This window comes from Prevotella veroralis DSM 19559 = JCM 6290 (assembly GCF_000377625.1).
Lineage (GTDB): Bacteria > Bacteroidota > Bacteroidia > Bacteroidales > Bacteroidaceae > Prevotella > Prevotella veroralis.
In genome coordinates, this window is sequence record NZ_KB898331.1 from 1 (window position 1) to 177,378 (window position 177,378).

A 177,378-nucleotide genomic window follows, 5' to 3' on the forward strand; every position below is an offset into this window, starting at 1 on the left:
TTATTATCAGCATAACTTCTGCCTTTGACATTGTAGAATTTCGATGATATTTCCTTTTTCCTGTAGGTTTTAGCGTATATTTTGCTGTCATTGCATCAAAAAACTTGCAGAAGTCATCTGCCATACAAAATATTTCAGTAACTTTGTCCTCGGTGATCATAGCGATTTTTGTTTGTAACTGTTTGTATATTAGCTCCTTAAAGTTACAACAAATTTCGCTAATCACCAAATTTATAGACATTTATAATTCGTCGAACTCACGTTAATTTATTAACAAGAAAACATCCGCTTGGCGGACAGACGAGGGCGTCTGTCCCTACTTTAAGACGATGTTTCTTTTCGAGATAGATAATAGGTACAATCAAGGAAGTGCTTTCTTCACACCAAAGGAACGCCCTCTTCAATGTAAGGAAACGCCCTTCTCAAATCGAGAAGGGCGTTCCTTTACTAACCCCCGTAGGCACATCCCCTCTTTCGAAAGGGCTTGGGGAGGCTTTCAATGAGCATACCTTTACCCCTATCATCCCCCTTTCTTTCACCACAAGCACCTATCTTTTTTCTTTATTATGACCCATGTTAACGCATAAATGCGTATCTTTGCAATGGGAAGAATGGCACATTCGCTACCAGTAGTTCCCTTTTCATCAATCAAAAGACAAAGAATTAACAGTAACAAATAGGTTAAATGGTACTGAACTATATTTGGATAGCGTTCTTCCTCATCGCTTTCATCTTTGGAATTATCTCTCTTCTGATGGGCGACACGACTATATTTGAGAAGATGGTAAAGGCTACCTTCGAATCATCTGAGACCGCTTTTACAACATCACTGAACCTAACTGGAATCTTGGCATTGTGGTTGGGCATCATGAAGATAGGTGAGCAAGCGGGAATCGTCAATGTTCTTGCACGCATGTTGAGCCCTTTTCTATCAAAGCTGTTCCCTGATATCCCACGAAACCACCCTGTCATGGGGTCGATCTTCATGAATATTGCATCCAACATGTTGGGTCTTGATAATGCAGCAACGCCTACCGGACTAAAGGCGATGAGCCAAATGCAGGAGCTAAACACGAAGAAAGACACAGCAACAAACCCCATGATCATGTTCTTAGTGCTGAATACTTCAGGACTAACCATCATTCCAACAGCTATTCTTGGCTATCGAAGCATGTACGGGGCAGCCCAACCAACTGACGTATTCATCCCTATCTTATTGGCAACTACCGTCGCTACACTGGTTGGAATACTGATTACTGCAGGCTGGCAACGCATTAATATCTTCCAACCCACGCTCCTCTTAGGGCTCATCGGACTGATGGGTTTTGTTGGAGTAGTCATCTGGAGCTTTGGACAGATGGACAAACAGACCATGGCAACAGTAACTTCTGTTGCCTCAAACCTCATCTTGATGACCATTATCGTCCTATTCATCGTTGCCGGACTACTAAAGAAGATCAACGTTTATAACGCTTTCATCGAAGGGGCAAAAGAGGGTTTTCATACGGCAGTACGCATTATTCCTTACTTAGTTGCTATCTTAGTGGCTGTCGGAGTATTCCGTGCTTCAGGTGGTATGGAGCTTATGATGAAAGGTATTAGATGGTTCGTCGAAACCTGCGGACTGGATACTCGGTTCGTCGATGCACTCCCTACGGCTCTTATGAAACCTCTTTCAGGTAGTGGGGCACGTGGACTAATGATTGAAGCAATGAGGACATACGGTGCAGACTCATTCGTTGGACGATTGAGTTGTATCTTCCAAGGATCAACAGATACCACCTTCTACATCATAGCAGTCTACTTCGGTAGTGTTAGCATTAAGTACACTCGACATGCAGTAGCCTGTGGACTGCTAGCCGACTTGGCTGGTGTAATAGCTGCAATCGCTATCTGTTATATCTTCTTCTAGTAACAAATATAAGACGATTAGGGGTTACTACTTCTCTAAAAGTGGGTGCCTAATAATAAAAACAAGCAATGGCAAATTTAAAATCACTTGCAAAAGACACTGCTATCTATGGTATGAGCAGTATCATCGGAAGGTTCTTAAACTATCTTCTCGTACCCCTTTACACCGCAAAGATTAGTGCGGCGAGCGGAGGATATGGTGTTATCACAAACATATACGCCTATACTGCCCTCTTACTCGTCGTTCTTACATACGGAATGGAGACCACTTTCTTCCGTTACGCCAATAAGAGTGATCAGGATCCAAAGCGTGTCTATTCAACGACATTGACGCTTGTAGGCTTTACATCCCTGCTCTTTATTGCTCTAGTATTCATCTTTATACAGCCCATCTGTAACTTTATGGGCTATTCGGAACACCCCTCTTACGTATGGGCAATGGCTATCACAGTAGCGATTGATGCTTTCCAGTGCATTCCCTTTGCATATCTTAGATATAAGAAACGCCCTATCAAGTTCGCAGCTTTCAAACTCTTATTCATCGCATTGAATATCATCTTGAACCTTGCTTACTATCTCGTATTAGGTGGACATGAGGTGGGTTATGCCTTCTACATCAACTTGGCATGTACAGGAACTATCACTTTCTGCTTCTGGAGAGAGCTGAAAGACGGATTCTTCGGCAGTGGAAAGCTCTTTGATGTGCCTCTCGCAAAGAAGATGCTGTCCTATTCTTGGCCTATCCTCATCCTCGGTATTGCGGGAATACTTAATCAGACGGCAGGTTACATACTCTTTCCTTATGTCTACAAGAATAACGATGCACATACACAACTCGGTATCTTCGGTGCCGCCAGTAAGATTGCTATGATCATGTCAATGATTACGCAGGCATTCAGATACGCTTATGAACCCTTCGTCTTTGGTAAGTCTCGAGACAAAGACAACAAAGAGACATACGCAAGAGCTATGAAGTTCTTTATCATCTTCACCTTACTTGCCTTCTTGGTGGTAATGGGCTATATGGATATTCTGCGTCACATCATTGGTCGTGACTATTGGGTTGGACTGAAGGTCGTACCTATCGTGATGGCTGGTGGTATCATGACGGGCGTTTACTTCAACCTTAGTTTCTGGTATAAGCTCATTGATAAGACCATCTGGGGTGCCTATTTCTCTGGCATTGGATGTGCTGTAATCATTGGAATCAACGTGATCTTCGTACCACGTTATGGTTACATTGCCTGTGCATGGGCTGGTTTCTTAGGCAATGCAACGGCAATGATACTCTCTTATATCGTCGGTCAACGTAAGTATCCCATTGCTTATCCATTGAAGAGTATCTTTGTTTATGTACTCATCGGCGGTCTTTTCTTTGCAGGAATAACAATCAGCAATGAACGTTTATCCGCCCCTCTCGCCCTTACCGTGAACACGATTATCATCTTACTCTTCGTTGCTCACGTCCTTTACCACGACCTTCCACTGATAAAGATACGGAGACATAAGAGTTAAGGAGAGTGTTTGAGGAATGAAAGAAACCTAAGAATATCATCAACCAATTATATTAAACATGAAGAAATCAACCTTACTTATTGCTGCGTCATTGGCTTTAAGCAGTCCTTCTATCCATGCTGATGAAGGTATGTGGACGCTCCACAACCTCCCAGATGCTGTCTACGAACAGATGGTGGCAGAGGGTTTTCAGTTGCCATGTGACATGATTTACAACTCTCCCAACGCTATTAGCAATTACGTTGTGAGCTTCTCTGGTTACTGTTCTGGCGTTGTTGTATCTCCAGATGGATTGGTCTTCACCAATCACCATTGCGGTTTTAGTGCTATCAATGCCCACTCCACTGTAGAACATGACTATATGAAGGATGGCTTCTATGCGAAGAATTACGTTGAAGAACTACCTAACGAGAACCTCTATGTGTCGTTTATGAAGAAGCAAGAGGACGTTACGGCACGTGTGAACAAGCTCATCGCAGGAAAGAACGCAGAGCAGACTGAAGCCATAATAGACTCCCTCACGAATCATCTAACCGACTCAATCAAAGCGATTGATAAGACTTTACACATCAACATCGATCCTTTCTATGAGGGAAATAAGTATTATGCAACAACTTATCAAGACTTCCCTGATGTCCGTTTAGTATTCACTGTACCTAAGAGTATGGGTAAGTTTGGAGGTGAGACAGATAACTGGATGTGGCCGAGACAGACGTGTGACTTCTCTGTATTCCGCATCTACGCAGACCCTAAAACGAATGGTCCTGCAGCCTACTCAAAGGACAATGTGCCTTATCACCCAGCCCATTGGGCACCCGTGAGCATGCAGGGTTACAAGGACAAGGACTTCGCTATGACCATTGGTTACCCAGGTTCAACAAGTCGTTACTTGTCTTCTTATGGTATTCAACAGCGCCGTGACATCGACAATTCAGTACGTGTTCAAGCTCGAGATATCAAACTCGCACTCATGAAGAAGTACATGGATAAGAACGAGAAGACACGCATACAATACGAGAACAGATACGTTCAGGCTGCGAACTATTGGAAGAACTCCATGGGAATGAACAAGTGTATCGACTCTATCGGACTGATTCGTCAGAAGGCAGAGTACGAAGCTCGCATTCGTACATGGCTCAAAGAGAAGAATATCCAAGACCCAACTGTAAAGGTTGACTTCGATAAGTTGGCTAAGCTCTATTCGAATAGTAATGATGCAAAACTTGCCAGTATGTATTGGATGGAGTCGTTCTGGAGAACGTCAGAGTTATTCACCAGAGCACTTAACATGGCTCGTGGCTCCCTCAAGATGTATGGTCCTGCGAACGAACCAAAGAAGCAGTACATGGTATATGAGGATAATCAAGATGAATGGAACCCTGCCCTTGACCAAGAGATGGCGGCTGCCATGCTAAAGAACTATGGTGAACATGTACCAGCAAAGTTCCTTCCTGACTTCTACGAGACCATCAAGACGAAGTTCGGCAACGATTACGAGAAGTACACTAAGTGGCTCTATTCGCATAGCAAACTACTCAAGAAAGGTCAAAAGTTCTATCAGAACGAGAAGACGCTCAAGGACCCTGGAGTGATGTTAGGCGTTGGTTTGCTCATGAATTATCGTGCAATTCTTGCCGACCTAAGCAATAAGACGGAAGAGATTGACGCTGAAGAGAAGAAGTTGTGTGAGGCTAAAGTACAAATGGAGATGGACTTGCCACATTATAGCGACGCCAATTCCACCATGCGCCTATCGTATGGACAGGTAGGAGGATACATGATTGGAGGCTTCAACAGCAACTATTATACAACCGCAGAGAGCATTGTTAAGAAGATGGATGAAGGCTCAAAGATAGAGGACTATCAGGTAGAACCTATCATGAAAGAGCTTATGAGCGCAAAAGACTTCGGTTCTTACACTGACAAGACGACTGGTAAAATGCAACTATGTTTCCTTACTAACAATGATATCACTGGTGGAAACTCTGGTTCCCCGATGTTTGATGGCAAGGGACGACTCATTGGTCTCGCCTTTGATGGCAACTGGGATAGCCTCTCAAGTGACATCAACTTCGACCGCAAACTTGCTCGTTGCATTGGCGTTGACATCCGTTTCGTACTCTATCTCATGGATAAGTGGGGACATGCTGACCGCCTACTAAAGGAGATTAATCCACAATAAGCACAAGTAAAATCGGTTATCTGATGAAGAGAATACCAATCACCAGATAGCGTAACACAAATAACCAAGAGGCTGTATCGGTTCTCTTATCAATGCAAACGATTGATAAAAGGATGTGATACAGCCTCTTTTTAGCTATGAACAAACCGCAAGATAGGTATTAAAGCCCAGCTTCTTATTGTAATACAATATAGGAACTACCAATCCAACCGAGTTTCATCCTTATGAAACTTGAGTATCACCCACATGATACTGAAGTATCACAACGGTGATAACATAGCTTTACTTCGATCAAAGCGAAGTCTACTCATTATTATTAAGGAGCGTGAGACAGATTGCTTACTACCAACAAAAAGGATGTGCCTAATCTGACACATCCTCTTTCTCTATGCTTAGTAATTGTCTTTTTCGGTCTGTTCCACCCGCATAACCGCCCAAGGTTCCATTCGAAGCAATGACTCGATGACAGGGAACAAAGAGCATTAAAGGGTTATGACCATTGGCATTCCCAACTGCTCTTACAGCCTTCTCTCGCCCCATTCTTCGAGCTTGTTCGGTATAAGAGAGCGTCGCTCCATAAGGAATGGTTAATAAGGTCTGCCATGCGAGGCGTTGGAAGGGTGTTCCGTCAAAGCCCAATGGTAAGTCAAATGAGCCTCGTTTGCCAGAGAAATAATCGTTTAACTGCCGACAAGCCTCAGCCAATAAGGAATCATCCGAACAATCAACTTCCGTCCAATCATCGCCTATCTTCCTCTCCATAACATCCTCCCACCAACAATATCTTAGCTTTCCTTCAGCCTCAGCAAGCACGAGTATGCCCAAGGGAGATTGGTAACGACAATAGAACATAACAGCGGACTAAGGTTGATAAGACTTACTTCTTCGGGCATCTACGTGCCCACCCCTCTTCTGAGAAGTCGGGTTCTTCACCTTTCAGCTTTGCTGGTGCACCTTTCATAAGCTCTTTCCAATCGTCTTTCTTGAACTTATGTGTAGCAAACGGAGCGTCATTCTCTGATTGACGACGCCCACGACCTCTGCGCCCACGATCGTCTTGGCGACCTTCAGTACGGCTTCCGTAACCACCACGACTACCAGTAGAACGACCACCAGCCGAGCGTCCGTGCCCTGGCTCATCAGCATCATTACAACGCACTTTACGCCTCTTGTAGACAGCACCATCTAAGGCTTTCATCACCTTCTGGGCGTCTTGTTCAGGCACTTCGATGTAACTTTGCTTAGCAAGAAGGTCTATATGCCCCACTGCCTGGTGCCCATTCATATTCTTATTAATGAACTGCATCACCTCACCAGGATAGAACCCGTCATTCTTACCGAGGTTAATAAAGAGTCGCTTAAAGCCTTTCTCTGCCTTACGTGAGCCACGGCTGCGTGTTGCTCTGCCCTCACTACGCCCGCTACGACCCTCCTCACGATTGCTGCGAGCCGATGGTTTCTCAATCTCTGGCGCATTCTTATAATAGTCAAGGAAGCGTCCAAAGGTGGACGTAACAATCTTCTTGATCAGATCCTCCTTATCTATATACTCAAACTGGCGGTTGATATCCTCCATGTAAGGTGCTATCTGCTCCTCATCCACATCCGTCTTCAAGATGTTATCCATCGTTTTGAAGAGTTGTTTCTTGCATATCTCTTCAGGCGAAGGAAGCGTTCCATCAATAAATTCCTTACCTATCTCACGTTCAATGTTACGTACCTTATATTTCTCACGAGAGTGGATAATCGAAATGGAAGTACCCTTCTTGCCCGCACGACCTGTACGACCCGAACGGTGCGTATAGTTTTCTATATCGTCAGGAAGCCCATAGTTGATGACATGTGTCAGATCATTCACATCCAATCCACGTGCTGCAACATCAGTCGCAACGAGGATTTGTGTGAGATGGGAGCGGAACTTCTGCATTGTAAGGTCACGTTGTTGCTGTGACAAGTCGCCATGCAACGACTCAGCATTGTATCCGTCTTTAATCAACTTATCGGCTATCTCTTGTGTTTCTACCTTCGTTCTACAGAATACAATGGCGTAAATCTTAGGGTAGAAGTCCACCAATCGCTTCAAAGCAAGGTACTTGTCGCGTGCATTCACCATATAATAGATATGGTTAACGCTCTCCGCTCCTTCGTTACGACTGCCCACAACAATCTCTTTATAGTCGTGTAAGTAACCCTTTGCCACCTTTTCTACATCCCTACTCATCGTTGCTGAGAAGAGAAGAGTATTACGGTCTTCAGGCACACCAGTGAGTATCTCGGTGATACTCTCTTGGAAACCCATGTTCAGCATTTCGTCAGCTTCATCCAAAACAACGTTCCGTACTTGGTCCAAACGAGCCTTTCCACGGTGCATTAAGTCGATTAATCGACCTGGAGTAGCCACAATGATTTGTACACCATGACGCAACTGATGGATCTGGGTATCGATGGAAGCACCGCCATAAACGGCTGCGATGTGCAGATGAGGGATGTACTTACCGAAGTCCTTGAGGTCATCTGCTATCTGCAAGCATAACTCTCGGGTCGGACTAAGCACTATCGCTTGTGTCGACTTACTGCTTGTATCAATCCTCTGAAGCAGTGGTAAACCAAAGGCAGCCGTCTTTCCAGTACCAGTCTGCGCTAGGGCGATAACGTCATTTCGATTACCTAATAAATAAGGGATTACTTCTTCTTGTACAGGCATTGGATGTTCAAATCCAAGCTCACTAATGGCACGGCGAATCTCTTCGCTCACGCCCAACTCTTCAAATGTCTTCAAATTCGTTTGTTTATTATTTATTATCCTATAGAAAAGGTAAACTCGCCACCAAACGAACCCACAGAAAGACACTTGCCTGCGCTCTTCTCTTCGACTAAAACACGCAGACTCTCAGGTGGCATGCTACCTTTATGGGGTGCAAAGGTACTGCAAGAAGTTGGAACAAACAAATAAAACTAACCATAAATCAGGCTTCCTGGGAAATAAAGTATAAATATTATAGACAGAATACATATATTCATCAAATCTATACAGATGACCTCCTCTTTTTGTTATAAAGTCTAAAATGAAGAGAATTTACTTACTAAAATACACTTATTTAATACCTTTTTCGTACCTTTGTAACGTCAAATAGAAAAATAGTCGTTATTAAAGTTAATTATTTGAGTTAGTACAGAAACATGCAACTTACGTGAGTAAGTTTAATGTTAAATCAAGGTTTCGCAGTGATGCGAAGCCTTTTTTTATTCCTAACAACCATCTCTTCAACCAGAGAAAACTTTCTTCTATGATGGAGAAAGGCGTTATTGAGAATCAAAAATAAACTATTTTCTCGTGAGAATCAGTTTATTTAATACCACTTTTTAAACTATTTATTCGATAAGGAAAGCATATTTTCAAACGAAAGGAAGTATCCAGCGGACAATAAAAGCCCCCTTCATACATGATAGAACAAGGTATCTAACATTGTATCAAGGGGTCATCTCTTATCGTACCGAGGTCATAGACCTACTGATTACTTAGCTTTCAATATCAGACGTAAGCTCTGTTTGTAATTCAGATAATTCCATATCCAATTCAAAAGAATGAAGGTTTTGTTCTTTACTCCTAGAATGGAACGAAGGTGAACTACCAACCATAAGAGCCAAGCAGGGAATCCACCGAACTTCTTACCATTAATCTCTGCTACCGCATGATTACGTCCGATGGTTGCCATAACACCAAGGTTTTTATATTTAAATGGCTCTTCTTCCTTGCCTTGCAGTTGGTTTTTAAGATTCTGCGCAACACATTTTGCCTGTTGCAAAGCCACCTGTGCCAACTGAGGATGACCCAAAGGATAGTCCTTATCACCCTCTATCAAACTCTGATCGCCTATAGCATAGACATCTTGCAAGCCCTTCACGCGACAGAAACGATCGGTCAAGATTCTACCTGCATGCCCAATGCTTTCCTTCGGCAAACCCTCTATAGTGTTCGCACAGACGCCACTCACCCAAATAACTGTTTCTGCCGGAATCTCAAGCCCAGCACTTGTTTTCAATATACCATCCTTATATTCTGTTGCAAACTGCGGCTGACGAATATGCACATGTAGCTCTTTCAAATCGCGCTCAGCCCTTGCTGAGGATGCAGGATCCATTGCCGAAAGAAGTCTATCAGCAGCATTAACAAGATAAATGTGCATCTGTGAGGCCTCAAGATCAGGATAATCACGCTCCAAGATGTTCTTTTTCATCTCGGCAACAGCACCTGCTATCTCCACACCAGAGGCTCCACCACCCACAACAACAATATTCATCAAAGCCTGCTTGCGTGCTGGATCTTCTTCCGTCTCTGCTCTTTCAAGATTGTGAAGGATGGTATTACGAAGGCGCATAGCCTCTCCCACCGTCTTCATCGGGAGTGTTGTTGCCTCAATTTCCTTGTTTCCAAAGTAATTAGTCTTCGCTCCTGCTGCCAAAACAAGATAGTCGTAATGGACGTCACCCACTGATGTTTTAATCATCTTATTGCTTGCGTCCACTGCTTCGACCTTTGCCATGCGGAAGAAGAAATCGTCTTTTCCTTGGAAGATACGGCGGAATGGGAACGAGATACTACTTGGCTCAAGTCCTGCTGATGCCACTTGATAGATTAAGGGAGGAAACTGATGATAGTTATTCTTATCTATCAAGACCACTTGAAAGTCGTTATCAACCAACTTAGAAGCCAGTTCCAATCCACCAAGTCCACCTCCAACGATAACGACTCTTTGCTTATCTGTATGCGCAATGTTTGCTTTCATTATCCTGCACTATTTATGTTTTGTATGTTTGTTACCTATTTCTATATTAGAGCAAACAGAGAATATCATGCCAAGGCCATCTTTCTTTTGAAGAAAACACGTCAAACACCTCTGTTTCTTATCAATCAATTCCTATTCGTAAATTAGTTTCGTAAGTTGTTCTTCAACGAACAACTCTTGTGCAACTGCTTGTATCTCCTCTGCCGTAATAGCGTCAATATTACGATAAAGTGCCGTGATGTCCTTCTTCCAACCATAGTGCAAGAAGCCCTTACCGAAGTCGAGTGCAAGGTTCTCACGATTGTCGCAAGCAATACCAATCTGTCCTTTAATCTGCTGTTTGGCTATTGTTAGCTCTGAATCAGTCAATGGTTTGTCGATGAAATGGTCTAATTCTGCACGTACAAGAGCCATACACTCGTCCACATCTTGCGCATCACAACCAAAGTAAATACTCCATAATCCAGTTGAAGAGTAGCTTACCATCGTACTTTCTACCGTATACACCAAGCCTCTCCGTTCGCGTAATGCAAGGTTCAAACGTGCATTCATGCCAGGACCACCTAATATATTATTCAAGAGATAGAGTGCCATTCGCCTTTTGTCATGCACTGCATAGGCACGATTACCTATCATTACATGTGCTTGATGAGTGTGTTTGTCAATCTTAATTGTCTGTGGTTCGTATGCACTCAACACTGGTAGCGGCTTCTCCAAATGCTTATTAAGTTCGCCAATCGTGGTCACATTTGTGCCATTCTCTTGTGACAAAAGTTGCAAAAGCATGTTGAAATCAACGTTACCATAGGCAAAGAAGACGGCATTATTAGGTCGGTAATGTTGATGAGTGAAGTGAAGTGCATCCTTGGTAGTGAACTTTCGCACACGTTCTGACGTCCCTAAGATGTTATGCCCCAATGGATGTCCATGAAAGATAAGGTTTTCGAACTCATCATAAATCAGTTCGGAAGGGCTGTCGTTATACGATTCTATCTCGTCACAGATGACTTCCACCTCCTTATCAATCTCTTTCTGTGGATAGACACTATGGAAGACTATATCCGTAAGAAGGCTTATCGCACGTGAAAGGTGCTCTTTCAAGATAGCCGAATAATACACCGTATCGGTCTTAGTGGTAAATGCATTTAAATCACCTCCCACCTCTTCAAGACAGTTAATGACGTCTAAAGCAGTGCGACGAGTGGTTCCCTTGAATGTAACATGCTCACAGAAATGGGCTATTCCTTCCTTATTCGGCTGCTCATGGGCTGCTCCTGCATTGATTTGGTAGCCACAATAGACCACAGGTGAGGCTGTTTGAAGAGCGATAATACGCAGTCCGTTATCCAAAACTGCCGTTTGATAGTGTATCATAGTGCAAAAGTAAGAAAAAAGAATGAGATAGTTTGCGTCTTTAATAAGCAATGAAAAAAGAAGAGGGAATCTTTTTGTAGTCCGCTCAAATTACACTATATTTGCACAACTAAAGTGGAACACAATCGTAATTCACAATCAAATGCGAAAAATTATAGGTATCGGTGAGACCGTCTTAGACATCATCTTCAAGGATAATAAACCTGTGGAAGCAGTGCCAGGTGGCTCTACTTTCAATGCTATCACTTCATTGGGTCGATGCGGAGTGGACGTTACGTTTATTTCAGAAGCAGGCAATGACCATGTCGGAGAATATATTATTAAGTTTTTAAAGGATAATGGCGTGAGTACTGATAACATCAGTATCTTCCCTGATTCGAAGTCTCCTGTCTCATTGGCGTTCCTTGATAAGAACAATGATGCCGAATACATCTTCTATAAAGACCATCCTCATGACCAACTAGAGTTTACTTATCCAGATATACAACCCGATGACATCGTTCTTTTCGGTTCGTATTATGCAGTGAACCCGGTCATTCGTCCACAAGTAATGGGGCTTCTTGATTATGCTCGTTCGCATGGAGCTATCATCTATTATGACGTTAATTTCCGACCAGTTCATAAGGATGAGGTCATCAAGATAACGCCTAATCTGATAGAGAACCTCGATTATGCAGACATTGTTCGTGGTAGTCATGAAGACTTTGTGACGCTTTATAAGAAAGAGGAAGCCGATAAGGTGTATAATGCAGAGATTTCTTTCTATTGCAAACAATTCATTTATACACACGGAAGTCAACCTGTTGAGGTACGTGGGGGACGTGATTTTAAGAAGTCATACCCTGTTCATAACACGAATACTGTTAGTACCATCGGTGCCGGAGACAACTTCAATGCAGGCATTATATTCGGTATCTTGAAACATGGCATTACACGTGCTGACCTCGAAAGGGGCTTAACGGAAGAACAATGGGACAAGGTGATTGAATGTGCCTTAGCCTTCTCTGCTGATTGTTGTAAGGATATCTTCAACTATGTAAGCAAGGAGTTTGGGGAGAGAATGAAGCTCTCTCACTCCTAAAACACATCCGAACAGACCACACTAAACATGATATAAAAATGATAGAAATTGCCAATAAAGTTTATTACGTAGGCGTTAACGATCGGAACAAGGCTCTCTTTGAGGGCTTGTGGCCATTGCCTTACGGTGTTAGTTACAACTCTTATCTCATCGACGATGAGAAGGTTTGCCTTATTGATACCGTTGAGGTAGACTTCTTCGTACAGTTCATTGAAAAGCTTCGAGAGGTTTTAGGCGACCGACAGATTGACTATCTCGTCATTAATCACATGGAGCCTGACCACTCTGGGTCGTTAGCTCTATTGAAGAAGTACTATCCTAACATACAAGTCATTGGTAATAAAAAGACTTTCGACATGATGTCTGGCTTCTACGGAATCAAAGATAACACCATAGAAGTTAAGAACGGAGAGGAAATATCACTAGGTGCTCACACCTTACAGTTCTTTATGACACCTATGGTTCACTGGCCGGAAACAATGATGACATTGTGTAAAGGCGAGGTTTCTCACCTCTTCACAGGCGATGCCTTCGGCTGTTTTGGTGCATTAAATGGTGGTTTCATCGATCAAGAGATTGATACCGACTGGTGTTGGTTAGAGATGGTTCGCTATTACTCAAACATCGTTGGAAAGTATGGCACACCTGTTCAGAATGCTTTGAAGAAGCTCGCAGGTATTCATATAGACTATATCTGCTCTACACATGGGCCCGTTTGGCATAAATATGTAGATAAGGTTATTGGTTTATACGACCGCATGTCAAAGTATGAAACAGACCCTGGCTTGGTCATCTGCTATGGTACGATGTATGGAAACACCGAACGAATGGCAGAACAAATAGCACGTGCTGCCTCTTTAGCTGGCGTTAAGGACATTCGTCTTTATAATGTATCAAAGACGCACCATAGCTACATTCTTCAAGACATCTTCCGCTTCCGTGGTCTCATCGTGGGTGCTCCTACTTACAATGCAGGGCTTTATCACGAGATGGACGTACTACTCCAAGAGGTTGCCAATCGTGACATTAAGAACCATTACATCGGTTGGTTCGGCTCTTACTCATGGGCTTCAAAGGCGGTTGCTGCTATCGGCGAATGGAATGAGAATCATCTCCACTTCGAGAAGGTGGGCGAACCTGTTGAGATGAAGCAGGCGCTCACACCAGAAATCAAGGCTGAATGTGCTCGCTTAGGACGTGAGATGGCTGCTAAGCTATTGGCTGAATAAGAGGGAAAAGATGATTAAAACGGACACAACTAACACTCTTTCACAGGTTATTACGGCTTTACGCTTCCCTCTCATCGTACTAGTTTTGTTCGTTCATTCTAACTTCAAAGGTGTATCCTTTGCTTGGGACAACGCTCTAAAAGCATCTTTTTCGCTCCCAATAGGTAATATCAACCTATCATTAGGAACATTCATCGACTTTATATCGGGTTCGTTAGCTCCATTAGCGAACCCGTTTTTCTTTTTCATTAGTGGCTTGTTGTTCTTTCATTGTAAACAGTTTACACGTAAAGTGTATATCAACAAGCTCCGTCATAGGCTGCAGTCGTTACTCATACCTTATATATTATGGAACTTATTGTTCCTCCTGATCATCGCCATTGGTAGTTCTTTACGCCCAGGATGGACTGCTATTATTGATAAGCCGCTATCTGATTTCACACTTAAAGATTATCTTTTAATCTTTTGGAACACAAGTCTTATTGGACATAAAGGCGGTATTGCTACTCCAATAGACATCCCTTTGTGGTTCGTCCGTAACCTTATGGTCTTGTCATTAGCCTCTCCGCTCATTTATACTGCTATCCATTTCCTTTCTCAATGGCACAAAAGATTAGCATTATACGTGCTTATAATATTTCTATATGCTATCCATTATTTACCTGATCAATGGGAAGAATGGGGGCAGAGCCTATTATTCTTTAGTCTTGGAGCAACCTTTTCCATTCAAAAATGGGACGTAACAAAGATGTTTAAGTCCTACGGAATATATGGAATCATCGGTGCTTGTTTCTTCTATTGGGCACAACTTACTAACCTCATGTATGCTGCCTTAATCGTTACTATAATCTCTCTGACCACACACATCATTGATCGTAGACAGCAACAAGGGCTTACTCCAAAGTTGATCCCTAATATATTAACGGATTCATCGTTCTTTATCTATGCTGCACACACACTCCCTCAAGGTATCATCTTATGGTCTCTCAAGTTGGAATGGATACCGATCACAGGATCTACAAGTCTACTAATTATCTATTTTCTTTCCCCTGTTATCCTTACAGCAACTTGTATTTTACCATTTATATTACTCCGACGTATTACTCCAATCTCACTCTATTTCTTAACAGGAGGTCGTCAGTAATACTCATAAAGGGCAATAAGCACATCTCTCTAAAACATCTTTTCATAACAAGAGCAATATCTTTGCAAACAAACCAAACATAAAGAATAAGACAAGAAAAGTGCCACACATGACCTGCATGGGGCTTTAGTCACTTTTAGCAAACGCTTTTCTTTTCAAAAAGAGTGCATCATAGAAGCTATCTTGAACAGGTTCTTTTAATCCCAAATAGTGCCACAAAATAGGAACAGATGCCCTCGTCTGGAACCCCCTCCCAGCCTCCCCCAAGGGAAGGAGAGCCTAACGGGGATTATTTTGTTGCATCATTTAAATAGGAGTAGATGCTTTCTTCCATTTGAGAAGGGCGTTTCGTTGACGCAAAGAGAGGCTTCCTTCATAGCAAGGAAACGCCCCCGTTGTTTGCACATGAGGCTATTTACTCTCCTCCCCATTCGAAGAGAGGTCGTGGAATGGGGCATTTGTGCCTACTTTGTGGCGTATTCTCTCTAATTGGTGAGGGCTTTTCCTTAGTTTTATATGAGCCTTAGATTAAGATAAAAGGCTGATAATAAGCATAAAAAAGAATGTATCAAACAGCCCTATTATGGCATATTTGATACATTCCTGTCACTCTTTTTCGTTACAACCAGAACTGATGTTATTCTTTACTTGTCGATGTTATCTGCTCCTTATGCACCTTACGTTTCACCTTAAACTTATCGAATCCCTTACCGAAAACACCCATTACTTGACTCTGTGTAACGAATGCGTCTGGGTCAATCTCATCTATCATACGATAAACGTAAGAGGCTTCTCGCTGGCGTGTAACCACGATTACAACCTTTAAGTCATGCCCCGTATAATAGCCCTTAGCGTCAATAATGGTGCTGGTGCGGTGTGGCTGGGCTTGAGAAATCATATCGCATATCTCCTTATAACGCTCAGAAATAATCAAGAACTGTACTGATCTGCGACTTGAATTGATGACTTGATCAAGTACGAAGGATGTTATGATGAGGTTTACATAGCCATAAATCACTTGCTCCCAACTGTGAAGAACGACGTAACTACCTGTTACTATCGTCATATCAACCAATAGGATGACCCGACCTAACGATATATCGCGATACTTGTTGACGATAGCTGCAACGATATCGGAGCCACCTGAGCTTCCATTATACGATAGTCCGAAAGCAAGACCAACACCACAAAAGACTGCTCCGATGATTGCTGACATGAAAGGTTGCCCATGCAAGAGCATTGGATGAGGGAAGGCTTGGCTCAAGACATTCACTAAGATGGTAAGAACTACTACACCATAAATGGTGCGAATACAGAACTTTAAGCCGAGAACCTTTAGTGCCACAGCCAGTAAAATAGCGTTCAGACAGAAGTAAGTCCAGCTTACGGGGATTCCATTTCCCCAATAGATGATAGATGCAAAACCTGCTACACCACCATTGCCAATGTGGTTGGGCAATAGAAAGATAGTCCAACCGATTGCGTAGAAGAGCATTCCTGCGGCTATCATGATGTAGTCGAGGATCTCACGATAAAGTAGTTTCTTATTCATTCTGTTGATCATACGTATAAGGATAAAGCGTTAGTTCATGTTGCAAATTTAGATAAATTTTCCGAAACAAAGCACCTGCACGGAAAAAATACACTACCTTTGCAGAAAATAAATAGCACTTGTAAAGAGCATAGGTCATATATCCAATTTGATAAAGAGTATATAACTGGAATCTTACAAACACTCAATAGATATTGAACGAGCCGTTTTTTCCCTACATAAGGATGTTTGACACGTTCGCAAGTACTCTTTTTTTCTAAAACAGAAAGATAACATGTCGGAAGATTTTGATATACATGAAGAGAGGCTCTCATCGGCCGAGAAAGACTTTGAGAACGCTCTCCGCCCATTGAAATTCGATGACTTTAGTGGACAACAGAAGGTTGTTGAGAACCTTCGAGTGTTCGTTGAAGCAGCGAAGTACAGGGGAGAACCACTCGATCATACGCTCTTGCATGGTCCACCGGGACTGGGTAAGACGACGTTGAGTAATATCATTGCAAACGAATTAGGCGTTGGCTTTAAGATAACTTCTGGTCCGGTGCTTGATAAACCAGGTGATTTGGCAGGTATTCTGACATCATTAGAACCCAACGACGTGCTCTTTATTGATGAAATCCATCGTCTTTCGCCTGTCGTTGAAGAGTATTTATACTCTGCAATGGAGGACTATCGCATCGATATAATGATTGATAAGGGTCCTTCTGCACGTTCCATACAGATTGATCTGAACCCTTTTACACTCGTCGGAGCCACTACTCGCAGTGGACTTCTTACTGCTCCGCTTCGTGCGAGGTTTGGTATTAACCTGCATTTAGAGTATTATGACCCCGAAACAATACAACGTATTATTAAGAGGTCGGCGTATCTTTTGAAGGTTCCAATCGTTGATGAGGCTGCTGTTGAGATTTCTCGACGTTCACGTGGGACGCCTCGTATCTGTAACTCATTGCTTCGACGTGTGAGAGACTTCGCCCAAGTGAAGGGCAATGGAACGATAACTCCAGAAATAGCAATGATGTCCTTGCAGTCATTGAACATTGATCAATATGGCTTGGATGAGATCGATAACAAGATACTACTTACCATTATTGACAAGTTCAGAGGTGGACCTGTTGGCGTATCAACCATTGCTACTGCCATAGGTGAGGATGCCGGAACGGTTGAGGAGGTGTACGAACCATTCTTGATTATGGAAGGTTTCATCAAGAGAACACCGCGTGGGCGTGTTGCAACTCAGCTTGCTTATGACCACTTAGGGCGCAACTCTTTCCATGACAACCCGCTCCAACCCAGTCTATTCGACTGATAAGAAAGTTGTTATCTATTTGGTTTTCTAATGGAAATAAACTATATTTGCGGTAGAAACAAGGAGGTTAAGATGAATAGAACAATAAGTATTCCTGCTGCTGATAATGCTCTCTTGGAGATGTTGGCACAGAAGATTAGGTGGGAGATAATAGATGAATAAAGGACTCTTTGTTGGTAGTTTCGATCCATTTACTATTGGGCACGCCTCTATAGTACGCCGTGCTTTACCGCTCTTCGACCATATTATCATTGGTGTAGGGGTGAATGAGCGGAAGAAGTATATGTTGGATGCGGAGGAGCGAGTGATGCGTATCAAGCGTCTCTATGCTGATGAGCCAAAGATAGAAGTAAAAGCATATAGCGACTTAACCATCGATTTCGCTCGTAGAGAGCAAGCGACATATATTATAAAAGGTGTTCGCAGTGTGAAAGACTTCGAATATGAACGGGAGCAAGCAGATGTGAATAGATTATTGTCAGGCGTTGAGACCATTTTCCTCTATGCCGAACCGCAGCTGTCAAGCATTAGTTCTACTATGGTGAGAGAGCTTCAACACTTTGGAAGAGATATATCGGAGTTCCTTCCAAAGGGGTATTAACAAGAATAGAAAAACAACTGAAGCAAATGATTACATATAGTGCAGAAGGCGTAAAGATGCCTAAAATCAGGAAACGTGATACTTCTCGTTGGATAAAGGCTGTTGCTGCTACCTACGGAAGGAAAGTCGGGGAAATAGGGTATATGTTTGTTGATGACGAGAAGATACTCGAAGTGAACAATGAGTACTTAGGGCATGATTACTACACAGACATCATTACCTTTGATTATGATGAGGGTGATGTGCTGAATGGCGACCTTGTAATTTCACTCGACACTGTACGTTCCAATGCGGAACTATTTGGTAAGGTGTATGAGGAAGAGCTGTTTCGTGTTATCATACATGGTATTCTTCATCTCTGTGGAATCAATGACAAGGGTCCGGGCGAACGTGAGATTATGGAAGAGAACGAGAACAAGGCGCTTGCACTTCTCAAGAGAATGCAGACTGAGAAATAGGTAGTCTATCGTTATACCAGCCATCCTGTATTGTACGCCCATAGTTCAGCATAATTGCAGAAAGGCTGCACCATATAATTATTTCTGCTCTATCAGCCCTTGTTTCGATAGTAAAATATTACACACTTAGCTTCTAAAAAGAAGATACATAAAATACTAGAAAGCGACACGTATGGTTTCAAAGAACCATACGTGTCGCTTTCCTTAAATCTTATATAGAGTACTTTAATCTGACTAAAGTGTCAGATTCTAAATTAAAAGAATACAACCTCTGTCTGAAATCTTTGCCAGAAAGGTACTTCGATCTCAATATTTGTCAAGACCAAAGTTTGTAATCTCTGACAATTAGTCTTCCCAGATGCCTCTCACTCTCGACCAAGATGAATTGAGAGATTCATCTTCTTCATATCCTTCAGACCAAAAAGGATTCTTTTTGCTATCAGCATGGTCATTGCTGCTTCCACTACCTACAGTGAGAAGGAGTTCGGATGCTACCAGAGTTTCCCAAGTCTTAGGCGGAATATACGTTCGTTTCATAACATTGAATTATTTAGTTTACAATAACCTTTGTACCATTGATAAGATAGAGTCCTGCTGGTAGTTCTATTGTTCTACTTTCACCAGCATTGAGCGTCACAGTCTCGACCTTCATTCCGTTTGCATTGTGGATACTGAAATGTACGGACTTTGCAGCCGTTGCCATAATGTGTCCCCTGCCCGTCTGAACAGCAAGATCTGGCTCATGGGTAAGGTCGGAGATACCTGTTGTCATACCGTCATAATCAGTTATAACATCAAAGCCTATCATCTCCTTTGCTCCCTGACTACTTCTGTTGTAGAGGTAGCATGCACGGAAAGGATAAACGTAAACTGACGGATACATTAGGAGAAGATTCTTAGAACTAAGGAACATGTTCCCAGAGAAGTAGAATACGTTCTTTGTGTTTCTGTCTACCTTCATGCCTGCATAAGAACCGCAGTTGCTGAACTGATAAGCATTGCCTGCAATCTTGCCTGTTGCCTTTTCACCCGAATAGGTGTAGCCTGAAGTTTCCAGTTTGTCCTCAGATGCCATCACATCCGCACCATATTGTGTGGCAATGAAGGAAATCTTTTCATCGGTAGGTGCATTGATTACCTTGACCATGTAAGGTACGTTAGCTTCGGTACTGCTGCCCTCAACACGATCGAACTTTGCCGATGCGTAATAGTTACGGGACGAAGCAGTCTCGGGATCTGACAGGAACAGGCAGTCTTCCTCGTGCATTCTCAACACCTCGAACGAGCAGGCATCCGCAGTGGCATTGGTGTGTATGCCATTTGTCAACGAGAGCGTGAACGGCAGGATAATAGAAGCATTCGCTACCTTACCATTCTTTGGGATAGTGATCTCTCGTTGATAGATTGCATAATTCTCCCTCGGAACAGTAATCTTGTATGGAGCAAAGAATGGTTGCCTGTCAGTAATAACGATGTTCTTGCAGGCATGGTAGTCTCCGCTCTTCGTCTTCTGCACATAGTTATCCTCATTGTAATTGGAACGCTCTGGGAAGTAGATTAAGCAGTTCGGGTTCAGCAGTCCCTTCATGCGATCCATCTCTTTCTTCTCTGGAATATGGACAGAATAAAGGTCAGTATAGTCAAGATATAGTACCTCATATCCCGTAGCATGCTTAGCAGCAAGTGCTTCCGTGAGAGCCTTCTCCATCATCGGAACAGTTAGGTAAGCATTACCTGTAGGTATCTTTTGATTTGTCTGCGCATCAAGGGCAACGAATCTGCCACCATACATAGGCTTATCTGTATCTTTGCCTTCAAGGTTGTAGCAAGTATGGTCATAGATCTTTGTCAATTCACACTGCGCCTTGTAGTCCTTAACAATGAGCTTGATGTCCATGAGGTAATAGGCATAGTAGCGATGCTCCAATGCAGTGGTCGGTGCTATGTTCCATCGTGTTTCATCTCCCGTGAAAAGGTAACATTCCTTGGACTTATTGATGGCAACTTCAATGTTGCTGGTGAATGTTCCGCCCTGTTCTCTATAAAGTGACTCAGAATAAGGGTACTCCTTGAGTGTTGTCGGGCTCGAACTGGTATTATTGTTGTTCAGTTCATCAATGTTGCTATACTTGAAAGGCTTGTCACCGCACATCTTAGTGCTCACTTTCTTGTCGGCTTCTTCCATACCCGTAGCCATATACTGCTTTCCATCACCGAAGCTGTTGTAATAGTCTGACTTGGCGAAGTAGTAGCGTGCATGGCGTGTTCCACCGGGATAAGTGTTGTCTCCATACTTGCTGTATAGGTTCTCAAACGTGAACTTACATCTCTCTGTATCACCCATGAAATCCTTTGGCACATAGAAAAGAAACTTGCCACCTGATACTTGGAAATCGTTGGATGTGAACTGTTGCATTAGCGTAGGACCGTTTGCTTTCAACGAATGACAAATGATGTCAATAGAGTTGATGAATGGATCCAGTGCTTCAAGGGTTAGTTCAAAGGTAACGAGAGCTTTTGAACCAGAAGCCAGACCAGACACCTCAAACTTGACAGCATCGTTGTTTAGATTGGGTATCTCAATGGTTCCGTCAGCCCCTGAGGTTACTTTAATAGTTTTATAAGGGGTGTTCTTGTCGGTAGCATATACCCTTAAAGTATAAGGTGAAGGAGTGAAGGCTGGATTGTCTACTGTTCCATTTGCCTGTGAGTATGTGGCAAAAGCATTGCTCTTGTCTTGCAGCTGGGCATTGCCCTTTCTGTCAGGCATAGAGAGATACAAAGTCTTACCATCAACAACTCTCCTGATACGATCACCAATCTTCTGAAATACCGAAGCCTTCGTAGGACTATTTGTCGGATACAGGTAATACGTCTTGTTTGCATAATGAGTATACAGATAACTGCCCCCACTGTAGAGTTTACCACTACCTTCACCAGTCATTGTCCAGACTACTGGTCTGTTCTCGTTCCACTTACCATCTGGCTGAAGATAGTATGTCTTCAAACCAAAGGTTCCTCCTTTTGCCGTAATATAGAAACCATCATTGTAAGGGACACTACTAGAATTTGCAGCCGTGCCATAGTGATATTTGATTTTGGCACTCGTAATACGATAGCCCAGCGGAACGTCTTTTTCATCCTGCGACTTGGTTGAAGTGGGTGTCTCAATATAATAGGTGTTATTACCAACGGCATAATAGAGCTTTCCATCATTGTTTAATGCCTGGATGTCACCAGTATTAGCTGTTGCTGGCAGTTTCTTGTCGCTTGTGACAGCATCCTGCTGATAGAAATGATTGTTCGCCATAAGTTCCCTGACATTACGATAGTCGTAACTAAAATATGTCACGCCGCTTTTTTTGTTCGGCTTTATTTCTCCTAAGTCCAGCTTACTGGTAGCAAAAGGAACATCCACCATATTAACACCATCCTTGATAATCATAGAAGGTGAACCTGGAGCTACGTTTGCCTGAAATGGCCCTTCAGCGGTGAAGTAAAGCTCGCATGACTTGATAGTCACACCATAGAACTCGTCCCACTGCCTCCAGAAATAAAAATAAAGGTTGTTACCCATATCGGCATCATCCTTACTGGTTCGCTCAATAACATACTCTTTGGAATCATTGTATGATCCCATTACGTCTGTTTTTGCTTTCGGAATACGCTGATTAAACTTTTCATCTGTTTCGTACATAACTTTATTCATGCCTTTAATCTGCATGGTATTGACCGTTTTACCATTAAGATTATTCATCAGAACGATGCGATAACGAGTAAAGCGAAAGCCCTTGGGCAGAGAAATGTTCATACAGGTTGTAACGTTCTTTCCACCCATCACAACATACATTCCTTGTTGGTTATCTAAAGAGATGTTACCTGCTGGATCCTTCAGCTGTCCCCCTTCCACCAGTTCCGTCTTGTCGGAAACAGTCAGTGTTAGTGGTAACTGATTATGCCGCCACAACGAACTCCAACCATGTTGGAATCCAACTTCATTTTCATAGGTCAAACCTGCAACCAACTTCCCAGACTGGGGACTTATAGTCACGTTTTGTGCTTTGGAAACCGAGAAAGAGGCAAATAGTATCAATAATACCATTGTCTGCTGAATCAGAATCAGCCGCCGCCCTCTCCCTTTTAATGATAAAGACAGGTACTTCATAATTCTTTTCTTTAAGTTCATAAATACTTATATAAATCTGATATATATTGTGTGGAGTTGATACGTAAAATGCCTCTTGGTCTCGACAGTTGCTTTCACAAAAATAAAAAAACAATTTAATGTCGCCAAATAACTTTACAAACGATAGACTCTGTGGCTATCATTAATATGCGTCTGTGCATATATTAACGGACATTCAACTATCCATGGAATCAAAAATACTAATTTGAAGCGTTCAAAGTGTACAAAAATTGCTACAATCAGTACAAAGTGGTAACAGAACGAGACACATGAAGCTCCTCGAAAGGGGTGGTTACAAGTTCAACTAATAGAGTGTTGAGGAATTAAGTTTTATCTCGAAAGGTCAATACAAATGTCTTTCTTTTTTTCTCCAAGGCTTTTGTACAACTATTACAAGTGCTTTGGAGAACCTCTCCAAAGTACTTGGAGAAACAAGATAAGTATAGTGTGTACGTTTGAGAAACATAGAAGTTATACCATAATTAAGTATGATGACTAAAGAATGATAGCCTAAATAGAAATATACTTTAGGATTAAAACTAAACAACGAAAGAGGTAATTTATCGTTTCTTTTTACTAACTTTGCAGTGCTACAGACAACAAAAAGGGCATATTGTCTGCCTTTACATCTGTCTTTACATAAATAATAACACCTATTCATGAGCAACATCCTGATATATTCTTTGGGCTGCTTCTCCTTTATCCTCTCCTGCGTCTTCTTTGCAGCAATAAGATGGGGGCACGTGTGCTCTCCCTATGCAAAATACGCAGACAAGTTCTTCCCAGCACGAAAAATAAGCATTTTCTTTCTTCTTTTCTCTATCGCTCTATTTCCTTACGTACTCAATCCGATGCGTACAGAGACTTGGATGCTGGCAAAGTTCTATGCGATTCTCTTCATGCCGACGACATGGATCATACTGTTTCACAAGTACTTTGATCCTTCTGGCTATAAGCGGGAGAAATATAGGTTGCGACTGATGGCATCGATTCCAGTACTGATTATCTTGTTGCTCTTTGCCCTAAGCATCATTCCGAAGAAGTTGTCAGAACACCAGAGTGGTCAGATTGCCTACGTCTGTATAGGAGTAGGCGCATCCCTGTTCGCCTATCTTGTTTATTCTACCTTCTGGCTTTATCGCAAGACCAATGAATACAACCAAGACAACTACTCCAACGAGGAGGAGTTCCCAGTACGGTTTGCCAATTATGTACTCTGGCAGCCGCTGGCTTACACACTGACGGGATGGATTGTTCTTTTCACAGACAGCCGATTACTTAAAGCCTGGATTGATTTTCTACTCAGTGGTTGGCATATCATCATATTGCTCGCCTCCCTCCATCCCAACCGCAGCAATGCCGAGGCAATGCGAAAGATGGATGAAGTTATGTCGCAATACATAAGACGAAATAACCTCATCCCATCACCTGAAGATATAGAGCCTGAGAATACGGAAGGTATTAGCGCAGCGAAGGTAAACCAGATAAAGGCGGACATTCTTGAGATTGTGGAGCAGAAGAAAGGCTTCCTTAATCCTCACCTAACACTTGCCCACGTAGCATCACAGACTGATTATGGTCGGACTTATGTATCAAAGGTTTTCAAGCAGGAGTTCGGTGGATTCTATAACTACATCAACCGACTACGATTGGAATATGCTGCTCAGTATGCCAGCGAACACCCAGAAGCCAGTCAAGACGAGATAGCCAGTCAGTCGGGTTTCAGTAGTAGAACCAGCCAGTGGCGGGCAGCCAATCGGCTGACCAGAAGCGAGGATCCAACCGTCTAAAGTATAATGATGAACCAACAGATAGACCTCTTGAAAAGTATTCTGTTTGCAGAATGGACAACACTCGTCACATTCGGCATCTGTCTCCTTGTACTCCAAAAGCAGAAGAAACCAGCTTACCAACTATATACGAGGGCACGTCAACTGCTTGCCATCAACTTTCTAATCTTTGCCATGGAGCCGTTCTTGTATTGGCTGAAAGAGGAAGAAATCTACAGCATTCCCTATCCAGAGACCATTAGCCTAAGCTTGTATCTTATTGTTACGGTGCTCCTTTCTATGATCTACCTGCCGTTTGTCCAACCTGATTACATTACTCGAAAAAGAGTACTTCACAATGTCATCTTCCTTGCTGGCTGTCTTTCTTTCCTCTGCATCGGAGCTATCATAGGTGGAACGTTCAGACTGATCAGCCATATAACCGTAACGGTGGTTCTCTTAACAATGGTTATTCTTTTGGGAATCCGTTTCTACAGCTACTACCGAAAGGCACAACAAAAGATGGCTAACTTCTATGCTGACAATTTCAAGCAGTCTATCGCCTGGCTCGCACGTTCGGTAACACTTGTTATTGCACTGGGATTCCCCAATTATATTCCGTCTATTCTCCCTCACTGGGGCATTGAAATCTACAAGGCACTCTGCCTCCTTTCTATTATCTATATGTTCTTGTCATTCACTAACTATATGTTCAATGCCAATTTTGTCGTATTGAATATCACACTTCCGCAGAAGAATGTACGGCTTGATAAAGGTACCATAGAGAAACTCCAGCGATGTACCCTACGCTGGCAAAAGACACCTGCTGCCCTGACGAAAAACATAACCATCAATGATGTTTCTCGTCAGTTAGGAACCAACCGCACCTACCTCTCACTTTACCTCAATACCTATCTGAACCTAACCTTTAGTGAATGGATAGGACAAATCCGCCTTAAGCAAGCTAAGACTTTGCTGGCATCCAATGCCATCATGAGCATGGAGCAAGTTGCTGAGGCTACAGGCTTCACATCGTCATCCGCTTTCAGCCATTACTTCAAGGCACATGAGGGACTTTCACCCATAAGATGGCGTAGGCAAACTCTACACAAGAAAACGGATCAATCAGACTAACAAGGAGGGAACAAAATGAACAGTTTGCTTTTCAATAGTATCTATAACTACCTGCTACTTTATCTGGCAATCGTTGCGTGCATCTTTGCCTTGAACCTATTCTTCATTATCTTTCCCCATACTCCTGCCAAACGTCGCTACCGACAGGCTCGTTATGCCATTGCCACAGGACTGCTGATGGTCGCTATCCTCAGCTTCATCCACTGGTACTTTCAACTCAGAGAACTTTCTTCTTACTATTCTATTGCCATCACCATAGGCGTACTGTTCCCTGCCCTTACTCTTTTTATCATGGCTTTCACCGCTATTATCAGCGAAGAAGAAATCAAGTCAGAACACATGGAACGTAATTTCATCCCCGTTATAGCCTGCATCATAACCCTATGGGGAGGAGGATTTGGCAACGACAGAGTTCGCATTGTCATCCTTGTCATTGCTTCTGTCGTTTTTCTCGTTGAGACATTCACCCTTAGTCTTTTGATGAGAAGATCGCTTAACAAGCGGGTGGAGACACAAAGGCACCCCCCTTCTGTCCAAGCTTTCATACTGTGGTTACGACTACCCATGTATTGGGGTGTTGTCACTGGAGTGCTGGGTATTGCAGTCATGGTCGTCAGTAAAAAGATTGCCATATTACTACTATTCAACTTTGTCATCTTCTTTTGCCATCTTTTTGTCTCTATTCTCAACTATGCCATGCATTTTGAAAAGAACACACTGGCACAACAAGCGGTAGTACTATCAGGGAGGCAGAAGAGAAAAAGGAAGATAGAAGAAGAGATCCAACAGTGGATAAAGAAGAAACGATACATGAAGACGCAGCTAACGCTCAACGAAGTAGCACTGCAACTGCATACCAATCGCACCTATCTCTCACAGTATCTCAACATGGAGCTGAATATGCCTTTCGGTACCTGGCTGTCCCAACTGCGCCTAAATGAAGCCAAACAGATGCTAATTGATGAGCCCTCGCTCAGTATTACAGAGGCTGCTCAGACCTGCGGCTTCTCATCGGTCAGCAATTTCTCTCACCTCTTTTCAGCACTGGAAGGCATGACACCACAGCAATGGAGAGTATCAAAGAAAGAATGAAAGAGGGAATGGAAAAGGACTCTTTATGGTAATGAACAATCCTCCAGATGGCTGAATAGCTTCAAATCCCAGTCGCCTTTCCTTTCTTATTCCCATGCATTTGTAAATAGCGGGAAACAAGTAGGAATAGAAATACACGTAAAATTAGGGCAGAGAATATGTGAATTTACAGAAAACGGCACGTATGGCTTTGTCAAACCACACATGCCGCTTTTTCTTATTACATACGTTCTTCTCTTCAAGATAGAAGCCTGTAATGTCTTTTATATCGCTTTTTGATTAAAACATCAATTACAGACTCCTGTCCGTATTAGGTGCTGTACAAAGTTTAATGGCCTTATTCACAATGTCACTCTGCTCGTTCCAAACGCGGTAGTATTCGTTCATATCCCACAAATCGCGTGCTACGAGTGCTTTTAATTGAACTTTGATATAAGGCATGGTAGCCGTTAGTTCTGCCTTATCCTTTGGTTCCACCTTCTCTTTCTTGCCCTCTGCTATAATCGTGTCAAGCAATGATTGTGGTACTACGTAATTCTTATTGAAGGTGTCAAATGACTTATAAAGTCCTTTCAGAGTTGTTCTGTTTGCATCAACATACTTCAGATAAGCATTCATAATGATGTTCTTTGCAGCCAAGAGACGATGATATTTCGTGTATTTAGTTGTATCTAAAGGCACGAAGTAATCGGGCATAATACCGCCACCACCATATACTACTCGATGGTTACGAAGCGTGTAGAACTTCTGAGAAGTATCAAAGTGAATACTATCAGGATTGGTTAGTTCACCATGTTTCAGGCGTTTCTCAAGATCCATCTCATAGTCTTTCAAGTCGCCTTTCTTGTATGGTTTCTGAATACAACGACCGCTTGGTGTATAATAATGAGCGATAGTCAAGCGCATCATACTACCATCAGGGAAGTCGAACGGACGCTGAACAAGCCCCTTGCCAAAGGTTCTGCGCCCAACAACTGTGCCTCGGTCGTTATCTTGAATAGCCCCCGTAACAATCTCTGCAGCCGATGCAGTGAACTCATTCACAAGTACATAAACACGCATCTTTTGTAGTCTTCCGTTGCCAATAGCCTTGTAGTTCTGGCGTCGCACATTGCGTCCTTCGGTATAGACAATCATCTCGTTATCCTTTAGGAACTCATTGGCAATCTGTACGGCAGCCTGAAGATAACCGCCCCCATTGTCTTGTAAGTCGAGTATCAGGCTCTTCATACCTTGCTTCTCAAGCTCTTTTACAGCATCCATGAACTCTTTGTGGGTCTTCATACCAAAGCTTTCTAAGCAAATATAACCCACCCCTGGGCGAATCATATAGGCTGCGTTGAGCGTATGAACAGGTATCTTATCACGTGTGACAACGAATGTTAGGATACCATTGACGCCTCGGCGCACAATACCTAACTTCACTTTTGTTCCCTTCTTACCCCTCAAACGCTTCATAATGTCCACTCGTGATATCTTAGTACCCGCTATCGTCGAGTCGTTCACACTAACGATACGATCTCCAGAGAGTATTCCTACCTTCTGAGAAGGACCATTCACGATGGGTTGAATCACCACTAATGTGTCCTCAATCATGTTAAATTGAACGCCAATACCCTCGAAGTCGCCCTGTAAAGGCTCATTCATTGCCTTCGTTTCCTTAGCATCTGTATAAGTGGAGTGCGGGTCTAAGCCCTTTAACATCCCTCTTATGGCATCTTCCGAGAGCTTCTGTTCATTCACAGAGTCCACATAGAAGTTCGTTATTGCCATCTCCGCCAATTGCAACTTACGCAAGGGTGAATTGTTCTTCGGCTGCGCTGACAATGGTAAAAAGGTAAAGATGTAAAAGAGTAAAAGACAGATATACCTTCTCATAGACTAATATTGTATTTTAATGAAACTCTATTTCCTTTGAAAGACGACGCATAGGACTACTATTCGAGCCCTTCTTTCGCCCTTCTATTTCGCTGATGTTATTAACAGCTATTACTTGTTTAATATCGTATTTATGACGATTGCGGAGTAAACAGACGACCTTTTCCGAAAGAACTAACGACCTTTTTAAGAGAAACACTCGACTGATTTGAAAAATTAGTCGAGTGTTTTTAAAAATCAGTCGACTGATTTGAAAGCCCCTATCGACTATGCTTTAGAGACGAGAAGATAGTAAATTAGCTTTATGACGAAGCCCTCCTTTACATCTCCCCTTGCTCTTCTGGCAAGTCCTCTTCGATTACGAGGTTATCAATGATGAAGTTCTGACGCTCCATAGTGTTCTTTCCCATGTAATACTCAAGCAACTTTGACACTTGATCATTCTTATGGAGTGTAACCTGCTCAAGGCGCATGTCGGGTCCTATAAAGTGTGCGAACTCATCAGGAGAAATCTCTCCAAGACCTTTGAATCGTGTTATCTCGGGTTCAGGACCAAGCTCGTTGATAGCAGCCACACGCTCCTCTTCAGAGTAGCAGTAGCGTGTGATAAAGTCGTTCTTCTTCTCTCCTTTCGCACGACGAGCGTCGGCATCAGCAATAACCTGCTTATCCTTGATTTTTGTCCGACGGTTGCGAACACGGAAGAGGGGCGTCTGAAGGACATATACATGCCCTTTCTTTATCAGCTCAGGGAAGAACTGAAGGAAGAAAGTAATTATCAGTAAGCGAATGTGCATACCGTCGACATCGGCATCCGTAGCCACTATTACCTTATTATAACGCAGTGAGTCGAGTCCGTCCTCAATATCCAAAGCAGCTTGAAGGAGATTGAACTCCTCATTCTCATACACCACCTTCTTCGTCAAACCGAATGAGTTTAGCGGCTTACCACGCAATGAGAACACCGCTTGAGTGTTCACATCGCGGCTCTTAGTGATACTTCCACTGGCTGAATCACCCTCCGTTATGAAGATAGAACTATCCTCTTTCCGATCGTTCTTAACGTCACAGAAGTGAATACGACAGTCCCTTAACTTACGATTATGTAGGTTTGCTTTCTTCGCCCTCTCGCGTGCCAGCTTCGTAACACCAGCCATCGCCTTACGTTCCCGTTCGGTTTCTTTGATCTTACTCTCCAATATGTCGGTGAAATCCTCCTTGTGTATGTGAAGGTAATTATCGACATTTGTCTTAATGAAGTCGCCTACGTACTTGTTAATCGTCTCTCCTTCGGGAGCCATAAAGGTTGAACCTAACTTGATCTTAGTCTGTGATTCAAACACAGGTTCCTCAACGTTAACAGCGATAGCAGCCACTAATCCATTACGAATATCACCATACTCGTACTTGCCGAAGAACTCTTTTATTGTCTTGGCAATATGCTCTTTGAATGCAGTTTGATGTGTTCCGCCCTGCGTTGTATGCTGACCATTCACGAAAGAGTAGTACTCTTCGCCATATTGATTGGTGTGTGTGAAAGCGATCTCAATATCTTCTCCTTTCATGTGAACGATAGGATACAATGGATCTCCCGTCATATTATCCGTCAGCAAGTCCTTTAGTCCATGCCTACTCAATATGCGTCTACCGTTGTACATGATGGTTAGCCCCGTATTAAGATACGTGTAATTGCGGAGCATCTCCTCAACTATGTCATCATGGAAAGAGTAGTTTTTGAATAGCGTGTTATCAGGTTCAAAGTAGATGTAAGTACCACTCTCATCGTTAGTCTTCTTTGTTTTATCACCTTGAAGATTACCTTTTTCAAATGAGAGCGCACGCACCTTACCCTCACGGAAGCTCTTCACCTCAAAGTGTGAACTAAGTGCATTAACCGCCTTGACGCCAACTCCATTCAATCCGACACTCTTCTTGAATGCCTTAGAGTCGTATTTACCACCCGTATTCAGCACTGATACCGCCTCAACGAGCTTTCCCTGTGGAATACCGCGACCATAGTCACGCACGCTAACACGCAGGTTGTCCTCGATATCTATCTCTATTCTATCGCCCGCATTCATCTTAAATTCATCGATAGAGTTGTCTATGACTTCCTTTAAAAGCACATAGATGCCATCCTCGGGCAACTTTCCATCACCTAAACGACCGATGTACATGCCCGGACGGGTACGCACATGTTCCATATCCGATAGGTGTCGGATGTTGTCATCGGTGTATTCTACGGGTTTAACTAATTCGTCCATAAATATTAAAAGCTCACTTTCAATCTCTCTCCGAACGGAGAAGAGAGTCGTATGTTACCATGTGTGAGCAAAGGAACATACACTCTTTTGTCAGATAGAAGCTACTTAGTTAATCTAAAATTAATGTATTACTAAACAATAACTATTATACCGAGACGAAAGGACAGAATATCGAATTATTCACCTCCCTCTGCCCTTGTTTCAGGTGCGAGGGTAAGACTTCTTCTATAGCAACGCCTCTTCTTATGGTTAATAGGGTCTAACGGTCCCCATTGACTCTGCACTCCTTCGTTGCTCTCCATCTCTACTTGCGTCTCACCCCACTTGAATCCGTAGTCAACGTAACGTGGGATAAGGTCGGCAAAGAGCAGTGCATTGGCTCCTTTAGACCTATACTCGGGTAGAAAACCCATCAAGAGAAGATCCACACCATCGGTCTTATGGAACTTAATAGCACGTAGTAAGTGCCACCAACCAAATGGGAACAGACGCCCGCGACGGCATTTTTGAAGCGCACGACTCAACGATGGGATCGTAATTCCAAGTCCGGCGAGTTGGTTGTCTTTGTTTCCATCCTCAATAACAGTGACGAGGTTGAGGTCAGCTAATGGGAAGTACATCTTGACATATTGGTCAATTTGACGATCCGTAAGCTCTGAGAACCCATAAAGATCACTGTATGTGAGATTGATGAGGTCGAAGAGTTTCTTACCATAACCGCCTTGGAAGATGTCTTTCTTCGTCAGTTTGCGCACGTGGAGATTGTATCGTTTCTCCACCATCTCGGCTATCTTCGTATATTTCTCGGGTGATTTCTCTGGCACCACGAGGTAGTATTCAACGTAATCGTTGTCCTTCTCCCATCCACCGAGCTTCTCCATGTGTTGTGGATAATACTCATAATTATAGATGGTTGCCATTGTTCCCAGCTTATCGAAGCCCCAGGTCAACATTCCTTCAGGATCCATATCGGTGAAGCCAAGCGGTCCAACAATGTCATCCATACCTTTCTTTCGACCATACTCCTCAACAGCTTTAAACAAAGCACGCGATACTTCAATATCATCAATGAAGTCAATCCAACCAAAGCGAACGTCCTTCTTCTTCCATTTCTCGTTTGCTTTATGGTTGATAATAGCAGCCACGCGACCCACTATCTTCCCTTCTTTCAAGGCAAGGATATACTCAGCTTCGCAGAAGTCAAAGGCTGCGTTTTTGTCTTTTGATAGTGTATTTACTTCATCACTATAGAGATTGGGCACATCATAAGGGTTCCCTTTGTAGAGGTCGTAATGGAACTCAATAAACTGTTTGAGGTCTTTCTTCGTCTCTACTCTCTTAATCTGAATTGATGACATTATATATATTCTATATTCGTTATATTCCTTTTCTTAAACGTGCAAAAGTACTAAAAAAACAGCAGATGGGCAAATTTAACGTATCTTTTAACTGATTCGCTCTATTGGAGAAAGAGCCTCACTCCCAGCCTATCTCCGAATGAAGAGGGGAGTAGAGAGTATTGTTTGCATACGATGATAGTACACAACGTAGGGACAGACGCCCTCGTCTGTCCACATAAGAGGACGTATTTCACAAAGAGGTAAGGAGGTTCAAGCGGACAGACGAGGGCGTCTGTCCCTACATTAAATCGTGATTTTCAAACAAGGGATATTGTTCTCGTATTCAAAGAGGGCGTTTCTTCACATCAAAGAAACGCCTTCTTGCAATGGAAGAAACGCCCTCTTCGATTGAAAGAAGGCGTCTCTTTGTTTTTAGTCTTGCTGTTTTAAATAGCGAAGCACCGCCTCGTTACACACCAACCGATGTACCCTCTGTATGCAAACAGCACCATTCACTCCCCTCTCCATACGGAGAAGGGGCGGGAGTGAGGCTGTCGTTTGCATACGATGATAGTACACAAAGTAGGGACAGACGCCCTCGTCTGTCCGCATAAGAGGACGTATTTCACAAAGAGGTAAGGAGGTTCAAGCGGACAGACGAGGGCGTCTGTCCCTACATTAAATCATGATTTTCAAACAAGGGATATTATTCTTGTATTCAACGAGGGCGTTTCTTCACATCAAAGAAACGCCCTCTTCAAATGGAGAAGAATCCTCACTCCACTTCCCTCTCCGTCTGGAGAGGGAAGTGGATAGTATCATTATTATTTTAAATAGCTGTCTGATAACATCCCGTTAGGCAACATCCCCTCCTTTGGAGGGGCTTGGGGAGGCCTTCAAAACCGATGTCCTATCTTACAACAAACTTCTTTCCACCACGGATATAGATACCCGGTGCGAGCTGCGCATCCTTTGGCATGCGTACTCCTTGTAGGTTGTAAACAGCGTTATCATCGCTCTTTACAACGTTAGTAGTTGATATTCCTGCTGTCGGATCATAGACATACAGCATTGGTGAAAGGTTACTTGTGTTAGCTGGTTTATATGCTCCGAACGACTTATATTGCGTCGAGTACTGTACGACGTGACCATCAGAACTTGTGATAACAAATGTTCCGTCAGTATTTGGAGTTATAGTCCAAATGGTCGCTTTATCGGTTGAGTTGACTACATTAAAGTTCTTATGCGTACCGTCCTGATAGAAGTAACGCCCCTTAGCGTCCTTGATGTAGTAACCACCCGCAGCCTGTTCTAATGTAAAGAATAGGTTTTCATCGGAAGTAAAGACAATCTCTTTCTTAGTTGTTACTACTGATCCACTCAGATAACCGTAGCTCTTTGTACCTTGAATAGTCTTACCTGCAAAGAGGTTCTCACCGACTTTTACAACAAGAAGGAACTGATTGTTAACAGCGGGAACTGCCGTAGCTTTTACGAAAGTCTTAGCGTTTTGTGGAGTTACTTGACCACCTTCTCCACCGCCGGGGTTGCTTGGATCTTCGCTTGGATCTGATGGTGGAACAACCGCACCAGTGTAACGTGCATCGTCAGAAGCTGTCGTTATGGATAGATCGGGGTTGAAAGCAACATCCACACTATCACCCCAAACATATTCAGCGAGGTTTGGATAGTCGATAAAGAGGTTACGGTTATTCTGTATCTTGGCTGCTGCATTGTTGCGATCAATCTCTTGTTGATCTACACGATCTTGCTTGCTCCACTTGAGGTAGAGCTTATAAGCCCACTCCCTAAGCGTTGGCCAGCTGTTATTCTCAAGGCTTTGCAGTCCCGTCTTCACCCATGTTAGGTGCTGATAAGTGGTTGCCATATACAGATAACTGCGTGCGAACTCACCTTTAAAGCGGTTGCCCGGTTCCCACATCTTCACGAGTTGTCCATTAGCATAGCCTGTTCCGACCTTATCATAGCCTTCTCCAGCAGGCTTGGTAACATTTACTACGACTCCCATTGGGTAGTTACTCTTGTCGCTGTTAGCCTTTGCATCAGATGGATAGAGGTTATATAGATCGCACCAAGCCTGGTTCTCGATCTTTCCCCACCAACTCTTTGGGAACGAGTGTTCGATGTTCATGTCTGCAATAGCTGCTCCGTTGTGTTCGACGAAATAGAACTTTTTGTCACTATAACGGTTGTAGCATTCATTGTTTTTAGGGTCACGATCGGTGTACCAAAAGCCCCACCATGTGCGTTTGTTACCACTACCATACTTCAAGACATCCTTTTTGTCCATCAGAGTGTGCAGTGCATTCTTTAGTTGCTCCTTCTTTAGTCCTTTTAAAGAGGCGGCATACTGTTTAAGACTTTGGCGGTCGATAGCATTCGCCGACATAGATATTCCTATCAATGTCGTGGCGATAACCATTTTAAATAACCTGTTCATAGTTTTTAATAATTTATTTTGATGAATATTGATGATAATTTCTTACTGAAGAGATAACCGTTGTTTATTGCTCACACCTTCGTACAAATGAGTAAGAGATGATTGTTATTTGCATCGGTAGTAGCGAAGAGATAATCTGTTCCTCCTTCTTTTATCTTGAGTTTCTTACGTAAGTCTGCAACGCTCATAGGGAAGTTGCGCACGGCAAGATTAGCTTTCTTGATAGCTGATAAAGTGTGACGTAACTCCTTCTTATTGAATGATGAGACGGCTACAAGGCGGAAACTGCGACCAGGGAAGTGCTCAATAAGGCTATTGGAGACAAATAAATGAGAATTTACACTTAGTGCAGAAACCTCATAACGACGACTGATTAGGGCAAAGCAACCCGCTTTCATCAGTGAAGCATTAGGCTCATAGAGATATTGACCAGCTGTAGGTGCGTTTGAAAAAATGCTTGGTAAGGTGCCAGCAGACTCTTCCTCATAATAGGAAACAGTCTCACCATCATTTACACATACGATGCGGAGTTTAGGTATTGAGCCCATTGTAGTGTCTGACTGGGGCTCTTCTTTCTGCAAAACAATCAATAACTCCTTACATTCATTGCGCACAGAAAGGATGTGAACCTCACGTACAACGTTGCCAATAACGTTTAGTTCGTTTACAGCTCGGTGCCAATCAAGCATTGGCGAGAGCTTCAGAACGATAGTGTCTGCCTTCTGTAGGAGTTCTTTCTCTATTATCAACACATCAGGAGAACAGTCTTCTATCAGTACAGTCTTGCCCCCTTGCTCGTTACGACGTGCTGGATCGAGGAAGATAACATTGACAGGCTGCATTTGATGGAGGTATTCCGTGCCATCCGTATTGACCACTTCTGCATGCTTCAAACCTAACACCTTGAAGTTATGTTGTGCTGTCTTGCATAGTTGCTCTTGCCGTTCTACGTAGGTGGCATGGGTGAAGTTGCGTGCAATAAACGAGAAGTCGACACCGAAACCACCCGTGAGATCAACAAAGCGCGTAGATGCAGAGACTGTATTACGGAGGCTTAATTCCTTTATCAAGTTGGTTTTGTACAATGCAGTCTGCTCACTTGAGCACTGCTCCATAGATAGATGTGGCGGATAAATAATATCCTCTTGCGCAGCCCATGAGGGTAACTTGGTGCACGCCTTCAGCCATCCTGTGAGCTGATTAAGCAAGAATGGCATGTCAATGTCAGGATAGTTATGCGCTTGGAGGGCTAAGAGTCTCACCCCAGTACCATCTCCGAGTGGAGAAGGAAGTGGTATGTTATGCTTATTGAGGGTTTCTCGCACGTATCTCGAAAGCGGAAACTCTCCTTGTTGTAGTGTATTCCTTTGCTGTTTTACCATCTCTTTTTGTTCTTACTTATACACCTTTCCCTTTCCATCTAACAATAGCCAATGATACTATCTACTCCCCTCTCCATTCGGAGAGGGGGCGGGGGTGAGGCTTGTTGGGGCTTTGGGTGAGGCTTTTCTATCGAACCACTCTCAAGTTACTCTTCGCCCATTCTCTCGTACAAAGGTTGAAGTGCCACCATTCAGTGCGTATTGGCATGAAGCCAGCAGCGGTCATAACCTCTCGAAGTAACCGTCGGTTGGCAAGTGCCTCACGTGAGATAATACCCCGAGCAAGTAATCCTTGTTCCTTATCTATATGACTTGCAGCACCCATGTGATCAACCTTTGCTCCCATAGGGATTGTGTCTATGTGGCAACGTGCAGCCCCCTCACGCCATGTGGCATCGTTCCATGAAGCCTTACAAATACTGATATCCACTGCCATTCCATAGTTGTGCATACCCCCACCATGGGCTGGGTTAGACACATAGAAGTATTTGGATGTGTTCTTCACAGCGTTCCACATTGTCTGCTGAACGCTCATTGGGCGTGTAGCATCAAATATACATAAACTCAAGTCAGGTCTGCGACGCTTCAATTCTGCCTGTGCCTTGCACAGAGCCTTCGCACAATTCGGTAGAACATAAGCATCACGAAGATCGCAATAGAGCTGTTTATTACAGAAGTTATCGGTGCGTGCATACATTAAAGCAACCTTTATTGAGGGCACAACATGCTTAATATTCACCAAACCTTGCCTCTCCATAGATTGACCAGCAGCCAAGCGACGATTCTGTACAGGCTTCTGTGCATATATATAAGTGGTGGAAAGGAATAGTGCGAGTAGTGCGTAATAGATTCGTTTCATCATCAACTTCTCTTTTACAGACTAATAGGTAAGGATTAAAAAAGGACAGGTTCTATGCTTTCTTACAACCATGATGGATTGAAGGAATACATAGAACCTGATCTGTTATTGCTTGTATCACTGCAGAAATATTATCTATTGCTTATTTCAATGCCGCTTTCTTTTGTTTTACATAGTCTCCGAAGACACGGTCGAGTTCTGCCCTTTGTTCAGAATCGAGTGTATCATTGGCTTGAATAAGTCCATGATAATAACTCTTGATAGCCTTTGACAACTTTGCTCGATCGGCTGAGTTCTTATCGAAGATATTATCCAAATCATGATAGAGAGCGGGCTTCATTGTGTTGAGGAAAGCGAGTTTCCCTGTCATTGGAGCCGCATTCTGGGTGCTATCGTTGGGCTGCTCGTTAGGAGAAGTGACCTTTACGCTATCTTCGGGAGCTGTTTCTTCATCCGACTTAAAGACAGATGAGACATCAATCTTGCCCATTTGATTGAGCAAAGCACCACCATAATTATATGTCAGAACGCCAAGAACAATCACAACCACAGCGATCACAGCCACCATAACGGTGCCTTTACCTATTGTAGGCATGGTAAATGACGACCCTTCATGATTGAGATCGGTTAGGAACTCATCGATGTTTGCATAACGATCACTGCGCTTGAAGGCACAACAACGCTTGATCACTTCACTATAAGCAAGCGTTAGCCCCATCGCTTTCATTATCGTTCCGAGCGAATAGATATCAGCTGTTCCGTCGGCAGTCATGGTTTCGTCTTTCAGTTCTGGTGCCATGAAGCGTGTCGTGTCAGCAGTTGCTTTAACGTCATCAAGCGACAATACATTGAAATCTATCAGCTTCACATGATTGCCTTGAGCAGTGATAAGGACATTAGAAGGCTTTAGATTGCGATGAATCACCCCCTGACTGTGAGCATAACGGAGTACATCTGCTATCTGATTCACAATCGCGATCTTCTCATCGTCCGTGTGTTGTTCTTTAAGATAAGCCTGTAGTGTGCGACCTTCTACAAACTCCTCTTCTATACAAAGCCCATAGCCCTCAACCTCCACAAGCCCTTGATAGCGTATAATGCCCGTATGGTTCAATCGTTGACATTGTTTGAACTCGCACTTCAGGGCATTTCTTAGCAACGTACGCTTGCTATTCTCCTCCTTTAAACCCTTGAGGATGACAGTCTGATCACCCTTGTGACATTTCACAATAAGGCTATATCCTTGTGAAGGAATCACCTCATAATCTGTGTAACTACCCTTTAAAGGCATTTCATCTGTCTGTGACGACTGGTTGGATGTATGGTTCTTATCTATCATTGATATCGATCGCATTTAAATAGTTAATATGTATCTCTGTGCGCAAAATTAGCAAAAAAAAATGATATAAGGCATAGTTACAGACTTTTAAGCATAAATAGATGTTAAGCTGGCAAGCATCAGTAGCAATATTGAACATTATTTGTTATAGTCTTATAGTCTATTTTGCCATAATAACAACCTATTCTGCTCTTTTGCTATATATACTCTTGTTCGCCTATTGCGATACTGGATTAAATGCTTACCTTTGCACTCGTAATTAGGAAACAAATAATTAACCGGATAAGAATTAAGCAATGGAAAAGAAAGTAATCATCCTCACTGGAGCAAGTAGTGGTATAGGGTATCAAACGGCAGAGATGCTTGCGAAGCAAGGTCATATTGTATATGGTGCAGCACGAAGAGTAGAGAAGATGAATGCACTAAAGCAGTTCGGAGTGAAGCCACTACAATTGGATGTAACCGTAGAAGAGAGTGTTAATAAAGCAGTTGAGACTGTTATCGCAGCAGAAGGACGCATAGATGTGTTGGTGAACAATGCTGGCTATGGTTCGTATGGTGCTGTTGAAGACGTAAGTATAGAGGAGGCTCGCAAGCAATTCGACGTTAATATCTTTGGTGTCGCTATGTTAACTAAGAAGGTATTACCCTACATGCGTAAGCAACACAGCGGTACTATCATCAACACTAGTTCGATGGGTGGACGTCTAACAACCTATTTCGGCGCATGGTATCATGCGACTAAGTATGCCTTAGAAGCATTCAGTGATGCTTTGAGAATGGAGACAAAAGGATTCGGAATCAACGTTACTATCATCGAACCGGGTGGTATCAAGACACCATGGGGGGGCATTGCTGCCGACCATTTAGAGGAGAGTTCGAAGGGTGGAGCATACGAGGAACAGGCAAAGAAGACGGCTGAAGGGATGCGAAAGCAGTATAGTGGCAACATGATGAGCAGCCCAGAAGTAATTGCAAAGGCTATCAGTCGTGCCACAAATGCACGTCGTCCAAAGGCGCGTTATCTCATCGGCTTTGGTGCAAAACCACTCATCTTCCTACATACGATATTACCAACTCGCTGGTTTGATTACATGATGATGCACGCAAGCTAAGCATCATCAGTAATATAGATACATAAACTTTTAGGTGAATCGAGCCATCTTTAGCAGTCTTCAACGGCTATACTTTAAATTCAAAATTCAAAGTTCATAATTCAAAATTATGATTAGTACTGTTTGAAGGGGGCGTTTCTTCGTTGCAAAGAGAGGCTCTCTTCGATACGAAGGGACGCCCTTTTCGATTGGAGAAAGGCGTTCCTTTCTTTGCACTCTTATGATTCCTGCTAACGAGGCACTGCCTCTTTACACTGGAAACAGGTGACACGAACGTTTCTGCAAGCTCTTACTTTAGACCGGAGTAATCATAAATTTAAATTATGAATGAGGTGTTTTGAATGAAGACTTAGGCTTAATTGGGAATAAGGAATTAGGAGTTTTGAATTGATTCGATTATAAATTACGAATGAGAGAGTATCTTTTTCAAATAGAAGTAATCACAATTTTGAATTATGAACTTTGCATTTTGAATTAAAGAAGGCTACAGCATCAACTCCTTCACCATCCTCTCTTGTTCCCGATAGTAGGCTTTCTGATCCGCATCAGAGACGGGATTCACCTCCGAAAGACTAGCTGCTAAGTTCTGCATAGCCCATGTGATGGTGAAACCAGCCTGTCGCCTCGCCTCAAGACACTTGTCTAGTTCGTAACGCGCACGGGCTTTGTCTTGTCTAAACAACAATTCGGCAAGTGTGAACCGCATGCGTTGACGGAACTTCTCATCCCTCTGCAACGTGATTGCCTTGCATAATAAGGCTATCTTATAACGCTCATCATCAATGAGGGCAGCCAACTCTTGGAATAGAGTTGACTTCTTCGATCTACTTATCAAATGCCGATAAATATTGATGGCTTTGTCTTTCTTGCCCATAATCTGGTAGATGATAGCCTTATAACGTTGGTTATCTCGGTTATAAGGACTATGTTTCAACGCTTCAGCAAGGATGGGGGCAGCCCGTAAAGCCATATCGACAGTAGGATTAGCAGCTACTTCCTTGAACACTTTCCCTACAATCCTCATCCCCGTGGAGGGCGTCACAAAGCCTTCATGCTGCGTCCCTTTCCAGTCGTCCTCAGTAAGTCGTGTGATGTCCCAATGCGTTATGAAGTCGAGCATTGAGAAGCTATTGTTATGTTCGAAGACCTGAATAGCAGCCCTCATCATCGCACTTTGCCCCTTTAAATCCGTGTCTTTCATTGTGGGATAAAGCCTCATTAGACTCTTAAAGATCTTATATGCCTCCTCTAAACGGCGTTGTTGATACCGTAAACGCATCATATCTACACCCACCCAAAACATGGCTATCGTTGTATAATGCCCCTTGTGAGCAGCATACAAAGGTAAGATTGCAGCGTAAGCATCCTCTGTTCGCCCCTGTCGTCGTAGTTCGAATACATCCTTCACATCCATAGTAATAGTAATAGATAGTTGTTGTTGCAAATATAAACAATAATCTTGAAAAATGCAGAAGATGGTGAACTAAATCGCAAGGAACGATATTTTCTGAATGAATTGCAGTACCTTTGCCTTAGAAACAAACAACAGAAAGAACATGAAATATCTATTTGTATCAGACATTCACGGCTGTTTGCCGACCCTAGAGAAGGTGTTGCAATTCTATGATCGGGGGCATTATGACATGTTATGTATCCTTGGTGACATCCTAAACTATGGTCCGCGCAACTCTATTCCAGCGGGTATTGATGCCAAAGGAATCGTTGAAGTATTGAACAAAAGGGCGCAAGATATAATCGCAGTAAGGGGTAACTGCGATGCAGAAGTTGACCAAATGCTCCTGAAGTTCCCCTTGATGGCAGACTATCTCATGCTCGTTGATGAAGGAAAACGGCTCTTCCTCACCCACGGACACATATATAATAAGGAGAAGATGCCCGTAGGTAACATTGATGCCATTGTATATGGACACACACATCTATGGGAGTTAACACATCAAGAGGATGCTCTGGTCTGCAACTTGGGATCGATTACCTTCCCTAAAGGAGGCAATGTTCCAACGTTTATGACATACGAGCATGGTGTCTTCACAGCCTATAACTTGGATGGAGAAGTATTAAAGCAAGAACACATATAAGCCGTATCTGGCGAAAAAGAAAGGGATTGAACGTATAAAGCTAACGTTTAATCCCTTTTAAGTTTACCTTTATCAGCAATAAAGCTAACCTATTCTCTCAATCGCTCTCGACAGTCTTCAAGAATTGACATAAGCTCGTCTACCTTCGTAGCACGTAGCATGGAGATACGTATCTGTTTGAAGTCTGGAATGCCTTTAAATATCGGTGAAGCCGCAAGGTGGCGTCTTGTATGCAAGATACCACGGTATTCATCAATGCGTTCAACGTTGATCTTGAGCATTTCCTCTAGTACATCTATCTTCTCATCGAGGCTTATCTCTTCTGCTCGTGGGCTGAAGATCCATGGACAACCGAATGTTGCTCGACCAATCATAACGGCATCTACGCCGTAAGTATCGAACTTCTCGCTTGCTTCTAAGCGATTCGTCACATCCCCGTTACCAATGATTGGAATCTTAATACGTGGGTTCTTCTTCACTTCTCCTATGAGTGTCCAGTCCGCCTGACCTGTGTACATCTGTGAACGAGTGCGCCCGTGAATCGTTAATGCTTGTATGCCGCAATCTTGCAGTTGCTCTGCTAGGTCGGTAATGATGGGGTGTTCGGTGTCCCAACCTAGTCTTGTCTTCACCGTAACAGGTACATTTACAGCCTTAACAACCTCTCTTGTGATCTCTAACAGCAGTGGGATATTCTTCAACATACCCGATCCTGCCCCCTTGTTTGCCACCTTCTTCACAGGACAACCAAAGTTGATATCTATCACGTCAGGCTTTACTTGCTCCACAATCTTGGCTGCTTCAACCATAGAAGCTACATCCCTACCATAGATCTGTATGCCTACAGGACGCTCACTATCGTCTATCACCATCTTAGAAAGCGTCGACTTGATACTCCTAATGATTGCATCTGCCGATACAAACTCGGTATATACCATTGCTGCCCCATATCTCTTACACATCTTCCGAAAGCCTATGTCGGTCACATCTTCCATCGGGGCAAGGAACAAAGGACGCTCTCCTAAATCAATCGAACCTATCTTCATGCCTGCAAAGGTAACAAAAAAGCGAAAGAGAAAACGCCTAATTCAATAAAAAGAGGTGGCATCTTTGCAACTAGGTTGCGAAAGTTTATGTGTAACTTTGCGGCAGAATATTAATCATGTAACAGACTTTTAGCTATGAATAAGAAGCTATTACGCATCATTCTCACGGCTATCCTGCTTGCAGGAGCGTGGCTGGTGGAGCATTATGCAGGACTTGCTATGTGGCAGGTACTGCTTGTTTATCTCATTCCTTACCTCCTCATTGGTTACGATGTATTGTCAGAAGCAGTGGAAGGAATCATGGATTTGGATCCATTTGACGAAGACTTCCTGATGGCATTAGCAACGATAGGAGCCTTACTCATTGGTTTCTTGCCTGGAGCAGAGCCTCAATTCGTTGAAGCAGTGTTTGTGATGCTCTTCTTCCAGTTGGGTGAGTTGTTCGAAGACTACGCCGAGGACAAGGCAAGAGATTCGATAACTGAGTTGATGGACATACGCCCTGACACTGCAAACATCGAACGGAACGGGCGCATTGAGGCGGTTAGTCCAGAGCAGGTAAGCGTTGGAGACACCGTAATAGTTAAGCCGGGAGAGAAGATTCCACTTGATGGTACGATCTTAGAAGGCTCCTCCAGTCTTAATACTGTAGCCCTTACGGGTGAGAGTCTACCACGAGATGTGCAAGAAGGAGACGCTGTTATCTCTGGATGTGTCAATCTCTCGGGCGTTCTGAGGCTCCGTGTCGACAAGTCCTACAGCCAGTCTACAGCTGCAAAGATTATCCAGTTGGTGGAAGACGCAGGTAATAACAAGTCGAGAAGTGAGTCGTTTATCCGCCGATTTGCACGTGTCTATACGCCAATCGTGGTCATTTCTGCCCTTGCACTGGCACTTATTCCACCTTTCTTCTACGATAGTTATGCCCCAGCCTTTGCTACTTGGCTATACAGGGCATTAACTTTCTTGGTTGTTAGTTGCCCTTGCGCACTGGTGATTTCCATCCCATTAACCTTCTTCGCAGGTATCGGTGGTGCCTCACATAAGGGTATTCTTATCAAAGGAGGCAACTATATGGATGCCTTGGCAAGGCTTCAGACCATCGTATTTGATAAGACAGGAACATTGACATACGGCACTTTTGAGGTGGAGGCAGTGCATCCTGACAACTGTTCGGAACAAGAGTTACTACACCTCGCAGCGCATGTTGAGCGTTATTCAAGCCATCCCATTGCCCTCGCCTTACGACAGGCTTATCCCCATGAGGCTGATAATTGCAGTATAGAAGATGTGCATGAAACGGCTGGACAAGGCGTTTCTGCAATGGTCAATGGGCGAGTTGTCAGCGTTGGTAACGACAAAATGATGAAAACATTAGGGCTTTCAATCCCCGTATGTAGCCGTTGTAAGAATCATGTAGGTACTATCGTGCATGTTGCCATCAATGGTGTTTATGCCGGACACATCCTTATCTCTGATAAACTGAAAGCTGACGCACGTGAGGCAATCAGCTCTTTAAAGACCTTAGGAGTGACCCGCACGGTCATGCTGACAGGTGATAAGGAAGATGCCGCACGCCAAGTAGCCGCAGAAACAGGCGTAACGGATTATCATGCCGAGCTACTCCCAGCTGATAAGGTAGCACGTGTTGAACAGCTGTTGAGCGATAAGAATGAGAACGGAACACTTGCTTTTGTGGGTGACGGAATCAACGATGCACCTGTACTGGCGCGTGCTGACGTGGGGATAGCGATGGGTGCTCTGGGTAGCGATGCCGCTATTGAAGCCGCAGATGTTATCCTCATGGATGACAAACCATCGAAAATCTCGCTTGCAATCAGGCTCTCCCGCCGCACCATTTTCATAGCGAAAGAGAACGCATGGTTCGCTATTAGCATTAAAGTGGCAGTCTTGCTCCTTGCCACCTGTGGCTTTGCAAGTATGGGCTTAGCCGTCTTTGCAGATGTTGGTGTAATGGTTCTGGCTGTTCTTAACGCAATGAGAGCACGATAAAGAACGTACTTTATTGGTCGAAATAGCACACGACTCGTTTGTCTGAAGCCGATTGGGACTTGCAGACAAACGAGTCTTTTTATTCGTAAGATAGGATTTATAACATTATCAAAAACGCTTATCTTTACTTTAAATAATGTTAGTATCCTTTGTAATTAACCAAAAATTATCAACAAAGGAAAGCACAAGTGGAAACTTTTATATAGATTTGCAGCAAAGAAAGGAAAGGACTTCTCACAAGTTAACGGACTATTGATGAATTACAGCTATGGCTAAGTTATACTCGGCGATACAGGGTTCTCACATGGAAAGGAGCTATGATAACATTCGTATCATGGCTTTATTGCTGTGGTTATTGTCGGTATCTTCCATGGTAGCACATGCCCAGAAGACATTGGTTTGTGATGCTGCTACACACTTTCCCATACGTGATGTGCTGGTTAAAGTGGATGGTCGTAACCTCGGAATGACCACTTGGCAAGGACTAATCAACCTACCTGATACGTTCCAAACAGCCTCTTTCAGTAAGAAAGGATATGTCCCCGAGAAATTGCTTAGAGCCGAGATTCTACGTGATACCGTCTTTCTTTATCCTGCAGAACATTACTTGGATGAGGTTATCGTGACGGGTCGGCAAACTACAGATGGGCGTGCTCTATTGGAGAAAATGCCGAAACGTGACATCTTAGAAAAGCGTCCGAAGTGTAAGAGAGGAGAGTTTGATATAGGTTTAATGCTCGATAGGAGGTATCAAAGAGACAAACGGCATGTGGAACAACTACGTAAGATTTTCAAGAAGATGGATGGAGTTGAAGACCATGAAGACCCTATTTTAAAGGCTTATAGACAAACGCTATTGGACCAGAGGAACGATTCCCTCAAGCAAAGTATGCAACGGAAAGAGGAGAAGAGTGAGCCTTCTAAATAGGAAAAGAGCATGAGCTAAAAGAGAGGAAACACTTAGTTAAGTGCGAGAAGAGCAAGTTTTGTTTGAAAAAATAGCTTATTTTATTTTTGCTTCTAATTTATTATTTCTCTATTTTTAGTCTATTTTTGTATTTACGAAATGCTTTTTTCTGCTTTACATTAAGTTCTTCTCCTTCGTAGAGGGATGTTTCTTGGAGGATAGAAGAGGGTAGGGAGGGCTGTGCAAAGCCTCATTCGGGGTAGCGATAGGTGGGCTTTAATCTTTTTGGGAACGCTTTTCACTTGGCTTAAAAACATATAGTATGAAAGAAGGCTAACGTCTTTGAGATTACTCAAAGAGCTAGCCTTATATGGAAAAAACTTCTTTCTCTTATTTAGTATATAGAACTTGAATGATGGTCTGACCCACTGCCTGCAGTGTATTCTTATCAATGTGTTCCATCGTATCATTGATGGTGTGCCACGTAGGACCAAAGCTGCTCTGGGTGCAATCAGGGTAGTATGGGATAATATCTATCGTTGGTATGCCTGCATTCTGGTTCACTGGGATATGGTCATCAGTAATCATTCCACCCGGAGAATCAGGGAAGTAAGAGCCAAAACCAGCCGACTTTGCTACTGCCCACACCTTCTCAACAATGTTATTAGCGTATTGCTGCGACATTCCTTCACGATAGAACTGAGCGCCTTCACCGCCTACCATGTCCAAGAGAATGCCATATTCGGGCTTGATAGTGCCTGGGAAGTGTAGAGAATAGTACTGCGCACCTAGTGCCCAGCTGTCTCCTGTGTCCTGATAGTTGGTTTCCCACTGCGGAACTCCCCAATCCTCGGCATCGAAACAGACGAAGTCTACACCTATAGTAAACTTCTTATCCGCCTGTAACTGGCGTGCAATCTCAAGCATAACAGCAACTCCACTGGCGCCATCGTTGGCTGCCATGACTGGTTTACGGTGGTTGGTAGAGTCTGGGTCATTGTCTGCCCAAGGTCTACTATCCCAGTGTGCGCAGAGAAGAACACGTTTCTTTGCCTGTGGGTTGAGCCTGGCAATGATGTTAGTAGACTTTAGAACTGTTCCGTCATAGCCCTTTAAGTCTGCCTTTTGTTCCTCAACTTCACATCCAAAACGCTTGAATTGCTCCACAATCCACTTGCCGCATTGCTCATGGGCAGTAGAGTTCATGGTGCGAGGACCGAACTTGCATTGCGCAGCAGTGTATGCGTAAGCAGAGTCGGAATTGAACTTTGGACCAATAGGATGCGCTGTTGTAGCAGTATCAGCATCCGATGTCGCATTGTTATTACTTGCTTTTCCTTTGCATCCATAGGCTACGCTCGTCAGAGTGAGGGCAAGGATGCACCCTAAAAGAATCCTTATTTTTGTTTTCATCATTGTTTATTGTAATCAAAAACATTATCTTACACTCTGCACACGAGCCATGACACGCAGCCAGTTACCACCCCATATCTTCTCAATATCACGTTCGCTATACTTTCGACGCAATAGTTGTAAGGTGAAGTTAATCATCTCGCTGGCATCAGCTAAGCCCCTTATCGTACCATCACCATCGAAGTCGGTGCCTATTCCTACATGGTCGATACCCATGATCTCAATGGCATGTTCGAGGTGAGCAATAGCGTCCATAATGGTTGCTTCACCGTCCTTCTTGAGGAATCCATGATACATAGTTATATGTGCAACTCCGCCCTTCTTTGCCAGAGCACGCATCTGATCGTCAGTGAGATTACGGGGAACGTCGCATAGAGCTTTACTATTGGAATGACTGCAAACTATCGGTTGGGAACTGATGTCAAGAGCGTCATAAAAGCTCTTCTCACCCCCATGACTCAAGTCGACCATGATACCATTTCGATTCATCTCTCTTATGACTTCCTCACCAAACTTACTAACTCCTCCATGCGTGTTACAGCCTCGTGCCGAGTCACAGATATCGTTATCTCCGTTGTGACAAAGCGTGATGTAAACCACACCTCGTTGTGCGAAGTGCTTGATGTTCTCTATCTTATGCTCCAAAGCTAAGCCGTTCTCTATGGCAAACATAATACTCTTGCGCCCCTTGCGCTTGTCTTCGTAGAGATCGGAAGGAGTGCGAGCTATACTGATGTAACGCTGGTTCTGCTTCACAATCTCCTCTATCTTGTCGAAGATGAGATCGGCATATACCGCAGGAGAAAGATGGTCGAGAGCCTTAGAGAGAGTAGGGTTGTAATGCTTCAATCCAGCGACATCAATCTTAGAAGAGAAGCTCTCTCCAATCTTTGGTTGTGGAAGATAAGCAGCCATCGTTACGGCATCTTGATGTCCTTCCGTCATCTTATGAAGATCGTAGAGAATACGTGGGTCGCGTTGGTCAAAGCGCACTCCTTGAGGGAAGAACATCGGTGTATCGCAGTGCGTATCGAGTGTTAGAACACGCTTATGAAGCTGCTTGGCGATATAGAAGTTGTTAGCTTGTGTGACCAACCAAAGGAATAGTTTGCCTCCATCCTCACCCAAACACTCAGGGTGCCACTGCACTCCCATGATGGGTTTAAACTCTGTGCTCTCCATTGCCTCGATAACTCCATCAGGTGCAACAGCCGTTACCCGAAAGCGTTTACCTGGTGTTTTTACAGCTTGATGATGGAAGGAATTGACGTAGATGCGCTCTTCCTTGTAGAGAGCATAGAGTATTGATGATTTGTTTAGCGTAACGCTATGCGTCCTCTCACTGCGTTCTGCGTCTTGAGAATGCTTGATGGTTGCAGCATGGAAGGTTGTGATTGTCTTATCCTTAGCTAATTTCTTCTCAACAGTAGCATCTGTTCTGATATAATCCTCATAGATATCCTGTTGTACAGAACCACCCAAGGCAGCAGCAAGCGTTTGTATTCCTCGACAGATTCCCAGCATAGGTATCTGGCGATTGAAGGCTAATCTGGTAAGCATGAGTTCGGCTTGATCACGCTCAGCGTTGATACCATGGAGATGAGTAGAGGGTTCTTTTCCTACCCAAAGTGGGTTAATATCAGCTCCACCAGTCAATAGTAGTCCATCAAGATGGTTTAGTGTGTTGACAAGAACATCCTTATCAGCAACTGGCGGGATGAGTATTGGAATGCCACCAGCCGTTACTACTTGTTTATAATAGACGTCTCTTAATGTGGCATCACGCTCTGTAAAGTTGGTCGTGATACCTATTATCGGCAGACGCTTTGCCTCGGGGTAAGTCGCATACACCTTGTCTAGATGCGACTGAAGGTCGTATTTCATCTTTCCGCTCTATGTTCTATAATTCGTTATATCGTTGTTATCAAGTCTGAAGCAGGCTTATAGTTCTTCTGTAATTGGTATTTCACGCTTGATACTCTGCTCTAATGAGATGAGAGTCTCCGTTGAAACAACCCCTGGAATGCCCTGTAATTGGTTGTTAAGGAGGTCCATCAATTGCTCATTATCACGAGCATATAGCTTTAAAAGGATGGTATATGGACCAGTTGTGAAGTGACATTCCACCACCTCGGGGATAGCACTAAGACGCTCAACTACCTTTTTATACATAGAACCACGTTCTAGGTTGAGGCCGATGTAAGTACAAGTTGTATAGCCCAAGCTCTTTGGGTTGACATCAAAACCACTCCCCGTGATAGCTCCATTCTCGATGAGGTGTTGTACACGTTGATGTATTGCAGCGCGCGAAACACCGCATTGTGCGGCTACATCTTTGAATGGCATACGTGCATTCTGCGATAGAATGCTTAAGATCTTCTTGTCTAATCGATCTACTTTCTCCATCTCCTTTGATTGATATAATTGATTTGTAACGTAATTAAAGATGCTTAATTGATATGAGCAAAAGTAGATAATAATTATTGAACAAGCAACAAAATGATAAACAAAATGCACCTCTTGGGTGCATTTTGTTTATATAGAAGCCAATAGTAAAGTGTTTCTTCACCTCTTAGCTTACGTTTGTTTAATTCAATAAAAGCGATCAGTCTATTTATTTGCCTGCTTTTGTTGTATTCTTCTTAGCAGGCTTTACAGCCTTCTTAGCTACTGTCTCCTTAGAAGGGGTTACTGTTGAAGGTTTTACCTCATGCACTCCATCAATGTCTTTAAGCTCCAATGTGAAGATAAGAGTTGAATAAGGAGCGATGTCGCGACCTGCTCCACGCTCGCTATAAGCCAAGTTGTAAGGGATAAAGATTTCCCACTTAGAACCTACCGGCATAAGTTGTAAAGCCTCAGTCCAGCCCTTGATGAGTCCACCAACGTTGAAGGTGTCGAACTCAGTGCCGTGTTTTGCGGTTGAATCGAATACCTTTCCGTCGATAGTCTTGCCTTCATAGATCACCTGAACATCGTCAGTAGCCTTTGGAATGGCACCTGTTCCCTTCTTAATAATGCGATATTGCAAGCCACTGGGGAGCGTTACGACCCCTTCTTTAGCCTTGTTTTCAGCCATGAAAGCCTCGTTCTTTGCCTTATTCTCAGCCTCTCTTTGCTGTCTGATAGCTATCTCTTGTTCCTTAAAGAACTTTGCTGCGGTTGCAGGAGACATCGTTGTTGAGTCCTTGGACATAGCTGCTACGACTCCACGGTATAGTATCTCTGTGTCAATAGGGCTCTTTAACTCTTCGAAGTGACTAACCATATTTGGGAGCAAACGGCTTTCTATCTGGCGACTAACGGCTATTCCTACTCCATAAGCAGCGAAGTTCGCATCCTTGCATTTGCTGATTCCTTCCTTCAAGCCCCTAATGAAGTCGGGCATTAACTCCTTTGTTATACCGAACTGTTGCTCAAGATAGGCGTCCAAGCCGTTTGACATGGTCATACCTGTTGCGTAACTCAATGAATCGGCAGCACTCTTCAATACGATAGGTGCCGTCTTGCAAACCTCTGAACACTCTGTTGTAGCTTTGTTCTTCTTATCTTTTTTCTTACTCTGAGCGCTTGCTGTGTTTAAAGCTGAGCCTGCCGCAATGAGCAAAGCCAGCATGATTACTTTCTTCATAACCTATATTTGTTTAATAAAAGATGTTTCCCTTTCCTATAGAAGATACTTGTTTGGACTCGTGTGTCCAACCGATTATACACGTCTGTATAACTGATTATACACGTCTGTATAATTGATTATACTCGTTTGTATAATTGATTATACCCGTTTGTATAATTCCCTATTCTATAAAAGATGATTGTTTACTTAAAAGGAGATGATTCAAAGAAGGTCAGGCTATGCACCTGACCCTCCTTATTTATTATCTTAAGATGTCTTGGAATTACTTTGCAGGCTTTCCGCTAACCTGCTCTGGCATACCAGCAGGCATACCCGGCTGACCTTGTGGAGCCTTCTCAATGCCCAACAACTCAACCGTGAACACAAGTGTTGAGAATGGCTTGATGTCTGGGCTAGGCTGTTGTGCACCGTAAGCAGCACTGTAAGGGATTGTAATCTCCCACTTAGAACCAACTGGCATAGTGGTCAATGCAGCTGTAAAACCAGGTATTACACCACTGACAGGCATAGTTGCATCATTGCGTTGATCAAACACTTTGCCCTCGATAGTCTTACCTACGTAGTTGACTTTCACTACATCTGTAGCCTTCGGAGTTGCGCCATTTCCAGCCTTAAGCTCTCGAACTTGTACACCCTGTGCAATGGTCTTTACGCCTGCTTTCTTCGCATTGGCTGCCATGTAAGCATCGCTCTTCTTCTTGTTAGCACCGTATGTTTTCTCTGCGTACTTCTGCTGAATAGCCTTTGAAACGGTCTGCTCTATGTTACGAGCCTGTTCAACAGTCATCTTCTGATTCTTGCCCTTTGCACTTGCAGCAAAGCCTGCCAAGAAGTTCTTCAGAGAGATAGTCTTGGTTGAATCCTCACCAAAGATCTGGCGGTTAATCTGCTGTTTAATGACCATATTCATCTGCTGTCCGACACCGATACCAGCGTTATAAGCAGCCTTCTTCTTGTCATCTGCACCCTGAACACCATCGTTCATACCCTTGACGAACTCGTCAATATAAGCGGTATCAATCTGCATCTGCTGTAGATATTGTTTAACACTTTGACCCTGATCTACGCCGAATGCGTAGCTTAAAGAGTCTACATCAGACTTCAAATCCTCCTTAGGAGTAGAGTTGCCACAGGCTGTGAAGCCTACAGCTGCCATAGCCATTGCGGCTAAAAGATAAACTTTCTTCATTTATTTTATTGTTTAGTTTTTAGGCATTAATACATGTTCTGTAGGGCTATCATAAGTTATTAAGAGTACTTATAACGCCCTAGCAGATATTAATTTATAATACTTTGAGTAATTCAACATCGAATACAAGTGCTGCAAATGGTGGTATCTGTGCACCTGCTCCACGCTCTCCATAAGCGAGATTGTAAGGTATGAAGAAGCGATACTTAGCCCCTTCCGACATCAACTGTACGCCTTCTGTCCATCCAGCAATGACTTGGTTGAGTCCAAAAGTGGCTGGTTCGTTACGTTGATAGGAGCTATCAAAGATCGTCCCATCAATAAGTGTACCCTCATAGTGGCACTTTACCTGATCAGTTGCGCTTGGTTTCTTACCGTTACCCTCCTTTAGTACTTGGTACTGAAGACCTGAAGGCAATACAACTACACCCTCTTTCTTTGCGTTATCAGCCAAGAATGACTCTCCAGCAGCCTTTGCAACCTTTCCAGCCTCAGCCGCCGCAGCACGTTGCTTATCCTCTTGTTCCTTGAAGAAAGCCTGTACTAAGGACTGTGCCTCTGCGTTATTAACCTTCAAAGGAGTACCTGATATTACATCTTTAACAGCCTGTGCGAAGTCGTCGATATCTAATCCCTTCGCTCCCATACCAGCGAGTTGGGAACCGATACCGATGCCCAGTGCATAGCTTAATTTATCCATTTAGTCTTGAAGTTATTTATTATTAGTGTGCAAAGATACTATTTTTTAAGGTATTGAATCACATTAATCGAATTAAAATAACTAAATTTGTGGAATTGAAACAAATGTAAGGTCGTATGAAGAAAATAGTATTCTTAACGGGTGCAGGTATGTCTGTCGAAAGTGGATTCAAGACTTTTCGTGGTAACGATGGGCTTTGGGAAGATTATCCCGTTGAACAAGTGGCTTCTCACGAAGGCTGGGAAGCGAATCCAACATTGGTTAACAACTTCTATAACAGGCTCCGAAAGAAACTTTATACAGCATTGCCTAATAAGGGACATCAGCTGATCAAGGAATTAGAAAAGGCTTACGATGTGGTTGTAATCACGCAGAATGTGGACAATCTACACGAGAAGGCGGGGTCGAAGAAGGTAATTCATCTACATGGAGAACTATCTAAGGTGTGCTCAAGTAACAATCCTTACGACTCGAGATACATAAGAGAGTTGCCCCCAGAAGATTGTGAGGTAGCTCCCGGAACACTGGCTGGTGATGGTTCTCTGGAGCGTCCTTTCATTGTCTTCTTTGGTGAGGCTGTGCCCATGATAGAGCCTGCTATGGAGGAAGCTGCACAAGCAGATGTGTTCGTTATCATCGGTACTTCGCTGAATGTCTACCCTGCAGCAGGACTCGTGAGATATGTTCGTCCAGGCGTCCCCATCTATCTCATCGACCCTGATAATGCCCCTGCTGGTAGTGCGGGGCACGTAATTCACATTCAAAAAGGGGCTAGTGAAGGTATGGAAGAATTAATAAAGTTATTATAAAAGAACATCCACATTCATTGCAGCTACTCGATGATTATCGGAGGAGATGTGGCTTGGATGTGGAATAAAAGAGTATGAAAAGACTATTATCATTAGTTATTATTGCGTTGATGGCATTGCCTATTATGGCGCAGAAAAACGTTTATAAGTTCAGTGTAAAGGATGGCAATGAGAAGACCATCAAGTTGAAAGAGTACAAAGGAAAGGTGTTACTCATCGTAAACACAGCCACAAAGTGCGGCTTCACACCGCAATATGAGGCGTTACAAAAGCTCTATGACACTTATAAGGATCGTGGTTTTGTTATCTTAGACTTCCCTTGTAACCAGTTTGGAGCACAAGCACCTGGATCGCTCAAGGACATCCACTCTTTCTGTACGAGTACTTATGGTATTACGTTCCCACAGTTTGCTAAGATTGTAGTAAATGGTAAGAACGAGTCACCCCTTTATACTTACCTTAAAGCCCAACAGCCTTTTAAGGGCTTCGATACGACCACTCAGATTGGTAAATACCTAGATGAAAAGTTCAAGAACACTAATCCTAACTATGCAAAAGACCCTAGTATCAAGTGGAACTTCACGAAGTTCTTAATTGATAGAGAGGGTCATGTCATTGATCGTTTTGAGCCTACTGCAGATATGAAAGACGTTGAGGCTGGTGTCAAAGCAGCTTTGAAGCTGTAGAGAAAGCCCCACCCAGCCTCTCCAAAGGAGAAGGAATGCCTAATGGAAGTCGGTCGGGATATGTGAAGGGAAGAGATGGATCGTGTGTAGTGAGGCACTACCTCGTAAGCTGCGAACAAGAGGCTATGCAGAAGGAGACGCCCCCTTCGCTTTGAAGAGGGCGTTTCCTTGCTATGAAGAAGGCGTCTCTTCATATTGAAGAAACGCCCCTTTCAAATAGTACTAACCATAATTTTGAATTATGAATTATAAATTTTGAATTAGAAGAAGTACCCTCGTTGATTGAAATGAATGCTTCATAGTAGGGACAGACGCCCTCGTCTGTCCGCAAGCTCAACAATTTACTTAGCAAAGAATAGGGTACTATGGGCGGACAGACGAGGGCGTCTGTCCCTACTTTTGGCACTGCATTCAATAGAACTAATCACTCGTTAACTTGTCAACTTGTCACCCCGTCAACTCTACCTAATCATAATCTTGAATTACAGAAGGGCTTTCTTTCCATCTTACCCTACTACACCATGAGGTGATAACAACCACCAGCCATGGCGCGGATGAGACCTTTCATCTCTAAAGTGAATAGAATACCTGTGAGGCGAGAGATGGCAATGTCTGTTTTTACGGATAGCATATTTATCTGTAAGTCGTTGTTACTTTGTAGGGTACGAACGATCCGTTCTTCTTCTGGCGACAAATCAGGGAAAAGTTCCCGTTCGATTCCTTGTTGTTGTGCAAGCACTAGTTTCTGTTCTTCATCCCATCCCATCGCCTTCACCAAATCGGTTGCTGAAGTGATGAGGGCTGCTCCGTTATCTCGAATAAGATTGTTGCAGCCTTCGCTATAAGTAGCTCCAATGGCTCCAGGAACGGCAAATACCTCACGACCATAGCTGCGGGCAATCCCACAAGTGATAAGTCCTCCACCCTTAGCAGCCGATTCTATGAGGATAGTCGCATCTGAACAACCAGCCACAATGCGGTTGCGTTGCACGAAGTTACGGGCTATGGGCTGTGTATGTGTCATGTATTCCGTGAGCAAACCACCCTGTTTTATCATTTTGAAAGCAGTCTCTTGATGTCCACGGGGATAAAGGTCGTCCAGCCCGTGAGCCAATACTCCAACCGTATCAAAGCCATTCTCCAGTGCAGCTCGGTGTGAATGGATATCCACCCCGTATGCTAGTCCACTAAAGATAAGCACATCTGGGCACAGAGCCTTCAATTCCTTAATAAACAAACGGATGATGTCTCGACCATAAGGGGTGCAATGCCGCGTCCCAACAAGGTTGATGGTATGGCGTGCGTTGAGGTTTGTATTACCTTGAAAGTAGAGTAGAAGAGGGGCATCCACACATTCTCTCAACCGCTGTGGATAATCTTCATCATTCATGCAAAGCGTTCGGATGTTATGTTGCTGGCAATAATTCAATTCTTGTTCTGCCCTTGCACGAAGATTATTGACGTCCTTGAGTGCTTCAACAAGTTGTTTTGACGCATCCGGGAGAATCTCTCGAATATCGTTTTTATGCTCTATTACTGCTGTTGCAGAGCCTGCTCTGCGATACAATTCGGCTATCTCACGGAGGTGAAAACGAGTTAGGCGAGTTAGCAGAATGGCGTTGAGTGCTTCCATAATGGTTAGGTTTTCTTATCGAATTAGAGGTTTATTGTGCAACTCTTATCCCTCTTTTGTCAGAGATAAGAGTTGGATGTTGAAACTATGCATCAGTTTCTAAGACCTTGGCGAAAGCCTCATCATAGTCAGGACTATAGCCCAATCGCCCATTGATAAGCACTACCAAGTCAACATCTGCATGGAAACACAGACGCTCATCACTAGCTCGGAAGAGGTCATGAGAGAACACCCAGCGTAGCCCCTGCTTCTTAAGTCCCATGCGAGAGATGATTTCGTCATCACAAGTCAATGGCACTTTGTATGTCAGTTGCATTCTAGCAACGACCGCATCAACGCCTTTCTCGTGTAGAGCAGAGAAGCTCACGCCTAACGAACGGAGGAATCTATGACGTGTATGTTCGGTATAATGCAAGTAATTGGCATTATTAACTATCCCTTGAATGTCGCATTCGTAATCACGAACCTCCATCCTTGTTTCAAAGATGTAATTAGTCTTCATGTTTGTAAAAGTGTGTTAGCTCATCTGTAAAAGCAGCAGTTGTAAGCCATTTACAACAATTCTCTATGTATCTGATGAGGCTTTATAGTTTGATAATTAATTAGTTTCTATTGTTTGAAATATCGCCTTTCTCCATCTCTCCCATTGTTGGGGTAGATACGGATTGAGCCTTTAGATACTCGTAACCTATCCTGCATCTGAGGCAGTCCTTGGGGTCGCAATACTCTTTCTTGAGCTGTATGAGTGCTTGAGAGTCGCCCGCTGTATCAACCGATAAACCCACTTTTTCCCACATCTGAACAATGTGGTTGTGTTCAGCCTTTAGTGCTTCAAGGAAGTCGAAAGCACGTTCGCAAAGTTTCTCATTGCTTTTGTGCTTACCATAAGCAAATAGAATGGGGACGACCGTGTTGATAATTTGTAAGTCTAATGAAGCTTTCGTCAGTCGTTTCTCACTCTTTTTACTCTCAATACCAAACATGTAATGCGTCTCCCAATAGGCTGTTACCTGCGTCGAAAGAAGCTCGCGTGCCTGCTTGATAGTTTCACACTCTAATAAACGAGATAGTCCCGAACGCTCTTCGTAATAGAGGTTTGCTAACTGAGAGATGCGTATGTGAGGGAAATTCTGCGGTCTTAATCGTAGGAATCGCCACTGGTTTGCATCCATCGGGTGCAGCTGGAACTTATGAGATAGATATTGATACTCCGTCTTCAAACGCTGATAATAAGCATCATGGAGTGCCTCCTGCTGACAACGCTTAGGTATTGAGTTTTGCTCGAGTAGCCCTGCTTGCCCCAAGAAGAAAGCTTCCACTTGCATTAAATCATCCCTATGGTGACCGACGTCATGCAAGGGTAGAGCCTTTGCCCACGTTTCGAAGGCGTCACCATTTATGCCGAAGCCATAGTTGCGGGCTAAGGTTACGAAGTAAGCAAGCTCCCATGAACCATTACATGACTGTAGCCTCTCTGTGATGGCATGTGCTTTCTGTTCTAAGCGTTCGGCTTGTAAGGCATTCATCCACGCATGAATCATGAGCTTGGAGAGGTTGGGAATGATCCTGTAACAGGCTGGGTAATCATCGGTTGATAGTAGTTCTTGATAATGGTCACGCACAGCATCAGGGATAGCGAGTCTCATTTGCGGTGGATAATCGTCTCGGCTAGTCTTGACGGCAAGGTCGATTGACTCTGCAACATGTAGTATTACATTATCATAATGTGGGTCTCTGTCATGGTGATGCAGGTACCAATCAGACGAACGGAGGTGTATCTCCACGTTACCCACCCATAACGTCCCACCTATCTTCACCTTTGCATTGAAGAAGTCGGGACCTGCGTTGCGGTTAGGAAGTCCTGGGTCGATGACCTCAACGGTCTGACCATCTGTAGTTGTAAGTCCTGTTAAAGGAAATAACTTATGCTTCCATACATAGTGGATGAGCTGTTCCATCATAGATTCGTGGCTTATTAACAGAAGACAAATATACGAATTTTTTGATTATAAAGCCCTTCTTGCATACTTATTTTTTATCTTTTGCTTGCTTACACCTTACTTAAAATAAGTGAAGTAATTTTGTTTTATGTAGCAAATCAGCTACCTTTGCATTGTTTTTAATACGTATTAGTTATGAAGATAGCACTGATTGGCTACGGTAAGATGGGGCACATGATAGAACAAATAGCCCTCGAACGTGGTCACAAAATCGTTAGTATTATAGATGTAAACAATCCCGATGACTTCGACTCACCGGCTTTCTCGTCTGCAGATGTAGCCATTGAGTTCACCAACCCTACGGCAGCTTTCGGCAATTATAAGCGTGCCTTCGCACACAATGTCAAGGTAGTGAGCGGTTCAACAGGTTGGATGAATGACCACAAGGAGGAGGTAGAACGACTTTGTACAGAGGGTGGTCAGACATTGTTCTGGGCGAGCAACTTTTCTATAGGAGTAGCCATCTTCTCTGCCGTCAACCGCTATTTAGCAAAGATCATGAACGGTTTCCCACAGTACAATGTAGCAATGGAAGAGGTACACCATGTGCATAAGCTTGATGCTCCATCAGGTACTGCTATCACATTGGCAGAGGACATCATCGACTGTATCGATCGAAAGGATAAGTGGGTGAAGGGCTTTCAGCACAATGCAGATGGTACAGAGTCTGGCACGAACGAAGTGACTCCTAACGAACTACCTATTGCATCTATTCGACGCGACGAAGTGCCCGGTATTCATAGTATCAGTTATGACTCTGATGCCGACAAGATAACCATTACACATGATGCTCATAGTCGAAAAGGATTCGCATTGGGTGCTGTTTTAGCAGCAGAATACACCAAGGACCATACTGGTCTATTGACTACAAGCGACTTATTTAAGTTCTAACTGTATTTCAAGATATGATAGATAAGGAAAAAGCAGCCCTAGATCCTAAGAAGCAATGGGCGAAGTTTATTAGTGTTACTGTTCTATATCTTCTATTCCTACTATGGGTTGGAAGCTGGTGGGGATTAGTCGTTGTGCCATTCATCTACGACTATTATATCACCAAGAAGATACGTTGGCAGTGGTGGAAAGAGGCTGAAGGTCCAGTCCGATTCATTATGGGTTGGGTGGATGCACTAGTGTTTGCTTTGGTCGCAGTGTACTTCATTAACCTCTTTTTCTTTCAGAACTATGTGATCCCATCATCGTCTCTTGAGAAGTCACTACTTACTGGTGATTACCTCTTTGTATCGAAGGTCAGCTATGGTCCTCGTATACCGGAAACACCGCTGACAATGCCTTTGACACAGCATACTCTCCCTATTATCAATACGAAGAGTTACATTTCTTGGCCGCAGTGGGACTATCGCCGTGTAAAGGGATTGGGCAAGGTTGCATTGAACGACATCGTTGTCTTTAATTATCCAGCAGGTGACACGATTATGAGCGAACCGAACTATCAAGGTCAAGACTATTATCAAACTGTCTACACATTAGGCGAGAATACGTTGGCACAACAGCATCCGAACATCAAGTTGAATCAGATGAGTATAGCTCAACAACGTGCCTTTTATGATAATGCTTACACTGTTGGTCGAAACTACATTATTAATAATGTGGGAACCTATGGGGCATTGGATTGGCGTCCAACTGACCGCCGTGAGAACTTTGTGAAGCGTTGTGTGGGTCTTCCCGGACAAACTCTTCAAATCAAGAATAAGATTATCTATCTTGATGGCAAGCCTAATAAGGAACCAGAAAAGGTACAATATACCTATTTTGTAAAGCTTAATAACATCACAACTGCCGACCTCCTCGGTGCTCAATATGATGACCTTCGCAAGGAATTAGAGATTAGTAATGAGGATGTTCAGTGTCTAACAAACCTGCATGGAAGCGATATCAGCAAAGGAATAGTACTTAACAACGCAGCCTTAGAGTATGATGGTTACATGCCATTAACCAAGAGAGCCGCTGCAGAAATGAGGCGTTTGGGACTCATCAAGGCTATTCGTCCTGTCACAGATAAGGACATCTACTCTGGTCCTTACTATCCATTGAATGCTTTCACAGGCTGGACTCGTGATAATTACGGGCCTATCTGGATTCCTGCAAAGGGTAAGTCTATCACCCTCACCCTCAATAACCTCCCTATTTACGAACGCTGTATTAAGGTGTACGAGAAGAACGATTTGCAGGTAAAGAACGGCAAGATCTATATCAACGGACGCCCTGCAACGCGTTACACATTCAAGATGGACTACTACTGGATGATGGGTGACAACCGTCATAACTCTGCCGACAGTCGTTACTGGGGCTTTGTTCCAGAAGATCATATCGTGGGTAAGCCTATCTTTATATGGTGGTCTAGCGATCCAGATCGTAAGGGTTTCGGTGGCATCCGTTGGCATCGTCTGTTCAACTGGGTCGATAATATCAAGTAAAGAATGGCGTCTGCACTTCTTTCATCAACCTACTTTGGTCCCGTTCAATGGTATCAGAAGCTGAATAGATACGATGCTTGTTTGATAGAGCAACACGACCATTTCGTGAAGCAAACCTATCGAAATAGATGTGTGATAGCAGCTACCAACGGACTACAAACACTCTCCATCCCTGTGGAGAAGTTTGAGGGAGCGAAGTGCGAGATGAAAGATGTGCGCATAAGTGACCATGCCAACTGGCGTCATCAGCACTGGTATGCGTTGCAATCAGCCTATGGGGAGAGTCCATTCTTCGAGTATTATGAGGACGATATACGCCCTTTCTTTGAACGAAAGTGGGTCTTTCTCTATGATTTCAACTGGGAGATCACGTTGAAGATGTGTGAGCTTATCGACATAATGCCCTGTATGAGGCGCACAGAGAGCTATGAGCTGGAACCCTCAGAGGGCGTAATTGATTTCCGAGAAACGATTCGTCCGAAGCATCCGGGGCGTGATGACGAGTTTAAGCCATGTACTTACTATCAGGTTTACCAGCATAAGTACGGATTCCAACCGAACTTGAGTATCCTCGACTTGCTATTTAATCAAGGTAATGAGAGTGTCTTATTCCTATAATAAGAAAGGTTGTTTCAACGCATGTTAACCGATTGGTTATCGCATTGAAACAACCTTTTTCCTTTCCTCCCTACTCCCTTTTCTCCTTTTAGAAAGCCTTAGCTTTTACACCACCTACTCTTCTCTTTCTTCCAAAAGGGGCTTCTTTAAACAACAGCTAACGCCTATCTATCCTGCAAAAGACCTTTTCGTGTTTAAAAAAATAGATTATTTTTATTAGTATTTTAATCTATTCGTCATCACTTTTTAGTTTATTTTCTAAATTTGATAAGTCTCTTTTGCGGTAGTGCTAAGTGTTTTCAGGGTAATAGTTAAGACTTGCCACTATAATTGACCAGCCTCAACTTGCAGTACAATACGCTCTACAAGGCGATCAGCTCCTTGTGGATCGTAACGCTTCTTTAGGCTACTTCCAAACGCCCAAGCGAACGCTTGATAGAAACCAGCACGAACAGGACCAAGGAAAGCTTGCACCAGTTCGTAGGAAGTAGAGTTACATTCGCGGTCAATGAGTTTGATGAGTAACTTGCCTTGAGTGAATGTCAACTTCTTCATGCGAGGCTTATATGTGTTCCAAATCTCCTTTTCCACACGTTTCATGTGCGCATCTCTTTCCTTCTTCGTAGGGATAGTTTCGAGGTAAGCACCCGTCTCGAGGATGATCTGGTGGCACTCTTTAGCGATGGGAAGAACCTTCTTTATGTTATAAACCAAGCGGTTATAAGCCATCTCCTGAGCCTTATCTTTGAACTCCATAGGCGGAAATACATACACATTACTTGTCCTTACGTATTGAATACTATCGCTTCCTACCTTCGCTTTACCGATGTGTACCATCGGAACAAACGTCGGTGAATCCATGTCAACAGGTCGGTCTTCGGGGTTGATATGGTCTTGTGCCATTGCTGCCGATGCAAAGGCAAACAGCGACAAAAGCGTGAAAAGTTTTCTTATTAATCTCATACTATGGACAAAAGTAGCATTTATTTCTGAAGACGAATAGGTTTTTAATATTATTTTGTCATTTTCCTTAGATGCTTATTACATGCTAAGTAACGAAGAATCAACCAACTGCTTTCATTGAGTCTATCGACTTTATAGGGAATGAATTGGCATATCCATGTAACGAATTAACACTCCGAATGCCACTCATCGAACCTCATCTCTCCACAAGGAAACGGAAGGACAGACTGTCATAATGTAACTTTTACCATAGGAAAAACGCCTTGTTGGCTTCGACAGATTACTTTGTGATACTAAAGATTGTTAATTCCTTGACTTTTATTCACCCTCTTCTCTGTATGTATGGATATTTTTCCTACATTTGTGAAAACAACTCAATACACAGAAAACAATGGTTCTGATAGGATTATAACATTAGTAATTGCAGAACTAAGAATCACCTTGACACTTATTCTATAGGTGCTCGTGTGGGAGAAGAAACTATCAATAATGAAACTAAGAAGCGTGAAAAAGACCTTACTTTGCACCTTGCTCTTGGCTTTGTCGTTGGGAGCAACAGCGCAAGACAATACTGGCTACGGTGCTAATGATGACCAATTCAAATCATTAGCAGAGGAGGTTGTGAAGCTAAAGAAGTCCAATGACAAGTTTAATGTGTACTTCAACTATGCTGCAAGCGCGCAACTTGACCAAGACGCAAGCAAAGATTGGAGTTCACACTTTGCCAACAGACAACTAAGAATAGAGGTTAAAGGGCATCTAACAGACCAACTCTACTACCGCTTCCGACACCATTTAAACAAGTCGAATGGTGCTACCAGCGAGGATAACTTTGCTAAAGCGACCGACTTAATGATGCTTGGTTATAAGGTATCGGACGCTTGGAGGGTTGAAGTAGGTAAGATGGGGCAGATATGGGGAGGCTTCGAATATGATGAAAATCCGCTGTTTATCTATCAATACTCCGATTTTCTCTCGCAGATGGACATCTTTGTTGCTGGTGTGACAGTGGCTTACACCCCTACTCCAACGCAGGAGTTTGCCTTTGAGGTATCTAACTCTCATAGCAACAAGTTCGCTGACATCTATGGTGAAAACGCCATGTATGAGGATGGGAATGGCTTAAATCTGAAACCGCTAAAGCCCTCCCGCCATCCATTAACCTATATCGTCAACTGGAATGGTAGCTTCTTTGGTGACAAACTACAGACTCGCTGGGCATGTGGAATACAAGGGGAAGCACGTAAGAAGTATAGTCGTATGGTCATACTTGGGCAGAGATTGAACTTAGAGAAGCTACAATGTTACTTCGATTATGTGGGTTCGTCGGATGGAGTTGACCGTTCTGGTATCGCCTCAAAGGATATGCAAACAGCCAGTCCAAACGTCTATAGCAATAATGTGTGGGCTGCCGGTGTGCATTACAACACCTTTGTTACGAAAATAAACTGGCAATTCATACCACGTTGGAACCTAATGGTTAAGGGCATGTATGAGACTGTCAATGCCCCAAATATCCCTTCTTTGAAGGATTACCGCAAGAGTTATGGCTATGTAGGAAGCGTTGAATACTACCCTATCAAGAGCCAAGATCTACGTGTGTTCCTCGCTTATATAGGTAAGAAGGTACGCTTTACAGAACTCAGCGGATTGAGTAACTACAATACAAACCGCATTGAACTTGGGTTCATGTATCGCATAAAAGCATACTAATATATCGTATCAAAGCATACTAAATAATACTAAACAAAATATTAATTAAGCAATGGAAGAAAAGAAATTTCGTATTGAGAGTGACCTTCTAGGTGAACTTCAAATACCAGAAGAGGCGTATTATGGTGTACAAACACAGCGTGCCATCAATAACTATCACATATCACGTAAGCGCATGTGTGACTATCCCGACTATGTCACAGCAATAGCTTATGTGAAGCTAGCAGCCGTTGAGACGAACCGACAATTAGGTGAGATTAGCAACGAAGTAGCTGATGCGATGGCTCAAGCATGTCGAGAGATTATTGGTGGAAAGATGCATGAGAACTTCGTTACCGATATGGTACAAGGTGGTGCAGGAACGTCTGTTAACATGAATGCCAATGAAGTGATTGCGAACCGCGCATGCGAAGTTATGGGTCATAAGAAGGGCGAGTTCCAATACTGCGCACCGAATGATCATGCTAATTGTGGTCAATCAACTAATGACGTCTACCCTACTACCATACGTCTAACTCTCATCCTTCTCAATAGCAAACTGATTGAGTCTCTAAACCATTTGATCAATGCCTTCCGCAAAAAAGGCAATGAGTTTAAGAACATCATCAAGATGGGTCGCACCCAACTACAGGACGCTGTGCCTATGACTAGCGGTCAGGAGTTCAACGCCTTCGCAAACACTCTAGAGGAGGAAGTCGCTAATCTCAACCGCAATGCAGCCCTTTTACATGAGATCAACATGGGTGGTACTGCCATTGGAACAGGCTTGAACGCTGCCCCAGGATTCCCTAAGATCTGCGCAGAAAAGCTCTCAGAGCTAACCGGGTATCAGTTTGTTGCTGGCTCAGACTTGGTAGAAGCAACCCCAGACACTGGTGCTTATGTGAGTTACTCAAGCGCTTTGAAGCGTCTAGCTGTTAAGTTATCTAAGATCTGCAACGACCTCCGCTTGCTTGCTTCTGGTCCACGTTGTGGATTGAACGAGATCAATCTCCCACCTATGGCTCCAGGCTCAAGTATCATGCCAGGAAAGGTGAATCCAGTCATTCCAGAGGTCACTAACCAGACTTGCTTCAAGGTGATTGGCAACGACACAACCATCATGATTGCAGCAGAAGCAGGTCAGCTCCAGTTGAATGTAATGGAACCTATCATCACAGAATGCCTCATTGAAGACCTCACATGGTTGCCTAATGCGATGGACACACTACGTGAGAAGTGTATCGATGGCATAACAGTGAACAAGGAAAGATGCCTAGAGATGGTGAAGCATTCTATCGGTATTGTAACCGCTCTGAACCCTTACATCGGTTACAAGAACAGCACAAAGATTGCCAAGGAAGCCCTCGAAACAGGTGGTTCTGTTTATGATCTCGTCCTCAAACACAATATTCTTTCTAAGGAGAAGTTGGATGCGATTCTCTCTCCTGAGCACATGCTTCACTCGGAAGAGCATATCAAGTAATGTAAATTTCATGCGTTTCTCTAAGCGATAAAGTCTATTGAACACATACAAACAAATTAGGTGGATGCGTCAAAACAAGGGTTTAGACACATCCACTTTCCTTTTATCTAGCCTCAAACAAAGCAACAACTGCCCTTCTCTTCGTATCGTATAAAGCCACAAGAAAACCCACTCTTACAGGAAAACCGACACTCTTCTTTGTCATTCTCAACCTTTTTCATAACTTTGCGCAAATGATAATTCAATTACACAAAGCCAAGCCCAGGGTGGAAGAACTCGACTTCCTCAAATGCGTTTTCATAACTTTAATGATTGCATTTCACCTTGTTTACATCGGTAACACCTATCCCGTTGCTAAGCAATATGTATATACTTTTCACATGCCGGGCTTTCTCTTAGTCTCTGGTTACCTCTTTAACGTGCGCAAATCATGGTCGGCTTTGGGCAAAACGCTTCTTTGGATATTCATTCCTTACGCCATCATGGAATCAAGTTACACGTTAATGGCGGCACTCTTACCCATTCGGGAACACATCAATCATCTAACGCCTGCCATCCTCTTAGACCATATTTTCCTACATCCAATAGGTCCTTATTGGTACTTACACACGTTAATTCTATGTGGACTGTCCTATTATTTGGCATTTAAAACGCCGTCAGAACGAGTTATCAAGACAAGTGGTACAGATACAACCAATGTGGATTTAAAGCCGAGAGAAGGCTCTAAAAAGGGTAAAATAGCAAGCTTCATCAACACACTTAACCAGCCTCAACAACTCTGGATAGGTCGAACTATCCTCCTAACCTTGTTTCTTTGGCTCCTATCCCATGGTTGTCAACTCCTTTCAGTGGCTAATGCAGCCTACTTCCTTGGCGGTGTCATCATCCGACAAGGGGTTGGAGACTTCCGCAAAAGTTTCCCAGCTCAATGGTGGATCATCATTCTCTTAATCATAATTAGCCTCGATGTCAACAATTATAATCGTGCTTCATACGGCGGTGTGTGCATCGTCTACCTCGTAATCAGTACGTTATTGTGGCTCTATCGCCTACAAATTCCAACACAATTACGCCGTATCATGCTCTTTGTTGGGCGCAACACCTTCCCCTTATTGCTATTTTCTCCCATCTTCACCATGCTTGCCAAGTACTATCAAAACCTACTGATTAAGATAGAACCAACGGGCATGTTGTTCCTTCTCATAAGCGTTCTCTTTGCCATAACGGGCTCTTTTGCCATCACATGGGTGATGGATAAGATCGGACTCTCCCATCTTTTCTTTGGACAAAGAACGTTTTTAAAATAACAGAAAACATCATTCCAGATTATTACAAGTGCTTTGGAGAACCATTACAAAGCACTTGGAGAACCATTACAAGCCTTTTGTAATAATTTGGAATGTGCTGAACTCATAGAGAACGATAGGCTTTAAGCAAAGGAGAATATTATCAACAAAACAGGGATACACGCTTGTATATCCCTGTTTTTGGCTTTAGTTTTACCGCTGAAAGATGATAAAACGTATAAAGAATGAACTTATTTCTTAGGTATAATCTCGTAGACATCAACCTTACCGACTAATTCCATGCGAGTAACCTTCTTATCAACTTTAGCGGTGAAGAACGGCTCGTTGGTCTTTATCTCCGCCTTCAAGCGACCGCGCTTATCGTATTGTCGCAAGCAAACTGGCTCGTTCGTTGGCAATGAAAGTAGGAAGGTGTAAGCCGTGATACCACTCGGAACCTCGAAAGAAAGGCTGCCTGTGCTATGGAAAGAAGTCTCTGGACGATGGTCGAACGCCAACTGGAGCGCATCAGTTGCAGTATCAGCAGCACCCACAGGAGTGACTACGAACGAACGAATAGAAGCCCAGTTCTTACGGTCAGAGTCGAGTCGACGCAAACGAATAAAGCGTGCTTCAATAGGACTATCTGACTTCCACAGGATGTCATACTGGTTGTGCAAGTCGGTCAAAAGCGGCTTCCATGTCTTGCCATCAACGGAATACTCCAACGCAACATGGTCGTAGAAGTCGCAATCATCCTTAGAGTTTCTACCTTGAAGTACGTGTATCTCACGCAAAGATATAGGTTCAGGGAGGGCGACACCCATCCAGTCTCCTGCCTTCTGGCTCTCTCCTGACGTGTAGAAAGTGGTGCTGTCACCATCTAACATCAATTTACTTTGGGTAGTACCAAGGCTTTTGTAAGAGCCAATCCCACGCAAGGTAAATGCCTTCTGACCTGATTGCTGCTCGTAAAAAGCATCGCCTAAGTCGGACATAGCGTGCTCGTAGAAGGGTTGTAACTTCATTGTTCCCGACTTATGAGCCTCGTATGCCTGCTTATCTGCCGCAGTCATACCACTATTCACATACGCTTTCCAGAACTTTCCAGCGTCACCTGAACGATAGAGATCCATGAGTTCGATAGCCTTCTTGCCCCTTTCTCCGAGCTTACCAAACTCTACAAGCCATGGTTTCAACTCTTTGAGCAATAGCGAATCGGTGCATCCTGCTTCAATAGTAGCTGGTGTCTCTGCCACACGTTGGAACTCTTGATAGAGCTTATCACGCTTTTCTTTGGAGTAATCAGCCAATCGGAAGGGTTCAGTCTCCCATGATTCGTCACGACGATAGCCTGTTTCTGTATCGGCAGAATGGATGGCGAAGGTGCGATAAGCTGCCTTTGCGCGTGGCATCATCACCTCTAGTCCACGTTCCCAACTATCTATTGCATTATAAGCAGACGGATTCCACGTGTAGTCGGCAACGCTATATAGGGACAACTTAGAGGCTTCGCCGTGTTCCATTGGGTTGCTGACGAGGCCGCACATGTCATTAGCTGTGAGCGAGGTGTCCAATCCGTATACCGGACCTTGCAGTATTAAGTTACGCACATAGTCGGTAACTGCATAGTTCCACCAGAAGAATGCGGGTCGTTTGATACGACTGTTTACCCAGTCAAGGGTGCTCTTTGTAACGTCACTGCACACTACATCGCCTGTCCAGAACACTCTCACGGATGGATCAAGGGTCTTTCCATAAATGCTCAACGGGCCATCCTCCCCTGGTTTTGCCCATAGTTTGGAGTAGTCTGTAGGGCAGATTATCAATGGAGAGACGTCGCCCTTCGCCTTTACAAACTCCTTAGTCAAGCGGTTTAAAAGCTCAACTTGCTTGTTAGGATTGGTTCCTTCGCCCTCAATATCATCGAAGAAGATAGCGAACGAACGCACACCATCCGCATACATAAGGTCGAACTTATGCACAAGATTCTGATAATCTTCCTCGTTCCACTTGATATCCTTGCCTGGATGAATTGCCCAAACGAAGTCTACACGGTTCCGTTTACAAGCGTCAACAAGCTCTTTGATGTTCTTTTGTTCACGTTCGGGATAAGGCAAACGCCAGTTAGGTGAGCTGTGATAAGGGTCGTCCTTTGGACCATAGATATAGGTATTCATCTTGTACTTACCGTAGAAGTCAATCAAAGAAAGGCGCACGGCGTGTGACCATGGTGTACCATAGAAACCCTCAACAACGCCACGATAAGGGAAAACGGGACTGTCGGTAATCTCCAAACAAGGTAGTTTTTTACCCATCTCAACGGCTGGGCTCTCCATCATCTGGCGCAAGGTCTGGATGGCATAGAACACTCCTAAGTCGTTCTCAGCCTGTATGTTGATTCCATTCTTAGTTATCTTCAACACGTAAGCACCATTAGTTGCAGCTACGCCAGCCATATCCTTTGTGAATTGGGCAGTATTTTTCACTAACTCGATACGCAGAGGTAGCCCTTTCTTAACCAATGGAATGAAGTTGAGGTCGGGCTGATAATCAATGCTCTTGACCTTCTTGTTCGTAACAGGATTGATGAGTTGAACACCATTACTGACGTCGATTGTCTCACCATTCATCATCTTCAACGAACGAGGAGTTGGGTTAATAACGAGTCCGTGATGGTCAATTCGATTGCCGGGAACGGGATTTACCAACTGAATCTCCGAACGCTGACTACCTAAATCGAACTCATTATCCTGCGCATGAGTCGCAGTTAAGGCACATAGCCCTACTGCAAACGTAACTAAAAGTTTCTTTTTAATCATGTAGGTTTTTAATGTTTAGATTCCTGCCTGCCCTCTATCAACACGGACAAGCATGTATGAATGTTATTGCGTAATATTTTGATTTATGCTACAAAGATAAGGAATTAATTGGAATAAAAGGGCTTGTATCATCGTAAATAACACTCATCACATTAGATTACACGCTATTCGAGGGGAATAGAAGGGCATGAGTATTAGTTACAATAGGGGCTTTGATGTTGTCATCTTGGCACTGATACTTGTTTATTCGATTGCTATATTGGCTGATATTATCATATATTTTAGTTCCACAACAGAACTATTTGAAATTGATTATACCTTCATCTCTACTGCACCTAATATCCCTAATTTATTTTTAAAGTAAGTTGCTGTCACTTTTAACATTTTGCATAAACGACTTACAGACAGCTTTTTATAAGCAACAAAAGGATGACAGAAATGACAGGAAACGTAGAAATGGAGTGAGATCTCTTGATGGCTACTGGCTTACTCACGCTTCATCTTTGGCAAATAGACGGCTATAATACCTAATAACGGGAGTAAGGTACTTACTTTAAAGACAAAGAGAATACTCGTCTGATCGGCTAACCAACCAAAAAAAGTACTTCCAATACCACCAAGGCCGAACGAGAGTCCATAGAAGATACCGGCTATCGTACCGATATGATTGGGCATAAGGTCAGTCGCATAGACCAGTATTGCTGAGAAAGCTGACGCTATGATGAGACCAATGATAGCCGACAAGATAATCGTTCCAGCAAGACTACCCACATAAGGGAGCATGATTGTGAATGGTGCTGCACCAAAGATAGAGAACCATATCACGTATTTACGCCCGTAGCGGTCGCCTATCCAGCCTCCAAGAAGCGTTCCGACAACCTCTGCCGCTAAGAAAACAAACAGGCAGAGTTGGGAGGTTTGGATAGAAACTTCGAACTTCTCGATCAGAAAGAAGGTGAAATAGCTGACCATACTCTCTGTATAAAAGTTCTTAGAGAACATCAATACGAAGAGGATAAAGACAAATCCATAGATCTGATGACGCGTATAACTCTTTGCAGTAGTCCATCGTACCCTACTCCGTTTACGTACGACTTTCAGTTGTTTGACGTGCCACTTCCCTATAAAAATTAGTATAACGGCTAAAAGAAGGGCTATAAAAGCAAACCAGCGCACACCACTCAGACCGACTGGTATCACTATCAGGGCTGCAAACAATGGTCCTGCAGCAAAGCCGCCATTGCCTCCTACTTGGAAAATACTTTGTGCTAAACCATTACGACCACCAGAGGCTTGCTGCGCTACTTGCGACCCTTGCGGATGGAAGATAGAAGAGCCTAAGCCAAACAACGATACAGAGACTAAGATGACAAGGAAACTATCGGCATACGAAAGCATAAAGATTCCGATGAGCGTGAACACCATACTCACAGGTAACTGCCACCAACCATGATGCTTGTCAGCATAGAGTCCGACGAAGGGTTGGATGATGGAAGAGGTTAACTGTAGTACTAACGTTATGATACCCACCTGAAAGAAGGATAATCCAAACTCACTTTTCAACATCGGATAGATAGCAGGAAGCATTGAGTGCATTGTGTCGTCTAAGAGATGACAAAAACTTATCGTGAGCAGAATACCTAAGGCTGTGCGTTCTTCGTTGCTTTCTTCTGTCTTATTACTTAGTTCCATTTGTTTGTTATTATCTCCGAACATGCAAAGTTACATATTATCTTCATAAACAAAGAACGTATGTCTCCATAACAATAAAGCATTGGCTTCTTTTTACACGTTTAATTACTTTCTTCTATATCACACTCTTCTTATTAAGGTGTGGAGCATTAGCAACACTTGTGTGGGGTGTCAGCACGATATGTGTGGGACGTTAACACGGCAATAAAAAGGAATGGAAAGAATTGCTATTAGCCGTAAGACAGATAGCGAAACGACATTGTTTTTCGCAGATAAGGCATACTTTAACCACAATACAGTAACATTGGTTTAGGTATAGCGTGGCTGATGAATTAAAAGAGAGGGGAATTAGAAAGGAACTTTTCTATCCATAATATAGATATAATTCGAATTTATTTCTTAATTTTGTGACGATATAAATTAGGGGTATTGCGCCCCTATACTTTTGTAAAAAGACGATGAAATTCAAGTATGACGTACTTGTTATCGGCGGTGGACACGCAGGTTGTGAGGCTGCTACAGCAGCTGCCAACATGGGTGCAATGACTTGTTTGATAACAATGGATATGAATAAGATTGGTCAGATGAGCTGTAATCCAGCAGTTGGAGGTATTGCCAAGGGACAGATAGTCAGAGAGATAGACGCTCTCGGAGGCTATATGGGACTGGTGACCGACGCTACAGCGATTCAATTCCGTATGCTGAACCGATCAAAAGGACCAGCTGTATGGAGTCCAAGAGCACAATGCGATCGTGGTAAGTTTATCTGGGAATGGCGCACGAGACTTGACCATACAGACAACCTTGATATCTTTCAAGATCAAGCAGACGAACTACTTGTTGATAACAATAAAGTTCTGGGTATCAAGACAATATGGGGAATAGACTTATATGCACGCACAGTTATTATCACCGCTGGTACTTTCCTCAATGGACTCATGCACATCGGCAAGCGAAAGGTGGAGGGTGGACGATGCGCAGAGCCCGCTGTTCACAACTTTACAGAGAGTATTACACGCCATGGTATTCGGTCGGCACGTATGAAGACCGGAACTCCAGTGCGCATAGACCGTCGTTCCGTACACTTTGAAGAGATGGAACCACAACCTGGAGAAAGCGATTATCACCAGTTTTCTTACCATGGTCAATATCGACATCTACCACAATTACCATGCTGGACATGCAACACGAACGAAGAAGTACACGATGTCTTGCGTAGCGGATTGGCAGAATCTCCCCTCTTCAATGGGCAGATTCAGAGTACTGGTCCACGTTATTGTCCTTCGATAGAGACGAAACTTGTGACCTTCCCAGACAAAGATAGCCATCCACTCTTCCTCGAACCAGAGGGAACGAATACGAATGAAATGTACTTGAATGGCTTTTCTTCAAGTATGCCTTGGGACATTCAACTATCAGCAATACACAAGATTCCAGCCTTACGAGACGCTAAGATCTATCGTCCGGGCTATGCCATCGAGTATGACTACTTTGATCCAACACAGTTGAAACACTCACTTGAATCAAAAATCATTGATGGTTTGTTCTTTGCAGGGCAAGTCAACGGAACCACGGGATATGAGGAAGCTGGCGGACAAGGAATTGTTGCTGGTATTAACGCTTCCCTACTCTGCACAGGGAAGGATCCTTTCATCATGAAGAGAGACGAAAGTTACATCGGAGTTCTTATTGATGACCTAACAACAAAGGGTGTTGATGAACCTTATCGTATGTTTACCTCACGTGCAGAATATCGTATTTTATTACGTCAAGACGATGCAGATGCACGATTGACAGAGCGTGCATATAATATAGGTATTGCCAAACGTGATCGCTATGATTGGTGGATTCAGAAGAAGGAGAATATTGATCGCATCCTTAACTACTGTAACACAACATCCGTTAAACCTACAGAAGTAAATGATTTCCTAGTACAATTAGGAACATCTCCTATAAAAGGTTCAACAAAGATAACTGACCTTATTGCTCGACCACAGGTCAACTTCGAGAACCTTTCGGCTGTTATTCCAAGCCTAAAAGAGGTTATAGAGACCACACCTAACCGCAAGGAGGAAATAGCCGAAGCTGCAGAAATCAAATTAAAGTACAAAGGCTACATTGATAGAGAGCGTGTTTTTGCTGAGAAGATGCACCGCTTAGAAGATATAAAGATTAAAGGTCACTTCAAATACAGTGAGCTACATGACCTATCAACAGAATGTAGACAAAAACTAGAACATATACAACCAGAGACGCTAGCACAGGCAAGTCGTATCCCAGGAGTAAGTCCCAGTGATATAAATGTGCTACTTGTTCTCATGGGGAGATAGCCTAATTCATGTACAACCGAACCTCGTTTCACGTGAAACTAACGCATAAAACATAACTATATAACAAACTGAAAATGAACAAGAAACTGTTATTAGACAATTTGAGGTGCATCCCTGATTGGCCAATAAAGGGTGTCAACTTTCGCGACGTGACTACCCTATTCAAGTCACCAGAGGCTCTTCAAGAAATTACAGACGAGATGGTAGACCTCTACAAAGACAAGGGTGTAACCAAGATAGTCGGTATTGAGAGTCGAGGCTTCGTCATGTCTTCAGCCGTGGCGACCCGTCTTGGCGCAGGAGTAGTGCTTTGTCGTAAACCAGGTAAACTCCCCTGCGAGACGATTCAAGAGAGTTATGCAAAGGAATATGGTGTTGATACTATCGAAATCCATAAAGATGCTATCAACGAGAACGACATAGTCTTATTGCATGATGACCTACTCGCAACAGGTGGAACAATGAAGGCTGCATGCGACTTAGTCAAGAAGTTCCATCCGAAGAAAGTATATTGCAACTTCATCATCGAGCTTCATAGCGAATTTCCTGATAGTCGGAATCAATTCGGTAAGGACATAGAAGTCACCTCTTTGCTCCAATTCTAATCCAACAAGAAAGAGCCAATAAGAAACGAGAAGAAAGGAGCTATCCAACAAATAGGGTTGCTCCTTTTTCCTTATAAGGCGACTCTCACATTCAAGTGAATAAGCAGAAGCTGTAGAGACAAGGCTAGTGACAAATAAAACAAACAATAACTCACATAACAGAACCCACACTCTCGCAAGCACATTAACGTTCCACGTGAAACGAAAAGCGCTAAACAACCTTTAAACAAAGCAGTTACACAAAATGAATAAAGAAGATAACTTGAAGCGATTAGCCCATCTGAAGAGTATTGTACAGAGCTTACCAGAGAAGCCCGGAACCTATCAGTACTATGATTCCGAACATACAATTATCTACGTAGGAAAGGCTAAGAACCTTAAGAGTCGTGTATCATCTTACTTCTACAAAGAGGTGGATCGATTCAAAACAAAGGTACTTGTTTCTAAGATTCATGACATATCTTACACTGTTGTCAATACAGAGGAAGACGCCTTACTAATCGAGAACCAACTTATCAAACAGTACAAACCTAAGTATAACGTATTACTTAAGGACGGTAAGACCTATCCGAGTATCTGCGTCACAAATGAGTATTTCCCACGTATATTCAAGACGCGTACTATCAACAAGCATTCCGGTACATTCTATGGTCCATACAGCCATATTGGAAGCATGTATGCCATCTTAGAGATCATAAAAAAGCTTTATAAGCCGCGCACCTGTCGCTACCCTATCACAAAAGAAGGCATAGAACAGGGTAAATATAAGCCTTGCCTCGAATACCATCTACATAACTGTGGAGCTCCATGTATCAACAAACAAAGTTATGAAGACTATCAGGAAGCCATCAAACAAGCACAAGAAATATTAAAGGGAAATACTCGTAACGTACAACAAATGCTCAAACAGAAGATGCAGAAATATGCAGAAGAACTAAAGTTTGAGGATGCTGAACTCTGTAAACAGCGTTATCTTGCCCTCGATAACTTTGCGGCAAAGAACGAGATCGTTAGTTATACCATCACAGATGTGGATGTTTTCACCATCATAGATGATGATTCTCGAAAGAACGCATTTGTTAATTACATTCATGTTAAGAATGGCGCAATCAATCAAAGTTTCACTTATGAATATAAGAGAAAGCTCGATGAAACCGATGAAGAGCTCTTGAACTTGGCTATTTTAGAGATTCGCGAACGCTTCAAAAGCACCGCTAAGGAGATAATAGTACCTTTTGAACTTGATTTTAAGATAAAAGATGCGGAGTTCGTCATACCTAAGCGCGGTGATAAATGGCATCTTCTCGAACTATCAGAGATGAATGCTAAGCAATACAAGTTCGATCGATTGAAGCAGATGGAGAAGTTAAATCCAGAGCAGAAACAGACCCGCTTGATGCGAGAACTGCAAAAAAAGCTAAAGTTACCGAAGCTCCCTTACCAAATAGAGTGCTTTGATAACTCCAATATCTCCGGTTCCGACGCTGTTGCCGGGTGCATTGTTTATAAAGGAATGAAGCCTTCTAAGAAAGATTATCGTAAGTACAACATCAAGACAGTAGTAGGTCCTGACGATTACGCAAGCATGCAAGAAGTCGTCAGAAGGCGTTACATCCGCATGCAAGAAGAAGGTTCTCCCCTCCCCGACCTCATCATTACAGATGGTGGCAAGGGACAGATGGAAGTCGTAAGAGAGGTGATTGAGGATGAACTGCACCTCAATATCCCTATTGCCGGACTTGCCAAGAACGACAAACACCGCACCAATGAGCTCCTCTTCGGCTTTCCGCAACAGGTAGTAGCACTCGATGTAAAGAGCGAACTATTCCGAGTTCTCACACAGATACAGGACGAAGTGCATAGATATGCTATCTCTTTCCATCGCAATCAACGCTCTAAACATCAGCTACACAGCGAGTTAGACAACATAAAAGGCATTGGTCCGAAGACGAAAGACATGTTATTAAAGAAACTGAAGAGCGTTAAGAACATAAAAGAATCTGATAACCAGACACTTACGAGTATAATAGGAGCAAGCAAAGCAAGCTTAGTTTACAATTATTTTCATGCTGAATAAGCAGATAACCAAATAATTATTGTACATTTGCCGTATGAGAACTGTAATACAGAGGGTATCTGAAGCGTCCGTAACTATCGAACAGCAAGTAAAGTCAAGCATTCAAGCTGGATTACTCATCTTGCTTGGCATTGGTGAAGAAGACACAGAAGAAGATGCTAAGTGGTTGGTTAATAAGGTTATAGGACTTCGTATCTTCGATGACGAACAAGGCATAATGAACCGCAGCATTATGGACATCAACGGTGAGATACTCGTTGTTTCTCAATTCACCCTAATGGCTAGTTACAAGAAAGGAAACCGACCCAGTTGGATTCACGCAGCCTGCCATGAAGTATCAATCCCACTTTACAACTACTTCTGCAAGGCGTTAAGCGAAGCATTAGGAAAGCCCGTTGGCACGGGAGAGTTCGGTGCCGACATGAAAGTGAGACTACTAAATGATGGTCCGGTAACCATCTGCATGGACACTAAAAACAAGGAATAATGACAATACAAGAGGCTCAAGAGGCCGTAGACAAGTGGATTAAGGAGTATGGTGTACGCTATTTTAGCGAACTAACCAATATGGCTTGCCTCACAGAAGAGGTTGGCGAGCTGGCAAGAGTCATAGCTCGAAGCTATGGAGACCAGAGCTTTAAGGCAGGAGAAAAGCCCAACCTCGGTGAAGAAATGGCTGATGTTCTGTGGGTTTTGCTCTGTCTTGCAAACCAGACAGGCGTTAATCTCACCGAAGAACTGCAACGCAGCTTTGATAAGAAGACGTCACGTGATAAAGACAGGCACAAGAATAACCCTAAACTCACTGATAATCAGCAATCAAACAAAGCATAAACTAATAAATAAAACATCTATATCTTAATTACAAAACAAACAATATGGGAATCATTAAAGACACCGTTTCAAAGGATATCCAGGCGCAGAAAGCGAATGGAATCGTTGAGAAGAGCGAGTACGATCAGGCTTTAGAGCAATACAACCTCAACATCACTGATGAGGAAGTAAAGGCTGCTGTGACAAAGATTATAGCCGAGAAAGTATCAGAGAATGATAATCTTGAAGTAAAGAAATTCTTGCTTGGTAGCGTCGAACTAACCACTCTCAGCACTGCAGATACCGAAGAGAAAGTACTCGCAATGGTAGAGAAAGTCAACAAATTCGATAGTGAATACCCTGATCTTCCACATGTTGCAGCTGTCTGTGCATACCCTTGTTTCACCAAATTAATCGCTGATAGCCTTGAAGTGGATGGTGTCGACATTACCAACGTGACGGGTAACTTCCCTTCATCACAGGCTCTTCTTGAGGTAAAAACCATTGAGACAGCACTTGCTATAAAGGATGGTGCAACGCAGATAGACATTGTTATGCCTGTAGGTAAGTTCCTTTCTGGTGATTATGAGGGAGTTTGTGACACCATCGGAGAACTGAAACAGACCTGTGGGGACGTTCCTATGAAGGTAATCCTAGAGACTGGCGACCTCCGCAATGCGCGTGATATCAAGACAGCAGCAGTCCTCGCTATGTACGCCGGGGCTGACTATCTAAAGACAAGTACGGGTAAAGAGAAGATTAGTGCTACTCCCGAGTCCGTTTACGTGCTCTGTCAAGCCATCAAGGAGTACCACAAGAAGACGGGCATACAGATTGGTTTAAAGCCCGCAGGAGGCATTAATACAGTCATGGATGCCGTTATCTACTACACTATAGTTAAAGAGGTTCTAGGCGAAAAATGGCTTACTAATTATTGGTTTAGGATGGGTACAAGTAGGTTAACCAACCTTCTTCTTAGCGAGATCATCGGTTCAGAGACTAAGTTCTTCTAGACAGACAGCATAACACATAACGTCCCCACCCTTTCATAAAAGGCGTGGGGACTTTTCATTGTAACCCATTTCTCTATTCCATCCATACAACTATACCATAAGAGAAAACGCTTCTTTAAACAGCAAGAAACACTTACCTTTATCAGAGAAAACATTCCCTAAAACTAGAAAAAGGCTTTTTGCGATTTTAAAAATAGATTATTAATTTAGTATTATTAATCTATTATAATTTTATAAATAAATTATTTTTCAAAACGCCAAACACCCTTCTCCAAGATAACTAATTGTTATATCCATTGAAGAAGGGCGTCTTTATAACTAATAAAACAGCTTATTTGTAAGCTTAATAAGTATTATTTATATTGCTATCAACCTACAAGAATAAATGATTATTTCTTTCTTTTGATGACATAATCAAGGTAGGTTTGCAAAGATGTACGTATGTTGTCATCCATAACATATTGATCGATAAATCGCTGTGCCTCGGCATGGAAGTCCCACATACGACGTTCCGCATATTCTATTCCACCATTTTCTTTTGCAAACCGAACTAAGGTCTCGACCTCTTCATGCGTCACATTATGTGCTTTCACCTTATGAACTAATCTCATCATGTCCTCATCTTGCGTTGCATTCAACGCATATATGATGGGCAAAGTGAGCTTACCTTCTGCAAAATCATTACCTGTTGGCTTACCAATCTCAACCTCCGAATCATAGTAATCGAAGATATCATCGCGGATTTGAAACACTATTCCGAGGTTTTTACCAAATAGTCTTGCAGCTTCAACCTGCTCTTCTGTAGCACCAGCAGACTCTGCTCCAATCGCAGCACAGGTCTCGAAAAGAGCCGCAGTCTTACGTTCTATAATCTTATAGTATACCTCTTCTGTTACTTCTTTATTCTGTATATTAGCTAACTGGAGTATTTCTCCATCACTTAAGGTGCGCCCCAATTCAGCTAAACGGCGCACTATCATCTCTGAATGGGTATAACTAACGTGCAAAAGTGCCGTTGACAGTACATAATCACCTACTAACACGGCTACCTTATTATCATAGTCTGCATTCACACTAGCCTGTCCTCGACGTTCAGCAGCCTCATCCACGACATCATCATGGACAAGTGATGCCGTGTGCAGAAGCTCCAATCCCACTGCAGCATGCTGTGTTATGCTTGAAACCTTACCAAAGTTTTTAGCTATCAAGAGAATTAGAATGGGGCGCATACGCTTTCCCGCGCGCTGCTTAATATGGTTCAGAACCACCTGTAACAGCCCATCCTCGTGGTTGAGAGCATGATTAAAAAGGTCGATGAAATCGACTAATTCCGTCTCAATCGGTTGCTTTATTAGTGAAAGGGTATCCATTATTGACTTCAAATTTGATACAAATTTAGTCAATAAATCGCATATTATGGAATATTTTTAGTACTTTTACAGCTAAAAATACATATTTACTTTTATGGAAAAACTGTTTCTTCTTGATGCATACGCACTGATCTTTCGCTCTTATTATGCACTCATTCGCAGTCCTCGCATTAACTCCAAAGGACTGAATACATCGGCTATTATGGGCTTTTGTAACACTCTGAATGAGGTGTTGACGAAGGAGAAACCAACGCATATAGCGGTTGCTTTCGATCATGGAAAGACCTTCAGACACGATGCATACCCCCAGTATAAGGCGCAAAGGGAGGAAACGCCAGAGGACATTAAGCTCTCAGTCCCTATAATCAAACAGATATTAGAGGCATTGCACATCCCTATCTTACAGGTAGATGGCTTCGAAGCAGATGATATCATAGGTACTGTTGCAACCCGATTCGGCACCGATGGAATCGATACATTTATGCTTACTCCCGACAAGGACTATGGTCAACTGATCGGACCAAACGTTTTCATGTATCGTCCAAAGCATGGCGGAGGTTACGAAACACTTGGTGAAAAGGAGGTAGAAAGTAAGTATGGAATCCCTACCCCAGCCCAAGTCATAGATATTCTGGCGTTGATGGGTGACACAGCAGATAACTTTCCGGGTTGTCCAGGGGTTGGTGAGAAGACTGCAGCGAAGTTAATTAATCAATTCGGGAGCATTGATAATATGCTTGCTCATACTAATGAGATAAAAGGGAAACTACGGAATAAGGTCGAAGCTGCCGTTGAAGATATCAAAATCTCTAAGTTCCTTGCAACAATCCGTACGGATGTTCCATTACAATTGGAACTAGATGAAATGAAAGTTCAGCAACCGGATGAAGAGAAACTACGTGCGATATTTGAAGAATTAGAGTTTAAGACACTTATTAACAAGTTCCTTAACAAAGATAAAGAGAAGTCAAAAGTTGTCGAAAATCAGCTTGATTTATTTGCAGAATTTACCCCCGACAACCCAAGCGAAGCAAAAAACGAGAGTTTTGAGAGCCTTAAAACGACCCAACACAACTATCAACTCATTGATAATGAGGCTGATTTGCATCGCTTATGTGAGTTTTTTTTAACAAAAGAAACGCTTAGTTTAGACACAGAAACCACTTCTACCGATGCAATTAGTGCTGAGTTGGTGGGCTTGAGTTTCTCTGTTGAGGAAAAGGAAGCCTTTTACATCCCTATTCCAGAGAATCGCGAAGAAGCCTTGAAACGTGTTGCAATATTCAAACCAGTATATGAGAACGAGTCGATTCTAAAGGTTGGTCAGAACATCAAGTACGATTATGAGGTACTAAGTAACTATGGAGTGAAATTGAAAGGAGCGATGTTCGACACGATGATAGCACACTATCTCATCCAACCCGAACTTCGTCACAACATGGACTACATGGCTGAAACGCTCCTTGGATATCGAACCATACACATTGAAGACTTGCTTGGCTCGAAAGGAAAGAAGCAAAAGAATATGCGCGACTTAAGTCCTTCTGAGATTTATGAATATGCCGCAGAGGATGCCGACATCACCTTACGTCTAAAGAATGTACTCGCTCCTAAGCTGAAAGAACTCAATGTTGAAGAGTTATTCTGGAGCATTGAGATGCCCCTTGTCCGTGTACTGGCTGACATGGAACTTACCGGTGTTCGCATTGATACGGAAGCATTAAAAGAAACATCAAAGATATTCACGGAACGTATGAGACAATATGAAGTGGATATCTTTAAAGAGGCTGGTGAAGAATTTAACATATCGAGTCCAAAGCAGGTAGGTGACATCCTTTTCGGTAAGATGCAGATTATGGATAAACCCAAGAAGACCAAGACTGGGCAATATGTCACTAGTGAGGAAGTGTTACAGAGTATCGAATCAAAACATCCTATTGTACGTAACATTCTGAATTACAGAGGTATGAAGAAGTTGTTAAGTACCTATGTAGAAGCCTTACCAAAACTGATTAACTCTCGTACAGGACACATCCATACCTCCTTCAACCAGGCGTTAACTGCAACGGGAAGACTATCCTCTAGCGACCCTAACCTACAGAATATTCCAGTGCGAACAGACGACGGAAAAGAGATTAGAAAGTGCTTTATTCCAGAGGAAGGATGTATGTTCTTTTCAGCAGACTATAGCCAAATTGAACTGCGAATCATGGCTCATCTATCAGAGGATGACAATATGATGGAGGCCTTTAGAGAGGGTTACGACATACACAGGGCGACGGCTGCCAAGATCTGGCATGAGGCTCTTGATGACGTGACGGATGCACAGAGAAAGAAGGCAAAGCAGGCTAACTTTGGTATTATATATGGTATAACTACCTTTGGATTAGCCCAAAGGATGGAGATACCCAACAATGAGGCAAGGGCGTTGATACAGGACTACTTCCGCACATTCCCTAAGGTTCAAGCCTACATGGAACATGCGAAAGAGCTTGCAAGAAGCAAAGGTTATGCAGAAACCTTGTTCCATCGTCGCCGCTATCTACCGAATATCAACAGTCGAAATGGTACCATCCGAGGTTTCGATGAGCGCAATGCTATCAACGCACCAATACAAGGGACAGAGGCAGACATTATAAAGGTTGCGATGGTGCGGATATGGAATCGATTCAAAGAAGAGGGTATCCGTTCAAAGATGATACTACAGGTACATGACGAACTCAACTTCTCTGTTTATCCAGATGAGCGTGAGAAGGTGGAGAAAATAGTCCTTGAAGAGATGCAGAATGCCTATCCTCTCAATGTCCCACTAATAGCTGATGCTGGTTGGGGAAAGAACTGGTTAGAAGCACATTAAGGCTATGGAACATAGAAACAGATAACAGTACCAGTATAACGAGGCACTACCTCGTAAGCAATAGACAAAAGAGCGACAACCAAAGAGACGCCCTTTTCAATTTGAAGAGGGCGTTTCTTTGCATCAAAAGAAGCCTCTCTTCGCATCAAGGAAAGGCTCTCTTCAAATAGAGGAGAGCCTTTCCTTCTTTACAGCACACTATCCCGTTAGGAGTTCCTCCCCTACTTGAGAGATTGAGTAGAGCTTTACATCCCCTTTTTTGGAGGGACTTGGGGAGGCTTTCCATTAGGCACTCCTCCCCTTAGGGGAGGCTGGGAGGAGGTGTAAGCATGCCATGGAAACCACAAATAAACCATTGTTTTGACTGCTTATAGCAATGTTAAAAAGATAGAAAAGCCTTAACATCTAGCATTTTTGGCGTACTTTTGCAATTTAATCAAGCAATGAAATTTGAATGAGTCTTACTAGTTTAGTAAACAAACTATACTTCCAACCACGCCGTAAGGAGCTAGAACGCTATACAACTGATGGTGAAGCTATACAGCAGGAGGTTATGGAATACCTTATAGAACGGGCTAAAGATACAGAATACGGACGCAAACATCTGTTCTCAACCATCACTTCTTATGATGATTTCGCGCATAACGTGCCCGTCAATACCTATGAAGAACTGAAGGAAGACATCGATAGAATGCGTCATGGAGAACGTGATATTCTGTGGCCAGGAGTGGTTAGATGGTATGCTAAGTCATCAGGAACTACAAACGACAAGAGCAAGTTTATACCCATAACTCACGAAGGACTGCAAACCATTCATTACCAAGGTGGTAAGGATGTAATCGCTTATTACCTTAGTAATCACCCAGAGAGTAAGCTCTTCAATGGTAAAGGTTTGATCCTTGGTGGTAGTCATTCTCCCAATTACAACTTGCACAACTCACTTGTTGGAGACCTAAGTGCAATACTCATAGAGAATATCAATCCACTCGCTAACTTTGTGCGTGTACCAAAGAAAGAGACTGCTCTATTGAGCGACTTCGAGGTGAAACGCGATCGAATAGCACGGGAGACTCTTACGCAAAACATCACTAATATTTCTGGAGTACCATCATGGATGCTATCCGTACTAGTGCGTGTTATGGAGCTAAGTGGTAAACAACATCTTGAAGAAGTATGGCCTAATTTAGAGGTATTCTTCCATGGTGGCATTGCTTTCACACCCTATCGTGAACAATACGAACAGCTTATAACAAAACAGGGAATGAACTATATGGAGACATATAACGCCTCGGAAGGATTCTTCGGAATACAGGATGACCCTTCAGATAGCAGTATGTCGCTCATGCTTGATTATGGAGTATTCTACGAGTTCTTGCCTATGGACGAGTTTGGAAACGATCATCCGAACATCGTTCCACTATCTGGTGTAGAGGTAGGACGCAACTATGCCATGCTTATTAGCACCTCCTGCGGTCTTTGGAGATATGAGATTGGCGACACAGTACAGTTTACCTCCACCCGTCCTTATAAGTTTATTATCACTGGAAGAACCAAGTATTTCATCAATGCCTTTGGTGAGGAACTCATCATGGACAATGCAGAAAAGGGACTCGATGCCGCTTGTAAGGCTACAGGAGCGCAAATATTAGACTATACCGCAGCACCTATTTATATGGATGCAAAGGCTAAGTGTCGACACCAATGGCTCATTGAGTTTGCTAAAGAGCCAACGTCTATTGCAGAGTTTGCCACTATCCTTGATAACAAACTACAAGAGATCAACTCTGATTATGAGGCTAAACGCTATCATAATGTGACCCTTCAGCCCCTCGAAATCATTGTTGCTCGTAAGAACCTCTTCAATGATTGGCTGAAAACAAAGGGTAAACTCGGTGGTCAACACAAGATTCCTCGCTTGTCAAACAGCCGTTCCAATCTTGAAGAATTACTGACAATGAACCAGTAAATACGCTCTTCTTGATTGTAAATACCCTCATGGAATGCTCGACATAAGCCCCTCATCGACTACAAAAGTTCAATAAGATATGAAGAAAATAACACTCGCATATAGTCTTATAACCCTCCTTCTCCTATCGTTAGTGTCGTGTGCTAAGATGGGACAACCCGATGGCGGATGGTTTGATGAGACGCCTCCTAAGGTCGTGGGAGCCTCTCCCTCTGATCGAGCAACCGATGTAAACAGTAAGAAAGTGAACATCTTTTTCGATGAGTTCATCAAGTTAGAGAACGCATCAGAGAAGGTTGTTGTGTCTCCGCCACAGCTAGAAGCACCAGAGATAAAGGCTCAAGGCAAGCATATCTCCGTCGCTTTGCAAGACAAACTACAGCCAAATACAACCTACACTATCGACTTCTCGGATGCAATCTCCGATAACAACGAAGGCAATCCATTAGGTAATTACACTTACAGCTTCTCTACTGGCGATCATATTGATACTCTCGAAGTGTCTGGATATGTGTTGGAAGCAGAGAATCTGGAGCCTATCAAGGGCATACTTGTTGGTCTTTACAGCAATCAAAGTGACACTGCTTTCCAGAAACTACCGATGTTGCGCGTCTCAAGAACCGATAGTCGGGGGCACTTTGTGATACGTGGTGTTGCTAAAGGAGACTATCGCATCTATGCTCTAAAGGATGCGGACGGCAATTACAAGTATGATCAAAAGAGCGAAGAGATTGCTTTCACGCCCGAAGTTATCATGCCTTCGTGGAAGCCGGACATACGACAAGACACGCTGTGGACGGACTCTTTGCACATCAAAGACATTAAGCAGGTGCCTTACACCCACTTTCTTCCAGATGACATAACGCTCTCTGCCTTTACAGCAGTACAAACGGATCGATACTTCATAAAGTCAGAACGAAAGGATGCAGACCATTTCACGCTCTTCTTTAGCTATGGAGATGCGAGCCTACCACAGCTTACTCCACTGAATTTCAACGCTAAGGATGCCTTCTTGGAAGAGCCAAGTATGAACCAAGATACCATTACTTATTGGCTTCGTGACTCTGCTCTTATCAATCAAGACACCCTGCGTATGAAGATGACTTACAATATGACGGACAGCACGGGGAGGCTTGTTCCACAGACCGAGACGCTTGAGCTACTTGCAAAAACACCTTATGCAAAGCGCATGAAGAGCCAACAAGAGGAATACGACAAGTGGAAAAAGAAGCAAGATAAGGCTAAGGAACGTGGGAAAGCGTATGAGACAGCAATGCCAGCAAAGCCCCTTGATGTGAAATATAACGTCCCGTCGCAGATGAATCCAGACCAGAATCTATCCTTCGAGATTGCTACTCCGATAGAGAAGATCGATACTTCCAAGATACAACTCTATGAGAAGGTGGACAGCTCATGGTATCGAGCGAAGTACCAGTTGGGTACTGAACCCGGAAAACAACGTCAGTTACAACTCGTCAGTGCGTGGGATCCAGGCAAAGAATACAGCTTGGAGCTTGATTCGGCAGCCTTCACGGATATCTACGGGAGGGTTTCTAAGAAGTACAAACAGGGTATTCGCATCCCTTCCGTTGATGAGTATGGCACCTTAGTGATGTCTCTTGAGGGTATGAAGGGCAAGAACTGCCTCGTACAACTGCTCAACGAAAGCGATAAACCAGTAAGGGAAACAACCGCAAAAGACGATAAGGCGACCTTCTACTACATAAAGCCTGGCACGTACTACATGCGTCTCATTGTTGATGATAACGATAACGGCAAGTGGGACGGAGGTGATTATGCAACGCAGCGAGAGCCTGAAGCGGTGTATTACTACCCTAAATCCATAGAGTGCAAAGCGAAACGTGATGTGCAAGGAACGTGGAATCCACGCCTTCTACCGCTCTATCAACAGAAGCCTGGAGCAATTACTAAGCAGAAGGCAGATACGCAGCGTAAGGCAAGGAGTCGCAATCTGGAGCGTGCCCGCAGCCTCGGTATAGACCTCCCAAGCGAAGATATACTACAAGGGAAGGTAAAGATTAAGAAGGTTAAGGATAAGAAATCTGAGCCTCACAAGTAGACTTTCACCCAATCCTAAACCTCATCTATACCCTTTCTAATTGTTAGGAACATAAGAGAAAACCAGCTTTAAAAAACAAAGAGAGCCTTTCTTCAATTTGAAGAGAGGCTTTCTTCACATCAAAGAGAGGCTCTCTTTGCCCTCAAAAGGGCGTCTCTTTATTTGTAGTGAGTTTATACGTCTATAACAGTTATAGCCTCATACAAGGTAAAGAAAGGACTTAATGAAACTTTCCAAGCATAAATGGCAAGTAGCGATAGACGATTGCTACAATACAGCTTGCCACTATGCAGACCAGAGCATAGGCTATCAGTACACTATAATAAGCCCCATGATAGCCTAAACCCACCTTCTGAAGTGCTAAAGATAAGCAAAGGGGAACACCTCCACAGACGAAATAATAAACAATACTATGCGCTCCAACCCACTCTAATGGCTTACACCTTGACAGTTGCTTACAAACATTAACGAGTAAGAAGACGCTCGTCAACATATCAAGAAAGAATAGGAAATAAGAGTCTATACCTATTGGGTATATCATCGTATGCACCCCTTTGCACGTTGCATAACCTTTTATTACTATAAGAAATATAAAGAGAAATGACGTATATAATGGTGTGTTGATACGGTTGAAAACTTCTTTTCGATAATGATAAAACCATCCGATATAAAGGAAAAGGACTGCTTGCAGGGCATTGTTGATACACCAAGGATAATCAGTGGATTGTTTCGTTAAAAATACCGAACCAACAAAAGCACAAAAGGAGAGAATGAATAAGGGTATAACTTTTCCACGAGTTATCCACAAGAAAAGGCTAAAAACAACTTCAGAAACTATCAAGGCAGCTATAAACCAAGAGGCTCTACCAGTCAAGATAGGCAATAATAAACTCTCCCAGTCTATACTATGACCATGTACAAAGGCTTTCGGAAGTGCCAAAACTATGGTAAAGAGAAAATAAGGAAGAAGTAGACTGCGCCCTATCGAAGTCAGCTTATGCTTCAAAGAAAAGCCTTGCTGTTTGTACATGAGGTATCCCGACAGAAAGAAAAAGACGATTAGAACATTCGAAACATACCAATCATAAGGAATAAGGTTACCTCCTGTATAATAGATTTCAGTATGATCCAACAATATTGCCAACATACAGAAACCACGCAGCATGTCTATCCAATGTTCCCTCTCTACCATCATTTGCTCTATTGACAACCCTCCCTTATAGGTGTCCCTTATAGTAAGATTATTATGAAATCATCAATATTTCAGTTCTATCTAACAATCGCAACCTTACAAACAACGCCATTGTTGCCGTCTTCATCAGCACTTTCAACCATGTAAACACCTGATGCAACGGGTTTGCCGAACTTGTCCTTGCCATCCCAAACAAAGCTACCACCATTGCTAGTACCTGCTGCAACGAGTACACCATTTGTAGTGACAATCTTCACATCAGCGTTCATTGAGAGTCCAACAATGGTGATTGGTCCTGTATAACCAGGCTTAACTGGATTCGGATAAGCGTATGTATTGTCCTTACTCGGTCGGTCGGATGGTGTCGTCGCATCGCTCATGTAAGAGCATAAACCCTTGTCCGTACCGAAGAATACTTCGCCTGTTGCGTTGTTGATAGCGATAGAAAGGATATTATCCGATAGGAGCGGACTATTTGAAGAGAGGATATGCTTCACCTGTGTCATATTATCGGCACTAATGAGATAGACACCATTTGACTTTGTTCCAAACCATTTTCTGCCTCCTCCATCAATAGCCATACAGGTGACATCAATGCCTGACAGAAGGTAATCGGCAAGGTTGGTACCATCGTTACGAGGTACTTTCACCTGTGTAAAGACGGCTGTTTCAGGGTTATCAATAGCCGAACGAGACAAGAGAAGTGGTCCTATTGTAGTGGTAACCCACACATCTCCATTCGACAAAGGCGTCACGCTATGGGGTACTAAGTCTAAGTTCGAACCATCCTGATTGACAAATCGAGTGAAAGAAAGCAACTTGTCGGTTGCTGGTTGGTAACAGAACAAAGCAGGATAGCCCCAGTGATCGTTACAGAACCATAAGTTGTTGCGGTTATCGAAGACCATACTTGTTAGGACTGAGCCCCCTACTCCATCCTTCATAAGGGTTGGCTTACTGAAAGAAGTCATCTGTCCATCAGCCGAAAGACGCAAGAGATTCTCTCTGGAGGTTTGACTGTTCAATATCCAAAGGTTGCCTTTATTATCGAAACAGAGCCCATTAATAAGCACATAGTTGTTTCCTAACTCTCGTCCTCGGTCCATTGCGCCTTGCAACAAACTGTTGTCTTTGTTGTAATAAGCCTTTAACTGTCCATCAAGGAACTCGTATAAGCCTGTCCTTCCACCAACAAATACATGGTTAGCATTGTGTGGATCGACTACAAGAACATTGTTATCTAGATACTCATAGCCCGTCTTTAACGATAGATTCTCTTGATAATTCGTCCACTCACCATCGTGTAGAATCTGCACAGCACCTGGTGTATTAGAATCTCCATAACCTGATTTAAACATACCAGGAACGGTATATAAGCGGTTATTAAGGTATTGGATATAGGCAAAACCATTATACTTTGGACCTCCAGGACTCAATGTCTTCGCTTGATTAAGGAGGTTTGCATTCATCGTCTTCGGTCTTGCCACATAGCTACCAACCTGTGCCCAGTTGTTCTTATCGAGCAAGTTTGCCGTTAACGGAGCACGATATAGCCCATTAGACTGGCTTGCAGCATAGATGTAAGAACCATCCAGATAACTGTAATTAACCGGAAAGGAGAGGTTGTAACTGTCGCTTATTTCTGCCTTAGCAACATTCAGTTTGACAAGTCCGAAGCCTGTTGAGAGATAGCAATAAGCCCCATTCATATCAATACCATAGACAGTCTTGTCGGCAGTCAAAGCCTTTAAGTAATAGTCGGGTACGTTCGTAACGTTCCCCTTAGCGTCCATTAGATCAATATTATTGTCTTCGTAGACAATAACAAGGCGCTTGGCGACTTCATTCCAACCAATGAATCGGATGTCAATAGAGCTTAATCCGTTCTGTTTATCGTATGTTTGAATACTTTGATCAGCCTTATTATAAGTGTAAAGGGCATTAGATGCAAGTACATATAACCGATTGCCTCCTTGCTCAACCCATTGTATGTTGGCATAAGAAAGGTAAGACTTCCATGTCCCAATACCTCCTGCAATGGCAGAGAGAGAGGATATAAGAATGATAAAAGATAGGATAATTCGTTTTATTGTCATAGTGGGTTCTTGTCGAAATGAATATTATCTTGCTTGCTGCTCAAGGTTTATATAATACATGAGCTTATATACATTAAACAGAAAGACACTTGGTTTATTGCTTTCTAAACGATGTTTTAAGGGCTTATGAAGTAACTTGGAAGCCAAAAAGAGGAGCTTTGCGAGGTGGAAATGATGGATTCTTTCAACCATCTTGAGCAGTGAAGAGAAGTTGATTAAGTCCTTTCTGAATTGGAGGAGAGTGTGTAATGCCTCCTCGGTCTTGCTTATGTATGCCTCATTAGACTCAAAGTTACAGAACAGAACGGGGTTATCAATGTGGTTAATAATAAGTCCTTGCTGTTGAAAACGCTTCCCCAACAACACGTCCTCATAGCCATAACGACTAATGCGCTCGTCGTATGGACATTCACCTAATGCACTTCTTCGTATGAGGATATTAGTTGCAAGATGTTGAAAAGGTTGTTTTTGTCGTTTCTCTAGGGTGTTATTAGCTTCGCACGCACACTCATATTTATATCTAAGATTCCCTTTCCATTGTTCTGGATTGCCACCTATTCTGATACCACCAACGACCACATCACCTTCTGCCTGCGTGTATCTACGAATAAAATCGGGGTTATCAAGGGATAAATCACCGTCTATGAAGAGGAGACTATCACCTTTTGATTGCGAGAAAAGGAAGTTGCGGATGGCTGACCGACCGACATTCTCCTGCCTTATAATATACCGCACGCCCTCTAATTGACCAATGACTTTGTTACGCTCAACGATGTACTGATTCTTAGTATCAACCATTGTCCCGTCGTCAGCCACGATAATCTCATACGCAATACCACACTCCATGCATTGCCGTTGCAGCTCTGTTACCAAAGCCACACAGCTACATTTATAAACAGGAAGAAGTATCGATAGCACGTAGATGAATGCTTTAGCAAGATGAGGATAGGTATTCTGCGAGCTTCTTAACAGCTCTTGCACGGTGAGAAATCTGATTCTTCACCTCTTCGCCAAGCTCTGCAAAGCTCTTGTCATAGCCTTCTGGGATGAAAATAGGGTCATATCCGAAGCCTTCTTTACCATGTTTCTCGGTTGCAATACGCCCTTCGACACGCCCTTCAAATTGATGTTCTACACCATTAATGATTAATGAGATAACCGTGCGGAAACGTGCTGTACGATCCTTAACATTCGACATCTTCGATAGTAACTTACGCATATTTGCTTCACTATCGTGGTCGGTTCCCTCAGCATAACGGGCTGAATGTACACCGGGTTCACCATTGAGAGCATCCACTTCAAGCCCCGTATCATCCGCAAAACAATCGTGATTGTAATGCTCAACGATGTAGGTTGACTTTTGGCGAGCGTTCTCCTCCAATGTTAAACCCGTCTCTGGAATATCCTCATGACAGCCTATTTCAGCCAAAGAGACAATCTCAAAGTCCTTACCTAAGATGTCCTTTATCTCTTCTAACTTATGCTTATTATTCGTTGCGAATACTATTTTCATCTCAAAAAGCCATTTATTCTTTGTTTACAGGCACACTCTCAGCAGCTTGTTGCAGCTTCTCTATCTGCTTCTTCTTATCCTTCTTTGCCTTAATCTTTATCTGATCAAAGCCTTCGCCATACACTCCTATGACCGAACTCTGGCTTACGAAGGCTGTAGGGTCAACCATCTTGATAAGACGGAAGATAGTTTTACTCTCGTTCTTCTTCGCTAGTAGGCATATAACCTTCATGTCATTGCCTGTGTACCAACCGTGTCCATCGAGTATAGTAAGGGCGTGCTCCGTCTCATCGACGATAGCTTTGGCTACTTCCTCATGTTTCCATGAGAAGATAAGGAACTGTACTGACTCCCTTCTCATGTTCATTACGTGGTCAAGCATGAAGCATTCGATGAACATAGTGCAGTATCCAAAGACCATCTTATGCAATCGGTCGACCATAGAACCAAACTGCGGGAAGAAGAGACAACTACCTACTATCAATATATCGACGCCCATCAACACTTGTCCTAACGATATATCACGATACTTATTGACGCATGCTGCGATGATATCAGTGCCTCCTGTACTTCCATTATTTAAGAAGACGATGGCAAGACCAGTACCAGTTATACAACAACCAATAATCAATGACATGAAATCCTGCCCTTCCCCGAGCACCTTAATGAAGTGTCCATGAGCATCAACAGGCATCAGGTCTTGTGCAAACTTCAGCATAAAGTAGAGCGCGAAGATAGCATATATGGTCTTCATCATAAACTTGAAGCCCAGAATCTTTAGTGCGACAACCAACAGGGAGATGTTGATTATCATGTAAGTGTTCTCTATCTTGAATCCAGTTGCATAGTAAACAATGGCGGACATACCCGTTACTCCACCCGTTACTATCTCATAGGGAAGGAGGAAGATAGTAAAGGCTACGGCATAAAGAAGCAGTCCCAACGTAAGAAAGAGATAATCCTTTGCTTCGGAACGGATGAGCTGTTGATTAATAGTCATAGGTTTTAAAAGGTATATAGAGGGGATGCGTGCAGTGTAAACACACATCCTCTCTGGTTATAATATTAGTTACTTACAAACGATGTTGATAATCTTTCGAGGCACAACGATGATCTTTACAATCGTTTTACCATCTATGTAATGCTTACTACGGTCGTCTGCTAATGCGCACTTCTCGATGTCTTCCTTTGTAGCATCAGCTGGGAAAGTCATTTGGAAACGTGCTTTACCATTGAAAGAAACTGTCAGTTGCACCTCATTCTCCACCAAGTAAGACTCGTCCCAAGCTGGCCAAGTGGCATCACAAACGCTCTTTGTCTCACCACCCAACTGCTCCCACAACTCTTCTGCCATGTGTGGTGCGAATGGCGCAATGACAATTACCAGCTTTTTCAACAGCTCCTTGTTAGCGCACTTCTGCTGACTTAGCTCATTAACACATATCATGAACGCAGAAATAGCAGTGTTGTAAGAGAACTGCTCAATATCTCCTGTCACCTTCTTGATGAGCTTGTGCACACTCTTCAACGACTCCTTCAATGGCTCCTCATCGTTCAGTTCCTGCTGATAAAGCTTCCAGAACTTCTTTAAGAAGCGGAAACATCCATCAATACCATTGGTATCCCAAGGCTTACTTGCCTCTACCGGACCTAAGAACATCTCGTAGAGACGAAGTGTATCAGCGCCATACTGCTCCACAATATCATCTGGATTGACAACGTTGAACATGGACTTTGACATCTTCTCTATCGCCCAACCACACTTGTAAACGGCGTTACCTGCAGCACTCTCATTCGATGTTCTATCAGCCGACTTACTACCATCTTCAAAGATAAACTCGGCATCTTTATATTCAGGACGCCATGCCTTGAAAGCCTCAACATCGAGCACATCAGCATGAACAATATTCACATCGACATGAATAGGAGTAGTTTCATACTTGTCTTTAAGCCCTAAGCTAACAAAGACAGGAGCCTTTGAGTGGTCATCGGAATTGATTCGATAAACAAAGTTAGAGCGTCCTTGAATCATACCCTGGTTCACTAACTTCTCGTATGGTTCGTCTTTACAACTGCAACCAATATCGAATAAGAACTTATCCCAGAATCGGCTGTATATCAAGTGACCTGTGGCATGCTCGGTACCACCCACATATAAATCCACATTCTGCCAATACTCATCAGCCTCGCGACCCACAAGTGCATCGTTATTATGCGGATCCATGTAGCGAAGATAGTATGCCGAACTACCTGCGAAGCCTGGCATTGTATTCAACTCAAGCGGGAATACGGTCTTATCATCTACTAATGACTTGTCAACAACCTTGTTTTCTTTCTCGTTCCAAGCCCACATCTTCGCACGACCCAATGGTGGTTCGCCACTCTCGGTAGGCTCATATTTATCTATCTCAGGCAACTCCAGCGGCAAGCAGTCCGTTGGTACCATGTAAGGCATCCCTTTCTTATAATAGACAGGGAATGGTTCTCCCCAATAGCGTTGGCGTGAGAAGATGGCATCACGCAGTCGGTAATTCACCTTCACACGTCCGATTCCTCTCTCACTAACAAACTTCTTCGTCTTTGCGATAGCCTCTTTCACCGTGAGTCCATTGAGTGAGAAACCCTCCAAAGCTGCCTCCTTACCTTCCGCAGGGGAGTTAATAACGATTCCTTCTTTCGCATCGAAGCTCTCTTCCGACACGTCCGCACCCTCAATCAGAGGTACGATTGGCAAGTTAAAGTACTTTGCGAAGGCATAATCACGGCTGTCATGAGCAGGCACAGCCATAATTGCTCCAGTGCCATAACCCGCTAATACGTATTCAGACACATATATAGGAAGCTGCTCACCAGTGAATGGGTTAATGCCAAAAGAGCCTGTGAACACACCCGTCACCTTACGGTCTGACATGCGTTCAAGCTCTGTTCGCTTCTTTACATAAGCTAAATAATCCTCCACCTCTGCTTTCTGTGCATCCGAGGTAAGCTCTGTTACGAGTTCAGACTCTGGTGCAAGTACCATGAAAGTGACGCCAAACATCGTATCAGCACGCGTTGTGAAGATGGTAAACTTTCCTTCTTTCTGTCCTTCAGAACCATTTGGAGTAACATACTTAAACTCCACCTCTGTTCCTTCCGAGCGTCCAATCCAGTTCTTCTGGGTCTCTTTAATAGAATCAGACCAGTTTATCTTCTCTAAACCCTCCAATAGTCTCTGGGCGTATGCAGACACTCTTAGGCACCACTGCTTCATCAGCTTTTGCACAACGGGGTATCCGCCACGCTCGCTAACACCATTGACTACCTCGTCATTCGCCAACACTGTACCTAAACCGGGGCACCAATTCACCATCGTCTCACCCAAGTAAGCAATGCGATAGTTCATCAACTTCTCCTGTTGCTCACGCTCATCCATGCTCATCCAATCGCGTGCTGAGAATACAAACTCCTCACTTTGAGCCACGTCGAGATTGAGAGTTCCCTCCTCTTCAAAGTGCTTTACAAGTTGAGAAATAGGCTGCGCCTTCTGTAAACGATTGTCGTAATAGGAGTTAAACATCTGCTCGAAAGCCCATTGCGTCCAATGGTAGTAATGCGGATCACACGTTCTTACCTCTCGATCCCAGTCGAATGAGAAACCAATCTTATCCAGTTGCTCACGGTAACGGGCTATGTTTTTCTTCGTAGTAACCTCTGGGTGCTGTCCAGTCTGTATGGCATACTGCTCTGCGGGGAGCCCATAAGCATCGTAACCCATAGGGTTTAAGACGTTAAAACCCTTGAGTCTCTTATAACGAGCATATATATCACTGGCTATATAACCCAACGGGTGCCCCACATGTAAGCCTGCCCCGGATGGATAAGGGAACATGTTTAGCACGTAGAACTTCTGTTTATTCTTATCTTCAACAACCTTGTAAGTCTTCAAATCAACCCACTTCTGTTGCCATTTCTGCTCAATGTCTCTGAAGTTGTATTCCATTCTTTCACTTGTTATAACTAATGTGCAAATTTACAAAAAGTATTCGATACTAATGCTATTTACCAGTCTTTAATTCGCTTAACGACCAACGATTAAAACACTAAAAAAGCCTCACCCCCAACCCCTCTCCGAATGGAGAGGGGAGTGAATAGCGTTATTTACAAACAAAAAGGACGTCTCTTCACATCAAGGAAACGCCCTCTTCGCATGGAAGAGACGCCCTCTTCAAAACAAAGAAGGCGTCTCTTCACATCGAAGAAACGCCCCCTTCATTTGCAAACAACACTATTCACGCCCCTCTCCATTCGGAGAGGGGACGGGGGTGAGGCTGGTTGTGGACGGGGGTGAGGCTTCTTCTTTATATTAAAAAACGTAAAAAACAAGTAGTAACTATTGACAAGTTGAAAGAAAAAACATATCTTTGTCTCCGATTATTAACTATATCTTGGAAAGGATACCATTATGAGAAGAAACGTTACCTTGCTATCAATAATCCTCTTCCTGACAACCTCTTTATCGGCACAAGAAGCCACTAAGAGCGACACTACGAAGACGCAAAAGTTGAAAGAAGTCGTTGTGACGCATCAAAAACAGCTGATTAAGAATGATATTGACAAGCTGACTTACAACGTGAAAGACGATGTGACGGCACAAACGAAGAACACGTTAGAGGTGCTGAAAAAGGTTCCTTTCGTCACTGTTGACGGTCAGGACAATATCAAAGTACAAGGTTCTACGAACTTCAAAGTATATAAGAACGGGCACCCCGACCCTGCTTTTGCAGGGCAAAGTCTCAAAGAGATACTGAAAGCAATGCCTGCTTCTACCATCAAGAGGATTGAGGTTATCACCGATCCCGGTGCTAAGTATGATGCCGAAGGGACGTCAACTATACTCAACATCGTAATGATGAGTAACGTACGCATGCAAGGATTATCAGGCAATATACAAACAAATGTAAGTTCATACGGCTCTGTTGGACTTGGAACAACGCTCACTACGCAGGTGGGAAAGCTCACTACTACCATTAACTACATGGAATATTATCAGGCAGGGAAGCAAACGGAAAGAGAGGTAGAAAGCTCGTTTACATACCTCAAGACGGGTGAGAAATCTCTTGAAAAGAGTCACCACGCCACGAGTGGGAACATTCATATCGGTAACGTCAGTGCCAGTTATGAGCTTGACTCACTGAATCTCTTGACTGCATCGGCCTCTCTTTTCGGTTATAAGGTGGGCAATACGGTTATATCGAACTATGAACGATGGGACAAGAACAACCATCTTCTCTATCAATATGACGAATCCACAGCGATACCTCACTACTCTTATTTCAACATCGGAGGGCGGTTAGACTATCAGCACAAGACTCATTTGGATGGAGAAGTGCTCACACTGTCTTACATGTTGGCTGCTACACGCCATCGAAGGACTACTCGTATAGAGTTAAGTAACCTTGTGAATGCACCTTTCAACTACACTGCTTGTGACTTACACTCGCGTGAGCGATTCACTGAACACACCTTCCAATTAGATTACGTGCGCCCCTTTGGTAAACAGCATAAGCTGGAAAGCGGTCTAAAATACATCTTTCGTAACAATAACAGTCACACACGTACAGATTACACAGGCTCTATGCCGAACGAAGACAAGGAGTTTAAGCATAACACACAGGTGGCTGCTGCCTATCTGTCTTACCTCTTTACGGCTGGTAATTGGTCTGCTCGGGCTGGCTTGAGATATGAGTATAGCTATATGAAAGCCGACTTTCCCGATGGAAGCGGTACGGGTTTCCATGCCAATCTCCATGACTGGGTGCCCTCCGCAAGCGTTCAATACAAGATAACAGACGCCCAAACGCTAAAGTTCAGTTATAGTACAAGCATCAATAGACCCGGTATCAAGTATCTTAATCCGGCTGTTGTTCGCACACCAAACTATGTATCTTATGGTAATGCTGACTTAGGAAGTAGTCATAACCAGAAGCTCCAAATGACCTATACATTAATCATTCCGAAACTGACATGGAGCTTCACTCCTTATTACTCCTTCACTAATAACGCCATAATAGGAACCCGTTACACAGACGGACAGGATATTGTTGCAACATACGATAACGTTATGAAGAAGAGAAGTCTGGGTTTCTCTTCTTACACGCAATGGCAACCTTTCACAGGAACGAGCCTTAGTTTGAATGGTTCGGTTAATTATTCACGGATCAGCATCCCCTCTCCTTCGATACAGAACAGAGGGTGTTGGGGGGATATATACTTCAATGTGGAACAGAAGTTACCATGGAAATTGACTTTCGAGATGAACCTTGATGTGCAATTCGGGCGTCCTGTATATACGCCTTACCTATATGGGGAACGCTGGAACAACTATATGTTCTATCTTACCAGACGTTTCCTCAAAGATAAACTCACCCTTACACTTTATAGCAAAATGCCTTTCACGAAACGACAGGAGTATAACACGCGTACCGTAAAAGGCGACTTTATAGGACAAGAGAAGTCTTGGGGTAAGCCAAGAGAGTTCGGTATTAGCCTCTCATGGAAATTCGGAAAGCTGCGTGCAAACGTGAAGAAAGTTGATAGGAGTATAAAGAATGATGACTTAGTGGGCGGTATGAAGTAATAAAGAGGGCTATCAGAAGTGAGCAAAAATTTGCTTATTAATATAAAAAGGAGTATCTTTGCGAAAAACAAAGATACTCCTTTTTATATATGGCAACACATCCCTTATGGTCTGACGACTACTGGTTACTCCTCCTCCAGCTGTATTTAAAGAAGCCGGAGGGCATGAAGCCAATGTATTCCCATGCGTTGGTAGAGCTTAGTTTGGAACTTCATATACCGCCAAAGAGCCTCTATGAACAGCAATTCAAGCTGCGCCACCGTGACACTCCAGTGTTACAACTTATCTGGGAAACCTATGCTGAGAACACACGCAAGCTCAATAAGGATGTGAAGAAACTGCGTTCAATGAAGGGATTCGGCAAAGCGAAGGAGTTTTATAATGGTGTGCAACTAAGGGAAACATTTGAGCATGACTTCCTTCCAATAGATGGTTATAATGAATTGAGACCTTTCATGCTCGTGATAATATTAGATCTTTACTTCCGACTGACGCCTATCACGATGGTAGAAGAGACTCCCGAGATACGCGAAATGGCTAAGTTGATGAAGATAAAAGCCCATTCAGTGGTGGAGGTAATGGATGCCTTTCAGGTTTGTGACCCTTATCTCAATCGCGAAGAACTAATGATTACGCCCCTGTTATTGCCTTGTCAGGATATATGGGACCGATATGGTAATGATAACCCAGATAGACTTTCTGCCCTTGCTGCACAATTAAAAGATTACTTCCAGTGATTTTCATGCTTTTTTTTAGTACTTTTGTAGCGTAATTCAGGTATAGTAATGGCACAAGAACAAGTACAGATTCAGACCCAAAAACAGCAACAGGTGCAGCGTCTCTCACAGCAACAAATGTTGCAAGTAAAGCTCTTAGAGATGCCACTAACCGAACTGGAAGAGTCTGTGAACGCCGAGTTAGATGATAACCCAGCGTTAGAAGCAGGTGGAGAGGAGTCTGATAGCATTGATACTAACGATTCCGTAGAACAGAGAGAGGATGATGATTTCGACTCACAACAGGAACGTGAGGAGCGACAAGACGCCCTTGACTCTGCTTTGGAACGTATGCAATCGGATGACGACTTGCCGACTTACGATTCAAGACAGCAACGCAACAATGCAGACTATGAGGAGATTGTTTACGGAGATACCACTTCCTTTATCGATAAACTCAATGAGCAGGTGGGCGAACTGGAGCTAACTGAACGGCAAAGGGATATTCTGGAGTATCTTATTGGTAGTTTAGACGATGATGGACTACTGCGGAAAGACTTAGACACCATCAGTGATGAACTTGCAATCTACCATGGTGTTGATGCTACAACACAGGAGATTGAGGATGTACTAAAGCTATTGCAGGACTTTGATCCAGCTGGTATCGGTGCCAGAAGTTTGCAGGAATGTTTGTTACTGCAAGTAGAGCGAAAGGTTGAAAACGGCGAGTGGCAACGCGACGGACAGTTATATCAATATGTGAAACAGGTTCTCACACGCCATTTCGATGCTTTCACGAAAAAGCATTGGGATAAGATTAAGGTTGCAATGGGGCTCTCTGATCTTCAAGTGGAGACCTTGCAAAAGGAGATACGCAAGTTAAATCCAAAGCCGGGAGCGTCTATGGGCGAAACACAAGGGCGTAACCTACAACAGATAACACCTGACTTTATCATCGAAACAGAGGATGATGGCACCGTTACCTTTAGTCTTAATCATGGTAATCTACCAGAGTTACACGTCTCACCGAGCTTTAATGAGATGCTGGCAGCCTATCGGAACAATAAAGCAGGTATGAATCGACAAGAGAAGGAAGCCTTGCTTTATGCCAAAGAGAAGGTTGATAAGGCACAAGGATTCATTGAGGCAGTGAAGCAAAGACGCCATACTCTACAAGTAACAATGCGTGCCATCATTGATATTCAGCGTAAATTCTTCCAAGACGGGGATGAGGCTGAATTGAAGCCAATGATTCTTAAGGATATAGCTGACCGCACCGGACTGGATATCTCGACGATTTCTCGAGTGAGCAACATCAAGTATGCGCAAACAAAGTGGGGCACTTTCCCACTTAGGTTCTTCTTTTCTGATAGCTACACAACCACTGATGGCGAGGAAATGTCTACTCGGAAGATTAAGATAGCACTGCGAGATCTAATCAAGGAAGAGGATAAGAGTAAGCCTCTTAGCGATGATGCATTGGCAAAACAACTAAAGGAAAAGGGCTTCCCGATTGCTCGGCGCACTGTTGCTAAGTATCGAGAACAACTGGGCTTACCGGTTGCAAGGCTTAGAAAAGAATGATTGTAAAGGTATTAGAAGAACCATTTGAGATGAATGAAAAGAATATTATATTAACCGCAAGAGTAGTGAGTATGGTGCTCACACCCTTTTACTTACCCGTAGTAGGCATTCTTGCTATCTTTACCTTCAGCTATCTTAGCATGTTCCCGTGGCAAGCTAAGCTCTCTTATATCCTATTGGTTTATGCCTTTACAGTGCTTTTTCCCACCGTTCTTATCCATCTCTACCGTCAGTATCAGGGGTGGACTCCTATACAATTAGGGCAGAAAGAGAAGCGAGTAGTACCTTATATATTATCCATTGTGTGCTATTTTACGTGCTTCTACATCATGAACTTACTTCATCTACCGCACATGCTGACCTCAATACTCATAGTTGCTCTGGTCATACAGATACTCTGTGCCATCATTAATATATGGTGGAAAATATCGACACACACGGCAGCTATTGGTGGAGTAACAGGTTCTTTGATAGCCTTCTCATTGTTATATAACTTTGATCCAATGTGGTGGCTATGCCTTACACTGATAGTTTCAGGGATGGTTGGAAGCAGTAGGATGATCCTTAGACAACACTCTTTAGAACAAGTGACATCGGGCTTCTTCCTTGGAATCGTCAGTTCATTCCTTACGATTATAAACTTATAAGTAAACGAGATAAGCATTAACTCAACTATAACATGAAGTAGATATGAAGCCATTAGTTAGTATTATCATGGGTTCAACAAGCGACTTACCCGTAATGGAAAAGGCTTGTAAGTGGTTAGAACAGCAAGAGATTCCTTTCGAAGTGAATGCTCTTTCAGCACACAGAACGCCTGATGCCGTTGAAACCTTTGCTAAAGAAGCCAAGGGAAGAGGCGTAAAAGTAATCATCGCAGGTGCTGGTATGGCAGCAGCCTTACCTGGTGTCATTGCCGCATCAACCCCATTACCAGTCATCGGAGTGCCTATCAAGGGTATGCTTGATGGTCTCGATGCGATGTTATCGATAATTCAAATGCCTCCAGGGATACCTGTTGCAACCGTAGGAGTCAATGGTGCACAGAACGCGGCGATACTTGCTGCAGAGATGATAGCGCTTGGTAACGATGCTATTGCACAAAAGATTGATAACTGGAAGGCGTCTTTAGGACAAAAGATAGAGAAGGCTAATAAGGAACTAGCAGCCATTCAGGACTATAAGTATAAGTGCTAAGCAACTTTATTTGCCGTAACTCACCATTCAAAACTCATCCTTCATGATTGTTACAATCGCTTACCAAGCATCGAGAGAGGCGTGAGTTTTGAATGATGGGGTATGAATTAAGAAGATAAAAGACAATGATTGATTTATTTAACTATGCCAGGAGGAAGACCACAGTAGCCCATGTTGGGGCATTGAACATCGGTGGTGAGAATCCAGTTCGTATACAGTCTATGACCACAACATCCACTGATGACACAGAAGGGAGTGTGGCTCAAGCCAAAAGAATCATTGATGCTGGAGGCGAACTCGTGCGCCTTACCACACAAGGAAAGCGTGAGGCAGAGAACTTAAAACATATCAATGCAGAGCTGAGAGCCGCTGGTTACAACACACCTCTGTGTGCAGACGTTCACTTCAATGCGAATGTTGCAGACGTAGCAGCGCTCTATGCAGAGAAAGTACGCATCAATCCGGGTAATTATGTGGACCCAGCTCGAACATTCAAAAAGCTTGAATATACTGACGAAGAGTATGCGCAGGAGTTGAAGAAGATTGAGGATCGACTCGTTCCATTCATCAATATCTGTAAAGAAAACCATACGGCAGTACGCATAGGAGTAAATCATGGTAGCTTATCAGACCGCATTCGCAATCGATATGGCGATACTCCGGAGGGCATAGTGGCAAGTTGTATGGAGTTCCTACACATCTTTCGCAAGCATAACTTCCATGATGTCGTTATCTCTATCAAGTCTTCTAATACCGTAGTAATGGTTCGCTCTGTCCGACTATTAGTTTCCGAGATGGAGAAAGAGGGCATGAATTACCCATTACACTTAGGTGTTACCGAGGCTGGAGAGGGTGAAGACGGTCGTATCAAGAGTGCTGTTGGTATTGGCGCATTGCTTGCTGATGGCATAGGAGACACCATTCGCGTATCGTTAAGTGAGGAACCTGAATGTGAGATACCCGTTGCCAAGTACCTTGCATGGTATCTTCGCCGTCACGAGAAGCATATTCTTATCCCTGGAGAAGCCTATGCTGGTTTCGATTACTTGCGTCCCGAACGTCGTAAGACAGTGGCTGCTGGTAACATAGGAGGCGATAACGTTCCTGTAGTCATTGCTACTCGTCACCCTAAACAAGCCGCTGTTGAGGTTTCATCAGCCGAGTTGCCAAGTCCAGACTATATCTATGTGCAGGGCGAACTACCAGAGAAACAAGAGAAGAAGCAAAGGTATATCCTCGATTATGATGCTTATATGAATCTTGCCAATAGTGGTTGTCAATCGTTGGAGAACGTTTATCCCATCTTTCCTGTTACTGGTATGCCTTTCATCAGTGCAATTAATAAGGATGTGAAGTTCCTTGTTTTGAAGTTTGGAACACCCTCCGAGGAGTTCTTAGCATGCTTAAAAGCTCATCCAGAGGTGGTTGTTATCTGCATGACTAACCATCAGAACCGCCTTGGAGACCAACGCGCACTGGCTCATCAACTGATGGTTGCAGGCGTGAAGAACCCTCTTATCTTCGCACAAATGTATCAACACTCTACGACGGATGCACCTATACAACCAGCCAATACACCTGCTTCGTTAATAGTTAGCCCCAAAGAGCAATTCCAACTAGAAGCTGCTGCGGACATGGGAGCACTCATGATGGATGGACTCACCGATGGTTTATGGCTCATGAATAATGGAGATTTGGCACAGGAAGATGTTGAACAGACTGCTTTCGCTATCCTTCAGGCAGGCAGATTACGCATGGTTAAAACCGAATACATCTCTTGTCCGGGCTGCGGACGTACCCTCTACGACCTCAGAACCACCATTGCTCGCATCAAAGAAGCCACTAAAGGCATGAAAGGACTTAAAGTAGGTATCATGGGATGTATCGTTAATGGACCTGGAGAAATGGCTGATGCGGACTACGGATACGTTGGTGCTGGACCGAAGAAGGTGAGCCTCTATCGTAAACAAGTGTGCATTGAACATAACATACCAGAGGAGGAAGCAGTAGAGCATCTGCTTGCTTTGATAAGAGCTGATCAAGCAGAAAAGAACAAGTAATAGATATCCCATCATCAAGAGAAGTCCCTTTCGAGGGGCTTTTTGTAATGAATTCATCATGTATAAGGCACTTATATAGAGCAAATTAGGCGTATCTGTTAAAAAAAGTAATAATGTTGATAAAGTAAAAAGGTAGTATATTAATCGCTTGTATCTTTCCTTTTTATCACCTATCTTTGCACCATGAAGGTACTAAAGAGGTTTAAGCTACAACCCCTGAGACGCTATAATCTATCCATATTAGGCGCACAGGTAGGCGTATATGCTGCTCTTGTCTCTATCTGGACACTGGTCACCATGCTCATAGAACATGATATCAACACCATTCAAGAGTCAATTCGCATCAACGCTTTAGTACTCTTCTTGCTCTTAATTGTCTTCATGGTCAACTTCTATCTACTTGTTCCTTACTTCTTCGAAGCAAAAGATAGGATTAAACAATGGACCTTTTGGATTATCAATTTAGTGTTTATTATCCTCTGGGATAAGCAGTTTTTCAACATATATAACGCCACCTTGCCATCCGATACCACCCGAATTGGATTCTATCAGTTCGGTGTTCTATGGATGATACTCAACTATGCTATGGTCGTAGCAGCCATCTTTGTGCGGTATTATATCCGTCACAACGCATTGAAAAGACAGCTAAGAGAACAGAAACAGAAGATGACAGAGGCAGAGTTAGCCTGGTTGAAGAACCAACTAAACCCTCATTTCCTCTTCAATACACTGAACAATATAGCGTCACTAACGCAGACCAGCCCTGCAAATGCACAACGGGCAATAGGTCAACTATCAGAGTTATTGCGCTACACATTGTATGCCACGCAGCCAAAAGAGGTGAGTTTGATGGGCGAGATAGCCTTTATTAAGAACTACATCAACCTCATGCGCCTTCGTTCGGGGGCTAATGTGGAGATAACCAGCCAGTTCACAATTCAGAACTCACAGCTATTAATAGCCCCACTGTTATTCCTTACGCCCGTTGAGAACGCTTTTAAACATGGTATCAGTGCCACCAATCCATCGTTCATACACATCTCTATCATTGAAGAAGACGGTAACATCATCTTCTTATCAGAGAATAGTAACTACCCAAAGAACGCCACTGACAAGAGTGGGAAAGGCATTGGACTGGAGAATATGTACCGCCGGTTAGAGTTAATATACCCTCGCCACTATCGCATCCATCAAGTCATTGACCGCAACATATACCGCACAAAGATTACTATCACACCTTTCGAGCATTAAAGAATGATGATGATTCAAGTGCAAAAACAATATGGAACTATAAAACAAAACATGAGATTATACAATAGGGAAGATGCCATACAACACATGAACAGATTGGCGAAGGAGAATAAAGACTTTGTCTTCATCATCAATTATGAGGCTAATGGGGCTTACGTAGCCGAGACTTCCGATATAGATCCTACGGAGTTATTATATTCCTTTCCCTCTTTTGATAACGTTCCAAGCGACGAATCCTGTAATAACGAGGAGGTGGAATGGCAAATCCAACCACTCACAAGAGACGAATATGAGCCTCGCATCAATCTCATTAAGCATTACGAGCAACAAGGAGACAGCTATTTAGCCAATCTCACATGCAAGATCCCCATTCAAACAAACCTCTCTTTGCATGACATCTTCCTACGTTCAAAGGCGTTATACCGCTGTTGGATGAAAGGAAAGTTCGTCTGTTTCTCCCCCGAGATATTTGTTCGTATCAATGAGAAGGGCGTTATTTCTTCTTATCCGATGAAGGGAACAATCGCTGCCACAGTCCCCCACGCATCTAAAACCCTGTTAGACAACAAGAAAGAAGCGGCAGAACACGCTACTATCGTTGACCTCATCCGCAACGATTTGAGCATGATTGCAAGTAAAGTAAGCGTCTCTCGCTATCGATACATCGACCGTTTGGCGACAAATAAAGGACAAATATTGCAGACAAGTTCGGAGATTACAGGGCAACTCGCTACTAATTACAGAGAAGAAATTGGTAGTTTGCTCTTCCGCCTACTGCCCGCTGGGTCAATAACAGGTGCTCCAAAACGTCGAACCATGGAGATTATTCATGAGGCGGAAGGCTATGAAAGGGACTTCTATACGGGTGTTATGGGTTGTTACAGTAATGGTGCTCTGGATAGCGCAGTGATGATTCGCTTCATAGATGAGGATGAGCAAGGACATTACTACTATAAGGCTGGGGGCGGTATAACGGCTCAGAGCAATAATAATGACGAATACAACGAGGTAATAGAAAAGGTTTATGTGCCAATATATTGAGTCTTTAAGGGTCGTGGATGGGCACATCTGCAACCTTGCATACCATCAGCAGCGAATGAACAAAACACGATTAGAAGTGTTCGGACAGCCTACTCCCCTACTCCTTAACGATATTCTAAAGAACGTAAAGGCTCCTTCTGGGCTTGTTAAGCTACGTTTTATTTATGATGAGACAGGTATTCATGACATGAGCTGTACGCCTTACAAACGCAAAGAAATACACTCCTTACGTCTTGTTACAGCCAACAACATTGATTACAGATACAAGAGTGTGGATCGGTCTGCCCTTAATCAACTCAAAGAAAAGCAAGGCAAGTGTGACGAAATATTGATTATTCGCAATAACCACATCACTGATACCTCTTATACAAACGTGGCTCTCTATGATGGCAAACAATGGTTTACACCCTCTACCCCACTCCTTCAAGGTACAATGAGGCAGAGTTTGCTGGATAAAGGACTACTACAAGAGCGTGAACTCCTCGTCTCCGACCTCCCTAACTACAAGCAGATTAGCCTCTTCAATGCTATGATGGAACTCGGAGAAGTGGTCTTACCAGTGAACAAGATTATAGGTTAGGACGTTAGGGATATAGGCTCTTCTCCATATAAGAAGAGCCTCCCCTATCCTACAGCACACCAACTATTAAATCATTAGAAACACTTGTCTGTTCACAAAGAAACTCTGTTTTAAACAAATTATTAGATTAAAAATTAATTATTATTAATCTATTTATAATGTATTATTAATCTCTTCTTTAATTATCAAAGAGCTTATTGATGATATAAATAAGCCTTGATGCTATCATTAAAAGGCTTTTCCTTTTCTATACAAGTCCATTAGCTGCAATGCTATATGGCATTTTTAAGAGAAGAGACAGAGCCTGTATTGCAGAAAGAAAGATAATTGCAGCAGACTTAAAAACATACAAATAAAACAGAGCAAAAAGTTAAGAAGGAAAGAGGAAACCATGAGTTAGAAAGCAGCAAAAGCCCCAGAATACAAAAATCTTATGTTTTTTTGGTATTGCAATACAAATATCTTATAAGAATTTTGTACTCCACTACAAAATAGCTATATTTGTCCTTGTATGCAACAAGAGCATATTTACGAATCAGGCATATAGTTTCGTACAATCGTAACATCTGATAATATAGATAGTTTCATCCTATGAGAATACCGCAGAAGAGGATACATTACCACTTTATTGATTATCTTTATTATGTCGGAGAACATAAATACACAGGGCGAATGGATGGTCCATTTATGATTTGCCTGCCTCTTTTTATACCCTTGATGATTTTATTCTTCAAGCTAAACATATACGTAATAAGCCCCAAATGGGACTTTTGTATAGCTTTTCTGATTGTCTTTCTAACTGCTAACTATATCATCTCTAAACTATACGAACGTAATAACAGGAGGGAACGAGTACTCAAACACTTTAAGAAAACACTATGGGGAAATGATGCTGTGATGGCTGCCTTTATATTAATGTGGTTTCTTACAAATATAAGCCTACCCCTTTTTTTCATCAAACTATAACACATAAAAAAGCCAATACACGTGAGTTTATGCAAGACCAGTATGTATTGGCTTATATTATAAGTGCTTATTACGAATCTATCCGTTCAGTATCTTCTTAATATCGTTGAGCTTATTAAGGGCTTCAACAGGCGTTAAGTTATTGACATCAAGCCCAAGAATCTCATCACGAATCTGCGTAAGTACAGGGTCATCAAGCTGGAAGAAAGAGAGTTGAACGCCCTCCCTACTCTTCTCCAAATGCTCGACAGCAGACTTACCAACACTTCCCACTTGTGAATTATCAGCCTCTAACTCCTTTAGAATAACGTTTGCCCGCTTTACTATTGAGCGTGGCATACCAGCGATTTCAGCAACATGAATACCGAAAGAGTGCTCACTTCCGCCTCGTGTTAACTTACGAAGAAAGATGATCTTACCGTCTACCTCCTTCACAGAAACATTATAGTTTTTGATGCGAGAGAAGCTCTTCTCCATCTCATTCAATTCATGGTAATGGGTCGCAAAGAGCGTTCGCGCCTGTGCTTTAGGATGCTCATGTAGATACTCAACTATCGCCCATGCAATGCTTATTCCATCGTATGTACTGGTGCCACGTCCCAACTCGTCAAAGAGAACTAACGAACGCGGCGTGACATTGTTGAGGATATTTGCGGCCTCAGTCATCTCTACCATAAAGGTTGACTCACCCAATGAGATATTGTCGGAAGCCCCCACACGTGTGAAGATCTTATCTACTATACCAATACGCGCACGCTCCGCAGGAACAAAACAACCTATTTGTGCCAAGAGAACTATCAGTGCTGTTTGACGCAAAAGGGCTGATTTACCAGCCATATTAGGACCTGTTATCATCATAATCTGCTGATGTTCGGTATCTAACTTAACGTCATTAGGAACGTACTGTTCACCTATTGGCAACTGAGTCTCTATAACAGGATGACGCCCTTGGTGTATGTCCAGTACATCAGACTCATCCACTGTCGGGCGCACATAATGCTGTTGTAAGGCTATCTTCATAAATGATAACAAGCAGTCGAGATGTGCCACAAGGTTGGCATTAACCTGTATCTGTGGGATAAAAGGTTGCATGTCTTGAATCAACTCCATAAAGAGTTGCCCCTCACGAGCCAATATCTTCTCATCAGCACCAAGTATCTTCTCTTCATACTCCTTAAGTTCTGGCGTGATATAACGCTCTGCCTGTGCCAGTGTTTGCTTACGGATCCAATCCTTAGGAACCTTATTTTTAAAGGTATTACGCACCTCTAAGTAATAACCAAACACATTATTGAACCCCACCTTAAGCGAGGTTATACCCGTCTGTGCGATCTCTTTCTCTTGTATCTCAAGTAGATACTGCTTTCCATTATCACGAATTGAACGTAAATCATCCAATTCCTTATCATATCCAGATGCTATCACATCCCCTTTAGCGACCAGTTGTGGTGGGTCAACATTGATTTCTTTCTCTATACGATCACGTAGGCTCGCACAGAGATTCAACTGCTCTCCTATCCTATTCAGCGACTTATTATTCGTAGAAAGGCATTCTGCTTTCACTAGTTCGATAGCTTTTAAAGCATTCTTCAGCTGTACCACCTCACGTGGAGATACCCTTCCAACAGCTACCTTAGATATGATTCGTTCTAAGTCACCCATCTGGTGGAACTGTTCATCAATGTTGTTACGGAAATCGGAGGCTCGGAAGAAATGATCAACGATGTCTAATCGTTCGTTGATAACCGCTACATCTTTCAAAGGAAAGACCACCCAACGCCGAAGCATACGCCCACCCATAGGGGTGATGGTATTGTCGATGACATTAAGAAGAGACGCTCCACCCTCATTCATAGGGGCTATCAGCTCCAGAGAACGAACCGTAAAGCGATCCATTCGCACGTATTTATCCTCTTCAATACGCGTTAATGAGGTGATATGATTTATCTGTGTATGTTGCGTAAGGTCAAGGTATTGCAGGATAGCACCTGCTGCTATCACACCATTAGACAAGTGTTCAACACCGAAACCCTTAAGGTTTTTAGTGCCAAAGTGCTTTAGTAACTTTTGACGAGCAGTCTGATCGGTGAAGACCCAATCGTCCATCTCAAACGTACATAAGCGTGTTCCAAAGTAACGTTCGAAGTCTCTTCGCTTCGAACGATCGAATAATACCTCCTTAGGTTGGAAACTTCCAAACAGCTTCTCGACGTAATCAAAGGTTCCTTCGCCCGTTAGGAACTCACCAGTTGATATATCCAAGAAACTGACACCACATGCACTTTTACCAAAGTGAATGGCAGCCAAGAAGTTATTCTCCTTATAGTTCAACACGTTATCACTAAGGGCTACACCTGGAGTAACCAACTCTGTGATACCACGTTTCACCATCTTATCCATTGCGGATAAGCCTTTTTTACCCTTAATAGCCTCTCGCTTCTTCTTAGGATCTTCTAATTGGTCGCAAATAGCAACTCTTTTACCAGCTCGGATGAGCTTAGGTAGATAGGTATCAAGGGCATGATGAGGGAAACCAGCCATCTCTATAGAACCGCTAAGTCCCCCATTATTACGACGAGTAAGGGTTATACCAAGTACACGAGCTGACTCCACTGCATCTTCACCATAGGTTTCATAGAAGTCACCACACCTAAAGAGTAACATTGCATCAGGGTGTTGTGCCTTCATCGAGAAGAACTGCTTCATCATTGGGGTTAGTCCCTTGTCATCTTTTACCATAGCTATTTACGTCTTTTTTAGTCTTTTCTTATATCCTTTTAAAGTTTACAAAAGTACAAAAAAGACTATGAAAGCCCAAATAAATAAACCATTAACCATACTTGTTAATGGTAAGAAGTCTTCTAAAGTAGACCTTAGAACAACATAAAAGACTAAGATTTACCTCGCAAAAAACATTATAATGCAACGCCAACAGCCTTTGCCAAGGTTTCTTTTATATATGCATTAATGGTCATACCAGCTTGTTGTGCCAATAGTGCAATATGACTATGAATCTCTGGAGTAAGGCGTACATTGAGGTTTCCACTATATGACTTATGAGGCTGTATACCTGCTGCTGCACAACTATTAAGATAGTCGTCTACTGCACCTTCAAAATCCTTACGAAGATCATTCACGTTTTCACCTTCGTATGTAATGGCATCCTTGCACATACCTAACACCTTTCCATAAAGGCAATTATCCTCTTCACTATAATCAACACTGCCTATGTAACCTTTATAAGTCATTGTTCCCATGTTGTATCCTCCCTACTTTATATAATTATTAACCTTTAGGAATATCATTACTTGCTTCATCACGTACCCTTTAATAATATTAGTTGGATGCGGTTTGTGCATAATGTAACGATTACCATCACTCTCATTTACAAAGATAACACGTGATCCCGATGTGGAACCTTTATGTTCTAAATGGAAACCAAACTGCTTGAATAACATTTCCATCTCACCAAAAGAGAAGTCTTTTGGGAGTTCATTGAAACGTTTAAGTAGCTTATCTTTCTTATTCATAATAGTCTTCTCGTGTACAAAAGTAACTATTATTAGTTACAAACACAAATTATTATGGTTGTTTTTAATGGTTTATTATAACAAAGAATAACATGACATTCATTCCAAGACTTCTATAACAATAACTGAAAAAAGCATTTTACAGAAGATAGAGTGGGGTAGGGTGGTTTATAAACAGAAAACCTTTCCCATAAACAAGGAAAGGTTTTCAATATATCGTTACTTCTTTTTATAAAGTATCGGATTCGTTGAAGGATCGTTGTACATCTTCATCTGCCTGTAAACCTTCATATATTTTCGTCCATGCTGAATATCATCAAGCAACTGATCAATAGCCAAACTAAGGTCTTTCTGTTGCTCACAAAGGATATTCAACTTCGACTTACACTTCTCTATATGCTCCTCTGATGCATCTTTACGCTCGGTCTGCTCCTTCATGTGATATATCTTTAATGCAAGGATAGAGAGGCGATCTACTGCCCACGCAGGACTCTCAGTGTTAATAGTAGCATTCGGTAAAGGCGTTACATCAGAGTAGAGTTGACGGAAATAAGAGTCTATCTGTTCTACAAGATCTGTACGATCTTGATTTGAACGGTCTATTCTGTGCTTAAGACTCATACCATCTTCTGGACTGAGATGTGGGTCACGGATAAGATCTTCGAAATGCCATTGAACGGTATCAATCCAGCATTTCAAATAGAGACGATTCTCTATCGACTCCCTGTCATAAGGGTTATTAATCGGGGTATCAACGTTATCTGTGACATGATAATCACGAATAGCTTGATTAAAGATCTCGTTACACTGTTCTGTAAATGACATTCGGGTATTACTTTTTAATTATTGTGCAAATATAAACCAAAATACTTAAAGCACAAAATAAAACAGATGTTTTTAATGCCTATAGGATTTAAAGAAAGGAAAGAAAGATATAAAAGCAATAACAAGAATGTTTTCCGTACAATGCAAAAGATTATTTTCTTATGAGCTACTAGTGTGCGGAAAAAGATAGGGTAGGGATGTATAAGAAAACAGAAGAGCCTTACTTACCCATAACAAAAGGCTCTTCTTCCTGTAACGAGAGCCTCCCTTGAATGCGAAAAGGGCGTCTTTTCATTTTGAGAAATAAGTAGGTACAGGGGGCAATACTACTGGATAAGAGTATAACAAAAAGGATAAACGGAAAGACATAATAACAATATTACTAAGAGATATTTTCATTTTCCTGTCACTCCTGTCATACTTTCATTAGTTATAACTTATTGCTATATAAATAATTAGCCGAAATGTTAAAACTGACAGCAACTGAAATATAAAAATAATTTGGGTTTTGTAGTAAACCAATGAGGCTTTTGAAAACTATGGAAAACATAAGGCATTTAACTTATTTCATACTAACTCCATTGCAACCATAAGTAATTTAAAGTGAAGAACTATCTCCTCTTAATAAGACATCATTATAAATCCAGCACATAATTTATATCAAAGAAAGGCTAAAACTAACTTACCTTATATTATAAGTAACATTTGAATGAAGTGAGATAATCGTTTGAAGAGACGCAAGATAAAGTGATAAATCATAGAAAAACATGCACAAACTATAGGGTGTTGTGCATGTTTGAGTGCTTTTTTACGTCAAAAACTTGCATACATGGAAAATTTATATTTCCTTTGCAGGCGCATTTTAGAATTTAGAAATCAATATTAAACAATTTAAAACTTACAGTTATGTCAGAAATTGAATCAAAAGTAAAGGCTATTATCGTAGATAAACTTGGTGTTGACGAGGCAGAGGTTAAGCCAGAGGCAAGCTTCACAAACGATCTTGGTGCAGACTCTTTGGACACTGTAGAGCTCATCATGGAATTTGAGAAAGAGTTTGGTATCTCTATTCCAGACGATAAGGCTGAGAAGATTGCTACTGTTGGCGATGCAATCGCTTACATTGAGGAAAACGCTAAGTAAGTTTAGCCTATATGTAAAAAGCACCAGGCAAAGCACTTTGTTTTGCTTGGCTTTTTTTTAGGTTACTTGTTTTAACTTATATTTCAACGCATGGAATTAAAGAGAGTAGTTGTAACAGGTCTTGGTGCCGTTACTCCTTTAGGCAATACTCCAGAGGAGACTTGGCAGAATATGCTGGCAGGTAAGAGTGGTGCTGCACCTATTACATATTTCGATACAACGCAGTTCAAGACACAATTTGCATGTGAGGTTAAGAACCTAAACGTCAATGAATACATTGATCGTAAGGAGGCTCGCAAACTTGATCGTTACACTCAATTAGCAATTATCAGTGCTATGCAAGGTGTTAAGGACGCTGCTATCGACTTGGAGAAAGTTGATAAAAACCGCGTTGGCGTTATCTATGGTGTAGGTATTGGTGGTATCAAAACTTTCGAAGATGAGGTTACTTACTATGCACAACATCTAGAGAATGGTCCTAAGTTCAACCCATTCTTCATTCCAAAGATGATCGCTGATATTGCGGCAGGACAGATTTCAATCCACTTCGGATTCCATGGTCCTAACTACACAACAACATCTGCATGTGCTTCATCTACTAATGCATTAGCATCAGCATTTAATCAGATTCGTTTAGGAAAGGCTGACATCATTGTTAGTGGTGGTGCAGAAGCTGCCATCTGTGCTTGTGGTGTAGGTGGTTTCAATGCTATGCACGCACTTTCAACACGCAATGATGACCCAGAACATGCATCTCGTCCATTCTCAGCAAGCCGTGATGGCTTCGTAATGGGAGAGGGTGCTGGCTGCTTGATACTCGAAGAATTAGAGCATGCAAAGGCTCGTGGTGCTAAGATCTATGCAGAGATGGTTGGTGAAGGTGAATCTGCTGATGCTCATCATATCACTGCATCTCACCCAGAGGGACTTGGTGCTAAACTCGTCATGAAGGCAGCTTTAAATGATGCGCACTTGAATCCAGAGGATATAGACTATATCAACGTACATGGTACTTCTACTCATGTTGGTGATATCTCAGAAGCTAAAGCCATCAAGGAGTTGTTTGGTGAAGCTGCTTACAAGCTCAACATCTCTTCTACAAAGAGTATGACAGGTCACTTACTCGGTGCCGCTGGTGCTGTAGAAGCCATGGCTTGCGTATTGTCTGTGCAAAATGATATAGTTCCTCCAACTATCAATCACGAAGAAAATGATAATGATCCAGAGCTGGATTACAACTTAAATTTCACGTTCAACAAAGCTCAGAAACGTGAAGTTCGTGCTGCACTCAGCAACACCTTCGGCTTTGGTGGTCACAACGCTTGTGTCATATTCAAGAAATATGCTGAATAATATAGTTGATAGAATAAAGCTCCCTTTCCGCAAGGAGAAGGAGCTTTATTTGTCTTTGTACCATATCATTGGCTTTATTCCCCACAATATCGATTATTACAAGACTGCTCTTTTGCACAAGAGTATAGCACGTCGTAATGCAAAGGGAAAGCCTGTAAACAATGAACGACTCGAGTTTCTCGGCGATGCAATACTTGATGCTATTGTTGGCGACATTGTTTACGAGCATTTCCCATATAAGCGTGAAGGCTTCCTTACCAATACACGCTCCAAGATAGTACAACGTGATACACTCAACAGATTGGCTAAAGAGATGGGAATCAATCAATTGATTCTCTCTAATGGGCACTCTTCTTCTCACAATAGTTATATGGGAGGAAATGCATTTGAAGCACTTGTTGGGGCACTTTATCTTGATCATGGCTACAATGCTTGTATGGAGTTTATGAGAAAGCAGATTCTTGGTGAACTCATTAATATAGATAAGGTGGCATATAAAGAAGTGAACTTTAAGTCAAAGCTCATCGAATGGAGCCAGAAGAATAAGGTCAATATGGAGTTCCGACTCATCGAACATGAGAAGGACAAACAAGGCAGTCCTACTTTCCACTTCCAAGTCTTTATGGAAGAGATTGCATGTGGTGAGGGACGTGGATACTCAAAGAAAGAAGGACAACAAGAGGCTGCTAAACTCACTCTTCAGCGTCTTCGTCGTGAACCACAGTTCATTGAAGAGATCTTTTCAGCTAAGGCTAACCGCACAAAGATGGAGGAAGAACCAGTCTTAAATGTACCTGAAACATCGCAAGACATGAGTTTTATCGTAAGCTCAGATACAGAAAAAGAAAAGCAGGAAACACCTTTCTATACAGAAGTATTCGATGAGAAAACATCTGCCGCAGACAATAAGAAGACAAAAGAAAATGCTTTTTTCCAACAGGAAGAAGAAGATTCTAAGGCTGATGAATTCGATCTCTCGGGTATCTCTCATTCACAAAAGATGGACAAAGAGAGTATTATTGCGGCAGCTGAATCACAAGCTTTCGAAAAGTAAAGATCATACCTTAATAAAAGAAAAGACGATGATGATTGACTATCATCGTCTTTTCTTTTATCTTAAAATACCAGCTCTAACACCATTACTAACCTATCAATTACTACCTATTTGCTAGTCTCGAATTAATTATGTACTTTTGCATCAAAGATATAAACGTTTATTAGAACATGGCATTAAAATGTGGTATAGTAGGACTACCAAACGTTGGTAAGTCTACTCTTTTCAACTGTCTAAGCAGTGCCAAAGCACAGGCAGCTAACTTCCCGTTCTGTACTATCGAACCGAATCTCGGTGTAATTAGCGTTCCAGACGAACGCCTCAATAAGTTAGCAGAGATTGTTCACCCAGGAAGAATCGTTCCTGCTACCTGCGAGATTGTTGATATTGCAGGGCTTGTAAAGGGAGCTTCTAAGGGTGAAGGACTCGGTAATAAGTTCCTTGGTAACATCCGTGAATGTGACGCCATCATACATGTTATTCGTTGCTTTGAGGATGATAACGTTGTAAGAGAAGGTGGTATGGCTGTTAATCCAATAGAAGATAAAGAAATTATTGATACTGAGTTGCAGTTAAAAGACCTTGAAACGATAGAGTCACAACTCGCAAAACAACAGAAGATTGCAGCTACTGGTAATAAAGATGCTAAGATCCTTGTATCTGTACTAGAAGCTTATAAGGAGGTACTAGAGCAAGGTAAGAATGCACGTAGCGTTGAGTTCGAAAGCAAAGAAGAACAACAAGCAGCACACGATCTCTTCCTTTTAACCACTAAGCCAGTTCTTTATGTTTGCAATGTAGACGAGTCTAGCGCAAAGACAGGCAATGAATACAGCAAACAGATTGAGAAGATTGCTGCTGAAGAAGGAGCTGAAGCAATGGTTATAGCTGCTAAGACAGAAGAAGACATCGCTTCTCTCGATAGTTATGAGGATAAGCAAATGTTCCTCGAAGAGCTTGGTTTGGAAGAGAGTGGTGTGAACCGTCTTATCAATAAGGCTTATCATCTCCTCAACTTACAGACTTTCATCACTGCAGGTGAGATGGAGGTGAAGGCATGGACATTCCATAAAGGATGGAAAGCACCACAATGTGCAGGTGTTATTCACACCGACTTTGAAAAGGGATTTATACGTGCTGAGGTCATCAAATACGAAGATTACATTAAATATGGCTCTGAGGCAGCTATCAGAGAAGCAGGTAAACTAGGCATAGAAGGTAAGGAGTATGTTGTACAAGATGGTGATATCATGCACTTCCGATTCAATGTATAAGCAATAACTCACATCACTATGAATACGTTACTTTATATTGCTTGGAGACCAGACGAGTATCTCATACATATTGGTTCTGCAGGTATTCGATGGTATGGAATGTGTTGGTTAGTGGGTTTAGCACTCGGCTTCTTCATGATGAAGTGGCTCTATAAACGCCATAATTACCCTGATGAGAAGTTTGAACCACTCTTCCTTTACATGTTCATAAGCATTCTTGCAGGTGCAAGATTGGGTCATTGCCTCTTTTATGAGCCCGAATACTTCCTTACTTCATGGGATCATGTCATCGAAATGATCGTCCCTATCAAGCATTTAGCTAATGGTTCATGGACTTTCTCAGGCTATCAAGGACTCGCATCACATGGTGGTGTCATTGGAATGCTCATTGGTTTATCCCTTTACATACATCGTATGAAGATGCCAACATGGGTTGTTCTTGACTTCTTTGGGATTGTTTCAGGACTCACAGCGACCTTTATTCGTTTTGGAAACCTTATGAATTCAGAGATAATCGGTAAGGTTACTGATGTGCCATGGGCGTTTATCTTCTATAAAGTTGATACTTATCCACGCCATCCAGGGCAACTCTATGAGGCGATAGCATACATTTGTTTCTTCGCAATCATATACTTTATATATAGACGCCACCCTGAGAAAGTGGGTACAGGACTCTTTTTCGGTCTCTGTTTAACGCTTATCTTCACCTTTAGATTCTTCATTGAATACACCAAGGAGGTGCAAGAAACATTCGAAGCAGGCCTTCCTATTGATATGGGACAGATACTTAGTATTCCGTTCATTATAATAGGTTTAGGAGCTATCAGGCACTCCTTTAAAGCAAAACCAACTAAAGTATAATACTCTAAAGGCTGTTCTAAATATCAATCTATCGTTTAGATACATTATAGATAATATTTGGAACAGTCTTTCTTTATACCCTTCTTTCTTACTATAAACACTCATCTTTATTATTCAAAACACCCGAATAGGGTAGAAGAGAGCATTTCTTAATATAAAAAATAATCTATTTTTATATTGCCTTTCATCTGTTTAAATTCTATTTTTAGTCTATTTTCCTAAATAAGAAAAGCCTTTCTCTAATTTAAAGAGCTGTTTTCTCTATCATACATAGGCTTTTAAAAGGATAAAAGAGCTACTTTCTCAATTTATAACGGATAATTACATCTTCAATTAGAAACGTTTTGAGACAATAGAGATAAGACTTATAATTACTGAAAAATACTATTTCCAACACATCAGAAAATAGATTAATTCGATAATTATTAAAACTTTATAAGGATTAAAAAATATCCATTTTAGACAACAATCTATCGTTATTTTTTGGTAACTTTGCCAATAATAAAGATACAAATAATACGTAACTATTTGATAAATAATTGTTTATCAAAGGCATAATAGTTATTTATTCGATTAGAAGTAGATTAAAATAGAAAACTTATAAATAGATTCAATGGATATAATAAAGCGTAATGGCGAATCGGAAAGATATAATAATAACAAGATAGCGATAGCCATTAAGAAGAGTTTTATCAGCACTGGTAAGACCATAAAGGACGAAGAGATAGCCGCAATGGTGGCTGAGGTTGAGCAGATTATCATTGATAATCCAGACCAAAGAACCGTTGAAGAGATTCAAAATCAGGTGGAGAAGCATCTCATGATGCACGGTCATTATGACGAAGCAAAGAACTTCATCCTCTTTAGATACCAACGCAACGAGCAGAGAAAGGCTATCAATGACATAGCTCGAATGGCTGATGATACCGAATTAACCACTGTTCTGCAAGACGTGGCACGTGAGTATCGAGAGCGTGTATATAGTATGATGACTCTTCAAGAGAAGTTTGCTAACCTTTGCAAACCGGGTATGTCGCATAAAGAAGCTATAGACACTCTTATCAAAGCTGCCGTAGAATTGACCACTCCTGAAGCTCCTGCCTGGGAGATGATATCGGCTCGCATCTTATCATATAGGGCTGAACAGAAGATAAAGAAACAGGAAGATGAAATTGGAATAGATGGTTTCTACAATAAGTTGAAATACATGACTTCCGAAGGTCTATATGGTGAATATATCCTACAGAACTATACTGAAGAGGAAATCAATGAAGCGGCTACCTTTATCAAAGAAGAGCGTAACAAACTATTGAACTATTCGGGTTTGGATCTTCTTCTAAAGCGTTATGTTATTAAGAACTATGCGGGAAAAGCTATTGAGAGAGTACAGGAGATGTATCTCGGTATAGCCCTTCATCTTGCCATGCCAGAGCAGAAAGAGAACCGCCTCATGTGGGTTCATCGCATCTATGACATGCTTAGTAAATTAGAAGTTACTATGGCAACTCCAACACTTTCGAACGCTCGCAAGCCTAATCATCAGCTATCCAGTTGCTTCATCGACACCGTTCCTGACAGCCTTGATGGTATTTATCGTAGTTTGGATAACTTCTCACAAGTAAGCAAGTTCGGCGGTGGTATGGGTATGTACTTTGGTAAGGTGCGTGCCACGGGAGGTAATATCAGAGGATTTAAAGGCGTTGCTGGTGGTGTAATTCGTTGGATGAGACTTGTTAACGATACAGCAGTTGCGGTAGATCAGTTGGGTATGCGTCAAGGTGCAGTAGCGGTTTACTTGGATGTATGGCATAAGGACTTACCAGAGTTCTTACAACTTCGCACGAATAACGGAGACGATCGTATGAAGGCACATGACATCTTCCCAGCTGTTTGTTATCCTGACCTTTTCTGGAAGATGGCGGATGAGAACTTGGATCAGAATTGGTATCTTTTCTGTCCAAATGAGATCATGCGCATCAAAGGATATTGTCTTGAAGATTGTTACGGAGAGGAGTGGGAACGCAAGTATCTCGATTGTGTCAACGACCAAAGACTCACGCGTCGTGTGATAAGTATCAAAGATATCATCCGATTGGTTCTACGTTCTGCGGTCGAGACGGGTACTCCATTCACATTCAATCGAGATACAGTTAACCGCGCAAACCCTAATCACCACAAGGGCATGATATACTGTTCTAACCTCTGCACGGAGATTGCGCAGAACATGGCACCTATAGAGACTGTATCGAAGACTATCGAAACGAAGGACGGAGAAACTATTGTTGTCACAACTACCAAACCGGGTGAGTTCGTCGTTTGTAATCTAGCCAGTCTTTCTCTAGGTCGCCTTCCTTTGGAGGATGAAGAACAGATGAGAGAGAAGGTAGCAACGATAGTTCGCGCCTTAGACAATGTGATAAGTCTTAACTTCTATCCCGTTCCTTATGCAGAAATAACTAATCAAAAATATCGCTCAATAGGGCTCGGAATCAGCGGTTATCACCATGCTTTGGCTAAGAGAAGAATAAAGTGGGAGAGTGAAGAACATCTACAATTTATGGACAAAGTGTTCGAAACTATCAACCGTTCGGCGATACTTGCTAGCTCTAATCTAGCCAAAGAAAAGGGCAGTTATCAGTACTTTGAGGGTAGCGACTGGCAAACGGGTCTATACTTTGACAAGCGTGGTTACGATAGTGATGAGTGGAAAGAAGTGCGCAAAACAGTGGCTTTACAGGGTATGCGCAATGCTTATCTATTGGCTGTTGCACCGACCAGTAGCACTAGTATCATTGCAGGAACTACGGCTGGACTAGACCCTATTATGAAGCGATTCTTCTTAGAGGAAAAGAAAGGGAGTATGCTCCCTCGCGTTGCTCCAGAACTATCTGACGAAACTTACTGGATGTATAAGAGTGCATATCTAATCAACCAGAAGTGGAGCATAAAGGCATCTGGTGTTCGCCAGCGTCATATTGACCAGGCGCAGAGTATGAACCTATATATCACCAACGACTTCACCATGCGCCAGGTGCTCGACCTGTACTTATTGGCTTGGAAGAGCGGAGTAAAGACGATTTATTACGTTCGAAGTAAGTCATTAGAGGTGGAGGAATGTGAGAGTTGTGCATCTTAACTTTCCGAAAATAACTTACATTTTATTTGTATCTAACGGATGATTCTTATCATAAAAACAAGCATTTATGTCATAAACAACCATCAGTTGTAACTATCTAATAGCTAACGTGTTATGAAAAGTATAATAGATTGAGAAAAAACGTACCTCCGTTTTCGATAAAACGTACCTCCATTTTTAGCAAAACGTACCTCCGTTTTTGGTAAAATGTACCTCCGTTTTTAATGAAAAGTACGTTCGTTTCATCTGAAAGGTATAATCAATCAATGAAAAAGTATTACATATTTTAGGAATAAGCAAGAGTGAAAAGGAATGAAAGGGAGTGAAGACAAATATATTTATTAATGATAGATAAAGAAAAAAGAAGTATTCATAACTTCTCAAAGCAATGGAAGATAAACTAAAACGAAACACCCTGTTTAACCCTTCAGGGGATGTGGATTTGCGTTTAAGACGCATGATCGGCGGTAATACAACCAATCTGAATGACTTCAACAACATGAAGTATTCATGGGTTAGTGATTGGTATCGTCAGGCAATGAATAACTTTTGGATTCCCGAAGAGATTAATCTTTCGCAAGACTTCAAGGATTATCCTCGATTGGATAAAGCCGAACGAACAGCATACGATAAGATTCTTAGTTTCTTGGTATTCCTTGATTCTTTGCAAAGTAATAACTTACCAACAGTTAGTGAGTATATTACCGCCAATGAGGTAAATCTATGCTTGCATATACAGGCATTCCAGGAGTGCATACACAGTCAGAGTTATAGTTATATGCTTGATACTATCTGCTCTCCGGAGGAAAGAAACGACATTCTTTATCAGTGGAAAACGGACGAACATTTGCTGAATCGCAATAAATTCATCGGTGATTGTTACAATGAATTCCATGAGAAGCGCGATAAATTCAGCTTGATGAAGACTTTAATTGCTAACTTTATCCTCGAAGGTATCTACTTCTATAGTGGCTTTATGTTCTTCTATAATCTCAGTAGGAACGGTAAGATGTCGGGGTCTGCTCAAGAGATTCGATACATCAATAGGGACGAAAACACGCATCTCTGGCTCTTCAGAAGCATAATCCTTGAATTAAAGAAAGAGGAACCTGATATGTTCACCGAAGAAAAGGTTAAGGTTTACGAGGATATGATGCGCGAGGGAGTACGTCAAGAGATAGCATGGGGACAATACGTTATTGGAAATGATGTGCAGGGTCTAAACTCGCAGATGGTATCAGATTACATTCGTTATCTCGGTAACCTTCGTTGGTCAGGATTGGGCTTTGGTTTCCTCTATCCAGACAATCAGAAAGAACCAGAAAACATGAAGTGGGTGGGGCAATACTCTAACGCTAATATGGTGAAAACCGACTTCTTTGAAGCAAGAAGTACGGCTTATGCAAAGAGTACAGCCCTTATCGACGACCTTTAAAAAGCTATTTAATTTATCCATTACACCTATCATTCGGGCGAGTCTGCCATTCTGATTTCCCCGAATGATTGTATATAAAAGCAATCGCTAATATCTCATCTTTCTAAAAACACAATCCTCATAAGTAGGAAAAGTTATCCACAAAACTGTTGAAAACTATGTTGAAAACACATTTCATAACCCTTTTATAACCCTGTGGATATCCACAACCCTCAGTAGAGATCCCCTTCTTAGTGGATATCCACATAGTTATTAACGGCATTTTAGATAAGTTTTACACAAGTTATCAGTGTAAAAAGATATAAACTTACTATCTTTGCACCACTTGTGGAAAGTGTGGATAACTCATAATAAAGGTTGAGTATCAATCAAAAGAAGTACGAATAACTTTTTAATAAGTATCTTTCTCAAGTTGATAAGCAATCTAACAAGAAAAGAGAAGATAAGTTCTGCACCAATCCACAGCCCATTATACTAAATCATTCTTTATCTTTCAATAAAAGAAATAAAGAATATATATAATATGAATTGAACTTTTAAACCGGTTAAGATGAAACATTTTAAGATTTATATAGTTTGTCTCTTGGCTGTTCTTAGCCTGCGCGTCTCAGCTCAATGCACGTTTCGTAACACAGCATTCAGCAGTGGAGAATATCTAACTTACAACCTCTATTATAATTGGAAGTTTATTTGGGTAAAGGCAGGAACGGCTTCCTGGTACACAGTCTCGTCTAATTATAAAGGTACACCGGCTTATCGTGCATCGTTGACAACACGTGGCAATGGTAAGCTGGATAATTACTTTGTATTACGTGATACGCTCCTTGCTTATAATTCAAAGCAGATGGTACCATTGTATTATCGTAAGGGAGCAAGAGAAGGAAAGCGTTATACGGTGGATGAAGTATTCTATTCTTATCCTAATGGTAAGTGTCATCTTCGCCAGCATCGTATCAATAGTGAAGGAAAACATAAGTGGATGGAACGCACTTATGATGATTGTTGTTATGATATGATGAGTATCTTCCTTCGTGCCAGAAGTTTTAATCCTGAGAGTTGGAAGAAAGGTGAGGTTGTAAACTTCCCTATTGTAGATGGAAACAGCCGTGATCCTGCACGTATTATATATAATGGTAAGGAAGATATAAAGGCAGATAATGATCATAAGTATCGTTGTTTGAAACTTACTTATTGGGAATATGATGATGGAAAGTGGCGTAACATAGCAAGTTTCTACGTTACAGACGATAAGAATCACATCCCTGTTCGTCTCGATATGCGCTTAAAGTTTGGTTCTGCTAAGGCTTTCCTCACATCAATGAAAGGTATTAATAATCCTGTAATAGCGGAAGTGAAATAAAGAAAGAGGAGTTTCATTAATATATATAAAGAACCTATTTTTTGGTTATTGACTAAATCAAGCGTATATCAAAAGCTATTTTTAGGAAAGATGTATCTATTATAACCCTTTTTAGTTAACGCATATTAATCCCTACCTTATCGTCTTGATGAGGCAGGGATTTATTTTTTATTAATGTAAGGAGTACTTGTCTAATAGTGTTTTATTGTTATCTTTGCAACCATAAATATGTGATTATATGAGAAATAACAAGTTTCTAATTACGTTAGGACTGCTGGCTATGGCTGTAACAGCGCATGGTCAGACCTCAACGATATCGGGAGTTCTACTCGACTCATTGACCCATGAGGGAGAACCCTACGCTACCGTTCGTGTTTATAAAGGTAAGAAAAGTGACAAGCCAGTGGCTATGTCGGTTACAGCTATTGATGGTAAGTTCTCTCAGCAAGTAACAGGACAAGGTAACTTCTTGGTCTCTTTCACTGCTATGGGGCGTAAGGAGGTTCTCCGAAAGGTGCAACTTACAGCCACAGGAGGCATTATCGACTTGGGGCAGTTGCTGGTTCAAGACGATACGAAGCAGTTGAAAGGCGTAGAGGTAGTAGCTCAGAAGCCACTTGTTAAGATGGAAACGGACAAGATGTCGTATGATGTTCAGGCTGATAATGACGCTAAGACGAACACAGTACTCGACATGCTGCGTAAGGTTCCGATGGTAACTGTGGATGGACAAGACAATATCTCGGTCAATGGACAGTCCTCCTTCAAGGTTTATGTGGATGGTAAACCGAACGTGATGTTCTCTTCCAATCCCTCACAAATATTCAAGTCAATGCCCGCCTCGGCTGTTAAATCAATAGAGGTAGTGACCAATCCAGGTGCTAAATATGATGCCGAAGGAACAGGTGGAGTGCTGAATATCATCATGAACCGCGTTAATGGCAAGAGTGCCGTTAATATGAATGGATATAACGGAAACCTTGCTATCACTGCAGCAAACACAGGTTGGCGGTCGTCTGGATTCCTTAGTGGACAGCAGGGAAAGCTGACTTACAGTGCTAACATTATGTATAGTGGAATAAAGTCGAAAGGTACTGTGACCGAGATGAGCCGTACTGCGAGTGATGGGTCACGTATGGACTATCGTCAAAAGGGCAATACTCACATCCCATTCACCATGGGTAACCTTAGTCTGGGCTATGAGCTCGACTCTATGAGCAATATTGGTGCATCCATTGGTCTTACTTCTTTTACCATGAAGAACGATGGTCACCCCATGACAACCTTCTCCGGTGGTCCTTACGGAACAGGTTTCTCGTATGGTAACGAGATGACCATGAAGAATAAGAACACCTCCTTTAACGGTAGCATAGACTATCAGCGATTCTTTAATAAGGCTCGCACAAGTAGTTTGACATTGAGTTATCTCTTCTCAACAACGCCTGCCGAGAACACAAACCTACGTGTTTATGATCCCTTGCCAGCAGGTGTTACGATTCCACTAAAGGATCTTTATTCAGAGGCGAAGACGCGTGGAACGGAGCATACAGTGCAAGTCGACTATACCACACCGATAGGGAAAGGACAGACCTTAAGCACTGGTTTGAAGTTTATCGCACGTCGCAACTCTTCCGACTCGAAGTTTTATGACATCGTAAGTGGTACTAATGTCTACAATGCCAACAACAGTGTGAATTATAGGAACACGCAAAGCATCCTTGCCGAATACGCCGAATATGCAGCAACAATGGGTAAGTTAGGTGCCAAGGTGGGGCTTCGTTACGAGCATACATGGGAGAACGTGAAGTTCATAGTAGGTCCTGGTGCCAACTTCAAGAAGCACTATGGCAACTTAGTACCATCTGCCAGCCTTACTTACAACCTATCAGCTGGTATGAATTTAGGCGTTAACTATTCTATGCGAATCAGTCGACCAGGTATCAGTTATCTGAATCCTTACCACGACATAAGCAACCCGACGGCCGATAGCTATGGTAATCCTGACTTGCAAGTAGAGAAGAGTCACAACATAAAAGTAGTCTTCAACTCCTTCACACCGAAGTTTATGATCAACGTAACACTCGGTGAGAACTTTGCCAATAATCAGATAGAACAGTACTCATTCATGCATGGTTCGATACTGAATACCACGTATGGCAACATCGTTAAAAGCCGTTGGACGAACTTCAGTTCGTTTATGAATTACGCCGTTACTAATAAGACTCGTCTGATGCTAACAGCCAATGTTGACTATGGAGATATTCGATCAGAACAACTCAATGCACATAACTATGGATGGCAAGCCACTACATTCCTCGGTGTGCAGCAAACCTTCCCTTGGGATTTGAAATGGAGTATGTTCGTGGGTGGAATGACGAAGAAGTATTCTCTACAAGGCTATAACGGCGGCTTCAATATGTTCAATACAACGCTATCAAAGAGCCTTATTAAGGATAAACTCGACTTGAGTTTGATGTATTTCGTGCCATTAACTGGTAAGATAAAGATGAAGCAGTATAGTCGTGGAGCCGACTTTGAGAATCGTATGAACATCTCAATTCCTGCCCAGATGGTATCTTTCACACTTACATGGAACTTCGGTAACACCAAGAAGCAATACCAGAGTCATGAGACAAAGATAACTAACGACTTCCAAGAAAAGAAGAACGACCAGCAGATGAACGGTATGGGAATGGGTGTCGGGATGTAATCTTCCATGCTTGTTTATCGTTATTAATGTTCCTAATGGGCATTAATTAAAATCATAAAGGGCTGTAACATCATTCGTGTTACAGCCCTTTCATTGCCTTAATAGTATCTCTTTTACTCGCTCGATAGTATCTCTCTCGTCCACAAGATACTTTGTTAACGGGATTATACACGCTTGTATAACAGATTATACACACCTGTATAATTGATTGTACACGTTTGTATAATTGATTGTACACGTTTGTATAATTGATTATACAGCCTTGTATAAAAGTCTTCTAAGCCTTTCTAATGGATTGTATGCATAATAGAAAGCCTCTTGAAGCGCTTCTTAAAGGAGGGAATAAGTCTATGGTAGTTAATTAAAGAATACTCTTTGCCATTGGAAGAGGGCGTTTCCTTGATGCGAGAAGAGCCTCTCTTCATATCAACGAAAGGCTTTCTTTAATTTGAAGAAAGCCTCTCATTGTTTTGTATCATCCATCAGTTGCATCCATAATAGCTATTGTTTATGACAGAAGTAATCTTAATTTTGAATTGGAAGAACCTCCACAAGTAGGGACAGACGAGGGCGTCTGTCCCTACTTTGTGGCATCATATCCAACAGAACTAATAACTTGTCAACCCGTTAACTTGTCAACTCGTCAACTCTATCTAACCATATTACGTGATACCCTCATGAGGCTGGCGAAGATGATACAAGCGGTGATGAAGCCAGCGATAGCATCGATGAGATAGTGTGCTTGAATATATACTGTTGCACAACAAAGGAGGATGTAGAATGGTGCAAGAACAGCCAAGAGACGATAGTTGCGGTCGTGCCATAAGAGCAACATACACACTGTGCTCACGCCAACATGCGAACTCGGGAACGCAGCTGTTGGTCTTTCGCCTGCCGCCTTAGCGTCTTCAACGAGGTGATAGAATATGCCGTCAGTATAACCAGGGCTTGGTAAGCACTCTTGATGATGGTTGAAATAATCGTGCAAGTTAGGGAATACGCCCGCAGCAGCTTGTTGTAAGCCTATCGCCTTATAATAGAATGTAGGACCAACGACCGGTAGGAAGATGAAGACAACATAATAGATAAAGAACGAAGAGAGAATGACGAAGGCAGCACGATTGAACTCCTTGTAATGCCAACCGAAGTAGTAAACGGCGGTTGCAGCTATCATTGGATAATAAGCAGCGTATCCCATGTCGAATAACTCACTGAAGATGTGCCCCGGAAGAGCCTTTGCAAAGAGCAAGGCAGGCTGACATCCGAAGAGAGATTGCTCCCATGTAGCTGCTAGATGGTCAAGGTTTGGGAGGTGACGGTTGATTTCGTAAGTATCAGGATACCACCATGCGAGTAATGCCATTTGCACTCCTACACGTGTGAAGCGTGTTAGTCGACAGGGTGCAATGCGATAAACAAGCCACATAACAGCCGTGAGAGCTACAATGCGGATGCGCCCGTAAATCATAGCTTGTGGGTTATTGATGCTCGTGTACATGAAGAATGTGATGATAAGTGTCAATACCAAGTAGGCCATTACCACCCATTCGTATGCCATAAGACCCTTAACAGGTTTCTTCTCTAGCTTAAATAAGTTTGTTATGAATCGTTTCATTGTTTGTTGTTATTGGATTTATAAGCCCCATAAGCCCTATTAGGCTTATTCGCCCAATTAGCCTAATAATAATTAGCTAATCTATAGCCAACCCTCTTTCTTATACCAATCAATCGTCTCCTTCACCCCTCTCTTGAGGTCATACTTCGGTTGATAGCCCAGTTCGTCGATAGCTGGTTGGATGTTACAACGCCAGTTTCGCTGTTTAAGAATCTGATACTTATCATTGTTAAGAGCCGATATTTTACCCGTGATATGCCCTATTAGGTCGCCAAAGAAGGTCACAATGCGCAGCAACCAGATAGGCGCAGTAATGCGAATCCACCATGGTTTGCCCAGTTCCTCATGTATCAAGTCACTGAAAGTGGTGCTTTGATAAACCTTACCATCGCTTAGGAAGTATGCACTTCCAGCCTTCCCGTGCTCAAGCGATAGGAAGACAGCCTGCACAACATCCCTTACATAGACGAAGGTGATGTCCTGTTGCTTGTAACCAACAGCGAAGTCGGAGTGCCCCTTGATACTCTTTGCCATCAAGAAGTAATCCTTCTCCCTCGGACCATATACTCCTGTTGGGCGCAGGATAATATAAGGAAAGTCGTCGGTGAGCATTGCTTCGGCCTTTAACTTACTTTGTCCGTATGCCGTGTTAGGCTTTGGAGTGTCCGTAGGTTCAATCTCCTTGTAAGGTTGTTGCTCTCTGATAGCTCCAAAGATACTAAGACTTGAAATGAAGACAAAGCGTTTCAGTGCTGGTTGAGTAGCCTGAAGTGCCTTCACGAGATTGCTTGTTCCATCCGTATTGATGCGGAAGAAGTCTGCTTTATGCAAACACTTCGTCACACCAGCAGCGTGAACAACATAGTCGAAAGCGTGCCCTGCAAGCTGTTCTGTCAATTTATCGACAGAAGAAAAGTCTAGTTCTATGAAATGAATGCGCTCATCTCTTAAATACTCTCTCGATGATGAGCGACGCACGGCAGCCCAGGTTTCATATCCTTGACGTATTGCCTCTTCCACTATAAATGACCCAATGAAGCCCGAAGCACCTGTTATTAATATCTTATTCATCGAAAATATCTTAGCAAACGTTTGCAAAGATACAAACTTTTTCGTTACTTTGTCGAATATATAAACATACTAATTCCATTATTTATGACGAAAGATAAGAAAGGTGGAAAGCGATTAACTAAGAAGCAACTAGCCGAACAGTTGACTTCTTTCTTTCAGTCGCAACCTAACGAAACATATAGTTTTAAAGAGATATTCCGTGCTTTGAAGTTAAAGACACATCCAGCTAAGATGTTAGCAATTGATGTGATGGAAGAGATGGCATGGGACGACTTTCTTGCAAAGGTAGGCGATAGTGCCTATACTCTTAATACAAAGGGACAGGTGCAAGAAGGTACTTTCATTCGCAAAGCTAATGGAAAGAATACCTTTCAACCAGACGATGGTGGCACTCCTGTATTCGTCTCCGAACGTAATTCGATGGCTGCTTTAAATGGCGATCATGTCAAAGTGCAGTACATGGCAAGACGCCAGAATCATATTAAAGAGGCGATGGTCATCGAGATATTGCAGCGCAAGAAAGATACCTTCGTAGGCAAGTTAAGAGTGGAGAAGGACATTGCCTTCCTTGTAACTCAGGAGAATCTCTTTATCCATGACATACTAATTCCTAAGAAGAAGTTGCGTGGTGGAACTACAGGTGACCGTGCTTTGGTGAAGATAACACAATGGCCTGACGCAAACCACAAGAACCTTATGGGCGAGGTAGTTGATGTCTTGGGTGCAGCTGGTGATAATGACGTTGAGATGAACACCATTCTTGCGCAATACGGATTGCCTTATAAGTATCCTAAACGCGTTGAGGATGCTGCCGAAAAGATAAGTGCTGAGATAACAGAGCAGGACTTTAAGGAGCGAGAAGACTTCCGTGACGTGTGGACTTGTACGATAGATCCAAAGGATGCAAAGGACTTTGACGATGCTCTCTCTATACGAAGACTAGAGAAGGAAGGGCTTTGGGAAGTTGGTGTACATATAGCAGATGTATCGCATTATGTCAAAGAAGGCGACATTATTGACCGTGAGGCACAGCAGAGAGCGACCTCTGTTTATCTTGTGGATCGCACTATTCCAATGCTTCCAGAGCGTCTTTGTAATTTCATTTGTTCGTTGCGTCCCAATGAGGAGAAGCTCGCTTTCAGTTGTATCTTCAATCTTGATGATGACGCAAATGTAAAGGCTTACCGCATTGTACACACTGTTATCAAGTCGAATAGGCGTTACGCTTATGAAGAGGCACAGCAATTACTGGAAGATAATGGTGTTGTTGATGGTACAGGAGAGCCTGCCCCAAAGCCAGGGAAGGATGGTTATAAGGGCGAATATGCCGAAGAGATCATTACACTAGACCGCTTGGCAAAGCTTCTCCGAGCACGTCGTTTCAAGGGAGGAAGCGTTAAGTTTGATTCAGAAGAGCTCCATTTCGATGTAGATAACACTGGTAAGCCGCTCCGTTGTTACTTCAAACGATCGAAAGATGCCAACAAGTTGATAGAAGAATTTATGCTCCTTGCTAATAAAACAGTAGCGGAAAGCATTGGAAAGACCGTTAAAGGCAAGAAAGCAAAGACTCTCCCTTATCGAGTTCACGATAATCCAGACCCTCAGAAGTTTGAGAATCTACGTGAATTCAGCGCTAAGTTCGGTTATAAACTTAAGTCTTCGAGTACGAAGGGGGCTACAGCTCGTGCGTTGAACAAGCTCATGGATGAGGTACAAGGTACTCGCGAAGAGAAGGTGATACAAACGATTGCTCTGCGATCGATGATGAAAGCGAAGTACACAACGCATAACATAGGGCACTTCGGATTAGCTTTTGATTACTACACACACTTTACCTCGCCTATCCGTCGCTATCCCGACACCATGGTGCATCGCTTGATAACACGTTACCAGAATGGTGGTCGCTCTGCAAACAAGGATCACTATGAGGAGTTGTGTGAGCATTGTTCGGATATGGAATTGGTAGCGCAGAATGCAGAACGCGACTCCATCAAGTATAAGATGGTTGAGTTTATGGGCGAACACATCGGTGAGTGTTACGATGCACATATATCAGGTATCCAGAGCTTCGGCATCTATGCAGAGATAGATGAGAGCCATTGCGAAGGCATGATACCAATGCGTGACCTTGATGATGACTACTACGACTTCGACGAAAAGAACTATTGTCTAGTGGGGCGACGCCGTCATCACGTTTATCAACTGGGTGATCCTATCCGCATAAAGGTGGCTAAAGCGAACCTAGAACGCAAACAGCTCGACTTCACACTAGATGATGGTCGACCCGTGAAGACGCCCCAACAACCTGTAAAAGAGCAACCAAAAGATAAGAAGAAGAAGGAGAGAAGGAGGAGAAAGTGAGCCTTTCTCTAATTCAAAATTATGATTAGGTAGAGTTGACGAGTACACGAGTTAACGAGTAGACAAGTTGTTAGATAGAGTTGACGAGTATGCGAGTTAACGGGTAGACAAGTTATTAGGTAGAGTTGACGAGTACACGAGTTAACGAGTAAACAAGTTGTTAGTTCTATTGGATATGGCTTCTCCTGGATGAGAAAACACCTATCCTAACTGGCTCCCGTTAGGCACTCCTCCCCTTAGGGGAGGCTGGGTGGGGTTTCCAGACGAGGGTGTCTGTCCCTACAGCTTGGGGTTACTTTCAATTTAAGAAGAGCTTAACAATGGTAAGCATAATGATGGATTTTGAATTATTAATTATGAATTAAGACTGAAAAATGATTCTATTTTATGTGTAACAAACGACTATTTCTACTCTTACTCGGCGTTTTCTTTGTTCTAATAGCGCATGCGCAAGAGCAGAGATACACCCGTTTAAAGGGGTATTATCGTGTTTATCAGGCGACAAATAGCATGCTCTCTTATTTTGTAGATGGCATGATGGAGTTTTATATACCTGTATCTGACTCCATAGCAGGTAGCTCTGACAATAAAAAGAAGTCGCCTTTTATTGATCGAAAGTTCCTTGGTGAGCGTCGTCGAAAGGCTCCGAAAGCCAATGGAGACGATACCTTCGTGCGGATGTCACTGCCAAATTTAGAGCGACAAACGCTTATTGAGAGTATAAATAGCGAAGAGTATTCAACGAGGAACAATGGAGATGTGTATCGATGGGCGGATAAGTGCGGTAAAATAACGCATGACAAGCAGAAGATAAAAGGGCAGACAGAATTGTTGACAACTATCGAGATGGATGAGTTAGTGGGGCAGCCTAACCATGAAATAGATATGAGTCAGTTGCGTATGTATGGTATCGTTGCTCGTATGACACAATTTGATGAGAGCGAAACTTACCTTTCTAATTATGCTCTTAACGCCTTCCAAAAGCATCAAACCTTCTTTGCTCGTTATCGAGGAGAGGATGTTGACGATCGTATTGATGTATGGAGTGAGTTCTATGTATCGGATAGAATGATGATAACAGAGGCTGAACTCAAACAGATAAAGAAGGAGAAAAACCATGTATGGACGTTCTCTATCCCCGCTTCTGTCCCTTCTTTAGATAAGGAAGTAGTTGTTGCTTGGGAAAAGATGATAGAATACTAAGGCACCAGACTACCAATAATTGAAATGTAAAATGAGGAAAATTCTTTATTTATTCATGCTTCCCTTGCTTATTATCAGTTGTTCGCAAGGGGCAAAAAAACGTAGTTTTCCAAAGGAGAAGTTTACCATTGACCTCTTACTTCCTACTTCCCCCGTGAAGAATCAAGGCTCTAGTTCACTTTGTTGGGTCTATGCTATGCTTGCAACTATTGAGTCAGAGCATATCATACAAGGTGACTCTGTCAACCTAAGTGCCGATTATGTGGCTCGAATGTACCTATATGAGCAGACTCGAAGACGCCAATTTCTACCGAAGAGAGTGGCTCGTTTAGAGCGACCCATCACCACTCGCGGTATGAGTACAATGACACTTGACCTCATCAAAACCTATGGTTTACAGCATTATGATGCCTATCATAGTGAGCCAGATATGGACTATAATGTCCTTTGTAGGCGTCTTGATCGTTCGAAGAAGGTTGATGAACTCTTGGATAAGAGCATCGGAACTTTGCCTAAACAGGTCTTTATGTTTGGTGTGCGATACACTCCTTACGAGTTTGCACGCAGTGTTTGTATGCCAGATGAGTACACAGCGGTAACGAGTTTCCTACATCATCCATTACATGAGAGCTTCCCTTTAGAAGTTCCAGATAATTATTTCCACGATACCTTCCTAAATATTCCAGCAAAAGACATCATCCCCTGCATTGTAAATAGCCTGAAGAAAGGGCATCCCGTGTGCTGGGAAGGTGACGTTTCAGAGCCTCTCTTCTCCTTTGAACATGGATATGCAATGTTGGATGATGAGGCTCGGCAATGGACAGAAAAGGACAGACAAGAAGCGTTTGAGCACTTTCAAACAACTGACGACCATTGTATGGAGATCGTTGGAATAGCCCATGACCAGCATGGTAAACGTTTCTTTCTTTGTAAAAATAGCTGGGGCACGGACAATCCTTACCATGGTTTCATGTTCTTGAGTGAGCCTTATGTCTATATGAAGACTATTGCCTTAGTGGGAACTAACCTATAGTTATCTACTTCGAAAAGCCTCTTTATCATGGAGAAAACTTTTCCTTTAGATTAAAAATAGATTAAAAACTAGAGTAAAATAATCTAATAATAGAATAAAAATAAACTAAAAATAAAAACAAACGACGCTTATCAGTATTATTGATGAGCGTCGTTTGTTGGATAGATGAGGCTTATTACTTAGTAAAGAGTTGCTTTGCAAACTCCCAGATAACGATTCCTGCAGTCACACTAACATTCAGAGAATGCTTCGTTCCGAACTGTGGTATCTCCAAGCAAGCATCACTCATGTCTACAACAGATTGTTTTACGCCCTTCACCTCATTGCCCATGATGATGGCATAATGGCTGTTGTTTGTAGTCGATTCAGTATTGAGATCAAGCGTATGGAGCTTTGTTGAATGTTCAACCTGTTCTACGCTATAAACGAAAACACCCTTCTTATGCAAATCTTCAACGGCATCTTCTGTCCGTTCAAAGTATTTCCAATCAACCGAATCTTCGCCTCCTAAAGCCGTCTTATGTATCTCGGCATTAGGAGGAGTAGCCGTTATACCACATAGATAGATGGCTTCTATACGAAAGGCATCGGCTGAACGGAATACACTTCCTACATTATATAATGACCGCACATCGTCCAGAACGACGATGAGAGGCAACTTCTCGGCTTCTTTAAACTCCTCAATGGAGAGCCGACTCATCTCTATTGTACGTAACTTGCGCATTTATTTCATACTAAAAGCAACCGCATAGGCTTTGATCTTAGTAACCATTGACAGCAAGCCATTGCTTCTTGTAGGTGAAAGATGCTGTCTCAAGCCTATCTTATCAATGAAGTATAGGTCGGAATCTATAATCTCTTGTGCGGTATGATGACTTAGAACGCGAATCAAAAGAGCGATAATACCTTTCGTGATAAGCGCATCTGAATCAGCTGTAAACACCAGTTTGCCATCGACATTATCGCATTGGAGCCATACACGACTTTGACATCCGTCTATGAGATTCTGCTCGTTTTTATACTGTTCAGCCAATGGTTCAAGGTCATTACCTAAGTCGATTAACATCTGATACTTGTCCATCCAATCGGAGAAGTCGCTGAACTCTTCGATTACTGCATCTTGCGCTTCGTTTATTGTCATAGTTTCTTTTATTTAAAGGAGTGGTAGGAGTGAAGGAGAGAAGGGGAGTTAAGACAAGTGTAAAGTGGCTTAATGTGTTTCAATCTACTATACCAAGAATCGGTATTGTAGCCTTGTATATCCTTAATGTACCATCAAGAACATTTGTCTTCATGCCCTTTCATTCCTTAATTCTTGTCACTCTTGATTAGTTTAAACAGCTTATCATTCGGTCTAACCTTATCTGGTACGGGGATAGACACACGCCATCCTTGCTCTGCAACATCCACTGGTTTGAGGTCATAACGTATCTCTTCAGCATTGAGGAACATAGCTCCAGTGGTGTTACCAGTGATGAGTAGCTTGTCACCCTTTGCGAAGGTATTGGCTTCAACGGCTATTTCTGCAACGCCAAGACGCGAGAAGTACTTCATCACCTTACCGATGAGAACCTTCTTTTCAGTAGCCTTGTTACCATATTCCTTAGTCCATTCTCCCATCTTCTGACCCTGATAGTAGCCATCCCAGAAACCGCGATTGAAGACTGTAGATAAGCGTTCATCCCACTTGTCTTTCTTCTCTTCTGTGAAGGTTCCATCCAATACGCTCTGTATTGCCTCTCGATAACAAGTGACCACAGTGTGTACATATTCGGGGCCTCGAGCACGACCTTCTATCTTGAAGACACGTACTCCGGAGTCCATCATCCTATCGATGAATCGAATGGTTTTAAGGTCTTTTGGACTCATTATATACTTATTGTCTATCTCCAACTGGTTGCCTGTTTCGTTATCAGTTACCGTATAACTACGACGGCAAATCTGCACACATTCACCACGATTAGCCGATCGATTGGCATCGTGAAGACTCATATAACACTTGCCAGAGATAGCCATGCAGAAGGCTCCATGACAGAACATCTCTATGCGAATAGGCTGTCCTTTAGGGCCACAGATGTTCTGTTTTATAATCTGTTCGTGTATCTCCTTTACCTGATCCATGTTCAGTTCGCGTGCTAAAACGGCTACATCTGCAAACTGCGCATAGAACTTTAAGGCATCAATATTTGATATATTCAATTGGGTGGAGAGGTGGACTTCAACGCCAACTTGCCTACAATACATCATTACAGCTACATCGCTCGCTATGACGGCAGTGATATTTGCATCCTTAGCAGCGTCTATAATCTCGTGCATCGTTGTAATGTCTTCACCATAGATAACCGTGTTTACTGTTAGATAAGTCTTGATGTTCTGTGCGTTGCAAGTCTCTGCTATCTCCTTAAGGTCGTCTATTGTGAAGTGATTAGCAGAGTGGGAACGCATGTTCAACTTACCTATTCCGAAGTAAACAGAGTTTGCTCCAGCATGTATAGCAGCCGCTAATGACTCACGAGAGCCAACGGGTGCCATTATTTCAAAGTCGTTTATATTTTTATCCATTATGTTTATTATCTTGAACTGGGTGCTATCAGTGAGGCGAAAGCTTGTTTTCTATTATATTATAACTCTATTCGTTGTTATGTTGATACTGATGAGCTACTCATTAAAAAATAGTTCCTTTTGCTGAAAAGGATTGCTTTGCAAAGGTACAGAAAATATCCGATAAAGGGCGTAAAGGACTTTGTAAGTTTTGCAAAAAGCCTATCTTCGTCGGTGCTAAAGGTCAAATAGTCAGGTACCTTTTCGACTATCTGCGATCTTTTTAGTATCTTTGCAAGCTGTTTTTTATCGATAAGAAAGGAATGAAGAAACTATATATTGAGACGTACGGATGCCAGATGAACGTGGCAGACTCTGAAGTTGTTGCCTCTGTAATGAAGATGGCTGGATACGATGTATGCGATAATGAGGATGAAGCAGATGCTATCTTCTTGAATACATGCTCGGTTCGTGAGAATGCAGAAAACAAGATTTATCATCGCTTGGACACCTTACATGCAGAGCAGAAGAAGGGTCGCAAGCTCATTCTGGGTGTATTGGGATGTATGGCAGAACGTGTTAGGGACGATCTTATTCAGAACCATTTTGCTAACTTAGTATGCGGTCCTGACTCTTATCTGAACCTCCCCGACATGATCGCGCAATGCGAGAATGGGAACAACGCATTAGATATCGAGCTATCAACAACAGAGACTTATCGAGACGTAATACCGCAACGCTTCGGTGGAAACCGTGTATCGGGATTTGTCAGCATCATGCGTGGTTGCAACAATTTCTGCCACTATTGTATCGTTCCATTTACGCGTGGTAGAGAGCGTTCTCGTGATGTGGATAGTATCTTGAAGGAGGTTAAGGACTTGCATGATAAGGGTTTTAAGGAGGTGACGCTATTGGGTCAGAACGTTAATTCCTATGGTCTTTTGCCAAACGGGAAACGCCCCGAAAATGGTACGTCATTCGCTGAACTCTTGCGTAAAGTGGCTCAAAGTGTGCCAGACATGCGCGTTCGCTTCACCACTTCTAACCCAGAGGATATGACCGAGGACATTATCAAGGCGGTGGCGTCGGAACCGAACCTTTGCAATCATATACACTTCCCCGCACAGAGTGGAAGCAATGAGGTTCTGAGGTTAATGAACCGTAAGTACACTCGTGAAGACTATTTAAGAAAGGTGGACACGATACGTCGTCTCATCCCTGATTGTGGGTTAACAACAGACATATTCATCGGTTATCACAATGAAACAGAGGCTGATTTCCAACAGACCTTGTCGTTAATGCGTGAGGTTGGATTCGACTCCGCCTTTATGTTTAAATACTCTGAACGCCCAGGAACATACGCTGCTAAGCACCTTCCTGACAATGTTTCAGAGGATGAGAAGATTCGTCGTTTGAATGAATTGATACGCCTTCAGACCGAAATCTCTGCTGAACAGAACAAGAAGGATGAGGGGAAAGAGTTTGAAATCCTCATCGAACGCTTTGGAAAACGAAGCCGTGATCAACTTATGGGACGCACTCCTCAAAACAAAGCAGTCGTTATTGCACGTGGTAATCATCACATCGGTGAGTTCGTCCGAGTACGTATAACAGGCTCAACCAGTGCTACCTTATTTGGTGAAGAAGTGTAAGTCTAATGAAAGGAGGCATAGATAAAACTGCAAAATAGTTTTGAGGTTTTGCTTATAATGGCTATATTTGCACATAAGAATTATATAACAAGGTGTATGGAAGCAATTATCAACATGAGAAACTTCCTAAAGTTTATCAACTCAATGGCTCTCTCTCCTAGTAACAAGAGGTGGCTTGGGGAGCGATTGATACATGAGGCAAGGGAAGAGGAGATATTGAAGAAGAACGATGAGAAGTCTTGCTTGTTCAATAGTCTTGTTGGTTCATGGGCAGATGTAGACATTGAAACCATGAAACGAAACATCTTAGAAGGTCGTCAATCAGATGATATTCAAAAACTAACAAGGTTTGATGGAGAGTAAGTACTTACTTGATACGAATATTTGTATTGAATTGTTACATGGTCATTTCCATATCTCTGATAAGATAAAAGAGGTCGGGATAGAGAATTGTAAGCTCTCGGAAATAACGATAGCAGAGCTTTTTTATGGCGCATATAATGCTGGATTGCAAAGACACTTTAATGAGATAAAGGTCTTGGAGAGCCTCTTTGACGTTCTTCCTATATATGAAGTATTGTCGTTGTTTGGTAGGAATAAGGCAGAACTACGTCGACAAGGTCTATTGATAGATAACTTTGATTTATTGATTGGAACTACTGCCGTAGCTCATGATTGCATTCTTGTTACAGACAACGTAAAGCATTTGAGGAGGGTTCCAGGCGTTAAACTAGAAAACTGGATAAGCAGATAAAACACCAATGAGAGAGTTTCTACACGTATTACGGAGGTTTGTTCCACCTTATAAGAAGTATCTTTTCTTGTCGATAATATTCAACGTCTTATCGGCAATACTCAATATCTTTTCCTTTGCAACACTGATTCCTTTGCTCCAAATATTGTTTAAGGTGGATGCAGGAACAGGTGCAACGCATTACATGTCATGGGATGCTGGGTCAATAAAGGAGGTTTTATCCAATAATGCCGATTACTATACACAGATCTTTATAACCAGTGTTGGACCAACGACAACATTGTTAATTATAGGTCTGATACTCGCTTTCATGACTTTCTTAAAGACGGGTGCTTACTTCTTATCATCGGCTTCTATCATTCCAATTCGTACAGGAGTTGTACGTGACATACGTAATCAACTCTACCAGAAGATAACCTCTCTTTCACTTGGCTTCTTTAGTGAGGAACGTAAGGGAGACATAATCGCAAGGATGAGTGGAGACGTGCAGGAGATAGACAACTCCATCATGTCTTCTATCGACATGTTGTTTAAGAACCCTGTTCTTATCGTCATTTACTTCACCACCTTATTAATTATATCCTGGCAATTAACGCTCTTCACCCTTGTTTTCGTTCCTATCTTCGGATGGTTCATGGGCTTTGTTGGACGTAAACTAAAGCAGAATAGCATTACAGCACAGGGTCTTTGGAGTGATACCATGAGCCAGGTTGAAGAGACACTGGGCGGTTTAAGGGTCATCAAAGCCTTTTGTGCCGAAGCACTTATGAATGAACGCTTCAACAAAGTGAATACTTCTTACCGCAACGACATCATGCGTGTGAACATTCGTCAGCAACTGGCACACCCGATGAGTGAGTTCTTAGGAACGGTGATGATAGTTGTTGTACTCTGGTTTGGTGGTACTTTGGTACTCGGGCAGTACCCAATTATCAGCGGACCAACCTTTATTTACTATCTTGTCATCCTTTATAGCATCCTTAATCCACTAAAGGAATTCTCCCGTGCAGGCTATAATATCCCTAAAGGACTTGCTTCCATGGAACGTGTGGATAAGATTCTTAAAGCGGAGGTAGACATCAAGGACAGTGAAAAACCAGTCCATCTCAAATCATTCGAGCATGAGATTGAGTTCCGAAATGTTAGCTTTGCTTATACAGATGAGAAGGATAAAGACGGCAATCCTGTCTTACATTGGGTATTGAAGGACATCAACTTGGTGATTCCAAAGGGCAAGACAATAGCCTTGGTGGGGCAGAGTGGTAGCGGAAAGTCCACTCTCTTAGACCTTATACCACGTTATTACGATGTTCAGAAAGGTGAGATTCTCATTGACGGAATCAACGTGAAGGATTTAGGAGTGCATGACTTACGCCAGTTAATAGGTAATGTAAACCAAGAGGCAATCCTCTTCAACGATAGTTTTAAGAACAATATCTCCTTCGGAGTGACTGCTTCTGATGAGGCAATAGAGGATGCTGCGAAGATAGCTAACGCTCATGACTTCATCATGCACAGTGAGAAAGGTTACGACACAAACATCGGTGATCGTGGAGGAAGGCTCTCGGGTGGTCAGCGCCAACGTGTGAGTATAGCGCGCGCCATCCTCAAGAATCCTCCAATTCTTATCCTCGATGAGGCTACGTCGGCGTTGGATACAGAGAGCGAACGCCTTGTTCAAGATGCTCTCTATAAGTTGATGCGAACGAGAACGACCATTGCTGTGGCGCACCGACTATCTACGATCAAGAATTCTGATGAGATATGTGTGATGCACGAAGGCGAGATTGTAGAGCGAGGAACGCATGACGAACTGATGGAGATGAATGGTTATTACAAGAAGTTGCACGATATGCAGGAGATATAAAAAGCCCCCTCTCCAAGGCTTATTGTCGAATGGATGGGGGAGTGAATAGTATTATTTACAAATGAAGAGGGCGTCTCTTTGATGTGAGAAGGGCGTCTCCTTGCTATGAAGAGAGGCTTTCCTTCAATGGAGGAAAGCCTCTCTTTCTTTTTAGCCTCTTGATTGCTACTAATGAAGATATGTGTTTTAAAGAAATACCTAACATGAATTGCAAGTAAAAGAAATAATATCTATATTTGCAAACAATACCAATATCTAAAATAGATAACTAATTTTTATATACATTTAAACAGCTTGGCTTATGAAAAAAACAATCCTTTTAATGCTTGTACTATTGGCTACTTGCGTAAGTGTTAGTCGTGCTCAAACGAGTAAGTTTAACGTGACTTTCGCCACAGATTTGGGTTTGGGTGGTAAGTCATATAAGATCGTAACCCCTCATATCTCTGCCACTTATGATATTACAAAGAGGCTTTCTGCGGGCTTGAGAGTCGAAGAAGCCGTTACTTTAATGAAGTCTCAAGGGATTAAGACACACGATTTACTCACCACCTTTGGTGGGCAAGTTGGGTATGATATAGGTAAGATTTCTATCGCATCTGGTGGCGTCCTTAGTCTGCTCGTACAGCCTCGAGTAAGCGTAGGGCATACTGTTGGCGGTGGACATAACCGCGGCTACATGTATTATCAAGGTGGAATTTACGTTAGGAAAAGTAGCGGTAGCATTCGTTCAGAGCTTGGTTTAGGTGTTAGATACAATGACTATCGCAGCGACCTAAACAAAGATAAGGCAGTGTTCTATGTCTCTTACGGATTCGTTCTGAAGTAAGCTCAATTTAAAGTAAGTAAACCTTAGGGGTGACATGACTTCCTGTAAGGGAATTTGTCACCCCTATGTGCTATGGAAACTCATTCTAATAGCGATGTTCGTAAATAATGTGTTTTTCTTTGAAAAACATTTTGTTTTCTCGATATTATTTCGCACTTTTGCCCTTAGATATACTAACGTAAACAGAAAGAGTAACTAAAAACCATGTTAGATAAGGAGAACAAGCGCCGCACGGTGGTCTTACTTCTAATGGTATTATCCGTGTTGAACGTCTTTGCGCAGCTGTCAAGTCGAGGAAAGGATACGCCTAATTCGACAACTGACCGCTTATCCTCTGGCTCGGAATATAAGCTTATCTTTAGTGATGAGTTTAATCAGCCAGATGGTACGCTACCTGATATTAGCGTGTGGAAAAGCTGTAGAAGACGTCCAAAAGTTACGTGGGCACGGTTCTTGAGCAACTCTCCAGAGGTGGCATTTATCAAAGATGGTAAGTTAATCTTGCGTGCCATACCTAATTCTAACAAGTCTTCTACGGGCGAGGAGATGCTAACGGGCGGTATAGAAACAAGTCACAGCTTTGCTTTCCGATATGGTCGTGTGGAGTGCCGAGCACGTGTCAATCCCTTTGATGGCAACTTCCCAGCTATATGGATGATGCCTCGAACGACATTGCCATGGCCTCAAGGCGGTGAAATAGACATCTTTGAGCAGATCGACCAAGAGCAGAGAGCATATAGCACAGTACACTCTGCTTGGACAAGAAGCCATGCGAACTTACCCCACTCAGGGAATATTGAATTAGACATGAGCCTTTTCCACACCTATGCAGTAGAGTGGGAGCCTAGTATCTTAACCTTCTTTGCTGACGGGAAACAGGTGTATCAATACAAGAAAGAGCCAGATAATCCAGAACAATGGCCTTTTGACAAGTCCGATTTCTATCTGATTCTTAACCAATCAGTGGGTGACGGTTCTTGGGCAAAGCCCGTTGATACTACTCATACATACCAAATGGAGATAGATTGGATACGTGTCTACCAAAAGAGATAATACTAACATAAACAAAAGGAAATAATCTATGGAAGAGCAAATCGAAGTCAAAGAAGTTGATAACGTGGTCGTTCACTTCTCCGGGGATTCGGGGGATGGAATGCAGTTAGCCGGTAACATCTTCACAACGATATCCGCAACTGTGGGTAATGGAGTGTCTACGTTCCCTGATTATCCAGCTGATATCCGTGCCCCGCAAGGCTCGCTAACGGGTGTGAGTGGCTTTCAGGTGCATGTTGGTGCAGGCAAGGTATATACGCCGGGAGACCGTTGTGATGTGCTCGTAGCCATGAATGCTGCAGCACTGAAGATGCAGTACAGGCATTGCAAACCGAATGGAACCATCATTATTGATACCGATTCCTTTGGTGCGAAAGACCTCCAAAAGGCAGAGTTCCGCAGTGATGACTATCTAGGTGAGATGGGTATCGACCCCGATCGAGTGGTTGCTTGCCCTATAACAAAGATGGTGAAGGAGTGTCTGGCTGATACGGGCATGGACAATAAGTCCATGTTAAAGTGCCGTAACATGTTTGCTTTGGGACTTGTCTGCTGGCTTTTCAATCGTGATTTGAGCTTAGTAGATAACTTCCTTGAGGCTAAGTTCAAGAAGAAACCAGCTGTTGCCGAAGCCAATAAACGTGTTGTAAGAGCTGGATATGACTATGGTCACAACGTACATGCGTCTGTTCCGAACACTTACCGCATAGAGTCTAAGGTGAAGGAAGCAGGTCGCTATATGGATATCACGGGTAACAAGGCGACTGCCTACGGCTTGATGGCAGCAGCAGAGAAGGCTGGCTTGCGCTTGTTCTTGGGTTCTTATCCAATCACTCCAGCAACAGATATCCTCCACGAATTGGCTAAACACAAGTCAATGGGCGTCACAACGGTGCAATGCGAAGACGAGATTGCTGGTTGCGCATCGGCTATCGGTGCCGCTTTCGCTGGTGCTTTAGCTGCTACATCAACCTCTGGTCCGGGTATCTGTCTAAAGAGTGAGGCTATGAATCTAGCCCTTATTGATGAGCTTCCATTGGTGATTATCGACGTACAGCGTGGTGGTCCGTCTACCGGTTTACCAACTAAGAGTGAGCAGACCGACCTCTTGCAGGTGCTTTATGGGCGTAATGGCGAAAGCCCAATGCCTGTTATTGCAGCCACAAGTCCCACTGATTGCTTCGATGCAGCGTATCACGCATGTAAGATAGCATTGGAACACATGACGCCAGTGGTGCTCTTGACCGATGCATTCATTGCTAACGGCTCTTCTGCGTGGAAGTTACCTGACATCGAAGAGTTGCCCGAAATTCATCCACATTATGCTACAGAGGAACAGAAGTATAAGTACACTCCTTACAAGCGTGACCCAGAGACGCTCGCACGTTATTGGGCGATACCAGGCACAGAGGGCTACACACATATCTTAGGAGGATTGGAGAAAGATGGAGAAACGGGTAGTATCTCAACCGATCCAGAGAATCATGACAAGATGGATAGGCTTCGTTGGGATAAAGTGGCACGTATTCCTGTACCCGAACTACAGGTGCTTGGTGATGAGAAAGACGCCGATTTGCTCATAGTAGGCTTTGGTAGTAGCTACGGTCACTTGTATTCTGCAATGGAAGAGTTGCGTCGTAAGGGTAATAAGGTAGCCTTGGCACAATTCAAGTACATCAACCCTCTGCCAAAGAATACGGCAGAGGTACTGGGAAGATACAAGAAGGTGGTTGTTGCCGAGCAGAACCTTGGTCAGTTAGCAGCCCTTCTACGTATTCGTATCAACCATTTCGCTCCTTATCAGTACAACCAAGTAAAGGGACAGCCTTTCGTTGTTACGGAACTAGTCGCAACGTTTGAGAAACTCCTTAAGGCTCCATTACCAAAGGAAGAGAGTGGTACGTTCTATACAAAGATATTGCAGTAAGGCTCCTAAACATAACTTCTTTAAATTCTAAACAGATTATGAACCAATATACAGCACAAGACTTTAAGAAGGGACAACCACGCTGGTGCCCCGGATGTGGCGACCACTTCTTCCTTGCCAGCTTGCAGAAAGCAATGGCAGAACTAGGTGTTCCACCTTATGAAACAGCCGTTATCAGTGGTATCGGGTGCTCAAGTCGATTACCCTATTACGCTAATACCTATGCCATGCAGACCATTCACGGTCGTGCCGCAGCCATCTCTACGGGTGCAAAGGTAACCAATCCGAACCTTACCATTTGGCAGGTATCGGGCGATGGTGACGCTCTTGCCATCGGTGGTAACCACTTCATCCATGCCATGCGACGCAATATCGACTTGAATATGATTCTGTTGAACAACCGCATCTATGGTCTCACGAAGGGGCAATACTCCCCAACTAGCCCTCGCGGGTTCGTCTCTAAGTCGAGTCCCTTTGGTACAACGGAAGATCCGTTCCGCCCTGCTGAACTCTGTTTTGGCGCTCGCGGCAACTTCTTCGCACGTAGCGTTGCTAGCGACAATAATGAGACAATAGCCATCCTCAAGGCTGCTTACCGGCATAAGGGGGCTTCCGTGTGTGAGATTTTGCAGAATTGTGTGATCTTCAACGATGGTTGTCACAACTCAGTCTACACCTCTCAAGGTCGTAAAGAGAATGCAATCTACGTTAAGCATGGCGAACCTTTGATCTTTGGAGCTAATAAGGAGTATGGACTCATGCAAGAGGGATTCGGCTTGAAGGTCGTTAAGATTGGCGAGAATGGCATTACGCAAGATGATATCCTCGTACATGATGCCCACTGCCAAGACAATACTCTACAGCTGAAGTTGGCTATGATGAGTAATGAAGATGGTTTCCCAATAGCCCTCGGAGTGATTCGTGATGTTGAAGCACCTACTTACGATGCTGCAGTGAACCAACAGATAGAAGAGGTGAAGGCGCAGAAGCATTATCACACGTTCATGGAAATGTTGGAAACCAACGATATTTGGGAAGTAAAATGATGTGATATATTAAAACAGCATTTGCGAGATAATAAAGGATGTACGCCTTTGTAGCGAGCTAAATAACATAGCGAACCACACAAAGACACATGAAACTTCCTACATAGCAAGTGTACCTTACAAGCAAAAGTCAGTTCTTTACGCTCATTGTTAGCGTTAGGAACTGACTTTTTTATGCCCCTTTCCCTCTCCAATCTGTTAGTATTAGTCCCTCTCCAGATTGCCTGTTGGAGCATGAAAGAATGGTATTAGCCAGCTTTTACACCTGTTCTAACATTCTTTCCCCGCTGTTCTTCAATTACAGCAAATAGTATCCCGCATCTTTTTAACCTATACTCTATGTTAGTTTCATCATGATGAAACCAGTGTCTCATCATGATGAAACACTAATTTCATCGTGATGAAACCTGTGTCTCTTCACGATGAGACAAACGTAGGGTATATATAGACAAAATGAAACACACGTTATAAACGAAGTTATAACGTGTGTAAAACATTTATAAGACGCATGCGTCAGTGCTGTGAAGCACATTTATAAGAATATGGACGGACCTTCTTAACAATAGATACCAGTGTGGTATCTTTCTGTGCCTGCTGTAATGAAAGGTTCTTATTCTCCCTTTTCGTTTAGCCGATACATGCTTGTTTTGACCCCTAATTTCCCTTGAGGGCTGTCCGATATGTCTCTTCCTGTAACGCTCACAGCTTACAAATCCTTCTTTTTAAAGATACGTAAAGAAAGTAGGTAGGGTACTATAATCCACAACAACAAGAGGATAGACGACACTAATACACCTCCTGTGGCACCAAGGAATTCTTTGAATGCTGCGCCGCCATATCCCATCATAGCCGATACATCCATCTGTAAGATAACCTGAAAACGAGTTAGGTCTAATGGATTTAACATGAGTAAGGTGAGCAACGGAGTCTCTATTGGCCAATCAGATAATAGAAATAAGGTATAGAGCAAGATAGCATCATAGATCATTGTCAGTAAGAGCCAAATGAGGATTGATACACCTGTTCCGCGTGTTTTGTCGCTTGTTAACATGGTTGTGAGGAATGCTAAGGACACGAAGATGAGCGTGTTGACACAGCCCATAAGGACGAGGATAAATCCTGTTGACCAATTTGTATAAAGCAACATTGGGATACCTGCTCCCAACAAGAAGGCTATCAGCAAACTTGATGATACTCCTGTATAAAGGCTTTGCCAAATCTGTTTACGCTTAATGGGCTGACTTAACAACAAGACTTGGAAATCGTGAGAGTCGTACAAGTACGTTACCGTATAGAGTAACGACATAAGTGGTGTGACAAAGAGGATGATGTTGAGTACTGTTAATGCGCCCTTCGACTCATTGTCTTGTAGCAGTAATGAAGTCCACGACAGCAATGCGAGTAACACAAAATATACGACAACAACCCTGCTCTTGACGTTGTCCATGAAGATGATTCTTGTTATCTTTCCCATAGTTCTTATGCTTCTCCTTCGCTTTTCTTTAGGTAATACATTACAGCCTGTGACACATTGTCTTGCTGAGTCTCTTTCAGTAGCTGTTCAACAGGCTTGAAGAACAAGATATGTCCTTCTTCCATGAATATGATATGTGTAACAACACCCTCTAACTCGCTTAGGATGTGCGATGTAACAAAGACGAGTTTATCTTTCTCCTTGATAATCTTCTCCTTTAGAATATTGGCTGCAAGGGGATCAAGACTGGCTGTTGGTTCGTCGAGGATGAGGATATCTGGATTGAAAAGGAATGCTAGAGCAGCATTGACCTTTTGGCTTGTTCCGCCCGAAAGTGTCTTTGTCTTCTTATCTGCTATCGTCTCAATCTGATAAGCCTCATAAAGTTCTTTGTCTAATTCAGAGCTTGTTCCCCGTACATTCTGAATGGTTCTGAATGTCTCTTTAACGCTCATATTCTCTGGGAAGCAGCTGTTCTGTTGCATAAATCCGATATGTTGGCGATAGGATGGGTTCTCTTGTATGTTGATACCATTAACGATTACCTCGCCAGATTGAGGTGTGACCAATCCCAAGATACACTTCATTAACGTTGTTTTTCCGCATCCATTGGGACCTACAAAGCCTATGCACTGTCCTTTCTTTAGTTCTAGATTGATGTTGTGCAGCACCTGCTGTTTGCCATACGACTTATTAAGATTCTTTATTGTGATCATAACTTATACGGATTCATGTGTGGGGAATTGTCTACGTAATTGTCGGGGGTAATGGAAGGTAGGACCTTTTCCGTTGCATCTAAGATATTCATGAGGAAGCTATGGAAGAAGAATAGTACGTTCTCATTCTGCTCTGCTAACATGGAGAATAAACTCAACGGATGGAAGGGCACGTCACCATAGCCGTCTTTGTTAAGGTCGTATCCCTCATACTTGTCCCAGTAATTCCTATCAACGTTGTTGCGATTATAGCTGACATTGGTCGTCATGTCGAAAGTATTACCTAAGAAGTTGTTATGATTGATAGTGTCATTCGTGCTGGCAGATATCAATCGCATACCCCATCCATTGTTCTTTATGGTGTTATGATGAACTGATAAGTCGGAACCACCATCTATCAATAACCCAACAGTATTGTTTAGAAAATGATTTCCCTTTATAGTACTATATTGTAGTTCTTTGATGAGTAGACCATAGGATGATGTCCCACGGTTATATTCGAACGTGTTGTTGATCATCTCCACATTATGGGCGAACATAACAGCCACACCTGCTTGGTTGCGGTAGAAGTGGTTGCTATTATAAACATTGAAGTGCGAAAACATGAAATGTAATCCATAACGTGCACACCCATTTATAGTGTTGTGATCAATATGCGAGTTGTTCACAAACTCTAAGTATATACCGTCTCTGTTGTGTCCAATCTTATTCCCTGTAATGTGCATGTTATCACTCTTCCAGCAATGTACAGCATTTCCCATGATTGGGTTATAAGTAATATTACTGGAGATGTTATTGTTTGCAACTAATCCATCCTTACAGTTTTGATACATCACACTAAACTGGTTCTTGCGGAAGAAGCAATTACGTACAACGACAGCTTGTGCGTTGTTCACATGTACACCGCAGTAGTCTCGTTGGGATGACCGTGCTGAGTTTTGTATTTGTAATCCTTCAATAACGACGTTATCTGCCTTTATCTCGATAACATTTCCTTTCTTACTACCATCAATAATAGGAGTCCCTACTCCCTTTAATGTGATTGGTTTGTTGATAAGAAGGCGTTCCTTATAAATCTTTTTACCGTACACTAATATCTCATCATGCGGCTTCGCAGTGTTTATAGCCATTGTTATAGATGAGAAGACCTTACCTTCTCCCACCTCAATTGTTCGTGCAGACAATGTGGTAGAGAGGGTAAGGCATACGAGTGTGATCAATGTTCTGGATGTTGTACTTTTAATCTTTCCCATGTGTCAAGGAGGATAGAATGAGTCTTTATGGCAAACTTCTGCGCATGGCTGTGGTTGCTGAAGGCTGCTACGCCTCCATTCATAGGACTCTTGATGTCATTTCCTAGTACAAGACCGGCAGTCTTGATATCTATCAGAGAATCTGGATGCTCATAGTCTGCAACATAAATCTTAGCAATTGTACTGTCCGATAAGTTCTGCTTGTTCATGTAATGGAATAGGCAAGACAAATCATCGAATTTGAAACATTTCCCTTTATCGGAAATAATCTCACAAGCGAACTTTGGAACCTCTATTGTCATACCACAACCTGCACATTCATCTTTCCCCAATTCTATAGGTTGAGGTTTGTCGCTCTTGGTGCATGCGATAAGTGATAAAAGAATTATCGATAGTGTTGCACCAGCAAAGAGTTTAGTTCTGTTAGTTATGAATCTCATTTCTTGATAGCCTTTTTGTTAAATACACCAATTTCTTTCAGTACGACAAAGGCAAGGATGAGTCCAGCAGTAACAAGGAAATATCCTCCAAGGTCTGGCTGTGATAAAGCATCAAAATTCAGTAGCTGCTTCTCACCGATAATAGGAGGCTGATAAGCCATTCCTGGAACCTTGATAGGAGCATCAGGCGACAGGTTATGACCATACACATAAGTCCAATGATAGAAGTCGACAAAGCCTAGAATACCGAAGATACCAAATGATATCAGTGATGCGATACTTAGCCTCTTACTTTTCATTACAGCTGCAACGACAAAGAGGATACCGAAAGCACAAAGGATAATTGGCAATGCTGTGAACTCCCAGAAGTCGCCTGGATGAATCTGCGCCATACCAACATAGTGGTTCAACTCATTAATCTTATAAAGGTCATTACCCTCATCACCACCAGAGACACCTTCTGTTCCGCCAATATAAAGTACCATTCCCTCTGGATACTGTGGAGCAGAAAGATCTATACGCCATACGGATGTGAATGCACCTGCTATTGCAAAGAGTGCTGCAACAATGAGCAGTATCATGCTCGACTTGCTTATTTTACCAGAAAAATCTAATTTCATACTTATTTTATATTGTTGACCTGTCATCGTTCTTAGCGTAGATTACACTCACTAAATTGCGATGGCAGGTCGTTTTTATTCTGATTTAATCTATCTAATTACTTTCTCTTATGACTAGTTGGAGCTGTCCCAGACTGAGTCGTTGGTTTGGTTACCATATATTGTGATGGTAACTTATCATCAATAGTAAACTTCAATGGAGTGTTGCTTCCCTTAGGAGATACACGGGCATAACCCTGCATCTCTTGGTGAAGAGCACTACAGAAGTCTGTACAGTAATATGGTATAATACCAACGCGGTTTGGTATCCACTTCAATGTACAAGTTTCACCAGGCATAACAAGAATCTCTGCATTGTTATTTCCCTTTACAGCAAATCCATGTGGTATATCCCATTCCTGCTCAATATTTGTTACATGGAAGTAAACTTCATCTCCCATCTTGATACCTTCAATGTTGTCAGGAACCAAACGAGATCGGATGGCAGCTATATAAACGTCAACTTTGTTTCCATGACGCTCCATACGAGCCTGCTGAGCAGTACTAATCTTATATGGATTATGGTTATCTGCTAATCTTGTAAAGTATAGCATGTTCGGCTTAAGCATGTCAGCTGCAATCGCAGAAGCGTAGTGAGGCTCACCAATCAATGGGAATTCAAGTATAAGCTTCATCTTGTTTCCACTGATATCATAAAGCTGGGCAGCCTGACAAAGCTCTGGACCTGTTGGTAAGAAGCAGTCCTTTGTAATCTTATTGTATGCAACCATGTACTTTCCGTAAGGCTTTTTTGTGTCTGCACCTAATACAGAAAGGTGACCAACAGAATAGTAAGTTGGAACGCGATCCTCTATCTGGCAATCTTTCAGTCTCCATTTAACAATTTCTGAAGAGATGAAGAAACTGGTGTATGCGTTACCGTCAGCATCAAACTCAGTGTGAAGAGAACCAAGTCCTGGTGACTGTACTTCACCATGCAGAGCATCCTCATACTTGATGACATTGATACCGTCTACCTTACCATCAAACTTATGATTCTTGATTGCGTTTTCGATCTTTGAGAAGCTAAACACAGGAAGGTTAGCACTTAACTTTCCGTTACCAACAATGTATTCGCCTGTTGGGTCAACATCTACACCATGTGGAGACTTTGGACAAGGGATGAGATACAAGAAGTCATTGTACTTCTTTGTGTCAATCACCTTCACCTTGTTGATAATCTCAGAAGTAGCCTGCTCGGTGTCTCTGTGCATTACGTTGTGAGCATACTTGCAAGGTTTCCAATCAAAATCACCCTTTGCTGCGTGCTCGGCAGCCTTCTTCCAGTTGATAGCAAGGATGTAATCCTTATCATGTTGAGAAGCATTCACCTCTAACAGAGAGTGTGCCTCTTCTGTATTATAGCATGTGAAGAATGACCAATCGGCTGAAGCATTCTTACCACTATGGCTGAGGTCATAGTTGTAAGGAGGTAAAGAGAGCTGGAAATCCAAGTTGAGACCACCAGTCTTCTTGTCTACCTTAATATAAGAGATAGTTCCACGGAATTTCTGTTTATAGTCTTTAATAGGTACATCGCCATTTTCATAATCGGCAGGGACACTGAAACGAGAACCAGAAACGATGTATTCTGTATTGCTTGTAATAAATGGAGAAGCGTGATTACCTGAAGTGTTAGGCAACTCAATAATCTCTTCTGTACGGAAATCCTTTAAGTTAATACGTGCAATACGTGGTGTGTTGTTGGCATTAATGAATAGCCATCTACCATCATACATGGCATCTGTCTCAGAAAGCTGCGTATGATGAGAGTCGTCCCATGGAACAAAACCGAAAGAGGTATTCAACATCGGTTTGGTATTCTCATCATAACCGTATCCGTTTTCACCGTTCTGTGAGAACACAGGGATCACCTTTAATAAACGTCCTGATGGTATACCATAGACAGCAACCTGTCCACTGAAACCGCCAGATACAAAATCATAATACTCGTCATAGTGTCCTGGAGCGACATAGACTTGCTTAGCAGCATCATCATCAACTGCGATTTGCCCAGTCTTTTTTAGCTTACATGACTGTAGTGTACCGCAGACTGCGATGAATGAAACTAATGAATAAACAACAAATTTTCTCATATAAAAGAATTATTAATAATTATATTTTCGGGATAAAGTTATAAAGAATTAATGAATGAGCCATGTACTCGTTAAGATATATCTATTTTGTTAATGTAATTTAACCCGCGGTAATGATGTATTATGCGACCTATTTCAGCGCAAGCAGTCCTACTTTTATGAGCGTATTATGCTGATTCTTACTTCCGAATACTATCAAACATGAAGCCACCATTGTCCCCCTTTTTACGTATGTTTCTTATATAACCATCTCTTGCAAACACCATTATAATAATAAGCTATAATAGGGTGTCGAGTTAGAAATTAGGAGGTTTGATCCATTCTTACTTACTATTTACCCCGCTCTCACACCTATTCTACATTTTTTCCTAGCTGTTCTTCAATTACAGCAAATAGTATCCCGTATCTTTTTAACCTATACTCTATGTTAGTTTCATCGTGATGAGACTTGTGTCTCATCGTGATGAAACACTAATTTCATCGTGATGAAACCTGTGTCTCTTCACGATGAGATAAATGTAGGGTATATATAAAAAAGATAGAACAAACGCTTGAAATGAACTTATAACGTGCGTAAAATCTTTATAAAGCGGTTGTGTCAGCTTTGCAAAGCGTAGGTATCAGTGTAGAGAATAACGATTCTCTGATGAATATTGGGCTATGAGACGTAAAGTAAAAGGACGATAGAAGCCGTTACTTCTATCGTCCTTTTTATCTTCTCTGATTAATTGGGATCGACCTTATAGTTTCTCTCCATAACATAAGTCGCCAGCATCGCCGAAGCCGGGAACAATATACTTATATTCGTTTAAGCCCTCATCAATAGCTGCGCACCATATTGTCGTAGAGTCTTCAGGGAAGGTTTTCTTGATGTGTGCGATACCTTCTGGTGTTGCCAACAAGCATGCTACATGCACATGGCGAGGCGTGCCCTTTGAAAGAATAGCCTTATAGCCCAGCTCCATAGAACCACCGGTAGCTAACATAGGGTCAGCAATGATAAGTGTTTTACCATTGATGTCAGGTGTAGCAAGATACTCAACATGGATTCCAACCTCGTGATGTGCAGCGTCTTTATACTCACGATAAGCACTGACAAAAGCGTTGCCGGCGTGGTCGAATATGTTTAAGAAGCCATTATGGAAAGGCAATCCAGCACGGAAGATAGTTGCAAGGACAATCTTGTCTGTTGGTATATTGACCTGCGCGGTACCTAATGGAGTAACAACATCCTTTGGTTCGTAGTTTAGTGTCTTAGAGATTTCAAATGCTTCAAACTCTCCTATTCGCATCACATTGTTGCGGAAGAGTAAACGATTCTTTTGGTAGTCTTTGTCACGAATCTCAGCCAGATATTGGTTGATGATGGAGTTCTGTTCTGAAAAATTAATGATTTCCATTTTCTATCTTAGGTGTTATAAGTAAGCAAACTTGCGACTTGCAGTACAAAATTTCGGCAAAAGTAAGAAATAATCTGTAGGTTTGCAAAGTCTAATTTGCAAATATACTCGTGCCTAGAATAATTTTAATAACTTTAACCATAAGGCTGAATACTTTGATACTTTTTCTATTCGTTTTTTTGTGTGGAGTTAATAATTATATTACCTTTGCGGTGTCTATTTAAGAGATATAATAGGTGATGTTAAAATCAATTTTCAACTAAATACATTTATAAGAAATGGCAAAGTTTGATAAGAGCGTACTTGAGAAGTACGGAATTACAGGTACAACAGAAGTGCTTTACAATCCTTCTTACGAAGTATTGTTCAACGAGGAGACAAAAGAAGGGCTTGAAGGCTTTGAGGTAGGTCAGGAGACAGAACTCGGTGCAATCAATGTTAAGACTGGTATCTACACTGGTCGTTCTCCTAAGGATAAGTTCATTGTTGATGATGAGACATCTCACGACACCGTATGGTGGGATTCAGAGGAGTACCACAACGATAATCACCGTGCAACTAAGGAGGCATGGGCAGCAGTAAAGGATATCGCAAAGAAGGAACTTTCAAACAAGCGTCTTTTCGTAGTTGATGGTTTCTGCGGTACACACAAGGATACACGTATGAAGATTCGTTTCATCGTTGAGGTTGCTTGGCAGGCTCACTTTGTAACAAATATGTTCATCCGTCCAAAGTCAGAGGCAGACTTCGAGCAGGAGCCAGATTTCATTGTTTACAATGCTTCAAAGGCAAAGGTTGAAAACTGGAAAGAGCTTGGCTTACACTCAGAGACTTGTGTTATGTTCAACGTAACATCTAAGGAGCAGGTAATCATCAATACTTGGTACGGTGGTGAAATGAAGAAGGGTATGTTCTCAATGATGAACTACTTCTTGCCATTGAAGGGTATGGCTGCTATGCACTGCTCTGCAAACACCGATATGAAGGGTGAGAATACTGCTATCTTCTTCGGTCTTTCTGGTACTGGTAAGACAACTCTTTCTACCGATCCAAAGCGTAAGCTCATTGGTGATGACGAGCACGGATGGGATGACAAGGGCGTCTTCAACTTCGAAGGTGGTTGCTATGCAAAGGTTATCAACCTTGATAAGGAATCAGAGCCAGACATCTACGGCGCAATCACACGTGACGCTCTCCTTGAGAACGTAACAGTTGATGCTAATGGTAAGATTGACTTCGCTGATAAGAGCGTAACAGAGAACACTCGTGTTTCTTACCCAATCTATCACATTAAGAACATCCAGCGTCCTGAGTCACAGGGTCCAGCTGCAAAGCAGGTAATCTTCCTTTCAGCTGATGCATTCGGTGTTCTTCCTCCAGTATCAATCTTGACTCCAGAGCAGACTAAGTACTACTTCCTCTCTGGTTTCACTGCTAAGTTGGCTGGTACAGAGCGTGGTATCACAGAACCTACTCCAACATTCTCTGCTTGCTTCGGTCAGGCATTCTTGGAGCTTCACCCAACAAAGTATGCTGAAGAGTTGGTTAAGAAGATGCAGAAGAGCGGTGCTAAGGCTTACTTAGTTAACACTGGTTGGAACGGTACAGGCAAGCGTATCTCTATCCGCGATACTCGTGGTATCATTGACGCTATCTTGAACCACTCAATCGATGCTGCTCCAACAAAGCAGATTCCTTACTTCAACTTCACAGTTCCTACAAAGCTCGAAGGTGTTGCAACAGATATTCTTGATCCACGTGACACTTACGCTGACGCAACTCAGTGGGATGAGAAAGCTAAGGATCTCGCAGCTCGTTTCATCAAGAACTTCAAGAAGTACGAGAACAACGAGGCTGGTAAGGCTCTCGTTGCAGCTGGTCCACAGCTCTAAATCTTGTAGTTACTGGATTGTAACTAATACGATAAATATAAGTCCTATCCGCAGTTACCGCGGATAGGACTTTTCGTTTAATACATGTACTGTTAATTTGCTTTAGATAGATAACCTTTAATCAAAGAACAAAAATAACTAATAATCCCTTTGTAAATCTACTTTTTTATTTAATTTTGTCACGATATAAATTAAAAATACCTATCAGACGGATAAAGTATAATGTTTAATTAACGTAAGGAGATAATTTTATGAAGAAGATTTATTTTGTATTAATAGCTTTGTTAGCATGTTTATTTACCGCTTGTCACGATAAAGAGGAAGAGAATATGATAGATGAATTCTTAACTTTTGATAAGGAGGATGTTACTGTTTCAAATGCTTCAAACTCGTTTATACTTTATGCAAAATCTGGTGATTGGCGTGGCATAGATAACATAACGTTTATACAGGATGGCGTAAAGAATATGGTTGTGCCTGATTTCGTTGGTGACAAAGACCAAGATCCTTCAGAGAAATATCACAAAGGCGTTCTGAATAACTGGTCGGCTGACTGGATAGTAGTGCAACAGACGAATAATAGCAAAGAGATGAAAGTGTATGTAAAGACGAATCGTAGTCACAAGGAGCGTACTGCTATACTTTCTGTAGACGGAGGGAATTGTAAACGTTCAGTAAAAATAACGCAGTTAGCTACTCCTAATTAAAACTTCCTGTGTTCTTTTTATATTTATACCAAAGAGAGGATGTGTCAAATAGGCACATCCTCTTTTCGTTACGACTAATATGGATTGATGTAACCTAATACTTACACCTTGCTTTGCCCCCTCTCTTCGTCTTGATATTAGCTTTTAGCTTTAACAGGAGCTAATATCGTCATACTTATATATGCATTCTGTGTTGAGTTTATGCGTATCTTGTTTTATTTTTATACGTATTGCGCATTTGCGGAATACGTATGTTTTAGTATTATCTAAGCGTGATAAAGTATTATCAGACTTAGATAAAGTATTATCACGCTTAGATAATTAATTATCACGCTTAGATAATAGAATTATATACGTACAAAAGCAATATGGAACCAATGAAAAAACAATCGAAAAGCAAGGAAAAAGAATGGTAATACGTATATCTTTCGTTATTACTACTTATTCTTTAAGATGGCTATAGGGGTTTCCGCTGATCGAGTACGTGCGTTGCTGTCGTTCCCACGTTAGTACTTGGGTGCGTTCCCTTTTGATATTGACGATTCTAATAGCCTAGAAATACGAATCTTCTATATAATACTAAACAAACTTAAAAATCTGACGTCTAAATATATATTTTACATAATTAACCCCGTAAAAGATGTTTAGTCTGAAGATTTCTGATTAAATTTGCAGCTAAATTCAATTATTAGTATCTGATGCGTAATAAGATATATACTCTTGTTGCCCTTGCATTGGCAACTTTGGTGATGACATCTTGTCTGAAGGATGATGACAATGATGGTAAAGGTTTAAGTTTTAGAGATACGGCTATTACTGGATTCACTCTAGGGAATCTGAAAGTAAAACGTGATACGCTTACGAAGTCTGGGAAGGATAGTACTTTCTATGCTAAGTATGATGCAAAGAAAGTTAGGTTTTATATAGATCAGGCGCAGGGATTGGTTTACAATGTAGACTCTCTGCCTTATGGAACTGATGTAGCGCACGTTTTGGCTACAATAACAACCAAGAACTCTGGTATTGTAACGATTCTTAATCAGTCGGGGGACAAGCAGACTTACTTCTCTCCGAAAGATTCAATCGATTTCACTTCTCCACGCTCGTTCCGTATCTACTCTAATGCACGCGATACTTATCGTGATTATAAGATATCGGTGAATGCGCATAAGCAGAAGGGCAATGTGTTCTCTTGGACAAGCATGCAGAGTAATAGTAATTTTGCTGCTTTCACGGCGATGAAGGCTGTAAGTACTAAGGATAAGATATTTGTATTTGGAACGAATGGTACACAGACGACGGGGTATGTGACGGCGCAGAACGATGGTAACCATTGGGGTTTGTTGTCTCAGTCTTTCTCTGCACAGGCTTATCAGAGCGTATTGGTCAAAGAGAATAAGTTATTTATTTTAGATAGTGGTCGAATCCTTAGTTCTACTGATGGTAACGCTTGGACTCAAATGGGTACGAATACGAACTTGAAGCAGTTAGTGGCTGCATCTTCTTCGGAGCTATTTGCTTTGACGACAGCTGGGAGTTTAGTTCGTTCGCAAGATAATGGGGCGACGTGGAATACAGAGACTTTGGATGATAATGCTTCTCTTCTTCCGGCAAGTAATATCAATTATGTCTTGTTAAGTAACAATGGCGCTGATGATAGGAGTCGTGTTTTATTAGTGGGAACAGCTGCTAGTGGAAACAAGACCGTTGCTTGGTCAAAGCTATCTTATAAGGATCGTCCAACGGCGGACGATACGTGGAATTATGTAGAGAATGCAGCTACTAAGTTCCTATTGCCTGCTTATCGCCATCTTACAGTTGTGAATTATGATGGTGCTGCGCTAGCTATGGGCGTGGATAATAGTGGTAAATTCGGCTCTATGTTATTGTCCCGTGATGCTGGTATTGCATGGAATAGCGATAAAGATTTCAGCTATCCACAGAATGTGCAACCGGCTAATACATTTACAGCAACAGTTGACGCAGATGCTTACATTTGGATGATTAGCGGTAGTAAGGTTTGGCGTGGAAGACTCAATAGAGTGGGTTGGAAGTTGAATCAAGAGCGTGCTGCAGAGTAAGCTCTAAGGCAGAGTAAGATGAAAAAGACCATCATTAGCGTTCTTTTCCTTTTAGTAACAACATCTTTGTGGGCACAGAGTGACCCTGAATATAAGATGGAGTTAGGAGCAGGTGTTGGCTTGATGGGCTATCTTGGCGACTTCAATGAGTCTTTAACAAAGGACTTGCAACCAATGGGGACGGTGCTTGCCAGATATAATTTCAATCCTTATATGGGTTTGAAGATGAATGTATCTTTTGGCAAGATGAAAGGTTCTTCAGTTGATGTGAAGACTTATTATCCTCGATTTGCCACAACACCTTATCTATTCAATAACTCTTTGGTAGATGTAGGCGTGGCTTATGAATATAACTTCTTGCCATACGGAACGGGTAAAGATTATCGTGGCGCACAACGTTTATCACCTTATGTAACAATAGGACTGGGTGCCACGTATGTTAAGATAGAGAATGGTAATCGTAGTTCCGCATTCTCGGCTAACCTTCCTATAGGCGTTGGCGTTAAGTATAAGGTTGGTGATCGAACGAATATCGGACTAGAGTGGGCGATGCATTTCACACTCTCTGACGAATTAGATGGACAAAGAGATCCCTACGGAATAAAGAGTAGTGGACTCTTCAAGAATACAGATAGCTATTCAACACTTCAATTGACGTTCAGCTATAGTTTTATGACCAAGTGCCGAACATGTCATAATGAAGATGAATAAGATGGCTAGATAAGAACAGTAAGAAAGGTTATTTTCTTCATATATAATCATGGTGGAAGAATTAGACATGACACGGATTCCAGAACACATTGCTATCATTATGGATGGTAATGGGCGCTGGGCAACGGAGCGTAATAAGCCCCGTTCTTATGGGCATCAAGCAGGAGTGGAGACGGTTCGCCGTATTACTTCTGAATGTGTACGTCTGGGTGTGAAGTATCTAACGCTTTACACCTTCTCTACAGAGAATTGGAGTCGACCTTCTGATGAGATTGCTGCATTGATGGGGCTTGTCTTAACTTCTTTAGAAGATGAAATCTTTATGAAGAACAATGTGCGATTCCGTGTGATAGGGGATATATGTCGATTGCCTATAGAGGTGCAACAGAAGCTCAGAGAGACGGAAGAACATACGGAGAAGAACTCTGCTATGACAATGGTTGTCGCTCTTAGCTATAGTTCACGGTGGGAGATAACTAAGGCGGTACAGGATATCATTGCAGAAAATCAGGGTAATGAAAAAGTATCGCTACGCCCCGAGATGATAACAGAAGAGTTACTCAGTAAGCACATGCAAACCAACTTTATGCCTGATCCTGACCTTCTAATAAGGACAGGCGGTGAGCTTCGTATCTCTAATTACCTTCTTTGGCAGATAGCCTATTCAGAGCTTTACTTCTGTGATACCTATTGGCCAGACTTTGGGGAACACGATTTACAACATGCTATATATAGTTTCCAAAAGAGACAACGTCGTTTTGGAAAGACTGAGAGACAGATAGAAGAAAACGAAAACAAATAAGTTACGCAATATAGATGACGAATATAAATAAGGTGTTGATGCTTCTTGCTCTCACTTCTGGAATGACACTAACGGTGAGCGGACAAGAGAAGATCGTTAATCCAGATATAACTTATTCTGGTAATCCGCATACTTATAAGCTAGCAGGATTGGCTGTCAGTGGTATTGACGGTTATGAGGATTATGTACTTACGGGTATTTCTGGGCTCAGCATTGGGCAGGAGTTGGAGGTGCCAGGAACGGCTATCACTGATGCGGTGAAACGTTATTGGAAGCATGGACTCTTCTCTGATGTATCCATCAGTGCAGATTCTATCGTCGGTGATAAGATTTACTTGAGAATTAATCTCTTACCACGACCACGCGTCTCAACCATCAATTATAATGGTTTGAAGAAGAGTGAACGGGATGATCTGGAGAAGAAGTTGGGCTTACTGAAAGGTGGTCAGATTACTCCTAACATGATTAGTCGTGCCAAGATACTTGCTAAGAAGTACTTTGATGATAAAGGATATAAGAATGCCGATATTAATATTCTCCAGCGTGATGATGTTGCGAATAAGAATCAGGTCATACTTGATATCAATGTAGATAAGAAGGAGAAACTAAAGGTTCGCAATATTATCATTGAAGGGAATGAGCAACTTCCAATGAAGAAGATTAAGGGTTCTTTCTTCTCAAAGGGTGCTTTCGCTAAGACACATGAAGCAGGAAAGCTCGGCAATTTACTGAAGTCAAAGAAGTTCACACCCGAGCGTTGGGCTGAAGATAAGAAGAATCTCATTACCAAATACAATGAGTTTGGTTTCCGTGATGCCACCATCTTGAAGGATAGTGTGTGGAATGTTGATCCCAAGCATGTGGATATCTATGTAAAGGTAAACGAGGGTAAGAAGTATTACATTCGTAATATCTCTTGGGTTGGAAACACTGTTTATTCAACTGATTACCTATCTCGTTTGCTTGGAATGAAGAAAGGTGACGTTTATAACCAGACTTATCTAAGTAAGCGACTCTCACAAGATGAGGATGCTGTTGGTAATGAGTATTGGAATAATGGTTATCTCTTCTATAGGCTTGAGCCAACTGAAGTGAACATTGTCGGCGACTCTATCGACCTTGAGATGCGTATCACAGAAGGGCAGCAGGCACATATTAATCGTGTGAAGATTAATGGTAACGACCGACTCTATGAGAATGTTGTTCGTCGTGAGTTGCGTACAAAGCCTGGTGACCTATTCTCTAAAGAGGCTCTTCAGCGTTCTGCTCGTGAGTTAGCATCAATGGGTTATTTTGATCCAGAAGCTATCAACCCTGTTCCTGAACCTAATTACGAAGATGGAACTGTGGATATCAACTATAATTTGAAACAGAAGTCTAACGACCAAGTTGAGCTTTCACTGGGTTGGGGACAGACGGGTGTTATCGGGCGAGTAGGCCTGAAGTTAACTAACTTCTCAATGGCTAATCTCTTCCGTAGAAACCGTGAACATCGTGGCATTATGCCTATCGGTGATGGTGAGACATTGTCTTTGGGAGCACAGACGAATGGTACTTATTACCAATCTTACAATGTTCAGTATTCAACCAACTGGCTGGGTGGTAAGCGTCCTATCCAATTCAATGTGGGTGTCTCTTATTCAAAGCAGACCGATGTATCAAGTAATTACTACAACCAGTCGCTGTTGAACAACTATAACAATTATCGTTACGGTTACGGAAACTATAATTACAATAGTTATGAAAACTATTATGATCCAGACAAGTACATTAAGTTGTTGAGTGTTTATGCTGGTTGGGGAAAACGCTTGAGTTGGCCAGATGATTACTTCACATTGTCTTTACAGTTACAATATCAGCGTTACATGTTACGTAACTGGCGATACTTCCTCATGCCAACAGGTACATCTAACAACTTGAACTTGACGGTATCACTAAATAGAACATCTACTGATAATCAACTCTTCCCACGTCGCGGTTCAGAGTTCTCGGCATCTTTGACGATTACTCCGCCATGGTCTAAGTGGGATGGAAAGGACTATGCTCACTTGGCAACGAATCCTAATTCACCTAATTACTCTAAGGAGCAACAAGAGAAGTATCACTGGATTGAGTATCACAAGTGGAAGTTCAAGGCACGAACCTTTACAGCTCTTAGTAGCGGTCAGAAGTGTTTCGTCTTGGTTACTCGTGTTGAGTTAGGTCTATTGGGCAGCTATAACAGGAATAAGAAGAGCCCATTTGAAACCTTCTATATGGGTGGTGATGGTATGAGTGGATACTCTACTGGTTATGCTGAGGAGACAATCGGATTGCGTGGTTATGAGAATGGAGCACTCACACCTTCATACGACGTACAAGGTTATGCATACGACCGCTTCTCTCTAGAGTTGCGTTATCCGTTCCTCTTAGGCAATACAACTATCTATGGCTTGGGCTTTGTTGAGGCTGGTAATGCATGGTCAGAAACAAGTAAGTTCAATCCATTTGATATGAAACGTTCTGCTGGTCTAGGTGTTCGTATATTCCTTCCAATGGTTGGTATGATGGGTATTGACTGGGCATACGGATTTGATACTGTCTTTGGAAAGAAGGGTGGAAGCCAGTTCCACTTCATCCTTGGACAGGAGTTCTAAGGCTTGATTCTTTGAACATTGAGCGTTGAGCGTTGACCTTGGAATGTTGAGCTTTGAGCGTTGAAGGAATTGTTCTCATAAAAAAGAAACGTTAGATTTAATTTAAACAATAAGAAGAATGATGAATAAGAAGAAGATATTAAACAGCGTATTGAGGTATGTTTTGCCTCTTTACCTTTTCACTCTTTTACCTTTATCAGCCTCTGCACAGAAGTTTGCACTCATTGATATGGAGTATATCCTTAAGAATGTGCCAGCTTACGAACGTGCGAATGAGCAGTTGAATCAGGTTAGTAAGAAGTGGCAAGCAGAGGTTGAGGCTTTGAATACAGAGGCTGCTACCATGTACAAGAACTATCAGAATGAAGTAGTATTCCTCTCTCAAGACCAAAAGAAGAAGCAACAAGATGCTATCTTGGCGAAAGAGAAGCAAGCATCCGACCTCAAACGTAAGTACTTCGGACCAGAGGGTGAGCTCTTCAAGAAGCGCACCAGTTTGATAAGTCCTATACAAGATGAGATCTATAACGCCGTTAAGGACATCTCCGATCAGCGTGGATATAGTCTTGTTATCGACCGTTCTAGCAATGCTTCTGGCATTATTTATGGGTCACCTAAGGTTGATATCAGCAATGAAGTTTTACAGAAGTTGGGTTATGCTTACCGATAATATAAGGTGAAACAACCGATATTCATAGAACCACAAGAGTGTTTATAAGAAACAAAAACATAAACTATTAAAACAATAAAAGCAATGAAAAAGTTATTTTTGATGTTGATGCTCTGTGCACCAATGACCTTGTTTGCACAGAAGTTTGGTCACCTTGACTCACAAGCACTGCTCCAGTCTCTTCCAGAGGCTACAGCTGTTCAGAGCAAGTTAGAGGCTAAGGGTAAGGAATACCAGAAGCAGTTGGAAGACATGCAGGCAGAATTGCAGCGTCAGGCTGAGGCTTATGACAAAGCAAAGAGCACTATGAACGCAACAAAGCAGGCTGAGACAGAGAAGAATCTACAGGATATGTATCAGAAGATTCAGCAGACTGCTCAGGACAACCAAAAGGCTTTCAATGAGGAACAACAGAAGCAACTCGGCCCTGTACTTGAGAAAGTTCGCAATGCGATTGCAGCAGTTGCAAAGGCTGGAAACTATGTTTACATCATGGAGAAAGCTAATGGTCAGCCATTGTATATCAATGAGGCACTCAGCAAGGATGTAACAGCTGAAGTTAAGGCTCAATTGGCTAAGATGAAGTAAAAGTATGTACGGGAGTCTTTGCCCGTGTTAATATGCCTCTAGAGAGTCGACTCTCAAGAGGAGATAAGGGTGAGGTCACCGCACGAATTAGTATTCTTGCGTTGACCTCATTATTTGTATTTTCATATAGAAGAGATTATAATTAGTAGAATGAAAAAGCTATTCTTTTCCTTTGCTTTGGTGTTGTTACCACTCTTGGCAGTCGCACAACAGACTACTCCAAGCCTAAAGTTCGGTTACTTTAGTTATGAAAAGGTATTGCATGCAATGGCAGACTATGCCACAGCAACACGTAGTTTGAATGACTTAAAGGCGAAATATGATGCAGAAACAAAGCGTTCGGCTGATGACTTCAACAACCGTTATGAGGATTTCCTTGATGTTCAGCGCAAGTTAGAACCCTCTATTCTCCGTAAGCGGCAAGCAGAGTTAGAGGAGTTGATGGACCGCAACATCGCCTTTCGTAAGGAGACTGACCGTCTCTTAAAGAAGGCTGAAGCAGATCTCTATGCGCCTGTTCGTAAGAAACTAGACAATACGGTTCGTGAGATGGGTAAGGAGAGTGGGTACGCCTTCATTCTTAACTCAGACAATAACAACCTTCCCTTTGTGAACACAGCCATAGGTGAAGACATCACAGATGCACTTATCTCTGCGCTTAAATAGGCTATATTCAAGTGTTTGAGACCATTAATAAGCAAAACAATAGAGCCCTAAAAGCCTATTCTATAACGATTTGATAAAGAGGATAATGTCACAATATTCACAACAGCCAGGTCCTATTGGCGTGTTTGACTCTGGTTATGGCGGGTTAACCATACTGCATGGTATTCGCCAATTATTGCCTGAATACGACTATCTCTACCTTGGGGATAATGCCCGTGCACCCTATGGTTCACGCTCATTCGATGTTGTTTACCAATTTACAAGGCAAGCTGTAATGAAACTTTTTGAGTCTGGTTGTCAGTTAGTGATACTTGGTTGTAACACAGCATCAGCCAAGGCACTACGCAGCATACAGCAGAATGACTTACCTAAACTCGATCCCCAGCGCCGGGTGTTGGGTGTGATTCGACCTACAGCAGAAGTTATTGGCAAACTAACTCGCTCTCATCACGTGGGTTTGTTGGCTACTGAAGGCACAGTGAAAAGCCAAAGCTACAACATAGAAATACAAAAGCTATGGTCTGATGTAAAGGTTACGGGCGTGGCATGTCCACTATGGGTTCCTATCATAGAGAACAATGAGGCGGACAGTCCAGGGGCTGATTACTTTGTGAAGAAACGCATTGATCATATCATGCGGATAGATCCAGAGATTGATACGCTCATCCTTGGTTGCACACATTACCCCATTCTTATGCCCAAGATCATCAAGTATGTGCCTCGTGGAGTACGTATCGTCCCACAAGGCGAGTATGTTGCAGAGAGCTTACAAGACTACTTGCGACGCCATCCAGACATGGAGCAGCGTTGCACGAAACATGCAACAGTGAGGTATCTAACGACAGAGAACCCCGAGAAGTTCAAAGAGAACGCTCAAATCTTCATCCATGACGAGGTGAATGTAGAGCATGTTGATTTGGAATAAAGCAATAAAAGCAAGGGTGTTATCGTTAGATAAGAACCAAAAAGATATATAATGAAGAAATTAACCATACTATTTCTCCTGTCGATAGTAGCACTGCTGGCAGCATGTTCGGACGATGATACATTCACTACGTCACGTTCCAACTTGTTATCATTCTCAACTGATACGTTAAAGTTAGATACTTTCTTCTCAAGTGTCCCTACATCCACAAGAACCTTCTGGGTGTATAATCGCTCGGGAGCTGGGCTTCGATTGACGAATGTCCGACTATCACAAGGCAATCAAACGGGGTTCCGTGTGAATGTTAGTGGAGACGAGTTGAATGCTGCTAATGGCTATCAAGTGAAAGACTTAGAGGTGAGAAACAAGGATAGTATTCGTGTCTTTGTGGAAATGACATCGCCTCTGAATAATGGGACAAGCCCACAGAAGATAACAGATGATCTTATATTTACGCTTGAGAGTGGCGTTCAGCAACGTGTAGTCCTTAGTGCTTACAGCTGGGATGCACAACTTCTAAAGGGTTTGAAGGTCACCAGTAATATGACATTAACAGGCTCTAAGCCCATTGTCTTACAAGATACTCTGAAGGTGGAAGCGGGTGCAACGCTTACAATACCAGCTGGGACTACGCTTTACTTCTCGCAGAAAGCATCGCTGGAAGTGTATGGCTCGTTGCGCTGTGAGGGTACGGCGGATCACCCCGTGGTGTTACGTGGTGACCGATTAGACCGCCTCTTCCCTTATCTTCCCTATGACCATGTGAGTGGACAATGGCAAGGAATACACTTCCATGCCGATAGTTACGATAATGTCATTAGTCATACCGACCTCCATTCAGCCTATAATGGTATCGTGTGTGACGCTGCCAACATCTCACAAAACAAACTTACGCTGGCTAACTCGACCATACATAATTGTCAAGGATATGGTTTGAAGGCTGTAAACTGTAAGGTGGAAGCCTATAATACACAATTCTCTAACACATTGATGGATTGTGCCTCCTTCCTTGGTGGGCACATTACGCTGACTCATTGCACCTTTGCTCAGTTCTATCCTTTCGATAGTAACCGCGGTGCAGCATTAAGTCTTGGCAATCACGAAGGCGATAAGGACTATCCTTTACAGGCTTTCAACATGGTTAATTCGTTGGTAACAGGCTATGCAGAAGACGTACTCATGGTTTATAACAAGGACGGAGTAACAGCCAATTATCAGTTCGATCATTGTCTGTTACGCACGCCAAAGCCAAAGGATACCGCTTTATTCACACATTTTACGGACGTTATTTGGGAGAACACAAAGGACTATCCGGGTGGTGGAGATAAGCAATTTGTCAAGGTCAATGCCGATAAGCAAGACTATGACTTGCATCTTAAAAAGCCAGAGAATAACGTTCTCTCACCTGCTATTGATGCAGGGCGAGTATTAACAGATACACGTTTCACAACCGATCATGATGGTAAGCAGCGTGGTAATAAACCAGATATTGGCTGTTATGAGCTGATAGCTCATTAATCTAATTAGCCTAATTAGCCTAATTAGCCCTATTTGCCTAATAAGGCTAATAAGCCCAATAACCAATAATAAATATCAACAATGAAGACAATAGATTTAAGTATTAAGATAGGATTCTGCCAACTTGATGAGCTATCAGAAGAAGAGCAACACCTCATCCAAACAGCGATCTCGGCTACAGGTAACAGCTATTCGCCTTACAGCAAATTCCGTGTTGGTGCAGCATTGTTGCTTGCGAATGGTGTAGAAGTGATGGGGGCGAACCAAGAGAATGCGGCTTTTCCTTCAGGATTATGTGCTGAACGCTCTGCAATCTTTGCTGCCCAGTCCACTTATCCAGACCAACCTATCACCCTCTTAGCGATAGCTGCGGCTAATGAGTATGGTTTGATGCGTGACCCAATCGTACCTTGTGGTGCTTGCCGACAGGTTATTTTAGAGATTGAAAGTCGTTATAACCAGCCCATTCGTATCCTTCTTTACGGGACGTCAGGCGTTTATGTTATTGATACAGTTAAGGACTTGCTCCCTCTCCAATTCGTTGGTGAGTCAATGAAGTAGGTCTCTATTCATTTAAAATATTATTAAATCATGGATTATCTACCAAAAGATCCCGCAATACTGGTAAGCAGTGCAAACATGCTATTGCGTGATGAAGAGTTCGATTCACTAGAGTCTCTTTGCTACAACTTCAATGAGGATGTTGATAAACTCAAGGCTTCTCTGCTCAAGGCAGGCTATGTTTATAGCGAGGAGCAGCATCAGTTCCGCCCCATTGGGTTTGATAAGTAAAAGCAATTACTCGTTATCTGAAACTCCCCCAGCCTCCCCCATAACCCCACCCAGCCTCCCCCATAACCCCACCCAGCCTCCCCCAAGGGGAGGAGTGCCTAACGGAAGCCATGTTAGGGGCGGTATTTTCGATTAAAGATAACACCACAAAGTAGGGACAGACGCCCTCGTCTGTCCGCCCCAATATCACCAATGAAAGCCTCCCCAAGCTCCTCCAAAGGAGGGGATGTTGCCTGATGGAGTGTCGTGTAGGGATAAATGAGCGGACAGACGAGGGCGTCTGTCCCTACTTTGTATATGTTATTAGACTAAAGAAACTAATGTATTCTGATATACCAAAGCCCTGAGACGCACTGTTTCAAGCCCTGAGACACAGTGTTTCAGGCTTTGATACACACTGTTTCAGGCTCTGATACACACTGTTTCAGCCCTTGAGGCGCACAGTTCCAATATATGGAACGCAGGGTTTCAATACATGAAACGCACAGTCTCAAGCAGTGAAAACGCTGTTATAAGTAGTTTGTTTAAGGCATTAGTTGGGTTCTTTAAGGGTTACACAGACGTGTTTTTCGGCATTAGTAATATCTTTTTATAAAATAAGAGAGTGTATCAAAGGTTAAACTCTTTGGTATAGATGACCTCACCTGTCCAGTATTTGCGATCGTACTGACGGACGAGAACGTTTGTTCCTATACCCTTAACCTACTTGATACACCCTCTTGTTATTTGGTGTTACGCCCTTTACGCTTCTTGCTGGCGCACACCCATGCGTGCTTCTACCACATTGACAACATAGTCGCCGAGCTTCTCACACTCCTGAATGATGTCCATATACATCGTACCAATTGCGTAGGTGTATTTATGATCGTTGACATCATTGATGTTTTGTGAGCGCAGTTGATTGCGGTAATTATTGATTTCGTTCTCAATGTTGAACGAACGATTCACATCGTTGTCTTCTCTGTGTCCCACCAAAATGCGGTTCATCTGCGTGAGAGCATCATCGGTGAGATCGAACATCTGATGTATGTGGTCGTATTGTTCCTCTGTAAAGTCTTCCTTACCATGGATGCGTCTGCTCTCTGTACGGGCGATGTTGTAACAGGCATCACCAATACTCTCTAACTCCGAAATCTCACGCAACATCGAACGCACCTTATCTTTCGTCTCATCGCTTAGATGGGCATTTGAAACTTGATCAAGGTATTTGGCTATCTCAATCTCCATGTTATCAGATATTCCTTCGTACTTCTCAATGCGTGTATAAAGCTTCGTGAACTTCTCCGTGTCACGCTCTCCAAGCAGTTCGCGAACCATTCCGAACATGCGTTGGATGCGTTCGGCAAACGATTTGATCTCCTTAGATGCTTCCAAGACAGATAGCTCCGGCGTCTTCATGATGCCTGCCTGAATGAAATGAAGACGGAACTCATCCTCGTCTTTGTTGGCCTTTGGCTTGATAATCAAGCATACTAACTTCTCTAAGTACTTGATGGGACCAACAAGGATAAGCGTGTTGGTAACATTGAACGTGGTGTGGAATGCAGCCAATACAAAGCTTAGTTTGGCAGCATTAGCCACGAAACCAGCTGAACCCTTAGGCATCGTCACGTCATAACCAACCCATCCGCAGACCATATTAATGAATGGATGGAAGATACACAATACCCAAATAACACCAAAGATATTAAACACCATGTGTGCCATGGCAGCCCTTCGTGCCTGCGTGTTTGCCGTCAATGCGGCAAGGTTGGAGGTAACTGTTGTACCGATATTCTCGCCCATTACGAGTGCTATTCCTTGGTAGATTGGAAGCACACCGGTCGAACAGAGAATCATCGTAATAGCCATGATTGCAGCGGAGCTTTGCACACACATCGTCAGCACACTACCGATGAGTAAGAATACAATTGTGGTGAAGAAGCTCTGTGGATCGAACTGACTGAAGAAATCAAGTACCGCTTGGTTGTGTGCCAAATCCATGTCTATACCCGTTTGGCGCAGCGTTCCCAAGCCCAGAAACATGAATGATATGCCGAAGAGGAAGTCGCCAATTAGCTTGCGCTTCTTAGAGTAGATCAACACAATACCAATGAAGAAAGCAGGACAAACGAAGTCGGTGATATTAAACGAGAAGCCTGCTGACATGATCCATGCCGTTAGGGTTGTTCCGATGTTGGCTCCCATAATAACCGAGATAGCCTGTACCAAGGTGAGTAATCCTGCGTTCACGAAGCTAACCGTCATGACCGTTGTTGCCGTTGATGATTGTACGGCTGCGGTAATAAATGTACCTGTTAAAATACCAGTGAAGCGGTTAGTTGTCATTGCACCAAGGACATGGCGCAATTGAGGTCCTGCCATCTTTTGCAGGCTTTCGCTCATTGCCTTCATACCAAACATTAGTAACGCTAAGGCTCCAATGAGCTTAAAAAAAATCCAAATCGACATATAATAACTTAATTTGTGACGACTATCTCTTGTGTATATGCATAACTTTCTCTACCTTTACCATTCGTTATTTATTGACGAACGATTTAGTCCACTGACTTACATTTAACACGTAAATGCTTATGACACAATTACTGCATATCCGCTGCAAAAATAATAAAAAAAGTCTGAAAGTCCCAATGGGAAGTACACTTTCTGACATTTTCAAGGAAATAAATCTTCAAATGCCTTATGGTCCTGTAAGTGCTAAAGTGAATAATAAAGTTGAAGGATTGCATTACAGGGTCTATCATAATAAGGATGTGGAGTACCTCGATTTGCACACACAATCGGGTATTCGCACTTACACTCGTTCGCTTTTTCTCGTTCTTTGTAAGGCTGTCCACGATCTTTATTCGCGAAGCGAAGTGATCATTGATATTCCTGTTTCAAATGGTTACTATTGTAATTTGAAACTCGGGCATGCTATCACTGCTGAGGATGTAAACCGTATTCGCACACGAATGCAGGAGATTGTTAATGCTCATCTGCCTATCCAACGTTTTGAAACAACAACAGAAGAGGCTATTGATATGTTCTCTAAACTTGGTGACGAACAAAAGGCAAAGTTGCTCAAGAGTAGTGGAACGCTTTATACAGTTTATTACGTCCTGGATGACTATAAGGATTATTACTATGGTTCAATGCTCACGAACACGTCACAACTATATCTCTTCGGACTCGAACCTTATTTTGATGGTGTGTTACTGCGCATTCCTTCCGTGCAAGATCCATCCCAATTAGGTGCTTTGATACGACAGGATAAGATGTTTGAAGTGTTTAAAGAGCATCATCGTTGGCAGAGTCTGTTAGGTATAAAGACGGTGGGTGACTTTAATGAGGCGGTTGGCAATGGTGAAGCCACTAATCTAATTAATGTCAGCGAAGCCTTACAAGAGAAGAAGATATCACAGATTGCAGATAAGATTGCAGCAAAGAAAGATATTAAGGTGGTACTGATTGCTGGACCATCATCGAGTGGTAAGACCACATTCTGCAAACGCCTTTCTGTGCAACTACTTGCTAGTGGTGTGAAGCCCGTACAGATTTCGTTGGATGACTACTTCGTTAATCGGGAAGAGACACCGAAGGATGAACAGGGAGAATATGATTACGAAAGTATCTATGCACTGAATATTCCACTCATCAACGAGCAGTTTAATGCTTTATTCAATGGTCAGGAGGTGGAATTACCCAAGTATAATTTCCAAACAGGAAGTAGTGAGAAGAGTGGGAATAAGTTGCGTTTGGAGGAAAATAACGTGTTAGTTGTAGAAGGAATCCATGCCCTTAATCCAACACTCACGGCTCAGATTCCCGACGACAAGAAGTTTAAGATCTATGCTTCTGCGCTTACTACCATCCTATTGGATAATCACAATTATATCCCAACGACTGACAATCGATTGCTCCGACGCATTGTTCGTGATTATAAGTATCGTGGTTGTTCAGCACAAGAAACGATCCGCCGATGGCCTAGTGTGCGTGCTGGTGAGAACAAATGGATATTCCCTTATCAGGAGCAAGCCGATGTGATGTTTAATACAGCTATGCTCTTTGAACTTGCAGTCATAAAGCCACAAGCAGAGGAGGTGCTCGAGCAAGTACCAGAGAATTGTGAAGAATACGCCGAGGCTTATCGCTTACGCAAGTTCCTCAAGTACTTCTCTCCCCTGCCTTTCCGTGCGCTCCCTCCAACCTCCCTACTCAGAGAGTTCTTAGGAGGCAGTTCGTTTAAGTATTAGATACGCTTCTAACATATAAAAGGTGCGCCTTTGACTCTCAAAAGCGCACCTTTTATTTTATTAGCTATCATCAGTTTCTCATTGTTTATTGACCTTAGCACACAAAGAGACAAAGCTATTACTTTATTTTACGTTCCAACACTTTCAGCAAATCAAGAGGGTGTCTCTTCATATCTTTCAGTGAGAATCCATCACTCTGCAAGTACTCATCCATCTTTGGGAAACGATCAAAACAAGCACGGACTGTTTTCTTAGCAGCCAGACGTATTCCTGTTTCAGGAACATAATAAGTCACAACAACTTCGTCACCTTTAAGACAATAAGTATAAGCCAATGACTCTTCAGTATAAAATGTTGTCCATGAACTACTATACCATACTGTTGGAGATAAAAAACCAAGTACTTCTTTTCCCTCATAAACCAGTTCCCAAAAGTACCGATGATTTGTTGGCTTCAAATTTTTAGGTAACGTTAATATCTTGCATGCATATAAAGACAAGTATTTACGCTGCTTCCCATCTACTGTTAACTCCATTTCTTTTGCATCATCAGCTACATACTTTGTTCCCTTACCCGTTGGTGTAGGTGAGATAAACAATGTCTGCATATTAATAACGACCTGCCCATACACACTTGCCATAACCTTTGCATTCTTTACATCAACCAAATAACCTGACACTTTGCTACCATCTTTGAGCGTAAGGACGCATGGTAAAGGTTTGAATTCCTTTTTCTTAGCACTTACTGAGACGATGCCAATCAACAACATTAGCATCATCAACATGATTACATTAATCTTTTTCATAACTCATTTTATTGTTTTAGTTAGAGTTCTTTCGTTAACAATACAAAGATATACAACAAATGTGAAACAGAGAAAGAAACTTCTAAAATTTTGCAAATCTTTTTTTATAATATTGCTATCCAATAAAAGTGAAAAAGAATAGCTCTATTGCTGCATCTTTGTAGTTACCTCTATGGTATTACCTTTGATAAAACAAACCTCCTCTAACCAAATAATGTTAGTTACTTTTACGTAATACAACTCTTTTCTGACATTAAATTAATTCCACATTAATAGCCTATTGCGAGGTGTTTAGCCATCCGCACCATTCGTGCGAACCAACAACACCATTCGTGCTAACCATCAACACGACACGTGCGGTATAACAACAGTACCTCTAAAGATGACAAAAAAGGAGACATTATGTTCATTATAACGAATATAATAGACTGCAAAACAAGGTAACTTTAAATTATCCAACGACCATCTTGGGTCCCTATTGTCTTCAAGTGGGAACAAAGGTAAATAGTTGGTTTCACCGCAATAACACAGCTTATCTATCAATGTCTGCGTGAGAAATCTACGCTCATCATGGATAGAAATATCCTGACCATTTGCTCTTTTAAGATAGAGACGATAATAATCTCTGATGACATTTATGTCTTTTGTCGTGTCATTTACAACAGCTTTCGGCTGTACGAAAACAACTGAATCCGAGTCTTCTTCAATCGTTACTGGCTTAGCGGTCTGCTTAGAAGGAAGCAACCAAAAGAATAAGCCAAGCCCTACCAGCACGGTTATCAAGCAAGAAAGGAGAAGAGTCTTTGTTCGTTTCATATTGCTTAGGCGGTTATTATCACCCTAATAATTGAATAAAAAATAAGGATAGATATTCCTAATACACTGCACATTACCGCTAACACATACTAAGAATATCTATCCTTATAGGAATGAATACGAGCGACACACCGTTTAGGGCTCACTCATTATCCTTTTATTTACCGCTAACTCCACTGACAAACGGCATTTACGCTCATCAATGAAATAGTCTGAAGTTTTCAATTCATCTGTCAAGTTTCCAAGTAACACCATCTTTAGTGTCTTTCACTTGGAAACCAGCATCAGCCAATGCGTCACGGATCTGATCGCTAACAGCCCAGTTCTTCTCTGCTTTTGCCTTTGCACGAAGATCGAGTACCATGTCTACAACCTTTCCGTATGCCTCTTCGCGTGCATCGTTATTAGCACTACGCTCGTTCTTGAGCCCCAAGATGTCGAAAGCAAAGAGTTGCATAACCTCCGTGAGTTCCTTTAGGTCATCGGCAGAAATCTGTGCCTTGTGATCGATAAGAACGTTTACCAAGTGGCAAGCCTCAAACAGATTAGAGATGACAGCAGGCGTCATTAAGTCGTCATTCATCGCATCGTAACACTTTTGACGGAAGCTAGCAACAAACTTCTTCGTATTCTCGTCCGATGCATCCGATGGCTGAATGCGTGCCGAATCCTCAATACCATTCATCAAACGTTCGTATCCCTTCTCAGCAGCTTGCAATGCCTCGTTAGAGAAGTCGACAGTCCCACGATAGTGAGCAGATAGGATGAAGAAACGAATTGTCATTGGCGAGTAAGCCTGCGTGAGCGTGTCATGCTTGCCAGTAAAGAATTGCTCAAGCGTAATAAAGTTACCCAACGACTTACCCATCTTCTGTCCATTGATTGTAATCATGTTATTGTGCATCCAATACTTCACCATTTCATCGCCCTGTGAAGCTACAGCTTGCGCAATCTCACACTCGTGATGCGGGAAAATCAAGTCCATACCGCCACCATGAATATCAAAGTGATCGCCCAAATACTTGCGCCCCATAGCTGTACACTCACAATGCCAACCAGGGAAACCATTACTCCAAGGCGATGGCCAACGCATGATATGTTCGGGCATAGCACGTTTCCACAATGCAAAGTCAACCTGATTATGCTTCTCACCAACACCTGCTAACTCACGAGAGTTATTAATCATATCGGTGAGATTACGCCCAGACAATACGCCATAATGATGGTCCTTGTCATACTTAGCCACGTCGAAATAAATACTACCATTGCTTTCGTAAGCATAACCATTGTCCATAATCTGCTTCACCAGCTCCTCCTGTTCAATGATATGACCCGTTGCATGTGGCTCAATACTTGGCGGCAAAACATTCAATGCACGCATAGCATCGTGATAACGATTGGTGTAATATTGCGCAATCTCCATTGGTTCGAGTTGCTCAAGTCGTGCCTTCTTCTCAATCTTATCATCCCCCTCATCAGCATCATGCTCCAAGTGCCCCACGTCAGTGATGTTACGAACATAACGAACCTTATACCCGATATGCTTCAGATAGCGGAATAAGAGGTCGAAAGTGATGGCAGGACGCGCATGCCCAAGGTGTGGATCGCCATAAACAGTAGGACCACAGACATACATACCCACGTTAGGTGCAGCGATGGGTTGGAATAACTCCTTCTTACGATGTAGTGTATTGTAAATTACTAAGTCTTGCATAATCTGGTTATTTATTACTTAATGTGATGCAAAATTACAAAATTATTATCACCCGTAACACGTCTATCTACACTTTTTATAATCTTTGTTTCGCATTGGTGAAAGATCTGGAAGCGGATGCGCTGATCGTGCGTCCTCGTTTGATTATGTGTCTGTCTCTGCTTTGCCCGACTTATGTTCCAGATTCGTTAGACGTATGTCTTTGGTTCGTTAGATGCATGTCTTTCATTCGTTAGATGTGTGTCTTATGTTATTCTCATCATGATGAAATTTGTGTCTCATCATGATGAAACCTGTGTCTCATCACGATGAAACATAATCTTCACCATGGTGAAGATACTATGAGGCGTATGTGTAAAGGATGGCAGATGTATGTGTAAACAATGTCGAACATAGCTGTAATCAACATCGAGCATACTTGTAATCGACATTGAGCATATCTGCAAACGAAATCAACCATACTTGTAAGCGGTATTGAGCATGGTTGAAAGGGGTCGGTAGACGTATGATGAAGGTGGGGAAAGGGCTATCTTTGGTGTTTCCAAAGTGTGGGGGTGTTCGTTAGCCCACTTATTTGATGTATTTGCTAACGAAGTTCTTCACTTTGGTTTCATATAGTTTTGGATAGTCGTGATAGCTATATGCGTGCTCAGAACCTTGTGTTATCCATAGTTGCTTGGGCTGGGGTTTTGCCTTGTAGAGGGGATATACCATCCATGACGGGACGTAGGTGTCGTGGTCGCCATGAATGAAGAGCATGGGGCGGTGGCATTTCTTTACTTGTTCCAATGGGCTCGCCTCATGGAAATTCCAGCCATGCTTGACTTGGCAGAGGGCTGAGGCTAGGGGGACGAGGGGGAATTGTGGGAGGTTGAACTGCGCCTTTAGCTGGTCGGTACATTCGTCCCATACGCTGGTGTAACCGCAATCCTCCACGTATGCTTTTACGTATGTTGGGATATTCTCATCGCCTGACACGTTCATAATGGTGGCTGCTCCCATGGAGATGCCATGTAATACCATCTGACTAGGGTGGCGTTTATCACGGAACATCTGTTCGGCAATGGGTATCCATTGCTCTATGTCCTTGCGGTCGTTCCAGCCCATTTGTATGGAGTTGCCTTCGCTTTGCCCGTGCCCGTGAAGGTCGGGTAGTAGTACGTTCATGCGCATCACCTTATTATATATATGTGCGATGTATAGGAGTCCCAGCCCGTTGTCTTTGTATCCGTGGACGCATATTGCCGTGCGCCCGCAGGCAGAATCACCGCGAAGATAGAAGGCGTGCGCCCGCAAGTGGTTATTGAGTAGGATGGTTGTGTCACGCAGTTGGTGGGTGGTCTTTAGGCTGTCTAACCATGGAGTAAGGCTTGGATAGCGTTGATGTAATTTTGCCCAACGATAGTCGTAAGTGTGGGTTGGTTCCTCAAGCATGTACTTCAGGAGGTAAGAGGTGGTAGCTGCCAGCGTGCCAGTGACCACGAGCAATACGATGATAAGATATATAGAGAACTTCTTCTTCATTGTTATTTGTAATAGGGATAAGGGATGAGTTATGTTGACTTTCACGCCTCTATCATCCTGCACGTTCTTTAGTTTCTCTTGAGTTCTTTGACTGCTTTCTAACTCCTCAGCACTTTCATGACCGTAAGTGATGTTTCTAGCCATTCCTCCATACGCTTGTAGTCTTTCCACTCCCATATATCCTTGAAGTCCATAAACTCATGGGTGAGACGGCTCTCGTATGCGTTTCGTTGATAGCTGGTGAGCTTTCCTTGTTCCATAATCTCCACTTTGCCGAACTCATTGGCTGTAGTTGGAATACGCACCCATCCTTTTTCGCCTTGAATTAAGATGAAGGAAGGGCTACTGGAGTCCTTGGCTGCAACGCAGGAGGCTGTGAGATTGGGGTAGGTGAGCATCATGATGCCCGAGGTATCAACAGCCTTGATTTTGCATAAGCCATACAAATCCTTTTGCCATTCTGATACCATTGTCTTGGAAATGGTTGCCTTCGTTCCATTCCATCTTGCAGTTTACTCCTTTTGTCTTGTATATGTGTTCTTGTCGGAGAATGTCCTTACTGATGGTTGACATGAGTTTCGTTTTAGTCTTTTCTTCCTTATCTCCTAGACTTAGGTAGGCGTTTTTTACTCGTGGGGTGTGACTCTCTGCATAGTCAAGCCAACCTATATACCATGCAGATGGGGATACTGCTGCAATACCATTGAAGGGTATCTCCGCTTGATAAGAAGCCCATAAAGCAAAGAGCCCAGCAAGGGAATAGCCACCAAGAAATGTATTCTCTTTGCAAATGGATAAGTTGTAACGATGCTGTAATTCGGGAATCAGCTGTTGTATTATGTATAATAAGGTGTGATTTGCACCTTCTCCAAAGGGAATCTTACCGAATACAGGTGGAGCTGACCATGGAGTTAACTCTGCATTCCACTTCTCTATACGTACGGCAATGTGGGTGAATGTTGCTGTTGAATGTTCTTCTATATAGTTAATCTGGTGCTCTAGTTCTTCCGTATCATGACTATCTACGGGCTGAATTAGAAAAAACTTTGCATTATCTTCGTGATGAATTATGCAAGTATAACCATTTATCTCTATTATTTGTCTTTGATGTCTCATATTATATTTATCGATGTTTGCATACAAAAGTACTCCTTTTTAACCTAAAATCATTGATGTATGTCAATTTTATAAAGAGATATCATCTTTTCTTAAAAATAATCTTCAAAAGATTTGGAGGTTTGCTTTAAAGTCCATACCTTTGCACTCGCTTTTACGAAATAGGCGACCCGCTTATAACGTGTAGAGTGATAAGAAAGAGTTCTTTGAAAAGATTTACATAAACAGAGAAGTAGTACAAGAAGCGTCTGTTTGGTTATGAATCAAACAGATGGGTAAAAGAAACGAACCGATCAATTCATTGTTTTTGCTTTTGAGGCGTTGCCTCAAAATATAAGGAACAAATAGAGTAGGTGCTTTTTAACTTGATACTTAAGGATAGGCATTCTGATACAGAGACAAACGGATGGCTTGTATTTATATAAGTTGTCACAAATGATATTTTACAATGGAGAGTTTGATCCTGGCTCAGGATGAACGCTAGCTACAGGCTTAACA

The 177,378-nt window shown here is 42.5% G+C and carries 138 protein-coding genes and 1 pseudogene; 78 read left to right on the plus strand and 61 right to left on the minus strand.

The window, feature by feature from the left end; translation table 11 throughout:
• Window positions 1–160: pseudogene (locus D464_RS13935) on the minus strand (IS982 family transposase); the annotation flags it as partial.
• Between the two features lie 525 nt (window positions 161–685).
• Here D464_RS13935 and D464_RS0107255 point away from each other — a divergent pair.
• The 3 genes from D464_RS0107255 (at window position 686) to D464_RS0107265 (ending at window position 5,608) form a co-directional block, all read left to right on the plus strand.
• Complete coding sequence (locus D464_RS0107255; protein ID WP_018910813.1) at window positions 686–1,912, plus strand: nucleoside recognition domain-containing protein; 1,227 nt, start codon at window positions 686–688, stop codon at window positions 1,910–1,912.
• 68 nt (window positions 1,913–1,980) lie between these two features.
• The gene (locus D464_RS0107260) at window positions 1,981–3,426 is read left to right on the plus strand and encodes a lipopolysaccharide biosynthesis protein (protein ID WP_018910814.1); all 1,446 of its coding nucleotides are present in this window, start codon (window positions 1,981–1,983) and stop codon (window positions 3,424–3,426) included.
• 58 nt (window positions 3,427–3,484) lie between these two features.
• The gene (locus D464_RS0107265; RefSeq protein ID WP_018910815.1) at window positions 3,485–5,608 is read left to right on the plus strand and encodes a S46 family peptidase; all 2,124 of its coding nucleotides are present in this window, start codon (window positions 3,485–3,487) and stop codon (window positions 5,606–5,608) included.
• Window positions 5,609–5,971: 363 nt separating this feature from the next.
• On the opposite strand, the gene D464_RS0107270 is transcribed toward D464_RS0107265, so the two are convergent.
• The 4 genes from D464_RS0107270 to D464_RS0107290 all read right to left on the minus strand — a co-directional run bounded on the left by D464_RS0107270 (window position 5,972) and on the right by D464_RS0107290 (window position 11,769).
• Window positions 5,972–6,460, minus strand: a complete 489-nt coding sequence (locus tag D464_RS0107270) for a methylated-DNA--[protein]-cysteine S-methyltransferase (protein WP_018910816.1) — start codon at window positions 6,458–6,460, stop codon at window positions 5,972–5,974.
• A 25-nt stretch (window positions 6,461–6,485) separates the two neighbouring features.
• Window positions 6,486–8,387, minus strand: coding sequence for a DEAD/DEAH box helicase (locus D464_RS0107275; RefSeq protein ID WP_018910817.1), 1,902 nt, complete (start codon window positions 8,385–8,387; stop codon window positions 6,486–6,488).
• A 736-nt stretch (window positions 8,388–9,123) separates the two neighbouring features.
• The gene (locus D464_RS0107285) at window positions 9,124–10,395 is read right to left on the minus strand and encodes an NAD(P)/FAD-dependent oxidoreductase (protein ID WP_018910819.1); all 1,272 of its coding nucleotides are present in this window, start codon (window positions 10,393–10,395) and stop codon (window positions 9,124–9,126) included.
• 132 nt (window positions 10,396–10,527) lie between these two features.
• Entirely contained in the window at window positions 10,528–11,769 is a 1,242-nt protein-coding gene (locus tag D464_RS0107290) for a M16 family metallopeptidase (RefSeq protein WP_018910820.1), read from the minus strand.
• 142 nt (window positions 11,770–11,911) lie between these two features.
• On the opposite strand from D464_RS0107290, the gene D464_RS0107295 reads away from it, so the two are divergent.
• The 3 genes from D464_RS0107295 to D464_RS0107305 are packed head-to-tail and all read left to right on the plus strand — an operon-like array spanning window position 11,912 to window position 15,223.
• On the plus strand, window positions 11,912–12,850 hold the full coding sequence (locus D464_RS0107295; protein ID WP_018910821.1) for a carbohydrate kinase family protein: 939 nt from the start codon (window positions 11,912–11,914) through the stop codon (window positions 12,848–12,850).
• Between the two features lie 38 nt (window positions 12,851–12,888).
• The gene (locus D464_RS0107300; protein WP_018910822.1) at window positions 12,889–14,079 is read left to right on the plus strand and encodes an FprA family A-type flavoprotein; all 1,191 of its coding nucleotides are present in this window, start codon (window positions 12,889–12,891) and stop codon (window positions 14,077–14,079) included.
• Window positions 14,080–14,089: 10 nt separating this feature from the next.
• A complete protein-coding gene (locus D464_RS0107305; RefSeq protein WP_018910823.1) occupies window positions 14,090–15,223 on the plus strand; it encodes an acyltransferase family protein in 1,134 nt (377 codons plus the stop codon).
• A 637-nt stretch (window positions 15,224–15,860) separates the two neighbouring features.
• On the opposite strand, the gene D464_RS0107310 is transcribed toward D464_RS0107305, so the two are convergent.
• Window positions 15,861–16,787 (minus strand): YitT family protein, encoded by a 927-nt coding sequence (locus tag D464_RS0107310; protein ID WP_018910824.1) that lies wholly within the window; start codon window positions 16,785–16,787, stop codon window positions 15,861–15,863.
• Window positions 16,788–17,049: 262 nt separating this feature from the next.
• On the opposite strand from D464_RS0107310, the gene ruvB reads away from it, so the two are divergent.
• From ruvB to ybeY, 3 genes are all read left to right on the plus strand, one after another.
• Window positions 17,050–18,084: a Holliday junction branch migration DNA helicase RuvB gene (gene ruvB / locus D464_RS0107315; protein ID WP_004382985.1), complete on the plus strand. Its 1,035-nt coding sequence runs from the start codon at window positions 17,050–17,052 to the stop codon at window positions 18,082–18,084.
• A gap of 154 nt (window positions 18,085–18,238) precedes the next feature.
• Window positions 18,239–18,685: a pantetheine-phosphate adenylyltransferase gene (gene coaD, locus D464_RS0107325; RefSeq protein ID WP_018910825.1), complete on the plus strand. Its 447-nt coding sequence runs from the start codon at window positions 18,239–18,241 to the stop codon at window positions 18,683–18,685.
• Window positions 18,686–18,711: 26 nt separating this feature from the next.
• Window positions 18,712–19,143, plus strand: a complete 432-nt coding sequence (gene ybeY / locus D464_RS0107330; protein ID WP_018910826.1) for an rRNA maturation RNase YbeY — start codon at window positions 18,712–18,714, stop codon at window positions 19,141–19,143.
• Between the two features lie 345 nt (window positions 19,144–19,488).
• On the opposite strand, the gene D464_RS13190 is transcribed toward ybeY, so the two are convergent.
• Complete coding sequence (locus tag D464_RS13190; protein ID WP_004382989.1) at window positions 19,489–19,680, minus strand: hypothetical protein; 192 nt, start codon at window positions 19,678–19,680, stop codon at window positions 19,489–19,491.
• 13 nt (window positions 19,681–19,693) lie between these two features.
• Window positions 19,694–23,329 (minus strand): hypothetical protein, encoded by a 3,636-nt coding sequence (locus D464_RS0107340; protein ID WP_024985864.1) that lies wholly within the window; start codon window positions 23,327–23,329, stop codon window positions 19,694–19,696.
• Between the two features lie 659 nt (window positions 23,330–23,988).
• On the opposite strand from D464_RS0107340, the gene D464_RS0107345 reads away from it, so the two are divergent.
• Genes D464_RS0107345 through D464_RS0107355 form a run of 3 tightly spaced genes read left to right on the plus strand, consistent with a single transcriptional unit; the run spans window position 23,989 to window position 27,324 of the window.
• Window positions 23,989–25,119 (plus strand): helix-turn-helix transcriptional regulator, encoded by a 1,131-nt coding sequence (locus D464_RS0107345; RefSeq protein ID WP_018910828.1) that lies wholly within the window; start codon window positions 23,989–23,991, stop codon window positions 25,117–25,119.
• Between the two features lie 6 nt (window positions 25,120–25,125).
• Window positions 25,126–26,232, plus strand: a complete 1,107-nt coding sequence (locus D464_RS0107350; RefSeq protein ID WP_024985863.1) for an AraC family transcriptional regulator — start codon at window positions 25,126–25,128, stop codon at window positions 26,230–26,232.
• 15 nt (window positions 26,233–26,247) lie between these two features.
• Window positions 26,248–27,324: a helix-turn-helix transcriptional regulator gene (locus D464_RS0107355; protein WP_004358885.1), complete on the plus strand. Its 1,077-nt coding sequence runs from the start codon at window positions 26,248–26,250 to the stop codon at window positions 27,322–27,324.
• Between the two features lie 291 nt (window positions 27,325–27,615).
• Here the strand turns inward: D464_RS0107355 and D464_RS0107360 are convergent, their stop codons facing one another.
• From D464_RS0107360 to D464_RS0107370, 3 genes are all read right to left on the minus strand, one after another.
• Window positions 27,616–29,202: a S41 family peptidase gene (locus tag D464_RS0107360; protein ID WP_018910831.1), complete on the minus strand. Its 1,587-nt coding sequence runs from the start codon at window positions 29,200–29,202 to the stop codon at window positions 27,616–27,618.
• Between the two features lie 320 nt (window positions 29,203–29,522).
• A complete protein-coding gene (locus tag D464_RS0107365; protein WP_018910832.1) occupies window positions 29,523–31,466 on the minus strand; it encodes a DNA topoisomerase IV subunit B in 1,944 nt (647 codons plus the stop codon).
• A 176-nt stretch (window positions 31,467–31,642) separates the two neighbouring features.
• The gene (locus tag D464_RS0107370) at window positions 31,643–32,824 is read right to left on the minus strand and encodes a hypothetical protein (protein WP_018910833.1); all 1,182 of its coding nucleotides are present in this window, start codon (window positions 32,822–32,824) and stop codon (window positions 31,643–31,645) included.
• A gap of 368 nt (window positions 32,825–33,192) precedes the next feature.
• Between D464_RS0107370 and D464_RS13640 the strand changes: the two genes are divergently transcribed.
• Entirely contained in the window at window positions 33,193–33,420 is a 228-nt protein-coding gene (locus tag D464_RS13640; protein WP_154649589.1) for a hypothetical protein, read from the plus strand.
• Window positions 33,421–33,716: 296 nt separating this feature from the next.
• Here D464_RS13640 and D464_RS0107375 read toward each other — a convergent pair whose 3' ends face one another.
• The 4 genes from D464_RS0107375 to D464_RS0107390 all read right to left on the minus strand — a co-directional run bounded on the left by D464_RS0107375 (window position 33,717) and on the right by D464_RS0107390 (window position 38,847).
• A complete protein-coding gene (locus D464_RS0107375; RefSeq protein ID WP_026284657.1) occupies window positions 33,717–35,267 on the minus strand; it encodes an endonuclease I family protein in 1,551 nt (516 codons plus the stop codon).
• Window positions 35,268–35,338: 71 nt separating this feature from the next.
• The gene (locus D464_RS0107380) at window positions 35,339–36,649 is read right to left on the minus strand and encodes a class I SAM-dependent methyltransferase (RefSeq protein ID WP_018910835.1); all 1,311 of its coding nucleotides are present in this window, start codon (window positions 36,647–36,649) and stop codon (window positions 35,339–35,341) included.
• Window positions 36,650–36,776: 127 nt separating this feature from the next.
• The gene (locus D464_RS0107385; RefSeq protein WP_024985862.1) at window positions 36,777–37,508 is read right to left on the minus strand and encodes a M15 family metallopeptidase; all 732 of its coding nucleotides are present in this window, start codon (window positions 37,506–37,508) and stop codon (window positions 36,777–36,779) included.
• A gap of 142 nt (window positions 37,509–37,650) precedes the next feature.
• Window positions 37,651–38,847 carry a serine/threonine-protein kinase gene (locus D464_RS0107390; protein ID WP_024985861.1) on the minus strand — a complete coding sequence of 399 codons (1,197 nt, stop codon included), beginning with the start codon at window positions 38,845–38,847 and terminating at the stop codon, window positions 37,651–37,653.
• A gap of 296 nt (window positions 38,848–39,143) precedes the next feature.
• Between D464_RS0107390 and D464_RS0107395 the strand changes: the two genes are divergently transcribed.
• Window positions 39,144–39,962, plus strand: a complete 819-nt coding sequence (locus tag D464_RS0107395) for an oxidoreductase (protein WP_018910838.1) — start codon at window positions 39,144–39,146, stop codon at window positions 39,960–39,962.
• A gap of 484 nt (window positions 39,963–40,446) precedes the next feature.
• Here D464_RS0107395 and D464_RS0107400 read toward each other — a convergent pair whose 3' ends face one another.
• Complete coding sequence (locus tag D464_RS0107400) at window positions 40,447–41,376, minus strand: tetratricopeptide repeat protein (RefSeq protein WP_018910839.1); 930 nt, start codon at window positions 41,374–41,376, stop codon at window positions 40,447–40,449.
• Between the two features lie 142 nt (window positions 41,377–41,518).
• Between D464_RS0107400 and yfcE the strand changes: the two genes are divergently transcribed.
• Entirely contained in the window at window positions 41,519–42,058 is a 540-nt protein-coding gene (yfcE, locus tag D464_RS0107405) for a phosphodiesterase (protein ID WP_018910840.1), read from the plus strand.
• A gap of 89 nt (window positions 42,059–42,147) precedes the next feature.
• Here the strand turns inward: yfcE and dusB are convergent, their stop codons facing one another.
• Window positions 42,148–43,104 carry a tRNA dihydrouridine synthase DusB gene (gene dusB, locus D464_RS0107410; protein ID WP_018910841.1) on the minus strand — a complete coding sequence of 319 codons (957 nt, stop codon included), beginning with the start codon at window positions 43,102–43,104 and terminating at the stop codon, window positions 42,148–42,150.
• A gap of 135 nt (window positions 43,105–43,239) precedes the next feature.
• Here dusB and D464_RS0107415 point away from each other — a divergent pair, with 135 nt between their 5' ends.
• Entirely contained in the window at window positions 43,240–45,117 is a 1,878-nt protein-coding gene (locus tag D464_RS0107415; protein ID WP_018910842.1) for a heavy metal translocating P-type ATPase, read from the plus strand.
• Window positions 45,118–45,385: 268 nt separating this feature from the next.
• The gene (locus tag D464_RS0107420) at window positions 45,386–46,045 is read left to right on the plus strand and encodes a hypothetical protein (RefSeq protein ID WP_238309106.1); all 660 of its coding nucleotides are present in this window, start codon (window positions 45,386–45,388) and stop codon (window positions 46,043–46,045) included.
• 369 nt (window positions 46,046–46,414) lie between these two features.
• On the opposite strand, the gene D464_RS0107425 is transcribed toward D464_RS0107420, so the two are convergent.
• The 6 genes from D464_RS0107425 to D464_RS0107450 form a co-directional block, all read right to left on the minus strand.
• Complete coding sequence (locus D464_RS0107425; RefSeq protein WP_026284659.1) at window positions 46,415–47,437, minus strand: M28 family peptidase; 1,023 nt, start codon at window positions 47,435–47,437, stop codon at window positions 46,415–46,417.
• 24 nt (window positions 47,438–47,461) lie between these two features.
• Window positions 47,462–49,321: a gamma-glutamyl-gamma-aminobutyrate hydrolase family protein gene (locus D464_RS0107430; RefSeq protein ID WP_018910845.1), complete on the minus strand. Its 1,860-nt coding sequence runs from the start codon at window positions 49,319–49,321 to the stop codon at window positions 47,462–47,464.
• Between the two features lie 57 nt (window positions 49,322–49,378).
• Window positions 49,379–49,843, minus strand: coding sequence for an Lrp/AsnC family transcriptional regulator (locus tag D464_RS0107435; RefSeq protein ID WP_004383014.1), 465 nt, complete (start codon window positions 49,841–49,843; stop codon window positions 49,379–49,381).
• A gap of 208 nt (window positions 49,844–50,051) precedes the next feature.
• The gene (locus tag D464_RS0107440; RefSeq protein ID WP_018910846.1) at window positions 50,052–51,068 is read right to left on the minus strand and encodes an FKBP-type peptidyl-prolyl cis-trans isomerase; all 1,017 of its coding nucleotides are present in this window, start codon (window positions 51,066–51,068) and stop codon (window positions 50,052–50,054) included.
• A gap of 265 nt (window positions 51,069–51,333) precedes the next feature.
• Entirely contained in the window at window positions 51,334–52,260 is a 927-nt protein-coding gene (locus tag D464_RS0107445; protein WP_018910847.1) for an FKBP-type peptidyl-prolyl cis-trans isomerase, read from the minus strand.
• A gap of 94 nt (window positions 52,261–52,354) precedes the next feature.
• Window positions 52,355–52,960, minus strand: coding sequence for an FKBP-type peptidyl-prolyl cis-trans isomerase (locus tag D464_RS0107450; RefSeq protein WP_018910848.1), 606 nt, complete (start codon window positions 52,958–52,960; stop codon window positions 52,355–52,357).
• A gap of 116 nt (window positions 52,961–53,076) precedes the next feature.
• Here D464_RS0107450 and D464_RS0107455 point away from each other — a divergent pair, with 116 nt between their 5' ends.
• Together D464_RS0107455 and D464_RS0107460 are read left to right on the plus strand one after the other, a co-directional pair.
• Complete coding sequence (locus tag D464_RS0107455; RefSeq protein WP_018910849.1) at window positions 53,077–53,769, plus strand: SIR2 family NAD-dependent protein deacylase; 693 nt, start codon at window positions 53,077–53,079, stop codon at window positions 53,767–53,769.
• A 74-nt stretch (window positions 53,770–53,843) separates the two neighbouring features.
• The gene (locus tag D464_RS0107460; protein WP_026284660.1) at window positions 53,844–54,455 is read left to right on the plus strand and encodes a glutathione peroxidase; all 612 of its coding nucleotides are present in this window, start codon (window positions 53,844–53,846) and stop codon (window positions 54,453–54,455) included.
• Window positions 54,456–54,969: 514 nt separating this feature from the next.
• On the opposite strand, the gene dprA is transcribed toward D464_RS0107460, so the two are convergent.
• The 3 genes from dprA to D464_RS0107475 form a co-directional block, all read right to left on the minus strand.
• On the minus strand, window positions 54,970–56,088 hold the full coding sequence (gene dprA / locus D464_RS0107465) for a DNA-processing protein DprA (protein ID WP_018910851.1): 1,119 nt from the start codon (window positions 56,086–56,088) through the stop codon (window positions 54,970–54,972).
• Between the two features lie 85 nt (window positions 56,089–56,173).
• Window positions 56,174–56,590 (minus strand): acyl-CoA thioesterase, encoded by a 417-nt coding sequence (locus tag D464_RS0107470; protein ID WP_018910852.1) that lies wholly within the window; start codon window positions 56,588–56,590, stop codon window positions 56,174–56,176.
• Between the two features lie 100 nt (window positions 56,591–56,690).
• Window positions 56,691–58,046 (minus strand): DUF2851 family protein, encoded by a 1,356-nt coding sequence (locus D464_RS0107475; RefSeq protein ID WP_024985859.1) that lies wholly within the window; start codon window positions 58,044–58,046, stop codon window positions 56,691–56,693.
• A gap of 177 nt (window positions 58,047–58,223) precedes the next feature.
• On the opposite strand from D464_RS0107475, the gene dapB reads away from it, so the two are divergent.
• From dapB to D464_RS0107490, 3 genes are read left to right on the plus strand one after another with little or no spacing between them, the layout of a single operon-like run.
• The gene (gene dapB / locus D464_RS0107480) at window positions 58,224–58,979 is read left to right on the plus strand and encodes a 4-hydroxy-tetrahydrodipicolinate reductase (protein WP_018910854.1); all 756 of its coding nucleotides are present in this window, start codon (window positions 58,224–58,226) and stop codon (window positions 58,977–58,979) included.
• A gap of 14 nt (window positions 58,980–58,993) precedes the next feature.
• Window positions 58,994–60,523 (plus strand): signal peptidase I, encoded by a 1,530-nt coding sequence (gene lepB, locus D464_RS0107485; RefSeq protein WP_018910855.1) that lies wholly within the window; start codon window positions 58,994–58,996, stop codon window positions 60,521–60,523.
• 3 nt (window positions 60,524–60,526) lie between these two features.
• The gene (locus tag D464_RS0107490) at window positions 60,527–61,141 is read left to right on the plus strand and encodes a WbqC family protein (RefSeq protein WP_018910856.1); all 615 of its coding nucleotides are present in this window, start codon (window positions 60,527–60,529) and stop codon (window positions 61,139–61,141) included.
• 324 nt (window positions 61,142–61,465) lie between these two features.
• Here D464_RS0107490 and D464_RS0107495 read toward each other — a convergent pair whose 3' ends face one another.
• Window positions 61,466–62,104, minus strand: a complete 639-nt coding sequence (locus D464_RS0107495; RefSeq protein ID WP_018910857.1) for a DUF4294 domain-containing protein — start codon at window positions 62,102–62,104, stop codon at window positions 61,466–61,468.
• Between the two features lie 504 nt (window positions 62,105–62,608).
• Between D464_RS0107495 and D464_RS0107500 the strand changes: the two genes are divergently transcribed.
• The 3 genes from D464_RS0107500 (at window position 62,609) to D464_RS0107510 (ending at window position 66,589) form a co-directional block, all read left to right on the plus strand.
• Window positions 62,609–63,817: a porin gene (locus D464_RS0107500; protein ID WP_024985858.1), complete on the plus strand. Its 1,209-nt coding sequence runs from the start codon at window positions 62,609–62,611 to the stop codon at window positions 63,815–63,817.
• 52 nt (window positions 63,818–63,869) lie between these two features.
• Window positions 63,870–65,282 (plus strand): aspartate ammonia-lyase, encoded by a 1,413-nt coding sequence (gene aspA / locus D464_RS0107505; RefSeq protein WP_018910859.1) that lies wholly within the window; start codon window positions 63,870–63,872, stop codon window positions 65,280–65,282.
• 233 nt (window positions 65,283–65,515) lie between these two features.
• On the plus strand, window positions 65,516–66,589 hold the full coding sequence (locus D464_RS0107510) for an acyltransferase family protein (RefSeq protein WP_018910860.1): 1,074 nt from the start codon (window positions 65,516–65,518) through the stop codon (window positions 66,587–66,589).
• Between the two features lie 230 nt (window positions 66,590–66,819).
• Here D464_RS0107510 and D464_RS0107515 read toward each other — a convergent pair whose 3' ends face one another.
• Window positions 66,820–69,390 (minus strand): beta-N-acetylglucosaminidase domain-containing protein, encoded by a 2,571-nt coding sequence (locus D464_RS0107515; protein WP_018910861.1) that lies wholly within the window; start codon window positions 69,388–69,390, stop codon window positions 66,820–66,822.
• A gap of 187 nt (window positions 69,391–69,577) precedes the next feature.
• On the opposite strand from D464_RS0107515, the gene D464_RS13645 reads away from it, so the two are divergent.
• A complete protein-coding gene (locus D464_RS13645) occupies window positions 69,578–69,754 on the plus strand; it encodes a hypothetical protein (protein WP_154649590.1) in 177 nt (58 codons plus the stop codon).
• A gap of 122 nt (window positions 69,755–69,876) precedes the next feature.
• On the opposite strand, the gene D464_RS0107520 is transcribed toward D464_RS13645, so the two are convergent.
• The gene (locus D464_RS0107520) at window positions 69,877–71,106 is read right to left on the minus strand and encodes an MFS transporter (RefSeq protein ID WP_409371858.1); all 1,230 of its coding nucleotides are present in this window, start codon (window positions 71,104–71,106) and stop codon (window positions 69,877–69,879) included.
• Between the two features lie 434 nt (window positions 71,107–71,540).
• Between D464_RS0107520 and mnmG the strand changes: the two genes are divergently transcribed.
• From mnmG to deoC, 6 genes are all read left to right on the plus strand, one after another.
• A complete protein-coding gene (gene mnmG / locus D464_RS0107525; RefSeq protein ID WP_018910862.1) occupies window positions 71,541–73,412 on the plus strand; it encodes a tRNA uridine-5-carboxymethylaminomethyl(34) synthesis enzyme MnmG in 1,872 nt (623 codons plus the stop codon).
• Between the two features lie 74 nt (window positions 73,413–73,486).
• On the plus strand, window positions 73,487–74,017 hold the full coding sequence (locus tag D464_RS0107530) for an adenine phosphoribosyltransferase (RefSeq protein WP_004383040.1): 531 nt from the start codon (window positions 73,487–73,489) through the stop codon (window positions 74,015–74,017).
• A gap of 244 nt (window positions 74,018–74,261) precedes the next feature.
• On the plus strand, window positions 74,262–76,094 hold the full coding sequence (gene uvrC / locus D464_RS0107535; RefSeq protein WP_024985856.1) for an excinuclease ABC subunit UvrC: 1,833 nt from the start codon (window positions 74,262–74,264) through the stop codon (window positions 76,092–76,094).
• 34 nt (window positions 76,095–76,128) lie between these two features.
• On the plus strand, window positions 76,129–76,581 hold the full coding sequence (dtd, locus tag D464_RS0107540; protein WP_018910863.1) for a D-aminoacyl-tRNA deacylase: 453 nt from the start codon (window positions 76,129–76,131) through the stop codon (window positions 76,579–76,581).
• Window positions 76,581–76,928 carry a nucleotide pyrophosphohydrolase gene (locus D464_RS0107545; protein ID WP_018910864.1) on the plus strand — a complete coding sequence of 116 codons (348 nt, stop codon included), beginning with the start codon at window positions 76,581–76,583 and terminating at the stop codon, window positions 76,926–76,928. Before dtd ends, D464_RS0107545 begins: the two co-directional genes overlap by 1 nt.
• 44 nt (window positions 76,929–76,972) lie before the next feature.
• On the plus strand, window positions 76,973–77,920 hold the full coding sequence (gene deoC / locus D464_RS0107550; RefSeq protein WP_018910865.1) for a deoxyribose-phosphate aldolase: 948 nt from the start codon (window positions 76,973–76,975) through the stop codon (window positions 77,918–77,920).
• A gap of 389 nt (window positions 77,921–78,309) precedes the next feature.
• Here the strand turns inward: deoC and D464_RS0107555 are convergent, their stop codons facing one another.
• A complete protein-coding gene (locus tag D464_RS0107555) occupies window positions 78,310–79,290 on the minus strand; it encodes a polyprenyl synthetase family protein (RefSeq protein ID WP_018910866.1) in 981 nt (326 codons plus the stop codon).
• Window positions 79,291–79,384: 94 nt separating this feature from the next.
• Here D464_RS0107555 and polA point away from each other — a divergent pair, with 94 nt between their 5' ends.
• A complete protein-coding gene (gene polA / locus D464_RS0107560) occupies window positions 79,385–82,147 on the plus strand; it encodes a DNA polymerase I (RefSeq protein ID WP_018910867.1) in 2,763 nt (920 codons plus the stop codon).
• 2 nt (window positions 82,148–82,149) lie between these two features.
• Here polA and D464_RS13730 read toward each other — a convergent pair whose 3' ends face one another.
• Window positions 82,150–82,293 (minus strand): hypothetical protein, encoded by a 144-nt coding sequence (locus D464_RS13730; protein WP_018910868.1) that lies wholly within the window; start codon window positions 82,291–82,293, stop codon window positions 82,150–82,152.
• Between the two features lie 308 nt (window positions 82,294–82,601).
• Between D464_RS13730 and D464_RS0107570 the strand changes: the two genes are divergently transcribed.
• On the plus strand, window positions 82,602–84,113 hold the full coding sequence (locus tag D464_RS0107570; protein WP_018910869.1) for a GH3 auxin-responsive promoter family protein: 1,512 nt from the start codon (window positions 82,602–82,604) through the stop codon (window positions 84,111–84,113).
• A 79-nt stretch (window positions 84,114–84,192) separates the two neighbouring features.
• Window positions 84,193–86,193, plus strand: a complete 2,001-nt coding sequence (locus tag D464_RS0107575; RefSeq protein ID WP_018910870.1) for an Ig-like domain-containing domain — start codon at window positions 84,193–84,195, stop codon at window positions 86,191–86,193.
• 220 nt (window positions 86,194–86,413) lie between these two features.
• Here the strand turns inward: D464_RS0107575 and D464_RS0107580 are convergent, their stop codons facing one another.
• The 6 genes from D464_RS0107580 to D464_RS0107605 all read right to left on the minus strand — a co-directional run bounded on the left by D464_RS0107580 (window position 86,414) and on the right by D464_RS0107605 (window position 94,976).
• The gene (locus D464_RS0107580) at window positions 86,414–87,388 is read right to left on the minus strand and encodes an acyltransferase family protein (protein WP_018910871.1); all 975 of its coding nucleotides are present in this window, start codon (window positions 87,386–87,388) and stop codon (window positions 86,414–86,416) included.
• Between the two features lie 74 nt (window positions 87,389–87,462).
• Entirely contained in the window at window positions 87,463–89,481 is a 2,019-nt protein-coding gene (porZ, locus tag D464_RS0107585) for a type IX secretion system anionic LPS delivery protein PorZ (protein WP_018910872.1), read from the minus strand.
• 24 nt (window positions 89,482–89,505) lie between these two features.
• Window positions 89,506–90,399, minus strand: coding sequence for a glycosyltransferase family 2 protein (locus D464_RS0107590; RefSeq protein ID WP_018910873.1), 894 nt, complete (start codon window positions 90,397–90,399; stop codon window positions 89,506–89,508).
• Window positions 90,400–90,412: 13 nt separating this feature from the next.
• Window positions 90,413–90,994 (minus strand): non-canonical purine NTP diphosphatase, encoded by a 582-nt coding sequence (locus D464_RS0107595; RefSeq protein ID WP_004383062.1) that lies wholly within the window; start codon window positions 90,992–90,994, stop codon window positions 90,413–90,415.
• A gap of 13 nt (window positions 90,995–91,007) precedes the next feature.
• Window positions 91,008–91,994, minus strand: a complete 987-nt coding sequence (locus tag D464_RS0107600) for a YitT family protein (protein ID WP_018910874.1) — start codon at window positions 91,992–91,994, stop codon at window positions 91,008–91,010.
• Between the two features lie 69 nt (window positions 91,995–92,063).
• Window positions 92,064–94,976 (minus strand): leucine--tRNA ligase, encoded by a 2,913-nt coding sequence (locus tag D464_RS0107605; RefSeq protein ID WP_018910875.1) that lies wholly within the window; start codon window positions 94,974–94,976, stop codon window positions 92,064–92,066.
• 462 nt (window positions 94,977–95,438) lie between these two features.
• On the opposite strand from D464_RS0107605, the gene D464_RS0107610 reads away from it, so the two are divergent.
• From D464_RS0107610 to D464_RS0107650, 9 genes are all read left to right on the plus strand, one after another.
• A complete protein-coding gene (locus tag D464_RS0107610) occupies window positions 95,439–97,613 on the plus strand; it encodes a TonB-dependent receptor domain-containing protein (protein WP_018910876.1) in 2,175 nt (724 codons plus the stop codon).
• An 89-nt stretch (window positions 97,614–97,702) separates the two neighbouring features.
• Window positions 97,703–98,350 (plus strand): hypothetical protein, encoded by a 648-nt coding sequence (locus tag D464_RS0107615; RefSeq protein ID WP_018910877.1) that lies wholly within the window; start codon window positions 97,703–97,705, stop codon window positions 98,348–98,350.
• A 48-nt stretch (window positions 98,351–98,398) separates the two neighbouring features.
• Window positions 98,399–99,913, plus strand: a complete 1,515-nt coding sequence (gene rpoN / locus D464_RS0107620) for an RNA polymerase factor sigma-54 (protein ID WP_018910878.1) — start codon at window positions 98,399–98,401, stop codon at window positions 99,911–99,913.
• A 29-nt stretch (window positions 99,914–99,942) separates the two neighbouring features.
• The gene (locus D464_RS0107625) at window positions 99,943–100,560 is read left to right on the plus strand and encodes a phosphatase PAP2 family protein (protein WP_024985838.1); all 618 of its coding nucleotides are present in this window, start codon (window positions 99,943–99,945) and stop codon (window positions 100,558–100,560) included.
• Between the two features lie 43 nt (window positions 100,561–100,603).
• Window positions 100,604–101,110: a 5-(carboxyamino)imidazole ribonucleotide mutase gene (gene purE, locus D464_RS0107630; protein ID WP_004383071.1), complete on the plus strand. Its 507-nt coding sequence runs from the start codon at window positions 100,604–100,606 to the stop codon at window positions 101,108–101,110.
• 125 nt (window positions 101,111–101,235) lie between these two features.
• The gene (locus tag D464_RS0107635) at window positions 101,236–103,170 is read left to right on the plus strand and encodes a 4-hydroxy-3-methylbut-2-en-1-yl diphosphate synthase (protein WP_018910879.1); all 1,935 of its coding nucleotides are present in this window, start codon (window positions 101,236–101,238) and stop codon (window positions 103,168–103,170) included.
• A 183-nt stretch (window positions 103,171–103,353) separates the two neighbouring features.
• Complete coding sequence (locus D464_RS0107640) at window positions 103,354–104,421, plus strand: sensor histidine kinase (protein ID WP_018910880.1); 1,068 nt, start codon at window positions 103,354–103,356, stop codon at window positions 104,419–104,421.
• Between the two features lie 51 nt (window positions 104,422–104,472).
• Window positions 104,473–105,462, plus strand: coding sequence for an aminodeoxychorismate synthase component I (locus D464_RS0107645; RefSeq protein ID WP_024985839.1), 990 nt, complete (start codon window positions 104,473–104,475; stop codon window positions 105,460–105,462).
• A complete protein-coding gene (locus tag D464_RS0107650) occupies window positions 105,446–106,042 on the plus strand; it encodes an aminotransferase class IV family protein (protein WP_018910882.1) in 597 nt (198 codons plus the stop codon). Before D464_RS0107645 ends, D464_RS0107650 begins: the two co-directional genes overlap by 17 nt.
• A gap of 1,044 nt (window positions 106,043–107,086) precedes the next feature.
• Here the strand turns inward: D464_RS0107650 and mutS are convergent.
• From mutS to D464_RS0107675, 4 genes are all read right to left on the minus strand, one after another.
• Window positions 107,087–109,747: a DNA mismatch repair protein MutS gene (mutS, locus tag D464_RS0107660; RefSeq protein WP_018910884.1), complete on the minus strand. Its 2,661-nt coding sequence runs from the start codon at window positions 109,745–109,747 to the stop codon at window positions 107,087–107,089.
• A gap of 176 nt (window positions 109,748–109,923) precedes the next feature.
• Entirely contained in the window at window positions 109,924–110,265 is a 342-nt protein-coding gene (locus D464_RS0107665; protein ID WP_004383079.1) for a type II toxin-antitoxin system HicB family antitoxin, read from the minus strand.
• Window positions 110,266–110,277: 12 nt separating this feature from the next.
• Window positions 110,278–110,538: a type II toxin-antitoxin system HicA family toxin gene (locus D464_RS0107670; protein WP_018910885.1), complete on the minus strand. Its 261-nt coding sequence runs from the start codon at window positions 110,536–110,538 to the stop codon at window positions 110,278–110,280.
• A gap of 219 nt (window positions 110,539–110,757) precedes the next feature.
• Window positions 110,758–111,363 (minus strand): DUF4254 domain-containing protein, encoded by a 606-nt coding sequence (locus tag D464_RS0107675; RefSeq protein ID WP_018910886.1) that lies wholly within the window; start codon window positions 111,361–111,363, stop codon window positions 110,758–110,760.
• Window positions 111,364–112,269: 906 nt separating this feature from the next.
• Here D464_RS0107675 and D464_RS0107685 point away from each other — a divergent pair.
• The 9 genes from D464_RS0107685 to D464_RS0107725 all read left to right on the plus strand — a co-directional run bounded on the left by D464_RS0107685 (window position 112,270) and on the right by D464_RS0107725 (window position 125,689).
• On the plus strand, window positions 112,270–112,506 hold the full coding sequence (locus D464_RS0107685) for an acyl carrier protein (RefSeq protein ID WP_004383083.1): 237 nt from the start codon (window positions 112,270–112,272) through the stop codon (window positions 112,504–112,506).
• 90 nt (window positions 112,507–112,596) lie between these two features.
• Window positions 112,597–113,859 (plus strand): beta-ketoacyl-ACP synthase II, encoded by a 1,263-nt coding sequence (gene fabF / locus D464_RS0107690; RefSeq protein WP_018910887.1) that lies wholly within the window; start codon window positions 112,597–112,599, stop codon window positions 113,857–113,859.
• Window positions 113,849–114,913, plus strand: a complete 1,065-nt coding sequence (gene rnc, locus D464_RS0107695; protein ID WP_018910888.1) for a ribonuclease III — start codon at window positions 113,849–113,851, stop codon at window positions 114,911–114,913. Before fabF ends, rnc begins: the two co-directional genes overlap by 11 nt.
• A 170-nt stretch (window positions 114,914–115,083) precedes the next feature.
• Window positions 115,084–116,187 carry a redox-regulated ATPase YchF gene (gene ychF / locus D464_RS0107700; RefSeq protein WP_018910889.1) on the plus strand — a complete coding sequence of 368 codons (1,104 nt, stop codon included), beginning with the start codon at window positions 115,084–115,086 and terminating at the stop codon, window positions 116,185–116,187.
• An 18-nt stretch (window positions 116,188–116,205) separates the two neighbouring features.
• Window positions 116,206–117,048: a prolipoprotein diacylglyceryl transferase gene (gene lgt, locus D464_RS0107705; RefSeq protein WP_018910890.1), complete on the plus strand. Its 843-nt coding sequence runs from the start codon at window positions 116,206–116,208 to the stop codon at window positions 117,046–117,048.
• Window positions 117,049–117,661: 613 nt separating this feature from the next.
• Window positions 117,662–120,184, plus strand: coding sequence for a ribonucleoside-diphosphate reductase subunit alpha (locus D464_RS0107710; protein ID WP_018910891.1), 2,523 nt, complete (start codon window positions 117,662–117,664; stop codon window positions 120,182–120,184).
• 388 nt (window positions 120,185–120,572) lie between these two features.
• Complete coding sequence (locus D464_RS0107715; protein WP_004383091.1) at window positions 120,573–121,619, plus strand: ribonucleotide-diphosphate reductase subunit beta; 1,047 nt, start codon at window positions 120,573–120,575, stop codon at window positions 121,617–121,619.
• A gap of 550 nt (window positions 121,620–122,169) precedes the next feature.
• On the plus strand, window positions 122,170–122,979 hold the full coding sequence (locus tag D464_RS0107720) for a DUF3108 domain-containing protein (protein ID WP_018910892.1): 810 nt from the start codon (window positions 122,170–122,172) through the stop codon (window positions 122,977–122,979).
• A gap of 238 nt (window positions 122,980–123,217) precedes the next feature.
• The gene (locus D464_RS0107725) at window positions 123,218–125,689 is read left to right on the plus strand and encodes an outer membrane beta-barrel family protein (protein WP_018910893.1); all 2,472 of its coding nucleotides are present in this window, start codon (window positions 123,218–123,220) and stop codon (window positions 125,687–125,689) included.
• 649 nt (window positions 125,690–126,338) lie between these two features.
• Here D464_RS0107725 and D464_RS0107730 read toward each other — a convergent pair.
• Both D464_RS0107730 and D464_RS0107735 read right to left on the minus strand, forming a co-directional pair.
• Window positions 126,339–127,304, minus strand: coding sequence for a phosphatase PAP2 family protein (locus D464_RS0107730; protein ID WP_018910894.1), 966 nt, complete (start codon window positions 127,302–127,304; stop codon window positions 126,339–126,341).
• Window positions 127,305–127,385: 81 nt separating this feature from the next.
• On the minus strand, window positions 127,386–128,375 hold the full coding sequence (locus D464_RS0107735; RefSeq protein ID WP_018910895.1) for an NAD-dependent epimerase/dehydratase family protein: 990 nt from the start codon (window positions 128,373–128,375) through the stop codon (window positions 127,386–127,388).
• A gap of 84 nt (window positions 128,376–128,459) precedes the next feature.
• Between D464_RS0107735 and rnr the strand changes: the two genes are divergently transcribed.
• From rnr to D464_RS0107750, 3 genes are all read left to right on the plus strand, one after another.
• Complete coding sequence (gene rnr / locus D464_RS0107740; RefSeq protein WP_018910896.1) at window positions 128,460–130,739, plus strand: ribonuclease R; 2,280 nt, start codon at window positions 128,460–128,462, stop codon at window positions 130,737–130,739.
• A 387-nt stretch (window positions 130,740–131,126) separates the two neighbouring features.
• Window positions 131,127–131,942, plus strand: a complete 816-nt coding sequence (locus tag D464_RS0107745) for a hypothetical protein (RefSeq protein ID WP_018910897.1) — start codon at window positions 131,127–131,129, stop codon at window positions 131,940–131,942.
• A 31-nt stretch (window positions 131,943–131,973) separates the two neighbouring features.
• Window positions 131,974–132,975: a C1 family peptidase gene (locus tag D464_RS0107750; protein WP_024985841.1), complete on the plus strand. Its 1,002-nt coding sequence runs from the start codon at window positions 131,974–131,976 to the stop codon at window positions 132,973–132,975.
• Window positions 132,976–133,150: 175 nt separating this feature from the next.
• Here the strand turns inward: D464_RS0107750 and D464_RS0107755 are convergent, their stop codons facing one another.
• The 3 genes from D464_RS0107755 to D464_RS0107765 form a co-directional block, all read right to left on the minus strand.
• On the minus strand, window positions 133,151–133,699 hold the full coding sequence (locus D464_RS0107755) for an RNA methyltransferase (protein ID WP_018910899.1): 549 nt from the start codon (window positions 133,697–133,699) through the stop codon (window positions 133,151–133,153).
• The gene (locus D464_RS0107760; protein ID WP_004383101.1) at window positions 133,700–134,116 is read right to left on the minus strand and encodes a SufE family protein; all 417 of its coding nucleotides are present in this window, start codon (window positions 134,114–134,116) and stop codon (window positions 133,700–133,702) included.
• Window positions 134,117–134,283: 167 nt separating this feature from the next.
• Window positions 134,284–135,537: a peptidase U32 family protein gene (locus tag D464_RS0107765; RefSeq protein ID WP_024985842.1), complete on the minus strand. Its 1,254-nt coding sequence runs from the start codon at window positions 135,535–135,537 to the stop codon at window positions 134,284–134,286.
• A gap of 302 nt (window positions 135,538–135,839) precedes the next feature.
• Here D464_RS0107765 and miaB point away from each other — a divergent pair, with 302 nt between their 5' ends.
• The 8 genes from miaB to D464_RS0107805 all read left to right on the plus strand — a co-directional run bounded on the left by miaB (window position 135,840) and on the right by D464_RS0107805 (window position 144,644).
• Window positions 135,840–137,168 (plus strand): tRNA (N6-isopentenyl adenosine(37)-C2)-methylthiotransferase MiaB, encoded by a 1,329-nt coding sequence (miaB, locus tag D464_RS0107770; RefSeq protein ID WP_018910901.1) that lies wholly within the window; start codon window positions 135,840–135,842, stop codon window positions 137,166–137,168.
• Window positions 137,169–137,264: 96 nt separating this feature from the next.
• Window positions 137,265–137,531 (plus strand): hypothetical protein, encoded by a 267-nt coding sequence (locus tag D464_RS12585; protein WP_024985843.1) that lies wholly within the window; start codon window positions 137,265–137,267, stop codon window positions 137,529–137,531.
• Complete coding sequence (locus tag D464_RS0107780; protein WP_018910903.1) at window positions 137,521–137,922, plus strand: type II toxin-antitoxin system VapC family toxin; 402 nt, start codon at window positions 137,521–137,523, stop codon at window positions 137,920–137,922. Before D464_RS12585 ends, D464_RS0107780 begins: the two co-directional genes overlap by 11 nt.
• A gap of 7 nt (window positions 137,923–137,929) precedes the next feature.
• On the plus strand, window positions 137,930–139,789 hold the full coding sequence (locus D464_RS0107785) for an ABC transporter ATP-binding protein (RefSeq protein WP_018910904.1): 1,860 nt from the start codon (window positions 137,930–137,932) through the stop codon (window positions 139,787–139,789).
• A 301-nt stretch (window positions 139,790–140,090) separates the two neighbouring features.
• Complete coding sequence (locus D464_RS0107790) at window positions 140,091–140,618, plus strand: hypothetical protein (RefSeq protein ID WP_024985844.1); 528 nt, start codon at window positions 140,091–140,093, stop codon at window positions 140,616–140,618.
• Window positions 140,619–140,822: 204 nt separating this feature from the next.
• A complete protein-coding gene (locus D464_RS0107795) occupies window positions 140,823–141,671 on the plus strand; it encodes a glycoside hydrolase family 16 protein (protein WP_018910906.1) in 849 nt (282 codons plus the stop codon).
• A gap of 28 nt (window positions 141,672–141,699) precedes the next feature.
• Window positions 141,700–143,598 (plus strand): 2-oxoacid:acceptor oxidoreductase subunit alpha, encoded by a 1,899-nt coding sequence (locus D464_RS0107800; RefSeq protein WP_018910907.1) that lies wholly within the window; start codon window positions 141,700–141,702, stop codon window positions 143,596–143,598.
• 38 nt (window positions 143,599–143,636) lie between these two features.
• A complete protein-coding gene (locus D464_RS0107805; RefSeq protein WP_018910908.1) occupies window positions 143,637–144,644 on the plus strand; it encodes a 2-oxoacid:ferredoxin oxidoreductase subunit beta in 1,008 nt (335 codons plus the stop codon).
• A gap of 706 nt (window positions 144,645–145,350) precedes the next feature.
• Here the strand turns inward: D464_RS0107805 and D464_RS0107810 are convergent.
• From D464_RS0107810 to upp, 7 genes are all read right to left on the minus strand, one after another.
• Entirely contained in the window at window positions 145,351–146,118 is a 768-nt protein-coding gene (locus tag D464_RS0107810; RefSeq protein WP_018910909.1) for an ABC transporter permease subunit, read from the minus strand.
• A 5-nt stretch (window positions 146,119–146,123) separates the two neighbouring features.
• On the minus strand, window positions 146,124–146,834 hold the full coding sequence (locus D464_RS0107815; RefSeq protein WP_018910910.1) for an ABC transporter ATP-binding protein: 711 nt from the start codon (window positions 146,832–146,834) through the stop codon (window positions 146,124–146,126).
• On the minus strand, window positions 146,831–148,087 hold the full coding sequence (gene nosD, locus D464_RS0107820; RefSeq protein WP_018910911.1) for a nitrous oxide reductase family maturation protein NosD: 1,257 nt from the start codon (window positions 148,085–148,087) through the stop codon (window positions 146,831–146,833). The genes D464_RS0107815 and nosD overlap by 4 nt, the downstream gene beginning before the upstream one ends.
• The gene (locus D464_RS0107825; RefSeq protein ID WP_018910912.1) at window positions 148,051–148,527 is read right to left on the minus strand and encodes a nitrous oxide reductase accessory protein NosL; all 477 of its coding nucleotides are present in this window, start codon (window positions 148,525–148,527) and stop codon (window positions 148,051–148,053) included. The genes nosD and D464_RS0107825 overlap by 37 nt, the downstream gene beginning before the upstream one ends.
• Entirely contained in the window at window positions 148,524–149,147 is a 624-nt protein-coding gene (locus D464_RS0107830) for a hypothetical protein (RefSeq protein WP_036908799.1), read from the minus strand. Before D464_RS0107830 ends, D464_RS0107825 begins: the two co-directional genes overlap by 4 nt.
• 98 nt (window positions 149,148–149,245) lie before the next feature.
• Complete coding sequence (gene nosZ, locus D464_RS0107835) at window positions 149,246–151,282, minus strand: Sec-dependent nitrous-oxide reductase (protein WP_018910914.1); 2,037 nt, start codon at window positions 151,280–151,282, stop codon at window positions 149,246–149,248.
• Between the two features lie 740 nt (window positions 151,283–152,022).
• Complete coding sequence (gene upp / locus D464_RS0107840) at window positions 152,023–152,682, minus strand: uracil phosphoribosyltransferase (RefSeq protein ID WP_004383122.1); 660 nt, start codon at window positions 152,680–152,682, stop codon at window positions 152,023–152,025.
• Window positions 152,683–152,960: 278 nt separating this feature from the next.
• On the opposite strand from upp, the gene pckA reads away from it, so the two are divergent.
• The 13 genes from pckA to D464_RS0107905 all read left to right on the plus strand — a co-directional run bounded on the left by pckA (window position 152,961) and on the right by D464_RS0107905 (window position 166,670).
• Entirely contained in the window at window positions 152,961–154,574 is a 1,614-nt protein-coding gene (pckA, locus tag D464_RS0107845) for a phosphoenolpyruvate carboxykinase (ATP) (protein WP_018910915.1), read from the plus strand.
• A 251-nt stretch (window positions 154,575–154,825) separates the two neighbouring features.
• A complete protein-coding gene (locus D464_RS0107850; protein WP_018910916.1) occupies window positions 154,826–155,281 on the plus strand; it encodes a BACON domain-containing protein in 456 nt (151 codons plus the stop codon).
• A gap of 698 nt (window positions 155,282–155,979) precedes the next feature.
• A complete protein-coding gene (locus D464_RS0107855) occupies window positions 155,980–157,362 on the plus strand; it encodes a DUF6242 domain-containing protein (protein ID WP_018910917.1) in 1,383 nt (460 codons plus the stop codon).
• A gap of 18 nt (window positions 157,363–157,380) precedes the next feature.
• The gene (gene porG, locus D464_RS0107860) at window positions 157,381–158,073 is read left to right on the plus strand and encodes a type IX secretion system protein PorG (RefSeq protein WP_018910918.1); all 693 of its coding nucleotides are present in this window, start codon (window positions 157,381–157,383) and stop codon (window positions 158,071–158,073) included.
• 49 nt (window positions 158,074–158,122) lie between these two features.
• On the plus strand, window positions 158,123–158,875 hold the full coding sequence (locus tag D464_RS0107865; protein ID WP_018910919.1) for an isoprenyl transferase: 753 nt from the start codon (window positions 158,123–158,125) through the stop codon (window positions 158,873–158,875).
• A gap of 14 nt (window positions 158,876–158,889) precedes the next feature.
• Window positions 158,890–161,511, plus strand: coding sequence for a BamA/OMP85 family outer membrane protein (locus tag D464_RS0107870; protein ID WP_018910920.1), 2,622 nt, complete (start codon window positions 158,890–158,892; stop codon window positions 161,509–161,511).
• Window positions 161,512–161,632: 121 nt separating this feature from the next.
• Entirely contained in the window at window positions 161,633–162,181 is a 549-nt protein-coding gene (locus D464_RS0107875) for an OmpH/Skp family outer membrane protein (RefSeq protein ID WP_024985845.1), read from the plus strand.
• Window positions 162,182–162,265: 84 nt separating this feature from the next.
• A complete protein-coding gene (locus tag D464_RS0107880) occupies window positions 162,266–162,769 on the plus strand; it encodes an OmpH/Skp family outer membrane protein (RefSeq protein ID WP_018910922.1) in 504 nt (167 codons plus the stop codon).
• Between the two features lie 150 nt (window positions 162,770–162,919).
• Window positions 162,920–163,435: an OmpH family outer membrane protein gene (locus D464_RS0107885; RefSeq protein WP_018910923.1), complete on the plus strand. Its 516-nt coding sequence runs from the start codon at window positions 162,920–162,922 to the stop codon at window positions 163,433–163,435.
• Between the two features lie 85 nt (window positions 163,436–163,520).
• Window positions 163,521–164,360 carry a glutamate racemase gene (gene murI, locus D464_RS0107890; protein WP_018910924.1) on the plus strand — a complete coding sequence of 280 codons (840 nt, stop codon included), beginning with the start codon at window positions 163,521–163,523 and terminating at the stop codon, window positions 164,358–164,360.
• A gap of 51 nt (window positions 164,361–164,411) precedes the next feature.
• Window positions 164,412–165,878, plus strand: a complete 1,467-nt coding sequence (locus D464_RS0107895; protein WP_018910925.1) for a hypothetical protein — start codon at window positions 164,412–164,414, stop codon at window positions 165,876–165,878.
• 81 nt (window positions 165,879–165,959) lie between these two features.
• Window positions 165,960–166,439: a cytidine deaminase gene (gene cdd / locus D464_RS0107900; RefSeq protein ID WP_018910926.1), complete on the plus strand. Its 480-nt coding sequence runs from the start codon at window positions 165,960–165,962 to the stop codon at window positions 166,437–166,439.
• 30 nt (window positions 166,440–166,469) lie between these two features.
• Entirely contained in the window at window positions 166,470–166,670 is a 201-nt protein-coding gene (locus D464_RS0107905; protein ID WP_018910927.1) for a DUF4250 domain-containing protein, read from the plus strand.
• A gap of 741 nt (window positions 166,671–167,411) precedes the next feature.
• On the opposite strand, the gene D464_RS0107910 is transcribed toward D464_RS0107905, so the two are convergent.
• The gene (locus tag D464_RS0107910) at window positions 167,412–169,121 is read right to left on the minus strand and encodes a Na/Pi cotransporter family protein (protein WP_018910928.1); all 1,710 of its coding nucleotides are present in this window, start codon (window positions 169,119–169,121) and stop codon (window positions 167,412–167,414) included.
• 116 nt (window positions 169,122–169,237) lie between these two features.
• Here D464_RS0107910 and D464_RS0107915 point away from each other — a divergent pair, with 116 nt between their 5' ends.
• The gene (locus tag D464_RS0107915) at window positions 169,238–170,905 is read left to right on the plus strand and encodes a nucleoside kinase (protein ID WP_018910929.1); all 1,668 of its coding nucleotides are present in this window, start codon (window positions 169,238–169,240) and stop codon (window positions 170,903–170,905) included.
• Window positions 170,906–171,023: 118 nt separating this feature from the next.
• Here D464_RS0107915 and D464_RS0107920 read toward each other — a convergent pair whose 3' ends face one another.
• The 7 genes from D464_RS0107920 to D464_RS0107945 form a co-directional block, all read right to left on the minus strand.
• Window positions 171,024–171,710: a hypothetical protein gene (locus D464_RS0107920; RefSeq protein WP_009434327.1), complete on the minus strand. Its 687-nt coding sequence runs from the start codon at window positions 171,708–171,710 to the stop codon at window positions 171,024–171,026.
• Window positions 171,711–172,052: 342 nt separating this feature from the next.
• A complete protein-coding gene (locus D464_RS12590) occupies window positions 172,053–172,526 on the minus strand; it encodes a hypothetical protein (RefSeq protein ID WP_018910930.1) in 474 nt (157 codons plus the stop codon).
• A 226-nt stretch (window positions 172,527–172,752) separates the two neighbouring features.
• Window positions 172,753–174,240, minus strand: coding sequence for a cysteine--tRNA ligase (cysS, locus tag D464_RS0107930; protein ID WP_018910931.1), 1,488 nt, complete (start codon window positions 174,238–174,240; stop codon window positions 172,753–172,755).
• A gap of 281 nt (window positions 174,241–174,521) precedes the next feature.
• Entirely contained in the window at window positions 174,522–174,671 is a 150-nt protein-coding gene (locus tag D464_RS13650) for a hypothetical protein (protein WP_154649591.1), read from the minus strand.
• A gap of 139 nt (window positions 174,672–174,810) precedes the next feature.
• A complete protein-coding gene (locus tag D464_RS0107935) occupies window positions 174,811–175,764 on the minus strand; it encodes an alpha/beta hydrolase (RefSeq protein ID WP_018910932.1) in 954 nt (317 codons plus the stop codon).
• A gap of 98 nt (window positions 175,765–175,862) precedes the next feature.
• A complete protein-coding gene (locus tag D464_RS0107940) occupies window positions 175,863–176,234 on the minus strand; it encodes a hypothetical protein (RefSeq protein WP_238309169.1) in 372 nt (123 codons plus the stop codon).
• Complete coding sequence (locus D464_RS0107945) at window positions 176,179–176,880, minus strand: alpha/beta hydrolase (RefSeq protein ID WP_018910934.1); 702 nt, start codon at window positions 176,878–176,880, stop codon at window positions 176,179–176,181. Before D464_RS0107945 ends, D464_RS0107940 begins: the two co-directional genes overlap by 56 nt.
• Window positions 176,881–177,378 lie beyond the last annotated feature (498 nt).

What these genes read in the sequence shown, in the direction of transcription:
- D464_RS0107720 (WP_018910892.1), top strand. Translation starts at nt 122,170, where the DNA reads ATGAAACATTTTAAGATTTATATAGTTTGTCTCTTGGCTGTTCTTAGC.
- D464_RS0107495 (WP_018910857.1), bottom strand. Translation starts at nt 62,104, where the DNA reads ATGAGATTAATAAGAAAACTTTTCACGCTTTTGTCGCTGTTTGCCTTT.
- D464_RS0107885 (WP_018910923.1), top strand. Translation starts at nt 162,920, where the DNA reads ATGAAAAAGCTATTCTTTTCCTTTGCTTTGGTGTTGTTACCACTCTTG.
- D464_RS0107360 (WP_018910831.1), bottom strand. Translation starts at nt 29,202, where the DNA reads ATGAGAAGGTATATCTGTCTTTTACTCTTTTACATCTTTACCTTTTTA.
- D464_RS0107260 (WP_018910814.1), top strand. Translation starts at nt 1,981, where the DNA reads ATGGCAAATTTAAAATCACTTGCAAAAGACACTGCTATCTATGGTATG.
- D464_RS0107915 (WP_018910929.1), top strand. Translation starts at nt 169,238, where the DNA reads ATGCTTATGACACAATTACTGCATATCCGCTGCAAAAATAATAAAAAA.
- D464_RS0107750 (WP_024985841.1), top strand. Translation starts at nt 131,974, where the DNA reads ATGAGGAAAATTCTTTATTTATTCATGCTTCCCTTGCTTATTATCAGT.
- D464_RS0107370 (WP_018910833.1), bottom strand. Translation starts at nt 32,824, where the DNA reads ATGTCATCAATTCAGATTAAGAGAGTAGAGACGAAGAAAGACCTCAAA.
- D464_RS0107345 (WP_018910828.1), top strand. Translation starts at nt 23,989, where the DNA reads ATGAGCAACATCCTGATATATTCTTTGGGCTGCTTCTCCTTTATCCTC.
- dprA (WP_018910851.1), bottom strand. Translation starts at nt 56,088, where the DNA reads ATGGAAGCACTCAACGCCATTCTGCTAACTCGCCTAACTCGTTTTCAC.
- D464_RS0107755 (WP_018910899.1), bottom strand. Translation starts at nt 133,699, where the DNA reads ATGCGCAAGTTACGTACAATAGAGATGAGTCGGCTCTCCATTGAGGAG.
- cysS (WP_018910931.1), bottom strand. Translation starts at nt 174,240, where the DNA reads ATGCAAGACTTAGTAATTTACAATACACTACATCGTAAGAAGGAGTTA.
- D464_RS0107710 (WP_018910891.1), top strand. Translation starts at nt 117,662, where the DNA reads ATGGATATAATAAAGCGTAATGGCGAATCGGAAAGATATAATAATAAC.
- uvrC (WP_024985856.1), top strand. Translation starts at nt 74,262, where the DNA reads ATGAATAAAGAAGATAACTTGAAGCGATTAGCCCATCTGAAGAGTATT.
- D464_RS0107605 (WP_018910875.1), bottom strand. Translation starts at nt 94,976, where the DNA reads ATGGAATACAACTTCAGAGACATTGAGCAGAAATGGCAACAGAAGTGG.
- ybeY (WP_018910826.1), top strand. Translation starts at nt 18,712, where the DNA reads ATGATTACATATAGTGCAGAAGGCGTAAAGATGCCTAAAATCAGGAAA.
- pckA (WP_018910915.1), top strand. Translation starts at nt 152,961, where the DNA reads ATGGCAAAGTTTGATAAGAGCGTACTTGAGAAGTACGGAATTACAGGT.
- D464_RS0107825 (WP_018910912.1), bottom strand. Translation starts at nt 148,527, where the DNA reads ATGAGATTCATAACTAACAGAACTAAACTCTTTGCTGGTGCAACACTA.
- D464_RS0107665 (WP_004383079.1), bottom strand. Translation starts at nt 110,265, where the DNA reads ATGGGAACAATGACTTATAAAGGTTACATAGGCAGTGTTGATTATAGT.
- D464_RS0107785 (WP_018910904.1), top strand. Translation starts at nt 137,930, where the DNA reads ATGAGAGAGTTTCTACACGTATTACGGAGGTTTGTTCCACCTTATAAG.
- D464_RS0107765 (WP_024985842.1), bottom strand. Translation starts at nt 135,537, where the DNA reads ATGGATAAAAATATAAACGACTTTGAAATAATGGCACCCGTTGGCTCT.
- D464_RS0107865 (WP_018910919.1), top strand. Translation starts at nt 158,123, where the DNA reads ATGGTGGAAGAATTAGACATGACACGGATTCCAGAACACATTGCTATC.
- D464_RS0107520 (WP_409371858.1), bottom strand. Translation starts at nt 71,106, where the DNA reads ATGTTCGGAGATAATAACAAACAAATGGAACTAAGTAATAAGACAGAA.
- D464_RS0107385 (WP_024985862.1), bottom strand. Translation starts at nt 37,508, where the DNA reads ATGAAACGAATCTATTACGCACTACTCGCACTATTCCTTTCCACCACT.
- D464_RS0107855 (WP_018910917.1), top strand. Translation starts at nt 155,980, where the DNA reads ATGCGTAATAAGATATATACTCTTGTTGCCCTTGCATTGGCAACTTTG.
- D464_RS0107575 (WP_018910870.1), top strand. Translation starts at nt 84,193, where the DNA reads ATGAAGAAAATAACACTCGCATATAGTCTTATAACCCTCCTTCTCCTA.
- D464_RS0107600 (WP_018910874.1), bottom strand. Translation starts at nt 91,994, where the DNA reads ATGACTATTAATCAACAGCTCATCCGTTCCGAAGCAAAGGATTATCTC.
- D464_RS0107475 (WP_024985859.1), bottom strand. Translation starts at nt 58,046, where the DNA reads ATGGAACAGCTCATCCACTATGTATGGAAGCATAAGTTATTTCCTTTA.
- porG (WP_018910918.1), top strand. Translation starts at nt 157,381, where the DNA reads ATGAAAAAGACCATCATTAGCGTTCTTTTCCTTTTAGTAACAACATCT.
- D464_RS0107595 (WP_004383062.1), bottom strand. Translation starts at nt 90,994, where the DNA reads ATGAAAATAGTATTCGCAACGAATAATAAGCATAAGTTAGAAGAGATA.
- D464_RS12590 (WP_018910930.1), bottom strand. Translation starts at nt 172,526, where the DNA reads ATGAAACGAACAAAGACTCTTCTCCTTTCTTGCTTGATAACCGTGCTG.
- D464_RS0107530 (WP_004383040.1), top strand. Translation starts at nt 73,487, where the DNA reads ATGAACAAGAAACTGTTATTAGACAATTTGAGGTGCATCCCTGATTGG.
- nosZ (WP_018910914.1), bottom strand. Translation starts at nt 151,282, where the DNA reads ATGAGAAAATTTGTTGTTTATTCATTAGTTTCATTCATCGCAGTCTGC.
- ychF (WP_018910889.1), top strand. Translation starts at nt 115,084, where the DNA reads ATGGCATTAAAATGTGGTATAGTAGGACTACCAAACGTTGGTAAGTCT.
- D464_RS0107790 (WP_024985844.1), top strand. Translation starts at nt 140,091, where the DNA reads ATGAAAAAAACAATCCTTTTAATGCTTGTACTATTGGCTACTTGCGTA.
- upp (WP_004383122.1), bottom strand. Translation starts at nt 152,682, where the DNA reads ATGGAAATCATTAATTTTTCAGAACAGAACTCCATCATCAACCAATAT.
- D464_RS13650 (WP_154649591.1), bottom strand. Translation starts at nt 174,671, where the DNA reads ATGTCGATTACAAGTATGCTCGATGTTGATTACAGCTATGTTCGACAT.
- porZ (WP_018910872.1), bottom strand. Translation starts at nt 89,481, where the DNA reads ATGACAATAAAACGAATTATCCTATCTTTTATCATTCTTATATCCTCT.
- D464_RS0107570 (WP_018910869.1), top strand. Translation starts at nt 82,602, where the DNA reads ATGAGTCTTACTAGTTTAGTAAACAAACTATACTTCCAACCACGCCGT.
- D464_RS0107490 (WP_018910856.1), top strand. Translation starts at nt 60,527, where the DNA reads ATGGCGTCTGCACTTCTTTCATCAACCTACTTTGGTCCCGTTCAATGG.
- D464_RS0107470 (WP_018910852.1), bottom strand. Translation starts at nt 56,590, where the DNA reads ATGAAGACTAATTACATCTTTGAAACAAGGATGGAGGTTCGTGATTAC.
- nosD (WP_018910911.1), bottom strand. Translation starts at nt 148,087, where the DNA reads ATGGGAAAGATTAAAAGTACAACATCCAGAACATTGATCACACTCGTA.
- D464_RS0107935 (WP_018910932.1), bottom strand. Translation starts at nt 175,764, where the DNA reads ATGAAGAAGAAGTTCTCTATATATCTTATCATCGTATTGCTCGTGGTC.
- D464_RS0107795 (WP_018910906.1), top strand. Translation starts at nt 140,823, where the DNA reads ATGTTAGATAAGGAGAACAAGCGCCGCACGGTGGTCTTACTTCTAATG.
- D464_RS0107415 (WP_018910842.1), top strand. Translation starts at nt 43,240, where the DNA reads ATGAATAAGAAGCTATTACGCATCATTCTCACGGCTATCCTGCTTGCA.
- D464_RS0107685 (WP_004383083.1), top strand. Translation starts at nt 112,270, where the DNA reads ATGTCAGAAATTGAATCAAAAGTAAAGGCTATTATCGTAGATAAACTT.
- D464_RS0107730 (WP_018910894.1), bottom strand. Translation starts at nt 127,304, where the DNA reads ATGAAACGATTCATAACAAACTTATTTAAGCTAGAGAAGAAACCTGTT.
- D464_RS0107815 (WP_018910910.1), bottom strand. Translation starts at nt 146,834, where the DNA reads ATGATCACAATAAAGAATCTTAATAAGTCGTATGGCAAACAGCAGGTG.
- D464_RS0107545 (WP_018910864.1), top strand. Translation starts at nt 76,581, where the DNA reads ATGACAATACAAGAGGCTCAAGAGGCCGTAGACAAGTGGATTAAGGAG.
- D464_RS0107875 (WP_024985845.1), top strand. Translation starts at nt 161,633, where the DNA reads ATGAATAAGAAGAAGATATTAAACAGCGTATTGAGGTATGTTTTGCCT.
- D464_RS0107880 (WP_018910922.1), top strand. Translation starts at nt 162,266, where the DNA reads ATGAAAAAGTTATTTTTGATGTTGATGCTCTGTGCACCAATGACCTTG.
- rpoN (WP_018910878.1), top strand. Translation starts at nt 98,399, where the DNA reads ATGGCACAAGAACAAGTACAGATTCAGACCCAAAAACAGCAACAGGTG.
- D464_RS0107895 (WP_018910925.1), top strand. Translation starts at nt 164,412, where the DNA reads ATGAAGAAATTAACCATACTATTTCTCCTGTCGATAGTAGCACTGCTG.
- mutS (WP_018910884.1), bottom strand. Translation starts at nt 109,747, where the DNA reads ATGGTAAAAGATGACAAGGGACTAACCCCAATGATGAAGCAGTTCTTC.
- D464_RS0107285 (WP_018910819.1), bottom strand. Translation starts at nt 10,395, where the DNA reads ATGAAAGCAAACATTGCGCATACAGATAAGCAAAGAGTCGTTATCGTT.
- lgt (WP_018910890.1), top strand. Translation starts at nt 116,206, where the DNA reads ATGAATACGTTACTTTATATTGCTTGGAGACCAGACGAGTATCTCATA.
- ruvB (WP_004382985.1), top strand. Translation starts at nt 17,050, where the DNA reads ATGTCGGAAGATTTTGATATACATGAAGAGAGGCTCTCATCGGCCGAG.
- D464_RS0107555 (WP_018910866.1), bottom strand. Translation starts at nt 79,290, where the DNA reads ATGGATACCCTTTCACTAATAAAGCAACCGATTGAGACGGAATTAGTC.
- D464_RS0107340 (WP_024985864.1), bottom strand. Translation starts at nt 23,329, where the DNA reads ATGAACTTAAAGAAAAGAATTATGAAGTACCTGTCTTTATCATTAAAA.
- D464_RS13645 (WP_154649590.1), top strand. Translation starts at nt 69,578, where the DNA reads ATGAGTATTAGTTACAATAGGGGCTTTGATGTTGTCATCTTGGCACTG.
- D464_RS0107430 (WP_018910845.1), bottom strand. Translation starts at nt 49,321, where the DNA reads ATGAAATACGACCTTCAGTCGCATCTAGACAAGGTGTATGCGACTTAC.
- D464_RS0107515 (WP_018910861.1), bottom strand. Translation starts at nt 69,390, where the DNA reads ATGATTAAAAAGAAACTTTTAGTTACGTTTGCAGTAGGGCTATGTGCC.
- D464_RS0107400 (WP_018910839.1), bottom strand. Translation starts at nt 41,376, where the DNA reads ATGGATGTGAAGGATGTATTCGAACTACGACGACAGGGGCGAACAGAG.
- purE (WP_004383071.1), top strand. Translation starts at nt 100,604, where the DNA reads ATGAAGCCATTAGTTAGTATTATCATGGGTTCAACAAGCGACTTACCC.
- D464_RS0107580 (WP_018910871.1), bottom strand. Translation starts at nt 87,388, where the DNA reads ATGATGGTAGAGAGGGAACATTGGATAGACATGCTGCGTGGTTTCTGT.
- murI (WP_018910924.1), top strand. Translation starts at nt 163,521, where the DNA reads ATGTCACAATATTCACAACAGCCAGGTCCTATTGGCGTGTTTGACTCT.
- D464_RS0107640 (WP_018910880.1), top strand. Translation starts at nt 103,354, where the DNA reads ATGAAGGTACTAAAGAGGTTTAAGCTACAACCCCTGAGACGCTATAAT.
- D464_RS0107945 (WP_018910934.1), bottom strand. Translation starts at nt 176,880, where the DNA reads ATGAGACATCAAAGACAAATAATAGAGATAAATGGTTATACTTGCATA.
- D464_RS0107355 (WP_004358885.1), top strand. Translation starts at nt 26,248, where the DNA reads ATGAACAGTTTGCTTTTCAATAGTATCTATAACTACCTGCTACTTTAT.
- D464_RS0107870 (WP_018910920.1), top strand. Translation starts at nt 158,890, where the DNA reads ATGACGAATATAAATAAGGTGTTGATGCTTCTTGCTCTCACTTCTGGA.
- dusB (WP_018910841.1), bottom strand. Translation starts at nt 43,104, where the DNA reads ATGAAGATAGGTTCGATTGATTTAGGAGAGCGTCCTTTGTTCCTTGCC.
- D464_RS0107290 (WP_018910820.1), bottom strand. Translation starts at nt 11,769, where the DNA reads ATGATACACTATCAAACGGCAGTTTTGGATAACGGACTGCGTATTATC.
- D464_RS0107615 (WP_018910877.1), top strand. Translation starts at nt 97,703, where the DNA reads ATGGCAACACATCCCTTATGGTCTGACGACTACTGGTTACTCCTCCTC.
- D464_RS0107435 (WP_004383014.1), bottom strand. Translation starts at nt 49,843, where the DNA reads ATGGAGAAAGTAGATCGATTAGACAAGAAGATCTTAAGCATTCTATCG.
- mnmG (WP_018910862.1), top strand. Translation starts at nt 71,541, where the DNA reads ATGAAATTCAAGTATGACGTACTTGTTATCGGCGGTGGACACGCAGGT.
- D464_RS0107295 (WP_018910821.1), top strand. Translation starts at nt 11,912, where the DNA reads ATGCGAAAAATTATAGGTATCGGTGAGACCGTCTTAGACATCATCTTC.
- D464_RS0107310 (WP_018910824.1), bottom strand. Translation starts at nt 16,787, where the DNA reads ATGATCAACAGAATGAATAAGAAACTACTTTATCGTGAGATCCTCGAC.
- D464_RS0107350 (WP_024985863.1), top strand. Translation starts at nt 25,126, where the DNA reads ATGATGAACCAACAGATAGACCTCTTGAAAAGTATTCTGTTTGCAGAA.
- D464_RS13730 (WP_018910868.1), bottom strand. Translation starts at nt 82,293, where the DNA reads ATGCGAAGAGAGGCTTCTTTTGATGCAAAGAAACGCCCTCTTCAAATT.
- D464_RS0107650 (WP_018910882.1), top strand. Translation starts at nt 105,446, where the DNA reads ATGTGCCAATATATTGAGTCTTTAAGGGTCGTGGATGGGCACATCTGC.
- dapB (WP_018910854.1), top strand. Translation starts at nt 58,224, where the DNA reads ATGAAGATAGCACTGATTGGCTACGGTAAGATGGGGCACATGATAGAA.
- polA (WP_018910867.1), top strand. Translation starts at nt 79,385, where the DNA reads ATGGAAAAACTGTTTCTTCTTGATGCATACGCACTGATCTTTCGCTCT.
- D464_RS0107745 (WP_018910897.1), top strand. Translation starts at nt 131,127, where the DNA reads ATGTGTAACAAACGACTATTTCTACTCTTACTCGGCGTTTTCTTTGTT.
- D464_RS0107395 (WP_018910838.1), top strand. Translation starts at nt 39,144, where the DNA reads ATGGAAAAGAAAGTAATCATCCTCACTGGAGCAAGTAGTGGTATAGGG.
- D464_RS0107380 (WP_018910835.1), bottom strand. Translation starts at nt 36,649, where the DNA reads ATGGTAAAACAGCAAAGGAATACACTACAACAAGGAGAGTTTCCGCTT.
- D464_RS0107265 (WP_018910815.1), top strand. Translation starts at nt 3,485, where the DNA reads ATGAAGAAATCAACCTTACTTATTGCTGCGTCATTGGCTTTAAGCAGT.
- D464_RS0107305 (WP_018910823.1), top strand. Translation starts at nt 14,090, where the DNA reads ATGATTAAAACGGACACAACTAACACTCTTTCACAGGTTATTACGGCT.
- D464_RS0107780 (WP_018910903.1), top strand. Translation starts at nt 137,521, where the DNA reads ATGGAGAGTAAGTACTTACTTGATACGAATATTTGTATTGAATTGTTA.
- D464_RS0107625 (WP_024985838.1), top strand. Translation starts at nt 99,943, where the DNA reads ATGAATGAAAAGAATATTATATTAACCGCAAGAGTAGTGAGTATGGTG.
- D464_RS0107920 (WP_009434327.1), bottom strand. Translation starts at nt 171,710, where the DNA reads ATGAAAAAGATTAATGTAATCATGTTGATGATGCTAATGTTGTTGATT.
- D464_RS0107390 (WP_024985861.1), bottom strand. Translation starts at nt 38,847, where the DNA reads ATGATAGATAAGAACCATACATCCAACCAGTCGTCACAGACAGATGAA.
- D464_RS0107940 (WP_238309169.1), bottom strand. Translation starts at nt 176,234, where the DNA reads ATGGTATCAGAATGGCAAAAGGATTTGTATGGCTTATGCAAAATCAAG.
- yfcE (WP_018910840.1), top strand. Translation starts at nt 41,519, where the DNA reads ATGAAATATCTATTTGTATCAGACATTCACGGCTGTTTGCCGACCCTA.
- rnc (WP_018910888.1), top strand. Translation starts at nt 113,849, where the DNA reads ATGCTGAATAATATAGTTGATAGAATAAAGCTCCCTTTCCGCAAGGAG.
- D464_RS0107255 (WP_018910813.1), top strand. Translation starts at nt 686, where the DNA reads ATGGTACTGAACTATATTTGGATAGCGTTCTTCCTCATCGCTTTCATC.
- D464_RS0107440 (WP_018910846.1), bottom strand. Translation starts at nt 51,068, where the DNA reads ATGAAGAAAGTAATCATGCTGGCTTTGCTCATTGCGGCAGGCTCAGCT.
- D464_RS0107800 (WP_018910907.1), top strand. Translation starts at nt 141,700, where the DNA reads ATGGAAGAGCAAATCGAAGTCAAAGAAGTTGATAACGTGGTCGTTCAC.
- D464_RS0107270 (WP_018910816.1), bottom strand. Translation starts at nt 6,460, where the DNA reads ATGTTCTATTGTCGTTACCAATCTCCCTTGGGCATACTCGTGCTTGCT.
- D464_RS13190 (WP_004382989.1), bottom strand. Translation starts at nt 19,680, where the DNA reads ATGAAACGAACGTATATTCCGCCTAAGACTTGGGAAACTCTGGTAGCA.
- D464_RS0107810 (WP_018910909.1), bottom strand. Translation starts at nt 146,118, where the DNA reads ATGGGAAAGATAACAAGAATCATCTTCATGGACAACGTCAAGAGCAGG.
- D464_RS0107420 (WP_238309106.1), top strand. Translation starts at nt 45,386, where the DNA reads ATGGCTAAGTTATACTCGGCGATACAGGGTTCTCACATGGAAAGGAGC.
- D464_RS0107510 (WP_018910860.1), top strand. Translation starts at nt 65,516, where the DNA reads ATGATAATTCAATTACACAAAGCCAAGCCCAGGGTGGAAGAACTCGAC.
- fabF (WP_018910887.1), top strand. Translation starts at nt 112,597, where the DNA reads ATGGAATTAAAGAGAGTAGTTGTAACAGGTCTTGGTGCCGTTACTCCT.
- lepB (WP_018910855.1), top strand. Translation starts at nt 58,994, where the DNA reads ATGATAGATAAGGAAAAAGCAGCCCTAGATCCTAAGAAGCAATGGGCG.
- D464_RS0107760 (WP_004383101.1), bottom strand. Translation starts at nt 134,116, where the DNA reads ATGACAATAAACGAAGCGCAAGATGCAGTAATCGAAGAGTTCAGCGAC.
- D464_RS0107830 (WP_036908799.1), bottom strand. Translation starts at nt 149,147, where the DNA reads ATGAAATTAGATTTTTCTGGTAAAATAAGCAAGTCGAGCATGATACTG.
- D464_RS0107645 (WP_024985839.1), top strand. Translation starts at nt 104,473, where the DNA reads ATGAGATTATACAATAGGGAAGATGCCATACAACACATGAACAGATTG.
- D464_RS12585 (WP_024985843.1), top strand. Translation starts at nt 137,265, where the DNA reads ATGGAAGCAATTATCAACATGAGAAACTTCCTAAAGTTTATCAACTCA.
- D464_RS0107300 (WP_018910822.1), top strand. Translation starts at nt 12,889, where the DNA reads ATGATAGAAATTGCCAATAAAGTTTATTACGTAGGCGTTAACGATCGG.
- D464_RS0107735 (WP_018910895.1), bottom strand. Translation starts at nt 128,375, where the DNA reads ATGAATAAGATATTAATAACAGGTGCTTCGGGCTTCATTGGGTCATTT.
- D464_RS0107445 (WP_018910847.1), bottom strand. Translation starts at nt 52,260, where the DNA reads ATGAAGAAAGTTTATCTTTTAGCCGCAATGGCTATGGCAGCTGTAGGC.
- D464_RS0107725 (WP_018910893.1), top strand. Translation starts at nt 123,218, where the DNA reads ATGAGAAATAACAAGTTTCTAATTACGTTAGGACTGCTGGCTATGGCT.
- D464_RS0107635 (WP_018910879.1), top strand. Translation starts at nt 101,236, where the DNA reads ATGATTGATTTATTTAACTATGCCAGGAGGAAGACCACAGTAGCCCAT.
- D464_RS0107450 (WP_018910848.1), bottom strand. Translation starts at nt 52,960, where the DNA reads ATGGATAAATTAAGCTATGCACTGGGCATCGGTATCGGTTCCCAACTC.
- D464_RS0107675 (WP_018910886.1), bottom strand. Translation starts at nt 111,363, where the DNA reads ATGTCATTTACAGAACAGTGTAACGAGATCTTTAATCAAGCTATTCGT.
- dtd (WP_018910863.1), top strand. Translation starts at nt 76,129, where the DNA reads ATGAGAACTGTAATACAGAGGGTATCTGAAGCGTCCGTAACTATCGAA.
- D464_RS0107425 (WP_026284659.1), bottom strand. Translation starts at nt 47,437, where the DNA reads ATGAAAACAAAAATAAGGATTCTTTTAGGGTGCATCCTTGCCCTCACT.
- D464_RS0107610 (WP_018910876.1), top strand. Translation starts at nt 95,439, where the DNA reads ATGAGAAGAAACGTTACCTTGCTATCAATAATCCTCTTCCTGACAACC.
- D464_RS0107670 (WP_018910885.1), bottom strand. Translation starts at nt 110,538, where the DNA reads ATGAATAAGAAAGATAAGCTACTTAAACGTTTCAATGAACTCCCAAAA.
- aspA (WP_018910859.1), top strand. Translation starts at nt 63,870, where the DNA reads ATGGAAGAAAAGAAATTTCGTATTGAGAGTGACCTTCTAGGTGAACTT.
- D464_RS0107910 (WP_018910928.1), bottom strand. Translation starts at nt 169,121, where the DNA reads ATGTCGATTTGGATTTTTTTTAAGCTCATTGGAGCCTTAGCGTTACTA.
- D464_RS0107850 (WP_018910916.1), top strand. Translation starts at nt 154,826, where the DNA reads ATGAAGAAGATTTATTTTGTATTAATAGCTTTGTTAGCATGTTTATTT.
- deoC (WP_018910865.1), top strand. Translation starts at nt 76,973, where the DNA reads ATGGGAATCATTAAAGACACCGTTTCAAAGGATATCCAGGCGCAGAAA.
- rnr (WP_018910896.1), top strand. Translation starts at nt 128,460, where the DNA reads ATGACGAAAGATAAGAAAGGTGGAAAGCGATTAACTAAGAAGCAACTA.
- D464_RS0107905 (WP_018910927.1), top strand. Translation starts at nt 166,470, where the DNA reads ATGGATTATCTACCAAAAGATCCCGCAATACTGGTAAGCAGTGCAAAC.
- D464_RS0107375 (WP_026284657.1), bottom strand. Translation starts at nt 35,267, where the DNA reads ATGAACAGGTTATTTAAAATGGTTATCGCCACGACATTGATAGGAATA.
- D464_RS0107455 (WP_018910849.1), top strand. Translation starts at nt 53,077, where the DNA reads ATGAAGAAAATAGTATTCTTAACGGGTGCAGGTATGTCTGTCGAAAGT.
- coaD (WP_018910825.1), top strand. Translation starts at nt 18,239, where the DNA reads ATGAATAAAGGACTCTTTGTTGGTAGTTTCGATCCATTTACTATTGGG.
- D464_RS0107805 (WP_018910908.1), top strand. Translation starts at nt 143,637, where the DNA reads ATGAACCAATATACAGCACAAGACTTTAAGAAGGGACAACCACGCTGG.
- cdd (WP_018910926.1), top strand. Translation starts at nt 165,960, where the DNA reads ATGAAGACAATAGATTTAAGTATTAAGATAGGATTCTGCCAACTTGAT.
- D464_RS13640 (WP_154649589.1), top strand. Translation starts at nt 33,193, where the DNA reads ATGGAAGAAACGCCCTCTTCGATTGAAAGAAGGCGTCTCTTTGTTTTT.
- D464_RS0107715 (WP_004383091.1), top strand. Translation starts at nt 120,573, where the DNA reads ATGGAAGATAAACTAAAACGAAACACCCTGTTTAACCCTTCAGGGGAT.
- D464_RS0107460 (WP_026284660.1), top strand. Translation starts at nt 53,844, where the DNA reads ATGAAAAGACTATTATCATTAGTTATTATTGCGTTGATGGCATTGCCT.
- D464_RS0107365 (WP_018910832.1), bottom strand. Translation starts at nt 31,466, where the DNA reads ATGGACGAATTAGTTAAACCCGTAGAATACACCGATGACAACATCCGA.
- miaB (WP_018910901.1), top strand. Translation starts at nt 135,840, where the DNA reads ATGAAGAAACTATATATTGAGACGTACGGATGCCAGATGAACGTGGCA.